The organism is Streptomyces sp. NPDC018610, assembly GCF_044391765.1.
Taxonomy (GTDB): domain Bacteria; phylum Actinomycetota; class Actinomycetes; order Streptomycetales; family Streptomycetaceae; genus Streptomyces.
Genome location: NZ_JBISAL010000006.1, coordinates 54872 through 280354 on the forward strand (window position 1 = coordinate 54872; position 225483 = coordinate 280354).

The following is a 225483-nucleotide window of genomic DNA, read 5'->3' on the forward strand; positions in this document are numbered from 1 at the left end:
CCGGTCCGGCCGGTCAGGGCCGAGGAGGCCAAGGCCGCCGAGGCCAGGACCACCGGCGTCCAGGCCGCCACCGCCCCGGCGACGAAGAAGGCGGCCACCCCGCCGGCGGCGAAGAAGGCCCCGACGCCCCGCAAGAACGCGGCCCCCACCGCCAAGAAGACGACGCCGCCCGCCAAGTAGGACCGGAGCGCGCCCGGAGCAGGACCGGTCGCGCGACGGAACGGGTCACCCGTACGGGCGACCGGTGTGCGGGCCGGGCACCCTCGGGGTGCCCGGCCCGTTCTCCGGGTACGGTGGCCGAGACCGAGTCGGAGAGAACGGGCGGTGGACAGCATGCTGATGTTGGGCTTCGCGGGGTTCCTGGGGATCATCAAGATCCTTCTCATGGCCCTCGCCGCATTCGGGCTGTTCGACGCCGCGTTCCGGCGCGAGGACGCCTTCCGCGCGGCCGACAAGCAGAACAAGGTGTTCTGGCTGGTCGTCCTGACGCTGGCGCTGGTCGTGAGCTACCTGTTCTCGATCATCGGCATCCTGCCGGCCATCGGCGCGGTCGCGAGCATCGTCTACATCGTGGACGTACGGCCCGCGCTCAAGCAGGTCTCCGGCGGCGGCAGTCGCTGGGGCCGCCGCCGCGGCAGCAGCAGCGACGGACCGTACGGGCCGTACAACGGCGGCCGGTGAGCGGCCGGGCCGACGCCGCCTCCGAGCGGCGGGCCCCACGGCTTCCCGTGAGCGGTCGGCCCCACGGCTCCCCGTGAACGGGGGCCGACGGCGCCCTCCGGGTGGCGCGCCCCTCCGGGTGGCGCGCCCCGCCGGTGGGTCGCCGCCCGCGGTTTCCCGCCGGCTTCCCGTTACGGCTCCCGGTCCAGCAGGACCACCGCCACGTCGTCGGTCAGTTCGCCGCCGTTGAGCTCGCGGACCTCGTTCACCGCCGCCCGCAGCAGTTCCTCGCCGCGCAGGCCCTGGTCCAGCTGGCGGCGGACCATCTCCAGCATGCCGTCTTGGCCGAGCCGTTCGCCGTCCGTGCCGGTCCGGCCCTCGATCAGGCCGTCGGTGTAGAGCATCAGGCTCCACTCGGCGCCCAGCTCCACCTGGGTTCGCGGCCAGCGGGCGCCGGGCAGCAGACCGAGGGCGGGCCCGTTGTTGTCGTACGGCAGCAGCCGGGCGGGCCGGCCGGGCGTGATGACCAGTGGCGAGGGGTGCCCGGCCAGGCACAAACCGGCGCGGCGCCCGTCGGGCGCGATGTCCACCGTGCACAGCGTCGCGAAGATCTCGTCGTCGGCGCGCTCGTGCTCCAGCACCTGCTGCAGCGTGTTCAGCAGCTCGTCGCCGCACAGTCCCGCCAGGGTCAGCGCCCGCCAGGCGATGCGCAGCTCCACGCCGAGCGCCGCCTCGTCGGGGCCGTGTCCGCAGACGTCGCCGATCATGGCGTGCACCGTGCCGTCGGGGGTGCGCACGGCGTCGTAGAAGTCACCGCCGAGCAGCGCGCGCGAGCGGCCGGGGCGGTAGCGGGCGGCGAAGCGCAGCGTGGAACCGTCGAGCAGCGGAGTGGGCAGCAGACCCCGCTCCAGCCGACGGTTCTCCTGCGCCCGCAGCTTGCCCTCGGCGAGTCTGCGCTCGGCCGTGTCGGAACGCTTGCGCTCCACCGCGTACCGGATCGCCCGGCTCAGCAGCGGCCCGTCCAGCTCTTCGCGGAGCAGGTAGTCCTGGGCGCCTACCCGCACCGCCTCGGAGCCGCGCTCGGCGTCGCCGGACGCGGTGAGCGCGAGGACGGCGTGCCGCGGCGCGAGCTCCAGCACGTGCTTGAGGACGGCCAGCTCGTCGGCCGCGCCGCCGGCCCGGCCCGGCGCGGGCAGCGCGAGGTCGAGCAGGATGCAGTGGACGTCGTCGGTGAGCAGCCGTCCGGCCTCGGTGAGGTTGCGGGCGGTGCGGATCCGGATGGGCTTGCCGGACGAGTCGAGGAGTTCGGGCACGATCGGCGAGCCGCCGGGATCGTCCTCGATCAGCAGCAGCGTGAGGTGGGCGCTGTGGGCGTGGTGGCCGGCGGTGCGGCTGTCGTTCTCTACCGTGGTGTCCTTCGTGGCTTCCCCGCTCGGGGCCGGTGCCGCCGTGGGGTCGCCGACGCCGTGGGGCACGGTCTGCGCCGGTCCGCTCTCCGCGGCCGGGATCGCTCTCTGCCGCGGTACGGGCACGGGCATCGTCCTGGGTTCCTTCCCTCCCCCCGAGGGCGTGGTGGGCGCGAGGGACCTCGCCCCACCGACGGGGACCATAGCGGTAGTCGGCGCCGCAGCGGAATGGTGTGAGGCGCGTCGCTCGCGCTTCGGCCACCGCCATATGCCGCGATCCGTACCGGAGTTGGACACGCCGACCGCCCCTACGGGATGACGAAGCTCACGCCTGCCCCAGGGCCGGGCGGACCCGGGGTGCGGTGGGTCACATGGTGCAGGTCACCGGGGGCCGGCGGGATCCAGGGGCCCCCGACCGGGGCGGACCCGGAGCCCTTCGGGGCGGGGCCCGAAGAGGGCCGGAGCGGGGATCCCGCGGGCGCCCCGGACGGTCAGCCGGCGTCCGGGCGTACGACGCCCAGGATCGGCATCTCGCCCGCGCCGGCGAGCGTCACCGTCCGCCCGGGCCGCGGAGCGTGCACGATCTTGCCGTCGCCGACGTACATCGCGACATGGCTGGCGTCGCCGAAGTAGATGATCAGGTCGCCCGGGCGCATGTCCTCCACGTCCACGTGCCGCAGCTGCCTCCACTGCTCCTGCGACGTGCGCGGGATGGGCCGGCCGGCCGACGCCCAGGCCTGCGAGGTCAGCCCGGAGCAGTCGAACGTCTTCGGCCCCTCGGCGCCCCACTCGTACGGCTTGCCGATCTGCGCCGTGGCGAACCGCACCGCCTTCGTGCCCGACTCGGACGCCTTGCCGCTGATCTCGTCGAGGACGCCGGTGCCCAGCCAGGCCGTCTGCGCCTGCGCGGCGGCCTGCTTCTCCAGCTCCGCCAGCCGCTCCCGCTGCCGCTCCTCCAGCGTGTCCTGGAGCTTCTCAGCCTCCTTGATCCGCTCCTTGATCCGCTTCTGGGCGGCGGCCTTGGCCTTGCGGTTGGCCTCCAGCTCCTTCAGGCGGGCGGCGGCGTCGTCGGCGTACTCGCGCAGGTCCCGCTGGGTGCGGGTCATGTCGTTGATCAGTTCGCTGGTCGCCCGCTGGCCCTGGAGGACCAGGCCCGCGCTGTCGAGGAACCGCTGCGGGTCGCCGCTGAGCATGAACTGGACCTGCGGCGGCAGCCCGCCCGTGCGGTACTGGTCGCGGGCCGCCGCGCCGGCGCGGTCCTTCATGCCGTCCAGCTTCAGCTGCCCCGCGGCGATCTTCTCGTTCAGATCGGCGATCTCGGCGGACTGCTTGCGGGCCTTCTCCTCGGCCGCGTTGTAGGCGTCCGTGGCGACGGCGGCGTCGTGGTACAGCTTGTCCAGCTTCGTCCGGACCGCTTCCAGGTCCTGGTCCGGCGGGAGCGTGACGGAGGGGGAGGGAGAGGGGGAGGCGGTGGCCGCCGGCGTCGGCGACGGGGTCACCGGCTGCTGCGCGCTCGCGAACGCCGTACCCGATGCCCCCAGCATGGTGACCGCGCAGACCACGGTCACGGCCGTCGCGAGCACAGTGCGCCTGCCCCGTCCCATACCCAGCCCCCAACCTGATTTACCGTCAGTAACTTAACTGCGTCGGGTGGATCGTGCCATGCCGTCGCCCAAAACGACAGGGGCCGATGCCCGCGGCTTCACCAATGCCCCGCCGTCGCCCCACCCGTGACGATCTCCCACCTGTGTGACGAATGACTCACAAAGATCGTTCCTCGCTGATCACGGCCATGCCGAGGCGCCGATCGCGACCGCACCGAGGCGCCGATCGCGACCGCATCGAGGCGTTGGTCGCAGCCGCATCGAGGCGTTGGTGCAGCCGCACCGAGGCGCCGGTCGGGGACGCGCCCACACGCGGATCGCGGACGCGCCCACACGCGGATCGCGAACGTGTCGAAGCGCGGATCGCCGTCGTGTCGCCGTCCCGCCCCGAGCGGTCCCCGCTCAGCCGCGAGGCGTCAGCGATCCCGCCGCTCCGCCGCGAGGCGCCAACGCCCCCCACGCCACCGTCACTTCGCCCTGCCGCCAGCGCGCCGGCCCGTCCGTCACCGGCCAGTCGGCCGTGAGGTCGCGCACCGCGCGGATCCAGCGCTGCCGGGCGCCGTAGGAGGCGTAGGGCGCGGCGGCGGCCCAGGCGCGGTCGAAGTCGCGCAGGAAGGCGTGCACCGGCTCGCCGGGGACGTTGCGGTGGATGAGCGCCTTGGGGAGACGTTCGGCGAGGTCGGAGGGGCGGTGCAGCGACCCGAGGCGGGTGGCGAAGGTGACGGTGCGGGGCCCCTCGGGCCCGAGCGCGACCCAGACGTGCCGCCGGCCGATCTCGTCGCAGGTGCCCTCCACGAGCAGCCCCCCGCGCGAGTGCCCGTCCGCCGGGGCGAGCCGCGCGCACAGCCGCTCCCAGACGGCGGCGACCTCAGCCTCGTCGTACTGCCGCAGCACGTTCGCCGCGCGGATGAGGTGCGGGCGCCGCGCGAGGGGGATCTCGAAGCCGCCGTGCCGGAAGACCAGCCCGTCGCGCTCGTACGGCAGCGCCGCCGCGACCCGGGCCGGCTCGATCTCGACGCCGACCACGCGCGTGCGTGGGGCGGCGGCGCGCAGCCGGTGCAGCAGTTCGACCGCCGTCCAGGGGGCGGCGCCGTAGCCGAGGTCGACGGCCACCGGATCGGCGGCGCGCCGCAGCTCGGCGCCGTGCACGGCCGCTGTCCAGCGGTCCATGCGGCGCAGCCGGTTGGGGTTGGTCGTCCCGCGCGTCACCGTGCCCACGACGGGGTTCCGGCCGCTCGGGCGAGTCCGGGGGCCGGGGAGGGTCGTCGCGCGGGATGTCATGGATACGAGGGTAGGGGGGCACTCGGTGCGGGACGTGCCACGCCGGTCCGCGCCGTGCGGGACGCGCCACACGGGCCCGCACCGGCGGGGTCGTGCCTCGCGGTCGAACGGTTGAGCGAGTGTCGGCAATGGTTCGGTAAAAGTCCCGGCGGTGGAATGGAGCCGGCCCGGCCGGCGTTGGCTCCTGAGGGGCGCGCCGCGTCCCGGTCCGGCATGTCCGCGACAGAGCAGCAGAGAGGAACGCCACGTGAGCCAGTACGTCGGCAGGCTCGGGCGTCGCTCCGCGGCGGCTCCCGCGCGGCTGCGGCTGCACCGCCGCCCCCGGCGCGTCGCCATGCTCTCCGTGCACACCTCACCGCTCCACCAGCCCGGCACGGGCGACGCCGGCGGCATGAACGTCTACATCGTGGAGCTGGCGCAGCGCCTGGCCGCCCAGGGCGTCGAGGTGGAGATCTTCACCCGGGCCACCGCCGGCGGCCTGCCGCCCGCCGTCGAGCTCGCCCCCGGCGTCCTCGTCCGGCACGTCGACGCCGGCCCGTACGAGGGGCTGGCCAAGGAGGAGCTGCCGGCCCAGCTGTGCGCCTTCACCCATGGCGTCATGCAGGCCTGGGCGGGCCACCGCCCCGGCTACTACGACCTCGTCCACTCCCACTACTGGCTCTCCGGCCACGTCGGCTGGCTCGCCGCCCAGCGCTGGGGCGTCCCCCTGGTGCACGCCATGCACACCATGGCCAAGGTCAAGAACGCCAGCCTGGCCGCCGGTGACACCCCCGAGCCCGCCGCCCGCGTCATCGGCGAGACCCAGATCGTCGCCGCCGCCGACCGGCTGATCGCCAACACCGACGAAGAGGCCGAGGAGCTGGTGCGGCACTACGCCGCCGACCCAGCGAAGGTCGCCGTCGTGCACCCCGGCGTGAACCTCGGCCGCTTCCGCCCCGGCGACGGCCGCGCCGCCGCCCGCGCCCGCCTCGGCCTGCCCCAGGACGCCCTGATCCCCCTGTTCGCCGGCCGCATCCAGCCGCTCAAGGCCCCGGACGTACTGCTGCGCGCCGTGGGAGTCCTCCTGGAGGAGCGCCCCGACCTGCGCTCGCGCATCGTCGTCCCGATAGTCGGCGGCCCCAGCGGCAGCGGCCTCGCCAAACCGGAGGGCCTGCAGAAACTGGCGGCCCGGCTCGGCATAGCCGACGTCGTACGGTTCCGCCCGCCCGTCGGGCAGGAACAGCTCGCCGACTGGTTCCGGGCCGCGTCCGTGCTGGTCATGCCCTCCTACAGCGAGTCCTTCGGCCTGGTCGCCATCGAGGCGCAGGCCACCGGCACCCCGGTGCTCGCCGCGGCGGTCGGCGGCCTGCCGGTGGCGGTACGGGACGGCGAGACCGGCTTCCTGGTCCAGGGTCACGACCCGGCGGCCTACGCACGGATTCTCGGCGACTTCGCCGACGAACCCGCCCTCGCCGACCGGCTGGGCGCCGCCGCCGCCCGGCACGCCCAGTCCTTCGGCTGGGACTCCTCCGCGGCCGCCACCGCCGACGCCTACACGGCCGCACTGCACTCCCACCGCCGTCGCGTACGCTCCCACCATGGGTAAGGCCATGAGTGAGGCGGAACAGCGGCGCGCGGCACAGGTCATCGAGGCGGTCCTGAAGGACGCCGAAGTGGAGTGGGAGAGCCCCGACGCGGGCACCTACGTCGTCAAACTCCCCGGCACCCGCAAGCTGTCGACCACCCTCCAGATGATCGTCGGCCGCCACTCCCTGTCCCTGAACGCCTTCGTCATCCGCCACCCCGACGAGAACGAGCAGGGCGTCCACCGCTGGCTCCTGGAGCGCAACCTCAGGCTGTACGGCGTCGGTTACGCCGTCGACCAGCTCGGCGACGTCTACGTCACCGGCCGGCTGCCGCTGGCCGCGGTGACCGCCGACGAGGTCGACCGCCTCCTCGGACAGGTCCTCGAAGCCGCCGACGGCAGCTTCAACACCCTGCTGGAGCTGGGCTTCGCCTCCGCCATCCGCCGGGAGTACGCGTGGCGGGTGTCGCGCGGCGAGTCGACGCGGAACCTGGACGCCTTCGCGCACCTGACCGAACGCGCGGCGGACTGAGGAGGCCTGTTCCGCCGTGGACACCCGCCGTGGACCCACGCCGTGGACTCCCGGCGGGGTCAGCCGGCGCGGTAACGGCCCGGGGTGACCCCGACCAACTTCCGGAAATGCCGGGTGAGATGGGCCTGGTCGTAGAAGCCGGTCGCGGTGGCCACCTCGGCCGGCCGCAGACCCGCCAGCAGCAGCCGGCGCGCGCGGTCGACCCGCCGCGACATCAGGTACTGGTGCGGCGCGATGCCGTACGCCCCGCTGAACGCCCGTACCAGGTGGGCCGGATGGGCGTGGACCGCTGCGGCGGCCTCGTCGAGGGTGATGCCCTGCGGGACCCGTTCGTCGAGGAGTTCCCGCAGCCGCCGCGCCACGCCGGGGTCCCGGCGCGGGGCCCGTGGCACGAGCCGGGGGCGCAGATGGGCGCGCAGCCGCTCGCCGATGAGGGTCAGCCGGCTCTCGGCCTCCAGCTCGTCGCCGGGCAGCGCGAGCGCGGTGTGCAACCGCGCGACCCGCCGCCGCAGCACCGGATCGCGCAGGCCGGGCCCGTCGACGGCCGCCCCGATGAGGTCGTCCCCGAGACGGGTCGAGTCGAGGTAGAGCACGCGCTTGCGGAAGCCGTGCTCGGTGGCGGGGGAGCCGTTGTGCGCCACGTGCGGCGGCAGCAGGGTCACCGTGTCGTGCGGGGTGCCGTGCTCGTGCCGGTCCAGGTCGTACCGTACGGCCCCGTCGTCCACGATCAGCAGCGTCCACGTCTCGTGCACGTGCATGGGGTAGGCGTACTCGGTGAACTGGGCGTGGAAGACCTCCACGACGCCCGGAACGCGCGGGCGCCACGCGGAGACGGTCCGGCGAGGACGCTGAGCGGCCATGCAAAGAACGTACAAGACGCGGCCGGGCGCCGTTCGCGAGGCTGCTCGCATGCCTGACACGAGTGAGCAGCCCCAGCGTTTCGACACGAAGATCGCCGTACTGCTGCGCGAGGACCTGGAGTCCTGGCAGCGCCTGAACGTCACCGCCTTCCTGGTCAGCGGCCTCGGCACGACGGTCCCGGAGGTGATCGGGGAGCCGTACGGGGACGCCGACGAGGTGCCGTACCTGCCGATGTTCCGCCAGCCGGTGCTGGTCTTCGAGGGCACGAAGGAGACGCTGACGGCGGCGCACGGACGGGCCCTGTCGAGGGCGCTGCCACGCGCCGTCTTCACCTCCGACCTCTTCGCCACCGGCAACGACCGCGACAACCGGGCGGCGGTACGGGCCGTGCGGACGGCCGACCTGGACCTGGTGGGCCTGGCGGTGTACGGCCCGCGCAACGCGGTGGACAAGGTGCTGAAGGGGGCGCGGATGCATCCGTGAGGTGGTGTGTCAGGGGCGCGGTGAACTGCGCGAAAAGGGGTCTGGGGGGCTGGGGGGTCTGGGGGGTGCGAAGCCCCCAGGGACGGGGCGGGTCGGGTAGGGGCGGCGGGGGCGATTCTCCTGTCCCGGACCCCGTCCCGGACTCCGCCCCTGACCCGGCCCCCGGGCTCAGACCGCGTCGGCCTCGGCGGCGGCGGTCACGGCGGCGGGTCCCGCGGAGGATCCGGTCGCGGTGACGGTTGTGGCGGCGGATCCGGAGGCGGTGACGGTCACCGCGGCGGAGGCGGGCTCGCCCGCGGCGGCCGCCGGAGCAGAGGCCCCGCCGGCCGGAATCCCGGCATCCTCGACCACCACGCCGGCAGCCGGTCCCTCCGCGGGCAGCCGCCGCATCAGCACCCCGTAGCCGACACCGGCCGCCGTACCGACGACCGCGCACATCCCCCACAGCCACTCCGCGCCGAAGCGGTCGATGACGGCACCGGACATCAGCGGTGCGACGAGGGCGGCCAGCGACCAGGACAGGGTGTAGACGCCCTGGTAGCGACCGCGCCCGTGGGCGGGGGAGAGCTGGACCACGAGCCCGGTCTGCGTCGGGGCGTTCACCATCTCGCCGAGGGTCCACACGCACACCGTGAGGGCGTAGACGCCGACCGATCCGGCGAAGGCGGTGAGCCCGAAGCCGTACCCGGCGAGCAGCGAGGAGATGACGAGCAGCCGGCGCGGGTCGCGGTGCTCGATGAACCGGGTGACCGGGATCTGGAGGGCGACGATCAGCACGCCGTTGACGGCGACGGCCAGGCCGTAGTCGGCGGGCGTGAACCCGGCCCGGCCCATGGCGACCGGCAGACCGACCGAACCCTGCTGGAAGACCAGGGCGACCAGGAAGGACAGTCCGACGACGGCCATGAACCGCCGGTCGCGCAGTACGGTGGCGAGCCCGACCCGGGGCACGGCCGCGCCCTCGCCCGATCCGCCGTCGAGCCCCTTGTCCGGCCGGGACTCCGGCAGCTTGAGGAAGACCACGACCGCGCAGACCATGGTCATCCCGGACTCGATCAGGAAGCCGGCCCGGTAGCTGAACTCGGCGATGAAGCCGGCGGCCATGGAGGAGACGGCGAAGCCGAGGTTGATCGCCCAGTAGTTGAGCGAGAAGGCGCGCACCCGGTCCTCGGGCCGCACGATGTCGGCCATCATCGCCTGCACGGCCGGCCGGGAGGCGTTGGAGGCCATGCCGACGAGGAAGGCGACGCCGGCGATGGAGACGGGGTCGCGCACGAAGCCGAGCAGCGCGACGAAGACGGCCGTGGAGGCCTGCGCGACGAGCAGCGTGGGCCGCCGCCCGAGCCGGTCGGCCATCACACCGCCGCCGAGGGAGGAGACGACCCCGCCGAGCCCGTGCAGCGAGGCGACGAGACCGGCGTAGGAGGCGGAGTACCCGCGGTCCAGCGTCAGGTACAGGGCCATGAACGTGGCGACGAAGGCCCCGAGCCGGTTGACGAGGGTGCTGGTCCACAGCCACCAGAACTCACGGGGCAGCCCGGAGACCGTCTCCCGAGCGGCACGTCTGAACGTGGAGACGGACATGGAGGGACCCCCGGGTGTAAGTGGCTGAGGCGATGAGCACAACTTACGAGCGGGCGCTCGGTCCGAGCTACTCAATTAACAGAAGCCGTCAACTGACGAGGCCCCCCGCCTCGACCGGCACGCGGGATGCGCCGCAACCGACGCACGGTCCCGCCCACCTGCCGTGCGCGTGGTCCCGCCCACCTGCCGTGCGCACGCTCCCGCCCGGCTGTCGGAGCGCGGTCCCGCTCATCTGCCGGGGCCCGTCCACCTGCCGGGCGCACGGGGCGGCGCACCGAATGCGTGGATTAGGCTCGGAGGCATGGCCGACGCACCGTACAAGCTGATCCTCCTCCGCCACGGCGAGAGCGAGTGGAACGAGAAGAACCTGTTCACCGGCTGGGTGGACGTCAACCTGACCGCCAAGGGCGAGAAGGAGGCGACGCGGGGCGGCGAGCTCCTCAAGGACGCCGGCCTGCTGCCCGACGTGGTCCACACCTCCCTCCAGAAGCGTGCGATCCGCACGGCGCAGCTCGCGCTGGAGTCCGCCGACCGCCTGTGGATCCCGGTCCACCGCAGCTGGCGCCTGAACGAGCGGCACTACGGCGCGCTGCAGGGCAAGGACAAGGCGCAGACGCTGGCGGAGTTCGGCGAGGAGCAGTTCATGCTGTGGCGCCGCTCCTACGACACCCCGCCGCCGCCGCTGGACCGCGATGCCGAGTACTCCCAGTTCTCCGACCCCCGCTACGCGACCCTCCCGCCGGAGCTGCGCCCGCAGACGGAGTGCCTCAAGGACGTCGTCGCCCGCATGCTCCCGTACTGGTTCGACAGCATCGTCCCCGACCTCCTCGCCGGCCGCACGGTCCTGGTCGCCGCCCACGGCAACAGCCTGCGCGCCCTGGTCAAGCACCTCGACGGCATCTCGGACGCCGACATCGCGGGCCTCAACATCCCGACCGGCATCCCCCTGTCCTACGAGCTGGACGCCGACTTCAAGCCGGTCAACCCCGGCGGCACCTACCTCGACCCGGACGCGGCCGCCGCAGCCATCGAAGCGGTCAAGAACCAGGGCAAGAAGAAGTAACGCCCACTGTTCTTTCCCTGGCCCTCTGCCTTCGGGGCATCCGTCGGCAGGGGGCCTGTCGCTGTGCCGAGGCCCGGGAGACGCGGTCGGTTGGGCCTTGTCCGCCGCGGGTTCGACATGGAGGTCGGGCCTGTGTCAGACCCACCCGCCACAATCCATCCATGTTGATAGCGACCAACGGCCGTGGCCACGCGGTGAAGCGTCCCTCGAAGCCGGCGGTGGGGACCATGCTCGGCAACCTGCAGCGCGGCAACGAGTTCCTGATCCTGGAGCGCCAGGACGAAGAACGCGAGGGCGACTGGTACATCCAGGTCTGGCTCCGCGACAACAACACCTACCGACTGGAGTACCGCGACGGCGGTCCGGCGGAGCAGTACCAGACCCTGACGGTGTCGCAGGAGAAGGTCCTGCGAGCACTCCTCGGCTGGATGCTCGACAAGCCCGACTGGCGGGAGGGCTTCATGTGGAACAGCATCAGCCAGATGTTCGCGGCCAGCTCCGGCGAGGAAGGCGACAGCTCCCTTCTGGGCGCGCAAGCGGCGAGGGGTCCCTTTCGGGGCCGGCTCCATCCCGTTGAAGCCATGAGGTGCGGCGTAGATATCAGAGGCTTGCCGGCCAAGTGGTGAGTGAGGGGGGTGGGGTCCGGGGCCTGCGCCATAGTCCCGAGGTGGCTCCCGGGGACCTTTGTGCCCACCCCCCTTGACCGCGGACCTCGAAGGTTCTCTGACCGGTCTCTCTCCACCGGGCAAGCTAGCAAGGGCCACTGACAACGGGCGTCCGGCAGGAGTGTGGTGCAGCAGTGAGGCGTCGTTTTTCGGGCCCTCCGCATGCGACGGGTCACGGTCGGCGGCTTCCTTCTCTGTCCCCCACCGTGGGCCACGCTCGATCCACCCCCTTCGCGCCCGTCGCGGCGGCCCGTCCCCCACGGCGTCGTCAGGCCCCCGCCGCGTCGCGGGACTCCTCCGGGCCGGGCGGGAGGAGCCAGACGCCTGCCCAGCAGGAGGCTCGTACGATCGTGGCCGCCGCGATCGCCGACCACACGCTCGCCACCTGGACGTCGCTCAGCCAGGTGATCAGGTACCAGACCAGGGTGTCCTGGGCCACGCCCACGATCGCCAGGACGAGCAGGAGCAGTGGGGGCTGGCGTGGGCCTTTGGGGGTCGACCAGATCGCTGTGCTGACGCCCGCGAAGATGATGAAGGAGAAGAGGTAGCCGAAGAGCGGGCCCGTGTCGGCGTCGCCGAGGGTGATGCCGGGGAGGGCGGCGGCCAGGGCGACCCCGGGGAGCAGGGCCAGTTGCTGTCTTCTGGTGTCTTTCATGATCCGGACTGTGGCAGCCGCCGCTCCGGCGCGGAAGGGCGGCGGAGCGGGCTGTGGAGGAGTCGTTACGCCGCGGCCGGCTCGCTGAAGGTCGTCGCCCTGCCGCGTACCAGGAGGTTCTGGGTGCCCAGGCCGATGGCGATGTACGCGTACAGGGACGCCGTGCCCAGGGCCGTCGTGTCCGTTGCGTGGTCGATCCACAGGGCCAGGGCGAAGTGCGCGGTCGCCGAGGCGAGCCACAGGGCGGTCGTCGCGGGGGTTCCCTTGCGCAGTACCCCGGCCTCGGGGTCTCGCCACACCCGTACCGTACGGGCCCTGATCGCGCCGAAGCCCGCCGCGACGGCCAGGCTCGCCGCCAGCAGGGCGATGGGCAGGGGGGTCAGCGGGTGGTCGTCCTCGGCGGCCGAGGCCGCGGCGAAGGCGATCGCCAGGGCGCCCAGGCCGCCGAGGGCGATCGGAAGGACCAGCGAGCCGTTGCGGCGTACGGGCCGGGTGCGCAGCTGGCGGCGGATGATCAGTGCCACCAGCAGGACGGCTATGAGGGCGCTCTTTTCCGTGGTGTGCATTCCAACTCCCCCCGTGAGGCACCGCGTTCGCGCGGCGGCGCCGGTGCGTTCATTGTGCCGGGCGGGTTGTGCCGGGGGCCGTGCCGGGCGGGACGAGGGGGAAGCCCCCTCCCCGTGACAGGACGGTGGGGAGGGGGCTTTCCTTCGCCGGCTGGGGTCAGTGCCGGTCGTCGTGGCGGTCGTTGTGGCGGTCGTCGTGCCGACCCTCGTGCCGACCCTCGTGGCGGCCGTCGTGGCGGTCGTCGTGACGGGGGCCGGGGCGCTCCGCGTGGCGGGGGCCCGGGCGGTCGGCGTGGCGTCCGCCGCCCCAGGCGGCGGAGTCCACGTAGCGGTGGTCGGCGTCGCGCAGGGTGGCGGTGTCGGCGTGCTTGTCCCAGACCGAGCTGCGGCGGTCCTGGTACAGGTCGGTGCGGGTGTCGTGGCCGTAGCCGGTGTGGACGCGGACCGTGGCGTGGCCGCCGAGGCGGTAGTGGCGGAAGGTGTAGGTGTGGCCCTGCCTGTCGGACAGCGTCCAGCCGTTCAGGTTGACGTCACGGCGGCCGTTGTTGGTGATCGTCACCCACTCGTTGTTGAGGGAGCGGTTGGAACGGTGGGCGCCGGCGGCGTTGTCGAGGTGCGCACCGGCGATCACCACGCCCTGGCGGTTCGAGTGCGGGGCGTGGTCGGCCGCGGACGCCGGCAGCGTCGCCATTCCGACCAGCGCTCCGGCCGCTGCGGCGGCTGCGGTCAGGCGGCGGGCGGTCACAGAGACGGAAACGGACACAGGCTCTCCCTGCTTGGTGCGAGCGCGCTCCGCCCGCGGATCTCGCCGCGCGCGTGGTGCGCTGTGTGCGGGTGGCGGCCGGGTTGGCCGCGCCCTCACACTTTGTCCGTCCTGCGGTGGAATACGTCCGAACCTCAGGCGGTGTTACCTGTTGTGCATATTTCTGTGACTCTCGGGTGTAGTGCCCATTCACGAGGTGTACGAGCGGACTTGATGGAGTGTCGGGAACCTCGCCCTTGGGCGCGTTGGGCTCATGCCGGCGGTCGCCAGGGCGCGCCACCCCGGCCGGGCCGGCGCCGTCACCCCTGAGTGGGTAACGGGCCGGCCGGGGCCCCGCCCCCCGGACGGGTGCCGTGCCGGGCGCGGGAAGCGGAAGCGGGGCGTACGCGGCACAGGGCCCCGGCGCCGATGCGCCGGGGCCCTGCGATGACGTACTACGACGTGCGACGACGTACGGCTTCCTACGGGTGGTACGCCCTTGTCAGCCGCACTGGCAGGCGCCGCCCGACTGGCAGCCGCAGCCGCAGCCCGAGCCGCAGCCGCAGGCCGCGAGGAGCGGGAGGATTCTGGGCTCGGCGGGCTGCTCGGTCTCACGGGTCCGGGTGGGGTCGGGGGCGGTGCTGGGGGATTCGGCCATGGGTCCCTCCTAGAGGCTGAGTGCCTTCGCCCATTTCATGCCCGCCGCGCCGGGCGCATCAACGGCGCACAGTGGCTCGTGTCCGCCAAGGGCGCACAGCGGCTCGGTCCGCCGGCGGCGCACAGCGGCTCGTGTCCGCCCGCGCCCGCCCGCACCGGCGCCGCCGCGCTCGCCCCTCACGGCGGGCACCCCGCGGAACCGCCGGAGGCCTACGCCCCCTCCGCCCCCGTCACCGGCTGGATGTCCTGCTGCTGGAGTTCGTCGGCGTGTTCGCCCGTGACCAGATAGACGACCCGCTTGGCCACCGCCACCGCGTGGTCGGCGTAGCGCTCGTAGTAGCGGCCGAGGAGGGTGACGTCCACGGCCGTCTCGATGCCGTGCTTCCAGCGGTCGTCGATCAGGTGCTGGAAGAGGGTGCGGTGCAGCAGGTCCATCTCGTCGTCGTCCTGCTCCAGCTGGAGGGCCAGATCGACGTCCTTGGTCACGATCACCTCGGCCGCCTTCGCCATCAGGCGCTGCGCGAGCTGGCCCATCTCCAGGATGGTGGCGTGCAGGTCGTGCGGGACCGCGCGCTCGGGGAAGCGCAGTCGGGCGAGCTTGGCGACGTGCTGGGCGAGGTCGCCGGAGCGCTCCAGGTCGGCCGACATGCGCAGCGAGGTGACGACGATCCTCAGGTCGGTCGCCACCGGCTGCTGCCGGGCCAGCAGGGCGATGGCCCTGGCCTCCAGGTCGTGCTGGAGTTCGTCGACCTTCTGGTCGGCCTCGATCACGCTCTCGGCGAGCTTGAGGTCGGAGTCGAGGATGGCGGTCGTGGCGCGTCCGATCGCCGAGCCGGTCAGCCGGGCCATCTCCACCAGGCTGTCGCCGATCGAGTCCAGTTCCTCGTGGTACGCGTCCCGCATCTTCGGTTCCCTCTCGTGCGTCTTCGTCCGGGGTTGCAGGGGGCTGCAGGGGTGCGGGGCGGCGGCCCCGCCGGTCAGGGCCGGCGGGCCCACCGGTCGGGGCCGGCAGGCCCGTGGTGACGACCGGCGGCGCCCGTCACGGCGACCGGTGGTGCGAACCCCACGCTCCCACGGTCCGGCCTCCACGCGTCCGTTTCCGTCACCTCGAATGAACCGTCTCTGGCCCCAAGGTGAACTCTGGGCGACGAGTGTTCGAGGTCGCACCCGGATGGGTGCGGGCACCTCGTACCCCGTGCCTAACCTTGAGGCATGGACGTGAACGCGGCGGTCGCCGCAGCGGCAGCGATCGCCGGAGTGCTCACCGGTGTGATCGCCATGCTCGCGTTCCGCTTCAGCGAGCGCGAGCAGAAGCGTCCGACCCGCACTTCCCTGCACACCGACGCGGTGCTGCCGCCGGGCGTGGACACCGTCCTGTCCGTGCTGCGGTCCTCCGCCGTCGTCCTCGACGAGGCCGACGCCGTCGTCAAGGCCAGCTCCGCCGCGTACGCCCTCGGGCTCGTCCGCGGCGGCAAGCTGGCCGTGGAGCCGATGCTCCAGATGGCCCGGGACACCCGGCGGGACGGGGAGATACGCCAGGTCGAGCTGGACCTGCCGCGGCGCGGCACCGGGCGCGGCGAGGCCCTCGCCGTCTCCGCGCGGGTCGCCCCGCTCGGGTCGCGGCTGGTGCTGCTGCTGGTGGAGGACCTGACCGAGGCCCGGCGCATCGAGGCGGTACGACGCGACTTCGTCGCCAACGTGAGCCATGAACTGAAGACACCGGTCGGCGCGCTCTCCCTGCTCTCCGAGGCCGTCATGGACGCCTCCGACGACCCGGAGGCCGTGCAGCGGTTCGCCGGGCGGATGCAGATCGAGGCGACCCGGCTGACCAACCTCGTGCAGGAGCTGATCGACCTGTCGCGGGTGCAGAACGACGACCCGCTGGAGGACGCCGAGCCGGTGCGCGTGGACGAGCTGGTCGCCGAGGCGATCGACCGCTGCCGCCACCAGGCCGGCACCAAGCAGATCACCATGGCCGCGGGAGGCACCGCGGACCTGCACGTATGGGGCAATCGCGGGCAGCTCGCCGCCGCCCTCGGCAACCTCGTCGAGAACGCGGTCAACTACTCCCCGGCCCGCACCCGCGTCGGCATCGCCGCCCGCGGGATCACCGCGCCCGGCGGGGACCTCATCGAGATCGCCGTCACCGACCAGGGCATCGGCATCTCCGAGAAGGACAAGGAGCGCGTCTTCGAGCGCTTCTACCGCGTCGACCCGGCCCGCTCACGCGCCACGGGGGGCACCGGGCTGGGCCTCGCGATCGTCAAGCACGTGGTCGCCTCGCACGGCGGGGAGGTCACGGTGTGGAGCGCCGAAGGCCAGGGCTCCACCTTCACCGTGCGGTTGCCGGAGGCCGCCGCGGCCCGTGCGGCCCGTGACCGTGTCCGCGACCGGGCACAGCAGCACCCCGCCCTCGACGACGAGGCCGGGCAGCCCCCCACAGACTCATCCCCGTACGAATCGCTTCCCGCCCCGGAGGTCCTTCCGTGACCCGAGTGCTCGTCGTCGAGGACGAGGAGTCCTTCTCCGACGCCCTGTCGTACATGCTCCGCAAGGAGGGCTTCGAGGTCGCCGTCGCGGCCACCGGGCCCGACGGACTCGACGAGTTCGAGCGCAACGGCGCCGACCTCGTCCTCCTCGACCTGATGCTGCCGGGCCTGCCCGGTACGGAGGTGTGCCGTCAGCTGCGCGGCCGCTCCAACGTCCCGGTGATCATGGTGACCGCCAAGGACAGCGAGATCGACAAGGTCGTCGGCCTGGAGATAGGAGCCGACGACTACGTCACCAAGCCCTTCTCCTCCCGCGAGCTGGTCGCCCGGATCCGCGCGGTGCTGCGCCGGCGCGGCGAGCCGGAGGAGGTCGCCCCGGCCGCGCTGGAGGCCGGCCCGGTCCGCATGGACGTGGACCGGCACGTGGTGACGGTGTCCGGCTCCAAGGTCGACCTGCCGCTGAAGGAGTTCGACCTGCTGGAGATGCTGCTGCGCAACGCCGGCCGGGTGCTGACCCGGATGCAGCTCATCGACCGGGTCTGGGGTGCCGACTACGTGGGCGACACCAAGACCCTCGACGTCCACGTCAAGCGGTTGCGCGCGAAGATCGAGCCGGATCCGGGGGCACCGCGGTTCCTGGTCACGGTGCGGGGGCTCGGGTACAAGTTCGAGCCGTAGGCCGTGGACCGGCCCCGGTGATGCCGAAGGGCGGCGCGCTCCCCGTGGGAGCGCGCCGCCCTTCGGCGTGCGTACGGCCCGTGGGCCGCCCGCCGGGTCAGTGACCGGCGACCGACTGGGACGCCGAGTCGCTCGGGGTGACCGGGTGGCCGGAGACCGTCGCCGAGGCGGACTCGGAGGCGTTCGGCGTGCCGGACGGCGACTTCTGCGACTTCTGCGGCTTGCCGGCGGCGCCCGCGCCGGTGGAGGCGGTCGCGGAGGCCGTGGCGCCCGGCGCGGCCGGGATGTTGCTCGGGCCCCACTTGTCGAAGTAGCTCTCGGCGGGGACGACGAAGGCGCGCAGGCTCACGTCACCGGTCTTGCTGAAGGTGAAGGTGATCTTCTGCGCGTTGCCGTCGGAGACGTTGGCGCCCGGGGTGGACAGCGCGGCGGAGGCGTTGCCCTTGCCGCCGATGATCAGGGAGCCGCCGGCCGGGACGGTCAGCTTGCCCTTGCCCTGCGCGGGGGTGAGCTGCGCGGTGCCGTCGCCGTCGACGCGGATCGCGTCGAGGGTCTGGTCCTGGCTGTCGTTGTTGAAGATGGTCGCGGAGATGACGGCCGGGCCCTTGGTCTGGGTGCCGGGCTGGGTGATGACCACCGCGTTCTGGACCTTGATGGCCCCGACGTGGACTTCCGCGTTGTCCGGCTTGACCTGGAGCGTCTGGGCGTCGTTGCCGGCGCCGCACGCGGCGAGCGAGGCGATCGAGAACGCGATGGCGGCGACGCCGAGGGCGCCGCGTCGAAGGCTGCTGCTCACGGCGGCGGCAACTCCTTGAACGTGGGCGGTAGAGGACGACTCCCTGATAAAGCCGCCCTAAGTGTCTGTCAGCGGCCTTAGGTTACCGAGCCGTTCCCACGCCCCCGCACCCGACCCGCCCCCGCGCGTCCAGGGGCACCCGGACACCGCCCTCGCGACACGTCGCGGGGAGCGCTCTCAATGCGGGTCAGGCCGCGCATTGGCCGCCCCGTCGCCCGCCATTCGCATAAGCGCCGTCCGGCATACCCTCCGGCATACAGGTCCCCATACGCACCGGCATACAAGCCGCCATACGCGTCCCCATACGCGTCGGCTTACCGTGCCCCGCTCCACCGTCTCTCGAGATTTTCCGATGAGGGAATGCACGTCCGGTACGGAAATTGATCACAGCCCGCCGGGCCGGCGGTCGCGCCGTGGCCGTGATCAATTCCGGATTCGGCCCGAAGGCGACGCGGCTCACCGAACGGAGTAGCGGAAGTCGGACACATGGAACCGGACAAATCGGGATGTTCGGCCGTTTGGAGGGGCGGCTGGATGTGTGTAACGTGGGCGTTTCTCCCTGTGCGGGAAGCCCCTCCGACCTGCGAATACCCGCCTCCCCTCGGCCCGGCGGCCCCTTCCGAAGCACGTTCCGGTTGCTGTTGTCAAGCCCCGAGATATGCCCTGACCTGCGAAAACGCCATTCAGAAGACGCCGTATCCGTGTTACCCTGGATAGCCACGGAAGGGGTACCTGTCACATGACGTTCAAGGTTGGCGACACCGTGGTCTATCCCCATCACGGGGCCGCGCTGATCGAGGCTATCGAAACTCGCCAGATCAAAGGCGTGGACAAGACCTACTTGGTGCTGAAGGTCGCCCAGGGTGACCTGACGGTACGTGTGCCAGCGGACAATGCGGAGTTCGTCGGCGTGCGTGATGTGGTCGGTCAGGACGGGCTGGACCGCGTCTTCGAGGTGCTGCGCGCTCCGTACGCCGAGGAGCCCACGAACTGGTCCCGTCGCTACAAGGCAAACCTGGAGAAGCTCGCCTCCGGCGATGTCATCAAGGTCGCGGAAGTCGTCCGTGACCTGTGGCGTCGCGAGCGCGAGCGCGGACTCTCCGCCGGTGAGAAGCGCATGCTCGCCAAGGCCCGCCAGATCCTGGTGAGCGAGCTCGCCCTCGCGGAGAACACGAACGAGGACAAGGCCGAAGCCCTGCTCGACGAGGTTCTCGCGTCCTGACGCGCGAGGTGCCCTGACCCGAGGCGGCCACGACGACCGCCTTCGTTCAAGCACAGCGAGAAACGAATGCCGCGGTGCCCGATGACACGACCGCAGTCGCCGGGCACTGCGGCATGTCCACATCCGCCGCACCCACGGCCCCGGGTGCCGCCGGCGTACGCCGCGTACCACCGGTTCCGGCGATCCCGCCGACCCCGCGGCGTCCACGGCGCCCCGGGAGCGACCCGGCCGGCGCGGACGCGCTGCTCGGTGTACCCGGCTCGGCGTACCCGCCTCGCGGTGGGCACGAGCGGCAGGTACCCCCGCGCGCGGCGGCCATGCCGTACGACGGGGGAAGTCCCCCGATACTGTGTGCCGGGCCCGGGCAGTCGGCTCGACCGGGGTCACGGAAGGGTCCGGTCGGGGCGTCGCGCCCGGCACGGTGTGGCCATACCCACGTAGGCACCGCCGCCAAACCGGCGCCTGACGGGCGGACGGCGCGGACCCGGCGGCACGGCCTCCAGCACACGAACCTGACAGGAACCGATGTCTGACGAATCGCGCCCTTCACCCGCGAAAGCCCAGCCAGGAGCCCCCGTCGCCGCCGTGATCCCGGCCGCCGGCCGGGGCGTACGCCTCGGCCCGGGCGCTCCCAAAGCGCTGCGCACGCTGAACGGCACGCCCATGCTCGTCCACGCGGTGCGCGCCATGGCCGCCTCCCGCGCGGTCTCCCTGGTGGTCGTCGTCGCCCCGCCCGACGGCGCCGCCGAGGTCAAGTCGCTCCTGGACGCGCACGCGCTGCCCGAGCGCACCGACTTCCTCGTCGTGCCCGGCGGCGACAGCCGCCAGGAGTCCGTCCGGCTGGGCCTGGAGGCGCTGCCGCCGGGCCACGACATCGTCCTCGTGCATGACGCGGCCCGCCCGCTGGTCCCGGTGGACACCGTGGACGCGGTCATCGAGGCCGTACGGGACGGGGCGAGCGCCGTCGTCCCCGCGCTGCCGCTCGCGGACACCGTCAAGCAGGTCGAACCGGCCGCCGCGCCCGGCGAGGCCGAACCGGTCGTCGCCACGCCGGACCGCTCGCTGCTGCGCGCCGTGCAGACCCCGCAGGGCTTCGACCGCGCGACGCTGGAGCGCGCCCACCGGACGGTCACCGACGACGTCACCGACGACGCGAGCATGGTCGAGCAGCTCGGCGAGCGGGTCGTGGCCGTGCCCGGCCACGAGGAGGCCTTCAAGGTCACCCGTCCGCTCGACCTCGTCCTCGCGGAGGCGGTCCTGGCCCGGCGGAGGCTCAACGATGGCTTCTGAGCACCCCGCCACCCCGGCGAGCCCCGCGGCCCCGGCGGACCCAGCGGACCCCGCCAGTCCGGCGGCCCGCGCGGCCGCCCCCGTCGTGCCGCTGCCCCAGGTCGGCATCGGCACCGACATCCACGCCTTCGAGGACGGCCGCGAGCTGTGGTGCGCGGGCCTGAAGTGGGAGGGCGAGGGGCCGGGGCTGGCCGGCCACTCCGACGCCGACGTCGTCGCGCACGCCGCGTGCAACGCGCTGTTCTCGGCCGCCGCGCTCGGCGACCTCGGGCAGCACTTCGGCACCGGACGCCCCGAGTGGTCGGGCGCGTCCGGCGTCACCCTGCTGACGGAGGCCGCGCGGATCGTGCGCGCGGCGGGCTTCCGGATCGGGAACGTCGCCGTGCAGGTCGTCGGCGCCCGGCCGAAGATCGGCAAGCGGCGCGAGGAGGCGCAGAAGATCCTCTCCGAGGCGGCCGGCGCGCCGGTGTCCGTCTCCGGCGCGACGACCGACGGACTGGGCTTCCCCGGCCGGGGCGAGGGGCTGATGGCGGTGGCCACGGCGCTCGTGGTGCGGGTGGACTGACGGCGTGCGAGGGTACCCGCAGAGTCACGAGTGACCGAGAACCGGAGGGTGCCCCCATGTCCGCCGTACTGTCCGACCGGCTCAAGAGCCTTCTCGACGGCCCCGTCTTCATCGTCGTCGGCACCGTCCAGCCCGACGGCGGCCCGCAGTTGTCGCCGGTGTGGGTGAAGCGGGACGGCGACGACCTCCTCGTCTCCACCACCGTCGACCGGCGCAAGAAGAAGAACTTCGACCGGGACCCGCGCGTCAGCGTCGTCGTCCAGGACCCGAAGTCCCCCTACGAGTACGCCGAGATCCGCGGCACCGTGGAGATGACCACCGAGGGCGGCCAGGAACTCATCGACGAACTCTCCGTGAAGTACACCGGCAAGAAGTACGCCGAGTTCAACCCGGCCTCGGCGCAGGACGCCGAGCGGGTGGTCGTACGGATCCGGGCGCGCAAGGTCGTGGGCAGCCTCTGACCCTTCGGCGCGCGCCCGGAGGCCGGGCCGTCCTTCCGCGGTGCGCGCGCGAGGCCTTCCACGGTGCGCACCGTGGGCCCCTCCTTCTCCGCGCCACGCGCCCCGAGGGGCCCCGGTCCCTCCCCGGCAGGCGCCCGAGCCCTCCGTCCGTCCCCGCACCCACCCCGGCGCCCGGGCGCGGCGCGGCCGGGACACGAATGCGAGCCCTTGGGGCCAAGGGGCGTGAGGCACTGCCCTCGGCCCACTACTCTGGAGTGGTGACTATTCGCCTGTACGACACCAGCGCCCGGCAGATCCGTGACTTCACCCCGCTCAAGCCGGGCTGTGTCTCGATCTACCTGTGTGGTGCCACCGTGCAGGCGGCCCCGCACATCGGGCACATCCGGTCGGGACTGAACTTCGACATCATGCGCCGTTGGTTCGCCTACCGCGGCTACGAGGTGACGTTCGTCCGCAATGTCACCGACATCGACGACAAGATCATCGCCAAGGCGCGCGAGCAGCACCGCCCGTGGTGGTCGATCGGCTACGACAACGAGCGCGCGTTCAACGACGGTTACACCGCCCTCGGCTGCCTGCCGCCCACCTACGAGCCCCGCGCCACCGGCCACGTGCCGGAGATGGTCGAGATGATGCGGACGCTCATCGAGCGCGGGCACGCCTACGCCTCCGACGGCAACGTCTACTTCGACGTGCGCTCCTTCCCCGGCTACCTGGAGCTGTCCCGGCAGGAGCTGGACAACCTGCTCCAGCCCTCCGGCGAGGGCGAGACGGGCAAGCGCGACCCGCGGGACTTCGCCATGTGGAAGGCCGCCAAGCCCGGCGAGCCGACCTGGCCGACCCCGTGGGGCGAGGGCCGGCCCGGCTGGCACCTGGAGTGCAGCGCCATGGCGCACAAGTACCTGGGCAGCGCCTTCGACATCCACGGCGGCGGCCTGGACCTGATCTTCCCGCACCACGAGAACGAGATCGCCCAGGCCAAGGCCTACGGCGACGAGTTCGCCCGGTACTGGGTGCACAACGCCTGGGTCACCATGGCCGGCGACAAGATGTCCAAGTCGCTCGGCAACAGCGTCCTCGTCTCCGAGATGGTCAAGCAGTGGCGGCCCATCGTGCTGCGCTACTACCTCGGCACCCCGCACTACCGGTCGATGATCGAGTACAGCGAGGAGGCGCTGCGCGAGGCGGAGTCCGCGTTCGCGCGGATCGAGGGCTTCATCCAGCGCGTGGTGGAGAAGGCCGGCCCGGTGGAGCCCTCCGCCGAGGTGCCGCCCGCCTTCGCCGAGGCGATGGACGACGACCTGGGCGTCCCGCAGGCGCTCGCCGTCGTGCACACCACGGTCCGGCAGGGCAACAGCGCGCTGGCGGCCGACGACAAGGAGGCCGCCGTGGCGCGGCTCGCCGAGGTGCGGGCCATGCTCGGCGTCCTCGGACTCGACCCGCTGGACGAGCAGTGGGCCGGCGAGGGCGGCGACCGCGGCGAGGACCTGCACGGGGTGGTGGACACCCTGGTCCGGATGGTGCTCGACCAGCGCGAGGCCGCCCGGGCGCGCAAGGACTGGACGACCGCGGACGCCATCCGCGACCAGCTCGGCCAGTCCGGACTGGTCATCGAGGACAGCCCGCAGGGCCCCCGCTGGAGCCTCGGCCCCCGCTGAGCCCACCGCGGTCCCCGGCGACCGACGGTGCCGTCCGGCCCGCCGGGCGGCACACTTCACAGACGTGACAGACGTACGCGAAGACGAACGTGCGTACGACGCTTTCGAACAGACAGGTAGATCATGGCCGCGAACAACCGCCGCATGTCCGGCAAGAAGGGCGCGCAGGTCGGCAGCGGCGGCCAGCGGCGCCGCGGGCTCGAGGGCAAGGGCCCCACGCCGCCCGCCGAGATGCGCAAGGGACACGCCAAGCAGCGCGCCGCGCAGGCGAAGGCCCGCCGCGCGCAGGGCGGCCGTCCGCAGCAGCGCCGCGGCTCGGGCCGTTCGGCCTCCGAGCTGGTCGTCGGCCGCAACCCGGTCGTCGAGGCGCTGCGTGAGGGCGTGCCCGCCACCACCCTCTACGTCCAGCAGTTCATCGACAACGACGAGCGCGTGCGCGAGGCGCTGCAGCTGGCGGCCGAGCGCGGCGGCATCAACCTCATGGAGGCGCCGCGGCCCGAGCTCGACCGGATGACCAACGGGCTCAACCACCAGGGCCTGGTCCTCCAGGTCCCGCCGTACGAGTACGCCCACCCCGAGGACCTGGCCGACGCCGCCGCCGACGCGGGCGAGGACCCGCTGATCGTGGCCCTCGACGGGGTGACCGACCCGCGCAACCTCGGCGCGGTCGTCCGCTCCGTCTCCGCCTTCGGCGGGCACGGTGTGGTCGTCCCCGAGCGGCGCGCGGCCGGCATGACCGCCGGCGCCTGGAAGACGTCCGCCGGCACCGCGGCCCGTACGCCGGTCGCCCGCGCCACCAACCTGACGCGCGCGCTGGAGCAGTACCAGAAGGCGGGCCTCACCGTCGTCGGGCTCGCCGCGGACGGCGAGGCCGAACTCGGCGACCTGGACGCCCTGGAGGGGCCGGTCGTCATCGTCGTCGGCAGCGAGGGCAAGGGCCTGTCCCGGCTGGTCGGCGAGACCTGCGACGTCCGGGTGCGCATCCCGATGCCGGGCGGCGCGGAGTCCCTGAACGCGGGTGTGGCCGCGGGCATCGTGCTGTACGAGGCGGCGCGCAGGCGCCGCTGATCGGCTGCCCGATCCATCACGCGGACGCCCGTACGACCACGGCCGAACGGGCGTCCGTACGTTCACCCGCTCGGGTGTTTCCGGGAGTTCACCGCATCCTTGACGGGGTCCGGACAGATCCGCCACGCCGTGGCAGTGTCCTAACTCGACATCACTCGGTTAGATGAGTGTGGACACCAGAACACCCCGCACACCCACGGGGGACCGCTCGTCGGGATACGACGACGCTCCCGCGCTGAGCATGGTGAAGGTGCCGAGCGATCCGGCGCAGGTCATCGTCACTCACGCGAGCTTCCGCGTGCAGTTGGGCGCCGCATCGTGGCGCACCCGGTCCCCGCGGCTCGCCCGGCCCCTGAGCGCCACCGAGACCACCGCCCGCGTGCCCGTCGCCGGCCTGGCCGGCGGGACCGCCACCCACCGCCGGCCGCTCGTCTGGAGCGGCAGGTCCGCCCCCGACGACACCGGCGCCCACCGGCTGCTGCAGGCCGTCCGCAGCGGCAGCGTGGGCCACACCGAGGAGACGGCCGCCGACCCCGGGGCCACCCAGGTCATCCCGCGCGTCGGCACCGCCCCGGGCCGCGGCGCGGTGCCCGGCCCCTACGACGGCCTCGACCGGACCGCGCGGACGCCCGTCGTCGGCGGCCCGCACGCGCCCGGACCCGGCGAGACCCGGCTGCTGCCGCACATGCGCACCGCCGAGTCGGCCTACGAGTCCGGCGCGTACGGCGACCTCGGGTACGCCGGCCCCGCCACGCCGGGCGGCGCACCGCCCCACGCGCGGCCCGGCCACGCGGACGCCTTCGGGTACGACGACCGGGGGTACGACCCCCGCGACCACGTCGGCCAGGACTACGACGACCAGGACCACGACCCGTCCTACGACCAGGACGAGGCGGCGGGGGAGGGACGCCGGCGGGCGGGCCGGCGGCACGGCGACGACCCGGCCCGGCACGCCTACTACCCCGGCCGCCGGATGAACCTCGGCGTCGTCCTGCTCCCGCTGCGGATCTTCCTCGGCTTCATCTCCATCTACGCCGGCATGGGCAAGCTGTGCGACCCGCTGTACTTCGACGGCGGCAAGCGCGGCTCCATGGTCAAGTGGCTCAACTCGCTGCACCCCTGGGAGGCCGCCGAGCCGCTGCGCCAGTTCGCCCTCCAGCACCCGGTCGGCTCCGGCCTGGTCATCGCCTTCCTCCAGGTCATCGTCGGCGTCCTGACCATCCTGGGCTGCTGGCAGCGGGTCGCCGCGGTGCTCGGCGCGCTCCTCTCGGCCGCGCTCATCGTCACGGTCAGCTGGCGCACGCTGCCCGTCTACGAGGCGCCCGACATCATCTACCTCGCCGCATGGTCGCCCCTGGTCATCGCCGGCGCCCCCGTCTACTCCGTCGACGGCCGTCTCGCCGCCTCCGCCTGGCGGCGGCTCGGACCACGCTCCGACATCTGGGAGCTGCGCCGCTTCGTGCTGCGCCGCGGCGCCCTGCTCACGGTGGTCGTCACCGGCCTCACCCTGCTCACCGGGTCGCTGCTCGGCGACGCCGTGCGCGACGCCGAACGCGTGGTCGTGCCCCGCCCCGGCGAGGCCCCGCGCAACGAACTGCCCGGCTCGCCGCTGCCGCAGCGGTCCGACGGCGAGCGTCACCACAGGTCTCCGTCGGCCCCGGCGGCCCCCAGCCACCGCGGCACCACCACCGGCCCGTCCGGCGGTCCCGCGTCCACCCCGGGCACGGCCCGCGAGAGCGGCGGCGCCCTCACCGGCGGCACGCCCAGCCAGACCCAGGGCACCACGGGCCGCACCCCGCCGCGCCACTCCTCCCCGGTGCGGCAGGCCCCCAGCACCAGCACGGGCCCGACCTCGGGCGGTACCGCGAGCGGCGGCACCGGCTCGGCGGGCGGCGGCTCGGGCTCCGGCGGCGGCGCCTCCTCCGGCCGACCGGGCCTGGTGGGCGGGCTCCTGGGGTGATCCCCGGCCGCCCGCACCACGAAGGGACGGGGTCCCGCACAGCGCTTGTGCGGGACCCCGTCCCTTTCGTGTTCTCTCGTGCTCCCGTGGCCCCGGCTCGCGGTGAGCCCCACCTGGTGAACCGGTCAGGCATGCCCGGTGGTGGACCGGTCAGGCATGCCCGGCGGTGAACCGGTCCGGTCGGGCGCGTCCCGGCCGTGAACCGGTCAGGCGCGCCCCAGGGCGGCCAGCTCCTTCGCGGCCTCGGTGAGGTCCTTCGCGGTGTCGATGGCCCGCCAGTAGGCGCCCTGCGGGATCGGGAAGCCGGCCAGGCGGAGTTCGCGGGCCAGCCTCGGGAACGTGGTCCGCTCGTGGTCGCCGCGCTCCGGGAGCAGGTCGGCGAACCCGGGGGAGAAGACGTAGACGCCCGCGTTGATCTCGAAGGTGGAGGGCGGGGCCTCGATGAAGTCCGTGATGTGACCGAAGCCGTCCGTCTGCACCGCGCCCCACGGGATGCGCGGACGGGCCAGCGCGAGGGTCGCCACCGCGTCGCGCTCGGTGTGGAAGTCCGCCATGTCGCGCAGCGAGAAACGGGTCCAGATGTCACCGTTGGTGGCGTACCAGGACCTGTCCGGGTGGGGCAGGTGAGCGGCGGCGAACTTCAGGCCGCCGCCGCGGCCGAGGGGCTCCGTCTCCACGGCGGTGGTGACGTTGACGGGCAGCGCCGCCGACTTGAGCCACTCCTGCAGGACCTCGGCGAGGTGGCCGCAGGAGATCACCACGTCCGTGACGCCCTCCTCGGCGAGCCAGGCGAGCTGGTGCCCGATGATCGGGGTGCCCGTGCCGGGGATCTCGACCATCGGCTTGGGCCGGTCGTCGGTATAGGGGCGCAGCCGCGATCCCTGGCCTCCGGCCAGGACGACGGCTTGGGTGGGGCGCGACGCCGCATTCGGATGGGTCATGGGGGCACTGTACGTGCCCCTGTCCGTGCCCCTTCCCGCCGCCGACCACGCGCACGCGGACGGACGGCGGGAAGGGGCACGGACGAGGACGTGGCCGGGCGCCGGGTGTCGTGCGCCGCCGGTGGGCGGTGGCGCGTCAGCTGTGGGCCGCGAGGACGCCGGAGGCGAAGGAGGTGTCGCAGACGGGACGGGCGTAGGACTGGGCGCGGGAGGCGCCGTAGAGGCGGACCGCCGCGCGGCCGAGCGTGCGGGCGATCGAGCCGCAGTGCGCGGCCAGGGAGGGGCGGCCGTTGACCGCCTGCTGGAGGTGGGTGAGCGCGACGCCCGGGTCCTTCTCCTGCAGCTCCGTCAGCAACTGGTCGCGCAGGACGTCCTGAGGGGCGCGGGAGCGGGCGGTGAGCCCGGCAGCCGATGTGTCGGACGCGGTGAGCACCGAGGACGAGGAGTTCCCCGACCAGTCGACTCGGGTGACCGCGAGGGTCCCGGAGAGCACCAGGACGACGGGCAGGACGAGGGCGAGGGAGCGGCCGATCCGGCGGGCGGGGCCCCGGCCGCGTCGCGTGGGGTGGGTGGTGGAGTGCTTCACGCGTGGCAGCGTAGCCGCCGGTAATGATTTGGCGACATTTAGTCACCCCTTCGAGGGATGCCTGTGGGCGGCATCCCGGGTGTCGTGTTGACGTACACGGCTCGAAATGTCCGGTGCCGTGGGGGATTCGGAAGACGGCGAGAAGGGCCCCGCAGCAGCTCGCGGGGCCCTTCTCGTCAACGTGGGCGCATCGCCCGGGAAAGTCCCGGGGTTTCAGCCGTAAGGGTGTCAGTCGGAGAGACGCTCGCCCGTGGAGGTCGAGAACACGTGGGTCTCGCCCGGCCGCGGCACGACGTGCACGGTGGCGCCCTTCTCGGGAACCGCGCGGCTGCTGACGCGGACGACGAGCTCCTTCTCCTCGCCGCCGACCTTGACGGTGCCGTAGATGTAGCCGTCGGCGCCGGTCTCCTCCACGACGTTCACCGTGACGGCGAGGCCGGCCGGGGCGTCGGAGGCGTCCTTGGACAGGGAGGCGGCCGCGGCGCCGCCGCCCAGCTCGACCACGTCGAAGTGCTCGGGGCGCACGCCCACGGTCACCGTGCGGTCGCCCTTGTCGGCGGCGGCCTTGAGCGCGTCCCGGTTGACCGGCACCACGCTGTTGCCGAACTTCACACCGCCGTCGATGATCGGCACGTCGATCAGGTTCATGGCGGGCGAGCCGATGAAGCCGGCGACGAAGACGTTGGCGGGCTTGTCGTACATGCTCCGCGGCGAGTCCACCTGCTGGAGGATGCCGCCCTTGAGCACGGCCACGCGGTCGCCCATCGTCATGGCCTCGACCTGGTCGTGGGTGACGTAGACGGTGGTGATGCCGAGGCGGCGCTGCAGCGAGGCGATCTGCGTACGGGTCGACACGCGGAGCTTGGCGTCGAGGTTCGACAGCGGCTCGTCGAAGAGGAACACCTGCGGGTCGCGGACGATGGCGCGGCCCATGGCCACACGCTGGCGCTGACCGCCGGACAGGGCCTTCGGCTTGCGGTCGAGGTACTCGGTGAGGTCCAGCATCTTGGCGGCCTCTTCGACCTTGCGCCGGATCTCCGTCTTGTTGACGCCGGCGATCTTGAGCGCGAAGCCCATGTTGTCGGCGACCGTCATGTGCGGGTAGAGCGCGTAGTTCTGGAACACCATGGCGATGTCCCGGTCCTTGGGCGGCAGGTGGGTGACGTCGCGGTCACCGATGCGGATGGCGCCGCGGTTGACGTCCTCGAGCCCCGCGAGCATGCGCAGCGAGGTGGACTTGCCGCAGCCGGACGGGCCGACCAGGACGAGGAACTCGCCGTCCGCGATGTCGATCTCCAGGGCGTCGACGGCGGGCTTGTCGGAACCCGGGTAGATCCGGGTCGCCTTGTCGAACTGCACAGTGGCCATGGTGAATGGGCCCCCTTCTACCGGCAGGAACGTGCCGGACGATCCGTTGTAGGAAGGTGGTTGCCACTACGGGTGTTCCGTTGTGGTTGTCCTTGGTCCACAAGAGTGAACTGGCACAGGACGGTACCTGGCGTTCACCTGCTCTGTCAGTACTCCAAGGCCTGTGAACTTCGCGGAAATTCTCGAGGTCCGGGGCCGGCGCCCGGGTACACTGCACGGGCGTGGACGCGTTGCCTCCTTAGCTCAGCTGGTCAGAGCGCCGCTCTTGTAAAGCGAAGGTCGTCGGTTCGAATCCGACAGGGGGCTCCGGAAAAGGCCAGGTCAGGAACATCCTGACCTGGCCTTCGCGCTGTCCGGCGGCACGGTCGGCGGTGCCGCCCGGCGGGCCGGGCCGTCCGGTCGCATCCGGTCAGCCCGTGCGCAGCACCTTCGCCAGTACCTCGCGCAGGGTGGCCTCCGGGTTCTCGGCCGCGTCCGTGGCGCGCCAGGCGACGAAGCCGTCGGGGCGGACGAGGACCGCGCCGTCGGGGGTCGTGCCGTGGGCGGTGGACCAGTCGGCGGCCGGGGCGGCGTCGGTGCCCTGGGGGTCGCGGTCGTCGGGGGTCAGGTCGGTGCCGATGCGGTAGGACTCCAGGCGCAGGGCCCCGGTCTCGGCGATGCGGCGGGCGGCGGCGTGCCAGCCGGCCTCCGAGCGGCCGTCGCTGAGCAGGACCAGGGAGCGTTCGTACAGGTCGAGGGTGGAGATCCGCTCGCCGTCGCGGCGCAGCCACAGGTGGGGGGCGCGGGTGCCGGGTTCGCCGGTCAGGCGCAGGGCGTCGGGCACCGCCTCCCGGTCGGGGCCGGCGCCGACGACCGCGCCGTCGGGGTAGCGGTAGCCGAGGACGACGTTGAGGATGCCGCCGCGCTTGCCGCCGCCGATGCCGGGGGCCGGGGCGAAGCCGGGGTGGCTGTGCTCGACGGAGCGGGCGGAGGCGCGGGCGCTGGTGGCCAGGGCGACGGGGCGGCGTTCGGTGTCGTAGGTGTCCAGGAGGCCGGGTCCGGCCCAGCCGTCGAGGACGGCGGCGAGTTTCCAGGCGAGGTTGTGGGCGTCCTGGATGCCGGTGTTGGAGCCGAAGGCGCCGGTCGGGGACATCTCGTGGGCGGAGTCGCCGGCGAGGAGGACGCGGCCCGCCGCGTAGCGGTCGGCGACGCGTTCGGCGGCGCGCCAGGAGGCCTTGCCGGTGATCTCGACGTCGAGGTCGGGCGCGCCGACGGCGCGGCGGATGTGGCGCTGGAGGCGTTCCTCGGTGAACTCCTCCAGGCTCTCGCCCCGCTCGGGGTGCCAGGGGGCGTGGAAGACCCAGTGTTCCTTGTTGTCGACGGGCAGCAGGGCGCCGTCGGCGTCGGGGTCGGTGAGGTAGCAGCAGATGAAGCGGCGGTCGCCGACGACGTCGGCGAGGAGCTTGGAGCGGAAGGTGACGCTGACGTTGGCGAACAGGTCGCCGGGGCCGCTCTGTCCGATGCCGAGGCGGTCGCGGACGGGGCTGCGGGGGCCGTCGGCGGCGACGAGGTAGTCGGCGCGGACGGTGTAGCGCTCGTCGCCGGCCCGGTCGCGGACGACGGCGGTGACCCCTTCGTCGTCCTGGTCGAAGGTCTCCAGCTCGTGGGAGTAGCGCAGTTCGCCGCCGAGCCGGCGGGCGCTTTCGAGGAGGACGGGTTCGAGGTCGTTCTGGCTGCACAGGCACCAGGCGGTGGGGCTGAAGCGGGCGAGGCCGCCGCCGGGGTCGATGTGCTTGAACAGCCATTCGCCGGCGTCGCCCTCCAGGGTCGGGGTCTGCAGGATGCCGTGGTTGTCGGCCAGCAGCGACGCCGCCGCCTTGATGTCGCCCTCGATGCCGGCCACCCGGTACAGCTCCATCGTCCGTACGTTGTTGCCGCGTCCGCGGGGGTGGATGGAGGTGCCGGAGTGCCGTTCGACGAGCATGTGCGGCACGCCGAGGCGGCCCAGGAACAGCGAGGTGGACAGGCCCACCAGGGAACCGCCGACGATGAGGACGGGTACCCGGTGGTCGGCTTCTTGGCGCATCGATGCCTCCAGGGGCGGGGTGCGGGGGTGCGGGCGGTGCGGGCGCATCGATGTCTCCATGCCCGCCGGGCGCCCTCTCCGCGTGCGTTCGCGGGGTCTATCACCCGCGTGATCACCCTTGTGGTGCATACGAGTCGCGCGCCGATCGTGCCCGGCACAGGATCGAGATCACGCTGACGTCGCGTCATCCGCGGCCGGCGTTCTCCTTCCCTGTCCCGTGCGAATCGTCGATCCCCGCCAAGGAGTCGTACGCAGATGACCGCCATCTCCGAGCGTGTTTCAGAACCGACCGAGCAGCAGGCCTCGAAACGTGTCTCCCAGTCCGTCTTCGACGGCTCCCGGCTCCGCGTGGTGCTGCTGGTGGACGTCTGCGACGGCGCCCAGCAGCAGTTCCTGGAGGCGTACGAGCAGATGGGCAAGCAGGTCGCGTCCGTCCCCGGACATGTCAGCGACCAGCTGTGCCAGTCGATCGAGAACCCCTCCCAGTGGCTCATCACGAGCGAGTGGGAGAGCGCCCCGCCGTTCCTCGCATGGGTGAACAGCGAGGAGCACGTGCGGATGGTGCAGCCGATGCACAGCTGCATCCGCGACACCCGTTCGCTGCGTTTCCACATCGTGCGGGAGACCGGCGGCGGCCGGCCGGAGTCCGCCGACCGGCGGCTGCAGACCTCGCCGCGGATCGGGGACGGGGTGATCCGGCACGCGCTGACGTTCACGGTGAAGCCGGGCAGCGAGGCGAAGGTGGCCGAGCTGCTGGCGGGCTACGAGTCGCCCGAGGCGCGGGTCGACGACACGACGCGGCTGCTGCGCACCTCGCTGTTCATGCACGGCAACCGGGTGGTGCGGGCCATCGAGGTGCGCGGCGACCTGCTGGCGGCGCTGCGGCACGTGGCCCGGCAGCCCGGGATCCGGGCGGTCGAGGAGGCCATCAACCCCTATCTGGAGCAGGACCGCGACCTCAACGACCAGGAGTCGGCACGGGTGTTCTTCACCCGGGCGGCGCTGCCGGCCGTGCACCACGTGACGTCCGGTCAGGACGACGACCGGGTGGAGCGGCACGCGCTGTTCTACCCGGCGCGGCCGGGCCAGGGCATGAAGCTGGCGGAGCTGCTGGCCCATGAGGACGAGCGCGCCGCGGACGACCCGGCGAGCCCGGTGCGGCGCAGCACGGTCTTCGAGCGCGACGACGTGGTCGTACGCCTGATCGATGTGGTGGGCGCTCTGGAGGCGGACCCGGCGGCCGCGCTGGGCATCGCGGACTCCGCGCGGGTGGCGGAGCTGACGACGCTGCTCGACGAGGGCGCCGCGAAGAAGGACGGCGACCTCTCCCGCCTGCTCACGCTCGCCCGGATGGACCTCGTCACCGATCGCCGGTCCGCGCCGGACGCCTGACGTTCCCCAGCCGACGTACACACCACCGGAGGAAGACGTGATCAAACCCAGGCCAAGGATCGTGGACCTCAGCGACACCGAGCCCAACACCAAGCGCGGCGGCGACCTGCGCGCCATGCTCACCCCGGCCACGGTGGGCTCCACCAGCGGCTTCATGGGCGTGGCGCTGGTGCAGCCCGGCGACCGCATCGGCGAGCACTACCACCCCTACTCCGAGGAGTTCGTGTACGTCGTCTGCGGCGACCTGGAGGTGGACCTGGACGGCGAGCCGCACCCGCTGGGGCCGGAGCAGGGGCTGATGATCCCCGCCTACATGCGCCACCGGTTCCGCAACGTGGGCGACACCGAGGCACGGATCGTCTTCCACCTCGGCCCGCTGGCGCCGCGCCCGCAGCTCGGGCACGTGGACACCGAGGGCACGGAGGCGGCGTCGGTCCCGGCCGGCGCCCGGGCGGCCGAGCCGGCCGAGGCGGCCGAGGCGGCGGCCGGGCCGGCCGAGGTGCGGTCATGACCAGGCGGGTCGCGGTCACCGGCATAGGCATCGTGGCGCCGGGCGGGATCGGCGCCCCGGCGTTCTGGGACCTGCTGGCGAACGGGCGCACCGCCACGCGCGGCATCACGTTCTTCGACCCGGCGGGTCTGAGGTCGCGGATCGCCGCCGAGTGCGACTTCGACCCGGCGGCGGCGGGCCTCGACGCCGAGCAGGTGGCGCGCTGCGACCGCTACATACAGTTCGCGCTGGCGGCCGGCCTGGAGGCGGTGCGGGACGCGGGGCTCGACCTCGCCGCGGAGAACCCGTGGCGGATGGGGGTCTCGCTGGGCACCGCGGTCGGCGGCACCACCCGGCTGGAGAACGACTACGTGCTGGTCAGCCACGGCGGTGAGCGCTGGGACGTGGACCACGAGCGGGCGCAGCCGTATCTGGAGCGGGCGTTCACGCCGAGCACGCTGGCCTCGACGGTGGCGGAGCGGTTCGGGGCGCGCGGGCCGGTGCAGACGGTGTCCACCGGGTGCACCTCGGGGCTCGACGCGGTCGGGTACGCGCTGCACACCGTGGAGGAGGGGCGCGCCGACATCTGCATAGCCGGGGCGTCGGACTCGCCGATATCGCCGATCACGATGGCGTGCTTCGACGCGATCAAGGCGACGTCGCCGAACAACGACGACCCGGCGCACGCCTCGCGTCCCTTCGACAACGACCGTGACGGGTTCGTCATGGGCGAGGGCGGCGCGGTGCTGGTGCTGGAGGAGCTGGAGCACGCGAAGGCGCGCGGCGCGCACGTGTACTGCGAGCTGAGCGGCTACGCCACCTTCGGCAACGCCTACCACATGACGGGTCTGACCAGTGAGGGCCTGGAGATGGCGCGGGCGATCGAGTCCGCGCTGGACCACGCCCGGCTGGACGGTTCGGCGATCGACTACGTCAACGCGCACGGCTCGGGCACCCGGCAGAACGACCGGCACGAGACGGCCGCGGTGAAGCGGGCGCTGGGCGAGCACGCGTACGACACCCCGATGAGCTCCATCAAGTCGATGGTGGGTCACTCGCTGGGCGCGATCGGGGCGATCGAGGTGGTGGCCTGCGTGCTGGCCCTGACCCACCAGGTGGTCCCGCCGACCGCCAACTACGAGACGCCCGACCCCGAGTGCGACCTGGACTACGTACCCAGGGTCGCGCGGGAGCGGAAGCTGGACGCGGTGCTCTCCGTGGGCAGCGGGTTCGGCGGATTCCAGTCGGCGGTGATCCTGACCCGGCCGAGGGAGAGGTCACGATGAGCCAACGGAGCAAGCGGCGGGCGGCCGTCACCGGTATCGGTGTCGTCGCCCCCAACGGAACCAGCACCGAGACGTTCTGGAAGTCCACCCAGGAGGGCGTGAGCGTCCTCGACCGGGTGACCCGCGAGGGCTGCGAGCGGCTGCCGCTGAAGGTGGCCGGCGAGGTGCGGTCCTTCGACCCGGCGGCGGCGATCGAGGAGCGTTACCTCGTCCAGACGGACCGGTTCACGCACTTCGCGATGGCCGCGGCCGACGCCGCGCTGGAGGACGCGCGGCTGGGCCGGGCGGACACCGACGGCGCGCCGTTCTCGGCGGGCGTGGTGACGGCGGCCGGCTCCGGCGGCGGCGAGTTCGGCCAGCGGGAGCTGCAGAAGCTGTGGGGCAAGAGCCCCCGTCACGTCGGTCCCTGGCAGTCCATCGCCTGGTTCTACGCGGCCAGCACCGGCCAGGTCTCCATCCGGCGCGGCTTCAAGGGGCCGTGTTCGGTGGTCGCCGCCGACGAGGCCGGCGGTCTGGACGCGCTCGCGCACGCCGCGCGGGCCGTGAGGCGCGGCACGGACGTGATCGTGGCGGGTTCCACCGAGGCGCCGCTGGCCCCGTACTCGATGGTGTGCCAGCTCGGTTACGGCGAGCTGAGCCCGGTGACCGATCCGGGGCGGGCGTACCGGCCGTTCACCGAGGAGGCGTGCGGGTTCGTGCCGGCCGAGGGCGGCGCGATGCTCGTGGTCGAGGAGGCGGCGGGCGCCCGGCAGCGTGGGGTGCCCGTGCGGGCCACCGTCGCCGGGCACGCGTCGACCTTCACCGGGGCCTCCCGCTGGGAGCTGTCGCGGCAGGGGCTGGCGGAGGCGATCCGGGGCGCGCTGGCGGACGCCGGCTGTGCGCCGGAGGAGGTCGACGTGGTCTTCGCCGACGCCCTCGGTGTGCCGGAGGCGGACCGGGCGGAGGCGCTGGCCATCGCCGACGCGCTCGGCGGGCACGCCCGGCGGGTGCCGGTGACGGCGCCCAAGACCGGCATCGGGCGGGCCTATTGCGCGGCTCCGGTGCTGGACGCGGCGGCGGCGGTGCTGGCGATGGAGCACGGCGTGATCCCGCCCACCCCCAACGTCTTCGACATCTGCCATGACCTCGATCTGGTGACCGGGAGCGCGCGTGCCGCGCGGGTGCGCACGGCACTGGTCCTCAGCCGGGGGCTCATGGGCTCGAACTCGGCGCTGGTGCTGCGGCATGGCACCGCCGACGCCTCCTAGCGGGGCGGCCGGAGCAACCAGCCGGGAGCAAGGAAGAGAGGAACCACCGCATGAGTGACCGCATCACCGTGGAAGAACTGTCCGAACTCATGAAGAAGGCCGCGGGCATCACCGTGAGCCCGCAGGAGCTGACGGACCGGGCCGACACCGGTTTCGACGAGCTCGGCATCGACTCGCTCGGCCTGCTCGGCATCGTGGGCGAGCTGGAGAACCGGCACGGCATGCCGATGCCGGCCGACGCGGAGCGCTGCAAGACGCCCCGGAAGTTCCTCGATCTCGTCAACAGCACCCTTCTGGCAGGAGCGTAGAGATGGCAGGGCACACACAGAACGAGATCACGATCGCCGCGCCGGTCGATCTGGTCTGGGACATGACCAACGACGTGGAGAAGTGGCCGGAGCTGTTCAGCGAGTACGCCTCCGCGGAGATCCTGAAGCAGGAGGGGAGCAAGTGCACCTTCCGGCTGACCATGCACCCCGACGAGAACGGCACGGTGTGGAGCTGGGTGTCCGAGCGTGAGCCGGACCGCGCCACGCTCACCGTCCGGGCCCGCCGGGTGGAGACCGGGCCGTTCGCGCACATGGACATCCACTGGCGCTACGAGGAGGTGCCGTCCGGCACCCGGATGGTGTGGACGCAGGACTTCGCGATGAAGCCGGAGGCGCCGGTCGACGACGACTGGATGACCGACAACATCAACAAGAACTCCAAGGTCCAGATGGCCCTGATCCGGGACAAGATCGAGAAGGCCGCCGCCGGCCGCCGGCCCGAGCCGGCCCTGACCACCGACTGAGCCGGACCGGACGAGAGCCGGACGAGAACGGACCGGACGAGAGCCGGACGAGAACGGACCGGTCGAGAGCCGGACGAGAACGGACCGGTCGGGAACGGACCGGAGGAGGAGAAGGCCCATGCACCAGGCCCTGATCGTGGCCCGGATGGCCCCGGGCTCGGCCCCGGACATCGCCAAGATCTTCGAGGAGTCCGACCGGGGGGAGCTGCCGCACCTGGTCGGCGTCACCCGGCGCAGCCTCTTCCAGTTCGGCGATGTGTACATGCACCTCGTCGAGGCGGAGCGGGACCCGGGCCCGGCCATCGCGAAGGTGGCGGGGCACCCGGAGTTCCGGGGCATCAGCGAGCGTCTGTCGGCGTACGTCAGCGCCTACGACCCCGAGACCTGGCGCTCGCCGAAGGACGCGATGGCGCAGCGGTTCTACCTGTGGGAGCGCGACGCCCAGTCGTGAGACCACCGCCCGGCCCCGTGAGGGGGCCGCGGACACACAACCGGTCGCCGGGCCCGCAGCGTCGCGGGCCCGGCGACCGGTGTCCGGGTGTGCGGTCCGTGACGGCGGGCGCCGTCAGACGGGGACGGTGCAGTCGAAGGCGTGCAGGTAGGGGTTGACCGGGCTGATGTCGTCGATCACCAGGCCGGCCGCCTTGAGCCGGCTCACCATGGACTCGGTGGTGTGCTTGGCCCCGCCGACGTTGAGCAGGAGCAGCAGGTCCATGGCGGTGCTGAACCGCATCGACGGGGTGTCGTCGACGAGGTTCTCGATGACCACGACGCGGGCCTTGGGCCCGCCGGCCGCCATGACGTTGCGCAGGCAGCGGGCGGTGGAGTCGTCGTCCCACTCCAGGATGTTCTTGATGATGTAGACGTCGGCGGTGACCGGCACGGACTCGCGGCAGTCGCCGGGCACGATGTCCACCCGGTCGGCGAGCGGGCCGCCGGGGCGCAGCCGGGGGTCGGCGTTGTCCACCACGCGCGGCAGGTCCAGCAGGGTGCCGCGCATGGTGGGGTACTTCTCCAGCAGACAGGCCACCACGTGGCCCTGGCCGCCGCCGATGTCGGCGACCGAGGCGGCGCCGGACAGGTCGAGCAGGTCGGCGACGTCCTGGGCGGACTGCTTGCTGGAGGTCGTCATGGCCTTGTTGAAGACGTCCGCGGACTCGGGGGCGTCCTCGTTGAGGTAGACGAAGAACTCCTTGCCGAACAGGTCCTGGACGACGTCGTGCCCGGTGCGCACCGCCTCGTCCAGCTTCGGCCAGGCCTGCCAGGTCCACGGCTCGGTGCACCACAGGGTGATGTTGCGCAGGCTGTTCGCATCGTCCTCGCGCAGCAGCCGGGACATGTCGGTGTGGGCGAACGTGCCGTCGGGCTGCTCGGTGAAGACGCCGTAGCAGGCCAGGGCGCGCAGCAGCCGGCGCAGCGGCTTGGGCTCGGTCTTCACCGAGGCCGCGATGTCCTCCACGGGCAGGGGGGCGTCCCCGAGCGCGTCGGCCACGCCGAGGCGGGCGGCGGCGCGGAGGGCGGCGGCACACGCCGCCCCGAACACGAGCTCCCTGAGCCGCATGGACGGCGGTGGGGCGGTCTGAGCGGTCGTCATGTGCCGCCGGTTCCTTCCTTGTCGGTTCTCGGTTGCGGGCGCGGACCGGGTCTCAGCACAGTCCCGCGGGCTTGGAGGCCCGGCAGGAGTTCTGCTGGAAGGTGTTGCCGCGCTTGGTGCTCTCCTGGTTGACCAGGTCGGCGGGGGAGTTGTCCTGCAGCGCGTTGCCGCTGACGCGGTTGCGCTCGTTGGCGGCGCCGACGAAGCTCTTGAAGAGCACGATGCCGCCGGACAGCGGGGACCTGCCAGAGTTGCCGAGGACCGTGTTGCGGGTGACCTCGGTGTCCTCGGCGCCGGTCAGGACGATGCCCGAGCCCTGGAGGTAGGGCAGCCGTGCGGTCTTCGGGCAGTACTTGTTGTTCTTGGCGACGAGGTTGTCGCGCACGCTCAGCGCGCCCGCCCTGGGCTTGTTCTCGTCGCCGACGACGAAGACGCCCGTGCAGTTGCCGGTGACGTAGTTGCCGGCGACGGCGAGGTCGCGCAGCCGGCGGACGGTGACGCCGATCCGGTTGTCCTCCAGCCGGTTCTGGGCGATCAGCGTGCCGTCGGTGTCGAGGGCGCCCTGTTCGGCGGTGATCGTGTTGGCGAGGAAGAGGCCCGCGTCGCCGTTGCCCCGGGCGAGGTTCTGCCGGTAGGTGCTGCGCCGGGAGCGTTCCTCGGCGAAGCCCCACAGGCCGTTCTTCACGGCGGCCACGTGCTGCACGGTCAGCCCGTCGGTGCCCACGGCCATCACTCCGGCGCGGGAGTAGCCGGTCACGGTCAGGTCGGCGACGGTGACGTCCTTCAGGCGCTTGTTCTTGGTGCCCGCCACGCAGATGCCGTTGCCGCGCTTGCCGCAGTCGTTCGAGCTCGTCCCGGCGGCCGGTTCGAGGACGGTGGTCTCCGGGCCGGCGCCCCGCAGGGTCACGCCGCGCTTGGCGATCTTGACGCTCTCGTGGTAGGTGCCCGGCATCAGCAGGACGGTGTCGCCCGGCTCGGCGGCGTCCACCGCCTTCTGGATCGACTGGCCCGAGTGCACCAGGTGCAGCCTCGGCACGGAGATCGGCGGGGCGGCGGCTACGCCGGAGCCGACGAGTGCTACGGCGCTCAGGAGCAAGGCGATGTGGCGTTTCGTCATATTCTGTACGTTATGACCGGATGGTCCATGGAGGGCCGGATGGGCCGTCCGGGGGCGTGTCACCCCTCCCGCACGGGCCGCCGTGGGGCTCGGCAGGCCCCTCGAACACCTCGGCGACCATACTTGCGAGGGTGAACGGGGTCATCCGGATGCGGCGCGGGTTCAGGGTGGTGGCGGACTACGTCCGCGGCGCCCCGGGGACGTATGCGTGGCTGCTGATCCTGTTCGTCACGACCGTCGCCCTGCACCGCATGTCGCCGCAGTTCGAGGCGGAGTTCCTGCGGCAGCGCTCGACCAATCTGCACGAGCTGTCGGAGCATCCGGCACGGGTGCTGTTCGCCAGCGCCATGTGGATCGCGAGCGGCCGCTGGCTGCCGTACGCGGTGCTCTACTCGGTCTTCCACGCGCAGGCCGAACGCTGGCTGGGCACGCTGCGCTGGCTGGTGGTGTGCGTGGCCGCGCACGTGCTGGCCACGCTGATCAGCGAGGGCGCGCTGCTGTGGGGGATCCGGCGCGGGATGGTCCCCGAGTCGGCGGTCAACACGCTGGACGTGGGGGTGAGTTACGCGCTGGCGGGAGTGGTGGGAGTGCTGACCTGGCGCCTGGCCCGGCCCTGGCGGTACGGGTACGCCGCCGTGGTGCTCGGCTTCTTCGCGGTGCCCCTGGCGACCGGGCGCACCTTCACCGACCTGGGGCACTTCACCGCCGCGCTGATCGGGCTGGGCTGCCGTCCGCTGACCGCCGGTGCGGGAAGAACACGGATTCCGAAGGAGACACCGGCCCTGCCGAGGCGTTAGCGTCCCGGCCATGAGCAGCTCGGCAGACAGGGCCGTGAACAGCGGCATCGTGAACGGCGGCATCTCCTTCTGGTTCGCGGACGACGGGCTCCCGGCGGTGCGCGAGCCGCTCACCGGGGACGCCACCGCGGACGTGGTGATCGTCGGCGGCGGGTACACAGGCCTGTGGACGGCGTACTACCTGAAGAAGGCAGCGCCGTTCCTGCGGATCACCGTCCTGGAGCAGAAGTTCTGCGGCTACGGCGCCTCCGGCCGCAACGGCGGCTGGCTCTACAACGGCGTCGCCGGCCGCGACCGCTACGCGAAGCTGCACGGCCACGAGGCCGCCGTACGGCTCCAGCGGGCGATGAACGACACCGTGGACGAGGTGATCCGCGTGGCCGCCGAGGAGGGCTTCGAGGCGGACGTCCACAAGGGCGGCGTGCTGGAGGTGGCGCGCACCCCCGCCCAGCTGGCCCGGCTCAAGGCGTTCCACGAGCAGGAGCTCGCCTACGGCGAGAAGGACCGCGAGCTGTACGGGGCCCGGCAGACCGCCGAGCGGATACGGGTCGCGGACGCGGTCGGCTCCGCCTGGACCCCGCACGGCGCCCGGCTGAACCCGGCGAAGCTGGTCAAGGGCCTGGCGGCGGCCGTCGAGGCGCTCGGGGTGACCGTCCACGAGGCGACCCCGGTCACCGAGATCCGTCCCAAGCACGCCGTCACCCCGTACGGCACCGTCCGCGCGCCCTACGTGCTGCGCTGCACCGAGGGCTTCACGGCCTCCCTCAAGGGACAGCGGCGCACCTGGCTGCCGATGAACTCCTCGATGATCGCGACCGAGCCGCTGACCGACGAGCAGTGGAAGGCGATCGGCTGGGACGGCCGCGAGACCCTCGGCGACATGGCGCACGCCTACATGTACGCCCAGCGCACCGCCGACGGCCGGATCGCGCTCGGCGGGCGCGGGGTGCCCTACCGCTTCGGCTCGCGCACCGACAACGACGGCCGCACCCAGGCGGAGACCGTCGAGGCGCTGCGCGACGTCCTCGTCGCCTTCTTCCCGGTGCTGGCCGGGGTGCGGGTCGCGCACGCCTGGTCGGGGGTGCTCGGCGTGCCGCGTGACTGGTGCGCCACCGTGACCCTGGACCGCACGACGGGCCTGGGCTGGGCCGGCGGCTACGTCGGCTCGGGCGTCGCCACCACCAACCTCGCCGCCCGCACCCTCACCGACCTGGTGCAGCTGGACTCCGGACAGGGCGGTCCGACCCCGCTGACCGCGCTGCCCTGGGCCGGGCACAAGGTGCGCAAGTGGGAGCCGGAGCCGCTGCGCTGGCTGGGCGTCCAGGGCATGTACGCCACCTACCGCACCGCCGACCGGCGCGAGGCGCTCACCCACAGCGCCCGCTCGTCCCGGCTGGCCCGGGCCGCCGACCGGGTGGCGGGACGCGGCTGAGACCCGTGCGGGGCCCGGCGGGCGGCGCCCGCGCGGGGAGGGCCCCGGCGTGCGCCGGAACCCTCCCTGCCCCTCGCGGGCCCTCCGGGTTCCTCTCCGGAGGGTCCTCACACCGCCGGGCCGCTCACACCGCCGGGCCGCCCGGACCACGGAGCCGGACCGCTCGTACCGCGGAACCCGCCTGTCACCCGGGCCGCGCCGCCGGGTCGCTCACACCGCCGGGCCGCCCGGGTCGCTCACACCGCCGACTCGGGCACCGGCCGCTCCGCCGCCGGCAGTCCGTGCTTGGGGGCACGGGCCGTGACCATCACGGCGGCGACCAGCCCGGCCAGCAGCATCACGGCGGCGGCCCACCAGATGGCGACCGTGTAGCCGTGCACGATGCCCTCCGGCACCACCCGCGCCCGGTCCGCCGGGCTGTGCAGATGCGCGGTGACGTACGCGGCGCCGCTGGTGGTGGCGATCGTGTTGAGCAGCGCGGTGCCGATCGAACCGCCCACCTGCTGCGAGGTGTTCACGGTCGCCGAGGTCACGCCCGCGTCCTTGGGGGCGACGCCCGCGGTGGCGGTGGCGAACACCGGCATGAAGGTCAGGCCCATGCCGAGCCCCATCAGCAGCAGCGCGGGCAGCACCTCGGTGGTGTACTCCGAGACCACCGTCAGCCGGGTCAGCAGCAGCAGGCCGCCCGCCGCCAGGACCATGCCGGGGACCATGAGCAGCCGTGGCGCCACATGGTGCAGCAGCCGCGCGGAGATCTGCGTGGAGCCGACGATGATCGCGGCGGTCAGCGGCAGGAAGGCCAGACCGGTGCGCAGCGGCGAGTAGCCGAGGATCTCCTGGAGGTAGTAGGTCATGAAGAGGAACAGCCCGAACATGCCGATCACGGCCAGCAGCATGGTCAGGAAGCAGCCGGCCCGGTCGCGGTCGCGCAGGACGTGCAGCGGCAGCAGCGGCATCCGGGCGCGCGTCTGCCACCACACGAACGCCGCCAGCATCGCCGCGCCGCCCGCGAACAGGCCCAGCACCAGCGGGTCCGTCCAGCCGCGCGGCTGGGCCTCGCTGAACCCGTAGACCACGGCGACCAGTCCGCCGCAGCCCAGCACCACGCCCGGCACGTCCAGCCGGGCGCCGGGGTCGGCGTCGCCCGCCCGGCTGTGCAGCAGCGCGACCGCGCCGAGGACGGCGACGACGGCGATGGGCACGTTCACGTACAGGCACCAGCGCCAGTTCAGGTACTCGGTGAGCAGGCCGCCGACGATGAAGCCGATCGCCGAGCCGCTGCCCGCGAGCGCGCCGTAGATGCCGAACGCCTTCCCGCGCTCCCGGGGATCGGTGAACGTCGTGGTGAGCAGACTCAGCGCGGAGGGGGCGAGCACGGCGGCGAACGCCCCTTGCAGGGCGCGGGCGCCGAAGAGCATGCCCGAGGAGGTGGCCGCGCCGCCGAGCGCGGAGGCGACGGCGAAGCCCATGAGCCCGATGACGAACGTGCGTTTGCGTCCCACCAGGTCGGCGATCCGCCCGCCCAGCAGGAGCAGTCCGCCGAAGGCCAGCGTGTAGGCGGTGATGACCCACTGGCGGTTGGCGTCGGACATGTGCAGGGCGTGCTGCGCGGAGGGGAGCGCGATGTTCACGATCGTCGCGTCCAGGACCACCATCAGCTGCGCCAGCGCGATGACCACCAGCGCCCACCAGCGGTGCGCGTCGGCGGCGGGGCGGGCGTGCCGGGGGTGGTGGGGGGAGTGCCTGTGGTGCAGGGCGTCCGACAGGGGGCGCGAACGGGCCCCCTGATGACGTTGCGCGGTCGAGGATTCACCTTTTCGGGTGATACTCATTCCGTCAGAAGACCATGAATCGGTACGTATCGCATCCGGGGCGGCCTGGAGTGTCCGACGGTCTCCAAGGCGTTGTCAGTGGCGGCGTGCAGCATGGGGGCATGGTGAGGAGAACGAGCGTCCGGACGGGCGGCGGCGCGGGCCGGGGCCCGGTGAAGCCGGCGCGGCGGCCCGAGGTGCGGCTGCCGGCACTGGAGGCGTACGACGGCCCGGGGCTGGCGCCGGACGGGGACTACGACGGGCTGGAGTTCCGGGAGACCGACCTGTCCGGGCAGGACGGGGCGGGCGCCCGCTTCATGGACTGCGCGCTGAGGGGCTGCGCGCTGGACGACGCCTCGCTGCGCCACGCCCGCCTGCTCGACTCGGTCCTCACCGGGGTGCGCGGCGTCGGCACCGACCTCGCCGACGCGACGCTGCGCGACGTGGAGCTGACCGATGCCCGCCTCGGCGGGACGCAGCTGCACGGCGCGGTGCTGGAACGGGTGCGGATCCGCGGCGGCAAGATCGACTACCTGAACCTGCGCAGGGCGCGGCTGCGGGACGTCGTCTTCGAGGGCTGTGTCCTCGTCGAGCCGGACTTCGGGGGCGCCCGGCTGGAGCGGGTGGAGTTCGTGGACTGCGCGCTCACGGGCGCGGAGTTCGGCGCGGTCACGCTCACGGACGTGGACCTGCGCGGGGCCGCCCCGCTGGAGATCGCGGGCGGGGCGGAGCGGCTGGCGGGCGCGGTGATCAGCACCGGCCAGCTGCTGGACCTGGCCCCGGTGCTGGCGGCGCGGCTGGGGATCAGGGTGGAGGACTAGGGTCCTCCGCTCGGATCAGGCCGGATCAGGGCCCTCCGCCGCGCGGGGCCCCGGCGGATCACGGCAGGCGGGGGAAGCGGGCCTGGAGGGTCCAGACCGCCGGGTTCTCCGCCAGGTCCTCGTGCAGGTCGCACAGGTCGGCGATCAGGTCGTGCAGGAAGTCGCGGGCCTCCCGGCGCAGCTCGGCGTGGGAGAAGCTCAGCGGGGACTCCTCCGCGGGCATCCAGTCGGCCTCGATGTCCACCCAGCCGAAGCGGCGCTCGAAGAGCATGCGGTCGGTGGACTCGGTGAAGTCCAGCTCCGCCCGCTGGGGACGGGAGGCGCGGGAGCCGGCCGGGTCCCGGTCCACCCGCTCCACGATGTCGCACAGCGCCCAGGCGAAGTCGAGCACCGGCACCCACCCCCAGGCCGTGGCCAGCTCCCGGTCCGCCTCGGTGTCGGCGAGGTACACGTCGCCGCAGAACAGGTCGTGGCGCAGGGCGTGGACGTCCGCGCGGCGGTAGTCCGTCTGCGGCGGGTCGGGGAAGCGGTGGGAAAGGGCGTAGCCGATGTCGAGCACGTACGCGATGGTGTCATGACCGCCGCATAGGATCAGCACCGTGTACAGACCCGCGCGGACCGTCCGCGCCGTAGCCGCCTCGGCCCTGCTCGCCGTCGCCCTGAGCGGGTGCGACGGCGGAGTGCGGGGCACGCCGGGCGGCTCCGGGCTGCACGACCCCTACTTCCCGAAGGCGGGCAACGGCGGATACGACGTCACCCACTACGACCTCTCCCTCGGCTACGAGCCGGCCGGCCGCGCCCTGACCGGCACCGCGGTGATCACCGCCCGCGCCACCCAGGACCTGTCCGCCTTCGACCTCGACCTCCAGGGCCTCCAGGTGCGCGAGGTGACCGTCGAGGGGAGGGCCGCCCGTTTCCATCGGGCCGGCCAGGAGCTGACCGTGCGGCCGCACGACGAGCTGAGCGAGGGCGAGACGTTCACCGCGACCGTCCGCTACTCCGGGACCCCGCAGACGGTCCTCGACGTCGACTCGTCCAGGGAGGGCTGGCTGCCCACGCCCGACGGCGCCGTCGCCCTCGGCGAGCCGGTGGGTTCCATGGCCTGGTTCCCGGGCAACGACCACCCCTCGGACAAGGCCACCTACGACATCTCCGTCACCGTGCCCAAGGAGCTGACGGCCGTCTCCAACGGCGAGCTGAGGAGCACGACGACCGACGGGAGCCGCCGGACGTTCCGCTGGCACGTCGGCGAGCCGATGGCGACCTACGTCGCCACGGTCGCGATCGGCGACTTCGAGGTGCGCCGCTCCACCCTGAAGAACGGCCTGCCGGCGTACGTCGCCGTCGATCCCGCCCTGGCCGGGGCGAGCGATCCGGTGCTGGCGCGGCTTCCCGAGATCATGGAGTGGGCGGAGTACAACTTCGGTCCCTACCCGTTCTCCTCCACCGGCGCCGTCGTCGACCGCGTGAAGGGCGTCGACTACGCCCTGGAGACCCAGAACCGGCCCGTCTTCCCCTACGCCCCCGACACCAGCACCCTCGTCCACGAACTCGCCCACCAGTGGTACGGCGACTCCGTCACCCCGAAGAGCTGGCGGGACATGTGGCTCAGCGAGGGCTTCGCGACCTACGCGGAGTGGCTGTGGAAGGAGGACGACGGCGGCGACAGCGCGCAGGAGACCTTCGAGAAGACCTACCGCGGCGAGGGCGAGAACGGCACGGACATCTGGGACTTCCCGCCGGCCCGGCCGGGCAGCGCCGCCGAGATCTCGAACGCGCCCGTGTACGACCGCGGCGCGATGGTCCTGCACAAGATCCGTCGGACGGTCGGCGACGACGCCTTCTACGACATCGTCCAGGGCTGGGCCGCCGCCCACCGCCACGGCAACGCCTCCACCGCCGACTTCACCGCCTACGTCGAGAAGAAGGCCCCCGGCAAGGACTTCACCGGGATCTGGAAGGACTGGCTGTACGGGGACGGCAAGCCGGCGCATCCCTGACGGGCGCCGCCGCCACCGATCCGGCGCCGGCCGGCCAGGACCACCGGACGCCCCGGGGCGTCCGGCACCCTCGCCGCCGGGCCCGGCCGGGCTCCCCGCGCATCGCCGCGCGCGCCGCCCACACCGCCCGCGCGTGCCGGAGCCGCTGCTCCTGGAACTGGGGGGAGTCCAGCGTGCCGGGCCGCCTCGAGGGTCCGGCGGGCGGGGCGGCGCCCGCGCGGCGGTCTCGTCACCGCGCGGGGGCCGCCCCGGTCACCACGGGCGAACCGTCAGACGTTGACGCCGAAGTCCTGGGCGATGCCGACCAGGCCCGAGGCGTAGCCCTGGCCGACCGCGCGGAACTTCCACTCCGCGCCGTTGCGGTAGAGCTCGCCGAAGACCATGGCCGTCTCGGTGGCCGCGTCCTCCGACAGGTCGTAGCGGGCGATCTCGGCGCCGCCGGCCTGGTTGACGATGCGGATGTAGGCGTTGCGGACCTGGCCGAAGTTCTGGCCGCGGTTCTCGGCGTCGTAGATGGAGACCGGGAAGACGACCTTGTCGACGTCGGCGGGGAGCCCGGCCAGGTTGACGTTGATCGCCTCGTCGTCGCCGGAGCCCTCGCCGGTGCGGTTGTCACCGGTGTGGACGATGGTGTTGTCCGGGGTCTGCTTGTTGTTGAAGAAGACGAAGTGGGCGTCGGAGTACACCTTGCCCTGCGGGTTGACCGCGATCGCGGAGGCGTCCAGGTCGAAGTCCGTGCCGGTGGTGGTGCGGACGTCCCAGCCGAGGCCCACGGTGACGGCGGTCAGGCCCGGAGCTTCCTTGGTGAGCGAGACGTTGCCGCCCTTGGAGAGGCTTACAGCCATTGTTGGGAGTCCCTTCCCTCGTTGCTTGTGCGGACGAAGCTACCGCCACTGCCAAGAACGCCTGGAGGGGTCCCCATGGTTCCGGATCTCTTTACCTTTTTTACCCAGGGCGGTTCGAACACCGTCGGCCCCTCCGCGGGCGGCCGTGTGCGGCGGCGAACGTCGTGGGGAAAACCCCGTGACGTGACCCGGACAGAGGCGGGAACATGGACCGCATGTCCGGTCCCCATCTCATCCGCGGCTCCGTCGCGCTTCCCGAGGCCGAGCTGGCCTGGCGCTTCTCGCGGTCCTCGGGGCCCGGTGGCCAGCACGTCAACACCAGCGACTCGAAGGTCGAGCTGAGCTTCGACCTGGCGCGCACCGAGGCCCTGCCCGAGGTGTGGAAGCGGCGCGCGCTGGAGCGGCTCGCCGGCCGGCTCGTCGACGGGGTCGTCACCGTCCGCGCCTCCGAGCACCGTTCCCAGTGGCGCAACCGCGAAGCCGCCGCCGTACGCCTCGCGGCGCTGCTCGCCGAGGCCACCGCGCCGCCGCCCAAGCCCCGCAGGCCCACCCGGATCCCGCGTGGCATCAACGAGCGCCGGCTGCGGGAGAAGAAGCAGCGCGCGGAGACCAAACGGGGCCGCTCGGGCCGGGACTGGGGTTAGGGGGGCGAGACCGGGGTCAGGGCCTGCGGCGTGATCCGCCGGGCGGACCTCAGGCCCCGGTCGGCAGGCGTCGGCTCCCCGGGTCCGCCCCGTCCGTCAGGTCGAGCACGCCCACCGTCTGGTCGCCGCTCGTCTCGCCGTTGACGCGGAAGCCGAGCCCCCGGTAGAAGCCCTCCGGGCCGTCGGGCCCCGGGTGCCAGCTCACGTACAGCTCGGAGCCGCCGCGGCGGCGGATCTCGGCGGCGACGGACTCGACCGCGAACCGGCCGTAGCCGCGGCCCTGCTCGCCGTCGGCGATGTTCAGCCGCCACAGCCCGGAGCGCGCCTCGCTGCCGTCCTCGTACCAGTCGATGTCGAGGAAGGCCATGAGGAAACCGACCGGACGCCCGCCGTCGACGATCAGGCGCGGCCAGGCGACGCCCGGGTGGACGTAGGCCTCGGCGAGGGACTTCACGACCGGTGCGACCGCGTGCTCCTGGTCCGGACGCACCCGGATCCCGAGCGCGGCGTCCAGGTTCGCCGAGGTGATCTCCTCCAGGCGGGGAGCGGCGGCCCCGTCGGGGCGGGGTGCCGCGCCGTCCTCGGAGCGGTGGGCGGCGGTGGCGTCGGCGATCGTCATCCGTGCACGGTAGACGGCGCCCGAGCCGCGCGCCCACGGGTTTACGGCGCGCCCTCCCGCGCCGTCCCCCGCGAGGGACCTCAGCCCAGCTGCCGGTACCGGCCGCGGAAGTACATGAGGGGGCCGCCCTCGGCGCTCGGCAGCCGGGCGGTCAGGACGCGGCCGATGACCAGGGTGTGGTCGCCGGCCGTCACCCGCTGCTCGGTGCGCAGCTCCAGCGTGGCCAGGGCGCCGCCGACCATCGGAGCCCCGGAGGCCTCGCCGCGTACGTAGGGGATGTCCTCGAACAGGAGGCGGTCGCTGATCCGGCCCTTCATGGCGAACCGGCCGGCGATGTGCCGCTGGCTCTCGGCCAGGACGGACACCGCCCACAGCGGCTGCTCGGCGAGCAGGTCGTCCATGCGCGAGCCCTCGCGCAGGCTCACCAGGACCAGCGGCGGGTCCAGGGACACCGACACGAAGGCCGTGGCCGTCATGCCCACGTCCTCGCCGGCCGGCGCCGTGGGGTCGTCCGGGTCGAGCGGCGGCTCCTGCGCGGTCACCAGCACCACGCCCGCGGCCAGCCGGGACATCGCGGCGCGGAACTCGTCGTCGGTCACCCCCTCAGCATGCCCAAGGACGGCGGGCGCGGCGGGGGAGGAGGGCGAGGCGGGTGAAGTGTTCAGCACAAACTCAACGCTAACGACCGGCCCGCGGCCCGCGCATCGGCCCCGCGCCCGAACCCGGACCTAGGACCAGCGGACCAGACGGGACCGACCCGCCGGGACCGGCCACGACCACCACCGGTGTTCCCACCCGCCGAGATCACCCCCGACCGCCTCCGACCAGCCGTGATCGGTCCACGAAGAAGACGGCGGGGCCGACGGCGAACGACGGAAGCCGCGATTCCGGCCCGCCCGGGCGGCCCCTCGTGCATCATGGCCGCACGCCCACAAAGATTGCGTTCAGTTGACGCACAGGGAAAAAGCAGAAACTCCACTCAATTGTTCACGTTCAGCTGTGACTTGAGTCACAAGGGGCCTGAATTGTTGACCCTGTGTACCGAGTGGGCTTCGCGCTGTGATTCAGTGGCTGGGACCGCACGGAACGATACGCCGAAGAGAACCCTTTGATGCGCTGCGAGGTCTCGGGGGGAGGGCGAGCATGGAGACCGAGTCGGAACCGTACGTCCGTCTTGCGACCCTGCGGCAACTGCACCAGGTCATGGCGGACATGAACACCGCGCGCAGTCTGGCGGACACCCTGCAGACCGTCGCCGACGGCGTCGTGACCGGCCTCGGCTACGAGCTGGCCTGCGTCAACCTCGTGCGTGCCGACGGCGACCTCGTGGTCGCCGCCTTCTCCGGCAACCCCGCGGCCGAGGCCCTCATCACCGGCCGGGTCGGCTCCCGCGACTCCTGGGACCGTCGGCTGGCCATGGGCGAGGCCTGGGGCGACCTGGTCTTCATACCCCACACCGAGGGCTGGGTCCTCGACGACGACGACGTCCCGCAGTGGTACACCGACGGGCCCGCCCCCCGCTTCGAGGACGAGTGGCACCCCTCCGACCGCCTCTTCGCCCCCATGTACGCCCCCGGCGCGCCCGCCGGCTCCTCCGGCGAACTGCTCGGCGTCCTGTCCGTCGACCGCCCCCGCAACGGCCGCCGTCCCGGCGCCTGGGGCCGCGAAGCCCTCCAGGTCTACGCCTTCCAGGCCGCCATCGCGATCAGCAACGCCCGGCTGCGCGCCAACATGCAGCGCGCCCTGGTCCGCCTGGAACGCGAGCAGCAGGCCCTGCGCGCCAGCGAGGAGAGCTTCCGGCAGGCCTTCGAGTACGCCCCCTCCGGCATGGCCATCGCCGAGATGGGCGGCGACCAGCACGGCCGGATCCTGCGCACCAACGACGCCCTGTGCCGCCTGCTGGGCCGCCCCGCCTCCGCGATGCGCCGCTACTCCTTCTCCGACCTCGTCCACCCCGAGGACATAGGCACCCTGCTGCGCACCTCCGCCGAGGGCGGCCGGGCCGAGCTGCGTCTCGCCCGCCGCGACGGCACCTACGTCTGGGTGTCCCTGCGCAACTCCGTCGTCGCCGACGCCGCCGACGGCCCCCGCTTCCTGCTCACCCACGTCGAGGACATCGAGGAGCGCAAGCGCCGCGAGCTGCACCTCGCCCACCGCGCCTCCCACGACTCCCTCACCGGCCTGCCGAACTCCGCCGAGCTGCGCTCGCGCCTCGCCGCCCGCCTGTGCCGGCGCCCGCAGTCCGCGCACCCCGGCGAGTTCGACTCGCTGGACGCCGCCTACGGCCACCCGGCCTACGACACCGCCGACGTCGGCCACGGCTTCGACTTCGCCTCCGGCGTCCAGGCGTACGACGCCTACGACCACCACGCGCACACCATCGCCCCCGAGGGCGACCGGGACGACGGCACCAAGGGACTGGCCGTCCTCTTCTGCGACCTCGACGGCTTCAAGTCGATCAACGACCGGTTCGGGCACAACGCGGGCGACGCCGTCCTCATCGAGGTGGCCCGGCGGCTGAGCAACGGGGTGCGCGACGGCGACACCGTGGCCCGCCTCGGCGGCGACGAGTTCGTGATCCTCGCCGACGGCCTCGGCCGCGCCGACGCCCAGGACCTCGCCGTACGCCTGCGCAACGAGATCATCCAGCCCATCCGCGCCGAGGGACGCGCCGTCCGCGTCGGCGCCAGTTTCGGCATCGGGTGGGCACATTGCGGGATGACGGCGGACGAAGTGCTGAAGTCCGCTGACGAACGGATGTACGTCGAGAAACGATCTCGTCCCAAACAACATCGCCGGGCGGGCTGAACCGCAGGTCAGCCGCATGGTGCGGTCTGAGTCACCTGTTCGGGTCCACGGAAGCGGGTAGGCTCGTCCCATCCGATGACCTACTGCACACGACCCGCACTGTTGAGGAGCACCAAGGGATGACGCCCGGCAACAACGGCGCGAGCACGCCCGAGGACGACGACCCGTTCGGCTACCTGTACGCCGACGGTCAGGCCAACGGAGCCCAGCCGCCGTCCGGCGGTTACGGCTACCCGGGCTCGGTCAACCGGGTCCGCACGGTCGGCCAGCGGCAGTACGGCCAGCAGGGCCAGCAGCCCTCCACGGCGCCGTACGGCCAGGTCCCGCAGCAGCAGGGCGTGTACGGCCAGCCGAACGCCCACTACGCCGCTCCCGAGACCCTCCCGGGCGGCGCGCAGCCGCCGGGGCAGCAGCAGGGCCGGGGCGGTGGCGGCGGCAACGGCCGCCGGGGCCCCAACACCAAGGGCCTGCTGATCGGCGCGGTCGCGGTGGTCGCCGCGGTCGTCATCGGCATCGGCGTGACCATGATGGGCGACAAGGACGACGACAAGGCCGGCGGCAAGACCGGCGACGCCACCCCCACGGCCGGCCAGAGCGCCAGTCCCAGCCCCTCGTCCAGCAGCAGCGTCGCCCCCGACGGCGAACTCCCGAAGATCGACGCGAAGGCGCTGGCCCTGGGCGGCGGAGCCGCCACCGCCTCGTCCGTCAAGGGCGCCCAGGCGGACGGCGGCGTCTACGTCACCAACTTCAACAACGTCGGCGCCTCGGTCACGTGGACGGTCAACGGCATCCCGGAGGACGGCAAGTACACGGTGAACCTCGGCTACGACGTCCCCGGCAAGGACGGCACCGCCACCCTCACCGTCAACGGGAACCCGTCCGACCAGCCGGTGAAGCTGAAGAACTGGGCGAACGCCCCGGCGGGCGACTACGAGAAGGGCTGGACGAAGACGTACAACTACGTCCAGCTCAACAAGGGCACGAACACCATCAAGATCTCGTGCGAGCAGGGCAACCAGTGCGACGCCAACCTCGACCAGTTGTGGCTGGTCAAGGGCTGGGTCAACTCCAACTGACCCTCACGCCGCGCTGACCTCCCCCGTCACCGCCACCCGCCCGAGAAGCCTCTCGTATGCCGGGCGGTCGAACTCGCCGGCCGCCGGGGCGAGGACCGTGGCCGTGGCGAGGGCGACGGCCCGGGCCAGGCGGTCCGGCCAGGGGAGACCCTCCACCAGGCCGGAGAGCAGGCCCGCGACCATCGAGTCGCCGGCGCCGGTCGGGTTGCCCTGGACGCGGTCCGGCGGGACCGCGCGCCACAGGCCCTCCGGGGTGTGCGCCAGCAGGCCTTCCGCGCCGAGCGAGGCGACCACCGTGCGGGCGCCGCGCCGCCGGGCGTCCTGGGTGGCGCGCGGCGGATCGTGCGAGCCGGTCAGCTCGGCGAGCTCGTCGGCGTTGGGCTTGACGAGGTCGGGGCGGCCCGCGATCCCGCGCCGCAGCGCCTCGCCGCTGGTGTCCAGCAGCACCGGGACGTGCGCGGCGCGCGCGGTGCGCACCAGGCCGGCGTACGCGCCCACCGGCAGCCCGGGCGGCAGGCTGCCGCACAGCGCCACCGCCGACACCGAGCCGAGCAGCTCCTCGTAGACGCCCTGGAAGGCCGACCACTCGGCGGCGGAGACGACCGGGCCGGGCTCGTTGAGCTGGGTGGTGTCGCCGGAGCGCTCGTCGACGACCGCGACGGTGCGGCGGGTCGCGCCGGCCACCGGGACCAGGGCGTCCACGACGCGGGGCAGGGTCGCCAGCCGCTCGCGCAGCTCGCGTCCGGTGGCCCCGCCGGCGAAACCGGTGACGGTCACCTCGTGGCCGAGGGCGGCCAGCACCCGGGCCACGTTGACGCCCTTGCCGCCGGGCCGCTCGGTCGTCTCCGTCACCCGGTGGGAGGTGTGGGGCCGCAGCGACGGCACCCGGTAGGTGATGTCGAGAGCGGTGTTCAGCGTGACCGTGAGGATCACCTGGGCCGACCTCCCCCGAGTAAGTGCGCCTGGCACGCCTGCTGTCCCGACTGTCCCGGACGGGTCCGGGCGCTTCGCCCTGGACCTTTCCGGTCCTCGATCATGCCAAACGCCCGGCCCGGAGCCCACCCCTCGTGCCGGCCGCGGCGGCCGGACGGCGGGACGGATCAGCCCAGTTGGGGAGCGACCACCCATTCGCCGCGCCGCAGCACGCCCTTGAGGGCGAACTGCTCGTCCAGCAGCACCAGGTCGGCGTCCTTGCCGGGCTCGACGGAGCCGATCCGGTCGTCCATCCCGAGCAGCCGGGCGGGGTTGGCGGACAGCGCGGCCACCACGTCCTCGACCGGGAGGCGGTCGACGGTCACCGCGCGCTGGAAGGCCCGGTCCAGGGTGAGCGTCGAACCGGCGATCGAGCCGCCCTCCACCAGCCGGGCGACGCCGTCTTCGACCTCGACCTCCAGGGGGCCGAGCAGGTAGCGGCCGTCGCCCATGCAGGCGGCGTCCATGGCGTCGGTGATGAACGCGACCCGGGCGGCGCCCGCGTGGTGGAAGGCCAGTTCCAGGGCGGCCGGGTGCAGGTGCACGCCGTCGTTGATCAGCTCGACCGTGATCCGCTCGTCCTCCAGCAGGGCCGTGATCGGCCCGGGGGCGCGGTGGCCGAGCGTCGGCATGGCGTTGAACAGGTGCGTGGCGACGGTGGCGCCGGCGTCGATCGCCTCCACCGTCTGCTCGTAGGTGGCGTCGGTGTGCCCGATCGCCGCGATCACGCCGTGCTCGGCGAGCAGCCGTACGGAGTCGATGCCGCCGGGCAGTTCGGTGGCGAGCGTCATCATCTTCGCGTGGCCGCGGGCCGCGTCGATCAGCTTGCGCACCTCGGCAGGGTCCGGGTGGCGCAGCAGCGCCTCGGAGTGCGCGCCCTTGCGGCACGGCGAGATGAACGGGCCCTCGTAGTGGATGCCGGCGATGTCGCCCTGCTCGGCCAGCTCCGACAGCAGCCCGGCCTGCTTGGTGAGGACGCCCATGTCGTCGGTGACGGTGGAGGCGACCACGGTGGTGGTGCCGTGCGCGCGGTGGGTGCGGACGGCGGTCATCACGTCGTCGGCCGAGCCGGAGAAGGAGGCGCCGCCGCCGCCGTGGTTGTGGATGTCGACGAACCCGGGGACCAGCCAGTGCCCGGTGACGTCGATCGTCTCGGCGTCCGCCGGGGCCGTGTCGGCGCCGGAGATCCGCGCGCCGTCGACGATCACGCGGCCGCCGTCGACGATCCCGGTGGGCAGTACCACCCGGGCTCCGGTGAGAACCTTGCTAGCGGCCATCAGGGGGCTACCTCCGGGGAGTCGTAGAAGTGTTGAGGAGGTCCCAGGCGAGGAGGCCCGCGCCCAGGCATCCGGCGGTGTCCCCCAGTGCGGCGGGGACGATGGCCGGCAGCTTCTGGAAGGTGACCCGCCGCCGGACGGCCTCCCGGAGCGGTGCGAAGAGGGTTTCCCCCGCCTCGGCGAGTCCGCCGCCGATGATCAGTGTGCGCGGGTCCAGCAGGGTGAGCGCGGTGACCAGCCCGTCGGCGAGCGCGTCCACCGCCGCCTGCCAGACCGCCCGCGCCCGCGGGTCCCCGGACTCGACCGCCTTGGCGCAGTCCGCCGCGTCCGCCCGCGGGTCCCCGCACGCCTCGGCCCAGGCCTGGCTGACCGCCGAGGCGGACGCGAACCGCTCCAGGCAGCCGCGCTGCCCGCACGGGCAGGGGGCGCCGCCGGGGCGTACGACGATGTGGCCGATCTCGCCGGCGAAGCCGTGCGCGCCCGACTCCACCCGGCCGTCGATGCCGATGGCGCCGGCGATGCCGGTGCCCAGCGGCACGAAGAAGAACCGGTCGGCGCCCTTGCCCGCGCCGATGCGGCCCTCGGCGAGACCGCCGGTGCGCACGTCGTGGCCGAGGGCCACCGGGCCGCCGAGCCGCTCGGCGAGCAGGTCGCGCAGCGGTACGTCGCGCCAGCCGAGGTTGGCGGCGTAGGCGGCGACGCCGCGCTCCTCGTCGACGATGCCGGGGACGGCGACGCCCGCGGCGGCGGCCGGTTCGCCGAACCGCTCGGCGCCCAGGGCGCGCAGCTCGGCGGCGAAGCCGAGGATGTTCTCGACGACGGCATCGGGTCCGTGCTCGCGGCCGGTGGCGCGCCGCGCCTGGTGCAGCAGGGTGCCGTCGGCGGCGATCAACGCGGCTTTCATCCCGGTGCCGCCCACATCGAGAGCGATGACGTGTCTCACGGGGGACAGTGTGGCCCTTCGACCCGCAAGAGGTCTAGTCCACTCACGTGGTGTAGACCTATCGTGTCCACATGTTGAACAGCGAGACGGTTGGGGCGGAACAGGCAGTGCAGCGGCGCAGGACAGGAACGATCGCGGTGGTGTCCGCACTGGGCATGACGGCGGTTCTCGGCGGCTGCGGGAGCACCGGCTCCTCCGACGTCACCCTCCGGCTGGTCGCCGCCGACTACGGCGACTCGGCGGCCAACAGCTCGCAGAAGTACTGGGACGCGCTGGCCCGGGACTACGAGTCCCAGCACCCGGACGTGAAGGTGCAGGTCAGCGTCTACTCGTGGACCGACGTCGACCGCAAGGTCAAGGAGATGGCCGACGCGGGCGACCCGCCGGACATGGCGCAGATCGGCGCGTACGCCGACTACGCCGACCAGGACATGCTCTACAAGGCCGACGACCTGCTCTCCATACCCGTGCAGGCCGACTTCCCGAGCCAGCTCTCCGAGGCGGGCCAGCTGCGGCACGTCCAGTACGGCATCCCGTTCGCCGCCTCCACGCGCGTGCTGTTCTACAACAAGACCCTCTTCGCCCGGGCGGGCATCGTCGACCCGCCCAAGACCTGGGACGACCTCGCCGCCGACGCCGAGGCGCTGAAGGCCAAGGGTGTGAAGTACCCGTACGCGCTGCCGCTCGGTCCCGAGGAGGCGCAGGCCGAGACCCTGCAGTGGATGCTGAGCGGCGGCGACGGCTACACCGACGACATCGGCACGTACACCATCAACTCCCCGGAGAACGCCGAGACGTTCACCTGGCTCAAGGACGAGCTGGTCGGCAAGGGCCTGACCGGACCCGTCGCCCCGGGCAAGCTCAACCGCGCGCAGGCCTTCTCGGCGTTCGCGGCCGGTGACGTCGGCATGCTCGACGGCCACCCGACGCTGATGCAGCAGGCCGCCAAGAAGGGAGTGCGGTTCGGCATGGTGCCGGTGCCGGGCCGCAACGGCACGCCGAAGGCCACCATGGGCGTGACCGACTGGATGATGGCCTTCAAGAAGCACGGCCACAAGGACCAGATCGGCGACTTCCTCGACTTCGTCTACGACAAGAAGAACGTCCTGGACTTCTCCCGCGAGTACGACCTGCTGCCCGTCACCAGCTCCGCGTCGGACGCCATGACCGCCTCCGAGCAGGACAAGAAGCTGTGGCCGTTCCTGGAGGAGCTGCCGCTCGCCCAGCTCTACCCGTTCGGCAAGACGTCCTGGGCGCAGGTCAGCGCGGAGGTCAAGAAGCAGATCGGCCGCACGGTCAGCCCCGAGGGCGATCCCACGGCGATCCTGAACCAGCTCCAGACCACGGCGTCCGACGTCGAGAGCGCCCACGAGGGCTGACCGGCCGGGTGCGGGCCCCGCGCCCGGTGCCGCTGTCGGTGGCGGGAGCTACGGTGCGGGGTATGGACGCACGGGACGACGAGCGGGGGCGGGGCGAGGGCCGGGACCGGGGCGCGGACGGGGGTCCGGGGCCGGGCGACGGTCCGGAGTCCGACGAGGGCCGGGGCGCGGGCCGGGAGCGGGGCGACGGCGTGGACACGGGCCCCGAGGAGGGGCACGGCCCCGGTGAGGGGCCGGGCGGCCGGCGGGAGCTGGGGCGCCGGGAACGGGACGTGCTCGCGCTGGAGCGGCGCGGCTTCGCCGGCCCCGGCGCGAAGGAGCGCGCGATACGCGAGGAGCTGGGCCTGTCCCCCGTGCGCTACTACCAGCTCCTCAACGCCCTCCTGGACGACACGCGCGCGCTGGCGCACGACCCGGTGACCGTCAACCGCCTGCGCCGGGTGCGGGAGTCCCGCCGCTCCGAGCGCTGAGGCGGTCCCGGCCGGCGGGTGGCGCGCGGGAGCCTCCGCCGACGCCGTGCGAGCCGCCGCCGGTACGGATGTAGAGCCGTCGGTGTGGACGTACGAGCCGCCGCCAGTACGGATGTGCGAGCCGCCGCCGGTGTCGGAGGGTGAGCCGCCGCCGGTGTCGAGGAGTGGCTCCGGCCGAGTGTGGATAGGTTCGGCACATGGGCAGCCACGACACGGACTCGACCAATCCCGCCCCCTCCCTGCCGACGCCTTCCACGCGGGCCGGCCGGGACGGCCTCGCGGCCGTCCTCGCGCGGCCGGAGCGTGCGGTGATCGCACTGGACTTCGACGGGACGCTCGCCCCGATCGTGTCCGACCCCGACCAGGCCAGGGCGCACCCGGAGGCGGTGCCCGCGCTCGCCGCGCTGGCCCCGAAGGTGGCCGCCGTCGCGGTGGTCACCGGCCGCCCGGCCGGCGTCGCGGTGCGGCACGGCGGTTTCGCGGGCGTACCGGGCCTGGAACACCTCGTCGTCCTCGGCCACTACGGCGCGGAGCGCTGGGACGCCGCCACCGGCACCGTCACCGCACCGGCCCCGCACCCCGGCGTCGCCGCCGTCCGCGCCGAACTGCCGGGCTTCCTGGACCGGATCGGCGCCTGGCAGGGCACCTGGATCGAGGAGAAGGGCCGTTCCCTCGCCGTCCACACCCGCCGCGCCGAGGACCCCCAGGCCGCCTTCGACCTGCTGCGCGAACCCCTCACCGGGCTGGCCGCCCGGCACGGCCTGATCGTGGAGCCCGGCCGCATGGTCCTGGAGCTGCGCCCGCCGGGCATGGACAAGGGCGTCGCCCTGGCGGACTACGTCCGCGACCTCGGCGCGGCCTGCGTCCTCTACGCCGGCGACGACCTCGGCGACCTCCCCGCCTTCGCCGCGGTGGAGGAACTGCGCACCGACGGGGTCCCAGGCCTCCTGGTCTGCAGCGGCAGCGCGGAGGTCACGGAACTCTCCAAGCGGGCGGACCTGGTCGTCGACGGCCCGGCGGGCGTGGTCGAGCTGCTGAGGGACCTGGCGGACGAGCTGCCGTAGTCCCGGGGGCCGTGCCCCCGGGGCCCGTCCCCGGGGGCCGCCGTCGTCAGAGTTCGTTCAGCTGGTCCAGGAACCACTGGGCCGGGGGGAGGGCCGTGGCGGCGGCGGCCAGGCGCTTGCTGCGCTCCGCCCGCTCCGGGCCCGCCATGGTCAGGGCCTCGTGCAGCGCGTGCGCCGTGCCGACCACGTCGTACGGGTTGACGGTGATCGCGTCGTCGCCGAGCTCCGCGTACGCGCCCGCCTCCCGGGACAGCACCAGCGCGCACCCCGCGTCGGAGACGACCGGTACCTCCTTGGCGACCAGGTTCATGCCGTCGCGGATCGGGTTGACCAGGGCGACGTCGGCGATCCGGTACGCCGCGAGCGAGCGCGCGAAGTCGTCCTTGACGTGCAGCACGACCGGGGTCCAGCCGGGGGTGCCGTAGCGCTCGTTGATCTCCTCGGCCAGGCGCCGCACCTCGGCCGTGTACTCGCGGTAGACGGCCAGGTCCTGGCGGGAGGGGTAGGCGAAGGCGACGTGGACCACCCGCTCGCGCCACTCGGGCCGGTCCTCCAGGAGCTGCCGGTAGGCCAGCAGTCCCCGCACGATGTTCTTCGACAGCTCGGTGCGGTCCACCCGGACGATGGTGCGGCGCGCGCCGCCGTCCGGCGCCGCGCCGATCTCCTCGCGCAGCGACGCCATCCGCTCCTTCACATCGGCCCGGTGCGACCGTTCCCGCAGGAACTCCGCGTCCGCGCCCAGCCCGTGCACGCCGATCCGGGTGCCGCCGAGCCCGCCGGTCAGCTCCTCGCAGCAGCCGGTGAACGCGTCCGCCCACCGCCGGGTGAGGAACCCCAGCCGGTCCGCGCCCAGCATCCCGCGCAGCACCTGCTCGGCGACGTCGTCGGGAAGCATCCGGAAGTAGTCCACCGGGGCCCACGGGGTGTGCGAGAAGTGCCCGATCCGCACGTCCGGCCGGAAGTCGCGCAGCATGCCCGGGACGAGCGTGAGGTGGTAGTCCTGCACCACCACGGCCGCGCCCTCGGCCGCCTCCTCCGCGAGCGCCTGGGCGAAGGCCCGGTTGTAGGCCTCGTACGACGCCCACCGGCGCCGGAACTCCGCGTCGAATACGGGTTCGAGAGGCGTCTGGTAGAGCATGTGGTGCACGAACCAGAGCACCGAGTTGGCGATCCCGTTGTACGCGTCGGAGAAGACGTCCGGATCGATGTCGAGCATCCGCACCCGCTGTCCGCCGGTGTCCTCCGCCGGCAGCCTGCGTCCGCCCTCGAAGCGGCGCACCGCCTCCCGGTCGGCGTCGCCCAGTGCGGCGCACACCCACACGGCGCCCGCGTCCGGGCCGATCGCGGACAGTCCGGAGACGAGCCCTCCGCCGCCGCGTCTCGCGTGCAGCGCGCCGTCCGGGCGCGCCTCGTACGAAACCGGCCCGCGATTGGACGCGACCAGCACCTCGGCACCGTGCGTAGCAGCCATGGTCCTCAACCTAGCCCGGCCCCCGAAGGCTCAAACGTACGGCTCGGCTTCGTAGCGGGGCCCGCGCGCACGAGGGCGGGCTTTCACGCCACCCGGCGGGCCGCGTACTCCGCGATCTCCGTCATCGGGGGGCGTTCCTCGGTGTCGACCGAGTAGGTGCGCGGTTCGAAGCCGTCCGGGCCGCGTTCGAACTGGGTGAGGCTGGGGCGGATCAGATGGCCGCGGGCCAGGCGCAGCTGGGCGGTGCGGTAGATGGCGGCGGCCATCCGGCCGAGCGCCTGTCCGTCCTGGTGCCGGTGCCTGCGCACGCCCACGTCGACCTGGGCGAGGGCGTCCAGGCCGACCAGGTGCAGCGCGTCGACCAGCATGCCCAGCTCGACGCCGTAGCCGACGGGGAAGGGCAGCTGCTCCAGCAGCGAGCGGCGGGCCGCGTACTCGCCGCCCAGGGGCTGGACGAAGCCGGCCAGCTGGGGCCAGTGCATGTTGAGCAGCGGTCGGGCCATCAGCTCGGTGACCCGGCCGCCCTGTCCGGCCGCGGCCGCACCGGCGGCGGGGACGTCGGACAGGGTCAGCGGACGGTCGTACATCGCCTTGACCAACTGCACGTCCGGGTCGGTGAGCAGCGGGCCGACGATCCCGGTGACGAAGTCGGCGGAGAACTCGCGCAGATCGGCGTCGACGAAGCAGACGACGTCCCCGCCGGTCACCAGCAGGGAGCGCCACAGCACCTCGCCCTTTCCGGGCACCGCCGGGAGGCGGGGGAGGATCTCGTCGCGGTGCACCACGCGGGCGCCCGCGGCGGCGGCCACTTCGGAGGTGCGGTCGGTGGAGCCGGAGTCGACGACGACGAGCTCGTCGACGAGCGGCGCCCGCTCCATCAGCTCCTCGCGGACGACGGCGACGATGTCCCCGACCGTCGCCTCCTCGTTCAGCGCGGGCAGCACCACGCTGACCGTCGAACCGCTCGCGCGCTTGGCGGCCAGGACCGTCCGCAGCGGGCGGTCGGTCACGGACCAGGAGCGCGTCCTCAGCCAGCGCTCGACTTCTTCCAGCACGGTCGACGGCTCCTCACTCCAGCTCGGACGACTTCGGGACGACCGCGGGACGACGTCCGGTCGGCCGCGGCACGGATCACATCATCCTGTGATCTGTCTCGCGGTTCGGACGACTATCTCTCACTGTCCCGGCCTTCGGTTACAGTCTTGAACAACGCGGATGACCATCGCATGCCGGGGTCGCCGCGACTCACAATCGAATACCGCTCATCCAGAGGGGCAGAGGGACACGGCCCGATGAAGCCCCGGCAACCCTCCAGCCGGTCTCGTAGATCGCTCGGTTCGATCGTTTTCGCGAGGCTCCCGGCTAGGGAAGGTGCCAAATCCGTCTCACGGCGAGATGCGTCGTGAGGAAGATGAGGAGAAAGGGCCTCGCCTCCATGGCTGTGCAGACAGTTGCAAGCAGCACCGACTCCACCGTAGACCTCGGGCCCGCCGCGGCGCTCAGCTGCCGGGAGTGCGGTCACCGCGTGCCCCTCGGCCCGGTCTTCGCCTGCGAGGAGTGTTTCGGCCCGCTGGAGATCGCCTACGACTTCTCGGCCTACGACACCGAGGAACTCCGCAAGCGCATCGAGGCGGGACCCGCGAACATCTGGCGCTACGCCCCCCTGCTGCCCGTCCCCGCCGACGTGGCCGGCAAGCCGAACATCAACCCCGGCTGGACCAAGCTCGTCCAGGCCGACCGCCTCGCCGCCGCACTCGGCGTCGAGACCGGCAAGCTGTTCGTCAAGGACGACTCCGGCAACCCGACGCACTCCTTCAAGGACCGCGTCGTCGCCCAGGCCCTGGAGGCCGCCCGCGCCTTCGGCTTCACCACCCTGTCCTGCTCCTCCACCGGCAACCTGGCCGGCGCCGTCGGCGCCGCCGCGGCCCGCGCCGGCTTCCGCTCCTGCGTGTTCATCCCGCACGACCTGGAGCAGGGCAAGGTCGTCATGGCGGCGGTCTACGGCGGCGAACTCGTCGGCATCGAGGGCAACTACGACGACGTGAACCGCTTCTGCTCCGAGCTGATCGGCGACCCGGCCGGTGAGGGCTGGGGCTTCGTCAACGTCAACCTGCGGCCGTACTACGCCGAGGGCTCCAAGACGCTGGCGTACGAGATCTGTGAGCAGCTCGGCTGGGAGCTGCCGGACCAGATCGTCGTCCCGATCGCCTCCGGCTCGCAGCTCACCAAGATCGACAAGGGGCTGCGGGAGCTGGTCGAGCTCGGCCTGGTCGCGGACAAGCCGTACAAGATCTTCGGTGCGCAGGCCGAGGGCTGCTCGCCGGTGTCCACCGCCTTCAAGGCCGGCCACGACGTGGTGCGGCCGCAGAAGCCGAACACCATCGCCAAGTCCCTGGCGATCGGCAACCCGGCCGACGGCCCCTACGTCCTGGACATCACCCGGCGCACCGGCGGCGCGGTGGAGGACGTGACGGACGAGCAGGTCGTGGACGCGATCAAGCTGCTCGCCCGCACCGAGGGCATCTTCGCCGAGACGGCGGGCGGCGTGACGGTCGGCGTGACGAGGAAGCTGGTCGAGGCCGGCCTCCTCGACCCGGCGAAGACCACCGTCGTCCTCAACACCGGCGACGGACTGAAGACCCTGGACGCGGTGGCGGGCACGGGCCTCACCGCGACCATCCGCCCGACCCTGGACTCCTTCCGAGAGGCTGGCCTCGCATCATGAGCGTGACCGTTCGCATCCCCACCATCCTGCGCACCTACACCGGCGGCCAGGCCGAGGTGAGCGCCGACGGCGCGACCCTCGCCGACGTCATCGCCGACCTGGAGAAGAACCACGCGGGCATCTCCGCGCGCGTCCTGGACGACCAGGGCAAGCTGCGCCGCTTCGTGAACGTCTACGTCAACGACGACGACGTCCGCTTCGAGCAGGGCCTGCAGACGGTCACCCCGGACGGCGCCGGCGTGTCCATCATCCCGGCGGTCGCCGGCGGCTGAGTCTTACCGCGGGTAATCCCGGTTACCCGGCGTTTGTGGAACTGCCCCCTCCGTGAGAGAAGCGGAGGGGGCAGTTCTGTGTGATTGAGCGCGGTAGAGTTGGGGAACGCGCTCCTGATCAGTGGATCAGGAAGCCCTGTTTTCCTGCCGCACGCCGATGAGAAGTAGCCAAAGTGCGTGCGCGTTTCACGGCATTTGTCTTGTTTGCCGGGCCCGACTTGCCCTGAATCCAGATGAATTCTCACCACATTCCGGACCGCTCCCGTCCAGATTTCTCGTCCGATTGACCTGTTGCAGACGGCAGTTGGACAGATACATTCAGCCGCGGTCGACGCGTTCCGGCGCACGCCCCCGTCCACGGGGGGTGAGGTCTGACCCGGATCCGCGAAGTGTGGATCCGTGCAAGGGCCAGTAATAGGGGAGTTAGGCATGGCTCAGGGCACCGTCAAGTGGTTCAACGCGGAGAAGGGGTACGGCTTCATCGCGGTCGACGGTGGTGCGGACGTCTTCGTCCACTACAGCGCGATCCAGATGGACGGCTACCGCTCGCTGGAAGAGGGTCAGCGGGTCGAGTTCGAGATCTCGCAGGGCCAGAAGGGTCCGCAGGCCGACATGGTCCGCGTGACGGCCTGAATCGCGCGACCACCGCAAGCGTTCTTCGAAGGGCCCGCATCTCCACCGGGGGTGCGGGCCCTTCGGCGTGCGCGCGCCCAGTGCGGCCGGCGCGGGCGGTCGGCGCCCGGCGGGGGCGTGTGGTCGCGGACCGCCGTCGCCCGACCGCCGCCCCTCATCGAGTCCGCTTCGCGGACGCTTGCGCCCACCCGTCGCCCGACCGCCGCCCCTCATCGAGTCCGCTCCGCGGACGCTTGCGCCCACCCGTCGCCCGACCGCCGCCCCTCATCGAGTCCGCTTCGCGGACGCTTGCACTCTCGGGGGTCGAGTGCTAATCATTGCGTTAGCACTCTGAAGGTGAGAGTGACAACGAGGACCGGGTCGGTGAGGCCCGCGGGCCGGGTGGGGCAAGGAACCACGAGGCGCGCGAGCCGTCCGTCGCGGGCGCGGGCGCGGTCCGAAGGAATCACCCCCAGTCCTGGAGGGACCACTTCACATGGCCAAGATCATCGCGTTCGACGAGGAGGCGCGGCGAGGCCTCGAGCGCGGCATGAACCAGCTCGCGGACGCCGTCAAGGTGACCCTCGGCCCCAAGGGCCGCAACGTCGTCCTCGAGAAGAAGTGGGGCGCTCCCACGATCACCAACGACGGTGTCTCCATCGCCAAGGAGATCGAGCTCGAGGACCCGTACGAGAAGATCGGCGCCGAGCTGGTCAAGGAAGTCGCCAAGAAGACGGACGACGTCGCCGGCGACGGTACGACCACCGCCACCGTCCTCGCCCAGGCGCTGGTCCGCGAGGGCCTGCGCAACGTGGCCGCCGGTGCCAACCCGATGGCCCTCAAGCGCGGTATCGAGAAGGCCGTCGAGGCCGTCTCCGCCGCCCTGCTCGACCAGGCCAAGGAGGTCGAGACCAAGGAGCAGATCGCCTCCACCGCCTCCATCTCCGCCGCCGACACCCAGATCGGCGAGCTGATCGCCGAGGCCATGGACAAGGTCGGCAAGGAAGGCGTCATCACCGTCGAGGAGTCGCAGACCTTCGGTCTGGAGCTCGAGCTCACCGAGGGCATGCGCTTCGACAAGGGCTACATCTCCGCCTACTTCGCGACCGACATGGAGCGCATGGAGGCGGTGCTCGAGGACCCGTACATCCTCATCGCCAACTCCAAGATCTCCTCGGTCAAGGACCTGCTCCCGCTCCTGGAGAAGGTCATGCAGTCGGGCAAGCCGCTGCTGATCATCGCCGAGGACGTCGAGGGCGAGGCCCTGTCGACCCTGGTCGTCAACAAGATCCGCGGCACCTTCAAGTCCGTCGCCGTCAAGGCCCCGGGCTTCGGCGACCGCCGCAAGGCCATGCTCGGCGACATCGCCATCCTCACGGGCGGCGAGGTCATCTCCGAGGAGGTCGGCCTCAAGCTGGAGAACGCCACCCTCGACCTGCTGGGCAAGGCCCGCAAGGTGGTCATCACCAAGGACGAGACCACCATCGTCGACGGCGCCGGCTCCTCCGAGCAGGTGGGCGGCCGCGTGAACCAGATCCGCGCCGAGATCGAGAACAGCGACTCCGACTACGACCGCGAGAAGCTGCAGGAGCGCCTGGCGAAGCTCGCCGGCGGTGTCGCGGTCATCAAGGCCGGCGCCGCCACCGAGGTGGAGCTCAAGGAGCGCAAGCACCGCATCGAGGACGCCGTGCGCAACGCCAAGGCGGCCGTCGAGGAGGGCATCGTCGCCGGTGGTGGCGTGGCCCTGCTGCAGGCCTCCCAGGTGTTCGAGAAGCTGGAGCTCGAGGGTGACGAGGCGACCGGCGCCAACGCCGTGAAGCTCGCGCTGGAGGCCCCGCTCAAGCAGATCGCCGTCAACGGTGGTCTCGAGGGTGGCGTCGTCGTCGAGAAGGTGCGCAACCTGACGGTCGGCCACGGCCTGAACGCCGCGACCGGCGAGTACGTCGACATGATCGCCGAGGGCATCATCGACCCGGCGAAGGTCACGCGCTCCGCGCTGCAGAACGCCGCGTCGATCGCCGCGCTGTTCCTCACCACCGAGGCCGTCATCGCCGACAAGCCGGAGAAGGCCGCCGCGCCGGCCGGCGGCGGCATGCCGGGCGGTGACATGGACTTCTGATCCTCCCCGAGGATCGGACCCGTCCGTCGCACACCGAGGGCGGCATCCCCTGTCAGTCACGACAGGGGATGCCGCCCTCGGGCGTGTTCCGGGTCACTTCGCGGCGTCGGCGGAATACCGGGGCGGGCTTCGGTGTCAGACTGCATGCGCATGCACATACCAATGGGTATCACCGAGTCCCGCACAGGAGCCCCCACATGAGCGTCACCACGTCCGAGCCCGCCCCCGGTCCCGCCTCCGAGCCGTCCTCCCGCGCGGCCCGGGTCCTCGCCCGGCCCGTCACGCTGAACGGTCTGACCGTGCCCAACCGCATCGCGATGGCCCCGATGACCCGCATGTTCTCCCCGGGCGGCGTCCCGGGCGAGGACGTGCTGTCGTACTACGCCCGCCGTGCCGCCGCCGGTGTGGGGCTGATCATCACCGAGGGCACGTACGTGGGCCACGACTCGGCCGGCGAGAGCACCCGGGTGCCGCGGTTCCACGGCGCGGAGCAGCTCGCGGGCTGGGCGAAGGTCGCCGACGCCGTGCACGCGGCGGGCGGCACGATCGTGCCGCAGCTGTGGCACATCGGCATGGTCCGCAAGCCGGGCCGGCCGCCGTTCGCGGACGCCCCGCCCGTCGGTCCGTCCGGGGTGCGCACCGACGGCGTCGAGGGCACCGGCAAGGCGATGACCCAGGGCGACATCGACGACGTCATCGCCGCGTTCGCCGAGTCGGCCGCCGCCGCGGAGCGCATCGGCTTCGACGGTGTGGAGCTCCACGGCGCCCACGGGTACCTGCTCGACCAGTTCCTGTGGGCAGGCACCAACCGCCGCACGGACGCCTACGGCGGCGACCCGGTGGCCCGGACCCGGTTCGTCGCGGAACTGGTCGCGGCGGTGCGCGCGGCCGTCTCGCCCGGCTTCCCGGTCATCTTCCGCTTCTCGCAGTGGAAGCAGGACGCCTACGACGCCCGTCTCGCCGAGACGCCCGCGGAGCTGGAGGCGATCCTCGCCCCGATCGCCGAGGCCGGCGTGGACGTTTTCCACGCCTCCACCCGCCGCTACTGGCTGCCCGAGTTCGAGGGTTCGGACCTCAACCTCGCGGGCTGGACGAAGAAGCTCACCGGCAAGCAGGTCATCACCGTCGGCTCGGTCGGCCTCGACGGCGACTTCATCAAGGCCTTCCTGGGCGAGGGCGCGGCCCTCGGCACCCTGGACAACCTGCTGGACCGCATGGAGCGCGACGAGTTCGACATGGTCGCCGTGGGCCGCGCCCTGCTCCAGGACCCCGAGTGGGCGGCGAAGGTCCTCTCGGACCGCTTCGACGACCTGAAGCCGTACGACGCGGCCTCGCTGACCACGCTCAGCTGAGCGCCGCCCGTCCGCCCGGCGGAGCGAGCCCGCCCGGCGGGCTCGCTCCGCCGGGCGGGGCGGGGAGCGCTGCGGAGGCGGGTGTCCCGAAGGACCGGGGGCGCCCGCCTTCCCTGTCCCCGCGGGCCGGGGGCGCCTGCCTCTGCGTGGCAGCGGGGCCGGGGGCGCCCGCCTCTGCGTATCAGCGGGGCCGGGAGCGAGCGCCGCCTCGGATGCGGAATCTGGGCGGGCTCCTGACCGGATTTCGCTTGCTTAAGTCAATCAAATCCAATTATGGTTGCTTGAGTCAAGTACCCCTGTCACGGAGTAGCCCTCATGTCCGACGCCCCCGCCCGGCCCACCGCGGCCGAGGCCCTGCCCAGACCCAACGCCATCGTGGCCGTCCTGGCCTTCGGCGGCATCGTGGTCTCGCTGATGCAGACCCTGGTCATCCCCATCGTCGCGGAGCTGCCCAAGCTCCTGAACGCCTCGGCGTCGGACACCGCCTGGGTCGTCACCGCCACGCTGCTCGCCGCCGCCGTCGCCACCCCGGTCATGGGCCGCCTCGGCGACATGTACGGCAAGCGCCGCATGCTCCTGGTCAGCCTCGCCATGCTGGTGATCGGCTCGGCCACCGCCGCGCTGAGCGACACCCTCGTGCCGATGATCGTCGGCCGCGCCCTCCAGGGCCTCGCCTCCGGCGTGATCCCCCTCGGCATCAGCATCATGCGCGACGAGCTGCCCGCCGAGCGGCTGGGCTCGGCGACCGCGATGATGAGCGCCTCGCTCGGCGTCGGCGGCGCCCTCGGACTGCCCGCCGCCGCGATCATCGCCGAGAACTTCGACTGGCACGTGCTGTTCTGGGCCTCGGCGGCCCTGGGCGTCGTGGCGGCGGCCCTGGTGATGACCCTCGTACCCGAGTCGAAGGTGCGCTCGGGCGGGCGCTTCGACGCCGTGGGCGCGGTCGGCATGGCGGCGGGCCTGATGTGCCTCCTGCTGGCGATCTCCAAGGGCGCCGACTGGGGCTGGGGCAGCGGCACCACCCTCGGCCTGTTCGCGACGGCGGTCGTCGTCCTGGTCGCCTGGGGCTTCTTCGAACTGCGCGTCGAGGCCCCGCTGGTGGACCTGCGCACCACGGCGCGCCGCCAGGTGCTGGTGACCAACCTCGCCTCCATCGCGATCGGCTTCGCGATGTTCTCGATGTCCCTGGTGATCCCGCAGCTGCTCCAGCTGCCCGCGCCGACCGGCTACGGCCTCGGCAAGTCGCTGCTCGTCTCCGGCCTGGTCATGGCCCCCTCCGGCCTGGTCATGATGGCCGTGGCCCCGGTCTCCGCGGCCGTCTCCCGCACCCGCGGCCCCAAGGTGACGCTGATGATCGGCGCGCTGATCGTGGCGGCGGGCTACGGGCTCAACATCGCCCTCATGGACCAGGTCTGGCACTTCGTCCTGGCGTCCTGCGTGATCGGCGCCGGCATCGGCTTCACCTACGGCGCGATGCCCACGCTCATCATGGGCGCGGTGCCCGCCTCCGAGACCGGCGCTGCCAACAGCCTCAACACCCTGATGCGCTCCATCGGCACCTCCACCGCCAGCGCGGTGGCCGGCGTGGTGCTCGCCCACATGACGACGGAGTTCGGCGCCTACGCCCTGCCGTCGGAGAACGGCTTCCGCACGGTCCTGGCGCTCGGCGCGGGCGCCGCGCTGCTCGGCTTCGTCATCGCCTCGTTCATCCCACGCCAGCGGGTCGCGGCGGCGGGCGGTCCGGTCGCGACGGGCGAGCGGGAGAAGCCGGCGGTCAAGGCGTAGGACACCCCGCGGGGAGTACGGCCTCCGCCCGGCGCACCGCTCGCGCCGGGCGCCCCGCCTTCGCCGGGGTCACGCGTTCCCGAGCGGCTCGATGTCGACGCGTACGGGGCTGCCCCAGACCCGTACGACCTCGTAGTCGGTGAACTCGTGCACGAGCCGGTAGGCCATCGCGGCGCGCGGCGCCCGGCGCTGGGCGGCGATGAACAGCTCGGCCTCGCGCCGGTCCCGGCGCGGGGTTCCGCACAGCTGCCACTCCCGCCCGTTCCACAGCTCCGGCAGCCAGCGCTGCTGGGGCTGCGGCCGGTCCTCGCGCACCCCGTAGCGGGACGGCGCGGTGGCCGGTTCGGCGCCCGGCCGGGCGTAGGACGGTCCGTCGACCTCCCGGCGGCGGGCGGCGCGCCGCCGGGTCTCGCACAGCAGGCACAGGTCGGGGGCGCTCGCGTCGACGGGCCCGTTCGGGTGTTCGGGGCAGCGGGTGGCCGCGGCGGCCGTGCTGACGCTCTCCTCCAGCAGGTCCAGGGCGCGCCGCAGGTCGCCCTTCACCTCGTGCAGTCGGGCGTCGGGGGTGTCGGCGGTCAGCGCCTCCCCGTGCTCGCCGAGGAGCCGGAGGGCGCGTCCGAGGGCGGTGAGCTGGGCGTGGTTCATGGTCCTCCCAGCGTAGGCCCGCCGGGGCGGTCGCCGGTCCGGCCCGGAAAGGAGGATCCGGTCCAACCCGGATCCTCCTCCCCGTCGTCGGTCGCGGCGCGGGGCCGGACCCTCCTCCCGCCGTCAGGCCCCGGCGCGGGTGAGGGCCGTGCGCAGGTGGCCGGCCGACGCGGCCAGCAGGCGGGCGGCGGTCGGGGCGTCCACCTCGGCCAGGAGGATCAGGATGGCGTTCTTCACCTCTCCGTTCGCGGCCGTCAGGGCCCGTTCGATCTCCTCGTCCGGCGCGCCGGTGGCGAGGGCGACGATCCGGCGGGAGCGGGCGCGCAGCTTCTCGTTCGACGCCCGTACGTCGACCATCAGGTTCCCGTACGTCTTGCCCAGGCGGATCATCGTGAGCGTCGAGATCATGTTCAGGACCAGCTTCTGCGCCGTGCCGGCCTTCAGACGGGTCGAGCCGGTCAGCAGCTCGGGGCCGACGACCACCTCGATCCCGTGCTCGGCGGCGGCGGCCAGCGCACTGCCGGCGTTGCAGGACAGGCCGATGGTCAGGGCGCCCAGCCGGCGGGCGTGCTCGACCGCGCCGACGGCGTAGGGGGTGCGGCCCGAGGCGGAGACGCCGACCACCGTGTCGTCCGGGGTGAGCCCGAGGGCGTCCAGCGCCTCGACCGCCAGCTCCCGGGAGTCCTCCGCGCCCTCGACCGAGGTCACCATCGCCCCCGGGCCGCCCGCGATCAGGCCGACGACCTGTGAGGGGTCGGTGTTGAAGGTCGGCGGGCACTCGGAGGCGTCCAGCACCCCCAGCCGGCCGGCGGTGCCCGCGCCCGCGTAGATCAGCCGGCCGCCGCGTGCCATCCGCCCGGTCACCGCGTCGATCGCGGCGGCGATCTGCGGCAGCCGTTCGGCCACCGCACGCGGCACGGTGGTGTCCTCGGCGTTCATCAGCCGGGCGATGTCCAGGGTGGGCAGCCGGTCGATCTCGGCCAGCTCGGGGCGGAACGCCTCGGTCGTCAGCGTCTCCAGCTCGGTACGCAGCTCACGGTAGTGGGGCGTGGAGGTCATGAGGGACGGCTCTCTTCGTGCGATGACGATGCGGTACGGGTACGGGTGCGGGTGCGGGGGTCGTGCTGCGGGTGGGGCCGCGGGTGCGGAAGGGGATGCGCGGGGGGCGGGAACCCGGACGGGAACGACGACCGGCGGCGCCCGCCCGGGACGGCCTCGCCCCGGACGCCGCCCGCCGGGACGGCCCGTCCCCGGACCGCGCCCGCCCGGGGCGGTGTTCGGCCCGGGCGGTGCGCGCCTCGGGAGCCTCCCGGCGCCCCGCTACGAGCGCCGGTCCGTGCCCCGGGGGCTGTGCCGGTGGGCCAGCGCCTCGTAGGAGGCCGCCAGGGCCGGCGCCGCCGTCTCGTAGGTCCGCTGCGCCACGCCCACGAACAGGCAGTCCACGACCAGCAGTTGACTGGTGCGGGAGGACATCGCCGCCGGGCGCAGCTCGCTCTCGCGGGCCGTGGAGGTGGTCAGGACGTGATCGGCGTACTGGGTGACCGGGGCGTCGGGGCGGCCGGTGACCGCGATCGTGGTCGCGCCGCGCTCGAAGGCCACCCGCAGCGGCTCGATCACGTCCCCGGTGGAACCCGAGTGGGTGATCGCGATCGCCACGTCGCCTGCGCGCAGCTGCACCGCGTTGGTGACGGCGAGGTGCGGGTCGCTGTGCGCGTGCGCTATCAGCCCTATGCGCAGCAGCTTCTGCGTGAGGTCCTGGGCGACCAGGCCGGAGGCGCCGATGCCGTACACGTCGGTGCGGCGGGCGGCGGCGAGGGCGGCGACGGCCGCGCCGAGCTGGACGGTGTCGAGACCGGCGGCGGTGTCGGCGAGGGTCTGCTGCTCGTCGTAGGCGAGCTTGGCGACGACGTCGGCGATGGGGTCGTCCACCGCGATGTCGGTCGTTATGGCCGGCGCGCGCCCGGACTGCTGCTGGGCGGCGAGGCCCGCGAGGGCGAGGCGCAGGTCGCGGTAACCCGGATAGCCGAGCAGGCGGGCGGTGCGCACGACGGTGGCCTCGCTGGTGCCGGTGAGCTCGGCGAGGCCGGTGACGGTGAGGGCGGCGCAGCCGGCCGGGTCGCTCGCGACGGCCTCGGCGACGCGCTGCATGGAACGGGTCATGGAGGGCGCGAGCGTGCGCACCTTCGCCGCGAGGGCGGCCGGTGCGGGCGGCGCGCCGCCCTGGGCGCCCCTGGTGCCCGAGCCTGCGAAAATTTCCTTCACGTCCTGGGTCACACCATGAAAGCTATTTTCCGTACGGAGGTGTGGTCAAGAGTTACGCACAATGGAGACATGACAGACCCCATCAGCCCGCTGGAGCAGGCTCTGCACGCCGCGCGCGCCCTGGTGCTCGCCGACCTGGTGGCGGGCGAGGCCGCGAAGGCGGACGTCGTCTCGCTCGTCGAGGACTCCGTCGCCCAGCGCCGCTGGTGGGTGGAGCAATGGCCGGACGGCGCGCGGTACGTGGCCGGCCTGGTCGCGCAGGACGTCCAGGACGCGCTCCTGGAGCGGTACGGCCGCTGGCCGCTGTGCCCGGTGTGCGGCTACGGCGACCCGCACGCGCTGGACGTCGAACCGGAACTCGGCCCCGACCCGCACTGGGTGTGCGCGCAGGCGGGCGTGAAGGTCGCCCCGGTGGGCGCGCTGGCCCGCGCCCTGGGCGGGAAGACGCCCTCGTGACGGCCGCGCGTACGGCGGCCGGCCTCGCCGTGGCCGCCGCCGCGGCCCGGGTGGCCGCGTGACCGTCTACGTCGACCCGGCGACCTGGCCGGGCCACGGCCGTCTGTGGTCCCACCTCGTCAGCGACGTCTCCTACGCCGAACTGCACGTGTTCGCCGCCGACTTGGGCCTGCCGCGGCGCGCCTTCGACCGCGACCACTACGACCTTCCCGCGCACCGCTACCCGGACGCGGTGGCGGCGGGCGCGGTCGAGGTCAGCAGTCGCGAGGTGGTGCGGCTGCTGCACTCCGCCGGGCTGCGCCGCCGCAAGCGCCGTCCTCAGGAACGCAGTTCGTAGGCGACCGGGTCGCCGTCCTCGTCCACCCGGGCGAAGCCCGCGCGGGTGACCACCCGCTGGGACGGCAGGTTGTCCCGCTCGATCATCGCGAGCAGCCGCCGTACGCCGTCGCGGGCCAACGCCCAGCCCGACAGCGCGGTGAGCGCCTCGGTGGCGTAGCCGTGGCCGCGAGCCGCCTCGGCGAGGTCGTACCCGATCTCGGCGCAGCCGTCCGCGTCGGGCGCGCCGTGGAAGCCCATCGCGCCGACCGCGCGCCCGTCCTCGCGCCGCACCAGCGCGAACATGCCCCACTCGGGCCGGTGCACCCCGCTCTCGTACGCCTTCACGACCATCCCGGCGGCGTCCCGCGTCCCCGCGTAGGGGCCGCCCTCGACCCACCGGAAGCCGCCGTCGCCGCCGGCGCTCAGGTCGCGGGCGGCGGCCGGGCTGACGCCCTCCAGGGTGAGGCGTCCGGCGGGGATCGCGAGGGTGTTGCTCCACCGCCACTCGGTGACCGGGTCGCGGCCGGGCAGCTCGCCGCGCCCGGTGGCCCACAGCAGGGTCGGCCAGGGGGCCTCACCCGGCCGGACGTGCGGGAAGATGCGGGCGAGGAGGTCCTCGCACAGGTCGGCGGGCGGTTCGTACGCCAGGCCCAGGCCGGTGGCGATGTCGTGGGTGTGCAGCAGCACCTCGGCGATGCCCATCGCGGCGAAGCCCTCGCGGTTCGCGCTGCGGAAGGGGTACGGGTGGAAGGCCCTGACCTCGGGCGGGGTGGTGCGGACGGCGGCGGTGAGCAGCACGCCGGTCGTCTCGATCACGTCCAGGACGCCGTCGTTGCCGGTGCCCTCGTCGAAGGTGATCTCGAAGGGGACGTAGTCGCTTTGCGCGCGGCCCGCCAACTGCCCGGCGTAGGCGATGAGATCGCCCGCGATGTGCTCGGCGGTGTGCCGGCAGCTCCACTCGACCCGGCCGGCGCGCACCGTCTCCCAGTCCCGGTCCGTCGCCGTCCGCAGCAGCGCCACCGCGTCCGCGACGGCCCGCTCCACCTGTTCCCCGCCCCATGCGTCCATGACGCGCAGGGTAGGCGGGGGACCGGCGTCATCGCGACAGCATTTCCAGCTCGGCGGTGATGTTGTAGCGGGCCGTCGCCTCCCAGTGGCGTTCGCCGTAGGGGGTGCGGAACAGGCGGGGCAGGGCGAGGAGTCGGCGCAGCACGTCGGACCGTCCGGTGCGGAAGAGGTCGTCGGGCACGAAGTGGTACTCCTCGCGGACGCCGGCCGTGTAGGCGGCGTACGCGGACGGGGGCGCGGCCAGGATCGCGAGGTCGGCGTCGCACAGGACCCGCCCGTCGCGGTCGTCGCCGGCCGGGTCGTGGGTGACGGTGAGGCGGACCAGCCGGGCCACCTCGGCGGTCGTGTCCGGCGCCACCCCGGCCTCGGGCAGCGCGCGCTCGGCGAGCCGGGCGGAGCGCTCCTCGTTCTCCGACCGGTCGGGCAGGTACACGGCGTCGTGGAACCAGGCGGCCAGCCGCACGGTGTCCGGGTCGGCGGCGTACTCCTCCAGCACGTCGACGTGGTCGAGCACCGCGGTGAGGTGGGTGAGCGTGTGGTAGTGCCGCTGCGGCTCCTTCCAGCGCCGCAGCAGGTCGTCGGCGTAGGGCGCGGGGTCGGGGCCGCCTTCGGGGCCGCGGGCGCTTTCGAGGGCGCGCGTGAAGCGGGCCCGGAGGGTGTCGAGGTCGGCGTGATCGGCCATGCGCCCATTCTCCCGCCGGCCCGGTCCGATCCGAAGGGAGTACCCGGTGCCGCGGCCGGGAAGGTTCACCGGGCGTAGCGGATCGGGCGGGAACTCGGCGACAGCCCTTAGCGTGGTCGGCATGACTTCTCTTGAGGTGCAGGAGACGAGGGACCCTGAGCTGCCCGGGCGGTTGCTGACCTCGGAACGGGACGCGCTGATCCCGTTGCTGCGGGAGCGGCCGGAGGCCGACTTCGCGCTGCCGACCGCCGGGTGCCCGGGGTGGGCGGTGCGGGACGTGCTCGCGCACTGCGGGGCCGCTCTGACGCGGGTGGTGGAGGGCCGGTTCGAGAAGGGCGTGTTCTCGCCCGAGTCCAACGACCGGGACATCGCCGAGCGGGCCGACTGGTCGCACGGGCGGGTGCTGGACGAGCTGGAGCGGGGGATGACCGAGGCCGGCGCGGTCATCGCGAAGGGCGACGGGGCGCTGGACCTGGTCGCGTTCGGCGTATGGGTGCACGCCGGCGACGTGCGCGAGGCCTTCGGCGAGCCGGGCGCGTACGGCGGCGCGGGGCTGGCGTACGCGCTGCCGCTGCTCGCCCGCGTCACCCGCGACCGGGGCCGGCTCGCCGTGCACGCCGACCTGGACGACCTGGACGAGCCGCTGCGGCTCGGCGACATGAGCGGCGCGCGGACGCCGGCCCGGTACATCGGCGACGCCGCGACCCTCGTACGGCTGTGCGCCGGGCGTCCGCTGCCCGCGGGCGGCTACGAGCTGGCGGGCGCGGAGGAGGGCGAGCTGAACATCTTCGGCTGACCGGTTCCCCATGCGGGGACCTCCCCGGCGTACCCTGATATTGGACTAGACCTGTCAAGCCCCAGGGGAAACCGAGGAAAGGGGTCCCATGAGCATGCGTGCAGCCCTGGAGGTGATCGCGCTCGACGTCGAGGACGCGGTCGCCGCCCAGGCCGGAGGCGCGGACCGCCTCGAGCTGGTGACCGACATGGCGGCCGACGGGCTCACCCCGTCGGTCGGGACCGTGGCCGAGATCCGCGCCGCCGTCGACATTCCGCTGCGCGTGATGGTGCGGCTCGCGGACGGCTTCGCCGCGGGCGGCGCCGGGGGCGTGGACAGGCTGGCCGGGGTCGTCGGCGCACTGCGGGAGGCGGGGGCCGAGGAGTTCGTCCTCGGCTTCCTCGACGAGGACGGCGGGGCGGACCTCGCGGCCGTGGAGCGGGTGGTGGACGAGCTGGACGGCTGCCGGTGGACCTTCCACCGGGCGATCGACCGCGCCGCCGACCGGGACGCCCTGCGCAAGCAGCTGGACGGGCTGCCCGGCCTGGACACCTATCTGACGGCGGGCGCGGCCGGCGGGGTCGACGACGGGCTTCCCACCCTGGTCGCGGAGGCGGCCCGCAGCGGGGAGCCCGGCTACGAGCAGCGGATCATGGTCGGCGGCGGTCTGCGCCTCGACCACGTGCCGGCGCTGCGCTCGGCCGGCATCGACGCCTTCCACATCGGCGGCGCGGCCCGCCCCACCGGCTGGGCCGGCCCGGTCTCCGTCGGCGCGGTCGCCCAGTGGCGCGCGGTACTCGACGGCGAGGCGGTCCACCGCCCGGCGGTCTGAACCCCGGACCGGACCGGGCCGCACCGCGCGCCGCCGCCGCGCGCCCCGGCCCCGGCCGCCCGTACCGGGCCCGGCGGCCGGGTGCGGGGCACGGATGGCCGCACTCATGGCCGCCCGTACCGGTACGGGTCGCCCGCACCGGACCCGGCGGCCCGCGCCACCGACGGCCGCCCCACCGGGCGGCCCCGGACGGCCGCGCCGCTCACGGCCGCCCGGTCCGCTGCGGGCGGCGGCGTCCGCCCCGGCCCGCGCCCGTCGGGCAGCGGCGTCCGCTCAGGGCGCCGGTCCCCCCGCGCGCTCGCCCACGGCGGTTACGACAGCTGGGGCGGCAGGGCGGTGGTGTGGGTGACGACCAGGCCGGAGACGGCTCGGGTCAGGGCCACGTACAGGCGGCGCAGGCCGGTGCGCTCGTCGGGTTCGCCGTCGACCACGGCCCGCGGCTCGTCCAGGACGACGTAGTCGTACTCCAGGCCCTTGGCGAGCGAGGCCGGGACCAGGGTGAGCCGGGTCTCGGCCGTCGTCTCCTCGCCGGGGGACAGATACGTCAGCCCGGCCGCCGTCAGCGCCTCGGCGAGGACCGGCACCCGGGCGTCGGCGGCGATCAGGCCGGTCGAGCCCTCGTGGCGCAGCAGTTCCTCGCAGGCCGCCACCACGTCCGCGTCGCCCTCGCTCGCACGGACCTCGAAGAAGCCGGGGTTCTCACGGACCGAGGCGACCGGGGTCAGCCCCGGCGCGATGTGCGGCAGCAGCCGGGAGGCGTAGGCGATCACGTCCGTGGGGACGCGGAAACCGGCGGTCAGCTCCTCGATGACGCCCTCGCCCTTGCCCAGGTGCGAGAGCGCCTCCTCCCACGTCCGGGTCGCCCACGGCGTGGTGCCCTGCGCGAGGTCGCCCAGCACGGTCGCCGACCCGGTGGTGCAGCGCCGCCCGACCGCCCGGTACTGCATGGGCGAGAGGTCCTGCGCCTCGTCCAGCACCACGTGCCCGAGGGAGTGCGTGCGCTCGACGAGGTCGGTGGCCTCGTCGATCAGCACCGCGTCCGCCGCCGACCACTTGGCCGACCTCACCGACCGCACGGGCCTGGCCCACAGGATCGTCTCGCGCTCGTCCTCGGTGAGGATCCCCTCGGCGTGGGCGGCGAGGAACTCCGCGTCGGTCAGCAGCCGCAGCACCAGCTTCGCCGGGTCGACCGGCGGCCAGATCGCCTTGACGGCCGCCTTCACCGCGGTGTTGCGGGCGACCGCGTCCTGCACCCGGTCGTCCGGGGCCTCGCCCGCCCGCTCCATCTGCACCAGCACCGCGTGGGCGATGCGCTGCGGCAGGGCCTCGCGGGCCGCCCCGTAGCGGATGCCGCGGTCCAGCAACTCGCGGACGACCTCCTCCAGTTCGTACGCCGGGACCCGCCAGCGACGTGAGCCGCGCACCACCACGACCGGTTCGGTGGGCGGGGTCACGTGCGAGTACACCGCGCGCCGCAGCACCTCGGCCATGCGCGCGTCGCCCTTGACGATCGCCGCCGCCGCGCCGTCCGTGCCGCGCACCTCGACATGGGCCACCAGGTCGTCGACGGTCGCCTGCCGCACGGCCAGCTCGCCGAGCGCCGGGAGGACCTGCTCGATGTAGTGCAGGAAGGACTTGTTCGGCCCGATGACGAGGGTGCCCGTGCGGGCCAGGCGCTCGCGGTGGGCGTAGAGCAGATAGGCGACGCGGTGCAGGCCGACGGCGGTCTTCCCGGTGCCGGGGCCGCCCTGCACGCAGACGGTGCCGGACAGTGCGGAGCGGACGATCTCGTCCTGCTCGGGCTGGATGGTCGCGACGATGTCGCGCATCGGGCCCACGCGCGGGCGCTCGATCTCCTGCTGGAGCAGCTTGCTGGTGGCGGCGGCCTCGGCCGGGTCGGACAGGTGCTCGTCCTCGTAGGCGGTGAGGTCGCCGCCGGTGTAGCCGAAGCGGCGGCGCAGCGCGACGTCCATCGGGTCCTTCTTGGACGCGCGGTAGAACGGCTGCGAGACCGGCGCACGCCAGTCGATGACCATCGGGTCGCCGTCCGCGTCGTGCACGTGCCGCCGCCCGATGTAGAACTGCTCCCCCTGCGCGCCCTCGGCCAGGTCCGCGCCCGGGCTGTGCAGGTAGTCGAGGCGGCCGAAGAACAGCGGGGTGTCGCTGAGGTCGGCCAGGGCCTTGATCCGGTCCTCGATCTGGCGGGCGAGGATCTGGGCGTTGACCCAGTTCGCGGTGACGTCGCGGATGTCGAGGGACTCGACGTCCTCGCGCATGGCCCGCAGCGCGGCGCGGGAGGCGGCGAGGTGGGACCGCTCGCGGACGAGCGGGTTGTCGGCGGTCGGGGCGGCGGCCGGGGCGTCGGCGGGCGTGGACAAGGAAGTGCCTCCGGGGACCTACGGGACTGACGGCGGGGCCGGGTGCGGCCGCGCCGTGCGGCTGCGGGTTCTGCCGTCCGGTTTCCGTCCGGACGGCGGCGCTCCGCGAGGGAGGCGGGCAAGAGCGGAGATTCTAGGTGTTCGGGGGGAGCGGGGGCCAACCGATTTCCCGGCCCGGGCCCGACCGATTTCCCGGCCCGGGCCCGACCGATTTCCCGGCCCGGGCCCGACCGCATCCCCGGTCCGGGCCTGACCGCATCCCCGGTCGGGGCCCGACCGCATCCCCGGCCCGGGCCAGCCGATGCTCCTCCAGCCCCTAAGGGTCGTCACCCGGCCGGACTAAGGGGTGTGGTCCCTCCAGAGGGGTACGCGGTGGAGGACGAGGTCGGCTCCGCGGGGGACGCCCGCCTCAAGTCCCCGGATCCATCCTTGAGTCATGAGCGCAGCAACCATGAGCGCAGCAGCCATCCACCCGGCGCCCGCCGCCCGCCCCTCCGGCGCCACGGCCGTGCAGGGCAGCCACAGTCACCACCACCACCGCCTCGGCGACGTCCTGCACGCCGTGAAGGTGTTCGCGGGCGCCGCGTTCGACGTGGTCATCCTCGGCGAGTACGGCGAGGAAGCGGGCGTACGGCACAAATGACCGACTAGGGTCGGTCCGTGACGAAACGGACGGTGGCCCTCCGGTCGCATCCCGCGACCCCCTTCGTCCTCCTCGCCGTCTCCTTCCTCGCCCTGGGAACCCTGTTCGCGGTCCTGCGCGTCCCGATGCCGGACGCCGTGGTCTACCGCGCCGAGGGCGCCTCCGTCCTGCACGGCCGCGACCTCTACGGCTTCACGATCACCGAGGGGCGGCTGCCGGCCACGTACCCGCCGTTCGCGGCGCTGCTGTTCGTGCCGGTCGCGCTGCTGCCGGTGCCCGCGGTGAAGCTGGTGTTCTGCGCGGTCAACGCGCTCCTGCTGGTCTGGCTGGTCCGGCTCTCCGCCCGTCTGGCGGGCCGCGAGGCCGCCCTGCCGCGGGTGTGCGCGGGGACGGCGCTCGCGCTCTGGCTCGAACCGGTCTTCCAGACCTTCGGCTACGGGCAGATCAACCTGGCGCTGGCCTGCCTGGTCCTGTGGGACCTCACGCGGCCGCCCGGCGCGCGCCTTCGGGGCGCGGCGATCGGGATGGCGACCGGCGTCAAGCTCACCCCGGGACTCTTCGTCGTCCTCCTGCTGCTGCGCGGGCGCGGCCGGGAGGCGGCGACGGCGACGGCCGCGTTCGCCGCCACCGTCGCCCTGGGCGCGCTCGTGCTGCCCGCGGCGAGCGTCGAGTACTGGACGCGGCTGTTCTTCCGGAGCGACCGGGTGGGCAAGACGTGGATCATCGACAACCAGTCCCTCCGAGGCCTGGTCGCCCGCGCGCTGCACGATCCGTCGCCGGGCCCCGCCTGGCTGCTGCCGGCGGTGGCGGTGGCGGCGGCGGGCCTGTGGGCGGCCCGGCGGGCGCCGAGCGAGCGGTGGGGCGTCCTGCTGACCGCCCTGACCGCCCTGCTGGTCTCGCCGATCAGCTGGTCCCACCACTGGGTGTGGTGCGTGCCGCTGATCACCGTGCTGCTCGCCGAGGGCCGCCGCGTGTGGGCGGCCGTCGCCCTCGTCTGCTTCACCGCCCGCACGATGTGGCTGGTGCCGCGCGGCGGCGACGGCGACCTGAGGCTGGCCTGGTGGCAGCAGCCCCTGGCCTCGCCCTACCCGCTCCTCGCCCTGGCCCTGCTGGCGGCCGCGGTGGGGGACCCGCGCCGGGGCCGCTTCGCCGCGCCGCCGGTCAGACCTCCCCTGCCAGCAGCTCGTCAGCGTCCATGATCCGGTAGGCGTAGCCCTGTTCGGCCAGGAAGCGCTGGCGGTGGGCGGCGAAGTCCTGGTCGATGGTGTCGCGGGCGACCACCGAGTAGAAGTGCGCCTGGTGGCCGTCGGCCTTGGGGCGCAGCACGCGGCCGAGCCGCTGGGCCTCCTCCTGGCGGGAGCCGAAGGTGCCCGAGACCTGGATGGCGACGGTGGCCTCCGGCAGGTCGATGGAGAAGTTGGCGACCTTGGAGACCACCAGCACGTTGATCTCCCCCTCCCGGAAGGCGTCGAACAGCTTCTCGCGCTGGGCGTTGGACGTCTCGCCCTTGATGACGGGGGCGTTCAGGTGCTCGCCGAGTTCGTCGAGCTGGTCGATGTACTGGCCGATGACGAGGATCTGCTGACCGGCGAAGCGGCGCACGATCGCCTCGGTGACCTTCCGCTTGGTCGCGGTGGTCGCGCAGAAGCGGTACTTCTCCTCGGTCTCGGCGGTGGCGTAGGCCAGGCGCTCGGAGTCGGTGAGGTTGACGCGGACCTCGACGCAGTCGGCGGGCGCGATGTAGCCCTGCGCCTCGATCTCCTTCCAGGGAGCGTCGAACCGCTTCGGCCCGATGAGGGAGAACACGTCGGACTCGCGGCCGTCCTCGCGGACCAGGGTCGCGGTCAGGCCGAGCCTGCGGCGGGCCTGGAGGTCGGCGGTGAACTTGAAGACCGGCGCGGGCAGCAGGTGCACCTCGTCGTAGACGATCAGGCCCCAGTCGCGGGAGTCGAACAGCTCCAGGTGCGGGTAGACGCCCTTCCGCCGCGTGGTGAGCACCTGGTACGTGGCGATGGTGACCGGGCGGATCTCCTTCTTCGTACCGCTGTACTCGCCGATCTCGTCCTCGGTCAGCGAGGTCCGCTTCACCAGCTCGTGCTTCCACTGCCGCGCGGAGACGGTGTTGGTCACCAGGATCAGCGTGGTGGACTTGGCCTGCGCCATCGAACCCGCGCCGACCAGCGTCTTGCCCGCCCCGCAGGGCAGCACGACGACGCCGCTGCCGCCGTGCCAGAAGTTCTCCACGGCCTGCTTCTGGTAGGGCCTGAGCGTCCAGCCGTCCTCGTGCAGGTCGATCGGGTGCGCCTCGCCGTCGACATACCCGGCCAGGTCCTCGGCCGGCCAGCCGAGCTTGAGCAGCGTCTGCTTGATCTGCCCGCGCTCGGAGGGGTGCACGGCCACGGTGTCCGGGTCGATCCGCGCGCCGACCAGCGGGGCGACCCGCTTGGACTTCAGCACCTCCTCCAGCACCGGCCGGTCGGTGGTGGTGAGCACCAGCCCGTGTGCGGGGTGCTTGGAGAGGGTGAGGCGGCCGTAGCGGTCCATCGTCTCGGCGATGTCGACGAGCAGCGCGTGCGGCACCGGGTAGCGGCTGTACTGCACCAGCGCGTCCACGACCTGCTCGGCGTCGTGCCCGGCGGCGCGCGCGTTCCACAGGCCGAGCGGGGTCACCCGGTAGGTGTGGATGTGCTCCGGCGCCCGCTCCAGCTCCGCGAACGGCGCGATGGCGCGACGGCAGTCGTCGGCCTGCTCGTGGTCGACTTCGAGAAGGAGGGTTTTGTCTGACTGGACGATGAGCGGACCATTCACGCGCGGCACCCTTTCCGTTCGGCCGCACCACACGGCCAATCCTCCAGTGTGCCTTACCGGCAGCCGGTCACGACGGGTCCGCGGCGGCTTCCTCCGCGAGCTCCGCCACACCCGTGATCCGGTGCAGCGGATAGGTGCGGATCTCGTCGGCGGTGTGGTCGTACGCCGTCACGAAGCCGCCCTCGACGCGGATCGGGGCGATGACGCGCTGGCTGGCGGCGCCGTCGGCGTTGACGTAGCCGATCCACAGGGTCTCGCCGGTGAGGACGGCGGCCTGCACGGTGGCCAGGGTCTCGGCCGCGCTGGTGCGCGGCAGGTCGCCGTCGGATCCGTCGTGGGCCCGGGACGCGGTCGGTCTGCGCGGGGCGGTGGAGGCCAGGTCGCCCGCGCGGATCGCGCGGATCGCGGCCGACAGCAGGGCGCCGTCCGGCGCGGGCGGGCCGTCCGGGACCGGCTCGGGGGCGGTGCGCGGCGGGGTGCGGTGGGAGTCGGCGCGGGCGATGAGCACGTCGCCGGCGGCGGACTCGGCGGCCGGCGCGTACCCCATCGCGCGCAGCCCCTCCAGCAGCGTGCCCGGGTCGGCCTGCGCGGCCAGCACGGTCGGCGCGAGCCGGCGCAGCCCGAGGCCCGCGGACCGCTTGTCGGCCAGGATCTCGTTCAGCAGCGCGTCGTCGTCGCAGCGCACGTACGCCGAGGCCGCGCCCACCCTGAGGTGCCCGTGCTTGCGGGCCACGTCGTCGATCAGGTACGCCAGCGGCTGCGGCACCGGCGTACGGGAGTGCTCGGCCAGGAAGGCGTGCACGTCGGCGGCGCTGCGGCCGGCGTCCAGGGCGCGGCGTACGGAGGCCGGGGTGAAGCGGTAGACGGTCGCGCCGCCCTTGGACTCGACGTCGGCGAGCACGCCCAGCACGTCGGCCAGCGGCCGGCGCAGCGGGCCGGGCGCCACCGCCGTCAGGTCGGCCTGGAGCAGCACGTGGTCCAGCGGTTCGGGCAGCAGCGGGGCGAGCAGGCGGGCGGCGGCGGCCGTGGCGGTGGCCCGCTCGGCGGGGGACAGGGGCGCGGGGCCGTACGGGGGACCGGCGGGCGGGTGGTGGTGCTTGTGGACGGGCAGCTTGTCGCCGGGCCCGGCCGGCGTCGCCTCGGCGCCGGAACGGTCCGCGCCCGCCGGCCCCTGGGGCGCGCCCAGCAGCGCCCGCCCGTGCGCGGACAGCGCGCCGCGGCCCGTCACGCCCAGCAGCTCCGCCTCGGACAGCGTCCACCGGGCCAGCCGGGCCCGCAGATCGTGGTCGCCCTCGCGCTGCGGCCCGCGCAGCGGGCGCTCCCAGCGCAGCCGGGCCAGCACCGACTCGGCGTCCGGCGCGGCGCCCTCGGGCAGGGCCGCCAGCAGGGCCAGCGCCCGGTGCCGTACCTCCGGGGCGGCCGAGCGGTCCAGGCCAGGGCCCAGCGCGGACAGCGTGCGGTCCTTGGCGTCCCGTCCGCCGATCACGCCCGGGGTACGGGTCGCCGCCAGCCAGGCCTGGGCCAGCTGCGCCCAGCGGTCGGCGGGGGGCCGCTCCAGCCACTCGTCGTACGCCGGGGTCGCCGCGTACCGCTCGTCGGCCTCGCCGTCGGAGGCCAGAAGTCCGGCCGCGTAGGCGAGTTCCACCCAGAAGGCGGCCACCGGCTCGGGCACGTCCAGGGCGACGGCGGTGCGCTTGAGGTCGCGCACGCTCAGGCCGCCGGCGCGCAGGACGGTCGGCCCGCCCTCGTCCCAGTCCTTCAGCAGCTCCTCGACGGTGGCGAGCGCGGTGTACGCCTGCCCGGCCGCCGTCGCGTCCACAACCTGTGGACGGTGCGTCGCGCTCGCCGTCACGGCGGGCGGCACCGGCTCGGGCGTGCGGTGCGCCCGCCCGGCGCGCAGGTGCAGGGCGACCTCGCGGGGCAGGACGACGGTGCCGGGCTGCGTGGGCAGCAGCAGGCCGCGGTCCAGCAGCAGGCGCAGCCGGGGCGCCGGATCGGCGGTGACCTGGCCGTACGGCGGCCCCCAGACCAGGCGGTCGAGCACGTCGAGGGAGTCGGCCGGCACGTCGGCGAGCAGCGCCGCCATCCGCTCCCGGTCGGTGAACAGGCCGGTGAGCGCGGCGACGGCGGAGACGGAGTCGTGCGTCGACGGCAGTCCGGCGGCGGCCACGATCTCCTGGATCCGCCCCGGCGACATGCCCGCCGTGGCCTCCCGCACGGTCGGGCCGAGCCCGGTGGGGGAGGGGTGCTGCGGGGACGGCGCGAGCAGTTCGCGCGCCGTGCGCACCAGGTGCAGCCGGTCGTCGGCGCCCCAGACGAGCGCCTGTGCGCGCAGGGCGCCGAGCGCGTGGGGCAGCGCGGCGGCGACCTCCGGGTCACCGTCGTCCCCGGCCGTCAGGCCGAGCAGTTCGCCGTACGACGCCGGGTCGCCGGCCACCGCCAGCGCCTCCGCCGTCTGCAACGCGAACCGGTCCAGCCGCTCCAGCGCGCGCACCACCGAGGCACGGGTCCCGGCCCGGGTGGCGAGCTGGGTCAGGTCGGTCGGGACGGGCGTGATGAGGTCGGGACGGCTGCGCAGCAGCGCGGCCAGCGAGGCGTCGTCACGCTCACGAAGCGCCTCCGCCAGCGATCGGGGGGCTGCCGCCGGTTTCTCATCGCCGCTCATCCGACCCACGTTAGCGGGTGGGACCGACGCGGGGACACGTGCGCGGGGCCGCAGGGCCCGGTCCCGGGCCGCGCCTGGCTCCACCCGCCGTCCGCACCGCCGGGGGCGGGTGGTCGGTGGTGGGGGCGGCGCGCGGTGTGTGGGGCGCTTCGGGTGGTGGGGGCGTAGGCGGTACCTTCGTCCCACGGGGTCATCGGCCAGCCGCCCCGGAGGGGTTCGTGGGGATCGAGAGCGACCAGGTCGTCTACGAGTATCTGAGCCGCGTCGGGGACGTGGCACAGCAGCGGCAACTGCCGTCGGCCACCCGGATGCGCCTCGTCTCGGAGCTGCGCAACGAGATCGACCGGTGCCGGGCGAAGGCGGCCGTGGACAGTCCCGCCGCCGTGCGCCGCATCATCGACCGCCTGGGCAGCCCCGACGACATCGTCGCGGCGGCGGGCGGCTCCGCGCCGGGCCCCGGCGGCCCGCGGGCCCAGGCCCCGTCCGTGCCCGTGCAGCGCGAGCCCGAGGCCCCCGCGCCACGGCCCGCGGCGGAGCGTCCGGCTCCGCCACGGCCCGCGGCGGAGCCGGACGACGCGTTTGGGACGGAGCGGGAGGCCAGGCCCAGGGGGCTGCGCAGGATCGTCCCCCGGCCGCGCCCGGCGCAGCCCGAGGCGGCGCCGCCACCGTCCCCCGTCGCCGCCCCGCCGCCCCACCTGGCGACCGCCGACCAGCTCGGCGCGACCGCCGACTGGTGGCGCACGGACGGCAGCCCGTTCGGGATCGGCGACGACGTCCCCGGCTTCGTCGGCGGCGTCGAGATCGCCGACCTGCTCAAGGCTCCGCCGCCCAAGGAGCCGCCGGGCGCGGCGAAGGCGGCGGAGACCGCGCCCGGCGCCCCGGCCGAAGCGGCCCCCGCCGAACCCGCCCCCGCGCGCAAGCGCTTCGGCCTGCTGCCCCGGCGTCCGGCGAAGGAGAGGACGGCGGGCGCCAGGTGGAGCAACCCCCTGCTCCTGCTGGCGGCCCTGCTGCTGGTCGGGGGCGCGGTGCTCGGCAACTGGTTCGCACTGCTCCTGGGCTGGGTCATCGCCTACGGCTCGCGGCGGCTGACCCCGACGGAGACCAAGTGGGCGGTCATGGGCATGCCCGGCCTGGCCGCCGCGGCCGGAGGCGTCTGGCTGTGGGGCCGGGGCGAGGGCCGCTGGGGCGACCCCCTCGCCCAGGACCACCTGAACGACGCGCTCGCCCAGACCTGGCCCTGGGTGGTCCGGGCGGCGGCCGTCCTCTCGGCCCTGTTCCTCCTGTGGCGCTCCCAGCGACGCGGGTAGCCGACGCGGGGGGAGGAGCGAGTGTGGCGGTCCCGCGTCGGAGGCACGTCACACGCCCCGGGCGGCGGGCCGCCCGGGCCCGCTCGGCACAATGGCCCATATGACTTCTCGCCCGCTGACCGTCGGTTTCGACCTCGACATGACCCTCATCGACTCCCGCCCCGGCATCCGCGCCTGCTATCTGGCGCTGTCCGAGCGGACGGGGACGTACATCGACGCCGATCTGGCGGTCACCCGGCTCGGGCCGCCGCTCGCCGAGGAGCTGGTCAACTGGTTCCCGGCCGAGCGGGTCGAGGCGGTGGCGGACCTGTACCGCGCGATGTACCCGGACTTCGCCGTCACGGCCACGCCCGCGCTGACCGGCGCCCGCGAGGCCGTCGAGGCGGTGCGCCGGGCCGGCGGCCGGTCGATCGTGGTCACCGCCAAGCACGAGCCGAACGCCCGGCTGCACCTGGAGCACCTGGGCATCGGGCCGGACGCCGTGATCGGCGGCCTCTGGGCCGAGCAGAAGGCGCGGGCGCTGCGCGAGTACGGCGCACAGGTGTACGTCGGTGACCACGTGGGCGACGTGCGCGGCGCCCGCGCGGCCGGCGCCCTCTCGGTCGCGGTGGCCACCGGGCCGTGCGACGAGAAGGAACTGCGGGAGGCCGGCGCCGATGTCGTACTCGCCGATCTGAGCGAGTTCCCGAATTGGTTTTCGGACTACGCTCAGGTCTTTTCGGCCGAAGATCCGCGGCAGGACTCGGACTATCCCGCTTCGCCCCGCGCCTGACGGCGGCCCGCGGCGATCGACCGGAGCACCCCGGCGCCGGCGATGAGGAAGCCGACGGCCATGAGCATGCTCAGTCCGAACATGTAGGTGGGAAAAGGCTTCGCACCGAGGAACAGCGGGGCCACCGTGACCATGGTGGCCACCGTGCCGAGGAAGAACACGATGGCGCCGGCACGGATCAGGCCGTCGCCGGGCGCGGCGGAATTCGGTTGGGTTTTGTCACGCACCGGACCAGGGTAGTTCCCAGCGCGAGGGAACAGCCGGGCGACGTCTTGTCAGCCGCCCCAAGACCATTAGCCTGGGTACCGGCGGGTCCGGGCGCGACCCGCCCGTGTGCTATCCAGAGCCGTTTTTCCGAAGCAGTTTTCCGACGAGTACGAGGACGAGGACAGACGTGCCTACCGGCAAGGTCAAGTGGTTCAACAGCGAGAAGGGCTTCGGCTTCCTCTCCCGCGACGACGGCGGTGACGTCTTCGTCCATTCCTCGGTCCTGCCCGCCGGAGTGGACGTGCTCAAGCCGGGACAGCGAGTGGAGTTCGGTGTGGTCGCCGGTCAGCGCGGCGACCAGGCCCTGTCGGTCACCCTCCTGGAGCCGACCCCGTCGGTGGCGGCGGCCCAGCGCAAGAAGCCGGACGAGCTGCTGCCCATCGTGCAGGACCTGACCACGCTGCTGGAGGACGTCGGCCACACCCTCAACCGCGGCCGCTACCCCGACAAGGCGCACGGCAAGAAGGTCGCCACGCTGCTGCGCGCGGTCGCCGACCAGCTGGACGTCTAGGGCCTCTCGTTCGGATCACGCCGGGCCCGGCCCGCCCGGCCCCGGACCGGCGGACCGGCGGGGCCGCGGCCCCGCCGGCCGGCGGGGCTCCGGCTCAGGGAAAGGCGAGCGCGTCCGGGCCGAGGGCCGGTACGAGTCCCTCGGCCGCCGCCCGCGTGAGCAGCCCGCGGACCGCCGCGTAGCCGTCGTCGCCGAGGTCGGCGGTGAACTCGTTGACGTACAGCCCGATGTGCTGGTCGGCGACGGCCGGGTCCATCTCCTGGGCGTGCTCCATCACGTACGGCCGGGACGCCTCGGGATCGTCCCAGGCGGCGCGCACGGAGGCGCGGACCGACTCGGCGAGCCGGGTCAGGGCGTCCGCGCCCAGCGACCGCCTGGCGATGATCGCGCCGAGCGGGATCGGCAGCCCGGTGGTGGCCTCCCAGTGCTCGCCCATGTCGGCGAGCTTGTGCAGCCCGTAGTTCTGGTAGGTGAAGCGGGCCTCGTGGATCACCAGGCCCGCGTCGACCTTGCCGTCCCGCACGGCCGGCATGATCTCGTTGAACGGCATCACCACGATCTCGCCGACCCCGCCGGGCACGGTGTCCGCCGCCCACAGCCGGAACAGCAGGTACGCCGTCGACTTCTCGCTGGGCACCGCGACCGTGCGGCCCTTCAAGTCGGTGCCCGCCTCCCTGGTCAGCACCAGCGGCCCGCAGCCGCGCCCCAGCGCGCCGCCGCACGGCAGCAGCGCGTACTCGCCGAGGACGTACGGCAGTACGGCGTACGACACCTTCAGCACGTCGGACTCGCCGCGCTCGGCCATGCCGTTGGTGATGTCGATGTCGGCGAACGTGACGTCGAGCGCGGGCGCGTCCGGGACCCGTCCGTGGGCGAGGGCGTCGAAGACGAACGTGTCGTTGGGGCAGGGCGAGTAGGCGATCCGCAGCTCTTCGGGAAGGCCGTGGCCGGCGGGCTGCTCAGGATTCAGCGGGCTCATGTGGGTTCCAACTCTCCAGTACGGGGGCCAGCTTCCCGAATGCCTCGGTCAGGGCGGCCAGGGCGTCGCCGATGCGCCAGGCGGCGCGGTCGCGCGGCCCGACGGGGTTGGAGACCGCGCGCAGCTCCAGCACGGGGACGCGGTGCGCGGCGGCGGCCTCGGCGACGCCGAACCCCTCCATCGCCTCGGTGAGGGCGCGGGGGTGGCGCTCGCGCAGGGCGGCGGCGCGGGCGGCGGTGCCGGTCACCGTCGAGACGGTCAGCGCGGCGCCGGTGGCCGCGCCGGTCGCGGCGGCGATAGCCCGTACGAGTGATTCGGGAGGGCGGTGGGTGGTGGCGCCGAAGCCGAGTTCCGTCACCGGCAGGAACCCGTCGCCGGTCTCGGCGCCCAGGTCGGCCGCGGTGATCTCGTCGGCGACGACGAGCGACCCGACCGGCGCGCCGGGCGGGAAACCGCCCGCGATGCCGGCCGACACGACCAGGCCGTACGGCGTGTCGCGGAGCGCGGCGGCGGTGAGCGCGGCGGCGGTGGAGGCGGCGGCGAGGGCGGGGCCGACCCCGGCGGCGAGCAGGTCCAGGCCGCCGAGGCGGTGCAGGGTCGCGCCGGGCAGCGGCACTTCACGCACCGTGCCCGGCAACGCCCGTGCCACCGCGTCCCGTTCGACCGGGACGGCGGTGGCGACGAGGACGCGCGGGGCGGGCGAGGCGGACGTGGTCAGGAGTCCTTCTGCAGCTTGAAGGTCCACACGCCCTTGGTGGACTTGTCGCCCTCCTTGATGGAGACCTTCGTCGAGTTGCCGGTGGCTCCGTACTGGGCGTTGAAGAAGACGCTGCCCGGGATGGTGCGGTACGTCTTGTTGCTGGAGTCGGTGAGCTGCTGGTCGTTCATCAGGATCGTCCAGCCCGCGTCGGCGATCTTGGGGTCGACGCCGAAGCGCACGGTGTCGTCGGGGTCGACCTTGATCGTCTCGATGCCCGAGGTGTCCTTCAGGCACTTGGCCAGGTCGGCGGCCGTCAGGTCCTTGCCGTCCTTGTAGCAGATGGCTTCCGAGTGCACCGAGTTGTCGCCTGCGGTGATCGTGGCCATCGGCGTCGGCTTGTCGCAGGCCGTCAGGACGAGCAGTCCGGCGGAAACGGCGCCGGCAGCGGCGACGGCGCGGCGGCGTCGCACGGCGGATTGCAGCGAGGTCATGGCCGAAGGCTATCGGGCACGTCCAGCCCCCCGCCCACGCGGGGGTGCGGCGTGCCGTCCGAGAGGGCCACGGCATCCCGATGGCCCACGCCGGCGACGGCCGGGACGACGCCTCCGCGGCCGGCCGTCAGGGCTGCCGGGCGCGGTCGGGGCCGGGCCGGCGGGCCGAGGCCAGCAGGCCCCGTACGGTGGTCAGCCAGCCGGTGGCCACGATCGCGGCGCCCACCGTCATGCCCAGCACGCCGTTCAGCGGCAGCACGATGCCGACCGCGCCGCCGAGCACCCACGCCATCTGCAGCAGCGTCTCCGAGCGGGCGAACGCCGAGGTGCGCACCGCCTCCGGCACGTCCCGCTGGATCAGCGCGTCCAGGGACAGCTTGGCCAGCGCCTGTCCGAACCCGGCGACCGCCGCCAGGCACGTCACCAGCACCGTGCCGAACAGGACCGCCGCCGAGACCGCCGCGCCCAGCGCGATCGCGACGACCGTCACGACGATGATCTCCGGGGCCCGCGACCGCAGCCACGCCCCGACCGCCGTGCCCAGCGCGTTGCCCGCGCCCGCCGCCACGCCCACCATCCCGAGCGACACCGCCGCGTTCTGCCCGGCCAGCGGGTGCTCGCGCAGCAGGAAGGCCAGGAAGAAGATCAGGAAGCCCGACAGGCAGCGCAGGGCCGCGTTGGCGGCCAGCGCGTGCGTGACGGCCGGGCCGACCGTGCGCAGGCCGGGCCGCCTGGCCGGCGTGCGGCACGGCCCGTGCCGCCGCTCCTCGTCCGCCGCGAGCAGCGCCCGGTCCTCGCCCTTGGCGGAGTCCACCTTCGGCGGCAGCGAGAACGACAGGAACGTTCCACCGGCGAAGATCACGAACGCGCCGTAGAGCGGCCAGCGCGGGCCGACCAGGTGCAGGGCCGCCCCGACCGGCGCGGCGGCCCCGGTGGCCAGCAGCCCGCCGAGCGTCACCCGCGAGTTCGCCTTCACCAGCGAGAACCGGGGTGGCAGCAGCCGCGGCACGACCGCGCTGCGGACCACCCCGTACGCCTTGGAGGCGACGAGGACGCCGAGCGCCGCCGGATACAGCTCCAGGCCGCCGCCGGCCGCGGCGCCCGCGATGACCAGGGCCAGCAGCGCGCGGGCGAGCATCGCGGCGGCCATCGCGGCCCGGCGGCCGTGCGGGAGGCGGTCCAGGAGGGGGCCGATCACCGGGGCGAGGAGGGTGAAGGGCGCCATCGTGATGGCGAGGTAGAGCGCGACCCGGCCGCGGGCCTCGTCGGTGGGCACGGAGAAGAAGACGGTGGAGGCGAGGGCGACGGTGATCATGACGTCGCCCGCGCCGTTCACCGCGTGCAGCTCGATCAGCTTGCCGAGGCCGGACTCGCCGGCGCCGTGCGCGTGGGTGGCCCGGCGGATGCCGCGCACGGTCCCCGTGAACGGGAGGCGCAGGGCACGGCCGACCGCGCGGACGGACCCGCCGAACCGGCCCGAACCGCTGCCTCGGCTGCTCCCCTCGGACCCCTGGGGCTCGTCGGTCCCGGCGGGTGTCTTCGGGGGCGTCCTGGGGGCTGCCACTCCGTCATACTGCCCCGAGACGGCCGTCGCTAGCGCCATTACGCCCCGGAACGCACCACCGGGCCCCCTGCGGACCACCCGGCCACCGGGCGGCGGCACGGTCCCGGCGGCGGGAGGTTCCGGCCGCGGCGCGCCGGTGGCGGTGACGGGTTCTCCCGGTGGTTTCCCCGGCGGATTCCCTGGCGGCTTCTCCCGGCCGCGTCGGCGGGACGTCCGGGCCGCCGACGCGCGGCGGCGGGCCCCGCGGGCATACGAGTTCCGGCACTGGCCAAAGGTCGTGGGCCGGGCGTGGGGCCCGCTGCCACGGGCCCGTGCGCCGGTGAATCCGCGCGCCGCGCGCCGGTGAGGCACCGTCGGTGTAGGCCCAGCGGCAGCGAGAAGGTAGCGTGCGTAGCGCGCCGTGGCGAACGTTCTCGGCCGCGCGCCTTACGGGCATACCGCAGAATGGATGACGTAGGTGCGCCCGAGCGCGATCGGGCGCGTACGTCGACGCGGTCCACAGGTCCGCTCCGTGCGCCCCGCCGCCTTCAGGCCGGCGCACCCGAGAGACGGCGTAGGAGAGAAGCGATACCTGTGAGCGCAGCGACCACGCGAAGCCGCACCCCCGACCGCCTGTGCGCCGAGGCCGTCGACCTCGCCCGCGCCGCAGCGGAGGAGGTGGCAGCGCCCGGCGTAGTCGGCGAGCACGTGGGCACGGTGGCCGAGGGTGACCGTGTGGTCACCCACTTCTTCGAGGCCAAGGAACTCGGCTACCGGGGCTGGCGCTGGGCCGTCACCGTGGCCCGCGCCTCCCGCGCGAAGATCGTCACCCTGGACGAGGCCGTGCTGCTGCCCGGCTCGGACGCGGTGCTCGCCCCCGAGTGGGTGCCGTGGAGCGAGCGGCTGCGCCCCGGCGACATGGGCCCCGGCGACCTGCTGCCCACGGACGCCGAGGACCTGCGCCTGGAGCCCGGTTTCTCCGGCGAGGACGCGCCGCCGCCGAACTCCGCCGTCTCCGAGGAGATGGCCGAGCTGGTGGAGGCGGAGGACGCCGAGGTCACCGACGGCCCGCCGCGCAACCTGCCCACGGCCCCCTCGCGCGGCTCCGTCGCGGCGGTCGCCGAGGAGCTGGGCCTGCGCCGCGCCCGGGTCCTGTCCCGCTACGGCCTGCACGTCGCGGCCGACCGCTGGGAGGAGGCGTACGGCGCGAAGACGCCGATGGCCCAGGCGGCCCCCGCCTCCTGCGTGAGCTGTGGCTTCCTCGCCCCGATCGGTGGCTCGCTCGGACAGGCGTTCGGTGTCTGCGCCAACGAGTTCTCCCCGGCCGACGGCCGCGTGGTCTCCCTGTCGTACGGCTGCGGCGGCCACTCCGAGGCCGCGGTCATGCCGAGGCCCCCGCAGCCGCCCGCGCCGGTGATCGACGAGACCCGGGTCGACCCCTTCCCGCTGCGCCCGGCTCCGGACTCGGGCTCGGTCCCGCCGGTCCCGGACGAGGACACGGCCGAACTGGGGCACTCGTAGGGACGCCGCCGCGGGGCGGGGAGGGCTCAGTCCTCCCCGAAGAGCTCCTCGGCCTTCGTCACGCTGATGGCACGAGTGAGCCAGGTCCGCAGAACGTCGAGGTGCGTCGAGGCCGCAACCACGCCTTGCCTGGTGCATGTCCGCGACTCCAAGAGGGTCGCGGGCCCTCGTCTCACGCTCGCCCCGGGCGCGTGGGCGGACTTCCTGACGTACGTCTCGCAGTCATGAGCCGTCAGGCACCCGCCGGGGACGCCTCCGAGCCGGCGTGGTCCAAGAGCAGTTACAGCGACGGCCCTGATGGCAACTCCTGCGTTGAGGTCGCCATGGCGTCCCGCACCGTGCACGTCCGCGACTCCAAGCACACCGAGGGCCCCCGGCTCGCCCTCACGCCCGCCGCCTGGGCGGACTTCCTGCCGTACGCCTCCGGGAACTGACCCCGACGACAAGCGCCCCGCCCTCAGCCCTCACCGGGGCGGGACGTTGTCGTGCGATGGCAGAGGCAGCAGGTGAAGGTGCACGGGCGGCAAGCCGGCTCTGGGCCATGCCGAGGGCCGCACGGCGATCACGGACGGCCTTCCCGAACAGGTAGGCGCGCCGGGGCTTCCTGATACCCCTCACGCGCGCGATCGGCGTCACTGATCTCCCAGCGGGCGTGGCTCATGGCGTCTCACCCCGCACCATGGCGATACCCGGTCTCACCTTCGCGATGGCCGTGAAGTCGTCGTCCACATGAAGAACCGTCAGGTGGTGGTGTTCGGCGGTGAGGGCGATCAGGATGTCCATGGGGGAAGGCCCGCGATGGCGGCCGATCCTTGCCAGGTCCCGCTGGACGGCCAGGACCTTCTGCCACGGATCGTCCAGCGCGGGAACCCAGCCGAAGGTCTGGCCGAGCACGGTGAAGAAAGGCTCGTAGTCCCGGTCGGTGCGCAGTCCCGGCATCAGCTCGGCCTCGACGGGCGGGCAAATGGCAACCAGCCCCCGGGCCGCGCGGTCGGGCCACGGGGAGCCGAGCTGCCCGCGCAGCAATCGCCACACGGCGGATGTATCGGCCAGGTAGCTCACAGCCCCTTCCGCTCCCGTTCCTCCAGGACGTCGAAGTCCAAGAACGCGTCGGCGTTCTCCTGAAGCCAACGCAGGGCACGCGCTCGATCGTCGGCGCTGATCGCGGACGCTATGGCCAGCGCGCGGTCGATGGTCTCCCGTTTGGTCCGGGTGCCGAGCTGCCGCTGGGCGAAGGCCAGCTTGTCGTCGTCGATGTCGACCAGAGTCCTGGACATGCTGCCTCCCGCGAACAGGCTGTATATATCTTGCCCGAGCGTATATCAAACCGTGGCCCCCGCCGCCCGCGCGGTACCTTCGGTTCCACCCTCGTGAGGAGAATCGACGTGAGTATGTTGGTGCAGCCGTCCGCCGGTGGCGATCCCTTCGGGACCGCCCGGCTGCGGCGGGGCGTGCTGGAGGCCTGGGCCACCAGCCCGGCGCGGTTCCGGGAGGACGCCAACGCCGAGGAGGACCTCGTCCTAGGCGGCTACCGCGACCGGCTCGTGGTCGAACTGGCGCAGAACGCCGCTGACGCCGCCGCCCGCGCGGGCGTCCCCGGCAGGCTGCGCCTCACCCTCCGCGACGGCGTCCTCGTCGCCGCGAACACCGGCGCCCCGCTGGACGCCACCGGCGTCGAGTCGCTGTCCACGCTGCGCGCCTCCGCGAAGCGGGACGCCGCGGCGCAGACCACCGCCGTCGGCCGGTTCGGCGTCGGCTTCGCCGCCGTCCTCGCCGTGACCGACGAGCCCGCCGTCGTCGGCCGGCACGGCGGCGTGCGCTGGTCGCTGGCCGAGGCCCGGGGACTCGCGGAGGACACCGCCCGGCACAGCCCCGGCCTCGGCGACGAGATCCGCCGCCGTGACGGACACGTCCCCCTGCTGCGGCTCCCGTTCGCCGCCGAGGGCACCGCCCCCGATCCGTACGACACCGTCGTCATCCTGCCGCTGCGCGACACCGCCGCCGCCGACCTCGCCGAACGCCTCCTGCGCGCCGTCGACGACGCCCTGCTCCTGGCCCTGGCCGGCCTGGAGGAGGTCGTCGTGGAGATCGGCGACGCGGCACCCCGCACGCTGCGCCGCCGCACCGAGGGCGCGCTCACCGTCGTGGAGGACACCGACGGGGGCGCCACCCGGTGGCGCACCGCCGACGCGCACGGCGACCTCACCCCCGACCTGCTCGCCGGCCGCCCGGTGGAGGAGCGGCTGCGGCCGCGGTGGTCGGTGACCTGGGCCGTCCCCGTGGACACCGACGGCGCCCCGGAACGGCCCCGCACCAGCCCCGTCCTGCACGCCCCCACCCCCAGCGACGAACCCCTCGGCGTCCCCGCCCTGCTCATCGCCTCGTTCCCGCTGGACAGCACCCGCCGGCACGCCGCGCCCGGCCCGCTCACCGACTTCCTCGTGCAGCGCGCCGCCGACGCCTACGCCGCCCTCCTCGCCGACTGGCGGCCGGTGACCGAGGGCGTCATCGGCCTCGTGCCCGGCCCGCTCGGCAAGGGCGAACTGGACGGCGCGCTGCGCCAGGCGATCCTGGAGCGGCTGCCGCGCACCTCCTTCCTGCCGCCCGCCGCCGCCCCGCACGAGGACGAGGCGGACGAGCTGCCCGAGTCGCTGCGCCCGCGCGACGCCGAGGTGGTGGAGGGCGCCGGCGCCGACACCGTGCGCGTCCTCGCCGAGGTGCTGCCCACCCTGCTGCCCGCCGGTCTCGAACGCCGTCCCGAACTGCGCACCCTCGGCGTGGCCCGGGTGCCGCTGACCGAGGCCGTCGACCGGCTGGCCGGGCTGGAGAAGGAGCCGGGCTGGTGGCGGCGGCTGTACGACAGCCTCGCGGGCGTCGATCCCGACCGGCTCTCCGGGCTGCCCGTGCCGCTCGCTGGGGGCACCTCCCAGGCTTTCGGCACGGGGGGAGGCCGCACCGCCATCGGGCCCCGGCAGGTCCTCCTGCCCGCCCCGGACGCCGCCGACCTCGCCGACCCCGAGGTGCTGGCCCGGCTCGGGCTGAAGGTCGCCCACCCGGACGCCGCCCACCCGATCCTGGAGAAACTGGGCGCGCTGCCCGCCACCCCGCGCGCGGTGCTCACCACCCCGCAGGTGCGGGCCGCCGTCGCCGCCTCCCTCGACGAGGACGGCGGCGCGTGGGACGAGGACGCCCCGGACGCCGACGAACTCGCCGACACCGTCCTCGCGTTGGTGCGGGACGCGGGCCTGGAGCCCGGCGACGAGCCCTGGCTCGGCGCGCTCGCCCTGCCCGACGAGGAGGGCGAACTCTCCCCGGCCGGCGAACTCGTCTTTCCCGGAGGCCCGTTCGCCCAGGTCATGCGGGAGGACGAGATCCCGGCGGTCGACCAGGAGCTGGCCGACAAGTGGGGACCGCAGCCGCTGGCCGCCTGCGGCGTCCTCGTGGACTTCGCGCTCGTCCGCGCCACCGACGTCGTCCTCGACCCGGACGAACTGGAGCCCCGTGAGGGCGACTTCCCCGAGCCGGACGACCCCGGGCTGCTCGACGCGGTCGACGTGTGGAGCGAGGACGTCCTCGACCGGTTCCCGGACAGCCCCGTCCCACCGGTCGCCACCGAGATCGTCGCCGTGCGCGACCTGGACCTCGTCGACGACGAGCAGTGGCCCGCCGCCCTCGCCCTGCTCGCCCGGCCGCCGCTGCGCGACGCGCTCACCCAGCCGGTGCGGATCCTGCTGCCCGACGGCACCCACGAGGTCGTGCGGTCGTACACCGCCTGGTGGCTGCGCGGGCACCCGGTGCTCGGCGGCCGCCGCCCGGCCGGACTGCGCGCCGCCGGCTCCGACCCGCTGCTGCGCGGCCTGTACGACGAGGCCGACGCCACCGGCTTCGACGACGAGCAGGTGCTGCGGGCGCTCGGCGTGCGCACCAGCGTGGCCGCGCTGCTCGCCGAACCGGGCGGAGCGGCCGAGCTGCTGGACCGCCTCGCCGACCCCGACCGCCCGGTGACCTCCGCCCAACTGCACGCCCTGTACGGGGCGCTGGCCGAGCTGGAGCCGGATCAGGTCACCCTGCCCGACGAGCTGCGGGCCGTGGTCGACGGGCGGGTGGAGGTGGTGGACGCCGCCGACGCCGTGGTGTGCGACTCCCCGGACCTGCTGCCGTTCACCGCCGGCGTCCCGCTGCTGCCCGTACGCCCCGCCCTGGCCGCCGAGCTGGCCGAGCTGTTCCAGGTGCGGCGGCTGAGCGAGTCCGTCACCGGCGAGGTCGACTCGGCCGGCGCCGAGCACGACGTACCGGAGCCGGTGCGGGTGCTGCTGGGCCCGCGCACCCCCGGGACGTACGTCGAGCACGAGGAACTCGTCGTCGACGGGACCGAGCTGGACTGGCGCCTGACGCCGGACGGCGTGCTGCACGCGGCCACCCTGGAGGGCGTCGCCGCCGGCCTCGCCTGGGCCGCCGGCCAGTGGCCCCGCCGCTTCGAGGTCGCCGCCCTCCTGGAGGACCCGTCCCGCACGGAGGAACTGGCCCGCGACCGCTGGTTCGACTGAGCCACGCGGCAAGGGGGTGGGGCTACGCCGGGAAGCGGCGCCCCACCCACTTCCACAGCACCTCCAGGGCCGCCGACGCGACCACGGCGACGCCCACCGCCAGCCAGGGCATCGACGTGCCCACCAGCTTCAGCGCGAAGAAGTGCTGGAGCGCCGGCACGGCCAGCACGACGACGAACGCCGCCCCCATCGCGGCCACCAGCACGACCCGCCACCACGTGTAGGGGCGGGCGATGATCGCGAGCACCCACATCGAGATCAGGAAGAGGGTGAGCGTCGCCGCGCTGGTCTCCGCGTCCAGCGCGTCCGGACCGGTGTAGTGGCCGCGCGCGATCAGATACGTCACGAACGTCGCCGCGCCTGCCACCACGCCGCCGGGGACCGCGTACCGCATCACCCGCCGCACGAAGTGCGGTCTGGCGCGCTCCGTGTTCGGGGCGAGGGCCAGGAAGAAGGCCGGGACGCCGATGGTCAGCGTCGACAGCAGGGTCAGGTGCCGGGGCAGGAACGGGTACTCCACCTGCGAGCACACCACCAGCACGGCCAGCAGCACCGAGTACACCGTCTTGACCAGGAACAGCGTCGCGACCCGGGTGATGTTGCCGATGACGCGCCGGCCCTCCGCCACCACCGACGGCAGGACCGCGAAACTGTTGTCCAGCAGCACGATCTGCGCGACCGCCTTGGTGGCCTCCGAGCCGGAGCCCATCGCCACCCCGATGTCGGCGTCCTTCAGCGCCAGCACGTCGTTCACGCCGTCGCCGGTCATCGCGACCGTGTGCCCGCGCGACTGGAGCGCGCCCACCATGTCCCGCTTCTGCTGCGGGGTGACCCGCCCGAACACCGTCGCCTCGTCCAGCCGCTCGGCCAGCGCCGCCCGCTCCTCGGGCAGCTTGCGCCCGTCGACGGCGGCGCCGCCGTCCAGCCCGGCCTTCGCGGCCACCGCGCCCACCGACACCGCGTTGTCGCCGGAGATCACCTTGGCGCGGACGTCCTGGTCGGCGAAGTAGCGCAGGGTGCCGGCCGCGTCGGGCCGCAGCCGCTGCTCCAGCACGACGAGGGCGGTGGGCGTGAGGTCCCGGGTGACGTGCGGATCGTCCAGCTCACGGCCGGCCCGGGCCAGCAGCAGCACGCGCAGCCCCCGCTCGTTGAGCCGCCCGGTCTCGGCGAGCGCCGCCGACTCCTCCGGCAGCAGCACGTCCGGCGCGCCCAGCAGCCACGTACTGGACTCGCCGTCGCCCTCGCTGAAGCTCGCGCCGCTGTACTTGCGGGCCGAGGAGAAGGGCAGCGACTCCACGCAGCGCCACTCCTCGCTGTCCGGGCAGGCCTCGATGATCGCCTGGAGGGAGGCGTTGGGGCGCGGGTCGGACTCGCCGAGCGCGCCGAGGACCCGGCGGACGTACGCCTCGTCCTGGCCGTCCAGCAGCCGGACCTCGGTGACGTCCATGCCGCCCTCGGTGAGCGTGCCGGTCTTGTCCAGGCACACCGTGTCCACCCGGGCGAGGCCCTCGATGGCGGGCAGCTCCTGCACCAGGCACCGCTTGCGGCCGAGCCGGATCACACCGATCGCGAAGGCGACGGAGGTGAGCAGCACCAGCCCCTCGGGCACCATGGGGACGATGCCGCCGATCATCCGCGCGACGGAGTCCTTGAGGTCGTCGTCCTTGGCGACCAGCTGGCTGATGACCAGGCCGATCGCGGTCGGGATCATCATCCACATCACGTACTTGAGGATGGTGGAGATGCCGGAGCGCAGCTCGGAGTGGACGAGGGTGAAGCGGGAGGCCTCCTCGGCGAGCCGGGCGGCGTAGGCCTCGCGGCCGACCCGGGTGGCCTGGAACGCGCCGCCGCCGGCGACGACGAAGCTGCCGGACATCACCTGGTCGCCCCGGCGTTTGACGACCGGGTCGGCCTCGCCGGTGAGCAGCGACTCGTCGATCTCCAGCCCGTCGGCCTCGACGCAGACGCCGTCCACGACCACCTTGTCCCCCGGCCCGATCTCGATCACGTCGTCGAGGACGATCTCCGAGGTGGCGATCTCGGTCGCCGTGCCGTCGCGCCGCACGGTCGGGCGGGCCTCGCCGATCACGGCGAGCGAGTCCAGGGTCTGCTTGGCCCGCCACTCCTGCACGATGCCGATGCCGGTGTTGGCGAGGATCACGAAGCCGAACAGGCTGTCCTGGATCGGCGCGACGAACAGCGTGATCAGCCAGAGGACGCCGATGATCGCGTTGAACCGGGTGAAGACGTTGGCGCGGACGATGTCGGCGAGGGACCGGCTGCCGCGCACCGGGACGTCGTTGACGTCACCTCCGGCGACGCGCCGCGCGACCTCGTCCGGGGTGAGCCCGCTCGCCCGCGCCGGGGGTATGGGCACGGGGTGCACGGGGTCCAGCTCCGTACCGGCGTCGCTGTGCGTCATGCCTTCGACGGTACGTGGGACCGGATCCCTTCACTCGTCGGACGGGATCAGGGCGGCCGTCACTCGTCGGACGGGATCACGGTGGGCGTCACTCGTTGGACGGGATCACGGTGGGTGTCGTCGCGCCGGCCGCCGAGCGCTTGATCGCCGCGTCACGCCGGCGGACGTACCAGACGCCGATCAGCCCGAGGCCGCCGCCGGCCAGGCAGGTCCACAGCCACCAGGTGCGGCCGTGGTCGTCGTACCAGCCGTAGAAGGGGAGCTGGACCAGGAAGAGGACGAACCAGACGATCGTGCCGCCGGTGATGGTGGCGACCACGGGGCCCTCCAGGGGCTCCGGCGCCTCGTGCTTGGGGGTCCACTTCGCCATGGCCTCAGCTTACGGCCCGGGGTGCGGGGGCCCCACGGCCCGGGGGAGGGTCCCGCGGGCCGAGGGCGCGGGGGCCGGCGCGGCCGGGGGAGGAGCTTGCGGCGGAAGGCGCGGGAGTCGGCGCCGCACGGGGTCTACGCGCGGAGATGGCCTTTTTCGCCTTCATATGTTCATACTGAAACAGTCTGAGTCTGGCCGTTTATCTTCGTAGAAAACACCAACCGCAATCTGGGGGAGATCTGTTGGTGACAGAAGACGGTGAGACTCGATCACGTTTGATCCCCTTCCCGGCTCGGTACTCCGGTACCTCCCCGCATCCCTGAGGTCATCCGCATGTCCACCTCGGCCACCGCCAAGGTCCCCGCCCCCGAGAAGCCGGGGACGCCGCCCCCGTACGGCGCCCTCGACCGATACTTCAAGATCTCCGAGCGCGGCAGCTCCCTGTCGCGCGAGATCCGCGGCGGCTTCGCCACCTTCTTCGCGATGGCCTACATCATCGTGCTGAACCCGATCATCCTGGGCAGCGCGAAAGACATGTACGGGCACCAGCTCGACAACGGCCAGCTCGTCACCGCCACCGCCGTGACGGCCGCGTTCACCACGCTGCTCATGGGCGTCATCGGCAACGTCCCGATCGCGCTCGCCGCCGGCCTCGGCGTCAACACCGTCGTCGCGCTCCAGCTCGCGCCGCGCATGTCGTGGCCGGACGCGATGGGCATGGTCGTCCTCGCCGGCTTCGTCGTCATGCTGCTGGTGGCGACCGGTCTGCGCGAGCGCGTGATGAACGCCGTGCCGCTCGGGCTGCGCAAGGGCATCGCCATCGGCATCGGCCTGTTCATCATGCTGATCGGCCTCGTCGACTCCGGTTTCGTCTCCCGGATCCCGGACGCCGCCCACACCACCGTCCCGCTCCAGCTGGGCGCCGACGGTCACCTCAACGGCTGGCCGGTCCTGGTCTTCATCCTGGGCGCGCTGCTCACGCTCGCGCTCATCGTGCGCAAGGTGCCCGGCGCGATCCTCATCTCGATCGTCGTGATGACCGTCGTGGCCGTGGTCATCAACGCCGTCGCCAAGATCCCGTCCTGGGGCCTGACCACCCCGAAGTGGCCCGGCAACCCGGTCTCCACGCCGGACTTCGGCCTGCTCGGCAAGGTCAGCCTCTTCGGCGGCTTCGACAAGGTCGGCGTCCTGACCGGCATCCTGTTCGTCTTCACCGTGCTGCTGTCCTGCTTCTTCGACGCCATGGGCACGATCATGGGCATCAGCGACGAGGCCAAGCTGACCGACGCCCAGGGCCAGATGCCCGGCATGAACAAGGTTCTCTTCATCGACGGCATCGCCGTCGCCGCCGGCGGCGCGAGCTCCTCCTCGGCCACCACCTGCTTCGTGGAGTCCACGGCCGGTGTCGGCGAGGGCGCGCGGACCGGCTTCGCGAACGTCGTCACCGGCGCGCTGTTCGCCGTGGCGCTCTTCCTCACGCCGGTCGCCACGATGGTCCCGTCCCAGGCGGCCACCCCGGCCCTGCTCGCGGTGGGCTTCCTGATCCTGTCCGGCTCGATCAAGGAGATCGACTGGACGGACCACACGATCGCCATCCCGGCCTTCGTGACGATGCTGATGATGCCGTTCACCTACTCGATCACCAACGGCATCGGGATGGGCTTCATCACCTTCGTGGCGCTGCGGCTGGCCGCCGGGCGGGTGCGCGAGGTGCCGCCGGCGATGTACGTGGTCGCGGCGGTGTTCGCCTTCTACTACCTGATGCCGGCCCTGGGCCTGCTCTGACGGTTCCCCGAAGGGGATGGTCCCCCCAAGGGGGGCCTCCCCGGAGGGGGCGGTTCCACGCGGTTCAGGGGACCCCGTAGAACCGCTCCGTCTCCTCGACGGCGGCGTGGAAGCGTTCGTCGAAGTCGTCTCGAACGAGCGTCCGGACTACGTAGTCCTGGACGCTCATTCCTCTTTTCGCGGCGTGGTCCCGGAGCCGTTCGAGCAGCTCGCGGTCCATGCGCAGGCTGAGCACGCTGGTCCCCATGGAGACGAGGGTCGCGGCAGGTCTCCGCGCCCGGGGAGACGTTCTACGCCCCTGTCACCCATATGAGTGACAGTGTTCGGCCAGTAGTGGCCAGGGTCACCTGGTGTGTGCGTGTTCCGGTTGGTCTTTAGCCAGAGTAATGAGTTACGCTAAAGAACATGCCGGACCTTACCCATGGCGACGACGCTGCCGCCGTGAACTCCCTGCGTTCCGCCGTGATGCGACTGTCCCGTCGGCTCAAGCACCAGCGCGTCGACGAGTCGCTGAGCCCCACCGAGATGTCGGTGCTGGGCACCCTGTCCAACTGCGGCAGCGCCACGCCGGGCGAGCTCGCCCGCAAGGAGCACGTGCAGCCGCCGTCGATGACCCGCATCGTCGCGTTGCTGGAGGCCAAGGGGCTGGTCCGTCTGGAGCCGCACCCCGAGGACCGGCGGCAGAAGGTCGTCTCCCGCACCGAGCAGGCCGTGACCATGCTCGAGGAGAGCCGCCGCAAGCGGAACGCCTTCCTGGCCGGCCTGGTGGACGGCCTCGACGAGGACGAGTGGGCGAAGCTGCGCGAAGCCGCCCCCGTACTGGAAAAGCTCGCGCATCTGTGAAGTACGCCCGACGTCAGCAGCCGCAAGGAGGCGAACCCCTTTGAGTACGGGATCCGGAGCAGCTTCCGCCCCCGCACCGACCGCCCACGACACCTCGCCCGCCCCCGACCCCCGGCCCGCCACGGACGCGACGACCGCCACGGACGCCGGCTCCGAGACCGCCGGCGTCTCCGTGACCGCCGCGGAGGCCCTGGCCGCCCCGGACCCCGGGACCGCCGCCGAGACCCCGGCCGCCGACGCCGCTCCCGGGACCGCCCCGGCCGCCCGCGACGCCGCGCCCGCTCCGGGCCCCCGGCCCGCCCCCGGCATACGCACCGCCCCGGCAGCGCCCCGCAAGGCCCGCTCCGGAGCCTCCATGTTCAGCTCGCTGAAGGTCCGGAACTACCGCCTGTTCTTCCTGGGCCAGGTGGTCTCCAACACCGGCACCTGGATGCAGCGCATCGCCCAGGACTGGCTGGTCCTCAGCCTGACCGGCTCCTCGGCCGCCGTCGGCATCACCACGGCCCTGCAGTTCCTGCCGATGCTGCTCTTCGGCCTGTACGGCGGCGTCCTCGTCGACCGGCTGCCGAAGCGGCCGACCCTGCTCGTCACGCAGTCCGCGATGGCCCTCACCGGCCTGGCGCTGGCCGCGCTCACGCTCAGCGGGCACGTCCAGGTGTGGCACGTCTACGTCGCCGCCTTCGCCGTCGGACTCGCCACGGTCGTCGACAACCCGGCCCGGCAGTCCTTCGTCTCCGAGATGGTCGGCCCCCAGCAGCTCCAGAACGCGGTCAGCCTGAACTCGGCGAACTTCCAGTCCGCCCGGCTCATCGGCCCCGCCGTCGCCGGCCTCATGATCACCGGCGTTGGCACCGGCTGGGCGTTCCTCGCCAACGGCCTGTCCTTCGTCGCGCCCATCGGCGGCCTGCTGCTGATGCGGGCCCGCGAGCTGCACGTGGTCGAGCGCGCCCCGCGCGGCAAGGGCCAGCTGCGGGAGGGCCTGCGCTATGTCGCCGGCCGCCCCGACCTGATCTGGCCGATCGTCCTGGTGGGCTTCATCGGCACCTTCGGCTTCAACTTCCCGGTGTGGCTGTCCGCCTACGCCGACGACGTCTTCCACTCCGGCGCCGGCGCGTACAGCCTCTTCAACACCGTGATGGCGGTCGGCTCGCTGGTGGGCGCCCTGCTCGCGGCCCGCCGCGGCACGGCCAGGCTGCGGGTGCTGATCGCGGCGGCGGCCGCCTTCGGCGCGCTGGAGATCGTGGCCGCGCTGGCCCCGTCGTACTGGCTGTTCGCCCTGCTGATGGCCCCGATCGGCGTCTTCGGCCTCACGGTCAACGTCACCGCCAACACCGCCGTCCAGATGGCCACCGACCCCGCGATGCGCGGCCGGGTGATGGCGCTGTTCATGATGGTCTTCATGGGCGGCACCCCGCTGGGCGCGCCGCTGGTCGGCTGGATCACCGACGCCTACGGCGCCCGGATCGGCTTCGTCCTCGGCGGCGCGATCTCGCTCGCCGCGGCCACCGTCATCGGCCTGGTCCTGGCCCGCGTCGGCGACCTGCGCCTCGCCGTCGCCTGGCAGGGCGGCCATCCGAGGGTGTCCTTCGTCCCGCGCGCGGGGAACAAGGAGCCGGCGAGGGCGGCCGCGTGACGGCGCCGCCCGCCGGGCTCAGTCCCGGGGGAACTCGTCGGTCCTGAGGGCCAGCCCGACGGGCGTACCGTCAGGTCGATCCCGTCGCCGAAGTCGAGGACGAGCTCGCTGCGGTACACGCCGTCAGCACGGTGACCTGGTCCCGAGGCGACACTCGCGGGGCGCGCGGCGGGGACACTGGGCGTATGAGACTGTTCGCCGCCGTGTTGCCGCCCGAGGACGTCCTGCGGGGGCTCGCCCATGAGGTGCGGCGGTTGCGGGAGCTGCCCGGGGCCGGGCGGTTCCGGTGGACCGAGCGGGCCGGCTGGCACTTCACGCTCGCCTTCTACGGCGAGGTCGACGAGGACGTCGTACCGGAGCTGTCGGCCCGCCTGGAGAAGGCGGCGCGGCGTACGGAGCCGTTCGCGCTCGCCTTGCGCGGCGGGGGTCAGTTCGGGCGCGGGAAGGCGCTGTGGACGGGCGCGGAGGGCGACTTCGGCGCCCTGGGGCTGCTGGCCGGGCGCGCGGAGGCGGCGGCGCGCAAGGCGGGCCTGGAGACGGGGGAGCACCGCCGCTACAAGGCCCATCTGACGGTGGCCCGCGCCCGGGAGGCGGTGGACGTGCGGCCGTACGTCGCCGCGCTCCAGGACTTCGCCGGCGTTGCCTGGACGGTGGAGGAGCTGGTCCTCGTCCGCAGTCGGCTGCCGAGGTCGGGCGTGCCCGGCGAGCAGCCCCGTTACGAGCCGGTCGGCCGCTGGGCACTGGGCCGGGCCGGTTAGTCTCGAAGACGTGGACCCCAAAACCCGGAACCGGATCATGGCCGGTGCGCTCGTGCTGATGTTGGCCGTCGTAGCCCTGGCGGCCGCGCTCGGCAGGTGAGCCGAGCGCGACCGCCGCGCTCCTCAAGGGCAACCCCTCTGGGTGATCCGCTCGCAGGGACCGTCCGGGCGGGAGCCACCGGACCGGACCTACCGGCCCGGACCTACCAGGCGAAGGCCTCCGGCGACGGGCCCGGACCGGGGAAGATCTCATCCAGCCCGGCCAGCACCTCCTCGCTCAGCTCCAGCTCGACCGCCCGCAGCGCGGAGGCGAGCTGCTCGGCGGTGCGCGGTCCGACGATGGGACCGGTCACACCGGGCCGGGTGAGCAGCCAGGCGAGCGCCGCCTCGCCCGGCTGGAGGCCGTGCTTGTCGAGCAGGGCCTCGTAGGCCTCGACCTGGGCGCGCACGGCCGGGTCGGCGAGGGAGTCGACGGTCCGCCCGGAGGCGCGCCGGCCGCTCTCGGCCTGCTTCTTCAGCACCCCGCCCAGCAGTCCGCCGTGCAGCGGCGACCAGGGGATGACCCCGAGTCCGTACTCCTGCGCGGCCGGGATGACCTCCATCTCGGCGCGCCGCTCGGCCAGGTTGTACAGGCACTGCTCGCTGACCAGGCCGATGGTGCCGCCCCTGCGGGCCGCGGCCTCGTTGGCCTGCGCGATCTTGTAGCCGGGGAAGTTGGACGATCCGGCGTAGAGGATCTTGCCCTGCTGGACGAGGACGTCGATCGCCTGCCAGATCTCGTCGAAGGACGTGTTCCGGTCGATGTGGTGGAACTGGTAGAGGTCGATGTAGTCGGTCCGGAGCCGCTTGAGGCTGGCGTCGACGGCCCGCCGGATGTTCACGGCGGACAGCTTGTCGTGGTTGGGCCAGGCCTCGCCGTCGGCGCCCATGTTGCCGTACACCTTGGTGGCGAGGACGACCTTGTCGCGCCGGTCGCCGCCCTTGGCGAACCAGTTGCCGATGATCGACTCGGTGCGGCCCTTGTTCTCGCCCCAGCCGTACACGTTGGCCGTGTCGAAGAAGTTGATCCCCGCGTCCAGCGCCGCGTCCATGATCGCGTGGCTGTCCGCCTCGTCGGTCTGCGGCCCGAAGTTCATCGTGCCGAGCACCAGTCGGCTGACCTTGAGTCCCGTGCGTCCCAGCTGTGTGTACTTCATGGTCCCCAAGCCAATGCCCTGGAGTGCGCTCGAAGCAAGGGGGGCCCGCGGGGCGGCGGGGGCGCGACGGGGCGGCGGGGTCAGTCGCGCGGGAAGTCGTCGGTCTTGAGGGTGAGGCCGAGGGGGGTGGTGGTCATGTCCACCTCTCCGCCGAAGGTGACGGACGTGTCGGTGAGGTAGTCGCCGTCCTTGGGCTGGGTGAACAGGCGGCACTTGCCCAGGTACGGGTCCACGATCAGGTAGACGGGGATCTCGGCGAGGGCGTAGGAGGTCTTCTTGGGCCCGTAGTCGTTCCGGGCGGTGTCCTTGGAGATGACCTCGGCGACGAACTCCACGTCCTCGGGGCTCCAGCGGCCCTTCGCGTCCGGTGCGGCGTCGTCGCGCAGCTTCGCCACGTCCGGGGCGAGACCGTTGCGATAGCCGGGGAAGTCGATGCGGACGTCGGACACCACCTGCACGTCGGTGCCGAAGCGCCCCATGAGCACTTTGATGAGGGTCAGGATGATCTGCCAGTGCGCGTTCCGCTGCGGCGACATGTAGACGGCCCCCTCGACGATCTCCACCTTGTAACCCTCGGGGACGGGCATCTTCTCGAGCCGCTCGAACATGTCGTCGAGCCAGCGCGTGTTGTCGCTCTCGGCCATCGTGATCCTGTCTTCCAGGACGGTCATCGTGGCGCTCCTCCCCGGCTGCCCGCGAACGGGTGCAGCCGCGCGGTACAACGATACGCACGGCGACGAGGACACGGACGGCCGTGCATATGCCACCGGGACGGGCCGGCCGGTGCTCAGGCGATAAGCCGCCGGGACGGGCCGCCGGCGCTCAGACGCCCGTGTACTTCCCGCCCCAGCCCCACGCCTGGTGCATGGCGTCGGCGAAGGCCGCCGCGATCCTGTGCTCGCCGCTCCCGTTCGGGTGGGTGCCGTCGTAGGTGTCGGTGCGGATGTCGTACGCCGGCGGCGGGGAGGCGAGGAGCAGGGGCGAGCGGGGCTCGTCCAGGTCGGCCACGGCCTTGGCCAGCAGCTCGTTGAAGAGGGACACCTCGGCGGCGAAGGCCGGCTCGTCCTCGGCCCGGACGTTGGGGATCACCGGCAGCACGACCATGCGGATACGCGGCCGGGCGGCCCGCGCCCGCTCGACGAAGGCCGAGACGTTCTCCGCCGTCTGTCCGGCGTTGGTGTAGAAGCCCAGGTCTATGAGGCCCAGCGAGACGAGGAGCACGTCCACCCGGCCGGCCCGCACCGCCTCGCCGATCAGCGGGGCCATGTGCTGCCAGCCCTCGCCCCAGCCGGCCAGGTGGGCGCGGGGGAAGCCGGGGTCGGCGTACTCGTACGAGGTGGGCGCCTGCGTCGCCTTGTCGTACAGCGTCTCGCGCGGGCCGACGAAGGAGAACGGGCCGCCGTACGTGTCGCGCAGGTGCTGCCACAGCCGGTAGCGCCATGTGTGTTCGCCCGCGCTGCCGATGGTCATCGAGTCGCCGACGGGCATGAACCTGAGCATCCGCTCATCATCGGTGATCGTGGCGGCGGCACGGCCGCCGGACCGGTGTGAGGCCTGCCACCCCGCCGTCGTCCCGGCCCCTCCGTACCGTCACCCCCGCCGTCGTCCCGGGCGCTCCGTACCGCCACCCCCGCCCCCGTCCTGGTGCCGACGGGCCGCCGCCCCGGCCGAACCGCTGTGCGGGATGGCAGGCTTGGGGCATGCGCCGATCGTTCGCCCTGCTCGCCGGGGCTCTCCTCGTGGGTGTGTTCGCCGCGCCCGTGCCCGCGTCCGCCGCCGACGGGGACGGCGGGTTCACGATCAAGGACCCGAGGATCAAGGAGTCCAGCGGCCTCGCCGCCTCGCACCTGCACCCCGGCGTCTACTGGACGCACAACGACAGCGACGACGGCCCGTACATCTACGCCGTGGACGGCAGGACCGGCAAGACCGTCGCCACCGTCACCCTCAGCGGCGTCGGCAAGCCCCGCGACGTCGAGGCCATCTCCATCGGCCCCGGCAACCAGATATACGTCGGCGACATCGGCGACAACCTCGGCGGCACCTGGCCCTACGTGTGGATCTACCGGTTGCCCGAGCCCAAGGTCCTCGAGGACCAGACGATCCGGGCCACCCAGTACGTGGTGAAGTACTCCGACGGGGCCCGCAACGCCGAGTCGCTGGCCGTACACCCGAAGACCGGGCGCGTCTACATCGTCGACAAGAACGAGGACGGCGGCCACCTCTTCGAGGGCCCCGCCCACCTGTCCTCCTCGGGCACGAACGTCTTCAAGCCGATCGCCCCCGTCGACCTGTGGGCCACCGACGCCGCCTTCTCGCCCGACGGCTCACACCTCGCCGTGCGCGGCTACTTCGGCGGCATCTACTACGACTGGAACGGCGGCCGGATCAAGCGCGCCGGCCGCCTCGACGTGCCCCTCCAGGGCCAGGGCGAGTCGGTCACCTACACCGCCGACGGCACCGAGCTGCTGTACGGCAGCGAGGGCGCGGACAGCCCCGTACAGGCGAAGGACGCGCCGGGCGGGGGTGGCGGGGGCTCGAAGTCTCCCTCCGGCAGCGCGAGTTCGTCCTCGTCCGGATCGGGTGGCGGCGGCTTCGGCGGCACGGTGAGGACGGGCGCGGTCGTGGCGGTGCTGGCGGTGGCCGCCCTCTTCGGGCTGCGGCGGTTCACGCGGCGGGGGTGAGCGCCGATGTGGTGGGTGCCGCTGATGCCGCTGACGCGGTTGAGGTCATGGGGATTCTTGTCATGTCCTTGCTCTTGACGGGCGGTGGTGACCATGGCTTCCATGGAGGGGCGGGAATGGGAGCGCTCCCATTTGTTCCGGCCCGCGCCTCCGAGAGGAAGCAGCGACATGTTCCGCAGCATGCGAAGAGCGCTGTGCACTGCCGCCGCGGCGCTCCTGATACCCCTGGGCGCGGGCCTCGGCGCGGCGGCGACCGCGCACGCGGCCGGCGACGCGACCGTGAAGGACACCGCCGCGGCGGCGGCCGCGGGCGCCGGCTACTGGCACACCAGCGGCCGGCAGATCCTGGACGCGGCCGGGAACCCGGTCCGCATCGCCGGCGTCAACTGGTTCGGCTTCGAGACCGGCAACCACGTGGTCCACGGGCTGTGGTCCCGCGACTACAAGAGCATGATCGACCAGATGAAGTCGCTGGGCTACAACACCATCCGGCTGCCCTACAGCGACGACATCTTCAAGGCCGGCACCACGGCCGACAGCATCAACTTCAACAACATGAACAGCGACCTGCAGGGGCTGACCCCGCTGCAGGTCATGGACAAGATCGTGGCGTACGCCGGCCAGGACGGGCTGAAGGTCATCCTGGACCGTCACCGCCCGGACTCCGGCGGCCAGTCGGCCCTGTGGTACACCTCGGCCGTCCCCGAGTCGACGTGGATCACCGACCTCAAGGCGCTGGCCACCCGTTACAAGGGCCAGGACGCCGTGATCGGCATCGACCTGCACAACGAGCCGCACGACCCCGCCTGCTGGGGCTGCGGGGACCAGGCGACCGACTGGCGGCTGGCCGCCGAGCGGGCCGGCAACGCGGTGCTCGCCGCCAACCCCGACCTGCTGATCTTCGTCGAGGGCGTGCAGACGGTCGGCGGCGTCTCCGGATGGTGGGGCGGCAACCTGATGGGCGTCGGCCAGTACCCCGTACGCCTCGACGTCGCGAACCGGGTCGTGTACTCCGCCCACGACTACGCCACCAGCGTGTCCCAGCAGAGCTGGTTCACCGACCCGGCCTTCCCGGCCAACATGCCGGGCGTGTGGGACAAGTACTGGGGCTACATCTTCAAGCAGAACATCGCGCCGGTGTGGGTCGGCGAGTTCGGCACGACCCTCCAGTCGACCGTCGACCAGAAGTGGCTGGCGGCGCTGGTGAGTTACCTGCGCCCCACGTCGACGTACGGCGCGGACAGCTTCCAGTGGACCTTCTGGTCGTGGAACCCGGACTCGGGTGACACCGGGGGCATCCTGAAGGACGACTGGCAGACCGTGGACACCGTCAAGGACGGCTACCTGGCGAGCGTCAAGGCGCCCGGCTTCCCGGCGGGCGGCGGTGGCACCGGCGGTGGCGGCGGAGACGGCGGCGGCACCGGGGGCGGCACCGGCGGCGGCAGCACCCCCGCCTGCACCGCCGCGTACACCGTCAGCGACGACTGGGGCAGCGGCTTCAACGCCCAGGTGAAGGTGACCAATTCGGGCACCACCGCGATCAAGTCCTGGAAGGTGAGCTGGACCTGGAGCGGCTCCCAGAAGATCACCAACATCTGGAACGCCACGTCCACCCAGACCGGCTCGACCGTCACAGCGGTGAACGCCGCTCACAACGGCGCGATCGCCCCCGGCGGTTCGACGAGCTTCGGCTTCGGCGGATCCCCGGGCGCCGGCACCGCCCCGACGGTGACCTGCACGGCGTCCTGACAACCGGCCCGCACGACCAGGGGCGGGCCCGGCCCACCGGCCGCCCGCCCCGCCCCCACGGGCCGAGGGACATCCCGTCGTCCTGGGCCGCCCGTCGCCGCCGTCGCGCCGACCGCGGCGCGGTGCCGGGCGGCGAGCCGATCGACGCGAACCTCCGGCTCGAAGCGACACGCCCTAGAACAGATGCCCCGTGCGGCGGGCCGCCTTGCCTGTCGTGTATTCGTGGGCGGCGAGGGTGGAGGCCATCAACTCGGCGTCGAGGGCGGTGATGTCGGCCAGGCGGGTGGCGCTCGTGTAGGCGTTGAACAGGTGCTTGGTGATGCGCAGGGCGGTGGGGGAGCGGCGGACGACGGGGGCGGCCCAGGCCCTGACCGCGGCGTCGAGGTCTCCTTCGGGGACGACGCTCTGGAGGATCGAGAGCTGCCTTGCCTCCTCGGCGTCGAAGGAGCGGCAGGTCAGGACGAGTTCGCGGACCCGGGCGGCGCCGACCTCGTTGAGGAGACGGGGAAGGAGGCCTCCCCAGGCGGTGGGAAGGCCGAGGGCCAGTTCGGGGAGGCGGAAGGTGGCCGTGTCGGCGCCGACCCGCAGGTCGCAGGCGAGGGCCAGGGCGAGGCCGGCGCCTATGGCCTTGCCCTGGACGCGGGCGATGGTGACGGCCGGGTTGGCGGAGAGGGCCTCGCAGACGCGGCGGGCCTTGGCGCCGGAGGCGCGGATGCCGCCGCCGGTGGGGTCGTGCGCGAGCTGTTCGGCGAACTCGGATCGGTCGCCGCCCAGGCAGAAGTCGTCGCCGGCGCCGGAGAGGACGACGACCCTGACGTCGCCGTCCTGCGCGTCGAGGACGGCGAGGAGCTCGTCGAGCATGGTGCCGGTGACCGCGTTGCCCTCGTCGGGAGTGTTCAGCTCGATGGACAGCACCGGGCCCTGCCGGTCGGTCCGCAGGGTCTTGTGGGTCCGGACGGTGTGGGCGGCGGGCGGGGCGGTCATGTCGTCACTTTCAGGGAGGTCATACGGCGGAACACCATGCGGGGCGCGTAGGCGGGGCCGCTCGCGAGCGCGAGGTCAGGGAATCGTTTCAGCAGGTGGGTGAGGAGCGTGCGGGCCTCCAGGCGCGCGAGGGCCGCGCCGAGGCAGTAGTGGGCGCCGCCGCCGAAGGTGAGGTGACTTCCCTTGCGCTGGACGTCGAAGGTGTGGGGGTCCTCGTTGCGGCGGGGGTCGTGGTTGGCGGCGCCGTACAGGACGTGGACCATCGTGTCCTTGGCGACGGGCACGCCGGCCAGGACGGTGTGGTCGGCGGCGACACGTGTGTTGAGGTGGATGGGCGGGTCGTAGCGCAGGGCCTCGTCGATGGCGTTGTCGACGTGCTCGGGGTGGCCGCGCAGCCAGCTCCATCGTCCCGGGTCCCGCAGCAGCAGCCAGACCATGGTGGACAGGAGCGTCGCGGTGGTCTCCAGCGACGCGATGGTGATGAACATGACCAGGTGGTAGAGGGCGCGGTCCGCGGCGGCCCGGTCGCCGGGGTACTGGGCGTCCCAGTGGCGGATCCAGCGGGAGACGACGTCGTCGCCGGGGCGGGCGCGCCGCCGCCGTATCAGATCGGTGAAGTAGGCGCGCATCTCCGCGGTCGCGGCGGCGGAGACCGCCAACTCGCTCTTGGTGGGCAGCAGTTCCTGCGCGTGGACCTGGCGGTGGGTGAAGTCCAGGATGTGCGCGTGGTGTTCGGCGGGGATACCGAGCCAATGCCCCACGGTCCGCACGGGCAGCCGCTCGCTGACGGTGGGGACGAGGTCGGCCTCGCCGTCGGCGCGCAGCCGCTCGGCCAGGGCGTCGAGGAGCCCGCGGACATGGTCCTCGACGTCCGGCCGCATGTCCTGGAGGGTCGCGCGGTCGAAGAGGTTGCCGAGGGCGCGCCGCCGGCAGGTGTGTTCCGGGGCGTTGAGCCGCGCGAGCGTGTGGCTCATCTCCCGGATGGCGGTGGCGTGCCACCGTCCCGGGTCGCTCTGGCGTTCCTGCCAGGCGATGTCCGGCGCGAGCCAGTCCCGGCCGCGCAGGACCTGGCTGCACGTATCGAAACCGGTGACGAAGTACCCGCCCCAGGGGGCGGGGACGACGTCGCCCATGGCGCGCAGTTCCTTCCAGAGGGGGAGGGGGTTCGCCTGCCCTTCGGGCGAACGCAGGCGGCGGACGACTGAGATGACTGCTCGACGATCCGTTCTGCCGGATATGTCATCCACTGTCGTCACGGCGTGCTCCTCTGTCCGGGCCCGGCGTTACCGATCACCGGGCGGAAGCTACCCTTCCCCTCCCCCTGGTCATGCGTCGACGGCTGTTGCTCCTGTCACATGCGCCCCACTAGACGCGGAAGATGTCGAGAAACGTGCTCCAAAATCCCTTCTTCCTCGACCGGTCCTCCTGAGGGGACGCCACGGGTGTCACCGGCACGCGGGGCGGGGCGGCGGCGCCGGCGGCCGGCACGGCCGGCGCCGCGGTGTGCAGCGCGGCCACCCGGGTGCCGGGCGTCGGCGTGAAGCGGACCGGCAGGGCCGCCAGGGCGCGGTGGAAGGGGCCCGGCCGCCACTGGAGCTCCTCCTGCGGGCAGTCGAGCGCCAGGTCGGGCAGCGCGTTGAGGATCGCCTCGACGGCCGTCAGGGCGATCACCGTCGCCGGCGACTTCGCGGGGCAGGCGTGCGGACCGGCGCCCCAGGCCAGATGGGCGCCCTTGCTGAGGGACTGCCGGGCCGTGCGCAGCGAGGGGTCGTTGTTGGCGCCGCCGAAACTGATCATCAGCGGGGTGCCGGCCTCGACGTACACGCCGCCGAGGTCGACGTCGTGCAGCGGGTAGTGCGTGGCGTAGTTGGCGATGGGCGGGTTGTTCCACAGGACGTGGTCGAGGGCCTCCTCGATCAGCATGCCCGCGCCCCGGTCCGAGGAGCCGTGGGACAGCAGCAGGAGCAGGGCGTTGCCGATCAGGTTGCGCTCGGGCTCGACGCCTGCGCCCATCAGCATGACGAGCTGGTCCTTGAGCTCCTCGTCGGTCAGCCCGACGGGGTGCCGGATGAGCCAGGAGGTGACGTCGTCGCCGGGCTCGCGCCGCTTGAGCGCGATCAGCTCCATCAGGCAGGCGGTCAGCTCCTCGTTGGCCTTCAGCGCGTCCCGGCCGTCGAAGATCGCCGACATCGAGCTGGTCAGCCGGTCGCCGATGCCGGCCGGGCAGCCGAAGAGCCGGTTGAACAGCAGGAGCGGCAGCAGCTTCGCGTAGTCGTTCAGCAGGTCGGCGCGCCCGCGCTCGCTGAACCGGTCGATGAGGAAGGCCGCGATGGGCTCAACGTCGCGGCGGATCCGGCCGATGTCGAGACGGTCGAGGCTGTCCGTGACGGCCTTGCGCAGCCGCAGGTGCACCGCGCCGTCGGTGAAGAGGCAGTTGGGGCGGTACGCCATCATCGGCAGCACCGGGCTGTCCAGCGCGATGCGGCCCTCGTTGAGGGCCTTCCAGCGGCGCGGGTCCCGGCTGAAGTCCGTCGTGTTCTGCAGGACGCTGCGCGCCGCCTGGTAGCCGACGACGAGCGTGGCGTCCACCCCGGGGGCGAGTTCCACCGGGGCCGCCGGACCGGCGACGCGCATCGTGTCGTAGGCGCCGTGCGGGTCGGCGGCGAAGTCCTGGCCGTGCATGGGGCAGCCGGGCGGTATGCCCGGGGTGCCGGCCGGTTGCTGAAATTCCATGATGTTCGGATCCTTCGTCCGCCCGGCGTCCTCACGGCCCGGGCGGCAGTAGCGGGGGGCGCCCGGGCGGATCAGGCCGTACGGGCCAGGAGGTGCCGCACCAGGGTGATCAGCGCCTGGCCCGACGACTCGCGGCTGCGGGCGTCGCAGTACGAGACGGGCGTGTCGGGGAGGAGGTCGAGCGCCTCGCGGATCTCGGACTCCTCGTACCGGTCGTCGGGCGTGAAGGAGTTGACGGCGATGGAGTACTCCAGGCCGTACTTCTCGACCAGTTCGATCACCGGGAACGACTCGGCCAGCCGTACGGGGTCCACGAGGATCAGCGCGCCGAGCGCGCCGCGCGCCATGTCCTCCCACAGCTGGATGAAGCGCTGCTGGCCGGGCGTGCCGAAGAGGTACAGCACGACGTCGTCGCTGAGGGTGAGCCGTCCGAAGTCGAGGGCGACCGTGGTCGTCACCTTGTCCGGCGCGCCCCGCAGGTCGTCCACGTGGGCGGACGCCTGGGTCATCCGCTCCTCGGTGCGCAGCGGGGCGATCTCGGAGAGCGAGCCGATGAACGTGGTCTTGCCCACGGCGAAGTGTCCCACCACGAGGATCTTCGCGGCGATCGTCACCGCGTCCGAGACGTAGCGAGGCTCAGGCCTAGAGGGCTTTGAGTAGTCCATGCAACACCTTCTCGATGACGGCTCTCTCTTGAGGCTTGGCACGCGGCGGCGCGGCGCGGCGCAGCAGATGCCCCTGTTCCGCTAAATCGGTCAGCAGGAGACGGGCGACGCCCACCGGCAGGCCCAGGTGGGCGGCGACTTCCACCACGGCCAGATAGCCGCCCGAGCACAGCTCCCAGATGGCGCGCACCTCCGGCCCGGCCTTCAGCGGCATCTGGCGGTCGGGCGCCAGGGTGACCAGGGTGTGCAGCGAGAGGTCGTCGGCGGCGGGCAGGCTCCGGCCGCCGGTGATGACGTAGGAGCGGACGAGTTCGCTGGAGACCAGAGCATCCTCGCCGGGCGCGGTCATGCCTCGGCACCGGCGCTCTGGCGCGGCTGTGCGCTCAGGGCCTTCCCCAGCGCCGTCACCTGCTGCTGCATGCGGATCGACATGAGCTCCATGTCGACGTCCAGAGCGGCCGAGACCGCCAGGTACGCTCCGCTGCCGGCCGCGATCAGGAAGATCCAGCCGCCGTCGTACTCCATCAAGGTCTGCTTCCAGACCCCCGTGCCGCCGGAGACGAAACCGGCGACGGCTCGGCTGAGCGACTGCATCGAGCTCATGGCGGCCGCGTTGGTCTCGGCCTCGTCGCGGCCGATCTCGCTGGAGCGCTCCATGAGCAGGCCGTCGGCGGAGACGAGAATCGCGTGGCGGGCGCCGCGTACGGTCAGCACGTCGTTCAGCACCCAGGACAGATCGGGCTTCACTGCTCTTGTGATCCTTCCGTGATGGACGTGTCCCGCCCCAGAAGCGTCCCGCGCGCGAACGCCCCCAGGCGCGACGCGGTCACCTCACTGCTCTGCTCCGGCTCCGGTTCGTCCGGCGCCGAGGGTTCCGGCTGCGGCACCACCGCGACCGCGCGACGGCGCTTGGGCAGTCCGCCGGCCGTCTTCCCGACGATCGCCACCGGCGCGGGGCCCGGGGCGGTGTCCACGAGGGGCTTCGGCGCCCCGGCGACGGTGACCGGCGCGGGCTCGGCCGGCGCGGGGACTTCCTGGGTCAAGAGACTCTCCGGAAGGAGGATGACCGCGCGGACGCCTCCGTACGGCGAGACGGAATCGACGGAGACCTTGAAGCCGTACCGGGCGGCGAGCACGCCGGCGACGGCGAAGCCGACCCGGGGAGGGCTGCCGAGGCTGGTGATGGAGATGGGGCCCTGTGCGTTCAGCAGCGCGGCGGCCCGGTCCTTCTCCTCCTGACTGATGCCGAGACCGGCGTCGTCGATGATCAGGCAGACGCCGGTGGGCACCGACTGGATGTTGATCTCGACGGGGGTGCCGGGAGCGCTGTAGTTGGTGGCGTTGTCGAGGAGTTCGGCCAGGACGACCGCCACCGGCTCCACGGCGGTGCTGGCGACCGCCACGTTCACCTGGCTGTGGACCTGCACCCGGTCGAAGTGCCGGATGCGGCCCTGGGCGCTGCGGGCCACGTCGTAGACGGAGGCGGCGGCCTCGCGGCGGCCGAGCCAACCGCCGCACAGGGCCGCGATGCCCTGGGCGCGCCGGCCGAACTGCGAGTTGGTGTGGTCGATCGTCATGAAGTCGGCGAGGATCTTGGGGTCGTTGCCGTACTTCAGCCGGGCCAGGTCGCTGATGGAACGCTGCTGTTCGTCGGCGAGGACCTGGAGGGTCCGCATCCACGCCCGCAGGACGTCCTTCGTCTCCGACTCGGCGACGTCGCGGACCTCCGCCAGGGCGCGTTCGTGTTCGGCGCGCAGGGTCTCGTACTCGGCGTGCAGCCTGAGGCGCTCCGCGTCGAGCCGGTCCCTGTCGGTGCGCAGGTCGGCGCCCTGCCTCCGGAGCGCCATGTTGGTTCTCCGAGCGCGCATCACCGCGAGGACCGCGGTGACCAGCACTCCTAGCAAGATCCACAACAGGGGATCTTTCATCAAAGACGTCATGGGAATCTTTCGAGTCGCATCGCGGAGATGAGCAGGCCGTACGGCGGTGACCGCATGCGCAGGTCTCATGGAGCGCTGCGGGCGCACGCGCGGGCCAACGGCTGCTCCTTCGCGGTGGGGCCTCCTCAGGACTGTCCCCCGTGACGCATGCATGACGCTGCGTCAGCCTACTGAAAGTATGTTGATCTTATCAGTGAGGTAACGCGTAAATAGCAATGAGGCGAGCCGAGTTGACGTCTCATGTCTGGTTGGTCCGGCGAATGTTCCACCGGATCCCCACATGAACGAAAGGCCTCCGTAAGAACGAACGCCCCCTACGCGGACGAAGGGCCTTCGCACGGGCGAAGGGTCTCCTAAGGGGACGAAGGGCACCGCGGGGAAGGTCGGCTCCGTCGCGGACGGAGGGCATCGCGGGGAAGGTCGGCTCCGTCGCGGACGGAGGGCACCGCGGGGAGGGTGGCTCTGCGCCGTGGGAGGAGGGTCTTCGCGTGGCCGGAGGCCGTCGGCGCGGTCGGCGGAGCGGGCACGGAGGCTCCGGAACGCGCAGGAGGGCGCCCGGCGGATCATCCGCCGGGCGCCCTCCTGCGTGTTGCCGTGGGCCGTGGCCTTTCGGCTGCTACAGCTTCACCGTGGGGTGAGGCCTTTCGGTTGCTAGAGCTTCTCGATGACGTAGTCGACGCACTTCGTCAGGGCCTCGACGTCCGCCGGGTCGATGGCCGGGAACATCGCGACGCGCAGCTGGTTGCGGCCGAGCTTGCGGTACGGCTCGGTGTCGACGATGCCGTTGGCGCGCAGCACCTTGGCGACGGCGGCGGCGTCGATGTCGTCGGAGAAGTCGATCGTGCCGATGACCTGGGAGCGCTTGGCCGGGTCGGTGACGAACGGCGTCGCGAACTTCACGTCCTCCGCCCAGCCGTACAGCGTGCGCGCGGAGGTGGCGGTGCGGCGGACCGCCCAGTCCAGGCCGCCCTGGCCGTTGATCCACTCCAGCTGCTGGTTCAGCAGGAACAGGGTCGACAGCGCCGGGGTGTTGTACGTCTGGTTCTTGCGGGAGTTGTCGATCGCCGTGGGCAGGCTGAAGAACTCCGGGATGTGGCGGCCCGAGGCGTGGATCCGCTCGGCGCGCTCGATCGCGGCCGGGGAGAACACGCCGATCCACAGGCCGCCGTCGGAGGCGAAGGACTTCTGCGGGGCGAAGTAGTAGACGTCGGTCTCGGCGACGTCGACCGGGAGACCGCCGGCGCCCGAGGTGGCGTCCACCAGCACCAGCGCGGCCTCGTCGGCGCCCTCGACCCGCTTGATGGGCATGGCCACGCCGGTGGAGGTCTCGTTGTGCGTGTACGCGTACACGTCGACGCCCGCCTCGGCCTTCGGCTCCGGGTGCGTGCCGGGGTCGGAGGAGACGAGGGTGGGCTCGGCCAGCCAGGGCGCGAGCTTCGCGGCCTTGGCGAACTTCGAGCTGAACTCGCCGAAGGTGAGGTGCTGCGACTTGCTCTCGATCAGGCCGTGGGTCGCGATGTCCCAGAAGGCGGTGGACCCGCCGTTGCCGAGGATCACCTCGTAGCCGTCGGGGAGCTGGAACAGCTCGCTGATGCCCTCGCGCACCTTGCCGACCAGGTTCTTGACCGGAGCCTGGCGGTGGGAGGTGCCCAGGAGGGACGTGCCGGTGGCGGCGAGGGCGTCCAGCGCCTCGGTGCGCACCTTGGAGGGGCCCGCGCCGAAACGTCCGTCGGCGGGCTTGATGTCAGCGGGAATCTGGATGTCGGCCACGAGTCGGAGGGTAGTCCCTGGGCGAAAAGGGACGGAACCGTGTCCGTCCGATGAGACGAGATCGCCGGGTCGTGAACTTGTGAGGTCGTACGACGAAAAGACCGTGGCTGTGGACAACTTCCGGTGACCGTGCGTGATCGGATGCATTCTGGACGCATGACGGATTTCTCGGATCCCCCGGGGCCTTCGCCTCTTCCGGATCCCCCGCGCCCACCGCGCCTTCCGGAGCTCGACGGCCTGGAGGCGCGGCTGCGGGGCGCCGTGCGGGGCGAGGTCGGCTTCGACGTCACCTCCCGGGCGCTGACCACCATGGACGCGTCCAACTACCGGCGCGTCCCGCTGGGGGTGGTCGCGCCGCGGGACGCCGACGACGTGGCGGCGGTGCTGGAGGTGTGCCGGGAGCACGGGGTGCCGGTCGTGGCCCGGGGCGGCGGGACGTCGATCGCCGGGCAGGCCACCGGGACGGGCGTCGTCCTCGACTTCACCCGGCACATGAACCGGGTGCTCCGGCTCGACGCCGGCGAGCGGACCGCCGTCGTCCAGCCGGGCGTCGTCCTCGACCGGCTCCAGGAGGCCGCCGCCCCGCACGGGCTGCGCTTCGGCCCCGATCCCTCCACGCACGGCCGGTGCACGCTCGGCGGCATGATCGGCAACAACTCCTGCGGCTCCCACTCGGTGGCCTGGGGCACGACCGCGGACAGCGTGCGCGAGCTGTCGGTGCTCACCGCGCGCGGACGGCGGCTCAGACTCGGCCGGGACTGGTCCGGAGCGCCGGACGGCCTGCGCGAACTGGCCGAGGCGGAGCGGGCCCGGCTGCGGACCGGCTTCCCCGAACTGCCCCGCCGCATCTCCGGGTACGCGCTGGACGCCCTGCTGCCCGAGAAGGGCGCGGACGTGGCGCGGTCCTTCTGCGGCTCGGAGGGCACCCTCGGCGCGCTGACCGAGGCGGTGGTGTCGCTGGTGGCGGCGCCCCGCGCACGGGCGCTCGCCGTGCTCGGGTACGCCGACGAGAGCGGGGCCGCCGAGGCCGCCGCCGGGCTGCTGCCGTACGGGCCGCTGACCGTGGAGGGCATGGCGGCGGACCTGGTGCCGGCCACGACCGGCCTCCCGCGCGGCGGAGCCTGGCTGTTCGTGGAGACCGGCGGCGACACGCAGGAGGAGGCGCACGCCCGCGCCCGGGCGATCACCCGCGCCGCCGACGCCGTCGACACGCTCGTCGTCACCGACCCGCGGGAGCAGCGCGCCCTGTGGCGGATCCGCGAGGACGCCAGCGGCACGGCCACCCGGATGCCGGACGGCACGGAGGCCTGGCCCGGCTGGGAGGACTGCGCGGTGCCGCCCGCCCGGCTCGGCGCCTACCTGCGGGAGTTCCGGGCGCTGCTGGCCGCCCACGGGCTGCGCGGCACCCCCTACGGGCACTTCGGCGACGGCTGCGTCCACGTCCGCGTCGACTTCGACCTGCTGACCGAGGCGGGCGTCGGCCGGTTCCGGCGCTTCTCGCAGGAGCTGGCCGACCTGGTGGTGGCGCACGGCGGTTCGCTGTCCGGCGAGCACGGCGACGGCCAGGCCAGGGGCGAGCTGCTGGGGCGGATGTACGGCGCGGACATGGTGGCCCTGTTCGAGCGGGTCAAAGCGGTCTGGGACCCGGACGACCTGCTCAACCCGGGGATGCTGGTCCGTCCCGCGCCCCTGGACGCCGGCCTGCGCTTCGCCGTGCTGCCCCGCGAACCGGTGCCCGTCGCCTTCGGCTACCCGTCCGACGGCGGCGACTTCACCGCGGCGGTGCGCCGCTGCGTCGGCGTCGCCAAGTGCCGCACGACCGAGGCGCCGGGCGCGTCGGTGATGTGCCCGTCCTTCCGGGCCACCGGCGAGGAGGCGCACTCCACGCGCGGACGCGCCCGCCTGCTGCACGAGATGCTCGCGGGCGAACTGATCACGGACGGGTGGCGGTCCACCGAGGTCCGTGACGCCCTCGACCTGTGCCTGTCCTGCAAGGCATGCCGGTCCGACTGCCCCGTCGGCGTGGACATGGCCACCTACAAGGCGGAGTTCCTGCACCACCACTACGCCGGCCGCCGCCGCCCCGCCGCCCACTACGCGCTCGGCCGGCTCCCGGTGTGGCTGCGCTGGGCGGCCCGCGTCCGCGCGGCGCCGGTCGTCAACGCGCTCACCGCCGTACGCCCCCTGGCCGCCGCCGCGAAACACCTGGCCGGACTCGCACCCGAACGGGGGATACCGCGACTGGCGGCACAGCCGTTCACCCGATGGTGGCGCAGCCGGCCGCTCCCGGCCCGCGAGGGCGGCGGCGAGCTGGTCGTCCTGTGGCCGGACACCTTCACCGAGCACCTCTCGCCCGCCGTGGGCCGCGCGGCCGTACGGGTGCTGGAGGCGGCCGGACTGCGCGTGGCCCTGCCGCCCACCCTGCGGCTGGAGCACCCGCCCGTGGGCGGCGGCAGATCGGCGGTGCTCGACCCGGTCGCCCTGCTGCGCGGCCGGGGCCGGGTGTGCTGCGGGCTGACCTACGTCTCCACGGGCCAGCTCGACCGCGCCCGCGCGGTGCTGCGCCGCACCCTGGACCTGATGGAACCGGTGCTGGAGACCACCGCCCCGGTCGTCGTCCTGGAACCGAGCTGCGCCGCCGCCCTGCGCACCGACCTGCCCGAACTGCTGCCCGACGACCCGCGCGCCCGGACCCTGGCCGACCGCGTGCTGACCTTCGCCGAGACGCTGGAGCGGCACGCGCCCGGCTGGAGACCGCCCCGCCTGGACCGCCCGGTCGCCGGCCAGACCCACTGCCACCAGCACGCCGTGCTCGGCGACTCGGCCGACCGGCGGCTGCGCGCGGCGGCGGGCCTGACCGGCGAGCTCTCCGGCGGCTGCTGCGGCCTGGCGGGCAACTTCGGCTTCGAGAAGGGCCACTGGAAGGTGTCCACGGCGTGCGCGGAGGAACAGCTGCTGCCGTCGGTACGGCGGGCCGGGAAGGACACGGTCCTCCTCGCGGACGGCTACTCCTGCCGCACGCAGCTGGAGCAGTTGGCGGGAGCGCGGGGGCGGCACCTGGCCGAGGTGCTGGCGGAGGCGCTGGAGGAGGGGGCTTCGGGAGCGGCGGGTGAGGTACTGGAGGGAGGGAGCGGAGGAGCGCAGGGAAAGGCCCCCTCCGGGGAGGGGACAGCGTCGTAAATGGTTCACACTCCTGACATGGGTCTACTACCCTGGACTCAGTAGTACATCCAGCTGTACAAACCCGAGCCCGGCACCGCATCCCTCGCAGCCCCCAGCCCCAGGACCGCCCCGTGAGCACCCCGAGCACCCCCGGCCCCGCCCTTCCGTCCCCCGCCGCCGCGACTTCGGCGTCCTCGGCACCCCCGGGGGCCTCTCCGGTGTCCACGGGAGCCTCGGCGGCCCCGGGGGACTCGGCGTCCTCCGTGCGGGCGGGGGCGGGAGCGAGCCCCGGACCCGGTCGTCTGGGCTCGCTCGGGCCGGTGGGGCTGGTGCTCGCCGGATGCGTCTCCGTGCAGTTCGGTGGCGCACTGGCCGTGACGCTGATGCCGCGCGCGGGCGCGCTCGGCGTGGTCAGCCTGCGGCTGCTGGTGGCCGCGATCGTGCTGCTGCTGGTCTGCCGGCCCCGGCTGCGCGGCCACTCGCGCGCCGACTGGGGCACGGTCGTCGCCTTCGGCATCGCCATGGCCGCCATGAACGGCCTCTTCTACCAGGCCGTCGACCGCATCCCGCTCGGTCCCGCCGTCACCCTCGAAGTCCTCGGCCCGCTCGCCCTGTCCGTCCTGGCCACCCGTCGGGCCGTCAACGCCCTGTGGGCGGGCCTCGCCCTGGGCGGCGTCTTCCTGCTGGGCGGCGGGGGCCTCGACGGCCTCGATCCGGCCGGCGCCGCCTTCGCGGTGGGCGCGGGCGCGATGTGGGCGGCGTACATCGTCTTCAGCGCCCGCACGGGCCGGCGCTTCCCGCAGGCCGACGGGCTGGCCCTGGCGATGGCGGTCGGCGCGGTGCTGTTCCTGCCGCTCGGGATCGCCGAGTCGGGGTCCAGACTCGCCGACCCGACGACGTTCGGGCTGGGCGCGGCGGTCGCGCTGCTGTCCTCAGTCCTGCCCTACACCCTCGAACTTCTCGCCCTGCGCCGCCTGCCGGCCCCCACCTTCGCGATCCTGATGAGCCTGGAACCGGCCTTCGCGGCCACGGCAGGTTTCCTCGTCCTGCACCAGTCCCTCTCCGCGGCCGAGGGCATCGCCATCGCCCTGGTCATCGCGGCGAGCATCGGGGCGGTGCGGACGCAGGTGGGACGGGAGCGGAAGCGGGCGCCGGAGGCCGCGCCGGGGGCCGTGTCGGAAGCCCTGCCGAAGGCCACACCGGAAGTGTGACGGCCCGGCCGGGCCTGGTCCGCCCCAACATGGCCCGGCCCTGCCCGGCCGGGCCTGGTCCGTCCCGGCATGTTCCGGCCTGCCCGGCTGGTCCGGCCCCTGCCCGGCCCTGCCCGGCTGGTCCGGCCCCTGCCCGGCCCTGCTCGGCTGGTCCGGCCCTGCTCGGCCCTGCCCGGCTGGTCCGGCCCCTGCCCGGCCCTGCCCGGCTGGTCCGGCCCCTGCCCGGCCTGCCCGGCTGGTCCGGCCCTGCTCGGCTGGGCCGACGCGGCCCGGGCCGGCCCGCAGCCGCCGTCTGTGAGGCGGCCGTCTGTGAGGCGGCCGCGGGCGCCAGGGTCCCCAGCCCGCGCCCCCGGGCCCAGGCCTCGCAGGTCAGGACTCGAAGTCCGGGGGCCAGGAGCCAGGTCCCGCGAACCCGTGGATCCCAGCCCCTGATTCTTCGCCGCAGAAATTCATGCAAGCATGCTTGATTGTTTCTGTGGGCGCTGCCATGCTCCCGTCCATGGCCGATCCGACGCCCGTGTTCGACGATCTGCGTGACGAGAGCGAGGACCTCGACCGGCTGGTGGCCGGGGCGGGGGACGAGCGGTGGGAGCTGTCCACGCCCGCGCCCGGCTGGAGCGTGGCGCACCAGATCGCCCACCTCGCCTGGACCGATCGCTCCGCGCTCCTCGCCGTCACCGACCCCGACCTCTTCCACGCCCGGGCGCGGGAGGCGCTCGCCGCGCCCGACTCCTTCGTGGACCGGGGCGCGGAGGAGGGCGCCGCACTGCCGCCCGGCGAACTGCTCGCGCGGTGGCGGGAGGGGCGGGCCGCTCTGGACGCCGCGCTGCGGGCGGCCGCGCCCGGAGCGCGCTTCCCCTGGTACGGGCCGTCCATGTCGGCCGCCTCCGTGGCGACCGGCCGGCTGATGGAGACCTGGGCCCACGGACAGGACGTGGCGGACGCCCTCGGCGTGGCGCGCCCGCCCACCGACCGTCTCCGGCACGTGGTGCGCATCGGTGTGCGGACGCGGGACTTCGCGTTCGGGGTGCGGGGGCTGCCCGTGCCCGGCGAGGAGTTCCGGGTGGAGGTCGTCGCGCCGTCCGGGGCGCTGTGGGCGTACGGGCCCGAGGACGCCGCGCAGCGTGTCACCGGGCCGGCCCTCGACTTCTGTCTCCTGGTCACCCAGCGGGCCCATCGCACCGACCTCGCCGTGCGCGCGGAGGGGCCCGACGCCGACCGCTGGCTGGACGTCGCCCAGGCCTTCGCCGGAGCGCCCGGGGCCGGCCGCGCGCCCAGGACGGCGACCGAGGGCGCTCCCGGGGGAGGAGCCCGGTGACCGGGGTGCTGCGCATAGGCAACGCCTCCGGCTTCTACGGCGACCGCTTCGACGCCCTGCGCGAGATGCTCACCGGCGGCGAACTCGACGTCCTCACCGGCGACTACCTCGCCGAACTGACCATGCTCATCCTGGGCCGGGACCGGCTCAAGGACCCCGCCGCCGGATACGCCCGCACCTTCCTGCGCCAGCTGGAGGAGTGCCTCGGCCTCGCCCACGAGCGCGGGGTGCGGATCGTCACCAACGCGGGCGGGCTCAACCCCGCCGGACTCGCGGAACGGGTGCGCGAACTGGCCGCGCGGCTCGGCATACCCGTACGCGTCGCCCACGTCGAGGGCGACGACCGCACCGCCGCCTTCCCCGGCGCCCTCGCCGCCCACGCCTACCTCGGCGGCTTCGGCATCGCCGAGTGCCTGCGGGCCGGCGCGGACGTCGTCGTGACCGGGCGGGTCACCGACGCGGCCCTGGTCACCGGGCCCGCCGCCGCCCGCTTCGGCTGGCGGCCGGACGACCACGACCGGCTCGCCGGCGCCGTCGTCGCCGGGCACGTGCTGGAGTGCGGCGCCCAGGCCACCGGCGGCAACTACGCCTTCTTCACCGAGTACGGCCTCGACCGGCTGCACCGCCCCGGCTTCCCGCTCGCCGAGATCCACGAGGACGGCGGCTGCGTCGTCACCAAGCACCCCGGCACCGGTGGCGTCGTCGACGTCGGCACCGTCACCGCGCAACTCCTGTACGAGACGGGCGGCGCGCGCTACGCCGGGCCCGACGTCACCGCGCGGCTGGACTCCGTGCGGCTGAGCCAGGAGGGGCCCGACCGGGTCCGGATCGAGGGGGTGCGCGGGGAGGCCCCGCCGCCCACCCTGAAGGTCGGGCTCAACCGCCTCGGCGGCTTCCGCAACGAGGTCACCTTCGTCCTCACCGGACTCGACGTCGAGCACAAGGCCGAGCTGGTGCGCCGGCAGATGGGCGACGCGCTCGGGTCCGCGAAGTCACCGCCCGGCGAGGTCCGCTGGGACCTCGTGCGCACCGACCGGCCCGACGCCGACACCGAGGAGGGCGCGAGCGCGCTGCTCCGGCTGGTCGTCAGGGACCAGGACCCGAAGGCCGTGGGCCGCGCCTTCAGCGGGGCCGCCATCGAGCTGGCGCTCGCCGGATACCCCGGCTTCCACGTGCTCGCACCGCCCGGCAAGGGCGCGCCCTACGGCGTCTTCGAGGCCGCGTACGTCCCCCGGGACACCGTCGATCACCTCGCCGTCCTGCCCGACGGCCGCCGTGTCGCCGTACCGCCCGCCGAGGACACGTGTCCGCTGGAGGACGTGCCCGAGCCGCCGCTGCCCGAGCCCCTTCCGGCCGGGCCCGCCCGCCGGGTGCCCCTCGGACTGGTCGCCGGGGCCCGCAGCGGGGACAAGGGCGGCGACGCCAACATCGGCGTGTGGGCGCGGTCGGAGGAGGCCTGGCGGTGGCTGGCCCACGAGCTGACCGTCGACCGCTTCCGGGAGCTGGTCCCGGAGAGCCGGCCGCTGCCCGTCACCCGCCACGCGCTGCCGAACCTGCGCGCCCTGAACTTCGTCGTCGAGGGGATCCTCGGCGAGGGCGTCGCCGCCCAGCACCGCTTCGATCCGCAGGCCAAGGCCCTCGGGGAATGGCTGCGCTCCCGCCACGTGGACATACCGGAGGCCCTGCTGTGACGGTCCTTCCCACCGCCCTGGACACCGGCTCCGCCGACTACCGGGCGGCCCGCGAGACCATGCTCGCCAAGCTCGCCGACCTGGAGGCCGAGCACGCCAAGGCCCTCGCGGGCGGCGGCCCCAAGTACGTCGAACGGCACCGGGGGCGCGGCAAGCTCCTCGCCCGTGAGCGCATCGAGCTGCTCCTCGACCCCGACACGCCGTTCCTGGAGCTGTCGCCGCTGGCCGCCTGGGGCAGCGAGTACGCCGTCGGGGCCTCGCTGGTCACCGGCATCGGGGTGGTCGAGGGCGTCGAGTGCGTGATCACCGCCAACGACCCGACCGTGCGCGGCGGGGCCAGCAACCCGTGGAGCCTGAAGAAGGCGCTGCGCGCCAACGACATCGCGCTCGCCAACCGGCTGCCCTGCGTCAGCCTGGTCGAGTCCGGCGGCGCCGACCTGCCCTCGCAGAAGGAGATCTTCATCCCCGGGGGCGCCATCTTCCGTGACCTCACCAGGCTGTCCGCGGCCGGCATCCCTACCGTCGCCGTCGTCTTCGGCAACTCCACCGCCGGCGGCGCCTACGTCCCCGGCATGTCCGACCACGTGATCATGGTCAAGGAACGCGCCAAGGTGTTCCTCGGCGGGCCGCCGCTGGTGAAGATGGCCACCGGCGAGGAGAGCGACGACGAGTCCCTCGGCGGCGCCGAGATGCACGCGCGCGTGTCCGGCCTCGCCGACCACTTCGCCGTCGACGAGCGCGACGCGCTGCGCCAGGCGCGCCGCGTCGTCGCCCGCCTCAACCACCGCAAGGCCCATCCCGATCCCCCCTTCGCCGAACCGCCCGAATACGACGACGAGGAGCTTCTCGGCATCGTTCCCGGCGATCTGAAGGTCCCCTTCGACCCGCGCGAGGTCATCGCCCGGATCGTGGACGGCTCCGACTTCGACGAGTTCAAGCCGCTGTACGGGACGAGCCTGGTGACCGGCTGGGCGGCCCTGCACGGCTATCCCGTCGGCATCCTCGCCAACGCGCAGGGCGTCCTGTTCAGCGCCGAGTCGCAGAAGGCCGCGCAGTTCATCCAGCTCGCCGACCAGCGCGACATCCCGCTGCTGTTCCTGCACAACACCACCGGCTACATGGTCGGCCGCGAGTACGAGCAGGGCGGCATCATCAAGCACGGCGCCATGATGATCAACGCGGTCTCCAACTCGCGCGTCCCGCACCTGTCCGTCCTCATGGGCGCCTCCTACGGCGCCGGGCACTACGGCATGTGCGGCCGCGCCTACGACCCGCGCTTCCTGTTCGCCTGGCCCAGCGCCAAGTCCGCCGTCATGGGCCCCCAGCAGCTCGCCGGCGTGCTGTCGATCGTCGCCCGGCAGTCGGCCGCGGCCAAGGGGCACCCCTACGACGACGAGGCGGACGCGGCGCTGCGCGCGATGGTCGAGCAGCAGATCGAATCCGAGTCCCTGCCGATGTTCCTGTCCGGCCGGCTGTACGACGACGGCGTCATCGACCCGCGCGACACGCGCACCGTCCTCGGCCTGTGCCTGTCCGCGATCCACACCGCCCCCTACGAGGGCGCGCGCGGCGGCTTCGGCGTCTTCCGGATGTGAGGGAGCGAGACCAGTGAGGACGAACCCCATGACGCCGACGGACCCAGTGACGCCGACGGACCCAGTGACGCCGACGGACCCAGTGACGCCGACGGACCCCGTGACGCCGACGGACCCCGTGACGCCGACGGACCCCGTGATCACGACGGTCCTGGTCGCCAACCGCGGCGAGATCGCCTGCCGTGTCTTCCGCACCTGCCGGGAGCTCGGCATCGGCACGGTCGCCGTGCACTCCGACGCCGACGCGGGCGCCCTGCACGTGCGCGAGGCCGACGCCGCCGTACGCCTGCCGGGGGCCACGCCCGCCGAGACGTATCTGCGCGGCGACCTGATCGTGAAGGCGGCGCTCGCGGCCGGCGCGGACGCCGTGCACCCCGGCTACGGCTTCCTGTCCGAGAACGCCGGCTTCGCCCGGGCGGTGCTGGAGGCGGGCCTGGCGTGGATCGGGCCGTCGCCCGGCGCCATCGAGGCGATGGCCTCCAAGACCCGCGCCAAGCAGCTCATGGGCATCGAGCCCCTGAAGGAGGTCACCGAGGCCGACCTGCCGGTGCTCGTGAAGGCGGCGGCGGGCGGCGGCGGACGCGGGATGCGTGTCGTACGGCGTATCGAGGACCTGGACGCCGAACTGGCCGCCGCGCGCGCTGAGGCGGCCGGCGCCTTCGGCGACGGCGAGGTGTTCACCGAGCCCTACGTCGAGGGCGGACGCCACGTGGAGGTGCAGATCCTCGCCGACAGGCACGGCACCGTGTGGCCGCTCGGCACCCGCGACTGCTCCCTCCAGCGCCGCCACCAGAAGGTGATCGAGGAGGCCCCGGCGCCCGGACTGCCCGAACCGCTCACCGAGGAGCTGTACGAGCTGGCCGTGCGCGCCGCCCGCGCCGTCGACTACGTCGGCGCCGGCACCGTGGAGTTCCTGGTCGCCGACGGCCGGGCGCACTTCCTGGAGATGAACACCCGACTCCAGGTGGAACACCCGGTCACCGAGGCGGTGTTCGGCGTCGACCTCGTCGCCCTCCAGATCCACATCGCCGAGGGCCACGGTCTCCCGAGCGCGCCGCCCCCCGCGCGCGGGCACGCGATCGAGGCCCGCCTGTACGCCGAGGACCCCGCCCGCGACTGGGCCCCGCAGACCGGCGTCCTGCACCGTCTCGCCGTCCCCGGGGACGTCCGCCTGGACACCGGCTACGGGGACGGTGACACGATCGGCGTCCACTACGACCCGATGCTCGCCAAGGCCGTCGCCCACGCCCCCACGCGCGCCCAGGCCCTGCGCAAACTCGCCGGCGCCCTGGAGCGGGCGGCCGTCCACGGCCCGGTCACCAACCGCGAGCTGCTGGTGCGCTCCCTGCGGCACCCGGAGTTCGCCACCGCCCGCATGGACACCGGCTTCTACGACCGCCACCTCGACGGACTGACCGAGCCGGCCGCCGACCCGTACGCGCCGCTGGCCGCCGCGCTCGCCGACGCCCACGGCCGCTCCCGGTTCGGCGGCTGGCGCAACGTGCCCTCGCAGCCGCAGGTCAAGCGGTACCTGGTGGCGGGCGAGGAGCACGAGGCCCGCTACCGGCACACCCGTGACGGGCTCGCCGCCGACCTCGCCGCCGCCGCCGACGCCGACACCGGCGACGTACGCGTCGTGCACGCGGACGCGCGCCTCGTCGTCCTCGAAGTGGACGGCGTCCGCCGCCGGTTCGAGGTCGCCCGCCACGGCGACCAGGTGTACGTGGGCGGCACCGTTCTCACCGCCCTGCCCCGTTTCCCCGACCCGGCCGCCCAGCGCGCCCCCGGCTCCCTGCTGGCCCCCATGCCGGGCACGGTCGTCCGCGTCGCCGAGGGCCTCACCGAGGGCTCCCCGGTCCAGGCCGGCCAGCCCTTGCTGTGGCTGGAGGCGATGAAGATGGAGCACAGGATCACAGCCCCCACCACAGGCACCTTGACGACCCTGCACGCCATGCCGGGCCGGCAGGTGGAGGTCGGCGCCTTGCTGGCCGTGGTGGCGGAAGACGCCCCGTAAGGGGCGCGGGACCCAGCCGACATGCGCTCCGCCGCGTGAGCGCGAGCAACCGAAGACATCCCGCACGCACACCGCGACGGCGGTGCAGCCCCTCGAGGGGCGCGGGACCCAGTCCGTATGCGGCTCCGCCGCGTGAGCGCGACCAGCCGCAACCGATGCCGCACCCGGGAGACCACACATGACCCCCGTCATCGAATCGGAAGAACAGAAAGACCTCCGCGCGGCGGTAGCCGCACTCGGCAAGCGCTACGGCCGCGACTACATCACCCGCACCGTCGCCGAGGGACGCCACCCCGCCGAACTCTGGGCGGAGGCGGGCAAGCTGGGCTACCTCGGCGTCAACCTGCCGGAGGCGTACGGCGGAGGAGGTGGCGGTGTCACCGAGCTCTCCATAGTCCTCGAGGAGTTGGGCGCCGCAGGGAGTCCCCTCCTCATGCTGGTGGTCTCGCCGGCCATCTGCGGCACCGTCATCGCCCGTTTCGGCACCGAGGAACAGAAGCGCGCCTGGCTGCCCGGCATCGCCGACGGCACCCGCACCATGGCCTTCGGCATCACCGAACCCGACGCCGGCTCCAACTCCCACCGCATCACCACCACCGCCCGCCGCGACGGCGACGACTGGCTGCTGACCGGCCGCAAGGTGTTCATCTCCGGCGTCGACATCGCCGACGCCGTCCTGATCGTCGGCCGCACCGAGGACGCCCGCACCGGCCGCCTCAAGCCCTGCCTGTTCATCGTCCCGCCGGACGCCGAGGGCTTCCGGCGCAACCCCATCGACATGGAACTCAACGCCGCCGAGAAGCAGTTCGAACTGGTGCTGGACGACGTCCGGCTGCCCGCCGACGCGCTCGTCGGCGACGAGGACGCCGGACTGCTGCAACTGTTCGCCGGCCTCAACCCCGAGCGCGTCATGACCGCCGCCTTCGCGATCGGCATGGGCCGCTACGCGCTCGGCCGCGCCGTCGAGTACGCCCGCGAACGCACCGTGTGGAAGGCCCCCATCGGCTCCCACCAGGCCATCGCCCACCCCCTGGCCCGCGCCCACATCGACCTCGAACTCGCCCGCCTGATGATGCGGAAGGCCGCCCACCTCTACGACGCGGGCGACGACATCGGCGCCGGCGAGGCCGCCAACATGGCCAAGTACGCCGCCGGGGAAGCCTGTGTGAACGCCGTCGACCAGGCCGTGCACACCCTCGGCGGCAACGGCCTCACCCGCGAGTACGGCCTCGCCTCCCTGATCACGGCCGCGCGCGTGGCCCGTATCGCGCCGGTGAGCCGGGAGATGATCCTCAACTACGTCTCCCACCAGAGCCTGGGCCTGCCCAAGTCGTACTGACCCGCACCGCCTGGAACCCACCCGCCGGCCGGCGGGGCGAGGAGGAACCGTGTTCCGCAGCGCGTACGCAGACGTCCCGGCCGTAGAACTGCCCATCCACGACGCCGTCCTGGGACACGCCGCCGAGTTCGGCGACGCGCCCGCCCTCATCGACGGCACGGACGGCACCACCCTCACCTACGCACAGGTGGACCGGTTCCACCGGCGCGTCGCCGCCGCGCTCGCCGAGGCCGGCGTGCGCAAGGGCGACGTCCTCGCCCTGCACAGCCCCAACACCGTCGCCTTCCCCGTCGCCTTCTACGCGGCCACCCGCGCGGGCGCCACCGTCACCACCGTCCACCCCCTCGCCACCCCCGAGGAGATGGCCAAACAGCTCACGGACTCGGCGGCGCGCTGGATCGTCACCGTCTCGCCGCTGCTCCCGGCGGCCCGGCGGGCCGCCGAACTCGCGGGCGGCGTCGAGGAGATCCTCGTCTGCGACAGCGCGCCCGGGCACCGCTCGCTCCTCGACATGCTCGCCTGCACCGCGCCCGAACCGGCCGTCGCCGTCGACCCCGTGCGGGACGTCGCCGCCCTCCCGTACTCCTCGGGCACCACCGGCGTCCCCAAGGGCGTCATGCTCACCCACCGGCAGATCGCCACCAACCTCGCCCAGCTCGAACCCGCGATCACCACCGGCCCCGGCGAACGCATCCTCGCCGTCCTGCCGTTCTTCCACATCTACGGCCTCACCGCGCTCATGAACGCGCCCCTGCGGCAGGGCGCCGCCGTCGTCGTCCTGCCCCGCTTCGAACTGGAGACCTTCCTCGCCGCCGTCCACGACCACCGCATCACCGGCCTGTACGTCGCCCCGCCGATCGTGCTCGCCCTCGCCAGACACCCCGCCGTCGCCCGGTACGACCTGTCCTCGCTGAAGTACGTCATCAGCGCCGCGGCCCCCCTGGACGCCGAACTGGCGGCGGCCTGCTCCCGGCGGCTCGGACTGCCGGCGATCGGCCAGGCGTACGGCATGACGGAACTGTCCCCGGGCACCCACGTCGTCCCGCCCGACGCCCTGGGCGAGGCCCCCGCCGGCACGGTCGGCAGGCTCCTCGCGGGCACCGAGATGCGGATCGTCTCCCTCGACGAGCCCCGCACCGACCTCGGCGCCGGCGAGGCCGGCGAGATCCTCATCCGCGGACCCCAGGTCATGAAGGGCTACCTCGGCCGGCCCGACGCCACCGCCGCCATGATCGACGCCGACGGCTGGCTGCACACCGGGGACGTCGGCCGTACCGATCGCGACGGCTGGCTGTTCGTCGTCGACCGCGTCAAGGAACTCATCAAGTACAAGGGCTTCCAGGTGGCCCCCGCCGAACTGGAGGCACTGCTCCTCACCCACCCCGACATCGCCGACGCCGCCGTCGTCGGCGCCCGCGACGACGACGGCAACGAGATACCGCACGCCCACGTCGTGCGCCGGCCCGCCGCGCCCCTCACCGAGGAGCAGGTCATGGCCTACGCCGCCGCCCGCGTCGCCCCCTACAAACGCATCCGCAAGGTCACCTTCATCGACACCGTGCCGCGCGCCGCCTCCGGCAAGATCCTGCGGCGACAGCTCAGGGAGCCCTCATGACCAGCGCCGTCGGACGCAGCCGCACCCGGGGCGTCCAGACCCTCAGCCTCGACTCGGCGCCCACCCGCAACGCGCTGTCGGCCGCCCTGGTCGGCGAACTCGCCGACGCGCTGACCGAGTGCGCGAAGGACGGCGACGTGCGCGCCGTAGTCCTCACCCACACCGGCACCACCTTCTGCGCCGGCGCCGACCTGCGCGACCCTCCCGAACCCGCCGCGCTGGTCGCCCTGCTGCGCCAGATCGTCGCCCTGCCCCGACCCGTCGTCGCCCGCGTCACCGGACACGTCCGCGCGGGCGGCCTCGGACTCCTCGCCGCCTGCGACATCACCGCCGCCGCCACCACGGCCGACTTCGCCTTCACCGAGGCGCGCATCGGCGTCGCGCCCGCCGTGATCTCGCTGACCGTGCTGCCCCGCACCGACCCGCGCGCCCTCGCCCGCCACTACCTCACCGGCGAACGCTTCGACGCCGCCGAAGCCGTACGCGTCGGCCTGCTCACCGCCGCCGGCGACGACGTGGACGCCGTGCTCGCGCCCGTCCTGGACGGCCTGCGCAAGTCCTCGCCGCAGGGCCTGGCCGAGACGAAACGGCTGCTCACGGCTAAGGTGCTGGAGACCTTCGACCGGGACGCGGCCGACCTGACCGCGCTCTCGGCCCGGCTGTTCACCTCCGACCAGGCCAGGGAGGGGATGACGGCCTTCCTCGAACGACGGGATGCCGCATGGGTGCTGTGACCGCAGCCGACCGCCGCCCCAAGCAGGACCGCAGCCGGGCCACCCGGCAACGCCTCCTGCAGGCGGCCGTCGCCTGCCTCGCCGAACACGGCTGGGCGGGCTCCACGGTCTCCGTCGTCGCCGAGCGCGCCGGCGTCTCCCGCGGCGCCGCCCAGCACCACTTCCCCACCCGCGAGGACCTCTTCACGGCCGCCGTCGAATACGTCGCCGAAGAACGCTCCACCGCCCTGCGCGCCCTCTTCCCGCAGGGCGCGGTCGGCGACCGCCGGGCCGTCGTCACCGCCCTGACCGGCCTCTACACCGGCCCCCTCTTCCGCGCCGCCCTCCACCTGTGGGTCGCCGCCTCCGACGAGGACCAGCTGCGTCCCCGCGTCACCGAACTGGAGGCCCGCGTCGGCCGAGAGAGCCACCGCATAGCCGTGGAACTGCTGGGCGCGGACGAATCCCGCCCCGGTGTCCGCGAGACCGTCCAGGGCTTCCTGGACATGGCCCGCGGCCTGGGCCTGGCCAACCTCCTCACCGACGACACCGCACGCCGCGAACGCGTCGTCGCCCAGTGGGCCGCCCTGCTGGACGAGGCACTGGGCTGAACCGCTTCACCCGCCCGGACGGCCGGTGAAGCGGCCGAAGGGAATGTGAACGGGGCCACACCGGTCCCGGACGGACCGCAGTAACCTGTGCGTATGCATGCGATGCTCGTCCGACGCCGCCACGTGGACTACGTGCGCGTCACGAGCACGGGTTGTCGGCGCTCCGCCTGACCCCGCCCCTCAGGGACCTCCTGCCGTCCCTCCCGCCGCGGCGACACGCCGCGCGCCCCAACGGCCCACCCGGCCCACCCGGTCTCTCCCACCCCGGCCTCAGCGGTCGCACGCCCACCCACGGCGGCGGCCCGGGCCCCCGTACACCCGCGGACGCATCATGACCCACACGGCGACCAACCCGTCGTACCAGCAGCTGCCCGTCATCGACCTCGCCGCGGCCGACCGCGGTCCCGCGGAACGCGCGCGGCTCCACGACCTGCTGCACAGCGCCGCCCACGACGTGGGCTTCTTCCAGCTCGTCGGGCACGGCGTCACCCAGGCCGAGACCGACGCCCTGCTCACCGCCACCCACGCCTTCTTCCGGCTGCCCGAGGCCGACCGCCTGGCCCTGGACAACGTCAACTCCCCCCACTTCCGCGGCTACACCCGCACCGGCGACGAGCGCACCGGCGGCGCCCGCGACTGGCGCGACCAGCTCGACATAGGCGCCGAACGGCCCGCCCGGATCCCCGCCCCCGGCGAAAGCGCCTACTGGTGGCTCCAGGGCCCCAACCAGTGGCCCGCCGCCCTGCCCGAGCTGCGCACCGCCGCCCTGCACTGGATCGACCGGCTCAGCGCCGTCGCCCGCAGGCTGCTGCACGAACTGCTCACCGCCATCGGCGCCCCCGCCGACTTCTACGACCCGATCTTCGGCGGACACGCCCACCCGCAGCTCAAACTCGTCCGCTATCCCGGCAGTGCCGACGACGGCGCCGGCCAGGGCGTCGGCGCGCACAAGGACTACGGCTTCCTGACCCTGCTGCTCCAGGACCGGATCGGCGGCCTCCAGGTGCAGCGCGAGGACGGCCTCTTCCACGACGTGCCGCCGATCCCCGGCGCCTTCGTGGTCAACCTCGGCGAACTGCTGGAGGTGGCCACCGACGGCTACCTCGTGGCCACCAACCACCGCGTCGTCTCCCCGCCCGGCGCCACCGAGCGGTTCTCCGTCCCCTTCTTCTACAACCCGCGTCTGGACGCCCGGGTGGCCCCGCTGCCCTTCCCGCACGCCGCCGCGGCCCCCGGCGTCACCGACGACCCCGGCAACCCGCTCTTCGCCGAGTACGGCTTCAACGAGCTGAAGGGCAAGCTGCGCGCCCACCCCCTGGTCGCGCGGCGGCACCACGCGGAGCTGCTCAGCCCCGCGTGACGCCCCCGCGTCCTCCCGCGCGTCAGTGCGCGATGTCCTCGTAGCCCGCCACCTCGCGCGGGCTGCGCGGGCCGGGGCCGATGTAGCGGGCCGAGGGGCGGACCAGACGGCCGGTGCGCTTCTGCTCCAGGATGTGCGCCGACCAGCCCGCCGTACGGGCGCAGGTGAACATCGACGTGAACATGTGCGCCGGCACCTGGGCGAAGTCCAGCATGATCGCCGCCCAGAACTCCACGTTCGTGGCCAGCACCCGGTCGGGGCGACGGTTGTGCAGCTCCTCCAGGGCCGCCTTCTCCAGCGCCTCGGCCACCTCGAAGCGCGGCGCGCCCAGCTCCCGCGCGGTACGGCGCAGCACCCGCGCGCGCGGGTCCTCCGCCCGGTACACCCGGTGGCCGAAGCCCATCAGCCGCTCGCCGCGGTCCAGCGCCCGCTTGACGTACCCGACGGCGTCCCCGGTCCGCTCGATCTCCTCGATCATGCCGAGCACCCGGGAGGGCGCGCCGCCGTGCAGCGGGCCGGACATCGCGCCCACCGCGCCCGACAGGGCCGCGGCCACGTCGGCGCCGGTGGAGGCGATGACGCGCGCGGTGAACGTGGAGGCGTTCATGCCGTGCTCGGCGGCGGAGGACCAGTAGGCGTCCACGGCCGCCACGTGCTTGGGGTCCGGCTCGCCGCGCCAGCGGATCATGAACCGCTCGGTGATGGACTGCGCCTTGTCGATCTCGCGCTGCGGCACCATCGGCAGGCCCTGCCCGCGCGCCGACTGGGCGACGTACGACAGCGCCATGACGGCCGCCCGCGCCAGGTCGGCGCGGGCCTCCTCGGCGTCGATGTCCAGCAGCGGTTTCAGGCCCCACACCGGGGCGAGCATCGCCAGCGCCGACTGCACGTCCACCCGGATGTCACCCGAGTGCACCGGGATCGGGAACGGCTCGGCCGGCGGCAGCCCGGGGTTGAACGCGCCGTCGACGAGCAGTCCCCACACATGACCGAAGGAGACGTGACCGACCAGTTCCTCGATGTCGACGCCCCGGTAGCGGAGAGCGCCGCCCTCCTTGTCCGGTTCGGCGATCTCCGTCTCGAACGCGACGACTCCCTCGAGTCCGGGTACGAAGTCGGACATCTGGCGGCTCCTCGTGGTCTGTGCGACAGATGGTGCGGTGGGGGCGGCGACCAGCTGTCGGATGTCAGAAGTGGATCTGCGTGCGCGTCCGCCGGAGCGGATCCGCGGTCGCGTCCGCGACTCGCGGTCCGGGGCGGTCATCCCTTGTCATGCCCCGCACGGCAGGCGCTCACCCAACCAGTACGGCAGCAGCACGATAACCCCGAGTGCCACGTTTGGGGAGAGCGCGCGGCACTGAGTGCCACACAGTGACCAAGGACACCCGAAGGGCGGGGGCCGCGTATACGGCAAGATGACCGCGTGACCGACCGAGCAGCCGGAGAATCCGCGTCCCTCGACCTCGCCGCCATGCGCAAGCACTACCGGGCCGAGGGCCTGACCGAGGCCGACCTGGCCGACACGCCCGTGGCCCAGTTCGCCCACTGGTTCCAGCAGGCCGCCGCGGAGGGCCACCTGTTCGAACCCAACGCCATGATCGTCTCCACGGCCGACGCCGAGGGCCGGCCCAGCTCCCGCACGGTCCTGCTCAAGGGCTTCGACGAACAGGGCTTCGTCTTCTACACCAACTACGAGTCCCGCAAGGCCCGCGACCTCGCCGAGAACCCGAACGTCTCGCTGCTCTTCCCCTGGCACCCGATGGCCCGCCAGGTCATCGTCCAGGGCATCGCCCGCCGCACCGGCCGCGACGAGACCGCCGCGTACTTCCGCACCCGCCCGCACGGCTCGCAGCTCGGCGCCTGGGCCAGCGCCCAGTCCACGGTGATCACCACCCGCGGCACCCTCGACGCCGCCTACGCCGAGCTCGACGCCCGCTACCCGGAGGGCGAGCAGGTCCCGGTGCCCCCGCATTGGGGCGGCTTCCGCGTCGCGCCCCGGACGGTCGAGTTCTGGCAGGGCCGCGAGAACCGCCTCCACGACCGCCTGCGCTACGTCGCCGAACCGGACGGCGGCTGGCGGGTGGAGCGGCTGAGCCCCTGAGAGCACACGGGTTCCTGGCGGCGGGGCCGTATTGACAGGGCTGTGGTCCAGACCTCACCGTGATCGCGACGTGCAGACACCACCGCGAGACGTGCAGCCCCCACCCCGAAGGGACGGACCCCGCATGAGCGACCGTACGCCGGCCGGCCAGTTCTTCGACGCCGCCATCGGCCTGCTCCAGCGGGTCCGCGACGAGGAGGCCGACACCATCACGGCCGCCGGCGCCCTGCTCGCCGACACCGTCGCCGCCGGCGGCCGGCTCTTCGCCTTCGGCGCCGGGCACTCCTCCCTCGCCGCCCAGGACGTCGTCTACCGCGCGGGCGGCCTCGCCCTGATGAACCTGCTCGCCGTCCCCGGCGCGGTCGGCGTCGACGTCATGCCCGCCACCCTCGGCTCCGCCCTGGAACGCGTCGACGGACTCGCCGCCGCCGTCCTGGACAGCGCCCCCATCCGGGCCGGCGACACCCTGGTCATCGTCTCGCTGTCCGGCCGCAACGCCCTCCCCGTCGAGATGGCCATGACGGCCCGCTCCCTCGGCATCAAGGTCATCGGGGTGACGTCGGTGGCGTACGCGACGCAGACGACGTCACGGCACGCCTCGGGGACGTACCTGAAGGACCACTGCGACCTCGTCCTGGACTCCAAGATCGCCGTCAGCGACGCCGAACTCACCCTCGACACCGTCCCGGCGCCCTTCGCCCCCGCCTCCACGGTCGTCACCTCCGCACTGCTCCAGGCGGTCATGGCCACCGCGGCATCGAGCCTGGCCGACCGCGGCATCGAGCCCCCGCTGCTGCGCTCCGGCAACGTCGACGGCGGCCTCGAATGGAACAGCCGGGTCTTCGACCAGTACGCCGACCGGATCTTCTACCGGCGCTGACCCGGGCGAGGGGCCGGAAGCGGCCCGGGACCCCTCCGGCATCGGCCTGGGACCCATCCGGCATGGGCCCGGAACCCACCCGGCGTCGGCTCGGAACCCGCCCGGCGTCGGCTCGGAACCCGCCCGGCGTCGGCTCGGAACCCGCCCGGCGTCGGCTCGGAACCCGCCCGGAACCCCTCCGGCATCGGCCCGGAACCCCTCCGGCATGGGCCCGGCGCCCGGTGCCGGTCAGGGCCCGCTCATGGTCCGGTGGGCGCCCTCCGCACGCCGTGCGACCGCCACGCGACCGGACCGGAGGAACCTGGCCGGGAAGTGACTCAATCTTGCGGGAATCCGATGTGTGCTGCGTCACGTTGAAGTTGAATGATGGCCAGTGAGTGAACCGACGCGCCGACACGCGCCGACGCAGCCTGCAGGGGGTTCAGGTGAGTGCTTCCCGGCGTACTGGGACCACCGACGAGCTGGGACCGGACGAGCCCGAGCCGGACCGGGGCCGTCCGGAAGGCGACGACACGCCCGACGGCCCCGACGGCTCCGACCTGCTCGCCGCCCTCCTCGACGGCATGGACGCCGCCCTGTGCGCCTTCGACGCGAACGGCGTCGTCACCCACTGGAACCGGGAGGCCGAGCGCATCCTCGGCTGGAGCGCCGCCGAAGCCGTCGGGCGGCACGGCTTCGCCGGCTGGGCGGTGCGCAGCGCGGACGCCGAGGAGGTCGAGCGGCGGCTGACGGCCGCCATGCACGCCCCCGGCCGCCAGGTGCACGAGTTCGCGCTGCTCACCAAGGACGGCGGCCGCGTCCTCGTGCGCACCCAGTCCGCCGCCGTCCGCGGACCCGACGGCGCCCCCGCGGGGCTCTACTGCGCCTTCAGCGAGGTGCACGCGCAGATCGACCTCGAACGGTCCATCGCCCTCAGCGAGGCCCTCTTCGAGGACGCCTCCTGGGGCGTCGTCCTCGTCGACGCCGACCTGCGGCCCGCCGTCGTCAACGCCCACGCCGCCCGAGCCCTCGGCGCGGGCCGCACGGCCGTCCTCGGCCGCCCGCTCGGCGAGCTCCTCTCCCAGGGCGTCGAGGAACTCGAGTGCGCGCTCACCCACGTGCTGGCGGAGGGCGCGCCCCCCGAGCCCGCCGAGATCTGGGTCCGCGTGCGCACCCCGGAGGGGGAACGGCGGCGCTGCTGGCGCAGCGGCTTCGTCCGGCTCGCCTCACCGCTCGCCGAGGAACCCGTGCCCCTCGGCGTCGCCTGGCTGTTCGTCGACGTCACCGAGGCCCGGCAGATCGAGCAGGAGGCCTCGCTGCTGCGCTTCCGCACCAACCAGCTCCACCGGGCCGCCCGCGCCGCCGCCGAGTGCGAGGACGCGCTGGAGGCCGCCACCGTGCACCTCGACTTCGCGCTCGCCGGCTTCGCCGACCACGCCCTGATCGACCGCCTGGAGACCGACGCCGCACCCTGCGGCGACGACCGGCCCGCGACCCCGGCGCGACTGGTCCGGGTCGCCGCCACGCCCGCCGACGGCTCCGGCCCCAGCCTGCTCACCGGCCGCGCCGCCCTGCCCGTCCGCTACGGCCCCGGGCACCCGGCCCTCCAGTGCGTCGAGCGGAACGGCTCCGTACGGGCCTCCGCCGGCACCGCACCGGCCGAACAGGCGCACGAGTGGGCCGCGGCCCGGCAGTGGCCGGCGGACACCGTGCACGCCCTCTGCGCGGTACTGCGCAGCCGAGGCAGGACCCTGGGCGTCGTCACCTTCCTGCGCGGCCCCGGCCGGACCCCCTTCGAACGGTCCGACGCCGCGCACGCCGAGGACGTCGCCGTACGCATCGCCACGACCCTGGACCTCGCGGCCCTGACCCGCGGCGAACACCCCTGAGCGACCCCGGCGCCCCAGCGCCCCGCGGCAGTGCGCGGGCGCGCGGACGGCGTGCGGACGGGGCGCGGACGGTTCGAAAAAAAGCGGTTGATCCGGGCTGGGCCGCCTTCCTAGAGTGTGGAGTACACAGAAGGGAGGTGGTTCGGCAGATGTATGCAGACCGGACGCGTGAGGTGGCTGCGGGCTAGCGGCCCGTCACCACACCCAGTGCGGTGCCGGACCAGTGCGCGAAAGACGCGTGCAGCCGGCCCAATCCCAAGCAGTCACCCGACCCGCGAGCTGCCGGTACGTCCGGCCGGCTTCTCCGTCGCAAGGCGGAGGGACCCAGCTCGCGGGTCGTCTGCTGTTCGGCCCCGCTCCCGTCCGGACCCGGCGTTTCCGCGGTGCGCTCCGGTTGTCGGTGCCATGCGTCAGAATTGGGTCCAGGGCCAGCGCACGCGCCGGTGAGCCGCCGGGCTCCCGGCAGACGTAAATCGAGGGGCACGTATGTCCGGACTGATCGACACCACGGAGATGTACCTCCGCACCATCCTCGAACTCGAGGAGGAAGGCGTCGTCCCCATGCGCGCCCGGATCGCCGAGCGGCTGGACCAGAGCGGGCCGACGGTGAGCCAGACGGTCGCGCGGATGGAGCGCGACGGGCTGGTCTCCGTGGCTCAGGACCGTCACCTGGAGTTCACGGACGAGGGCCGGAGGCTGGCCACGCGGGTCATGCGCAAGCACCGGCTCGCCGAGTGTCTGCTGGTCGACGTGATCGGCCTGGAGTGGGAGCAGGTGCACGCCGAGGCGTGCCGCTGGGAGCACGTGATGAGCGAGGCGGTGGAGCGCCGGGTGCTGGAGCTGCTGCGTCACCCGACCGAGTCGCCGTACGGCAACCCGATCCCGGGCCTGGAGGAGCTGGGCGAGGCCGACGGCGCCAACCCGTTCCTGGACGAGGGCATGGTGTCGCTGGCCGACCTGGACCCCGGCGCCGACGGCAAGACGGTCGTCGTCCGGCGGATCGGCGAGCCGATCCAGACGGACGCGCAGCTGATGTACACGCTGCGCCGCGCGGGTGTGCAGCCCGGCTCGGTGGTGAGCGTGACGGAGTCGGCGGGCGGGGTGCTGGTCGGCAGCGGCGGTGAGGCGGCCGAGCTGGAGGCGGAGACCGCCTCGCACGTCTTCGTCGCCAAGCGCTGAGCGGTCCGGCCCGCCCTCCTCTTCACGCGAGCCGCGCGGATTTCCGCTTGCCGGACGGCAGCGGCGCGGCGCTTCGCGTGCGAGGCTGTGCGAGAGGCATATGACCCGAAGGGGTGGGGAGGATGTGCCGCAGACGTGTGGGGGCCCCGGCGCCGTGCGGCGCCGGGGCCTGTCCTCCCCTGTCACGACCCGGAGCCCCGAGCTCTCAGGGTCGTTCCCCTCGGACCCCTTTTCCCCGAGTGGTCCGCCTCCCGTTGAAGATCTCCCCTCGGCGGCGGCGATCATTCCTGGCGGGGCGTCACTCGAACGTGGGGTGTTGGCTACGGAAACGGCATTTTCGAATGCGCTTTCGATAGCCTGTGGGCGGCGGGCCGAACAGGGCCCGAGCCGCCCGGGCCGCAGCAATGCGCACGACGGCACAGAGACAAACGGAACGTGGTTCACAGGACCGCCCGGCCCGTCCGGAGACGGGAGCGGGGCGAGCGGTCCGCAGCGGAGCCAGGGGGGTGCCAGGACCGATGGCGCGGCGTATCGACGTGAACGGGGCGGACGGCGTACGGCTGGCCGCCTGGGAGTTCGCCGAAGCTCCCGAGGCCGGCCGGCGGGCCGTGGAGGTGGCGGCGCACGGGCGGCCGTTCGTCCCGGCCCAGGCGGAACCGGCGGAGCCCGTCGGGCTCCCCGCCCGGCCCGAGCGCCTCGGGCCGCCGGGCCGCCCGGCGGAGCGCTCCGCCGGCCCCGGGCCGTCCGCGGGCGTGCTGCTGCTCCACGGGCTGATGGGCCGGGCCTCGCACTGGGCGGACACCGCCCGCTGGCTCTCCGGCCGGTACCGGGCCGTCGCCCTCGACCAGCGGGGCCACGGCCTCAGCGAGAAGCCGCCGCGCGCGGCCCACACCCGCGAGGCCTACGTCGAGGACGCCGCCGCGGCCGTCGAGCAGCTCGGTCTCGGCCCGGTCGTGGTCGTCGGGCACGGGATGGGCGCGCTGACCGGCTGGCAGCTCGCCGCCGAGCGCCCCGACCTGGTGCGCGGGCTGGTCGTCTGCGACATGCGGGCCTCCGCCCTCGGCGCGGCCTCCCAGCGGGAGTGGGAGGACTGGTTCAGGACCTGGCCCGTGCCGTTCGCGACCCTCGCCGACGTCCGCAGGTGGTTCGGCGCGGACGACCCCTGGGTGGACCGCCCGAACCCGGCCCGCGGCGAGTTCTACGCCGAGGTCATGCACGAGTGCGCGGACGGCTGGCGCCCCCTCTTCGAGCCGGAGGAGATGCTCGCCTCCCGTGAGACATGGGTCTACGACGCGCACTGGGAGGAGCTGGCCCAGGTGCGGTGCCCGGCCCTCGTCGTCCGGGGCCTCGACGGCGAACTCGGCCGCGCGGAGGCCCAGGAGATGGTGCGCGTCCTGCCGTACGGCCAGTACGCGGAGGTCGCCGACGCCGGTCACCTCGTCCACTACGACCAGCCCGAGGCCTGGCGCGCGGTCGTCGCCCCGTTCCTGGAGACCGTCCTCGCCCCATGACGTCGCGACCGGCTCAGCCCTTGCTCACCGCCGCCAGGATCTCCGGGAGCCGGGCGGCGGTCGGCGGCGCGGCCAGGCGCAGGCCGAGGAAGGTGAGGGCGGCGCCGTAGAGGGCGCCGACCGGCAGCAGGAGCCAGCTCCAGCGGTCGCCGGTCGCGCTGACGTTCGCCCAGACGGTCAGGGCGATGACGGGGGAGCACAGCAGGGCCGCCGAGACCATGCCGCCGAAGACGGCGATCCAGGCGAGGCCGGCCTGACCGGGGGCGACGTTCTTGTAGCCCTCCTGCGGGATGGAGTACGGAAAGCGGGCCGACATCCACGCGCCGGTCGCCAGCATCGCGCCGAGCAGCCCGAAGGACAGCCCGAGCACCTCGGGCAGCCGGTCCCAGCGGCCGAGCAGCGCCGTCGTCAGCACCGTGACGACGGTGGCGTAGGGCAGGGTGACGGTCAGCAGGGCCAGCGCGCGCCCGCGCAGTTCGACGTAGGCGTCGCGCGGGGTGGAGATCGTCAGGGCGACCATCCAGAAGGCGGAGGTGTCCTGCCCGAACTGGTTGTACATCTGGATGCCGAGCATTCCGGCGGCGAAGCAGGCGAAGTAGGGCGACCCGGTGCCCTGCAGCGCGTTGAACACCGGCACGATCAGACCGATGGCCAGCGAGGTGATCCAGGCCGCCTTGGTCTTCGGGTCGCGCCAGACGTAACGGAGGCTGCGCTCCATGACGGTCGCGGTACGGCTGGGGGCGCCTCCCGGCCCCTCGGCGCCGAGGAAGGGCAGCAGCCGGGACAGCGCGCCGGTGCCGGTCCGCCCGCGCTCGGCGGTGTCGGCGGCCTGGAGGGTGGAGGCGTCGGGGGAGGTCATCAACAGGGTCAGGCTGCGCGCCCACGTCCACAGCAGGGCCGCCAGAGCGGCGGCGGTCAGGACGAGCTGGGCGGCGGCGGTGCCGTAGGAGCCGCGGCTCACCGAGTCCACCGCGCCCACGGCCGCCGCGGGCGGCACCCAGCGCAGTACGTCGGCCACCGGGTCGAGCTGGGCCAGCCCGGCCGTGCCGAGCCGCTGCATGCCGAAGTTGACCAGCTGCGCCCCGACGGCGACGACCAGGCCGCTGAGGACGGCGAGGTCGCGGCCCTTGCGACTGGTCAGCAGGCGGATGTTGGCGGCGGCCACGGCCCGGGCCAGGGCCACGCACACCAGCAGCGCGAGCAGGGCGGCGACGACCGCGACGGCGTACGCGGCGGCGCCGTGGGCGACCGTGATCACGCAGCCGGCCAGCAGCAGCACCGTGAACAGGGGGCCGATGCCGACGAGGGAGGCGGCCAGCAGCGCCCGGACGAGGGGCCGCGGGCGCAGCGGCAGCATCACCAGGCGGGTCGGGTCGAGGGTCTCGTCGCCGCTGGGGAAGAACAGCGGCATCACCGCCCAGCCCAGCGCGAGCAGCGCCCCGCCGGGCACGGCGACGGAGGCGATGTGCGGGTGGCCGTGCAGCGCGATCAGCCCGAGCAGCTGGGCCAGCGCGAACAGCAGGGCGAGGACGGCCGACGCGATGTACGCGGCGCGCCGCTTGCCGGACTGCCGCAGCCCGTTGCGCAGCAGGGACAGCTTCAGCCGTACGACGACCGGGGTGATCGATGGCGCGGGGGGCCCGGCCGGCGCGGTGGTGGTCATCGGGTGCCCCCGCCCAGCCAGTCGAGGTCGGGTCCGGCGCCGCGGCCCCGCGCGCCGACGAGTTGGAGGAAGGCCTCCTGGAGGGTGGGGGCGTCGCCGCGTACGTCGGCGAGGGGGCCGTGGGCGCGGATGCGGCCGGCGGCCATGACGGCGACCCAGTCGCACAGCGACTCGACGAGCTCCATGACGTGCGAGGAGAAGACGACGGTGGCGCCGGAGGCGGTGTACCGCTCCAGGACGCCGCGGATGGTCTGGGCGGACACGGGGTCGACGCCCTCGAACGGCTCGTCGAGGAAGAGGACTTCGGGGTTGTGCAGGAGCGCGGCGGCCAGGCCGGTCTTCTTGCGCATGCCGGTGGAGTAGTCGACGACCAGCTTGTGCTGGGCGCCGGCCAGGTCGAGGACGTCGAGCAGCTGGGCGGCCCGCCGGTCCACCTCCTCGCCAGGCAGTCCGCGCAACCGGCCGCAGTAGGCGAGCAGTTCGCGTCCGGTGAGCCGCTCGAACAGACGCAGCCCCTCGGGCAGCACGCCGATCCGCGCCTTCACGGCGACCGGGTCGCGCCACACGTCGTGACCGACGATCTCCACGGTGCCCTGATCGGGGCGGAGCAGGCCGGTCACCATGGACAGCGTGGTGGTCTTGCCGGCCCCGTTGGGTCCGACCAGCCCGATGAACTTCCCGGCCGGCAGGTCGAGATCGATGCCGGCGACGGCGATCTGCTGTCCGAACCGCTTCCAGAGACCCTGAATCCGTACGGCACTGGTACTCACCACTGCTGCTCCCTCCGTCAGGGGGAACCCTACGGCGGCAGCGGTGCGCCGCTCATCGGCTACCGGTCGCGGCCGCAGGCGTAGGCGAGGGCCGAGATCAGCTCCTCGGCGTCCGGCAGCCACCGGTTGGCGGGGGTGGGGCGGCAGGCCCACTGCACGGCGCCCCGGGTGCCGTACCGGGTGGGCGGCGCGGCGACGTAGGCGCCGTCGCCCAGGGCGACCAGGTCGAGGGAGCCGGGCGACCAGCCGAGGCCGCGCACCAGGTCGGGGAGTTTGGCGCAGGCGCCGGGCAGGACGAAGAACTGCATGCGCCGTTCCGGGGTGAGGGTGACGGGCCCGAGCGTCATCCCCATCCGCTCCATCCGGGCCAGGGCGAGGAACCCGGCCGTCTCCGGGACGCACATCGCGTCGAAGGCGCGGCCGGTGGGCAGCAGGATCGACGCGGTGGGCCGCTGCTGCCACATGCGGCGGGCGACGGTGGCGCTGCCGGTCGCCTGCGTGGCCCAGTCCTCGTGCGCCGGGTGCGCGCCGGGTGCGGCGCACGCCGGGTCGCCGCAGGAACAGCGCTGCACCCCGTCGACGTCCTCCAGCCAGGCGCCCGGGAACACGTCCCAGTGGCGCTCTTCGGCGTAGCGAACGGCCGTCTCCAGCAGCGAGTCCCCGCGCTGCTGGGGGATCTGGCCGACGGTGTGTGCGGTGTGCGTGCCCGGGATCGTCTCTTCCACGCTGAACTCAACTCCCGGGCCCACCTGGAGTTACGGCGTGTCCGCGCGCGGGGGAGGAGCACCGGCCCCATGGCCGGGGCGCATGGGTGCATCCGCGGGGGCGCGCGGGAGGATCGGCGGCTGGCGCGGGGTAGTTGAGTCGGGGGCGGCATGCACCTTTACTCCGGCAATCTTCGCATGTCCCGCATTTTCGGTATGTCCGTGGGGCATTGATCTTCACGGCCGGTCTCCTCGCCGGGACGCGTCGGGGCCGGCCGCGCAAGTCACGTCAACTTCGGTGCGTGGGCAGGGCACCGCAGCCACACGCGAGCCGCCAGGAAGCAGGGGGTTATGCCATGGCCGCAAGGCCTCTCGTAGCGCGGCAGCCGAACGAACGGCTGCAGGCGCTCATCCAGGAAGCGGGCTGCTCCAACGCAGGGCTCGCCCGCCGGGTCAACATGTGCGGCGCCGAGCACGGCCTGGATCTGCGGTACGACAAGACGTCCGTGGCGCGCTGGCTGCGCGGACAGCAGCCGCGCGGGCGGGCCCCGGCGGTCATCGCCGAGGCACTGGGCCGCAAGCTCGGCCGTACGGTCACGATCGACGAGATCGGCATGGCCAACGGCAAGAACCTCGCCTCGGGGGTGGGTCTCCAGTTCTCGCCGACGGTGCTGGGGGCCATCGAGCAGGTCTGCGAGCTGTGGCGCAGCGACGTGGGCCGGCGGGACTTCCTGTCCGGTTCCTCCGTGGCCGCCTCCGCGCTGGTCGAGCCCAGCCGCGACTGGCTGATCTCGGCGCCGGACGGGCAGGTGGCGCGGGCGGCCGGCCCGAGGGTGGGGCAGTCCGACGTGGCGGCCGTGCGGGCGATGACGCAGGCGCTGGTGGACCTGGACCACAGTTACGGCAGCGGGCACGTGCGTCCGGTGGTCGTGCACTACCTCAACAGCGTGGTCTCCGGGCTGCTGGCCGGGTCCTACCGGGAGGCGGTGGGCCGCGATCTGTTCGGCGCGGTGGCCCGGCTGACGGAACTGGCCGGATACATGGCCGTGGACACCGGCCAGCCGGGGCTCGCCCAGCGCTACTACATCCAGGCGCTGCGGCTCGCGCAGGCGGCCGGCGACCGCGGGTACGGCGGCTACGTGCTGGCGGCCTCCATGAGCCATCTCGCCGCGCAGCTCGGGAACCCGCGGGAGATCGCGCAGTTGGCGCGGGCGGCGCAGGAGGGGGCGCGGGGGCGGGTGACCCCGCGCGCGGAGTCGATGTTCCACGCGGCCGAGGCGCGCGGGCACGCCCTGATGGGCGATGTGCGGGCGGCCCAGCTGTCGGCCGGGCGCGCGGTGAGCGCGCTGGAGGCGGCCGAGTCGGACACCGGTGACGACCCGGTGTGGATCGCCCACTTCGACGAGGCCTACCTCGCCGACGAACTGGCGCACTGCTACCGGGACCTGGGACACGCGGAGGCGGCGGCGCGGCAGGCGGAACGGGCGCTCGCCGGGCATCCCGCCTCGCGGGCCCGCCGCCGGGCGATCGGCTATGTGCTGCTCGCCACGGCGCAGGTGCAGCAGCGGGAGATCGAGCAGGCGTGCAGTACCGGGACGAAGGCCGTGGAACTGCTGGAGACGCTGCGTTCCAACCGGGGCGCGGAGTACCTGGAGGACTTCCAGCAGCGGCTCGATCCGTTCCGGGACGAGGCGGTGGTACGGGAGTTCGGGGCGCGGCTGGAGGTGCAGGTGGCGGCGTGAACGTGAGCGCGTGAGCATATACAGCGCATCGGGCGCGGGTTTCGTCACTGCGGCCGTGGGGAAGGAGGCGGAGTCCTGTGCTGCGTGGCACGGGGCTCGGGGGACCCGGTAGCGTGACCCGACGATTCCGCAAGTCCCCCATTCGTAGGAGTCCCGGTGACGCAGAGTGGACAGGGCGAGGAGCCCTCGGCGCGGCCCGCGCGCGAAGGCATCGTGCTGCCCTCCGACGGTGGGCAGCCCCTGCTGCCGGGCATGACGGGCGGCCAGGGCGGCTACGGCGGTCGGGGCGGTCATGGAGGGCCGGCCGGTCACGGCGGCCCCGGTGGGCTGCCGCCCGCGCAGCCGGGAGGCCAGGGGCCGGCCGCGGCTCCGGCCGGCGGGCAGGCCTGGGGCCAGCCGTGGGGCCCCGGACAGCAGCAGGCTCCGCAGCCGCCGCAGTCCGGGCAGCCCGGGCACGGCTGGCAGGCCGCGCCCGGCCAGAGCCCCGAGCAGACCTGGGGCTCCCCGCAGCCGTACCAGCAGCCGCAGGCGCCGCAGGGCCAATGGGACACGCACGGCCGGCCCGGCGGGCACCCGGGCGCCGGCCCGCTGCCCCCGGAGGGCGCCCCGGCGCCGTCCCACGGCGCCCACGGGGGCGCCGCGCAGCCGCCGTACCAGCAGCCGCATCAGCAGCACCAGCAGCAGGTGAACGGCGCGCACGGGGCGGCCCCGCTGCCGCCGGCCGGCGGCACGCCGTACGGGGCTCCCACCGCGGACGAGGGCGCGACCCAGTACATACCGCCGGTGGCCGCCGCGCCGGCGCCGTACACGCCGCCCGCCGACGAGGGCGCGACGCAGTACATACCGCCGGTCGGCGCCGGGGCGATGCCGCCCGAGGCGCCCGTCGGCGACCCCGCGACCCACTTCCTGGGCCGCGTGCCACAGGGCGGCGCGGGCGGCGGCAACCCGGACGCCGAGGCGACCCAGTACATGGCCCCGGTGGCCGCCCAGGCGCCCGGCGGCCCGGCCGCGCCGTACGGCGCGGGTCCGGGCGCGGCGGGCCCGGGCGGGGCCGTCGCCGGGGACGCGGGCGGCCGGCAGACGCCCGCCGAGTTCGACAACCTGTTCCGCGGCACGGCCGGCGGCGAGGCCCCGGCCACCGCGCGGCTGCCCCGGGTGGAGCCGGCCCACGACGGCCGGCCCGGCCCGGGCGGCTTCCCCGGCTCCGGCGGCTTGCCCGGCCAGGGCGGCGCGCCCTTCGGCGGGCAGCCCGGCGGGCCCGCGCCGGCCGGTGACGGCGGCCGCGGCGGCAAGCGCTCCGGCTCGCGCCTGCCGCTGATCGCGGCCGTCGGCGTCGGCATCGCCGTCCTCGGCGTGGGCGCGGGCGCCCTGCTCAGCGGCGGCGGCGACGGCGACGACAAGGACAAGGCGGACGCGAACACGAACGTCTCGGCCACCGCGCCCGCCACCACCGGCACGTCGGCCTCCCCGGCGGCCCCCGACCCGGCCCGCCGGCAGGCGGTCGAGCTGGACAAGCTGCTGGCCGACAGCGGCAGCAGCCGGGCCTCCGTGATCAAGGCGGTGGCCGACGTCAAGAAGTGCGCCAACCTCGGTCAGGCCGCCACCGACCTGCGCAACGCCGCCAAGCAGCGCAACGACCTGGTGACCCGCCTGGGCGGGCTCTCCGTCGACAAGCTCCCCGACCACGCGGCGCTGACCGGCGCGCTCACCAACGCGTGGAAGGCGTCCGCGTCGGCCGACCAGCACTACGCGGCCTGGGCGGGCCAGGTCGGCGGCAAGAAGGGCTGCAAGAAGGGCCAGGCCCGCGGCACCGACGAGGCCCAGGCCGGCAACCGCGAGAGCGGTGTCGCCAGCGCCCAGAAGAACAAGGCCGCCGGGTTGTGGAACAAGATCGCCGTGAAGTACGGCCTCACCCAGCGCCAGCCGACCCAGCTCTGACCCGGTGCGGACCGGCGCTCAGCCGACGTCCGCGTTCCTGAGGGTGGCGGTGACGTCGACGGTGTTCTCGGGGGCCGAGACCAGGCGGCCCCGGCGGACCACCTGGAGGGTGACGTCGGCGTTGGCCAGGCGGGCGAGGCCGGCCGCGGCGAACGGACCCGACAGGTTCCAGCGCAGCGGCGGGGTCAGGCCGCCGGTGTCGACCTTCAGACCGTCGTTGAGGGTGTGGCGCACGGCGTCGGCGCTCACCTCGCCGGCGCCGATCCTCTCCAGCACGGCGCGCAGCACCGTGTAGGCGATCCACGTGGTCTGCACCCCGGGGTCCGCGGGGTCGACGCGGTTGTCGCCGAAGGCCTCCTCGTTGATCACCTTCTTCATCGTGGCCCAGCGCGGATCGTCCGCCACCGGGTACCAGCGGGTGATGTACGCCCCCTCGTACGGACCCGCCTGCCCGCCGCTCGCGTCGATGACGGTCTGGTCGACGCTGCCGAGCACCGCCGCGGTGCGCACCGCCGGGTAGCCGCCGCGGTCGCGGCGGAAGGAGTCCATGAAGATGTTGGTGCGTTCGCCCAGGGAGGGCACCAGACAGCCCCGCCTGCCCGGTTCGGCGGACGACTGCTTCAACGCCCGGTCCGCCTGGCCGGAGTACTCGGTGGCGTCCTCGGCGGCCGGCTGGTCGTGGGCGGGGGCGTGCCCGCCCGCCTTCAGGCCCGCGTTCAGCAGGCCGGGCAGCTCGTCGCCGGCGATGCTGTCGGGCCGGACGAAGGCGACGGGGCCGCAGTCGGCGGCGAGCGCCTTGCCGAGGCCGACGAGCAGGCTGGGCTGGCCGCCGTTGACGGGGTAGGACAGCGCCCGGGTGAACTCGGCGGTGGTCACGCCGTAGCCGCCCAGGTACGGGATGCCCGCGCCCTCCAGCGGTGGGAAGAAGGAGTCGTTGTACTGGCTGTAGGAGCCGACGACGGCGACGACGTCCTCCTTGACGGCGAGCCGGGCGCACTTGGCCGCCGCCACGCTGTCGTTGCCCTCGTTGCAGGTCAGGACCTTGAGCTTGTGGCCCGCGATGCCCCCGGCGGCGTTGACCCAGCGGGCGTAGGCCCGGGCCATGGCGGGCATGCCGGGCTTGTTGGTCGCCCGGGTGCCGTCCGGCGCCCAGGTCATCACGGTCACGGTGTCGTCCCCGGAGCCCCCCGTGACGGCGGGGACGACACCGCACCCGGCGGCGAGCGACGCGCACACCGCCAGCGCGCCCGCGGCCAGGAGGGTCCTTCTCCTTCCGGCGGGCCGGGTGGGGGCGGTGGGGAGGAAGCTGCGCGCGCGTCGCCTGCCGGTCATGTCCCCGCACGATTCCCGCACATCCCTAACCCTGGAGCGATCCGTCCTGGACAATGGGTGACGCGACGGTGAATTACGGGGGCCGGGCAGGCCGCCGGGAAGGAGAACGTACGATCGATGACCGTGCAAGGTTCGGAGAACTCTTCCCGTCGCGGCCGCCGCTCGTCCACCATGGGCGGTATGCCACTCAACGACATGCCGTGGTGGCGCTGGCGCAGCAATGTGCGCTCCGCGCTGCACATGCTCTCCGACCCGGCGTTCCAGCGGGACGTCTGGCTGGCGGGCGTCGAGGGGTACGGGGACGTCACCGACGCCGTCTACCGGCTGGTCGAGGACACCTGGCTCGACAACTGGTCCGCCGAGAAGTACGTCGGCACGATCTTCCGGGACTCCCAGGAGGCGGCCCTCGTCGACACGGCCGTGCTGCGGGTGCTGCGGATCATGCACCAGGTCGGGCCGGACGCGCCGGTGAGCGCGTACCTCGACCACCACGCCTGGCCGGAGGCGGTGCGGGCGGCGCGGGACGCGCACCTGCGCCTGGCCGCGAGCGACGGCGAGGACGCGGACGCGCCGCCGCGCAGCCTGGACGTGCTGCGCATCATGACCCGCGCCGCCTAGGGCCTGCCGGACAGCGCACCCAGGGCGGGCGGGGTGTCGCGCAGGGCGTGCGGGGCGTCGTGCGGGGCCTTCGCGACACGCTCCCGGGGCCGTGGGCCGTCGTCCGTCCAGCGGACGCCCTCCCGCGGCGGGCGGGCCGTGTGGGACCCTGTCCCGCATGAGTGAGCAGTCCACCCGAGCCGCCGCGGCCTTGGCCGACCAATACATCCTGACCCTCTCGTGCCCCGACAAGCAGGGCATCGTGCACGCCGTGTCGAGCTACCTGTTCATGACCGGCTGCAACATCGTGGACAGTCAGCAGTTCGGCGACCAGGACTCGGGACTGTTCTTCATGCGGGTCCACTTCTCCGCCGAGTCACCGGTGACGGTGGACAAGCTGCGGGCCAGCTTCGCGGCCATCGGCGACTCCTTCGGGATGGACTGGCAGATCCACCGGGGCGACGAGAAGATGCGGGTCGTGCTGATGGTCAGCAAGTTCGGGCACTGCCTGAACGACCTGCTCTTCCGGGTGCGGATCGGCGCGCTGCCCGTCGAGATCGCGGCCGTGGTGTCCAACCACACCGACTTCGCCGAGCTGGTCGGCTCGTACGACGTGCCCTTCCACCACATCCCGGTGACCCGCGACACCAAGGCCGAGGCCGAGGCGCGGCTCCTGGAGATCGTGCGCGAGCAGAACGTCGAACTCGTCGTCCTCGCCCGCTACATGCAGGTCCTCTCCGACGACCTGTGCAAGGAGCTGAGCGGCCGGATCATCAACATCCACCACTCCTTCCTGCCGAGCTTCAAGGGCGCCAAGCCGTACCACCAGGCGCACGCCCGGGGCGTGAAGCTGATCGGCGCGACGGCGCACTACGTGACCGCCGACCTCGACGAGGGCCCGATCATCGAGCAGGAGGTCGAGCGGGTCGGCCACGACGTCGATCCGGACCAGCTGGTCGCCATCGGCCGCGACGTGGAGTGCCAGGCGCTGGCCCGCGCGGTGAAGTGGCACGCGGAGCGCCGCATCCTGCTGAACGGCCGCCGCACGGTCGTCTTCGCCTGACGGCACGGGCCCTCGGCCCGGCGGCGCGGCAGGCGACACCCGCCGACGGCGGGCCCGCGGCCTGGCCCCCGGCGGGCCGGACGCCGTGATGGCCGGCCCCCTGCGCCCCGGCGGGCCGGAGGTCATGATCGCCCGGAGGCCTGCGACCAGGAGGGCCGGAGGCCATGACCTTCTGTGGTCTGGGGGCCTGACGGGTTTGGCGGGCGGCGGCCCGGGGCTCTGCCCTCCCCGCGGCCCGCGGGTACGGCTCCCCGGCCGTCCGTGGTCCCGCGGCGTCGTCTACATCCGGCTCAGGGACGCCGCCGCGTACAGCACGTCCCGGATCGCGTCGCGGTCGCCGGCCTGGCCGGCCGCCGCCTCGCGCGGAGCCACGTGCCCGGCCGTCAGGCGGCAGAACTCCACGCCGTCCAGCGCCACATGGGCCACCTCGTGGTCGGCGGAGCCCACCGCGCCGGGCGAGTCGAGCGGTATCAGCCACTCGCCGCCGCCCGACCCCTCGATCTCCAGCCGCAGACTGCGCCCCGGCGCGCCCGCGCTCACCAGATGCCGGGTGCGCCCGGGCGAGGCCAGCCCGGCCCGCCGGCGCTCGGCCAGCACCCCCGGAAGCATCCGGGCGGCGAGGTCGATCATCCCGTGCAGATGCCGCGGGGCCGGCGGCTCGTAGGGGTAGTCCACCGCCTCCGCGATGTCCTCGGCGTGCACCCAGCACTCGAAGGCCCGGTCGAGCAGCGCGTCCCGCAACGGCAGTTCGAAGCCGCCGTACGGCACCGTCGGCCGCCCCGGTGAGACGGCCGCCGCGTCCGCCGCCGGGCCGGGCTCCGCCTCTTCGGTGCCGGACACCGTCCGTACCAGCGCGTGTGTCTGGCTGCGCCACGGCGCCCGTACGGAGCGGGTCGGCGGGAAGTGCGCGGCGCGCCAGTACGCCTCGGTGCGGGCGGTCGGCGTGGGCCGGTCGGCCGGGGTGCCCGCGAGCGGGTCGTCCAGTCCGAGGGCGACCGCGACCAGCCCGTCGACGCTCATCAGGTGCGCGATGACCCCCGCGACGGTCGTACGGCGGCTCGTCGCCGCCTCGTCCTCGAACCACCGCAGCCGCACCGGCGCGTGCCACTCCGAGTCGCGGATGTCCTGGAGCAGTGCGTCCAGCCGCGCGGTCTCGGCGTCGTAGGGCGCCGCCCACTCGGGCACCGGGATGCGCGCCGGGCGCCGCTCCAGGCAGCTCTCCAGGACGCGGGTGCGCAGGCCCGGGTCCAGGTCGAGACTCTCGGGCGGGTGCAGCAGACCGACCGCCGCCCGCAGCCGCAGCGCCTCCTCGGCGCAGTCGCCGCAGCCGCCGAGGTGTTCCTCCACGGCCGCCGCCTCCCGCGGCGAGCAGGCGGCCAGCGCCCACGCCCCGAGGAGCGACTTCAGGACGTCGTGTTCCAGCACGGGCAGGCCCCGGTCCTTCCGTTCCCGTTCCCTCGGCTCCTTCGCCGGCTCCCCTGCCGGCCGCACCGGACCGCTCACGCCGCACCCCCGTAACCGGGTGGCGCCGTCCCGAGGCCGCCGGCGTCGTGGGCGGTGGACAGCAGCTGGAGGCCGAGCCGGAGCCGACGGCGGGCCTCGTCCTCGGTGACGCCGAGGTCGGCCGCGGTCTGCCGGTAGTCGCGCCGCTGGAAGTAGGCCAGCTCCAGGGCGGCCCGCAGCGGGGCGGGCATGGAGTGCACGATGAAGTCGGCGCGGGCGGCGACCGACGCGCGGCGGACCATGCTCTCCAGTTCCTCGGGGGAGTTCTCGCCGTCGGTGAGCGCGGCGGCCCCGGTGGTGCGCAGGCGCTGCACGGCGAGCCGGTGGGTCAGCGTCGCCACCCAGGTGCGCAGGGGGCCCTGCTGCGGGTCATAGGCGTCGGGGTGCTGCCAGACGTGGGCGAACACCTCGCGGGTGATGGCGTCGGCGGCGTGTTCGTCGCCGAGCACGCGGTGGGCGAGTCCGTGCACGAGGGAGGCGAACCGGTCGTAGAGCTCACCGAGGGCGGCGGCCTCGCCGCGGGCGAGCCGTTGCTGCATCCCGCTGTCCCAGCGGGGCGGTGCGTCCTTCTTCGCCATGCGGCCCCCTCCGCGCCCGGCGCGGTGCCGTGCTCGTGTCCTGGTCCGTCGCTGGTCCAGCGTGTCTGCCTGGTCCTGCCGAATGTAGTCGGCACGTGCGGCGTCGCACGCCCCTTTATTGCAATGTGCGCCCCCTGGGAAGCCGCAGGTGGTAGGGCACTTGCTCACCCTCCTCGCGACTACCCCTCCACCTTCGGACCAATTCCGACTGAAAGCGATCGAACACGATCGAGAATGACCGAAACAAGTGCCTTGATGAACAAGGTCGGTTTGGTGTGTGGCGTTTGGGGGAACGGCCGCTGGGCAGCCGCGCGGAAAGAAGCGTAGGAACTGCTTCCGTTTCCGGGCGGTTCCGGGGAAGATCCGGCGAGCGGAGGGCAGGGCCGTGGCGTTCAAGGTGACCGGCGACGAACAGGGCGGGTGGAGCGTGCTCCAAGTCGTCGGCGAACTGGATCTGGTGACCTCGCCGGTGCTCCGCGCGCGGGTCCACGACGTGGTGGCCCAGGGCCGCCACGATCTCGTGCTGGACCTCTCGGAGGTCTTCTTCTGCGACTCCAGCGGCGTCGGCGTGCTCATCGCCGCCCGCCGCCTGATCCGCTCCTGCCAGGGCCGGCTGCGGCTGATCCTGCCGGCCGGCGGCGCCGAGGAGGGCTCCCACGTCAACCGGGTCCTCGGCGCCCTGGGCGTACGGCGCCTCTTCGACGTCCGCCCCGACCTGGCGGCGGCGGTCGACGACGAACCCCTGTCGGCCTAGCGCCGTCGCCCGAAGGGCGCCGCTGCCCGTCAAGTGCCGCGGCGTCTCGCTGCCCGCACGGGTGCCGCCGTCCGCCTAGCATCCCCGACCCGGAATTCCCCGGTCTTGGCACGACGTTCCCCCGGTCTTGGCACAACCGTCGCTTTCCCGCCTCCGGCGGCCGCTCGGCGTCGTACGCTCCCAGCCAGACGCACCCCCACACGTAAGGCGGCCCGAAAGACATGGTCAGCAGCGAGTACGAGCGCAGGATCGCGGCCCGGTTCGCCACCCTCGACCAGGACGGCAGCGGGTGGATCGACCGCGAGGACTTCAGCGTGGCGGCCAAGGCGCTGCTCGCCGAGTTCGGCACCACCGCCCGCTCCGGCAAGGGCCAGGCCCTGTACGCCGGGGCGGAGGCGTTCTGGCAGGGCATGGCCGGGATCGCCGACCGCGACGGCGACCAGCGCATCACCCGCCAGGAGTTCGTGACCGGCGCGGTCAAGCGGCTGCGCGACAACCCCGAGCGGTTCGCCGAGATCGGCCGCCCCTTCCTGCACGCGGCCCTGGCGGTCGCGGACACCGACGACGACGGGGCCGTCACCGTCGCGGACACCGTCCGCGCGCTCCGGGTCCTCGGCGTGCCCGAGGAGGTCGCGCGGGCCACCGCCGCCGCGCTCGACACCGACGGCGACGGCCTGGTGGGCGAACAGGACGTCGTGCCCGCCCTCGCACGCTACTTCACGGTCACCGAGTAGTCCCCTCCCGCCGCCCGCGCCGCCGAACGGGACGGAAGCGGACGGAGGTCGCAGTCCCGCCCCGTCCCGCGCGCGCCGCGGCCCGCCGGGGTGCCCGGGGGAGCGGGGCCGAGGGCGGCCCGCGGCCCGCTGACTGCCACGGATCGTGGCGGATACCGACTACGCAGCGTAGTTGTCGAGTTGGTGCCGTCGCGCCCCTCGTCACGTCCCGGAGTCGTCGCCGACGCTCCGGTACCTTGGGTCGGGTGCGAGTGGTTCCGAGGGCCGGGCGTCCCGGCGTCGCCCCGGTGGCGGCCCCGGAAGAAGCGGTGCGCGCCGCTGCTTGCGAGGTCGGGTGGCATGCGCTGCCCACCCGTTCGACTTCCCGCGACGAGCGTCGCACAGTATGCCGCACGAGTACTCCTTCGCGCGGGAATATGCCCGAAGCGCTTGTTGCGGTGACGGTACGTCAACCATGCTGTCTCGTAGGGGAGTCACATTCCGTGACCCCCGCTCTGGCCGTTGTTCTGGCCATGCAGAAAATGGCTACGATCGTGGCCCTCGCACGGCGCGGGGCCATGGGTCCGCCGGTTCGGATGGTGTGAGCGGTGCAGGTGCTTCAAGTGCAGCTGGAGATCCGGCCCGACCCCGCGGAAGTGGGGCGGGCCCGCAAATGGGCCCGATCCCGGCTCGCGGGGTCGGTGATAGCGGCCGACGAACCGCTCGCCGAGACCTTGGTCCTGCTCGTCTCCGAGCTGGTCACCAACGCCGTGGTGCACACCGGCTGTCCGGCCGTACTGAGGCTGTCCCTGCCCGGCGCGGCGGCCGAGGCGGCCACCGTGCGCCTGGAGGTGACCGACGTCAGCACCAGGGCCCCCGTGCCGCGTTGCGCGGACGACGACGCCACGGGGGGCCGGGGCCTGGCCCTGGTCGACGGCCTCGCCGACCGCTGGGGCTGGAGCGCCGAGGGCGCCGGCAAGCGCATCTGGTGCGAACTGGACCGCTGTACACCGCCCATCGCCGAGTCCGTCCCGGCGGCCTGCGGCGACCAGGCCCCGGCGGCGGGCGCTCCCGCGACCCGGACGCCGGGGTTCGAGGGGCCGACGTACGAGGGTTTGGCCTACGAGGCGGTGTAGAGGCCGCCTGGTCGCCTCGGGGGCGGGACGGGCCGTGCGCCGGGCGGAAGGCGGGCTCACCGTGGGCGGAGGCCAGGCCGTCCGGGCCGGGCGGGAACCGTGCGCCGGGCGGAAGGCGGGCTCACCGTGGGCGGAGGCCAGGCCGTCCGGGCCGGGCGGGAACCGTGCGCCGGGGGATGCTTCCGTGCGCGCCCGTTGCGATCCCCGCATAACGGGCATACCGCCGAACGGCTGTTGACGTGCCGTGTCCGTTTGATCACGCTTGTGGGCAGCGATTCGCCGCGAGGGGACGACGAGGGCGGCGGCATGCCGGAGGCTTCGCGAGCGCGCGGAGTCCGTCTGCCGAAGGCCTCGACGAGTGTGAGTCGCGAGGTCGGCGCCGACCGGTCCCGTCAGGGCCGAGGGGGGTGGGGTCGGTGCGCCGGAGCCGGATGGCGGCGCGCGGTGCCGTGCTCGGGGCGGGCATGGGCGCGCCGCCACCCGGACTCGCTCCGCCACCCGGACTCGCCCCGCCACCCGGACGCGGCCGACAGCCGGACTCACCTCACCCCGCCACCGAGACTCACCCCGCTACCCGGGCTCACCCCGCCACCGAGACTCGCCCGGCGACCCGGACTCGCCCCGCCACCGGACTCGCGCCGCGTCCCGGACCTTCTCCACAGGCTGTGGACGGCGGTCAGCTTCCGCTCGCCGAGGCCACCGCCGTCCGTGCCGTCCGCTGGACCAGCGAGACCCCGTCGCTCATCGACGCGTTGCCGTCGGACAGCACGGCCACCAGGTAGGGGTGCCCGCCGACCGTGATCCGGCCGACGCTGTTCACGTCCCAGAGGCCGGTCGTGTTGCGCTCCAGCCACCCGTTCTTCAGCGCCGTCCCCGACGCCGAACCGGCCGCGGAGACGCCCCACGCCTGCTCGTCGGCGACGTCGCCCATCAAGGACCGGATGTAGGCGCGGGACTTCTCGCTCAGCGCGGCCGGGCCGGTCTTCGGCGGGTCGAACACCGCCCGCAGCAGCCGTATCTGGTCGCTGGCCGTGGTCCGGGTCAGCCCCCACTTGGCGCCGGGGCCGCCCTTCGTCTCGGTCAGCCCCAGGCGCTTGTTCGCCGCCGCCAGTCCGGGTGCGCGGCCGATCCGCCGCCACAGGGCGTTCGCCGCCGCGTTGTCGCTGTCGCGGATCATCGGTTCGGCCCAGGCGCGCTCCTGCGCGGTCAGGGACCGGCCCGCGTCCTGCGCCTGCAGCAGCGCCGTCGCGAGGATGTCGACCTTGATGATGCTGGCCGTGTCGTAGGGGACGTCGGCTCCGTACACGAAGGGCTCCTGCCGGGCGCCGTCGAGCGGGAGCACCGCGGCCGTCACCCGGGAGGCGTCCTGGGCCTGCGCCGGTGCGGCGGCGCCGAGGGTGCCGGCGGACAGGAGCGCCGCGGCGGAGACGAGCAGGGCACCGGTCTTCGGACGCGGTACCGAGCGCAAGCGATTCAGCATGGTCGAGCAGGCCCTCTTCGTGGAGTTCGGCGGAGGATCGGGGATCCGGAGACCGAACATAAACAAAACACCCGAACCATTCGGTGACGGTCATCACCGAAAACCCGCTTACGCCCGAATTGTGAGAAGAGCCATAGGCCGGGCGGAAAGACCGGGAAGGCCCAGGAGAAGGCCGCCGGAAAGGCCGGGAAATGTCAGGGAAGGCCGCTGGAAAGGCCCTAGAGGGCGTTCCCGACCCGGAAGGTGCGCCGGTAGGCGGTCGGGGTCACCCCGAGGGCCGCCTGAAGGTGCTGCCGCATCGACTGCGCCGTGCCGAACCCCGAGTCCCGCGCCACCTGGTCCACGGACAGGTCCGTCGACTCCAGCAGGTGCCGGGCCCGCTCGACGCGCTGCTGGGTGAGCCACTGCCCCGGACTCACCCCGACCTCCTCCCGGAAGCGCCGGGTGAACGTCCGTACCGACATGGCCTCCTGCTCGGCCATGTCGCGCAGCTGGATCGGCTCGTGCAGCCGCCCCAGCGCCCAGGCGCGCGCGGTGGTCGTGGTGGCCAGCTGCGGATCCGGCACCGGACGGTCGATGTACTGTGCCTGCCCGCCGTCGCGGTGCGGGGGCACGACGGTGCGGCGGGCCACGTCGTTGGCGACGGCGGTGCCGTGGTCGCGGCGCACCATGTGCAGGCACAGGTCGATGCCGGCGGCCACGCCCGCCGAGGTCAGTACGTCGCCGTCGTCGATGAACAGCACGTCCGCGTCCACCCTGATCCTCGGGAACAGCCGCTGGAAGCGGTCGGCGTCCGCCCAGTGCGTGGTCGCGGGCCGGCCGTCCAGCCGGCCGGCGGCGGCGAGCACGTAGACGCCCGTGCAGATCGAGGCGAGCCGGGTGCCGGGCCGGATGTGCGCGAGCGCGGCGGCCAGTTCGTCGGTCAGCCGCCCTTCCTCGAAGACCGGGCCCAGCTCGTACGAGGCCGGGACGATCACCGTGTCGGCGGTGGCCAGCGCCTCCGGGCCGTGGGCGACGTGGATCGAGAAGTCGGCGTCCGTGGCCACCGGTCCCGGCGGGCGCACGGAGCAGGTCACGACGTCGTACAGCAGTCGCCCCTCGGCGTCCACGGGCCGCCCGAAGATCCGGTGCGGGATGCCCAGCTCGAAGGGGAGCAGCCCGTCGAGGGCGAGGACGACGACGCGGTGCGGACGGAAGCCGTCGCCCGCGCCCGCTGCCGTGACCACCGCATCCGTGGCCGCGCCGCCGGTCGTGGCTGTGCTGCCGGTCGTGTCTGTGCCGCCGATCTTGGCCATGCTGTCGGTCGTGGCCCTGGCAGGGGCCGTGTCCGTATCCCTGTCCGGCTGCGTGCTCCTGTCCGCGTCCATGGCCCGATCCTAGCGAAGGTGGGCCTTCGGGCCACTCGATGCGGGCCGGGGGCGTGCCGGAGGCTCTGTGGTGTGACCCAGACAACCGAACCCGCAGTCGCCGCCGAGCACCACCCGCCCGCCCGGGGCCGGGGCAGGGTGCACCGCGCCTGGTTCGTCGCCGCCGTCACCTTTGTCACGATCATCGGCGCGGCGGCCTTCCGCTCCCTGCCCGGCCTGCTCATCGACCCGCTGAACGACGAGTTCGGCTGGTCACGCGGCACGATCACCGGCGCCGTCTCGATCAACCTCGCGCTGTACGGGCTCACCGCGCCGTTCGCCGCCGCGCTGATGGACCGTTTCGGCATCCGCAAGGTGGTGGCCGTCGCGCTGACGGTGATCGCCGCCGGTTCGGGCCTGACCGTGTGGATGACCGCCCCCTGGCAGCTCTGGCTGTGCTGGGGTCTGCTGGTCGGCCTCGGCACCGGCTCCATGGCGCTCGCCTTCGCGGCCACGGTCACCGAGCGCTGGTTCACCGAGCGGCGCGGCCTGGTCAGCGGCATCCTCACCGCCGCGTCCGCCTCCGGCCAGCTGATCTTCCTGCCGGTCCTGTCCTGGCTGGTCCAGTCCCCCTACGGCTGGCGTCCGGCGGCCGTCACGGTGGCGCTGGCCGCCTTCGCCGTCGTCCCCTTCGTCTGGCTGCTGCTGCGCGACCACCCGGCCGACGTGGGCGCGCGGCCGTACGGGGCGACCGCGTTCGTGCCCAAGCCGGAACCCGTGCCGGGCGCCGCCCGACGGACCGTGACCGTCCTGCTCTCGGCGGTGCGCACCGGCCCCTTCTGGCTGCTGGCGGGCACCTTCGCGATCTGCGGCGCCTCCACCAACGGCCTGATCCAGACCCACTTCGTGCCCGCCGCCCACGACCACGGCATGCCCGTCACCGCCGCCGCCTCGCTGCTCGCGGTCATCGGCGTCTTCGACGTGGCCGGCACCATAGCCTCCGGCTGGTTCACCGACCGCTTCGAGCCGCGCCGGCTGCTCGCGGTCTACTACGCCCTGCGCGGCGTCGCCCTGCTGTTCCTGCCGATGCTGCTGGCGCCGAGCGTGCATCCGCCGATGATCTTCTTCATCGTCTTCTACGGCCTCGACTGGGTCGCCACCGTCCCGCCCACCCTCGCCCTGTGCCGGGAGCAGTACGGGGAGGACAGCGCGATCGTCTTCGGCTGGGTGCTCGCCTCCCACCAGGTCGGCGCCGCCCTCGTCGCCTACCTCGGCGGCGTCGCGCGGGACGTCTTCGGCTCGTACGACATGGTCTGGTACGCCTCGGGCGCGCTGTGCGCCGCGGCGGCGCTGATGGCCCTGGTGATCCGGCGCCGGCCGGCAGGGAGGGCGGCGTGCGCGGCCTGACGGATGGTCAGACCATGCTGCCCGGCAGGTTCGTGCGGGTGCCGGCGTGGCGCTTGGCGACGGCGCGGGCGATCCGCTCCGCGTCGATCGCCAGCTCGCGGAGCATCCCGCTGACGGGGTTGGTGAAGCCCGTGAAGTACAGGCCGGGCGCGTCGGCGGGGGTGCGCGGGCCGTGCGCGACCGGACGGCCGCGCTCGTCCAGCACGCCCAGGTGACCGACCAGCTCCGTCAGGCCGCGCGAGTAGCCGGTCGCCGCGATGACGGCGTCCGGCTCGATCCGGGCGCCGTCGGCGAGGACCACCTCGCCGTCCTCGAAGCCCTCGACGGCGGCCACCACCTCGATCCGGCCCCCGCGCACGGCGTCGATGAGACCCACGTCCTGGACCGGGATCGCCCCCTGCCTGACCCGCGAGTACAGGCCGGTGTCCGGGCGGGGCAGACCGTGCGCCGACAGGTCCGGCACGCTCAGCCTCGCCAGCGGCCGGGCGAGCCGGTCCATCAGCGCGACCGGCAGCCGCCGGCACAGCACGCCCGAGTACTGCGCGGCCCATCCGGCGGTCGACCGGCGCACGATGTGCGGGACGGTGCGCACCGACAGCCGTACGCGCCCGGCGCCGCCCTCCACCAGGTCGACGGCTATCTCGGCCCCGGTGTTGCCGACGCCGACGACGAGCACGTCCCGGCCGGCGTACGGCCCGGGATCGCGGTAGGCCGAGGCGTGCAGCAACGTGCCGGAGTACTCCGCGCGGCCGGGCCACTCGGGCAGGCGGGGCGTGTGGTTGTGGCCGGTGGCGACGACCACCGCGCCGCCGGTCAGTTGCCGGCCGCCGGTGGCGCGCAGCAGCCAGCCCGTGCCGTCCGGGGCCCGTTCGACGCGGGAGACCTCGACGCCGGTCACGATCTCCAGTTCGTGGTGCTCGGCGTACTTCTCCAGGTAGCGCACCATGTCGTCGCGCGCCACCCACCTGCCGAACCGGCGCGGCATCGGCAGGCCGGGCAGCGAGGACAGACGGCGGGTGGTGTGCAGGTGCAGGCGGTCGTAGTGTCCGCGCCAGGAGGCGCCCACCCGGTCGGACCTCTCCAGCACCACGGCGCGTACGCCCCGCGCGCGCAGGGCGTACGCGACGGCCAGGCCGCCGGGGCCGCCGCCGATCACGTACACGGGACGGTCGGCGTGCTCGGGGGCGGCGGGAGCGGTCGCAGGAGTGGGGGTGGAGTCGGCCATGAGGGGGAGCGTATTCACGCACTCGGTTGATGGGTCTCGGTCAAGACCGGAATTGGTTGCGGATTGATCACAGGTGACCACCGTTCGTAGGGCGGCGGACACTTCGGCGCGCGCTCCTTCATGTCCCCTGCGCCGCACGGTCCGTGACCCGTCTCGGCCACAATGACCGGATGGCCGACATACGTGAGCACCACGACGCCCCCCGCACTTTCGACCTGCGCGGTCACGGACTCCGGCTGAGGCTCTGGGACCCGGAGTCCGAGGAGGACGTGAAGACCTGGCTGCGCGGGCGGTCCGACCCGGAGTTCCGGCGCTGGAACACGCCGCTGATCCTGGAACGGGACCTGGCCGACGCCCGAGAGTCGCTCACCTCCCACGCGACGGAGGTCGCCGACGGCACGGGCGTGCCGTTCTGCGTCACCGACGAGGCCACCGGCGCGGTGCTGGGACACATCGGCATGCACGTCGCCAGCCGCACCATGCGGTTCGGGCGGGTCGGCTACTGGGTGCTGCCCGAGGCGCGCGGGCGCGGGGTCGCCTCGCGGGCGCTGCTGCTCGCCACTCGCTGGGCGTTCGCGGAACTTCCGCTGCACCGCATCGAGTTGGGGCACGCGCTCGGGCACGGGGCGTCCTGCCGCATCGCCGAGCGGTGCGGGTACCCCTACGAGGGGACCCAGCGCGACGCGATGTGGGAGGCGGAGCGTCACGACGCCTTCCGCGACTGCCACCTGCACGCCCGTCTCTCCACGGACCCCGAGCCGTCCCTCTGACCGGCGGCCGCGACGCTTCCGGGCCGTCCCTCCGGACGGCGGCCGCGACGCGCCCGGGACGGCGCGTCCGTGCCCGGCGGCCGAAAAGGAGAGGCGCGTCCGCGGGTCCGGCGGAACCATGGACCATGCCTTCCGACGACTGGTACCTCACCACGGATCTGGACGACTTCCTCACGCGCGCGGGCGCGTTCCTCCGCTCGCGGCCCGCGCGGCACACCGTGCATCTGACCGTCACGGAGAACCTGCGCTCCGCCGGGACGCGGATCTACGGCGACCGGCCCCCCGAGTTCGGCGTCCTGCGCGACGCCGCCGGACACGGGGTGCGGGCGTCGTTCTTCCGCACCCCGCCGCATCCGCTCATGGTCACCGACCTGACCGCGAAGGAGGCCCGCGCGCTCGCGGACCGGCTGGCCGGGGAGGGGCACGCCCTGCCCGGCGTCGACGCGGACCGGGACACCGCCGCCGCGTTCGCCGCCGCCTGGCACCGGCGCACCGGCGCCGGGGCCGGCCTCGTCCGGCGGATGCGGCTCTACCGGCTCGCCGAGCCGGCCGCCCCGCGGCCGGCCCCGCCGGGGCGGGCGAGGACGGCGGGCGGGACGGACCGCGAACTGCTCATCCGGTGGTACGGGGAGTTCCACACCGCCATCGGCGAGAGCGCGATCCGGCCCGCGGCGGACTGGGCCGACGAGCGCGTCCGGCGCGGCGACGTCCTGCTCTGCGGACACCGGACGGCGCCCCCGTCGCCATGGCCGGGCTGTCTCCGAAGGTCGCCGGCCAGATCCGCGTGAACGCGGTCTACACCCCCGCCCACCTGCGCGGACGCGGATACGCGGGTGCCGTGACCGCGGCGGCGGGCCGGGCCGCTCTGGACGCGGGTGCGGCGGAGGTCCTCCTCTTCACCGACCTCGCCAACCCCACCAGCAACGGCCTCTACCAGCGCATCGGCTACCGCCCGGTGTCGGACTTCGCGCGGTACGAGTTCGGGTGAGGGGCCCGGCTCAGGGCCACAGCAGCTCCCGGTCCCAGCCCCGGGGGGTACGGCGGTAGCGCAGGCGTACGTGACGGCGGCGGGCGTCGCCCTGGAAGAACTCGGCCTCGGCCGGCCGCAGGCGGTACAGGGTCCAGGTCGGCGCCTCGGTGTCCGGTGCGCTCCCGGCCCGCTCCCAGGCGGCCTCGGAGGCCTCGGCCAGCTCCTCCAGCGAGCCGAGGACCTGGCTCTGGCGGCCGGTGAGGGCGGCGGCCAGAGCGCCCGTGGAGCGTACGCGCAGATCCTTGCGCGCCTGCTCGGGCGGAGCGGTCGTGACGGGGCCCCGGATCCGGACCTGGCGGCCCAGCACCGGCCAGTAGAAGGCGAGGGCCGCGTACGGGCGGGCCGCCAGGTGCCGTCCCTTGCGGCTGTCCGCGTGGGTGGCGAAGGACCAGCCCGTGGCGTCGTCGGCGCCGTGCAGCATCACGACGCGGACGTCGGGGTGACCCTCCTCGTCGGTCGTCGCGAGGGACATCGTGTGCGGCTCCCGCTCGCCGGCCGCCGCCACCTCGGCGAGCCACGCGGCGAAGAGGGGGAGGGGGGTGTCCGGTGCGGCGGCGGGGTCGAAGCCGGGCAGCGTGGTCGCCTCGGGGGCCCACACCCGCAGTGACCTCAGAAGCTCGGGGAGATCGGTGTCCATGCCCCGAGTATGGGCGCCGTGACGGCGGTGACGGCGGTGACGGCCGCGGAGGGCGCGGGCACGCGTTCCTTCCGACCCGCCCAGCCGTGCCCCGGCCCGGCAGGAGACCGCCCGGTCGCCGGGACGCCCGGGCGCCCCCGTACAACGCGACAGGCGGCGGCCCACTCGGGTGAACCGCCGCCTGTATGACAGGACTTGTCGCCGGGGTGTCCGGCGCCGTATCGGCGCCGGCTATCTGCTCGGCTTCTTGCCGGTGATGCCGAGGTGAACCAACAGGGCCAGATTCGGCTTCAGTTCGGCCTGCTTCACACCCCAGGAGGTGAAACCCTTCTGGTGCGAGGCGACCGCCGCGAGCATCGCGACCAGTGAACCGGCGATCGCCGCCGGGTTCACGTCCTTGTCGACCCTGCCCTTGGACTGGAGTTCGGCGACCGAATCCGCGAGGGAGCCGTTCACCGCGTTGAGGATCTTCATGCGGAGCTTGTAGAAACGCTTGTCGCCCTCGGCGGCCCCGAGGTCGACGACGCGCAGGATCGCGTCGTTGCGCCGCCAGAACTCCAGGAAGCCGTCGACCAGTTCCTGGGCCGTCTGCCAGCCGGCCTTGCCGGCCCAGGAGCGGCCCGCCACCAGTTCGGTCAAATCGGCGCTCTCGGCGGCCATTTGCTCGGCGATCTCCAGGACGGCGCCCTCGACGTCCGGGAAGTACTGGTAGAAGGTCGCGGGCGAAGTGCCCGCCTTGCGGGCGACGTCGATGACCTTGACGTCCCGGTAGGGAGAAGAGCTGAGCATGTCGCTGAGGCAGTCGAGCAGCTTCTGCCGAGTCGCCTGCCCACGCCGCCCGGCCACGCGGCCGTCGACGGTACGCACTTGTCCTGTCATGTCGTCAGCTTACCGAGGGGGGATGGGAGCGCGATTCGGCCGACTGCAAATGGGGTGCCCGACCGGAAAAAGGGCGCTGTGCCTGGTCTGCGGGCTGTGGGCGGGCCGGTTACTTTGACGACATGGCCGAAAACAGGGCATCCGCGTACACAGAAGGCGTCCCCTGCTGGGTGGACGCGCAGCTTCCCGACGTCGAGGCGGGCAAGCGCTTCTACGGTGGGCTCTTCGGGTGGAACTTCGAGCGGAAGGAGGCGGCGTACGGCAGCTCCGTACTGGCCCGGCTGGGCGGGGAGCCCGTCGCCGCCCTCACGCCCAAGACGGACGGCCGGATGCCCACCGTGTGGACGGTGTACTTCGCCGCCCCGGACCCCGGGACGCTGGCCGGGCGGATCCGCGCCGGGGGCGGCCAGATCGTCACTCCGACGGCGACCGTCGGCGGCCTCGGCACGGCCGTCCTGGCCGCCGACCCCGAGGGCGCCGTGTTCGGACTGTGGCAGCCGGCCGGCCGCGCGGGCTTCGGCCGGCGGCACGAGCCGGGCACCTTCGGCTGGGCCCAGCTCTACACCCGCGACACCGAGGCCGCCAACGCCTTCTACGGCGGCCTCTTCCACGACGCCCTCTTCGGCCCCGGCGCCCGCCCCGACTTCGGCCGCGCCCCCGTCTCCGACGTCTTCCCCGCCGAGATGCCGTCCCACTTCCTCGTCCACTTCCTCGTCACCCGGGCCGAGGCCGCCCTCGACGACGCCGTCCGGCTGGGCGGGCGGGTGCAGGTGCCGCCCTTCGCGACCTCCTACGGCACCGTCGCCGTGGTCGTCGACGACCAGGGGGCGTCCTTCGCCGTACTGGAAAGGGAGGACCGGCACGGACCCGGAGGCGGGACGGGGGCGGACGCGGGCGCGGACCCTGGTCCGGACGACGGAGAAGGGTGAAACCGGAAGGATGAAACCGCGCGGCTGAAACCGGGAGGGCGAAACCGGCGTCGCCGTACCGGAAAGGCGGAACCGGCCCGCGATCCGGCTGGAAAGCGCCGCTTTGACAGAGAATTGCTCCAGGACATCCCGATTCGTCGGCGGGTTCGCAACCAGTGCCCGGGCCAGGAAGAATCGGGGTGCGTGCCGCCATGGCGGTGCGGTGGGTGAGACGCTGCACGGGGGCCGCGTACACAAATGGTGTCGCGGCTCGTACGGGGAGGTGGCAGGCAAGTGGATCAGCTGACGCAGCACGATCCGCGGCGGATCGGGCCGTTCGAGGTGCTGGGACGGCTCGGCGCCGGCGGCATGGGGCTGGTCTATCTCGCGCGTTCGGCGTCCGGGCGGCGGGTGGCGATCAAGACCGTCCGCACCGAGCTGGCCGAGGACCAGCTGTTCCGGGTCCGCTTCACGCGCGAGGTCGAGGCCGCGCGCGCGGTCTCCGGCTTCTACACGGCCGCGGTCGTGGACGCCGACCCGCGTGCCGCCGTGCCCTGGCTGGCCACCGCCTACGTCCCCGCGCCCTCCCTCGAGGAGATAGTGACCGAGTGCGGGCCGATGCCGGCCCAGGCGGTGCGCTGGCTCGCGGCCGGGATCGCCGAGGCGCTCCAGTCCATCCACGGCGCCGGGCTCGTCCACCGCGACCTGAAGCCGTCCAACGTCCTCGTCGTCGAGGACGGCCCGCGGGTGATCGACTTCGGCATCGCGTCCGGCGTCTCGAACACCCGTCTGACCATGACGAACGTCGCCGTCGGCACCCCCGCCTACATGTCGCCCGAGCAGGCCAAGGACTCGCGCAGCGTCACCGGCGCCAGCGACGTCTTCTCGCTCGGCTCCACCCTCGTCTTCGCGGCCACCGGCCACGCCCCCTTCCACGGCGCCAACCCGGTCGAGACCGTGTTCATGCTGCTGAGGGAGGGCCCGGACCTCGAAGGCCTGCCGGACGAGCTGCGCCCGCTGATCGAGTCCTGCATGCAGATGGAGGCCGCCGGCCGCCCCTCGCCCGCCGACCTCCAGGCCCAGCTCGCCCCGCACCTCTTCGGCTCGGGCTCCGACGACAGCGGTACGGCCTCGGCCTGGCTGCCCGGACCGGCGGTGGGCCTGATCGAGTCCCGCCGCGGCGGCCGCCCCACCGCGCCGCCCGCCGCCGGCTCCCGCGGCGGCCGTCCCCATGTGCCGCCGCCGCCCTCGCACGACCCGGTGGTCCCCGCGCCCCACGGCCCGGGACCGCACGGCGCCGTCCCGGTGGGCGCGCCCGACCCCGGCCCGGTGCTGCTGGCGGGCGCGCGGGTGCCGATCGGGCCCGGCCCGCGCGTCGCGGACGCCCGCGCCGCCGCCGTGAAGGCGCCCCCGCCGGAAGCGGGCCTGGCCGCCTCCTGGGCCAAGCCCCGCCCCGGCGTCGACCCGATGGCCTCCGCCGTGGCCCCCATGCCCGGCGTGCCGGCGGCGCCCGCCGTGCCGCCGGAGACCGCGCCCGGCTGGCGCCCCTGGCGCTTCCGCATGTCCAACGACGTCTGGGGCACCCCGTCCGTCGCCGACGACCTCGTCTACGTCACCTCCTTCGAGGTGCACGCCCTGGACGTCGCCACCGGCCGCCGCCGCTTCAAGACCCGTGACGTGGCGTGGTCGATGGCGGTCGCCGACGGCCGCGTCCACGCCTCCGACGGACCCACCCTGTTCGCGCTGGACGCCCGCGAGGGCACCGACCTGTGGCGGCTGCAGACCGACGCCTGGGTCTACTCCCTCAAGGCGGACCGGGGCACCGTCGTCACCGCGACCCGCGGCGGCGGCGTCCAGGGCTGGGAGGCGGCCGGCGGCCAGAAGCTGTGGGAGGTCACCGGCTGCCAGAGCGACTTCGAGACCCCCGAGGCCGGCCCCGCCGTCCACGACGGCACGGTCTACGTCTGGCAGGACGCCCGGCTGCGCGCCCTGGAGGCCCGCACCGGCGAGGAGCGCTGGTCCTACCCCATCGGCGACGCGGCCTCCTGCGGCGGCGTCCCGGTCCGCGTCACCCCCGCACCCGACGGCTACGTCTACGTCTGCGCCGGCACCCGCGTCGTCGCCCTCGACGTGGCGAGCGGCCACGTCCGCTGGCACTTCGAGGCGCCCGCGGTGTTCCTGTGCCCGCCGGCCTTCGTGCCCGGCCCGGCGGTCACCGGCGGCGGCGTCTACCTGGCCGACTACCTCGGCACGGTCTACGCGCTCGACGCCACCGACGGCCGCGACCGCTGGCGCATCGCCACCGAGGCGCGGTCCGCGATCGATCCGGTGCTGGTGGCCGCCGGCCATGTGCACGTCGGCAGCGGAAAGGGCCTCTACACCCTGGACGCGGTGACCGGAACGCCCAAGTGGCGCTTCCAGTCCGGCGGCGAGATCGTCGGCTCCCCGGCGGTGGCCGAGGGGCGCATCCACTTCGGCTCCACGGACCACCTGCTGTACACGCTGAAGGCCGACGACGGCCGCCTGCGCTGGAAGCTGGCCACCGGAGGCGAGATCACCGGCTCCCCGGTGGTCCGCGACGGCGTCGTCTACGCCTGCAGCAAGGACCGCTGCGTGTACGCCCTGGACGCGGAGAAGGGAACGGGCACGGCGCGCACCGCGTAGCCGGGGGTTTGGCGACGGCCGTCGCACGGGGTGCGCGGAAGGGCTCGGACGGCGGCCGTCGGAACGGATGAGCGAAGCGTTTCGTCACCGTTGTCACCCAAGAAGCTACTCCGTGTGCGCGACCCCCGCCACGCGGCGCCGGACAGCCCTTAGGGTGACCGCATGCGTATACGGGGACGGCAGGGACGCGGGCTCAGACTCACGGCGGTGCTCGCGGCGACGGTACTGGCCCTGACGGGCTTCTCCCGGAGCCACCACGGTCACAGCCACGGTCACAGCGGCGGGGGCGGCGGCTGCAGCAGCTCCAGCCAGGACCACGACACCTCGACGTCGTCCTCGTCGGGCGGGGACGACTCGTCCGGGACCGGTTCGTACGGCTCGGGAAGCGACGACGACACGTACGACGACGACTACGGCAGCGGTTCGACGAGCGGCGGCAGCACCTACGACCGCCGCCCCACGCACCGCTCCACGCCCACTTCCACCAGCACCGGAAGCGGTCACTCGCCGGACGACGGCACGGCGCGGCTGGTCAGCTGCGCGACGCAGAACGTGCCGTACGCGGTCGTCGAGGTCACCAACCCCAACAGCGCCGAGACCGGCTTCACCGTCGACGTCGAGTTCCGCGACACCGGGGACGAGCCGGTGGCCCACAACACCGCCGAGGTCACCGTGCCCGCGAACGGCACGGCGCAGGTACAGGTGCCGGTCGCCGGCGGCGGCGTCAAGGACGCCGGGCTCCTCGCCGAGACAGACCACTGCGTGGTCGACCCGACGGCCCTGGCGGACGACGACTGACGGTTCCCCGGCGAGCGAACCGGGGGAGGGGGAACGGGCGGGCCGGCGATGCGCCGCGGCGGCGCTCGGCCGCCGTTCGGGCACGGGCCGGTCAGGGCGTTCCGCCCGCCGTCCGGAGCCGCGTCGGTCACGGCGTTCCGTCCGGCGTCCGGACGTGCGTCGGTCAGGGCGTACCGCCCGGCGTCCGGACGTGCGTCGGCCGCGACGGCTCCCCCTCCGCGCCGCCGCGGCCGATCCCACCCCCGTGTGTGTGGGCTTACTTCGCCGGCTTGAACGGCTCCGACGTGGCGTGCATGTCCATCACCGTGACGGGCTCGTCCGTCGCGTGCATGTCCTGCGGCGACAGGTCGCCGTCCTTCGGCTGAGCGACGGCAGCGGCCTCGCCGTCCGTCGTGCCGGTGGCGTGCATGTCCTGCGGCTTGATGACCGACTCGTCGCTCATGCTCTTCGCTCCAGTTGGTGTGTTCGTCATCGGGCGGTCGGCGTGCCCGCCCGGTCACTCCCCCGAGGACGACCGGGCGGGCATTCCTGGGCCGCTCACACTAGTTCGCCAGTGCGGGGCCTCTCACAGTGACCCGCCTGCCCCCCGACGCGACGGATCGACTGAGTCGAGCATGGCGCGAGGCGATAAACGTTTGATGAACGCGTCTCAGACGGAGGTGACGGGGCCTCACACGGTCTGCGTCGTCCGCAGCAGCTCGCTCACGACCGCGGCCTCGGACGCGCCCAGGCCCTCGTAGATGCGCAGGGCGTCGAGCCAGCACACCCGGGCGCGGTCCGTCTGCCCGATGCCCGTGAGGGCGTGCCCCAGGACGGTGAGCACGTTGCCGCGCCGCCACTCGCCGCCGATTCCCCGCAGCACCGTGAGGGCCAACTCGGCGTTGGCGGCGGCCTGCGCGGGACGCAGGGCGGCCATGTCCACCTCCGCCATGCGGAACAGGGTCATCCCTTCCCACAGCCTTTGCCGGCTGTCGCGGAAGACGGCCAGCGCCTCGGCGAGCCGGTCCGCCGCGGAGGCGAGGCCGCCGCTCTGGGTGAGCGCCATGCCGAGGGCGTAACGGGCGTTCGCCCCCCGCATGGAGTTGCCCATGGCGTCGTAGATGTCGATGCCCTGCCGGGCCAGGTCGACGGCGCTCTGCGTGCGCCCGGTCGCCAGGTGGATGCGGGAGAGGTTGCACAGGGCGCTGGCCTCGCCGGGACGGTCCCCGAGTGCCCGGAAGTGCCTGATGGCCTCGGAGAGATGCTTCTCGCCGTCCGCGTTGCGGTTCTGGTAGAGCGCGATGATGCCGCGTGCGTTGTGGGCCCAGCACACCGGCAGCAGGTCGTCCGCCTCCATGGCGCGGCGGATCACCTGTTCCGCCTCCTGGTCCGCCATCTCGAAGCGGCCCGCGTCGACGTGCGCGTGGGCCAGCGTCATCAGCGCCCGCGCCTCCAACCGTGCCACATCGGCCCCGCGGGCCGCGTCCAGCAGCGCCTTCGCGGTGGCCTCGTACTCCCGCGAGTTGGCGCCCGACTCGGAGATGTCGAGCGCGGCCCAGAGCAGGTCGGTCGCCCGCCGCAGCGCGGGAGGCCGGTCCGCGCTGCGGCGGGCCAGGGCCAGGAGGCAGTTCGCCTCGGTGTAGAGCCAGTCCCGGGCCGCCTCGCGGTCGGGGAAGACGAGCCCCGGGTACTCCGTCGGCGCCAGGTGCTCCACCAGCCGGTCCCCCGGCCGCTCGATCGCGTACACCCCCGCCGCCGTCGCCAGATAGAAGTCCAGCAGCCGCGACATCGCCGCGTCGCGTTCGCTCGGCGGGTGTTCGTCGCGTTCGGCGCAGGCGCGGGCGTAGAGGCGGACCAGGTCGTGGAAGCGGTAGCGGCCGGGGGCCGCGGACTCCAGCAGGGAGGTGTCGACCAGCGCCTCCAGCAGGTCCTCGGTGTCCTCCGCCGGCAGGTCCAGTACGGCCGCCGCGGCCGCCAGGGAGATGTCCGGGCCGTCGGCGAGGCCCAGGAGCCGGAAGGCGCGGGCCTGCGCCGGCTCCAGCTGGCCGTAGCCGAGTTCGAAGGTGGCCTTGACCGCGAGGTCGCCCGCCTGCAGCTCGTCCAGCCGCCGCCGCTCGTCCGCCAGCTTCGCCGCCAGCACCGACACCGTCCAGGTGCGCCGGGCCGCGAGCCGGGAGGCCGCGATGCGGATGGCCAGGGGCAGGAAGCCGCAGGCGGCCACCACGTCGAGCGCGGCCTCCCGCTCGGAGGACACCCGCTCCTCGCCGACGATCTTCGTGAAGAGGGACAGCGCCTCCTCCGGGCTCATCACGTCGAGGTCCACCAGGTGCGCCCCCGCCAGGTCCAGCATCCGCACCCGGGAGGTGACCAGCGCGGCGCAGCCCTCGGTGCCCGGCAGGAGCGGTCTGATCTGGGCGGCGTCGCGCGCGTTGTCCAGGAGGACGAGCACCCGGCGGCCGTCCAGGACGGAGCGGTACAGCGCCGCCCGTTCCTCCAGGGAGTCCGGGATCGCCGAGTCGGCGGTGCCCAGGGCGCGCAGGAAGGAGCCGAGGACCGTCTCCGGCTCGGCCGCCCGGGAGCCCGCGCCCTGGAGGTCGACGTAGAGCTGGCCGTCGGGGAAGGCCGACCGCGCCTGGTGCGCCACGTGCACCGCGAGCGTCGTCTTGCCGACACCGCCGATCCCCGCCAGCGCCGAGACCGCCATCACCCGGCCGTCCGCCGACGCCAGCACCTCGCCCAGTTCGACGACGAAGGAAGCCCGGCCCGTGAAGTCGGGCACGGTGGCGGGGAGCTGTGCCGGGCGCACCGGCGCCGCCGCCGGTTCCTGGGGCGCGGCGGCGGCCTCGGCCAGGGCCGGGTCGGCACGGAGGATGCGCTGCTGGAGGTCGCGGAGCTCGGGGCACGGGTCCACGCCCAGTTCGTCGGCGAGCAGCCGGCGCGTGTCCGCGTAGACGGCCAGTGCCTCCGCCTGCCGGCCGCCGCGGTAGAGGGCGAGCATCAGCAGTTCGCGCAGGCGCTCGCGCAGGGGGTGGGCCGCGGTCAGGGCGGTCAGCTCCGAGACAGCCTCGGCGTGGCAGCCTTGTTCGAGGTCCATGTCGAGGCGGGACTCCAGGAGTTGGAGCCGCCACTCCTGCAGGCGCGTCCGCTGAGTCTCGGCGTACGGGCCCGGCAGGCCGGCCAGCGGTTCGCCGTCCCACAGGTCGAGCGCGCCGCGCAGCGCCTCCCGGGCGCGCCCCAGGTCCCCGGCCGCCCTGGCCTTGTCCGCCTCCGCCGCCAGTTCCTGGGCGGTGGCGAGGTCGAGCACGCCGTGACCGAGGCCGCGTACGGCGTAACCGCCGGACTCGCTGACCAGGATGTCCGGGTCCAGGGCCTTGCGCAGCCGGGAGGCGTAGGTGCGCACCGCCGCCAGCGCCTGCGACGGCGGCTCCTCGCCCCACAGCGCGTCGATCAGCTCGGACGCCGTCGCCGTGCGGCCCTCGCGCAGCAACAGGGCGGCCAACAGGGCACGTTGCTGGGGTGAGCCGGTGGCCAGCAGCTCCTGGCCGCGCCAGGCGCGCACCGGCCCGAGCACGCCGAAGCGCCATGCCGCCGGTTCCCCCGGACCCCGCTGCCCGGGCACCCGCGGTCCACCGTCCATCGCTGCCCCCTGGAGCCGCTGAACATCCCACAGTCGAGAGGCCAGTTTGCCTTGTTCATGGCGGATGCGTCAGCTCTGGGAGACGGCGATCACAGGCCGTGGCGCGCGGTCTCACAAGGCCCTCACAACTCCAGGTCAGGCCCGGCGGCCCGGCCGGCCGTGAGCCGCCGTCGGCTCCGGGGAGGGCCAGGCCCGCCGCCGGAGCCGGGGCGCCGGGGGTGTCCGCCGGCGGCGCCGGAGGTACCGGGCGCGGGGCGGTCCTTCGGCTCCGATCCGTGCCGGGGCCGCATGCCGGCCTCCCGTCCGGTCCTGGTCCATGACAACGGGGGAGGGCGATGGGGGCGACTTCGGACGGCTGTACGGTCAGGTCCGGGCTGTCCGGGCGGGCGACGGAGCTGGACGGCGCGGGCGGCGCGGGGGCGGCCGTCCGGGCGGCGGCGTCCTCCGGGATGTGCCGCCCCCGCGACACCCTGGGCGGTTCTGAGGCCGGCGCCGCGTTCGACGCCTTCGCCGCGGCCTGGGACGCCGACGCGGCCGGGAGGACCGGGCGGTGGTGAGGGCGCGCGGTCGCGTCGGGGAGCGTGCGCCCCGCCGCCGTTTCCCGTGATCATCACAACCGTATGCTCGAAGGATGACGACTTCCGCGACCCCCGGAACCGGCCCCACCGAGAACTCCATGCGTCGCGCCCTCAAACGTGCCCGGGACGGCGTCGCCCTCGACGTGACCGAGGCGGCGGTGCTGCTCCAGGCCCGTGGCGAGCAGCTCGACGACCTCGCCGCCTCCGCCGCCCGGGTGCGGGACGCGGGCCTTGAGGCCGCCGGCCGGCCCGGCGTCATCACCTACTCCAAGAGCGTCTTCGTCCCGCTCACCCGGCTGTGCCGGGACAAGTGCCACTACTGCACCTTCGTCACCGTCCCCGGCAAGCTCCGCCGCGCCGGCCACGGGATGTTCATGTCCCCCGACGAAGTCCTCGACATCGCCCGCAAGGGCGCCGAACTCGGCTGCAAGGAAGCCCTGATCACCCTCGGCGACAAGCCCGAGGACCGCTGGCCCGAGGCGCGCGAGTGGCTCGACGCGCACGGCTACGACGACACCATCGCCTACGTCCGCGCCATCTCCGTCCGCATCCTGGAGGAGACGGGCCTGCTGCCCCACCTCAACCCGGGCGTCATGACCTGGACCGACTTCCAGCGGCTCAAGCCGGTCGCGCCCTCCATGGGCATGATGCTGGAGACCACCGCGACCCGCCTGTGGTCCGAGCCGGGCGGCCCGCACCACGGCTCCCCGGACAAGGAGCCCGCCGTACGGCTCAGGGTGCTGGAGGACGCGGGGCGCTCCTCCGTGCCGTTCACCTCGGGCATCCTCATCGGCATCGGCGAGACGTACGAGGAGCGCGCCGAGTCCCTGTTCGCGCTGCGCAAGGTCTCCCGCGCCTACCACGGCGTCCAGGAGCTGATCATCCAGAACTTCCGCGCCAAGCCGGACACGGCGATGCGCGGCATGCCGGACGCCGAACTGGACGAACTGGTCGCCACCGTCGCCGTCGCCCGGCACATCATGGGCCCCGCCGCCTGCCTCCAGGCCCCGCCCAACCTGGTCGACGGCGAGTACGAACGGCTCATCGGCGCCGGCATCGACGACTGGGGCGGCGTGTCCCCGCTCACCATCGACCACGTCAACCCCGAGCGCCCCTGGCCGCAGATCGACGCGCTCGCCGAGAAGTCCCGCGCCGCCGGCTTCGAACTGCGCGAACGCCTCTGCGTCTACCCCGAGTTCGTCACCCGCGGCGAACCCTGGCTGGACCCGCGGCTGCTGCCGCACGTGCGCGCCCTGGCCGACCCGGCCACCGGTCTCGCCCGCGAGGACGCCGTCGTCGAGGGCCGCCCCTGGCAGGAGCCGGACGAGGCGTTCACCTCCTCCGGCCGCACCGACCTGCACGCCTCCATCGACACCGAGGGCCGCACCTCCGACCGCCGAGACGACTTCGACGAGGTCTACGGCGACTGGGACGCCCTGCGCGAGGCCGCGGCCCCCGGCATGGCGCCCGAGCGCATCGACACGGACGTACGACAGGCGCTGCGCACGGCCGCCGACGACCCGACGAGGCTCACCGACGCCGAGGCCCTCGCCCTGCTGCACGCGGACGGGCCCGCCCTGGACGCGCTGTGCCGCATCGCGGACGACGTGCGCAGGGCGGCGGTGGGCGACGACGTGACGTACATCGTCACGCGGAACATCAACTTCACCAACGTCTGCTACACCGGCTGCCGCTTCTGCGCCTTCGCCCAGCGCCGCACCGACGCCGACGCCTACACCCTCTCCCTGGACCAGGTCGCCGACCGGGCCCAGCAGGCCTGGGAGGTGGGCGCGGTCGAGGTGTGCATGCAGGGCGGCATCCACCCGGACCTGCCCGGGACGGCGTACTTCGACATCGCGAAGGCGGTCAAGGAGCGCGTCCCCGGCATGCACGTGCACGCCTTCTCCCCGATGGAGGTGGTCAACGGCGCGACCCGCACCGGCCTCTCGATCCGCGAGTGGCTGACGGCGGCCAAGGAGGCCGGCCTCGACACCATCCCCGGGACGGCGGCGGAGATCCTGGACGACGAGGTCCGCTGGGTCCTGACCAAGGGCAAGCTGCCCACGGCGACCTGGATCGAGGTGGTGACGACCGCGCACGAGCTGGGCATCCGCTCGTCCTCGACCATGATGTACGGCCACGTCGACCAGCCCCGGCACTGGCTCGGCCACTTCCGCACCCTGGCCCGCGTCCAGCAGGAGACGGGTGGCTTCACCGAGTTCGTCACCCTGCCCTTCGTCCACACCAACGCGCCGGTCTACCTGGCCGGCATCGCCCGCCCCGGCCCCACCGTGCGGGACAACCGGGCGGTCACCGCGATGGCCCGCCTGCTGCTGCACCCGTACATCCCCAACATCCAGACGAGCTGGGTCAAACTGGGCACGGAGGGCGCGGCCGAGATGCTGCGCTCCGGCGCGAACGACCTCGGCGGCACGCTCATGGAGGAGACGATCTCCCGGATGGCGGGCTCGTCCTACGGCTCGTACAAGTCGGTCGCGGACCTGGTCGCGGTGGCGGACGCGGCCGGCCGCCCCGCGAAGCCGCGTACGACGCTCTACGGCGAGGTCCCCGAGGAGCGGCAGCGCGCGGCGGCGGCCTCGGACGGCCATCTGCCCGAGCTCCTGCCCGTGCTGGAATGAACCGTCTGGCTCACAGGAACGAGGACAGCCCGCAGTACGATGATCCGGCCCCCGAAGGAGGGGCCGAACAGCCGAGGAGATGCGTGCCCATGCCTGCCCGAATACCTTCGTGGGCCTGGGTCAGCGGCCTGACCGTGGGAGCCGTGGCGGCGGTCACCGTGCTCGCCGTGCAGGCCGGCCACGGACCGCAGCCCACGGCCGCGGCCGTCCGCCCGAGCACGTCGGCGTCGGCGGGCACGCACCACCCGGCCGCCTCCCCCAAGCCCAGTGCCCCGCCCGAGCCCCCGGCCCACTCGGGCACGGGCCGCCGCGTCGTCTACTCGCTCGCCCAGAAGCGCGTCTGGCTCATGGACGTGCGCGGCATGCCGGTGCGCACCTTCACCGTCTGGCCGGGCACGGTCAGCCCGGACCCGGGCGCCTACGCGATCTCCAAGCGCGTGTCCGCCACCACGGGCTCCGACGGCACGAAGATCGAGCACATCATGTACTTCGCCGGCAAGTCCGGCGTCTTCATCGCCTTCAGCAACGCCGTGGACGGCGCCTCGCCGCCGCCGGTCGCCCCCGACGTCAAGACGGGCGGCGTCCGCACGGGCAAGGCCGACGGCGCGGCCCTGTGGACGTTCGCGGCCGAGAAGACCCGGGTCGTGGTCGTCGCCTAGTGCTGTGGCCGGGGTCCGGGAGCCCCCGGACCCCCGACCGGCGCCGCCGCCCCCGCGCCGCCTTCACCCTTTTGCCCCCTGAACACGCCGTTCCCGTTCGACTACAGTGCCGAGCGTCGTACGTACGGACGGTGCCGTGAGGGAGGTCTGGGTGGGTGCGACGTCCGGTGCCGTCTGGGGACGGTCCGAGCAGCAGGACTACCGCAGCCGGGTGCGCGGCACACTGCTCGGGACCGCGCTCGGGGACGCGCTGGGCGCCCCGGTGGACCGGCTGGCCCTGGAGGAGATCCGGGAGGCGTACGGCCCCGAGGGGGTGGTGGACCTGCCGCCCGCCCACGGACGCCGCGGCGCCGTCTCCTACCTCACCCAGCTCACGCTCTTCTCCGTCGACGGGCTCATCCGGGCCCAGGTGCGGCGCGACACCGGCGCCTGGCATCCCCCGACCGACCTGCACCGGGCATATCTGCGGTGGGCGGCGACCCAGCGGGACTGGGGGCCCGACGAACGGCGCGAGGACGACGGGTGGCTGGCGCGCGAGGAGTGGCTCTACGCCCGGCGGGACGCGCCGCGCGTGCTGCTCCTCGGCTTCGGGGACGAGACCATGGGCACGCTGGAGGCGCCCAAGAACCCCGGCGAGCCGGGGCCGGAGGCCGCCGCCCGGTCGGCGCCGTTCGGGCTGCTCGTCGGGTGGGAGCCGCAGCTCGTCGTGCAGCTGGCCGTCGAGTGCGCCGCCCAGTCGCACGGCAGCCCCTCGGCCTGTCTCGCGGCGGGCGCGTACGCCGTGATCGTGCACGGGCTGGCCCGCGGGGACGGTCTCGACGGGGCCGTGCAGAAGGCGCTGGCGCTGCTCGCCGTACGGCCCGGGCACCAGCCGGTGTCGGACGCCCTCCAGCACGCGCTGGGCGCGGTGCGCCAGGGCATGCCGGGGCCGGGGCGGGTGGCGGAGCTGGCGGGGGAGGGAACCGCGGAGGAGCTGCTGGCGGTCGCGGTGTACTGCGCGCTCGTCGGCGAGGACGTACGGCACGGGCTGTGCCTGGCGGTCAACCAGAGCGGGCCCTCGGGCGCGGCCGGCGCCCTCACCGGCGGTCTGCTCGGCGCCCTGCACGGCGAGACGGCCCTCCCGCCGGCCTGGCTGGCCGAACTGGAGGGCCGTCCCACGGTGCTGGTCCTGGCGGACGACTTCGCGATGGAGATGACCCAGGGGCCCGCGCTGCACGGGCCCGGAGGGTCGGCCCCGGGCTGGCTGGCCCGCTACCCGAGGGGCGGGTAGCCCTTCCGGACCCACCCGCCCCGACGGTCCGGGGCCGTCACGCGCCCGGCCGCTACGACGGTCCGGGGCCGTCACGCGGCTCCCGGGCCGCTACGAAGACTGGGTGCCCACCACGTCGTCGCCCGCGCCCGCCGGTGCGGGGACCGCGGCCGCCCCCGCGGCGGGACCGTCGCCGTCGCTGTTGACCCGGTCGATGATCGCGAGCCGTTCCGGGGTGTCCTCCGGACGGAGGAAGCCGACGACGATGTAGAGGACCAGGGAGACCGCGAGCGGCACCGACACCTGGTACTCCAGGGGGACGCCGCCGTCGACGGCCTGGTCGATCGGGTAGTTCACCAGCCAGAAGGCGACCAGGCCCAGCGCCCAGCTGGTGAGCGCGGCCGTGGGGCCGGAGCGGCGGAACGGCCGCAGCAGGCCCAGCATCATCGGGATGGCGATCGGGCCCATCAGGCCGGCGACCCACTTGATGACGACCGTGATGATGTCCTTGAAGGTGGGGGAGTCGACCTGGGTGGCGACCGCCATCGACAGGCCGAGGAAGACCACCGTGGTCACCCGGGCCGCGATCAGGCCCGACCGCCGCCCCCACGCACGGGCCCGCCGCGACAGCGCCGGCGCCACGTCGCGGGTGAAGACGGCGGCGATGGCGTTGGCGTCGGAGGAGCACATGGCCATCGTGTGCGAGAAGAAGCCGACGACGACCAGGCCCAACAGGCCGTGCGGCAGCAGCTGTTCGGTCATCAGGGCGTAGGAGTCGGAGCCGTCCGGCTTCTGCGCGTGCACCAGCAGGGGCGACATCCACATCGGGAAGAACAGGACCACCGGCCACACCAGCCACAGCGCCGCGGACAGCCGGGCCGAACGCTCGGCCTGCCGTCCGCTGCCCGTCGCCATGTAGCGCTGGGCCTGGTTGAGCATGCCGCCGTTGTACTCGAAGAGCTTGATGAAGAGGAAGGCGAGCAGGAAGACGGTGCCGTACGGGCCGACCAGCGGCTTGCCGTGGCCGTGCAGGGCCGGCTCGTCCCAGGCGCCGAGGAACCCGATGCCCTTGTCGTTCAGCTTCAGGACCACTGCCACGAACATCGACAGCCCGGCGAGCAACTGGATGACGAACTGGCCGAGTTCGGTGAGCGCGTCCGCCCACAGGCCGCCGATCGTGCAGTAGACGGCGGTGATCGCGCCGGTGATCAGGATGCCCTGGTTCAGGGACACCCCGGTGAAGACGGACAACAGGGTCGCGATCGCCGCCCATTTGGCGCCGACGTCGACGATCTTCAGCAGCATCCCGGACCAGGCGAGCGCCTGCTGGGTGGTGAGGTCGTAGCGGTTCTTCAGGTACTCCAGGGGCGAGGCCACGTGCAGCCGGGAGCGCAGGCGGTTGACGCGCGGCGCGAACAGCTTCGAGCCGATCGCGACGCCCAGCGCGATCGGGAAGGACCAGGTGACGAAGGACGTCACGCCGTAGGTGTAGGCGATGCCCGCGTAGCCGGTGAACATCACCGCGCTGTAGCCCGACATGTGGTGCGAGATGCCGGACAGCCACCAGGGCATCTTGCCGCCCGCGGTGAAGAAGTCGCTGACGTCGTCGACCCGTTTGTGCGACCAGACGCCGATCGCGACCATCACGCCGAAGTAGCCGATGAGCACGGCCCAGTCGAGACTGTTCATGGGCTCCCTTCCAGGGTCCGCCTTGTGAACTCCGCTCAGATGGTGGGCACTTCGCCTGAGTGGGGAGAGGGCGAGGAAGGCCGCGAAGTGCCCGCTCATCGTGGGTGCGGGCACATGAGCACGACAAGCGAGCGGAAGGTCAAGAGCAGGCAAAAATGTTCGTCTTGCTGACCTTGATTCACCTATATGAACAATCGCGGGACAAAGCAGAGCCCCCTCGGCAAGGACGGCGATCTCGTCGAGAGGGCTCTCGGTGGTGCGTGTTCAACTGTGGTCGCGCGGGCGGCCGGTCACGGCGCCGAGGGAGGAACGGGGGAGGGCCCTCCCCTTCACGCCCTGATCGAGTCCACGAAGGAACTCCACGCGTCGGCCGGGAAGTCGAGCACCGGGCCCTCGGGGACCTTGGAGTCCCGGACCGCCATGGCCGCGACGACCGGCGACTTGATCTCGACGCACGCGCCGTTGCCCGTGGAGTACGAGGACTTGGTCCACGTCTCCGTGGCGCCCTGACGAATTGCCATTTCTGCTCCGAATGCGAGTGGAGTGGTTGAGTTGCTGTCACCGCACGACGCGTTGGGAACCCACAGCGCGGTTCACGCCAACGTTCTTGCTCGATGGCGTGATCGACGCTACTCGTAGCGCCCGGCGCCAGAGACAGCCGTTCACTCGTCCGGGTGGCGTTTTTCAACCGCTCTTACGCAAAGGCGGCACGGCATGTACCGTGCCGCTCTCCCGTCAACTCACGTGTTCTTTGGCGATCTCCGCGATGTACTGGCGCGACTGCTCCACGTTCAGTGCCTGCGCCCGCAGGTGCTCGTACATCACGCTGTACTTCTGCACGTCGTTGGCCTTCTCCAGGTACAGGTCGCTGGTGACGCCCTCGATGTAGACCACGCTGGAGTCCGCCGCGTCGGGGAACTCCAGGATGGCGTACTGGCCGTTGAGGCCCGGGTGCGCGCCCATGTCGAAGGGGATCACCTGCACGGTGACGTGCGGCAGTCGGGACTGCTCCACCAGGTGCTCCAGCTGGTCCCGCATCAGGTCGGGACCGCCGACGGTGCGGCGCAGCGCGGCCTCGTCGAGCACGGTCCACAGGCGCAGCGGGTTCTCGGCGGCGGAGATTCGTTCCTGCCGCCGCATCCGCACCTGGACCCGCTTCTCGATGTCGGCGGGCGCCGTCTCCGGCAGCGCGCCGGCGATCAGCGCCTCCGCGTACTGCCGGGTCTGCAGCAGGCCGGGGACGACCTGCGGGTCGTACACCCTCAGGCTCGCCGCGTCCGTCTCCAGACCGATGTAGACGCTGTACGGGATGTCGCCGAAGGAGTGCCACCAGCCCTGCTGCCGCGAGTCCTTGGCCATTTGCATCAGCGAGTCCACGATCCGGTGGTCCTCCACCTCGTAGACCCCGCACAGGTCGCGCACGTCGCGCTGGCTGATGCTGCGCCGGCCGTTCTCCAGGCGGCTGATCTTCGACTGCGACACCAGCAGCCGCTCCGCCACCTCCTCGGCCGTCATGCCCTTGAGCTCGCGGAGCCTGCGCAGCTCCTGGCCCAGCCGGCGCCGCCTGACGGTGGGATTGACATTGGACGCCACGGGACGTGCACCTCCGGCTGCGTGCCTCTACTTTGCGTATCTGCTGTTGAGCAGATTGCCACCAAGGTGCTTTCTACCGCTGGGAAACGCCGGATATGCGGCTGCGGCGCACCAGTTCGCGTCGGCCGCGGAGACGGACGAGCGGGGTGGCGAGACCCTGATGTCTCGACACCCCGCTCGGCCTGCGGCTCCCGAACCGGGACTGGGGACGTGCGGTGCGGCGTTGGTCGTTCGTGCGCGGTGTGCGCGTAGTGCGCGTGGTGCGCGCGGTGTTCTGTGGTGCGCGGCCCCGCGGTGCGCGATGCGTGTGGTGCGGTGCTGTCGGTGCGCGACGCGTGCGGTGCAGGGTGTGCGCGGTGCGTTGTGGTGCCTGTTGCGCCGTGGTGCGTGGCGCCTCGTGGTGCGCGTGCCGGGTGGGCGCGCCGTGCGGTGGGTGCCCGTCGGCGCCGGCTCAGTGGGCCACGGCGCGTGCCATGGATCCGTGGTGCGGCTGCATCGGAACGCCGCGTGCGGGTTCCGGCGCGGGCCTGGCTCCGGCGGGCTGCCGGCCGGCCGGGGCCTGTGCCCGGCGGGGCTGGGCCGCCGCGCCGTTCTGGACGTCCATCACGGCGTGCGCCACGAGGCCGCCCATGGGGTCGTGCCGGATCAGATCCCGCAGCCGGGAACGGGACGAGCGGCCCTCGTTGCCCGGATACAGGTGCTTGCCGAGGCCGACCGCGTGGGCCAGTGCGGCGAGCGCCGCGGTCCGCGGGTCCGGCGGCACGCCGGTGCGGATCGCGGAGTCCAGCCGGGCCCTGATCTCCCGGCTGATGGCGGTGTCCGTCGCCTGGTAGCGCGTCGTCGGCAACACCCCGCACATCTGGCCGGGCACGGCGGCGACCATGCCGCACCGCTCCAGATGCGAGAGATAGGTCTGGCGGAGCCCGAGACGGGGTCCGCCGATCCAGTGGACGGCCCGTACCGGAGCGCCGCGCCTTCGCAGCAACTCCAACGCGCAGTCCAGAGTCGGATCTCCTGTCGGCCGTGGCACCACCACGGCGATACGATCCCCGTCTGGGGCTATCCGTCCGGCCAGCGCCAGCTCCACTAGCTGCGCTCCGGCCAGACCCAGGTCGAGCGACTGCGGCTGCGCAGTGGTACCCGTGGCCGGGTCCAGTGCCAGCAGCAGAAGCTCCTCCGGAAGTGTTCTGCGGCTCCTGCCCATCCATGCCTCCCCGCGTGGATGAATGACAGGGTGACCCCTCTCACATTGGTCTGTCGAGGGTGCGTGACCGGTTCGTAGTGGAACCAGTAGGTATGTCGTTCTCGTCTTCCGCTTGGGTTTGGTCCGCACACAGGACACTGGTACATGGTTCGGACAGCGGTACGACCGGGTCGTACGGCCGGTCGGTACGGCCGGTGTCCAGGTGGCGGTTCACGGTTCGGTAGCCGTACGCGGGGTGCGGCACAGGAGGAGGCATCGGTGGCGGGCGAGTCCCCCGACAGGTCGAAGCAGCGCGAGTCGTCGGCAGAACCGACGTCGGGGAGCGCGAGTCCGGTTCCCGAAGCCAGGAGTGAGGCACGCGACAGCCGCGACCCGCGCCTCGCGCTGGCAGGGGATTCCGGTACGTCCGGTACATCCGGGACGAGTGGTTCATCCGACACGTCCGAGCGCGGCGGCGTGGACACCGCCACTCGGGTGCTTTCGGTACGGGACCTCAAGACGGCCGAGGACGAGCCGGCCGAGGACTCCGGGGCCGTCGAGGGCTCCGGGGGTCCTGAGGACCCCAAGGGCTCCGAGGAGGACGCCGAAGACGCCCCCGGGGCCGAGACGGGCTCCGAGCCGGAGTCCGGAGCGGACGCCGACGACGAGTCAGCCGACGTACGCGAGGGCGACGGCGAAGGCGATGACGCCTCCGAGGCCGCTGCCCCGGCCGACGCGAAGCCCGCGGCGAAGACCACCGCGAAGGCCGACGCGGAGCCGGACGCCGAGGGCGACTCCGAGCCCGCCGCGAAGGCCGAGGCGAAGAAGGACGGCGGGAAGAAGTCCGACGCGGGGGAGAGCGACGCCAAGACGGCCGGCGCGAAGAAGGCCGGCGCGAAGCCCGAGGCTGAAGGTGAGTCCGGGGCGGAGGCGAAGTCCGCGTCCGAGCCCGACTCCGGCTCCGCGTCCGAGCCCGACTCCGGCTCCGCGTCCGAGCCCCCGGTCGACCAGCCCACCGCCGTCTTCAAGGCGCCCAAGCCCCCGGTCGACCAGCCGACCACCATGCTCAAGCTGGGGGGCGACAGGAAGGACGGCGAGGGCGTCAAGGGCGGCGAGAAGGCCGGGAAGGGCGGGGGCAAGGGCGGTCCGGTGGGCGGAGCCGGGTCCGCGCCCGAGGCCGAGGCCGAGCGCACCAGCACATTCGTCGCCCTCAAGCCCCTCGACGACCCGGCGACCCGCAAGCCGCGGCAGAAGCCGGACACCGGCGCCGCGACGCCGCAGAAGCCGAAGGAGGCGCCCGGCACGCAGCCGCAGCCGCCGCGGTCGCCCCAGCGGCCGAAGACCGCGCCGGAGGGCACCGCCGCGACCGCCGCGGTCCCGGCCGTCGGCCCCGAGCGCACCACCCAGCAGCCGCTGCCGCCCAAGCCTCCGCTGGACCTGCTGGCCGAGCTGACCAACACCCCGCCGCCGCCGGAGACCCCGCTGCGCACCACCGTGCGCCGGGTGAAGATCTGGACGCCGCTGGTGGTGCTGCTCCTGATCGTCTTCGCGGTCGTGCAGGCCGTGCGTCCGTTGCCCGCGCCCGGCCTCACGCTCACGGCGAAGGACAGTCACACCTTCGCCGGCGGCACGCTGAGCCTGCCGTGGCCGGACGAGGGCCAGGGCTGGATGGACGTGAACGGCGTCGGCACGATGGACCACTTCGGCGAGCAGAAGCCGGTGGCCATCGGTTCGGTCGCCAAGACCATGACGGCGTACATCATCCTCAGGGACCACCCGCTCAAGCCCGGCGAGGAAGGCCCGAAGATCAAGATCGACGCGACGGCGGAGAAGGAGGGCGGCTACGACGTGACGAGCGACGAGTCCACCCTCAACACCGTCAAGGCCGGCGACTTCCTCACCGAGAAGCAGGCGCTGTCGGCCGTCATGATCCCGTCCGCCAACAACATCGCGCGTCTGCTGGCGCGTTGGGACGCGGGCTCGGAGGCGGCGTTCGTCAAGAAGATGAACGCCACCGCCCAGGGCCTCGGGATGACCGACACCACGTACACCGACCCCTCGGGGCTGACGAAGACCACGGTCTCCACGGCCCACGACCAGGTGAGGCTCGGGGACGCGGCCGTGAGGGACCCGGCGATGGTCGCCATCACCAGCGTGGCCAGCTGGACGGACCCCTACGGCCACAACTGGCCCAACTACAACGAGCTGCCCTACCGGATGGGCGCGATCGGCTTCAAGACCGGCACCACCACCGCGGCCGGTGGCAACCTGCTCTTCGCCGCCCGCAAGGAGGTCGGCGGCCAGACGGTCACCGTCGTCGGCGCGATCCTCGCCCAGCACAAGCCGACGATCCTCAAGACGGTCAACAGGGTCAGCGAGACCGCGCTGCGCGCCGCCAAGGACGCGCTGGCCTCGGAGAAGATCCTCAAGAAGGGCGATGTCGTCGGGTACGTCGACGACCGGCTCGGAGGGCACACCCCGATCGTGGTGACCAAGGACGTCACGGCGGTCGGCTGGGCCGGCTCCAAGGTGAAGCTGTCCTTCACCGCCGGTGAGGTGCCGCACAGCGCGAAGGCCGGCACCAGGGTCGGCACGCTCACCGTCGGTGACGGCGGCGCGGGCGGCGCGGTCCAGGTCCCCGTCGCCCTCCAGAAGGACCTCGCCGAGCCGGGCTTCACGGACAAGCTGACGCGGCTCGGGTAGTCACCTCGGGAAGACCTCGGAAAGACACCGCGGCCCGCCGTCCTCCGGGACGGCGGGCCGCGGTGTACGGGTGCGGTGTCCGGGTGTGCCGCGCGTGTGCGCTGTGCGGGTGTGCTGCGCGGGACGGCGAGCGGCAGTACGCGGGAGTCCCGTGCGGCGGCCGGGCCAGGCCGGGACGCGGCCCTCCCTACGTCTCCCGACGTCTCCCGACGTCTCCCGGGCGTCCCCGGGGCGTCTCCAGGTCGTTCTCCGGGCCTCCTCCGGCCGTCGGCGCGTCGACCGCGAGGGTCACGGTCCGTGCATGCCCGGCGAGGCCACCGACGGGCTGTCGGCCGGTCACCGGGAAGGCCGCGGAGTGGCGCCGTGGGCCCTGCGTGCTAGCGTCGCGAATCGGGCACGTCACCGGTCGCGGGACGCGGCCGCGAACTCAAGGACGGGACACGGGGAGTGCCTTCAGGTGGTCACTGCGGAGCCGACACGCGCCGACGACGCCGAGCCGGGGCCGGGAGCCGGGCCGCGAATAGACCCGTCCGGGAGTGCTGCGGAACGCGAACGCCCGGACGCGGACGGTGACGGAAGCACTGGTTCCGGCGCCGGGGCCGGCAGCGGCGCGGTCGGCGGGAAACGGCCCCGTTCCCGGGCCGCCGTTCTGGCGCTGCGGGAGCGGATGCTCAAGCACCCCGCCCTCTCCATCACCGCCCTGGCCGGTGTGCTGCACATCGTCTGGTTCTTCGCCTTCGCCAACAGCGGCGGCGACCTCGCGGCACAGGACGCGTGGGCCGAGTTCGTCGGCCGGCACCCGGACTCGGCGTACAACCTCGCCTGGTACGGCGGGATGCACGCCGTCTCCTACAGCATGGTGTCGCCGTACCTGATGTCCGTCCTCGGCGTCCGCACGACGCTGATGATCGCGGGGACGCTCTCCGCGGGCCTGCTGACCCTGGTCCTCATCCGCAGCCGCTCGGTGCGCAACCCCCTGTGGGCGGCGCTCGCCGGAGTCTTCGGGCTGCTGTGCAACGCGCTGTCGGGCCGGGTGACGTTCGGCCTGGGCATGCTGTTCGCACTGGGCGCGGTAGCGGTCGTGTTCTGCTGGCCCTACCGCTGGCGCCGCAAACGCTGGGCGAAGGCGCTGGCCGCCGCCCCGCTGGCCGCGCTCGCCACCATGTCGTCCCCCGTCGCCGGCCTGTTCGTGGGCCTGGTCGCGGTCGCGCTGTTCCTGCAGAAGCGCCGCCCGGGCGCCTGGGCGCTCGGTCTCGCGCCGGCCGCGGTGGTGGCCGTCTCGGTCCTGCTCTTCCCCTTCTCCGGCACCCAGCCCATGGGCGTCGGCTCGGCGAGCCTGCCGTTCGTCTACGCCGTCCTCGCCGCCGTCCTCGTCCCGCGCGAGTGGAAGACGGTGCGGATCACCTCGTGGGTGTACGCCCTGTCGGTCGTCGGGGTCTGGGTGGTCAGCTCCCAGATCGGCTCCAACATCACCCGGCTGGCGATGCTGTTCGCCGGGGTGGTCCTGGTCGCGGCGCTGCCCTTCGCCGTCCCGCGCTCGCGCAAGTGGTACGCCATCGTGGTGGCCCTGGTGGGCTTCGTCGCCTGGATCGGCGTCAAGTCGGTGGACGACGTCGTCCACACCGCGCCCGCCGCCTCCTGGTCGCACGAGCTGGCGCCGCTGGTCCACCAGCTGCAGAAGGTGGGCGCGGAGAAGGGCCGGGTCGAGGTCGTCCCGGCCAGCTCCCACCGCGAGGCCTCCGCGCTCGCGCCGTACGTCAACCTGGCACGGGGCTGGAACCGCCAGGCCGACATGAAGCGCAACCCGCTCTTCTACGACGACACCCTCAACTCGGCCAACTACCACGAGTGGCTCCAGCGCTGGGCGGTGCACTACGTGGTGCTGCCCAAGGGCGAGCCGGACGGCGACGGCGGCCAGCGCGAACGCGAGCTGGTGCGGCAGGGCCAGCCCTATCTGCGGCAGATCTGGGGCGACGCCAACTGGCAGCTGTTCGAGATGACCGACCCGAAGTCGCTCGCCGAGCCCAACGCGGCCGTCGTCAAGGCCGAGCAGGTCGAGCTGACCCTCAAGGTGAGCAAGCCGGGCCGTGTCCTCGTCCGCATCCCGTACTCGCCCTGGCTGAGCATCGTCGACGAGCACGGCAAGCGGCTCAAGGCGCCCGAGGAGACCGAGGTCTCCAAGCACCGCACCTCCGGCACCCCGAAGACGTACGACAACGTCAACGGCTGCCTGGCGGAGACGCCGGAGGACGACAAGGGCGACAAGTGGACCATGCTGCTCGCGCCGCGGGCGGGGACGTACCGGCTGGCGGCGCCGTACCAGCTGCCACGGGGGACACCGTGCCCCGACGAACTGAAGTGAGCGGGGCCGGCGGGGCGGCGTGAGCGGCCCTGCCGGGGAGTGAGTGGCCCCGGCGGCCTGGCGTGAGCGGAGCCGATGGGCCGGCGTGAGGGCGGTCCGCGGGCCGGCGTGTCCGGAGTGGATGGGCCGGTGTGTCCGGAGTCGGCGGGTCGGCGTGAGCAGGGCCGACGGGCCGGTGTGAGGGCGGTCGGCGGGCCGGTGTGAGGGCGGTCGGCGGGCGGTGTGTCCGGAGTGGATGGGCCGGTGTGTCCGGAGTCGGTGGGCCGGTCTGTCAGCCTGTCCGGAGTCGGCGGGGCGATGGCGTGGGCGGCCCGGGCCGTTCGGCGCCCCGGGTCCGCTCCCGGGGCGCCGTACGGCCTTCGCCCGGCTGTTCGCCCGGCCGCCAGGGATCAGGCGAGCTGTGCCTCGACGGCCGCGACCAGCTCGGCGGCGTCCGGCGCGGTCTGCGGGGAGAACCGGGCCACGACCTCGCCGTCGCGCCCGATCAGGAACTTCTCGAAGTTCCAGCGGACGTCGCCGCTGTGCCCCTCGGCGTCGGCGAAGCCGGTCAGGCGGGCGTAGAGCGGGTGGCGGTCCTCGCCGTTGACGTCGACCTTCTCCGTCATCGGGAAGGTGACGCCGTACGTCGCCGAGCAGAACTCGGCGATCTCCGCCGCGCTGCCCGGCTCCTGCCCGGCGAACTGGTTGCAGGGCACGCCCAGCACGGTGAAGCCCTGCCCGGCGAATCGCTCGTGCAGCTGTTCGAGGGCGGCGTACTGGGGGGTGAGCCCGCACTTGGACGCGACGTTCACGATGAGCACGGGTCGGCCCGCGTACTGCTTCAGGTCCGCCGGGCCGCCCTGGAGCGAGCCGATCTCGGTGTCGAGGGGGGAGGTGCCGTTGCTGTCTGAGGTGGTCATGCGCCGGATGCTAACGCCTGCCGACCGGGCCGGAGCGGCCCCCCGGGGCCTTCCGGCCGGATCAGGCGGGGTCAGGCGGCATCAGGCGGGGCCCCGCCCCCGGGGCGCGGCGCGGACGCCTCGACGAGCACCTGCCCCGCGCCCGTGCGCGAGTACAGCACCGACCGCCCGGCCCGCCGCCGCTCCACCAGCCCCGCGTCCAGCAGCACCCTCAGGTGCCGGCCCACGGACCCCAGACCCTGCCCGGTCAGGGCGGTCAGCTGGGTCGTGCTGAGCGGCGAGTCGAGCAGGACCAGCACCTGGGCGCGGGCATGGCCCAGCAGCGCGCCGAGGGCGGTGGACACGGAGGACCGCCGGGCGTCGGTGTCGGCGAGGACGCCCGCGCAGGGGTAGACGACGGCGTACCGGCGCGGCGGTTCGTCCCACGCCACCCAGCCGGTCTGCGGGGTGACCGGCACCAGGACGAGCTGCGCGCCGGAGATCTCGCGCGGCGGGTACGCGTGCGCGTTCACCTGGAACCGGTTCCCGCCCAGCCAGCGCGTCCCCGGCCGCAGCGTGTCCAGTACGGCCGCCCAGCCGCCCCGGCTCACCTGCGCGGTGCGGGCGCCGACGTCGGCCTCCAGGACGCGCCGCCGCCGGTCCCAGGTGGGACGTACGGCGTCGGCCCAGACATGCTCCAGGAGCAGGGCCGCGCGCTCGGGCAGGTCGTCGCGGTCCAGCGCGGCGGGCAGCGGCCCGGCCAGGGCGGTCCGCAGATGCGCACGGGCGGCGACCGGGTCGGCCGCGCGGACGCGGGCCACCCCGTCGGCGAAGCTCTCCCCGTCGCGGGGCGTCGGGGTGAGGAAGTCGGCGATCCAGGCGTGGCCGAGTCCGGCGCGGACGAGCAGCGCGGTGACGGGGTCGTCGGCCAGCCGCCGCCGGTAGGCGGGCAGGTGGGCGCGCAGCCAGGCCTGCTCGCCCGGGTGCCGGCCGGTGCCCGAGTGCAGCAGTTTGAGGCCGGCGAACGTCTCGGCGAGCGGGGAGATCAGGAAACGGCTGCCGGCGAGCGTGTCGGCGTTGACCTGCCACAGACCCACGGTGCTCCCGTCTCCGCGACACGTGCCGCGGACGTCTCCCCCGACGCGTGCCGCGGACGTCTCCACGGACGGACGTCTCCGTGGACGTGCGCCGCGGACGTTCACGCGGACGCGTGCCGCGGACGTACGACTCGATGGACGTGTGCCACGGACCTTTCGCGTTCCCGCGAAACAATAACGGCCCCGACCGCGCCCGTCCGAGACTCCGGCGCATGCGCAGCTACCGAGACCTGTTCCGCACCCCCGAGTTCACCCCGCTCTTCCTCTCCGCCGCCGCCCAGACCGTCGCCCAGACGGCGAGCGGGCTGGCGCTCGGCACGCTGGTGTACCGGTCGACCGGTTCGCCGCTGCTGTCGGCGGTGAGCATGTTCGGTCCGTCGCTCGCCCAGGTGCTGGGTGCGACCCTGTTCCTCTCGGGCGCCGACCGGCTGCCGCCGCGCGGGACGCTCGCGGGCGTCGCGCTCGCCTTCGCCCTGACCACGGCGGCGTTGGCGACGCCCGGGCTGCCGCTCGCGGCGGTCTTCGCGGTCGTCCTCGTCCAGGGACTGGTCGCCTCGCTGGGCGGCGGCGTCCGCTGGGGCCTGCTGAACGAGATCCTGGCGGGGCACGGCGACGGCGGCTACCTGCTGGGGCGTTCGGTGTTCAACATGATGAGCGGCGTCATGCAGATCACCGGGTACGCGGCGGGCGGTGCGCTGGTGGCGGCGCTGTCGCCGCGCGTCTCGCTGCTGCTGGCGGCGGTGCTGTACGCGGTGGCGGCGGCCGGGGTCCGGCTGGGCCTGAGCGGCCGCCCGCCCCGCTCCTCCGGCCGTCCGTCGGTCGCGGCGACCTGGCGGACCAACGCCCGCCTGTGGCGGGACCGTCCGCGCCGCCTGACCTACCTGGGCCTGTGGCTGCCCAACGGCCTGGTGGTCGGCTGCGAGGCCCTGTACGTGTCCTACGCCCCCGGCGCGGCGGGGACGCTGTTCGCCTGCGCGGCCCTCGGGATGCTGGCCGGCGACGTGACGGTGGGCCGCCTGCTGCCGCCGGCCCTGCGCCGCCGGGCGGCCACGCCCCTGCTGTTGCTGCTGGCCACGCCGTACCTGTTCTTCGCCCTGCGCCCGCCCGTGCCGGTGGCCGCCTGCCTGGTGGCCCTCGCCTCCGTCGGCTTCGGCGCGAGCCTGGTCCAGCAGGAACGGCTGATGGGCCTGACCTCGTCCGCGCTGAGCGGTCACGCGCTGGGGCTGCACTCGGCCGGGATGCTCACGATGCAGGGCGTGAGCGCGTCGCTGGCCGGATCGGCGGCCCAGGCCACCTCGCCCGCGGTGGCGATGACGGCGATGGCGGCGGCGTCGGCCGCGGTGACCCTGACCCTGGCGCCGGCCGCGCGACGGGACGGACGGGACGCAGGGGACGGACGGGAAGCGGAGGCCGGGGCGGGGACGGAAGCGGGCGTGGAGACGGGAGCGGGGGCGGAGCTCTAGGCGCCGGACGGCGGGCCCGGCGACGGGCCTGACCGGCGGGCCCGGGCGGAGAACGCACAGGCACTGGGCACTGCCCCTGCCGCCCGCCGTACGGCAGGGGGAACCACCGGACGCCGGAACCGCCCCGGGCCCCCGCCCCGGCCCCGCCGTGCTTCACCCGTTCGGCGGCCCCCCGCTGGTGGCGCGCCCTCCCGGCGAAGACGGTGGACGCACCTGAACCTCAGGAAGGACGACGCCATGACGCAGCAGCCGACATCACCGGGAAGCCATCCCCATCAGGAGCACGCGAGCCGTGGCGACGAAGGCCGGACCAGTCTGTGGGTCGCGGGCGGCACCGTGTTCGCCGGCGTCGTACTGCTGGTGGACGGTCTGCTGGACATCCTCAAGGGCATCACGGCGATCGCGTCCGACGACATCTACGGGCGCATCAACAACTACGTCTACCACTTCAACCTGACGGGCTGGGGCTGGATCCTGCTGATCCTCGGCGTGATCTCGGTCGTCACCGGCCTCGCGCTCCTGACGGACGCCCTGTGGGCCCGCGTGGTCGGCGTCTTCATGGCCTCGCTCAGCCTGATCGCCAACTTCCTGTGGCTGCCCTATCTCCCCCTGTGGGCGCTCATCTCCATCGCCCTGGACGCCTGGGTCATCTGGGCCCTGACCGCCCACCGCTCCCCGCGCTCGGCGGCCCTGTGATCCGTAGGACCTTGACGGCCGCTCACCTGGGCCCGCCCGGCGGACCATGCCGGGCGGGCCCGGGTGAGCGGCGTGCAGACCGAAACGCATGGCATGCACTCGACCACCTGGGTACGGTGAGGATCTTCTGACGCGGGACTGAACACGGGGGGCGTGCGGTATGACGGGCGAGCCGGACGGGACACGACCACGCCCACCGATGCCGTCGTACGCGCCACGGCCGACACCTCCGGTGCCCGGCCACGGGCCGCCGAGGTGGGCGTGGTGGGTCGTCGGCATCCTGATCCCGGTGCTCGGCCTGGCCGTCACGCTGATCACACAGTCGGGGAACAACTCGTCGCGCGGCGCGTCCGCTCCGCCGTCGGCGGCCCCGGCGGAGCCGGTGGCTCCTGAGACACCGACTCCCGAGACACCGACGGCGGCCGATCCGAGCGAGTCGACCGCCGGCGACGTCGTCACCACGCTGTCCCCTTCACCCTCCCCCTCGAGGGCATCGGCCAAGATCCTCAGATCGGGAGACTTCACGCTCTCCAGGGGACACAGTGCCGACCTCGAACACGGCACGGTCGGAGCGTCGGTGAGGAACCCTGACATGGCGTGGCACGGCGGCGACGAGTTCTCGGCGATGAACGGACGCGTGGCCGATACCCAGAAGGGAGCCACCCCGAGGATCTGCGCGCAAGCCCTCGGTTCCCCGAGGTCGACAGGATGGATGGTCCCCGGCCTGGAGGGGACGTGGTTCTGCATGCCGACCAGCGCGAACCATCTCGCGGCCGTCGAGTGGCTGGGCGACGGCGAGGGCGGCCCGCAGTTCCACTACATCCTCTGGGACGTGACCGCCCCCTCCGACGACGACTAGCACGCACGGGGACGTGTTCCCCCAGCGTGCCGCAAGCACAGGAGCCCTCCCGTCCGCCGGACGGGAGGGCTCCTGACGCGGTGCTCCCTTGTGCCCCCGGCAGGATTCGAACCTGCGACACCCGCTTTAGGAGAGCGGTGCTCTATCCCCTGAGCTACGAAGGCGGGGCCTTGCGTGGGCGTGGTCGGGCACTCTGGGTGAGCGGCCGCCCGCGCTGTGGCAAGGACGACGACCGCCGCGAGGGCAGTCCCTGACAGGGTAGCGGATCACGGTCGGGTTGGTGGGCCGAGGGCCGAGGGCCGAGGGCCGATGTCCCGGGCCCGGGCCCGGACGGTGGGGTCTGCCGCCGTGCGGCCCGGTTCCGGTCCTGTCCGGGCGTGGACTGTGCGGTCACGCCCGGACACGTGTCGACGGCCCGGAGGGGTCGGGCCGGCGGACCGGTGGGCCGACCGACGGCCCGGTGGGGCGGGTGGAGGCCCTGGGGTCAGGAGACGGTGTCGGGGATGCCCTGGGTCGCGAGGTGGCGGTTCTTGTACTCCTGGGCGCCGGTTATCTCGGGGCCGAACCAGTCCGGCGGCGTGAAGGCACGGGCCGACTCCTCGGAGGGGAACTCCACTTCGACGGTGCGCAGGCCGGACAGACCCTGCGCGTACACATCGACGTACGCCAGGGTGTCGTGGAGGCGCACCGAATGGCGGGTCTTCACCAGCCGGGCGCCGGCCGTCGCGGGCCACAGTTCCTCGAACTGGGCGTCGCTGAGGTCGAGTTCCACTTCCACACGGGACAGCCCGCTGATGCCGCGCTTGATCCCGAGGACGCACTGGCCCGCGATGCGGCGCAGGCGTACCTCGGTCCCGTCGTCGGTGACGGCGATGTAGCCCTGCTCGATGGGCTCGGTCGCCACGGCGGGCGGCACGGTGTCACCCTTCAGCAGGAACTTGCGCTCGATCTCCAGCGGCATCGGTCACCTCCCGTCGTCCGTGCGCCGTGACCAGGGACGGCAGCCGGCGCATGTCGGTGAAGACGACCGTCGTCGGGCCCGTGAGCCAGTCGGCCGGAGTGAGACCTCCCGCGTACCCGAACGAGCGCATCCCGGCGGCGGTGGCCGCCTGGACGCCGAACCTGCTGTCCTCCACCACGGCGCAGCGGGAGGGATCGACGCCCATCCGCCGTGCCGCGTGCAGGAAGAGGTCGGGTGCGGGCTTGCCCCGCTCGACCTCGTGGGCGCTGAAGACGCGCCCCTCGAACCTCTCGTAGAGCCCGACCCGTCCGAGGGTGTGGCGCATCTTGTCGTGGCTGCCGCTGGAGGCGATGCACCACTGCCGTGCTCCGAGGCCCGCCGCCTCGAGGCCGTCCAGGGCCTCGACGATGCCGTCGACCGGCGTCAGGCTCTCGTCCACCGCCTTGGCGTGCATGTCCCGGAACCGCTTGTCCCAGATCCGCGCGGTCTCCTCGCCGAGGCGCTCGGCGATCTGTTCGCCGATCGAGGTGGTCGAGCGGCCGACGAAGCGGTTCATCACGTCGGACTCGCTCAGCGGCCAGCCCAGTTCGGCGCCGAGGGCGACGTGCGTCCGTACGGCGATCGGCTCGCTGTCGACGAGGACGCCGTCGCAGTCGAAGACCACGAGCTCGATCGGCTCGGTGGCGGCGGCGGTCCCGGTCAACGGATGCAGCCCTGGTCGATCAGCAGGCGCCGGATCTCCTCGACGCGCTCGGCGCCGAGCCGGCGCTGGGCCTGGTCCTCGGGCTTCTCGTCCTTCTGGCCGTACTGCCACCAGGCCTCGCCGGTGTCGCGGTTCATCACGACGAAGCGGTTCTTCTCGGAGGGGCCGCGGACGATCAGGGACGTGGTGTCGGGGGCCGAGCTGACGGTGTGCACCATCGTGTGGCGGATCACGTAGCCCGAGCCGGCGACCTCGTCGCGCACCAGGGCCGGGGAGCCGATGCGGGTGCCGGTGTCCAGCTCCTCGTAGTCGCCGAAGAGGTGGTGCTGGTAGCTGCCGTGCAGGATGCGGGAGCCGAAGCTCCAGCGGTGGTTGTGCGGGCGGTCGAAGTCGCTGCCGGTGAAGACGTGCAGGCGGACCCGTACGTCGCTGGCCTTGTCGTTGACCAGGACGACGCGGTCCAGCTCCTGCAGCCGCTCGCACTGGTTGAGCAGCTCGGGAGTGGCCAGGACGTGGTCGAAGGCGTCGTTGAGCCAGGTGGGGTGTGTCACCAGCTCCTCGAGGAGCTCCTCCATCGGGCGGTGGAGGGCGGGCATGTCGGACCAGTCCAGGGCGGCGAGCCGGGCGGGGTCGATCAGGGGTGACGCTGTGGTCGTCATGGGGCGGGAGCCTCCTGAGGGTGTGTGGCCAGCCACTTGCGGGCCTTCTCGTGGTGTTTGGGGAGCATCTGCGGGGCGTCGAGGAAGCGGGGCATCAGGTGCGGCTCGGTGGTCAGGGCCCTGAGCATGTAACCGATGGTCACCCCGTGGCCGGGCCGTTCGATGATCTCGACGGGATCCCCGGCCCCGACGGTTCCCTCCTTCAGCACGCGCAGGTACGCGCCCGGGGCGCCGTGCGCGATGAAGCGCTTGACCAGGTCCGGGACGTCCCAGAAGCCGGCGAAGACACGGCAGGGCTTGCGGGCCCGGATGACCTCGAAGACCGCGTCGCCGACGGCCCACTGCTCCCCGACCTCGGCCCCGGTGATGTCCACGCCGAGGGTCGAGAAGTTCTCGCCGAAGTTACCCGGGGCGCACTCACGGCCGAGTTCCTCCTCCCAGAAGGCGGCGTCCTCGCGGGCGAAGGCGTACACCGCCTTGTCGGGTCCGCCGTGAACGCGCTTGTCGGCGATCAGGTCGCCCTCGAGGCCCCAGTGGCGGGCCATGACCCGGTGGTCGACGGGCCGCTTGTCGATGCCGCTGCGGCCCACGTTGGTCCAGGGGCCCCGTCGCTCCACCGCGAGGTTGAGCGTGGCGAGCACGGCGGTCATGAGGTGACCCCGTCCAGCCGGCCCGGCGCCCACGCCTCGGTGACGTTGGGGACGCAGGGGGTCACGCCGTCGATGCTGATCTCGGTCAGCAGGTGGGTGACCACGGTCAGCAGGTCCCAGCGGTGGTCGCTGTCCAGCGGGGTGCGCCGGGTGAGGTGGAGCATCTCCTCCAGACCGGGACGCCGCCTCCCCGCCTCCCCGAGGGGCCCGGGGGCCGCGGCGAGCCGGCTCCAGCTGGCCTCCAGGTCGAAGTCGTGCTCCGGGTGCCGCAGCTCCAGCTCCTGGAAGATGTCCAGGGCGTCGGGGCGGGCGTCGTGGCTCTCCAGGACGCGGCGGCGGATCAGCGCGCGCCGCGGCTCGTCGCAGACGACGGCGAGCTCGCGCAGCACGTCGGCGGGCTCGTCCGAGATGTGGGTGAAGTTGAACAGCCCGTTCACGACGCCCAGTTGGTGACGCAGGTGCTCGGGCTTGCGCAGGCTCGGATCGGCCGGTCCCTTCAGGGAGTTGAGCCGTACGGCGGCGGGTACGGCCCCCGGCCGCCAGTGCTCGTCCCTCAGGACCAGCGCCACCGTCTCGGTGCTGGGGAGGATGACGTCCATCGCCTCGATCCGGTGGCGGCTCGCGATGTTGAACTGGTAGCGCCACACCTCCCGGATGGTCAGGCGGTCGTGCCGGAAGCGCACCGCGTCGACGGGATGGAAGCCCGCCTCCCTCAAGATGCGCAGCGCGGGCCGCAGCCTGCGTCCGGTGGTCGCCTCGGGCTTGAGCATGCACACCGCGATGCCGAGCATCTGCTCGACGATGTCCCCGAAGCTCCAGACCGCCTCGCGCAGGTACTGGTCGACCGCGTAGAGATCGGCCTTGCGCTCCGACCAGGTGACGGTGTCGAGGATGTCGGCGGGTATCTCGGTCAGCCGCGCGACGGGCGGGCTGTCCGGATGCAGGCGTCTCATGGGGCGTGTCCTTCCTGCCAGAACGCGGGGGCGAGTGGGGCGGCCTGCTCGAAGACGTCAGCCAGGAACTCCGCCTCGGCGAGACGGAGCGGGGTGTTGGGGGCGGCGTGCTCGGCCAGCGGCCAGGTCAGGAGCCGTTTGGGCGCCGGATAGCGGGCGTGCGCGGCGTAGCCGGTCTCCGGCGCGCAGCGCTGGTCCCGGCCGGCCACGGAGAACAGCGCGGGGCAGCGCCCGTACGCGGCCAGCTCCGCGACGTCGAAGAGGCCGAGGGTGCGCGAGGCGCGCGGCGCGAGGTCCGGGTAGAACTCGGCGAAGCGCAGCAGCTCCCGGTAGGGCTGCCGGTCGGGGAGCCGGGTCAGCTCCGGGACCGCGGCGAGGAAGGGCGACTCGACGAGCGCGGCGGCGACCTGGGGGGCGAGGACGGCGGCGGCCAGGGCCAGCTGTCCGCCCTGGCTGCACCCGGTGGTCGCGACGCGTCCGGCGTCCACCGCGGGATGCCCGGCCGCGACGGCGACGGCGCGCACCGCGTCGACGTACGCGTCCCGGTAGTAGTACGTGTCGGGGTCGAGGATGCCGCGCGTGGTGAAGCCGGGCACCTGGGGGTGCGTGAGGCCGACGGGGTCCGGGGTGGCGCCCGCGCGGCCGCCGGCGCCGCTCTGGCCGCGGGTGTCGACGACGAGCGTGGCGTAGCCGAGCGCCGGCCACAGGAGGCTGTCCAGGACGTGGCCGCGGCCTTCGCCGTAGCCGAGGAACTGGACGGTGCACGGCCGGGGGCCGTCGTCGGCACCGCGCCCGGGCAGGATCAGCCAGGCCGAGACGCGGTGGCCGTGCGCCCCGGCGAAGGACAGGTCGTAGGCGACCGCCCCGGCCAGCGGGGTGCGCTGCTCGGTCAGCCGCACGTCGAGGGGCAGCTCGGCCGCCGCGGTGAGCGTGGTGCGCCAGAACCGGGTGATCTCCTCGTCACCGCTGTGCACAGCTCACCGCCGGGACCACGTCGTCTTCGGTCTCGTCGCCGAAGTCCTCGATCAGCTCCTCCAGCATCTCGCGGCAGTCGCCGCAGCCCTGCCCGGCGTCGCAGCGCTCGCCCAGGCCCTCGACGGTCTTCACGCCCCGGCGGATCCAGCCGACGATCACGTCCTCGGGGACCTGGTAGCACACGCAGACGTTGCCGTCGCTCATGCCTGGTCCTGCCAGGCGCTGAGCAGCACGTTGGGGAAGATGCGCTCGATGCCGGGGGTGTTGAAGCGCACGGTCGCGGTCAGCACCGACAGCAGGTCCCACAGGTCGCCGGGGTCGGCGTCCGGATGGTGGGCCGCACCGAGCAGCTCGGCGGCGGTGACGTCGGACCCCCGGGCCCGCACGCGGGCGAGCGCGCCGGCGGGGGAGCCGGACTCGGCCAGCCGCCGCCAGCTGCGCTCGGGGTCGAGGTCGTGCGGGGCGACCGACTCCTCGACCTCCTGGCGCAGCCGGGTCACCTCGTCGGACGCGTCGTGACCGGACAGGACGCGGTCGCGTACGAGTTCGCGGCGCTCGGTCTCGAGCAGCAGCCCGAGGTCGCGCATCACGTCGATGGGCTCGTCGGTGGTGTGCACGAAGTTGAACAGTCCGTTGAGCGCGCCCAGTCGCTCCCGCAGGTGCTCCGGCCGGCGCAGTTCGGCGGTCGCGGGGCCCTTGAGGGAGGCGAGCCGGACGGAGCCCGGCACGCCGCCGGGCCGGTGGTGCTCGTCGTGCAGGACGAGCAGGACGCAGTCGAGGGAGCGGAGGTACAGCTCCATGGTGGCGATGCGCTCGCGGTCGGCGAAGTTGAGCTGGAAGCGCCAGGTCTCGCGGATGGTCAGCCGGTTGTGCCGGAAGCGCAGAGCGTCGACGGGACGGAAGCCGTTGTCCCGCAGCGCCTGGAGGGCGGCGCCGTAGCGCCGCCCCACGGCGGCATCGGGCTTGAGGACGCAGAGGGCGGTGCGCAGCAGGGCGGCGGGGTGGTCGCCGAACGTCCAGGCGGCTTCCCGCGTGTAGGTGTCCGTACCGAACAGGTGCGCCTTGACGGACGACCGTGTGACAGCGGCCAGCAGGCCGTACGGTATGTCGTGGGGGCGCTCGGCGGGACGCTGCGTCTCCATTCCAGTGCTCCTCTCTTCGCTTCGTTTCTCCTGCGGGCGCGCTCAGATGAGGGCGCGGCGCTGCCGCTCGGAGTCGACGTGGCAGCCCTTGCCGAACCGGTCCGCGGCGAGGTCCAGCTCCGGGAAGAACGTGCGGTACGCGGTGAACGAGACCAGGTGCCAGATGTCGGCCTCGGGGACGCCCAGCGCGCGGACGTTCGCGATCTGCTGGTCGATGGGCTGGGTGCCGGCGGCGACCACTCCCTGCTCCTGGTACCACAGGTCGCTGCCGGGCTCCTGGTGCAGGTCCTGGCCGGCGAGCCGGGCGACGTCGCTGCGGTCCGTCATCAGCATCATGTTCTGCGGGCCGACGATCTCGATCGCCCGCTTGGCGATGGCGAAGTCGACGTGCTCGCCGTCGAAGTTGAGGCAGGCGGCGATGCGGCCGGCGTGGGCGCCGCGCATGATGGCGGCGGGCACGGGCCCGACCTGCTCGTGCAGGTCGGCCAGGTTCCACGACGGGAGGTCGTAACCGGCCAGCAGCGCGTCACGGTTGGCGCGCGCCTTGGACGTGCGGAACGCGTGCTTGATCAGCAGCGGCATCTCGTTGAAGAGGTGGTCGGTGACGACCCGGACGCCGTCGTGCGGGCACTCGGCGGCCTCGGCCGCGGCCAGGACCTCGTCGATGCAGTCGGCGCCGAGCTGCGGGTCCTCCTTGGCGAAGTGGCCGAGCGCGGGCCGGACGCCGTTCTCGACGAGCCGGGTGACGATCCACTCCAGGGACGGGTGGTCCGGGGTGAACTGCGCGGCCAGGTAGGAGCTGGACTGCAGGGCGTCCGGCGACAGCATGATGTACACCAGGCCCAGCGGACCGCAGCCGGCGAGCTTCTCCCACTCCTCCTTGGAGGGGGCCCACACCGAGCTGGCCGGGGTGCCGCCGAAGCTGGCGACGAGCGGGCCCTCCAGCGCGATGGCCGGGACGAAGGGCAGCTTGCCGTCGGCCTTCAGCGCGGCGAAGCCCCGCATGAACTCGACGAATCCGTCGAGGCGTTCCTGACGCAGGTAGAGCGTCGGGATGCACAGCAGGCCTTCGGAGGCGGCGTGCTTGTCGACCTCGAAGAGGTCGATCTCCGCGAAGTTGGAGAAGTCGACGCTGCCCAGGCCGTGGCAGTGCACCTCGACGGGGAGCGAGGGAACCAGGTAGGGCTCGTTCTCCCCGAGCGGGGCGGCCGTCAGCGAGCCGGGGGTGATCAGGCCGTCCTTGTGCTGTACCGGACCGGAGAAGGTGCCGCGCGGGTCGATCCAGGCGTTCGCGGACCAGGTGGATGCCAGGCTGTTGCTCACTTGTCTTCTTTCTCTATCCGGGGCTGTTCAGGCGTTGCCGAGCGCGACGCGGGCGGTCGCCCGACGGGCGGCCAGGTGCACGAAGAGCACACCGGCGAGGGCCCAGGCGGCGCCGACCGCCAGTTCGACGATCAGGGGCGCGCTGCGCGTCCGGCCGGCGAGGAGGCCGTCGACGGCCTGCATCACATGGCTGAGCGGCATCACGTCGCCCAGCGGTCTCAGGAAGGCAGGGAGCCGGTTGTGGGGCACCAGAGTCCCTGACAGGACCATGAGGACGAGTTCGGCCATGTTGGGGCCGACGAACAGGTCCTCGATGAGCAGGGCGAGGGCCGAAAGGGTCAGCCCGAACCCCGCGGTCGTCAGCACGCCGACGGCCAGCAGCGCGGCGTACTGCCCGATGCCGATCGGCATCGTCGTGTACAGCAGGCAGCACACCAGGTAGGTGCACAGGCCGCCGACGAAGCCGTCGACGACGTGCGGCAGGGCGCGCTGGCAGGCCGCGGCGACCTTGTTCTGGGGGGAGGCGAGCCAGATGCCGAGCGTGTTGAAGGAGCGCTCGTTGCCGATCGACAGCGCCATCCCGTACACGACGGCACCCGCGCCGGCCAACAGGCTGGAGGCGATCAGCATGCGGGAGGCTCCGGCGCCGTAGTGGGTCGCCAGGGAGGTGAAGGCGATGGCCATGCCGATGGGGCGCACGATGCGCGAGCTGAGGTAGCCCAGCGGGTTGAACCAGGTGAACAGGGCTCGGTAGGACAGTGTCGCGCCGCGCAGCGCGGCACGCGCCGCACCGGGTCCGGAGTCCGGGGTGGAAGTCCGCATGGGTCAGGCCTCCAGGGGGAGGGCGGTACGGCGCACGGTGTTCTCGAGCCGGTGGACGGCGAGGACGACCAGGGCGCAGAAGAAGCCGGTGAGGAGCACCGCCGCGAGCAGCCGTTCCGGTCCGGCGCCGCGGATCCAGGCCATGACGTGGGACTGCGGCATGATCAGGGCGAGCTTCCGTACGGGGGCCGGCAGGGCCGACTGGGGCACGATCAGGGCGCTGAGCGCCATGATCAGTCCGGTGAGCCCGTTGGTCATGCCCGCCGAGAAGGGGAAGCGCAGGACGGCGAAGCCGAGCAGCCCGATCACGGAGGCGGTGGCGAAGGCGAGGAGGACACCGCCGACGAGCCAGCGGACCCAGTCGAAGGATCCGTCGATGCCGAACAGCAGACCGAGGACGATCAGCGTGCCGGGCAGCGCGGTGAGCGACTGGAGGGCGGTTCCGGTCAGCCTGCCGAGGACCACCGGGACGAGTCCGCCGGGGCTCCCCAGCGCGGCGTTCAGCGTCTTCCACTGTTTCTCGCCGAGCATGCTGAACAGGACCAGCACGATGATCGAGTCGAGCATGCCGATGCCCGCCGAGCCGACGGCCATGTCGCCGGTGGTGTCGTGCGAGAAGCCGCTCGTGGCGTTGGCGTGGATGACGAAGGCGAAGACGCAGGGCATCGCGAGCGTGGAGAAGATGGCCATGGGGCTCGTCGCGTGCATCCTCAGCTGGTCCACGATCGCCCGCGCGAAGGTGGCTCCGGAGCCGGTCCGGCCGCCCCGGCTCCGCGCCGCGGGCGCGGCGTCGGTACGTACGCCCGTCATGACGCGGCCACCATGTCGAGGAAGACCTCTTCCAGGGTCGGCGGCGTGACGGCGACGCTGGTGGTCCGGCCGGGGAAGGTGGCCAGCAGCCACTGCACGGCGGCCGCGCCGTCGGAGACGCGCAGGGTGACGGCGGAGCCGTCGTGCTCCACGCGCAGGATGCCGGGGCAGTCCTTGACGGCGTCGGGGGCCTGGGCGGCGTCGAAGACGGCGTTGACGACGTGGCCGAGCCGGTTCGCCGCGCTCAGCCGCAGCTCGCCGGCCGTGGACTCCACGTGGATCCGGCCGCCCTTCATCAGCACGATGCGGTTGCTGAGCTCCTCGGCCTCGCGCATGTCGTGCGTGGTCAGCAGGATGCTCCGGCCCTCGCCCGTCAGGCGGGCGACGAGGGCGCGCATCGTGGCGGCGGACTGGGGGTCGAGGCCCGCGGAGGGCTCGTCGAGGATGAGGACGGACGGCTCGTGGAGCAGTGCGCGGGCGAGGTGGAGCCGCTGCTTCATGCCGCGCGAGAAGGAGCCCACGAGGTCGTCGGAGCGGTCGGAGAGGTCGACCTCCGCCAGCAGCTCCCGTGTGCGCTGCGCGAGGCGGGCGCCGCGCAGGCCGTACATGAGGCCGAAGAACTCCAGGTTCTGGACGGCCGACAGCCGCGGGTACAGGCCGGTGTCGCCGCCGAGGCTGAAGCCGCAGGCCATGGCGGCGCGGCGGCGGGCACGCACCACGTCGTGCCCGTCGATGAGCACCTGGCCGGCGGTCGGCAGCAGCAGGCCGGTCAGCATCTTGACCGTGGTGGTCTTGCCGGCCCCGTTGGGGCCGAGCACGGAGACGAGTTCGCCGGGTCGGACGACCAGCGTGACGTCGTCGACCGCTCGTCGCACGGAGCCGTCCTTGGCCGTGAACTCGCGTACGAGCCCGTGGGCTTCGAGCCCGCCACTGGTCTGGGTCATGATCCAACTGCTTTCGGGGTGATCCGGGTGATGTCCATCTCCAGGTAGGCGCCGCCCGCGGAGATCTGGCCGGGGAAGTAGGACACGGTGTCGCCGACGGCCGTGACCGAGGCCAGGAAGTCGATCGCCGAACCCTCGACGGACATCGGCGCGCAGGCCTCCTGCGGTACGCCGTCCACGGTGCGGGCGGTCAGGAGGCGGAACGCGAGCTGTCCGCCGGAGCGGAACTCCTCGACGCCCAGGGTGCGGGCGTCCACGACGACGCGGCGTTCGCCGGCCAGGAGCGTGTCGGCGGTGGTCGCCGGTGTGGGGGTCAGCCGGACGTTGCCGGCCGTCATCTGCGGGAAGTTCTTCAGCGGGTTCCACGAGGCGTGGCCGGTCAGGGGCGCGGCCGCCCGGGGGCCGTCGTCCGCCAGGGCCACCGTCCGGGTGGCCAGGGGGCGCTGCCGCCCGTCGCGGCCGACCATCTCCGTGGTGCCGGTCGCCGTGCCCTCGCAGTCGAAGGAGCGGGCGCCGTAGCCCTGCGGGCAGGTGGCGTCGTCCACCAGGGAGGTGGTCAGCGGCGCGGGGTCGGCGACGGGGTTGAGCAGGACGGTGTTCGCCAGGGCGCGCAGCAGCTGTGCGGCGGCGGACGGGGTGAACACGACGCGGTCGTGGTCGAGGTTCCGCTCGCCGGGGCCCATGCCCGAGTGGATCAGGCTCAGTTCGCGGCCCAGCCCGGCCAGGTCGATCTCGTCGAGCGTGGTGGCGTAGCGCGTGGCGGACACCATGCGCGAGCCGGCGTCGTCGATGACGACCGCGGTCAGTTCGACTCCGTAGCACTGGTCCTTCAGACGGGTCCCGCTGCTGTCCGCGAAGACGGACTCGCGCAGGATGTCGCTCACATGCAGCCCCGCGACGCTCTGGCCGGGGCGCAGGTGGGCGCCGACGGCCGCCATCAGCTCGCCGGTGCGGGAGGCCGCGTCGGCCATGTCGAGGCGGTCGCCTGTGGTGTGCCAGCCGTCGTCGCCGGACTGTGCGGACCGGTGGGCGTGCGCACGCTCGCCGGCCACCGCGGCGCTGCCCAGGCGGAACAGGGGGCGCCCCGTCGCCAGCAGCCTGGCCGCGGTCGGCCCGGTGAGCCGGTTGGCGTTCAGGTACAGCTCCCGGTCGCCTTGCCGCATGCGGACGAAGCCGCCGAACGCCGGTTCGTCCACGTGGAGTTGCTTCTTGCCGGCGGCGTCGCAGACCAGCCGGCGCCGGGCCGTGCGCTCCAGGAACGTCGCCGCGCTCTCCTCGGGACGCAGGGCCGACCGGACGGCCTCGGTCACGGCGACGGCCTGACCGGTGCGGTGCTGGAGGGTTCTCACGCCGCGCTCCAATCCAGTGCGGAGAAACGCATCGAGGGGGAGAACAGGCCGATGCCGATCATCTGGCCCTGCTTGCCGCAGGTGACGCTGTCGCCGCCGAAGTCCGTGCCGATGCCCTCCACGCGGGCGAGGGTCTGGAGGGCGTCGCCGAAGAGGCTGACGTCGCGTACGGGGACCCGGTGGCCGTCGGGTGTGACGTAGGCGCAGTTCAGCGCGGCGAAGTGGAACTCTCCGGTACTGAGGTCGATCATTCCGGCCCCCAGGCAGCCGACGTGCAGGAGCCCCTCGGCGGACGGCGCCATGAGCGCCTGCGGGTCGTCGGCGCCGCGCGGCACCACCGTGTTGCTGGCGCGCGGCAGCGGCAGGGCGCGGTAGTCGCGGCGGCGGCCGTTGCCGGTGGGCCGGTGGCCGTGGCGCTGCGCGGTACGGACGCTGGAGAGCGGGGTGCCGAGTTCCCCGCCGGAGACCAGCACGGTGACACCGCCGGCGACGCCCTCGTCGTCGATGTCGTAGGAGCCGTAGCCGTCGGCGAGGGTGGCGTCGTCGTACAGCGTCACCGAGGCGGGGACGGCGCCCGGCTTGCGGAGCCCCGCGACGTAGTCGCTCCCCATGGCGAAGTTGTCGCCCTCCAGAGCGTGGCCGATCAGCTCGTGCAGCAGGCCGACCGCGGCGGACGGCCCGAACACCACGGGAGTGCGGTGGCGGCCGCCGAGACGGGCGCGCGCGGAGTTGTGCGCGTTTTCCACGGCGATCCGCGCCACGTCCCGCGGGACGCCGTCGCGGTCGGCGGTGCCGGACCCGGCGCCGCGCTCCAGCCAGCGGCTGAGACCGCGGTAGCGGTTCCCGTCGTCCACGACGGTGGCCTCCACCCGGCGCCGCACGAAGCGGGAGGTGGTGGCCGACCGTACGCCGTCGGTGTCCACGACGGCGGTGCTGCGGAGGGTGAAGTCCTCCATGGTGCGCAGGGAGTGGGCCGGGGCCGCGCTCCCGACCAGCCACTCCTGCGCGGCCACGGGCTCGAAGCCCAGGTCCGCGGCGTGCTGCCAGGAGGGAGCGTCCCCCGTGGCGGACGGGTCGGCGGCCGCGAGCCACTGGGGCAGCGAGGGCAGTTCGGCGACGGAGAAGGCCCGATGGCGCCAACGGCCGTCCTGGCGCACCATGCACGCGAGTCCCTCGCGGGGCTCGACGCAGGTGGCGAGGACCTCGCCGTCGAGGCACTCCACGCGCACCTCGACGGTGCGCTCCGCGTAGGCCTGCACGTAGTGCGCCGACGCGCCGAGTCGCTCGACGGCCCACTGGGCCGCTTCGAGCAGGTCCTCGGTGCCGGCCGGGCGCGCGGCGGTCTGCTGGGTGGTCGTCACTGCCATGGCTCGCTGCCCGATCAGATGGTGCCGAGGACGGAGTACGGTTCGCCGCCCACGAGGTCACGCGAGCGCAGCGACTCGAGCAGCCGCTCGATGCGCTCGGGAGTCATGGTCTTGAGCGCGGGGACGTGCTCGGCGAGCCGCTGCACGGCGTCGACGACGCCCTGCGGGCTGCGGCCGTCGCACAGCGCCCAGACGAAGGCGGCGGGGTCGCGCAGCATCAGCTGGCGGCGCAGCTCCCAGTGCAGGAGGATCCCGTCGCTCTGCCCGAGCACGTTGTACGAGGGGTTGCGCCACAGGCCCTCGGCGCCCGGCGCGGCCGGCGCGGCCCACGGCCAGGCGTCCAGGGAGACTCCCTGGCGGCTGAGCAGCTGGCTCGCCGCGACACAGGTCTGCACGAAGAAGACGAGCTCTTCGGCGGCCTGGTGGCCCCGACCGGTCCAGGTGCCGCGCTGGAAGTCGACGAAGGTGTCCTTCGGGAAGTTCGCGACGGGCGTGCGGTCGAGCTGCTTGTAGACCCACTTCTTGCTGTAGTACAGGTCGCCGGAGGCCGCCGTGACGGCCTTGCCGGCGTAGGCGGTCAGCTCCTGGCCGACGAGGGCCGCGGTCTCGAAGTCGCCGTCGACGGCGGCGCCGAGGAAGTCCTCGAGGTGGCCGTTGACCGCGATGGCCGAGTAATTGACCGCCACCTGGCGGATGTTGGCGATCGAGGCGTCCAGACGCTGCTTGAAGCCGTCGAGGGAGGGCGAGGGGGCGACGATCTCGGAGGTGTACAGACGGCAGACGAAGTCCAGCTTGTCGGGCAGCTTGTGGAGTTCGGTCAGGTTGTCGCGCCGCAGTTCGAAGGAAGTGATGAGGTCCACCGCTTCCTCGACGAACGCGAGCGTGTAACGCTCCACGTCGACCCGATGGCCGTTCACGTTGTATTGCGTGACGTCGTCGCCCATGGCGGACTCGTCATTGTAGAGAACGAAAAGGTCGGCATCACTCGTGGGATTTCCGAGGCCTGCCGTCAGGCTTCCCGCGATATACATGGAATCAATTGATCCATTGTCGTCGGCGGCAAGTGCCTCCGCCAGGACGCGGGCCGATTGCAGCTTTTCTTCGATCACTGAGCGCGCCACAGTCTGCTTTCACCTTTCAACACGGCCGCGGGAGCCTCGCCGACTTCCCGCCATCAGGGCCGGCCTTTTCTAGTACGGAGGAAACGGGGTGGCGGGGTGGATGCCCCGCCACCCGGTCTCATCAGACGTTCGCCACGTTGGCGACGTTCGCCACGTTGGCCACGTTGGCGACGTTCGCCACGTTGGCCACGTTCGCGACGTTGGCCACGTTGGCCACGTTCGCGACGTTGGCCACGTTCGCCGTGTTGTCCTCGGCGGACTCGAACTCGACGATGTCGTCCTCGAGCTCGATGATGTCGACGTTCTCCATGTTCTTCACCCCCTTTCGCTGCAAATGTCGCCCTGGACGGGCGCGCTCGGAGTCCATGCAGTGGGGACCCCGCTCGGCAGTCCTGCGCGAGGCCGTGGGCATGCGCAGAGGATCGCCGAAGACTTGGTCGTGATTCGGCGCAGATCGGTCGGACGTCTCGAATCGGACGGCCGATTTCAGCCCGTCGGGACGGGCGAATCGGTGGAACTGCGGGAACTCCGCAGAAGAATCAGGAACTCGTCGGGCCTGTCGCGGCCGGCGTCCCCTTCAAAAGATACCCCCCGGTTTCTTTATGCCCCCTTCGAAGGCATGCCGTAGAACCTAACCGCGGGCTGCACGAGGCGTCAAGATCCTTTTGCCTTCAAATTACCCGGCAGTTCACCCGGGCGGCGAAGATCGACCGTATGTCCCTTTTGGCGGGGGTGCGAGGCGTTCAAAGGAGACGTTGGAAGCGGATCCGGCAAAGCATGTCGGACCCGCTGCGAAGCGCTTGATTTCGGGCCTCGACGCCCCATTGGGGATGCCCGGACCCCACGGATACCGCGTTCCGGGCCCCCTCGCCCGCCAAGTCCCCCAGTCCGGTGCAAGGTCAGCCAACTCAAGTCAGAACGGCCCAAGTTGACTAAACGTCAGAGACCTTTGTCACGTCCGCTCGATGTTTCGTCGACGTCACGGGTGTTTCGCGGGCCGGGGAAAGCCGTCGGCGTGATCCGGAGTGCCGGCTCGCGGCCGCTTCGGGCGTGAACAGGGGCCAGGCGCACGTCAGTTGCTGCCGTCCGTCAGCAGTCGGGCGCGCAGGTGCTCCGTGGTGGCGTCCGTCAGGCCGACCCGGTCCTTGAGGTAGCCGTGCACGGAGCCGTACCGCTTCTCCAGGTCGGTCAGGACCAGTTCCATGACGACCGAGGGTGCGCGCCCGTACCCGGGCCACTTGAGCTCGCGCCCGGGGTTGGCGGCGCGCCAGTCGGCGATCAGGCGCTCGGTGGCCAGTTCGGTCAGCGCGAAGTCGGCGAGCACGTCCTCGCGGGGCACGTCGAGCAGGGTGAGCACCAGCGCGCTGATCAGTCCGGTGCGGTCCTTGCCCGAGGTGCAGTGGTGGACGACGGGGCTGGGGGCCTCGGCGATCCGCTCCAGGACCTGGCGGATCTCGTCCGCGCCGTCCTCGGTCACCTCGGCGAACCGGTCCGCGAGGTAGCGCCAGGGGTCGAGGGCCGGGTCGATCGTCGCCTGGTCGTAGGGGCGGTGCTCGATGCTCAGGTTCACGTAGTGGAACCGCTCTGCCTCCGGGACCCGACCCTTCGCCTCGATCTCCCAGGGATAGCGCAGGTCGATGACCGTGCGGATGCCCAGTCCGAGGAACTTCTCCCAGTCGGCGCCCCGCAGTTTGCCGAGGGAGTCGGAGCGGTAGAGGACGCCCCAGGCGACCGTGCGGCCCTCGCTCGTCCGGTAACCGCCCAGGTCACGGAAGTTGTGCAGGCGGTCGTAGGTGATGTGCCGGTTCGTCATCGGCTCTCTTCCTCGTCTCGTGGTGCTCGCGCGGAGGGCGCCGGCGCGCGGTCCGCGTCCGCGGGACCGCCGGCCGCTTCCTCGCCGGGGCGGTCCGGCGGGGCGGGGCGGGTCGGCGGAGCGGTCGGGCGGTGCGGGCCCCTGGGTCCGTGGCGCGGTGAACTCGACGCCCGTCGGCGGTGGTTGGGCCGGCGCGCCGTCGTGTCCGGCGCCCGACGCCACATGCTCACCGATCGGAACCGCCCGGCGAAGCCCGCTCGCCGGGGCTTCCCGGTGGGGGCCGGCGGCGCCGTCCGACGGGGCCGCGGCGGCCTCACCCGGGCCAGCTATCGTCTCCTTGACGATAAGGCGGCGTGCGTGCCAAGCTGGCGCGGCGTCGGCGCCGAAGATCATTCTTCGGCGCGCCGCCGTGCCCACGCCGTCCCGGCCCCTCCCGGCCGAAGCGGCGCCCGCGCGTCACCACCCGTCGGCACGCCCGCCGCGCGCCCCGCCCCGTAGGGAGGCCTTCATGGCCAGTGCACGCATCCCGAACCCCCGCCTGGACGCGCGGGCCACCGACCGGGCCGCCGGAGTACTGCTCGGCGCGGCCTCGGGCGACGCCCTGGGGGTGCCCTACGAGTTCCAGGAGACCCTGGGGCCCGACCGGCAGCCGATGATGATCGGCGGAGGCCTCGGCCCGTACGCGCCCGGCGAGTACTCCGACGACACCCAGATGCAGGTGTGCATCGCCGAGGTCGCCGCGACCGGCGCCGATCTGCGCGCCCCCGAGGCCCTCGACGCCGTGGCCGCCAACTTCCGGCGCTGGCTGGAGGGCGGCGCCAGCGACGTCGGCGCCCAGACCCGCGCCGTCCTGTACGCCGCCGGCCGGGCCTCCGGGGCCGCGGGCGCCGCGATGCGGGAGGCCGCCCGCGACTACGCCGGCCGGCACCCGCAGAGCGCCGGCAACGGCTCGCTGATGCGCACCGGGATCGTCGCCCTCGCCCACCTCGGCGACACGGCCGCGATGGCCGAGGCCGCCGTCGCCGTCAGCGCGCTCACCCACCCGGACCCCGACTGCGCCGACGCCTGCGTGCTGTGGTGCTCCGGCATCCGCACCGCCGTGCTGGAGGGGACCTTCGACGGCGTACGGGCCGGTCTGGAGCTGCTTCCCGCCGAGCGCCGCGCGCTGTGGGCGGACCGGCTGGACGAGGCCGAGGCCCACCCCCCGCACCACTTCTCGCCCAACGGCTGGGTCGTCACCGCCCTCCAGGCCGCCTGGTCGGCCGTCACCCGCACCCCGGTGCCCGAGCTCGACCCCGCACGGGGCGCTTTCCCCGCCCAGCACCTGCGCCTCGCCCTGGAGGCGGCGGTCCGGGCCGGGAACGACACCGACACCGTCGCGGCGATCGCCGGCGCCCTGCTCGGCGCGCGCTGGGGCTGCTCCGGCATACCGCTGCGGTGGCAGCGGGCGGTGAACGGCTGGCCCGGTCTCACCGGCCCCGACCTGGTCCGGCTGGCCGTGCGCACCGCCCGGGGCGGACTGGACGACGGCGACGGCTGGCCCTCGGCCGCCCGCGTGCCCGCCCCGGCCGGCGCGTCCCGCGGCTTCGCCGTGCCCCACCCGCACGACCCCGGCGTGCTGCTGGGCAACCTCGCCCTGCTCCACGGCGAGGCACCCGTCGACGTCGACGCCGTGGTGTCGTTGTGCCGCATGGGCACCGCCCCGGTCCTGCCCGGCGCCGGCGCCGAGCACGTCCGTGTCTGGCTGGTCGACAGCGACGGGGACAACGCCAACCTCCACTACGTCCTCGACCAGGCCGCCCGGGAAGTGCTGCGGCTGCGGCAGGAGGGCAAGCGGGTCCTGCTCCACTGCGCCGCGGGCCAGAGCCGTACCCCGGCCGTCGCCGCCCTCTACAGCCACCTGGCCACCGGCGCCGACGGCGAGTCCGCGCTGGCCGACCTGCGGGACGTGCTGGTGCACGGCTGGCAGCTGACCGCGCATGCCGAACTCCACGACGCCGTACGGCTGGCGGCGAGCCCGCCCCCGTCCGGCGGAAGCGGGCCCGCCGGGACCGCCCCGGCGCGCACATTGTCGGCGAGCCCGTCCCCGGGGGAGAAGCGCCCGTCCGCCGGGAAGGAGCGGACGTCCGCCGGGAAGGAGCGGACGTTCCCCGTGGAGGAGCGAACGTTCCCCGCCGAGGAGCAGGCTTCCCCGGCCCCTGATCCGCGGCCGCGGACCGGATTCCCGACGGATAAGTGGGCCGTCTCCCGGGTGCGCGGGCTGCTGCTCGGGCTGGCCGTGGGCGACACGCTGGGCGCGGCCCGGGGCGCGCTGCCGGCCGAGGGCACGCTGCGGGCCGGGGTCAGCACCCAGCTGGCCTGCTTCACCGTCGAGGGCACGATCCGCGCCCTGGTCCGGGGCGACCACAAGGGCATCAGCCACCCGCCGGGGGTGCTGTGGCACGCCTATGGCCGGTGGGCCGCCCTGCAAGGTCTGGAGACCGAACGGCTGCGCGAGCGCTGGGCCGGGCACGGCGACAAGGCGTGGCCCGACGGCTGGCTCGCGCACGTGCCCGTGCTCGCCCAGCGGCGCGGATCGGCGCCGGCGACCGTCGCCGCCCTGTCCCGGATCGAGCACGGCACCGTGGAGCGGCCGGCCACGACCAGCCGCGGCTGCCACGCGCTCACACGTACGCTCCCCGTCGCCGTCGTCTTCGCCGGCGGGGAGCCGGAACACGCGGCGCGGGCGCTCCGCGAGGTCGCCGCTCTCACCCACGGCGACCCCGCCGCCCAGTCCGCCACCGCCCACGCGGCCGTGCTGGCCGGGCACTGTCTGACGAGCGGCGGGCCGGCGCGGGTGCGGCACGCCCTCGCGGACGGCGTCCGGGCCCTGTCCGACGCCGCCCCCGGTGCGACCACCGAGGAGACCGGCCCGCTCGCCGCGGCGCTGCGGCAGGCCGAGGAGCACCCCGCCGACGCGCGCCGCCTCGCCCGCCTCGCCCCGGACCCCACCGCCCCCTCGGCGCTGCTCGGCGGCCTCTACGTCGCCGCGTCCTTCCCGGAGCGCGACCAGGTGGAGGCCGCGCTGCGCTTCGCCGCCGGGGCGCCGGACGGGGACTCGGTGGCCTGCGTGACCGGAGCACTGCTCGGAGCGGCGCACGGCGCGGAGGCGCTGCCGCTCGGTCTGGTGAGCCGGCACGAACTGGCCTGGGTGCTCGACGTGCTGGCCCGCGACCTCGTCGCCCAGCTCACCGAGCGGCCCGGCGGCACCGAGTACACCCCGGGCTGGGACGAGCACTGGTGGGACCGCTACCCCGGCTGGTGACCGGCGGCCCGCCGGGCGGGAGTCCGTCGCGGCCTCCAGGGCGGAAGGCCGTCAGCGCCCCGCCCCGGGGGAGCGCCACCGGACCCCGGTCAGGGGAGCGCGCCGGCCCCGGATCAGGCCGGCGCCACGCGGGTGAAGCGGGCCGCCACGTGGAGGTCCGCCTCGATCGCCGCCACCGCCCGGCGCAGCGCGGGCAGGAGTTCCGTCACGCACTCCTGCCTGCTGTGCCGGGCCGCGTGCAGCGCGACGTTCGCCGCCGCGACCGTCCGGCCCGAGCGGTCGCGGACCGGCACCGCGACGGCGCGCAGTCCCTCCTCCAGTTCCTCGTCGACGAGGGCGTAGTCCTCGGTCGTGGCGCCGGTCAGCGCGCGGCCCAGGGCCGTGGCGTGGGCCGGGAGCCGGGTGCCGACGGTGAAGTTCACGCTCATGATGCGGCTGGTGGCGGCCCGCGCCGTGTACTGGATCTCGTCGCCGGAGGACGTGAGGACCGCGAGTGACGCCGACTCGTGGACGCGATCGGCCAGTTCCTCCAGGTGCGGCTGGGCGATCCGGGGGAGCGAGGTGCGGGACAGGGGCGGGAAGCCCAGGGACAGCACACGGGGGGTGAGGGTGAAGCGGCGGCCGGGTCCGGTGGCGACCAGGCCCAGGTGCTCGTACGTGATCAGGGCCCTGCGCGCGGTCGCCCGGGCCAGGCCCGTCGCCCTCGCGACGTCCGTGAGGGTCAGGGCCGGGCGGTCCTCGCCGAACGCGGTCAGCACCGTCAGGCCGCGGGCGAGGGACTCGACGAACTCGCGGCCCAGTTCCTGCTTCGAGGCGGCCGTCCACGTCGCCAGGTCGCAGGGGGGCGCGGCCGGCGCGGGGGGCGGGGCCGCGGCCAGGTCCCGTTCCATCGCCGCGACCGTCTCGCGCAGGCGCGGGAGCAGGGTGGCGCGCAGGTTCTCGGCGGTGTGGCGGCTGGTGTGGCTCACCACGCTCGCCACACAGGCGATCCGGCCGGCGCCCGGTTCGCCGGCCGGGCCCGGCTCCCGTACCGGCGCCGAGACCGCCACCAGGCCCGGTTCGATCAGCTGGTCGTCCAGGGACCAGCCCTCCCGGGCCGCCCGCGCGGTCCGCTCCTCGAAGTCGTCCGGCGACGAGGCCGCCCGGGGCGGCACGGCCGGGAAGCCCCGGTCCTCGGGGTCGGCCGCCCGCCGCTCGCGCCGGCGCCGCCGGTCCGCCTCGGTCCACTCGGTCGCGAACAGGGGCCCGGGCGCGGTGCGTTCGGCGGGGAGCAGGTCGCCGATGCGGAAGCTCAGGGACATCGCGCGCCGCCGGGTCGCCTGGTGGATGAAGCGGATGCCGTCGCGGTCGCCGACCGCCAGTGACACCGACTCGTCCAGTTCGTCGGCGAGGGCGTCGGCGCGGGCGTCGAGCAGGGCGGGCAGCCGCAGGGCGGCCAGATAGGCGTTGCCCAGCTCCATCAGACGGGGCGCGAGGACGACGTCCCGGCCGTCGAGGCGGACGTATCCCATGCGGGCGAGCGTCGCCGTGACGCGGTCCACCGTGGAGCGGGCGAGGCCGGTGGCCCGTTCGAGGGCGCTCGGGCTCAGCGTCCCGCCGGCCTCCGTCAGCCGCCGCAGCACCGTGACGCCCCGCATCAGCGGAGCGACCGCCTCGGCGGGGACGGCCGCGGAGGGCTCCTCCGTGACGGTCGCGGGCGTGGCGGGGGCGGCGGGCGCCGAGGGCGAGGACGAGGCGGGCGGCGGGGGCATCGGTGGGGGTTCTCCCGTACGGGACGGTGGTCGCGGCAGGCCTACGGTAGTCCGGCCGGCGTCGCCGACCCGGTCCCCGCCCCTGACCGTGTCCCTGGTCCCGCCCCTGACCGCGGCTCTGCCCCCGGCCCGCGCGGTGGTGTCGTCACTGCCGGGTCACCCGGATCCGGTAGTTCCCCTCCAGGTCCGCCGCGGCCACGTCGATACGGATCTTGGCCCTGGGGTCCTTGAAGGTCTCGCCGGGGGCGAAGGGCGCGTCGGACAGCTCGGCCTGCACGTTGGGGCTGCGGGTGCAGCCGCCGGAGTCGCGGCGGGCGTCGTAGACCGTGACGGGACCCTCGCCGGTGTCGACGCCGGCGTCCACCTTGTAGATCAGGACGCCCGGCCGGCACACCGCCTCGTCGTTGCCCTCGTGGGTGCGCAGTTCGAGGGCGTAGCCGGTGCGGCCGTCGAGCGGGACGAACACCAGCTTGGGCCCGCCGGGACGCTCCAGCGGGGTGAGGGTGAACTCGGCCGAGCCGCGCTTGCTCGCGCAGCTCACCTGGTTCGCGTCCAGCCAGCCCAGCTTCCACTTGTGCCAGCCCAGCAGGTCGTTGTCGGCGCCCCAGTCCTCGCTCATGATGTCCCAGTGGCCGACCGCGCCCCCGCCTTCCTGGGTGTAGAGGTCGGGCAGGCCGAAGACGTGGCCGTTCTCGTGCGGCAGGACCCGGTAGCCGGTGTGGTCGTAGGTGCCGGAGCCGTCGTCCTGGCGGGAGTAGACGAAGGACGCGTTCGAGACCGGGACGCCGTCGGCGACGGGGGCCTCGGCGTTGCCGGCGAAGGTGACGGACAGGACGGTGTCCAGCGCGGACGGGCCGGCGTTCGGGGTCATCAGCACGTTGAGCAGGTCGTAGTCCCGGAAGTCCACCGTGGGGTCGGCCGCCGCCACGATGTCCTGGACCAGCCGGCGGTAGCCGGGGTCGAAGGGCGCGCCGCGTTCTATGCCGTAGGCCTTGAACGGCTTCGGCATGCGCAGCCACCGGGGTATCGGGGTCTCGGGGCGGTAGTCGAGGCGGCCGTAGGAGGCGGTGTGGAACCAGTTCCGCGTCTGCGGGAAGAACTCGTGGAAGCGGTCGAGGGCGTCGCCCTGGCCGGGCGCGTCGGAGAAGTCGACCATCAGGGTCAGTGCGTGCACGGTGCCGGTGGAGCGGGCGTAGCCGTGCGCGGTGGGCACGCCTTCCGTCATCTGCACGCTGGTCGGGCCGCTGATCATGCAGGGTATGAGGGCGGGGGAGCGGGCGAGGCCGAAGGCCCCGGCGCCGGCCGCGCTGGCGCCCGCGGTGAGGTGCGCCGTTCCGGCGGTACTGGCCGCGAAGGTCAACACGGTGACCGACGCGAGAGCGGCCGCACGGCGCTTGCGTATCCGGCGGCGGGGCGGCTGCGGCAGCATGCGTGGACCTTTCGCTCCAGGCAGCCACCGGTTCGCCCCAGGCAGCCACCGGTCTTTGGCTGCACCCTTTCGATCACCCTCCGTCGCGGGTGCGGCGGGCGCGCGCTGGAACGGTCCGGTCGTGGGAACGGGCGGTCCGGTCGCGGGAGGCGGGCCGCCGATCCGTTTGGGGGAAAGGACCCGCCCGACCGCGGGGGCGGGCCGCTTCGGCCCGGGACCAGGCCGGACGGCTCCCCGGAACGACCGTTCCCAGGGCGGGGAACGGCCGTCCCCAGTACGCGCGATCACCGGTCCGGCACGGGAGGGCGGCCGGTTGGAGCAAGGAGGACGGGCACTCGGGTGAGGGCGAGCGACCGCGACGGACCGTGACGTGTCTCAGGTCACAGTGAAGTTTCTCGCCCAGGCGGAAATAACCGGGGACCGTTTCCCCGTTTGGCCCTGTGTCCGAGCGAAACGGGGACTCCCTCTCCGGATCGCCCCACCGGCCCCGAACCGAAGGAGTACCGCCGTGCAGGCCGCGACGACCGCGAACCCCGAACCGCGCAAGGCGACCAGGCCGCGCGCCGACGCCCTGCGCAACCGGGAGCGCATCGTCACCGCCGCCCGGGAGATGTTCGTCGAGCACGGACCCGACGTGCCGCTCGACGAGATCGCCCGCCGGGCCGGCGTCGGCAACGCCACGCTGTACCGCAACTTCCCCGACCGCGACGCCCTCGTCCGCGAGGTCGTCTGCTCGGTCATGGACCGCACCGCACTCGCCGCCGAGCGGGCGCTCACGGAGACCGGCGACGCCTTCGAGGCGCTGTCGACCTTCGTGCACACCGCCGCGGACGAGCGGATCGGCGCGCTGTGCCCGATGGTCTCCAGCACCTTCGACCGCAACCACCCCGACCTGGAGGCCTCGCGCGAACGGGTCGAGCACCTCGTCCAGGAGGTCATGGACCGCGCCGCCGAGGCCGGGCGGCTCCGCCCCGACGTGGGCGTCGGCGACCTGATGGTCGCCGTGGCCCAGCTCAGCCGGCCCCCGGCCGGCACCGGCTGCCCCAGCCACGACCGTTACGTACACCGTCATCTGCAGCTGTTCCTGGACGGACTGCGGGCCCCGGCCCGTTCCGTCCTGCCGGGCGCGGCCATCACCATGGAGGATCTCCGCGGCGAGTGTCAGGCCCCTCACGACCGGACGCCCGGCCACGGACGTCCATGACCGGATGTCCATGACCGGACGCCCGTGACCGGACGCCCGCAACCGGGCTCCCCGCCACCGGACTCCGGCCGACCGGACTCGCCGCTCTCCCCGCCACCGACGTTCCCGCGACCGCGACCGACCACCCGACCGAACCGCCCGTAACCAAGCCTCCGGCCGCCCTCCGCAGGGCGGGCCGTCGGTTCTCGACGCCTTTTTCCGTCACGAAGTCCCGAAGTGGGTACCCCCATGTCCGAAACAGCCGTGAAGGCCCCCGGCCTCCCGGAGAAGTCCGCGCACGCCAACCGCTGGAAAGCGCTCGGCTTCATCGCGCTCGCCCAGCTGATGGTCGTCCTCGACGCCACCATCGTGAACATCGCCCTGCCCTCCGCCCAACAGGACCTGGGCATCTCCGACGGCAACCGCCAGTGGGTGGTCACCGCCTACGCCCTCGCCTTCGGCGGACTGCTGCTGTTCGGCGGCCGGATCGCCGACCTGTGGGGCCGCAAGCGCGCCTTCGTGACCGGTCTGACCGGCTTCGCCGCGGCCTCCGCGCTCGGCGGCGCCGCCACCACCGGCGCGATGATGTTCGGCGCCCGCGCGCTCCAGGGCGCCTTCGGCGCGCTGCTCGCGCCCGCCGCGCTCTCCCTGCTCGCGGTGATGTTCACCGACGCCCGCGAGCGCGCCAAGGCGTTCGGCATCTACGGCGCGATCGCCGGCGGCGGCGGCGCCGTCGGACTGATCCTCGGCGGCTTCCTCACCGAGTACCTGGACTGGCGCTGGACGTTCTTCGTGAACATCCCGTTCGCCGTCGTCGCCGCGGCCGGCGCGTACTTCGTCATCCGCGAGCCGGCCGGCGGCCGCAACCGCTCGCCGCTCGACATCCCGGGCGTGATCCTGTCCACCCTCGGCCTGGTCGCCCTCGTCTACGGCTTCACCCGCGCCGAGTCCGCCGGCTGGGGCGACGCCCTGACCGTCTCCATGTTCGTCGCCTCCGCCGTGCTGCTCGCCGCGTTCGTGCTGGTGGAGTCCCGGGTGAAGGCCCCGCTGCTGCCCCTGCGGGTGATCACCGAGCGCAACCGCGGCGGTGTCTACCTCTCGTTGGGCCTCGCGGTCATCGGCATGTTCGGCCTGTTCCTCTTCCTGACCTACTACCTGCAGATCGTGCGGGGCTACTCGCCGGTCAAGACCGGTTTCGCGTTCCTGCCGATGATCGCGGGCATGATCACCGGCTCCACCCAGATCGGCGCCCGGCTGATGACCCGCGTCCCGGCCCGCCGCCTGATGGGCCCCGGCTTCCTGGTCGCCGCCCTCGGGATGCTGCTGCTGACCCAGCTGGAGACCGACTCCTCCTACGCCGCGCTGCTGCTGCCCGCGATGCTGCTGCTCGGCCTCGGCATGGGCACCGCGTTCATGCCGGCCATGTCCCTGGCCACCCTGGGCGTCCAGCCGCGCGACGCCGGCGTCGCCTCCGCGATGGTCAACACCTCGCAGCAGGTGGGCGGCGCCATCGGCACCGCGCTGCTGAACACGATCGCCTCCTCCGCCACGGCCGCGTACATCAAGGACCACATCGCGGGCGCCGGATCCGCCAAGGGCGCACAGCAGCTGGTCCAGTTGCAGGGCCTGGTGCACGGCTACACCAACGCCATCTGGTTCGCCGTCGGCATCCTGGCCGCGGCCGGCGTGATCGCGCTGACCTTCGTCAACGCGGGCCGGCCGGGCGGCACCACGGTGACCGGCCAGGACTCGGCCGCCGGGCAGGGCGTGGAGGACGAGATGCCGGTGCCGGTCATCGCCCACTGAGGGTGCGTACGGCTCGGTGAACCCCGCACGGGTCACGCCGTCGTACGCCCCGGGCCCCGGGCCCCCGCACCCTGGGTGCCCGGGCCCCGCGCCGCCCCGGGAACCCCGGACCCGCACGCCCCCGGCCCCACCCCCGCCTCAGCGGAGCCAGGGCAGGTCCGCCCCCGCCTCCTTGGGCTGAAGTCCCTCGGCGACGATCTGCATGATCTCGCCGAGGGACTTCTGCTGTTCCGGGCTCAGCCGGTCGAACAGCGCCTGGCGCACGGCGGCCACATGGCCCGGGGCGGTGCGCCGCAGCACTTCGCGTCCCTCGTCGGTCAGCACGGCGAACTGGCCCCGCTTGTCCGAGGGGCAGTCCTCGCGGCGCACCCAGCCGTTCTTCTCCAGCCGGGCGACGGCGTGCGAGAGCCGGGAGCGGGTGATCTTGGCGTCCATGGCCAGCTCGGTCATCCGCAGCCGGCGGCGCGGTGCCTCGGCGAGCTTGACGAGGAGGCCGTAGTAGATGTGCGGCATGCCCGCGTCGCGCTGCAGCTGCCGGTCGAGGTGGTCCTCCAGGAGGGTGGTGGCGTGCAGGTAGGCGCGCCAGACGCGCTGCTCGTCGGCGGTGAGCCAACGGTCGGTCCCGGCGGAGGCGGCGGAGGGGGACTCGGGCGCGGAGGAGGGTGCCGTGTTCATGTGTCCCACTGTACGAAACGGTTTCTTGAAGCTTAAACAACTTCGGCGTAGGCTCGAGGGCAAGAAAGCTTTAAAGTTCAAGTGAACTGGGCGCGGGCCCGAGCGGCCCCGCCCCGCCGACCCACCGCAGGGAGCCGCCGCCGTGTCCGCCGCCACCCAGGAGCGCATGCCCGCCCTCTACCTCAGCCACGGCGCCCCGCCGCTCGCGGACGACCCCGTCTGGCCCGGCCAGCTCGCCGCCTGGTCCGCCGCGCTGCCCCGCCCCCGGGCGATCCTCGTCGTCTCCGCTCACTGGGAGGAGGCCCCGCTCGCCCTCGGCGCCGTCGAGGCGGTCCCCCTGGTCTACGACTTCTGGGGCTTCCCCGAGCACTACTACCGGGTGCGCTACGCCGCCCCCGGCGCGCCCGAGCTCGCCGAGAGTGTGCGCAAGCTGCTGCGCGGCCCCGGCCTGCCCGTCCAGGACGTCCCCGACCGCGGCCTCGACCACGGCGCCTATGTGCCGCTGGTCGAGATGTTCCCGGCCGCGGACGTCCCCGTCCTCCAGGTCTCCATGCCGACCCTCGACCCGGTGAAGCTCATGGACATCGGCCGCAGGCTCGCCCCGCTGCGCGACCAGGGCGTGCTGATCGTCGGCTCCGGCTTCTTCACCCACAACCTCGCCGCGCTGCGGCACACGGGCGGCGGAGTGCCGAGCTGGTCCTCGGAGTTCGACGACTGGGGCCGGCGCGCGCTGGAGGCCCGTGACTGGGACGCCCTGCTGGACTTCCTGCACAAGGCCCCCGCGGGCCGGTACGCCCACCCGCGCACCGAGCACTTCGCCCCCCTGTTCGTGACCATGGGCGCGGCCGAGGCCGGCGGCGAGCTGGACGCGCAGCGGTCGGTGATCGACGGCTTCTGGCTGGGAATGGCGAAGCGGTCGGTGCAGTTCGGCTGAGCGGGTCGCACGGACCCTCCGCCCGGGGCGGGAAGGGGAAGGGCGGGCTCCAGCGGCGTACGACCGGTGTGAAGAGACTGGGAATCTCCTGAGAGTCCGGGTTTGCGGCAACCTTGTGCCGGTACGAGCCGTCCATGGGAGTAGGAGGGTGGCCGAAGGCGACACGCTCCCGCGACGGGGACTGCGATGTCCGTGTGACCGGGGTCTCATGCACGGGGCGCCCCAGGGGGCCCGTGAGGCTCCCGAGGCGCCTCGGCCCCCGCTGTGACCTGGGGCTCCGCGCCGGTCGCCGCCGCACGCAGATCGCGGCGGCGGACAGGGTACTGCATGATCAGAAAAATTGGGGGTCGGCTTGGGAATTCTGTCCGGATTCCAGTCGTTGTTTCCATCGGATGCGGGCACCCGAGGAGAGTTCCCCAAGAGCCCGATGAGAGTGCCGAGCGTCCAGGACCACCCGCTGACCCACCATTCGCAAGGGAGCTCGCATGGCAACCCGTGCCGTCGCCCGTCGTAAGTCCGCCACCGGCGAGACGGCCGACGCGGCAAGCAGTGTTCGCGCCCATGGCGGCGAGATCGCCGATCGCGACCTGGTCGGCATGTACCTCGACGAGATCGCGCGCACACCGCTGCTCGACGCCGCCAAGGAGGTCGAGCTGTCCCAGGTCATCGAGGCGGGTGTGTTCGCGCGGCAGATCCTCGACGGTTACGAGGAGTCGAAGGCCGAGGCCACCCGCGAGGAGCTCCAGGCCCTGGTCGACGCCGGCGAGCGGGCCAAGGACGTCTTCATCCGCTCCAACCTGCGCCTGGTCGTCGCGGTCGCCCGCCGCTACCCGCGCAGCGGCCTGCCGCTGCTGGACCTGATCCAAGAGGGCAACGCCGGCCTGGTGCGCGCGGTGGAGAAGTTCGACTACCGCAAGGGCTTCAAGTTCTCGACGTACGCCACCTGGTGGATACGCCAGGCGATCACGCGCTCGATCGCGGACCAGTCCCGCACCATCCGGCTGCCCGTCCACCTGGTCGAGGAGCTGGGCCGCATCCGCCGCGTCCAGCGCGAGTTCAACCGGGAGAACGGCCGCGACCCGGAGCCCGCGGAGATCGCCGCCGAGCTCGGCTCCACGCCGGAGCGCGTCGCGGACGTCCTGGACTGGGCCCGAGACCCGGTCTCGCTGAACATGTCGGTGGACGACGAGGGCGAGACCCAGTTCGGCGACCTCCTGGAGGACACCTCCGCGGTGTCGCCCGAGCAGTCCGTGATGACCCTGCTGCGCAGCGAGGAGCTGGACGACCTGATCGGCCGCCTCGACCAGCGCACGGCGTCCATCATCAAGATGCGGTACGGCATCGAGGACGGCCGCGAGCGCACGCTGACCGAGGTCGGCAAGGAGCACGGCCTGACCCGTGAGCGCATCCGCCAGATCGAGAAGCACGCGCTGCTGGAGCTGAAGAAGCTGGCCCGCGACACGGGCTTCGACGCGGCGGCGTGATGCCGCCCGCCTGACACGGCGCCAGGGCCCGTCCGGCGGTCGACGCCGCGACGCGGGCCCGGCGGCCGGGGGCGCGCCGGATCGCCCGGCGCCGCCCACGGCGTACGCCGGTGGCCGAAGACCGCGTGAACATGGCCTTGTACCGTCGCTTCAAGGGGCGGCGGCCCGGGAACAACCTCTGCGGGCGCGGAAGTCGGGGCGGACCCGGCGGGCCGGACCGCCCGGGAACCACGGACCGAGCGTCCGCACCGCACGTCATGAACGTTCCGTGGGCCCCGTACGTATGGAACGCGCAGGCACTCTCACGACCCCAGAAGCCACGTCCCGACGCACTCCCCCCGGCGGCGGGACTTTCCCCGAGCCGGGCTTCGGCGCCTCACCCCCCCGGGTGCCGGAGCCCGGCTCCATGCGCGGTGGGGACCAGGCCGGAAAAGCGGGGCACCCCGGACCTGAACCCCGGGGTGGCCCGCGCACAGCACTCTGCCACAGCGGCACTACACAGCGCTAATCGGCGTGCCGTACCGGCCCGTTGACCCTCTCGGCGCCGGTGGCCCGCGTCAGCCGCGCACCCAACTCCCGCACACAGGTGACCAGTTCGTCGGGCTCGTGCACGATGAAGTCGCAGCCGAGCATCGTCAGCCGGATCGCGAGCCACTCCACGTGGTCGCCGACCGAGGCCCGCAGACGGCAACGGCCCCCGTCGAGCGGCTCGGGCGTGCCCAGCCAGGCGGGCAGCCGCCGCGCGACCACCTCGGCCGGCACCGCGAACGTCACGCTGAACGTGTACGACTCCTGCCGCTGGTACACCGACCGCCGCAGGTACTCCGCCGCGCTCCCCGTCGGCAGCTCGCGCGGCGCGAACCGCGCCCCGGTCGCGAACGGGTCGCTCACCCGGTCGACCCGGAACGTCCGCCAGTCCGCCCGGTCCAGGTCGTACGCCACCAGGTACCAGCGCCGCCCGGTCGACACCAGCCGGTAGGGCTCCGTCACCCGCCGCGTCGCGGTGCCGTCCCCGGCGCGGTAGGCGAACCGCAGCCGCTCCCGTCCGGCCACCGCGGACGCCATGACGGTCAGCGTCTCGGGCGCGACACTGGCGCCGTCCCCGGCCGTCAGCGGCGTCGTGGCGGCCTGAAGGGTGGAGACGCGGTGCCGCAGCCGGGCCGGCAGCACCTGCTCCAGCTTGGCCAGCGCCCGCACCGACGCCTCGTCCATGCCCTCGATCGCGTGCCCGGCGCCCGCCCGCAGGCCGACCGCGATCGCCACCGTCTCCTCGTCGTCGAGCAGCAGCGGCGGCATCGCCTTCCCCGCCATCAGCCGGTATCCGCCGTCGGCGCCCAGGGTCGCCTGCACCGGGTAGCCCAGCTCGCGCAGCCGGTCGATGTCCCGCCGCACGGTGCGCCGGGACACCCCGAGCCGCTCGGCGAGCTCGCCGCCGGGCCACTCGCGGGGCGTCTGGAGCAGGGACAGCAGCTGGAGGAGCCGTGCGGGAGTGTCCGTCGTCATGCGTACGAGCATGCCCGGGATATAGGACATGATCTGACCTACTGCCGGTCTACTTTTCGTACATGACCTCCAGCAAAACCCCTGTCAGCAGCCCGGAGCGGACGGCCGACCGCCGCCGCTGGTTCGCGCTGGCGATCGTGATGACCGCGGCCTTCATGGACCTCGTGGACGTCACGATCGTCAACATCGCGATCCCGTCCATCCAGCAGGACGCCGGCGCGTCCTTCGGCCAGATCCAGTGGATCACCGCTGGCTACGCCCTCGCCTTCGCGGCGGGGCTGATCACCGGTGGCCGGCTCGGCGACATCCACGGCCGCAAGCGGCTCTTCCTCGTCGGCGTCGCCGGCTTCACCCTCGCCTCCGCGCTGTGCGGCTTCGCCGCCAACCCGGAGATGCTGGTGGCCTCCCGCATCCTGCAGGGCGGCATGGCCGCGATGATGGTCCCGCAGGTCCTGTCGATCGTGCACGCCACCTTCCCGGCGCACGAACGCGGCAAGGTCTTCGGCCTGTTCGGCGCCGTCGTCGGCCTGGGCGCGGTCTCCGGGCCGCTGCTCGGCGCGCTGCTGACGCAGTGGAACCTGTTCGGCCTCCAGTGGCGGCCCATCTTCCTGATCAACCTGCCGGTCGGCGTCGCCGCCCTCCTCCTCGGCGGCCGGTTCATCACCGAGTCCCGGGCCCCGAGGGCGATGAAGCTGGACCTGGTGGGCGTCGCCCTGGTCACGCTGGGGCTGCTGATGCTGCTCTACCCGCTGACCCGGGGCCGCGAGCTGGGCTGGCCGCTGTGGGGGTACGTGTCGATGGCGGGCTCCCTGGCGGTCTTCGCGGCCCTGGTGGCCTACGAGCGGCGCAAGGCGGCCCGCGACGGCTCCCCGCTGGTCGAGCTGTCGCTGTTCCGGGTCAAGAGCTTCGCGGCCGGCATCGCCGTGCAGACGGTGTTCGGCGTCGCGCTCGGCGTCTTCTTCCTGGTCTGGACGCTGTACATGCAGACCGGCCTGGGCTGGAGCCCGCTGAAGGCGGGACTGACGGGCGTGCCGTTCTCCCTCGCGGTGTCCACGGCGGCCGGGCTGTCGGTGCAGAAGCTGGTCCCGCGCTTCGGCCGGAAGGTGCTCCAGGCGGGCGCGCTCCTGATGTGCGCCGGCGTTCTGCTCTACGTCTGGGAGGCCGGCCACTACGGCCCGCGCATCGCGCCCTGGCAGATGGCGCTCCCGCTGGTCGTGATGGGCGCGGGCATGGGCCTGATCGTCGCGCCGCTGACGGACGCGGTGCTCTCGGAGGTCCCGCGCGAGCACGCCGGCTCGGCGTCCGGCCTGATCAACACCGTTCAGCAGATGGGCAACGCGCTGGGACTCGGCCTGGTGTCCGTGGTGTTCTTCGGCGTCGTCGGCGACCGGCTGACCCCGGCCCAGGTGGGCCCGGAGTTCGTGAACGCCTTCCGGCACGCGCTGGTGTGGGTGGCGGCGGTGCTGGGCGTCATCTTCGTCCTGATGTCCGCGCTGCCGAAGCGGCCGGCCCAGCACCTGGAGAGCGGCGACGGGGAGAGCTCGCCCGAGGAGCCGGCCGCGGCGGCCGGACGGGAGCGCGAACTGATCGCCTGAGTCCGCCGCCATGCCCCTTTGGGGCGGTGTGAGTATTTCACGTCACCTGCGAGATACGTCACGGTCCGGGGTCAACGTCCCGGACCGTGGTGTTCACTTGGAGACATGCCTGAGCACGTCTCGATGCTGATGTGGTTCGGTGTGGCCGTGCCCGCCGCACTGATCATCGCCTGCGCCATCGTCCTCGCCGGCTACCGGTACGGCCTCCGGTTCGAGATCCGCCGCCGACCGGTGCCGGGCCTGCCGGCCCTCCCGCCGCAGCGCACCTCCGGCCCTCACCGGGAGTACGTCGAGCTGTCCCCGGCGGAGCGGGCCGCCTTCGCGGGCCTGATGCGCCAGCTCAGCGACGGCTGACCCGCCCTCCTCAGGCTTCCGGCCCACGGCGCACGCCCCACGGACCGCCGCTCCGGCACGCCCCACGGACCGCCGCTCCGGCACGCCCCACGGACCGCCGCTCCAGCTCCCGGGCCCCGTCCCGGCGCCTGTCTACGGCACCCGTGCCGCCCGGCGCTCCATGGCGTCCCGGGCCGCGTCCTCCGTCGCGTACACCTCGCACATGTGGCGTCCGTCGGGGGTCGCCGTGTGCTCCACCTCCCACAGGGAGACCTCGGCGCCGTCGCCCAGCAGGAACGCGTGCTCGTACAGCGAGAAGCACAGCCCGGCGCGGCCCGCGCGGCCGGGACGGCCGAACGCCTGCGTGATCCGGTGCCCGGACGCCCGGGTCAGCAGCGCGAGGACGTCGGAGCCCGGCCGGTCCGCGTTCTCCGCGCGCC

200 protein-coding genes, 2 tRNA genes, 1 pseudogene and 1 riboswitch (2 of these 204 only partly in view) are annotated in these 225483 nt (G+C 73.4%); of the genes and pseudogenes, 104 read left to right on the forward strand and 99 right to left on the reverse strand.

Going from position 1 to position 225483, the window contains the following annotated elements; translation table 11 throughout:
- Both ACH5A8_RS16715 and ACH5A8_RS16720 read left to right on the forward strand, forming a co-directional pair.
- Positions 1-180, forward strand: partial view of a hypothetical protein gene (locus ACH5A8_RS16715; protein WP_399002533.1) — the 3' portion only. 543 nt of this gene lie to the left of the window's left edge; only the last 180 of its 723 coding nucleotides appear in the window; the start codon falls outside the window, past its left edge; its stop codon occupies positions 178-180.
- Positions 181-324: 144 nt separating this feature from the next.
- Entirely contained in the window at positions 325-681 is a 357-nt protein-coding gene (locus tag ACH5A8_RS16720) for a DUF2516 family protein (protein WP_399002535.1), read from the forward strand.
- Positions 682-851: 170 nt separating this feature from the next.
- Here the strand turns inward: ACH5A8_RS16720 and ACH5A8_RS16725 are convergent, their stop codons facing one another.
- From ACH5A8_RS16725 to ACH5A8_RS16735, 3 genes are all read right to left on the reverse strand, one after another.
- Positions 852-2198: a PP2C family protein-serine/threonine phosphatase gene (locus ACH5A8_RS16725; protein WP_399002537.1), complete on the reverse strand. Its 1347-nt coding sequence runs from the start codon at positions 2196-2198 to the stop codon at positions 852-854.
- 359 nt (positions 2199-2557) lie between these two features.
- Positions 2558-3670, reverse strand: a complete 1113-nt coding sequence (locus ACH5A8_RS16730) for an NlpC/P60 family protein (protein WP_399002539.1) — start codon at positions 3668-3670, stop codon at positions 2558-2560.
- 402 nt (positions 3671-4072) lie between these two features.
- Positions 4073-4951, reverse strand: coding sequence for a class I SAM-dependent methyltransferase (locus ACH5A8_RS16735; RefSeq protein WP_399002541.1), 879 nt, complete (start codon positions 4949-4951; stop codon positions 4073-4075).
- 247 nt (positions 4952-5198) lie between these two features.
- On the opposite strand from ACH5A8_RS16735, the gene mshA reads away from it, so the two are divergent.
- Positions 5199-6536, forward strand: a complete 1338-nt coding sequence (gene mshA, locus ACH5A8_RS16740; protein WP_399002543.1) for a D-inositol-3-phosphate glycosyltransferase — start codon at positions 5199-5201, stop codon at positions 6534-6536.
- A 4-nt stretch (positions 6537-6540) separates the two neighbouring features.
- A complete protein-coding gene (locus ACH5A8_RS16745; protein WP_399003177.1) occupies positions 6541-7047 on the forward strand; it encodes a YbjN domain-containing protein in 507 nt (168 codons plus the stop codon).
- Between the two features lie 59 nt (positions 7048-7106).
- Here ACH5A8_RS16745 and ACH5A8_RS16750 read toward each other — a convergent pair whose 3' ends face one another.
- On the reverse strand, positions 7107-7907 hold the full coding sequence (locus ACH5A8_RS16750) for an AraC family transcriptional regulator (protein ID WP_399002545.1): 801 nt from the start codon (positions 7905-7907) through the stop codon (positions 7107-7109).
- 49 nt (positions 7908-7956) lie between these two features.
- Between ACH5A8_RS16750 and ACH5A8_RS16755 the strand changes: the two genes are divergently transcribed.
- Positions 7957-8391: a DUF2000 family protein gene (locus tag ACH5A8_RS16755; RefSeq protein ID WP_399002546.1), complete on the forward strand. Its 435-nt coding sequence runs from the start codon at positions 7957-7959 to the stop codon at positions 8389-8391.
- Positions 8392-8559: 168 nt separating this feature from the next.
- Here the strand turns inward: ACH5A8_RS16755 and ACH5A8_RS16760 are convergent, their stop codons facing one another.
- Positions 8560-9975: an MDR family MFS transporter gene (locus ACH5A8_RS16760; RefSeq protein WP_399002548.1), complete on the reverse strand. Its 1416-nt coding sequence runs from the start codon at positions 9973-9975 to the stop codon at positions 8560-8562.
- 301 nt (positions 9976-10276) lie between these two features.
- Here ACH5A8_RS16760 and ACH5A8_RS16765 point away from each other — a divergent pair, with 301 nt between their 5' ends.
- On the forward strand, positions 10277-11038 hold the full coding sequence (locus ACH5A8_RS16765; protein WP_399002550.1) for a phosphoglyceromutase: 762 nt from the start codon (positions 10277-10279) through the stop codon (positions 11036-11038).
- Between the two features lie 161 nt (positions 11039-11199).
- Positions 11200-11664 (forward strand): hypothetical protein, encoded by a 465-nt coding sequence (locus ACH5A8_RS16770; RefSeq protein ID WP_399002552.1) that lies wholly within the window; start codon positions 11200-11202, stop codon positions 11662-11664.
- 307 nt (positions 11665-11971) lie between these two features.
- Here ACH5A8_RS16770 and ACH5A8_RS16775 read toward each other — a convergent pair whose 3' ends face one another.
- The 5 genes from ACH5A8_RS16775 to phoU all read right to left on the reverse strand — a co-directional run bounded on the left by ACH5A8_RS16775 (position 11972) and on the right by phoU (position 15226).
- Positions 11972-12358 (reverse strand): hypothetical protein, encoded by a 387-nt coding sequence (locus ACH5A8_RS16775; protein ID WP_399002554.1) that lies wholly within the window; start codon positions 12356-12358, stop codon positions 11972-11974.
- Between the two features lie 65 nt (positions 12359-12423).
- Positions 12424-12924 carry a hypothetical protein gene (locus ACH5A8_RS16780; protein WP_399002556.1) on the reverse strand — a complete coding sequence of 167 codons (501 nt, stop codon included), beginning with the start codon at positions 12922-12924 and terminating at the stop codon, positions 12424-12426.
- Between the two features lie 157 nt (positions 12925-13081).
- Complete coding sequence (locus ACH5A8_RS16785) at positions 13082-13687, reverse strand: lamin tail domain-containing protein (RefSeq protein ID WP_399002558.1); 606 nt, start codon at positions 13685-13687, stop codon at positions 13082-13084.
- 481 nt (positions 13688-14168) lie between these two features.
- A complete protein-coding gene (locus ACH5A8_RS16790) occupies positions 14169-14324 on the reverse strand; it encodes a hypothetical protein (RefSeq protein WP_396318791.1) in 156 nt (51 codons plus the stop codon).
- Between the two features lie 209 nt (positions 14325-14533).
- Positions 14534-15226 carry a phosphate signaling complex protein PhoU gene (gene phoU / locus ACH5A8_RS16795; protein ID WP_396318792.1) on the reverse strand — a complete coding sequence of 231 codons (693 nt, stop codon included), beginning with the start codon at positions 15224-15226 and terminating at the stop codon, positions 14534-14536.
- A gap of 309 nt (positions 15227-15535) precedes the next feature.
- On the opposite strand from phoU, the gene ACH5A8_RS16800 reads away from it, so the two are divergent.
- Positions 15536-16813, forward strand: a complete 1278-nt coding sequence (locus tag ACH5A8_RS16800) for a sensor histidine kinase (RefSeq protein WP_399002560.1) — start codon at positions 15536-15538, stop codon at positions 16811-16813.
- On the forward strand, positions 16810-17490 hold the full coding sequence (locus ACH5A8_RS16805; protein ID WP_392271084.1) for a response regulator: 681 nt from the start codon (positions 16810-16812) through the stop codon (positions 17488-17490). Before ACH5A8_RS16800 ends, ACH5A8_RS16805 begins: the two co-directional genes overlap by 4 nt.
- 97 nt (positions 17491-17587) lie before the next feature.
- Here the strand turns inward: ACH5A8_RS16805 and ACH5A8_RS16810 are convergent, their stop codons facing one another.
- Complete coding sequence (locus tag ACH5A8_RS16810) at positions 17588-18286, reverse strand: DUF461 domain-containing protein (RefSeq protein ID WP_399002563.1); 699 nt, start codon at positions 18284-18286, stop codon at positions 17588-17590.
- Between the two features lie 739 nt (positions 18287-19025).
- On the opposite strand from ACH5A8_RS16810, the gene ACH5A8_RS16815 reads away from it, so the two are divergent.
- The 7 genes from ACH5A8_RS16815 (at position 19026) to ACH5A8_RS16845 (ending at position 26510) form a co-directional block, all read left to right on the forward strand.
- Complete coding sequence (locus ACH5A8_RS16815; RefSeq protein WP_003953493.1) at positions 19026-19508, forward strand: CarD family transcriptional regulator; 483 nt, start codon at positions 19026-19028, stop codon at positions 19506-19508.
- Between the two features lie 525 nt (positions 19509-20033).
- The gene (gene ispD, locus ACH5A8_RS16820; RefSeq protein WP_399002565.1) at positions 20034-20798 is read left to right on the forward strand and encodes a 2-C-methyl-D-erythritol 4-phosphate cytidylyltransferase; all 765 of its coding nucleotides are present in this window, start codon (positions 20034-20036) and stop codon (positions 20796-20798) included.
- On the forward strand, positions 20788-21363 hold the full coding sequence (ispF, locus tag ACH5A8_RS16825) for a 2-C-methyl-D-erythritol 2,4-cyclodiphosphate synthase (RefSeq protein WP_399002567.1): 576 nt from the start codon (positions 20788-20790) through the stop codon (positions 21361-21363). The genes ispD and ispF overlap by 11 nt, the downstream gene beginning before the upstream one ends.
- Before the next feature lie 56 nt (positions 21364-21419).
- A complete protein-coding gene (locus ACH5A8_RS16830; RefSeq protein ID WP_399002569.1) occupies positions 21420-21824 on the forward strand; it encodes a PPOX class F420-dependent oxidoreductase in 405 nt (134 codons plus the stop codon).
- 257 nt (positions 21825-22081) lie between these two features.
- A complete protein-coding gene (gene cysS, locus ACH5A8_RS16835; protein ID WP_399002571.1) occupies positions 22082-23482 on the forward strand; it encodes a cysteine--tRNA ligase in 1401 nt (466 codons plus the stop codon).
- Between the two features lie 123 nt (positions 23483-23605).
- Positions 23606-24550, forward strand: a complete 945-nt coding sequence (gene rlmB, locus ACH5A8_RS16840; RefSeq protein ID WP_399002573.1) for a 23S rRNA (guanosine(2251)-2'-O)-methyltransferase RlmB — start codon at positions 23606-23608, stop codon at positions 24548-24550.
- 163 nt (positions 24551-24713) lie between these two features.
- The gene (locus ACH5A8_RS16845; RefSeq protein WP_399002575.1) at positions 24714-26510 is read left to right on the forward strand and encodes a DoxX family protein; all 1797 of its coding nucleotides are present in this window, start codon (positions 24714-24716) and stop codon (positions 26508-26510) included.
- 206 nt (positions 26511-26716) lie between these two features.
- On the opposite strand, the gene ACH5A8_RS16850 is transcribed toward ACH5A8_RS16845, so the two are convergent.
- The 3 genes from ACH5A8_RS16850 to ACH5A8_RS16860 form a co-directional block, all read right to left on the reverse strand.
- Positions 26717-27451 (reverse strand): NDP-sugar synthase, encoded by a 735-nt coding sequence (locus tag ACH5A8_RS16850; RefSeq protein ID WP_399002576.1) that lies wholly within the window; start codon positions 27449-27451, stop codon positions 26717-26719.
- A gap of 136 nt (positions 27452-27587) precedes the next feature.
- A complete protein-coding gene (locus ACH5A8_RS16855; RefSeq protein ID WP_399002578.1) occupies positions 27588-28037 on the reverse strand; it encodes a hypothetical protein in 450 nt (149 codons plus the stop codon).
- 228 nt (positions 28038-28265) lie between these two features.
- Entirely contained in the window at positions 28266-29405 is a 1140-nt protein-coding gene (locus ACH5A8_RS16860; protein WP_399002580.1) for an ABC transporter ATP-binding protein, read from the reverse strand.
- 232 nt (positions 29406-29637) lie between these two features.
- Between ACH5A8_RS16860 and ACH5A8_RS16865 the strand changes: the two genes are divergently transcribed.
- Positions 29638-29711, forward strand: a tRNA-Thr gene (locus ACH5A8_RS16865).
- Between the two features lie 103 nt (positions 29712-29814).
- Here the strand turns inward: ACH5A8_RS16865 and ACH5A8_RS16870 are convergent.
- The gene (locus ACH5A8_RS16870; protein WP_399002582.1) at positions 29815-31470 is read right to left on the reverse strand and encodes an FAD-dependent oxidoreductase; all 1656 of its coding nucleotides are present in this window, start codon (positions 31468-31470) and stop codon (positions 29815-29817) included.
- Positions 31471-31725: 255 nt separating this feature from the next.
- Here ACH5A8_RS16870 and ACH5A8_RS16875 point away from each other — a divergent pair, with 255 nt between their 5' ends.
- The 7 genes from ACH5A8_RS16875 to ACH5A8_RS16905 all read left to right on the forward strand — a co-directional run bounded on the left by ACH5A8_RS16875 (position 31726) and on the right by ACH5A8_RS16905 (position 37129).
- Positions 31726-32862, forward strand: coding sequence for a SchA/CurD-like domain-containing protein (locus ACH5A8_RS16875; protein WP_399002584.1), 1137 nt, complete (start codon positions 31726-31728; stop codon positions 32860-32862).
- Positions 32863-32899: 37 nt separating this feature from the next.
- Positions 32900-33373 carry a cupin domain-containing protein gene (locus ACH5A8_RS16880; RefSeq protein WP_396318945.1) on the forward strand — a complete coding sequence of 158 codons (474 nt, stop codon included), beginning with the start codon at positions 32900-32902 and terminating at the stop codon, positions 33371-33373.
- Positions 33370-34638, forward strand: a complete 1269-nt coding sequence (locus tag ACH5A8_RS16885; protein WP_399002586.1) for a beta-ketoacyl-[acyl-carrier-protein] synthase family protein — start codon at positions 33370-33372, stop codon at positions 34636-34638. Before ACH5A8_RS16880 ends, ACH5A8_RS16885 begins: the two co-directional genes overlap by 4 nt.
- The gene (locus ACH5A8_RS16890) at positions 34635-35885 is read left to right on the forward strand and encodes a ketosynthase chain-length factor (protein WP_399002588.1); all 1251 of its coding nucleotides are present in this window, start codon (positions 34635-34637) and stop codon (positions 35883-35885) included. Before ACH5A8_RS16885 ends, ACH5A8_RS16890 begins: the two co-directional genes overlap by 4 nt.
- A 50-nt stretch (positions 35886-35935) precedes the next feature.
- A complete protein-coding gene (locus tag ACH5A8_RS16895; RefSeq protein WP_396318789.1) occupies positions 35936-36193 on the forward strand; it encodes an acyl carrier protein in 258 nt (85 codons plus the stop codon).
- A gap of 2 nt (positions 36194-36195) precedes the next feature.
- A complete protein-coding gene (locus ACH5A8_RS16900) occupies positions 36196-36678 on the forward strand; it encodes an SRPBCC family protein (RefSeq protein ID WP_396318788.1) in 483 nt (160 codons plus the stop codon).
- A gap of 118 nt (positions 36679-36796) precedes the next feature.
- Complete coding sequence (locus tag ACH5A8_RS16905; protein WP_399002590.1) at positions 36797-37129, forward strand: TcmI family type II polyketide cyclase; 333 nt, start codon at positions 36797-36799, stop codon at positions 37127-37129.
- A gap of 114 nt (positions 37130-37243) precedes the next feature.
- Here ACH5A8_RS16905 and ACH5A8_RS16910 read toward each other — a convergent pair whose 3' ends face one another.
- On the reverse strand, positions 37244-38272 hold the full coding sequence (locus ACH5A8_RS16910) for a methyltransferase (protein WP_399002592.1): 1029 nt from the start codon (positions 38270-38272) through the stop codon (positions 37244-37246).
- Between the two features lie 52 nt (positions 38273-38324).
- Positions 38325-39389 carry a nitrous oxide reductase family maturation protein NosD gene (locus tag ACH5A8_RS16915; RefSeq protein ID WP_399002594.1) on the reverse strand — a complete coding sequence of 355 codons (1065 nt, stop codon included), beginning with the start codon at positions 39387-39389 and terminating at the stop codon, positions 38325-38327.
- Positions 39390-39538: 149 nt separating this feature from the next.
- Here ACH5A8_RS16915 and ACH5A8_RS16920 point away from each other — a divergent pair, with 149 nt between their 5' ends.
- Both ACH5A8_RS16920 and ACH5A8_RS16925 read left to right on the forward strand, forming a co-directional pair.
- Positions 39539-40186 (forward strand): rhomboid-like protein, encoded by a 648-nt coding sequence (locus ACH5A8_RS16920; RefSeq protein ID WP_399003179.1) that lies wholly within the window; start codon positions 39539-39541, stop codon positions 40184-40186.
- A 10-nt stretch (positions 40187-40196) separates the two neighbouring features.
- Entirely contained in the window at positions 40197-41618 is a 1422-nt protein-coding gene (locus tag ACH5A8_RS16925; RefSeq protein WP_399002596.1) for an NAD(P)/FAD-dependent oxidoreductase, read from the forward strand.
- 236 nt (positions 41619-41854) lie between these two features.
- Here ACH5A8_RS16925 and ACH5A8_RS16930 read toward each other — a convergent pair whose 3' ends face one another.
- Positions 41855-43450, reverse strand: coding sequence for an MFS transporter (locus tag ACH5A8_RS16930; RefSeq protein ID WP_399002598.1), 1596 nt, complete (start codon positions 43448-43450; stop codon positions 41855-41857).
- A gap of 101 nt (positions 43451-43551) precedes the next feature.
- Between ACH5A8_RS16930 and ACH5A8_RS16935 the strand changes: the two genes are divergently transcribed.
- Complete coding sequence (locus ACH5A8_RS16935) at positions 43552-44250, forward strand: pentapeptide repeat-containing protein (protein WP_399002600.1); 699 nt, start codon at positions 43552-43554, stop codon at positions 44248-44250.
- A 58-nt stretch (positions 44251-44308) separates the two neighbouring features.
- Here ACH5A8_RS16935 and ACH5A8_RS16940 read toward each other — a convergent pair whose 3' ends face one another.
- Complete coding sequence (locus ACH5A8_RS16940) at positions 44309-44809, reverse strand: hypothetical protein (RefSeq protein ID WP_399002602.1); 501 nt, start codon at positions 44807-44809, stop codon at positions 44309-44311.
- A gap of 40 nt (positions 44810-44849) precedes the next feature.
- Here ACH5A8_RS16940 and ACH5A8_RS16945 point away from each other — a divergent pair, with 40 nt between their 5' ends.
- Complete coding sequence (locus ACH5A8_RS16945; RefSeq protein ID WP_399002604.1) at positions 44850-46250, forward strand: M1 family metallopeptidase; 1401 nt, start codon at positions 44850-44852, stop codon at positions 46248-46250.
- A gap of 269 nt (positions 46251-46519) precedes the next feature.
- On the opposite strand, the gene ACH5A8_RS16950 is transcribed toward ACH5A8_RS16945, so the two are convergent.
- Positions 46520-47095 (reverse strand): TerD family protein, encoded by a 576-nt coding sequence (locus ACH5A8_RS16950; RefSeq protein WP_399002606.1) that lies wholly within the window; start codon positions 47093-47095, stop codon positions 46520-46522.
- A 206-nt stretch (positions 47096-47301) separates the two neighbouring features.
- Between ACH5A8_RS16950 and arfB the strand changes: the two genes are divergently transcribed.
- Positions 47302-47739: an alternative ribosome rescue aminoacyl-tRNA hydrolase ArfB gene (arfB, locus tag ACH5A8_RS16955; RefSeq protein WP_399002608.1), complete on the forward strand. Its 438-nt coding sequence runs from the start codon at positions 47302-47304 to the stop codon at positions 47737-47739.
- 49 nt (positions 47740-47788) lie between these two features.
- Here arfB and ACH5A8_RS16960 read toward each other — a convergent pair whose 3' ends face one another.
- A complete protein-coding gene (locus ACH5A8_RS16960; RefSeq protein WP_399002610.1) occupies positions 47789-48358 on the reverse strand; it encodes a GNAT family N-acetyltransferase in 570 nt (189 codons plus the stop codon).
- An 80-nt stretch (positions 48359-48438) separates the two neighbouring features.
- Entirely contained in the window at positions 48439-49026 is a 588-nt protein-coding gene (locus ACH5A8_RS16965) for a flavin reductase family protein (protein WP_399002612.1), read from the reverse strand.
- Between the two features lie 475 nt (positions 49027-49501).
- Between ACH5A8_RS16965 and cdgB the strand changes: the two genes are divergently transcribed.
- Both cdgB and ACH5A8_RS16975 read left to right on the forward strand, forming a co-directional pair.
- On the forward strand, positions 49502-51166 hold the full coding sequence (cdgB, locus tag ACH5A8_RS16970) for a diguanylate cyclase CdgB (RefSeq protein ID WP_399002614.1): 1665 nt from the start codon (positions 49502-49504) through the stop codon (positions 51164-51166).
- Between the two features lie 119 nt (positions 51167-51285).
- Positions 51286-52242: a carbohydrate-binding protein gene (locus ACH5A8_RS16975; RefSeq protein ID WP_399002616.1), complete on the forward strand. Its 957-nt coding sequence runs from the start codon at positions 51286-51288 to the stop codon at positions 52240-52242.
- A 3-nt stretch (positions 52243-52245) separates the two neighbouring features.
- Here the strand turns inward: ACH5A8_RS16975 and ACH5A8_RS16980 are convergent, their stop codons facing one another.
- The 3 genes from ACH5A8_RS16980 to ACH5A8_RS16990 all read right to left on the reverse strand — a co-directional run bounded on the left by ACH5A8_RS16980 (position 52246) and on the right by ACH5A8_RS16990 (position 55434).
- Positions 52246-53175 carry a 1-phosphofructokinase family hexose kinase gene (locus ACH5A8_RS16980; protein WP_399002618.1) on the reverse strand — a complete coding sequence of 310 codons (930 nt, stop codon included), beginning with the start codon at positions 53173-53175 and terminating at the stop codon, positions 52246-52248.
- A gap of 167 nt (positions 53176-53342) precedes the next feature.
- Complete coding sequence (gene nagA, locus ACH5A8_RS16985; protein WP_399002620.1) at positions 53343-54491, reverse strand: N-acetylglucosamine-6-phosphate deacetylase; 1149 nt, start codon at positions 54489-54491, stop codon at positions 53343-53345.
- A 7-nt stretch (positions 54492-54498) separates the two neighbouring features.
- Positions 54499-55434, reverse strand: a complete 936-nt coding sequence (locus tag ACH5A8_RS16990; RefSeq protein ID WP_399002622.1) for an ROK family protein — start codon at positions 55432-55434, stop codon at positions 54499-54501.
- Positions 55435-55541: 107 nt separating this feature from the next.
- Between ACH5A8_RS16990 and ACH5A8_RS16995 the strand changes: the two genes are divergently transcribed.
- The 3 genes from ACH5A8_RS16995 to otsB all read left to right on the forward strand — a co-directional run bounded on the left by ACH5A8_RS16995 (position 55542) and on the right by otsB (position 58347).
- Positions 55542-56813 carry an ABC transporter substrate-binding protein gene (locus tag ACH5A8_RS16995; RefSeq protein WP_399003180.1) on the forward strand — a complete coding sequence of 424 codons (1272 nt, stop codon included), beginning with the start codon at positions 55542-55544 and terminating at the stop codon, positions 56811-56813.
- 191 nt (positions 56814-57004) lie between these two features.
- Complete coding sequence (locus ACH5A8_RS17000) at positions 57005-57283, forward strand: DUF3263 domain-containing protein (RefSeq protein ID WP_399003182.1); 279 nt, start codon at positions 57005-57007, stop codon at positions 57281-57283.
- 197 nt (positions 57284-57480) lie between these two features.
- Entirely contained in the window at positions 57481-58347 is an 867-nt protein-coding gene (gene otsB, locus ACH5A8_RS17005; protein ID WP_399002624.1) for a trehalose-phosphatase, read from the forward strand.
- Between the two features lie 46 nt (positions 58348-58393).
- On the opposite strand, the gene ACH5A8_RS17010 is transcribed toward otsB, so the two are convergent.
- Entirely contained in the window at positions 58394-59818 is a 1425-nt protein-coding gene (locus tag ACH5A8_RS17010) for a trehalose-6-phosphate synthase (RefSeq protein WP_399002626.1), read from the reverse strand.
- An 83-nt stretch (positions 59819-59901) separates the two neighbouring features.
- Positions 59902-60873 carry a glucosyl-3-phosphoglycerate synthase gene (locus tag ACH5A8_RS17015; RefSeq protein WP_399002628.1) on the reverse strand — a complete coding sequence of 324 codons (972 nt, stop codon included), beginning with the start codon at positions 60871-60873 and terminating at the stop codon, positions 59902-59904.
- Between the two features lie 204 nt (positions 60874-61077).
- Positions 61078-61236, forward strand: a riboswitch (SAM riboswitch).
- Between the two features lie 17 nt (positions 61237-61253).
- On the opposite strand from ACH5A8_RS17015, the gene thrC reads away from it, so the two are divergent.
- The 6 genes from thrC (at position 61254) to ACH5A8_RS17045 (ending at position 68683) form a co-directional block, all read left to right on the forward strand.
- The gene (thrC, locus tag ACH5A8_RS17020; RefSeq protein ID WP_399002630.1) at positions 61254-62543 is read left to right on the forward strand and encodes a threonine synthase; all 1290 of its coding nucleotides are present in this window, start codon (positions 61254-61256) and stop codon (positions 62541-62543) included.
- Positions 62540-62815, forward strand: a complete 276-nt coding sequence (locus ACH5A8_RS17025) for a MoaD/ThiS family protein (protein ID WP_399002632.1) — start codon at positions 62540-62542, stop codon at positions 62813-62815. Before thrC ends, ACH5A8_RS17025 begins: the two co-directional genes overlap by 4 nt.
- Positions 62816-63244: 429 nt before the next feature.
- Positions 63245-63448 (forward strand): cold-shock protein, encoded by a 204-nt coding sequence (locus tag ACH5A8_RS17030; protein WP_009189266.1) that lies wholly within the window; start codon positions 63245-63247, stop codon positions 63446-63448.
- A gap of 475 nt (positions 63449-63923) precedes the next feature.
- A complete protein-coding gene (gene groL / locus ACH5A8_RS17035) occupies positions 63924-65546 on the forward strand; it encodes a chaperonin GroEL (RefSeq protein ID WP_399002634.1) in 1623 nt (540 codons plus the stop codon).
- Between the two features lie 197 nt (positions 65547-65743).
- Positions 65744-66898 carry an NADH:flavin oxidoreductase gene (locus ACH5A8_RS17040; protein WP_399002636.1) on the forward strand — a complete coding sequence of 385 codons (1155 nt, stop codon included), beginning with the start codon at positions 65744-65746 and terminating at the stop codon, positions 66896-66898.
- Between the two features lie 315 nt (positions 66899-67213).
- On the forward strand, positions 67214-68683 hold the full coding sequence (locus ACH5A8_RS17045) for an MFS transporter (RefSeq protein ID WP_399002638.1): 1470 nt from the start codon (positions 67214-67216) through the stop codon (positions 68681-68683).
- 69 nt (positions 68684-68752) lie between these two features.
- Here the strand turns inward: ACH5A8_RS17045 and ACH5A8_RS17050 are convergent, their stop codons facing one another.
- From ACH5A8_RS17050 to ACH5A8_RS17060, 3 genes are all read right to left on the reverse strand, one after another.
- Positions 68753-69328, reverse strand: a complete 576-nt coding sequence (locus tag ACH5A8_RS17050) for a hypothetical protein (RefSeq protein ID WP_399002640.1) — start codon at positions 69326-69328, stop codon at positions 68753-68755.
- 123 nt (positions 69329-69451) lie between these two features.
- Positions 69452-70387, reverse strand: coding sequence for an N-acetylmuramic acid 6-phosphate etherase (gene murQ / locus ACH5A8_RS17055; protein ID WP_399002642.1), 936 nt, complete (start codon positions 70385-70387; stop codon positions 69452-69454).
- 261 nt (positions 70388-70648) lie between these two features.
- Entirely contained in the window at positions 70649-71602 is a 954-nt protein-coding gene (locus tag ACH5A8_RS17060; protein WP_399002644.1) for a MurR/RpiR family transcriptional regulator, read from the reverse strand.
- A gap of 57 nt (positions 71603-71659) precedes the next feature.
- On the opposite strand from ACH5A8_RS17060, the gene ACH5A8_RS17065 reads away from it, so the two are divergent.
- Together ACH5A8_RS17065 and ACH5A8_RS17070 are read left to right on the forward strand one after the other, a co-directional pair.
- Positions 71660-72046, forward strand: a complete 387-nt coding sequence (locus tag ACH5A8_RS17065; RefSeq protein ID WP_399002646.1) for a hypothetical protein — start codon at positions 71660-71662, stop codon at positions 72044-72046.
- 58 nt (positions 72047-72104) lie between these two features.
- On the forward strand, positions 72105-72383 hold the full coding sequence (locus ACH5A8_RS17070) for a DUF4031 domain-containing protein (RefSeq protein WP_399002648.1): 279 nt from the start codon (positions 72105-72107) through the stop codon (positions 72381-72383).
- Here the strand turns inward: ACH5A8_RS17070 and ACH5A8_RS17075 are convergent.
- Positions 72365-73408, reverse strand: coding sequence for a GNAT family N-acetyltransferase (locus ACH5A8_RS17075; RefSeq protein WP_399003183.1), 1044 nt, complete (start codon positions 73406-73408; stop codon positions 72365-72367). The genes ACH5A8_RS17070 and ACH5A8_RS17075 overlap by 19 nt on opposite strands.
- A 52-nt stretch (positions 73409-73460) precedes the next feature.
- Positions 73461-74114: a hypothetical protein gene (locus tag ACH5A8_RS17080; protein ID WP_399002650.1), complete on the reverse strand. Its 654-nt coding sequence runs from the start codon at positions 74112-74114 to the stop codon at positions 73461-73463.
- A 121-nt stretch (positions 74115-74235) separates the two neighbouring features.
- Here ACH5A8_RS17080 and ACH5A8_RS17085 point away from each other — a divergent pair, with 121 nt between their 5' ends.
- Both ACH5A8_RS17085 and ACH5A8_RS17090 read left to right on the forward strand, forming a co-directional pair.
- On the forward strand, positions 74236-74910 hold the full coding sequence (locus ACH5A8_RS17085) for a maleylpyruvate isomerase family mycothiol-dependent enzyme (protein WP_399002652.1): 675 nt from the start codon (positions 74236-74238) through the stop codon (positions 74908-74910).
- Positions 74911-74998: 88 nt separating this feature from the next.
- A complete protein-coding gene (locus ACH5A8_RS17090; RefSeq protein WP_399002654.1) occupies positions 74999-75721 on the forward strand; it encodes a copper homeostasis protein CutC in 723 nt (240 codons plus the stop codon).
- 311 nt (positions 75722-76032) lie between these two features.
- Here the strand turns inward: ACH5A8_RS17090 and ACH5A8_RS17095 are convergent, their stop codons facing one another.
- On the reverse strand, positions 76033-78099 hold the full coding sequence (locus ACH5A8_RS17095) for a HelD family protein (RefSeq protein ID WP_399002656.1): 2067 nt from the start codon (positions 78097-78099) through the stop codon (positions 76033-76035).
- Between the two features lie 451 nt (positions 78100-78550).
- Between ACH5A8_RS17095 and ACH5A8_RS17100 the strand changes: the two genes are divergently transcribed.
- Both ACH5A8_RS17100 and ACH5A8_RS17105 read left to right on the forward strand, forming a co-directional pair.
- Positions 78551-78742: a hypothetical protein gene (locus ACH5A8_RS17100; RefSeq protein WP_399003185.1), complete on the forward strand. Its 192-nt coding sequence runs from the start codon at positions 78551-78553 to the stop codon at positions 78740-78742.
- A gap of 17 nt (positions 78743-78759) precedes the next feature.
- Positions 78760-79941: a glycosyltransferase 87 family protein gene (locus ACH5A8_RS17105; RefSeq protein WP_399002658.1), complete on the forward strand. Its 1182-nt coding sequence runs from the start codon at positions 78760-78762 to the stop codon at positions 79939-79941.
- Here ACH5A8_RS17105 and ACH5A8_RS17110 read toward each other — a convergent pair.
- Both ACH5A8_RS17110 and ACH5A8_RS17115 read right to left on the reverse strand, forming a co-directional pair.
- Positions 79904-81550 (reverse strand): DNA repair helicase XPB, encoded by a 1647-nt coding sequence (locus ACH5A8_RS17110; RefSeq protein WP_399002660.1) that lies wholly within the window; start codon positions 81548-81550, stop codon positions 79904-79906. The genes ACH5A8_RS17105 and ACH5A8_RS17110 overlap by 38 nt on opposite strands.
- Before the next feature lie 67 nt (positions 81551-81617).
- On the reverse strand, positions 81618-84215 hold the full coding sequence (locus ACH5A8_RS17115) for a helicase-associated domain-containing protein (protein ID WP_399002662.1): 2598 nt from the start codon (positions 84213-84215) through the stop codon (positions 81618-81620).
- Positions 84216-84433: 218 nt separating this feature from the next.
- Between ACH5A8_RS17115 and ACH5A8_RS17120 the strand changes: the two genes are divergently transcribed.
- Both ACH5A8_RS17120 and ACH5A8_RS17125 read left to right on the forward strand, forming a co-directional pair.
- Entirely contained in the window at positions 84434-85522 is a 1089-nt protein-coding gene (locus ACH5A8_RS17120) for a hypothetical protein (protein WP_399002664.1), read from the forward strand.
- A 100-nt stretch (positions 85523-85622) separates the two neighbouring features.
- Positions 85623-86294, forward strand: coding sequence for an HAD family hydrolase (locus ACH5A8_RS17125; RefSeq protein WP_399002666.1), 672 nt, complete (start codon positions 85623-85625; stop codon positions 86292-86294).
- Here the strand turns inward: ACH5A8_RS17125 and ACH5A8_RS17130 are convergent.
- Positions 86270-86521 (reverse strand): hypothetical protein, encoded by a 252-nt coding sequence (locus ACH5A8_RS17130; protein ID WP_365524140.1) that lies wholly within the window; start codon positions 86519-86521, stop codon positions 86270-86272. The two genes, ACH5A8_RS17125 and ACH5A8_RS17130, sit on opposite strands and share 25 nt — an antisense overlap.
- Positions 86522-86688: 167 nt before the next feature.
- Here ACH5A8_RS17130 and ACH5A8_RS17135 point away from each other — a divergent pair, with 167 nt between their 5' ends.
- Positions 86689-87072, forward strand: coding sequence for a cold-shock protein (locus ACH5A8_RS17135; protein WP_399002668.1), 384 nt, complete (start codon positions 86689-86691; stop codon positions 87070-87072).
- A gap of 94 nt (positions 87073-87166) precedes the next feature.
- Here ACH5A8_RS17135 and ACH5A8_RS17140 read toward each other — a convergent pair whose 3' ends face one another.
- The 4 genes from ACH5A8_RS17140 to ACH5A8_RS17155 form a co-directional block, all read right to left on the reverse strand.
- On the reverse strand, positions 87167-88051 hold the full coding sequence (locus tag ACH5A8_RS17140; RefSeq protein WP_399002670.1) for a 1,4-dihydroxy-6-naphthoate synthase: 885 nt from the start codon (positions 88049-88051) through the stop codon (positions 87167-87169).
- A complete protein-coding gene (locus ACH5A8_RS17145; RefSeq protein ID WP_399002672.1) occupies positions 88032-88796 on the reverse strand; it encodes a futalosine hydrolase in 765 nt (254 codons plus the stop codon). The genes ACH5A8_RS17140 and ACH5A8_RS17145 overlap by 20 nt, the downstream gene beginning before the upstream one ends.
- A complete protein-coding gene (locus tag ACH5A8_RS17150) occupies positions 88766-89242 on the reverse strand; it encodes a DUF2771 domain-containing protein (protein ID WP_399002674.1) in 477 nt (158 codons plus the stop codon). The genes ACH5A8_RS17145 and ACH5A8_RS17150 overlap by 31 nt, the downstream gene beginning before the upstream one ends.
- A 127-nt stretch (positions 89243-89369) precedes the next feature.
- Positions 89370-90806, reverse strand: a complete 1437-nt coding sequence (locus ACH5A8_RS17155) for an MFS transporter (protein WP_399002676.1) — start codon at positions 90804-90806, stop codon at positions 89370-89372.
- A gap of 573 nt (positions 90807-91379) precedes the next feature.
- On the opposite strand from ACH5A8_RS17155, the gene ACH5A8_RS17160 reads away from it, so the two are divergent.
- The 3 genes from ACH5A8_RS17160 (at position 91380) to ACH5A8_RS17170 (ending at position 92740) form a co-directional block, all read left to right on the forward strand.
- Positions 91380-92306, forward strand: coding sequence for a DUF3027 domain-containing protein (locus ACH5A8_RS17160; RefSeq protein ID WP_399002677.1), 927 nt, complete (start codon positions 91380-91382; stop codon positions 92304-92306).
- 66 nt (positions 92307-92372) lie between these two features.
- Positions 92373-92534, forward strand: a complete 162-nt coding sequence (locus ACH5A8_RS17165) for a DUF397 domain-containing protein (protein WP_399002679.1) — start codon at positions 92373-92375, stop codon at positions 92532-92534.
- Entirely contained in the window at positions 92531-92740 is a 210-nt protein-coding gene (locus ACH5A8_RS17170; protein WP_399002681.1) for a DUF397 domain-containing protein, read from the forward strand. The genes ACH5A8_RS17165 and ACH5A8_RS17170 overlap by 4 nt, the downstream gene beginning before the upstream one ends.
- A 223-nt stretch (positions 92741-92963) precedes the next feature.
- Here ACH5A8_RS17170 and ACH5A8_RS17175 read toward each other — a convergent pair whose 3' ends face one another.
- The gene (locus tag ACH5A8_RS17175; protein ID WP_399002683.1) at positions 92964-93368 is read right to left on the reverse strand and encodes a PIN domain nuclease; all 405 of its coding nucleotides are present in this window, start codon (positions 93366-93368) and stop codon (positions 92964-92966) included.
- Complete coding sequence (locus tag ACH5A8_RS17180) at positions 93365-93583, reverse strand: type II toxin-antitoxin system VapB family antitoxin (protein ID WP_399002685.1); 219 nt, start codon at positions 93581-93583, stop codon at positions 93365-93367. The genes ACH5A8_RS17175 and ACH5A8_RS17180 overlap by 4 nt, the downstream gene beginning before the upstream one ends.
- Positions 93584-93691: 108 nt before the next feature.
- Between ACH5A8_RS17180 and ACH5A8_RS17185 the strand changes: the two genes are divergently transcribed.
- Positions 93692-96853: a sacsin N-terminal ATP-binding-like domain-containing protein gene (locus ACH5A8_RS17185; protein WP_399002687.1), complete on the forward strand. Its 3162-nt coding sequence runs from the start codon at positions 93692-93694 to the stop codon at positions 96851-96853.
- A gap of 22 nt (positions 96854-96875) precedes the next feature.
- Here ACH5A8_RS17185 and ACH5A8_RS17190 read toward each other — a convergent pair whose 3' ends face one another.
- Together ACH5A8_RS17190 and ACH5A8_RS17195 are read right to left on the reverse strand one after the other, a co-directional pair.
- On the reverse strand, positions 96876-99275 hold the full coding sequence (locus ACH5A8_RS17190) for an HAD-IC family P-type ATPase (RefSeq protein WP_399002689.1): 2400 nt from the start codon (positions 99273-99275) through the stop codon (positions 96876-96878).
- Between the two features lie 88 nt (positions 99276-99363).
- Complete coding sequence (locus ACH5A8_RS17195) at positions 99364-99645, reverse strand: DUF2530 domain-containing protein (RefSeq protein WP_399002691.1); 282 nt, start codon at positions 99643-99645, stop codon at positions 99364-99366.
- Between the two features lie 333 nt (positions 99646-99978).
- On the opposite strand from ACH5A8_RS17195, the gene ACH5A8_RS17200 reads away from it, so the two are divergent.
- Positions 99979-101430, forward strand: coding sequence for an NCS2 family permease (locus ACH5A8_RS17200; protein WP_399002693.1), 1452 nt, complete (start codon positions 99979-99981; stop codon positions 101428-101430).
- 64 nt (positions 101431-101494) lie between these two features.
- Here ACH5A8_RS17200 and ACH5A8_RS17205 read toward each other — a convergent pair whose 3' ends face one another.
- Positions 101495-101677 (reverse strand): ribbon-helix-helix protein, CopG family, encoded by a 183-nt coding sequence (locus tag ACH5A8_RS17205; protein ID WP_399002695.1) that lies wholly within the window; start codon positions 101675-101677, stop codon positions 101495-101497.
- Positions 101678-101835: 158 nt separating this feature from the next.
- Here ACH5A8_RS17205 and ACH5A8_RS17210 point away from each other — a divergent pair, with 158 nt between their 5' ends.
- The 3 genes from ACH5A8_RS17210 (at position 101836) to thpR (ending at position 104664) form a co-directional block, all read left to right on the forward strand.
- Positions 101836-102273 (forward strand): MarR family winged helix-turn-helix transcriptional regulator, encoded by a 438-nt coding sequence (locus ACH5A8_RS17210; RefSeq protein WP_399002697.1) that lies wholly within the window; start codon positions 101836-101838, stop codon positions 102271-102273.
- 355 nt (positions 102274-102628) lie between these two features.
- Positions 102629-103906: an MFS transporter gene (locus tag ACH5A8_RS17215; RefSeq protein WP_399003187.1), complete on the forward strand. Its 1278-nt coding sequence runs from the start codon at positions 102629-102631 to the stop codon at positions 103904-103906.
- 185 nt (positions 103907-104091) lie between these two features.
- Positions 104092-104664 carry an RNA 2',3'-cyclic phosphodiesterase gene (gene thpR, locus ACH5A8_RS17220; protein WP_399002699.1) on the forward strand — a complete coding sequence of 191 codons (573 nt, stop codon included), beginning with the start codon at positions 104092-104094 and terminating at the stop codon, positions 104662-104664.
- A 203-nt stretch (positions 104665-104867) separates the two neighbouring features.
- Here thpR and ACH5A8_RS17225 read toward each other — a convergent pair whose 3' ends face one another.
- The 3 genes from ACH5A8_RS17225 to ACH5A8_RS17235 form a co-directional block, all read right to left on the reverse strand.
- On the reverse strand, positions 104868-105860 hold the full coding sequence (locus ACH5A8_RS17225) for an aldo/keto reductase (protein ID WP_399002701.1): 993 nt from the start codon (positions 105858-105860) through the stop codon (positions 104868-104870).
- An 80-nt stretch (positions 105861-105940) separates the two neighbouring features.
- Complete coding sequence (locus ACH5A8_RS17230; RefSeq protein ID WP_399002703.1) at positions 105941-106531, reverse strand: Uma2 family endonuclease; 591 nt, start codon at positions 106529-106531, stop codon at positions 105941-105943.
- A gap of 151 nt (positions 106532-106682) precedes the next feature.
- Entirely contained in the window at positions 106683-107360 is a 678-nt protein-coding gene (locus ACH5A8_RS17235; protein ID WP_399002705.1) for a GDSL-type esterase/lipase family protein, read from the reverse strand.
- 200 nt (positions 107361-107560) lie between these two features.
- Here ACH5A8_RS17235 and ACH5A8_RS17240 point away from each other — a divergent pair, with 200 nt between their 5' ends.
- A complete protein-coding gene (locus tag ACH5A8_RS17240) occupies positions 107561-108544 on the forward strand; it encodes a WD40 repeat domain-containing protein (RefSeq protein ID WP_399002707.1) in 984 nt (327 codons plus the stop codon).
- 168 nt (positions 108545-108712) lie between these two features.
- Positions 108713-110293, forward strand: coding sequence for a cellulase family glycosylhydrolase (locus ACH5A8_RS17245; RefSeq protein ID WP_399002709.1), 1581 nt, complete (start codon positions 108713-108715; stop codon positions 110291-110293).
- 174 nt (positions 110294-110467) lie between these two features.
- Here the strand turns inward: ACH5A8_RS17245 and ACH5A8_RS17250 are convergent, their stop codons facing one another.
- The 8 genes from ACH5A8_RS17250 to serC all read right to left on the reverse strand — a co-directional run bounded on the left by ACH5A8_RS17250 (position 110468) and on the right by serC (position 118385).
- The gene (locus ACH5A8_RS17250) at positions 110468-111277 is read right to left on the reverse strand and encodes an enoyl-CoA hydratase/isomerase family protein (protein ID WP_399002711.1); all 810 of its coding nucleotides are present in this window, start codon (positions 111275-111277) and stop codon (positions 110468-110470) included.
- Positions 111274-112410 carry a cytochrome P450 gene (locus tag ACH5A8_RS17255; protein ID WP_399002713.1) on the reverse strand — a complete coding sequence of 379 codons (1137 nt, stop codon included), beginning with the start codon at positions 112408-112410 and terminating at the stop codon, positions 111274-111276. Before ACH5A8_RS17255 ends, ACH5A8_RS17250 begins: the two co-directional genes overlap by 4 nt.
- Before the next feature lie 232 nt (positions 112411-112642).
- The gene (locus ACH5A8_RS17260; protein ID WP_399002715.1) at positions 112643-114010 is read right to left on the reverse strand and encodes a cytochrome P450; all 1368 of its coding nucleotides are present in this window, start codon (positions 114008-114010) and stop codon (positions 112643-112645) included.
- A gap of 71 nt (positions 114011-114081) precedes the next feature.
- A complete protein-coding gene (locus tag ACH5A8_RS17265; RefSeq protein WP_399002717.1) occupies positions 114082-114675 on the reverse strand; it encodes a GTP-binding protein in 594 nt (197 codons plus the stop codon).
- On the reverse strand, positions 114653-115024 hold the full coding sequence (locus ACH5A8_RS17270) for a DUF742 domain-containing protein (protein WP_399002719.1): 372 nt from the start codon (positions 115022-115024) through the stop codon (positions 114653-114655). Before ACH5A8_RS17270 ends, ACH5A8_RS17265 begins: the two co-directional genes overlap by 23 nt.
- On the reverse strand, positions 115021-115422 hold the full coding sequence (locus ACH5A8_RS17275; RefSeq protein ID WP_399002721.1) for a roadblock/LC7 domain-containing protein: 402 nt from the start codon (positions 115420-115422) through the stop codon (positions 115021-115023). Before ACH5A8_RS17275 ends, ACH5A8_RS17270 begins: the two co-directional genes overlap by 4 nt.
- Complete coding sequence (locus ACH5A8_RS17280) at positions 115419-116615, reverse strand: ATP-binding protein (protein WP_399002723.1); 1197 nt, start codon at positions 116613-116615, stop codon at positions 115419-115421. Before ACH5A8_RS17280 ends, ACH5A8_RS17275 begins: the two co-directional genes overlap by 4 nt.
- A 651-nt stretch (positions 116616-117266) precedes the next feature.
- The gene (gene serC, locus ACH5A8_RS17285) at positions 117267-118385 is read right to left on the reverse strand and encodes a phosphoserine transaminase (RefSeq protein WP_399002725.1); all 1119 of its coding nucleotides are present in this window, start codon (positions 118383-118385) and stop codon (positions 117267-117269) included.
- A 156-nt stretch (positions 118386-118541) separates the two neighbouring features.
- Between serC and ACH5A8_RS17290 the strand changes: the two genes are divergently transcribed.
- The 11 genes from ACH5A8_RS17290 to ACH5A8_RS17340 all read left to right on the forward strand — a co-directional run bounded on the left by ACH5A8_RS17290 (position 118542) and on the right by ACH5A8_RS17340 (position 135014).
- Positions 118542-121565, forward strand: a complete 3024-nt coding sequence (locus tag ACH5A8_RS17290; RefSeq protein WP_399002727.1) for an FAD-binding and (Fe-S)-binding domain-containing protein — start codon at positions 118542-118544, stop codon at positions 121563-121565.
- A gap of 200 nt (positions 121566-121765) precedes the next feature.
- Positions 121766-122758 (forward strand): EamA family transporter, encoded by a 993-nt coding sequence (locus tag ACH5A8_RS17295; RefSeq protein ID WP_399002729.1) that lies wholly within the window; start codon positions 121766-121768, stop codon positions 122756-122758.
- A 499-nt stretch (positions 122759-123257) separates the two neighbouring features.
- Complete coding sequence (locus ACH5A8_RS17300) at positions 123258-124076, forward strand: TIGR03084 family metal-binding protein (RefSeq protein WP_399002731.1); 819 nt, start codon at positions 123258-123260, stop codon at positions 124074-124076.
- Positions 124073-125767, forward strand: coding sequence for an acyclic terpene utilization AtuA family protein (locus ACH5A8_RS17305; protein ID WP_399002733.1), 1695 nt, complete (start codon positions 124073-124075; stop codon positions 125765-125767). The genes ACH5A8_RS17300 and ACH5A8_RS17305 overlap by 4 nt, the downstream gene beginning before the upstream one ends.
- The gene (locus ACH5A8_RS17310) at positions 125764-127362 is read left to right on the forward strand and encodes an acyl-CoA carboxylase subunit beta (protein ID WP_399002735.1); all 1599 of its coding nucleotides are present in this window, start codon (positions 125764-125766) and stop codon (positions 127360-127362) included. The genes ACH5A8_RS17305 and ACH5A8_RS17310 overlap by 4 nt, the downstream gene beginning before the upstream one ends.
- A 136-nt stretch (positions 127363-127498) precedes the next feature.
- A complete protein-coding gene (locus ACH5A8_RS17315) occupies positions 127499-129376 on the forward strand; it encodes an acetyl/propionyl/methylcrotonyl-CoA carboxylase subunit alpha (protein WP_399002737.1) in 1878 nt (625 codons plus the stop codon).
- 178 nt (positions 129377-129554) lie between these two features.
- Entirely contained in the window at positions 129555-130715 is a 1161-nt protein-coding gene (locus ACH5A8_RS17320) for an acyl-CoA dehydrogenase family protein (protein ID WP_399002739.1), read from the forward strand.
- Between the two features lie 49 nt (positions 130716-130764).
- Complete coding sequence (locus tag ACH5A8_RS17325) at positions 130765-132330, forward strand: 4-coumarate--CoA ligase family protein (protein ID WP_399002741.1); 1566 nt, start codon at positions 130765-130767, stop codon at positions 132328-132330.
- Positions 132327-133064: an enoyl-CoA hydratase family protein gene (locus ACH5A8_RS17330; RefSeq protein WP_399002743.1), complete on the forward strand. Its 738-nt coding sequence runs from the start codon at positions 132327-132329 to the stop codon at positions 133062-133064. Before ACH5A8_RS17325 ends, ACH5A8_RS17330 begins: the two co-directional genes overlap by 4 nt.
- On the forward strand, positions 133052-133654 hold the full coding sequence (locus ACH5A8_RS17335) for a TetR/AcrR family transcriptional regulator (protein ID WP_399002745.1): 603 nt from the start codon (positions 133052-133054) through the stop codon (positions 133652-133654). The genes ACH5A8_RS17330 and ACH5A8_RS17335 overlap by 13 nt, the downstream gene beginning before the upstream one ends.
- A 331-nt stretch (positions 133655-133985) precedes the next feature.
- Complete coding sequence (locus ACH5A8_RS17340; protein ID WP_399002747.1) at positions 133986-135014, forward strand: isopenicillin N synthase family dioxygenase; 1029 nt, start codon at positions 133986-133988, stop codon at positions 135012-135014.
- Positions 135015-135036: 22 nt separating this feature from the next.
- Here the strand turns inward: ACH5A8_RS17340 and ACH5A8_RS17345 are convergent, their stop codons facing one another.
- On the reverse strand, positions 135037-136137 hold the full coding sequence (locus ACH5A8_RS17345; protein ID WP_399002749.1) for a citrate synthase 2: 1101 nt from the start codon (positions 136135-136137) through the stop codon (positions 135037-135039).
- 348 nt (positions 136138-136485) lie between these two features.
- On the opposite strand from ACH5A8_RS17345, the gene pdxH reads away from it, so the two are divergent.
- The 5 genes from pdxH to ACH5A8_RS17370 all read left to right on the forward strand — a co-directional run bounded on the left by pdxH (position 136486) and on the right by ACH5A8_RS17370 (position 142553).
- On the forward strand, positions 136486-137115 hold the full coding sequence (pdxH, locus tag ACH5A8_RS17350; RefSeq protein ID WP_399003189.1) for a pyridoxamine 5'-phosphate oxidase: 630 nt from the start codon (positions 136486-136488) through the stop codon (positions 137113-137115).
- A gap of 124 nt (positions 137116-137239) precedes the next feature.
- Complete coding sequence (locus tag ACH5A8_RS17355; RefSeq protein WP_399002751.1) at positions 137240-137995, forward strand: SIS domain-containing protein; 756 nt, start codon at positions 137240-137242, stop codon at positions 137993-137995.
- A gap of 425 nt (positions 137996-138420) precedes the next feature.
- Entirely contained in the window at positions 138421-139863 is a 1443-nt protein-coding gene (locus ACH5A8_RS17360; protein ID WP_399002753.1) for a PAS domain-containing protein, read from the forward strand.
- A gap of 486 nt (positions 139864-140349) precedes the next feature.
- Positions 140350-141042: a metal-dependent transcriptional regulator gene (locus tag ACH5A8_RS17365; RefSeq protein ID WP_399002754.1), complete on the forward strand. Its 693-nt coding sequence runs from the start codon at positions 140350-140352 to the stop codon at positions 141040-141042.
- Positions 141043-141560: 518 nt separating this feature from the next.
- Positions 141561-142553 (forward strand): alpha/beta fold hydrolase, encoded by a 993-nt coding sequence (locus tag ACH5A8_RS17370; protein ID WP_399002756.1) that lies wholly within the window; start codon positions 141561-141563, stop codon positions 142551-142553.
- A 13-nt stretch (positions 142554-142566) separates the two neighbouring features.
- On the opposite strand, the gene ACH5A8_RS17375 is transcribed toward ACH5A8_RS17370, so the two are convergent.
- The 3 genes from ACH5A8_RS17375 to ACH5A8_RS17385 are packed head-to-tail and all read right to left on the reverse strand — an operon-like array spanning position 142567 to position 145711.
- Positions 142567-144216, reverse strand: a complete 1650-nt coding sequence (locus ACH5A8_RS17375) for a transporter (RefSeq protein ID WP_399002758.1) — start codon at positions 144214-144216, stop codon at positions 142567-142569.
- On the reverse strand, positions 144213-145007 hold the full coding sequence (locus tag ACH5A8_RS17380; protein WP_399003191.1) for an ABC transporter ATP-binding protein: 795 nt from the start codon (positions 145005-145007) through the stop codon (positions 144213-144215). Before ACH5A8_RS17380 ends, ACH5A8_RS17375 begins: the two co-directional genes overlap by 4 nt.
- A 38-nt stretch (positions 145008-145045) precedes the next feature.
- Positions 145046-145711: a bifunctional DNA primase/polymerase gene (locus tag ACH5A8_RS17385; RefSeq protein ID WP_399002760.1), complete on the reverse strand. Its 666-nt coding sequence runs from the start codon at positions 145709-145711 to the stop codon at positions 145046-145048.
- 335 nt (positions 145712-146046) lie between these two features.
- Between ACH5A8_RS17385 and ACH5A8_RS17390 the strand changes: the two genes are divergently transcribed.
- Together ACH5A8_RS17390 and ACH5A8_RS17395 are read left to right on the forward strand one after the other, a co-directional pair.
- A complete protein-coding gene (locus ACH5A8_RS17390) occupies positions 146047-147432 on the forward strand; it encodes a transcriptional regulator (RefSeq protein WP_399002762.1) in 1386 nt (461 codons plus the stop codon).
- A gap of 156 nt (positions 147433-147588) precedes the next feature.
- Positions 147589-149370: a hypothetical protein gene (locus tag ACH5A8_RS17395; RefSeq protein ID WP_399002764.1), complete on the forward strand. Its 1782-nt coding sequence runs from the start codon at positions 147589-147591 to the stop codon at positions 149368-149370.
- Between the two features lie 18 nt (positions 149371-149388).
- Here the strand turns inward: ACH5A8_RS17395 and ACH5A8_RS17400 are convergent, their stop codons facing one another.
- Positions 149389-150702: an ABC transporter substrate-binding protein gene (locus ACH5A8_RS17400; protein ID WP_399002766.1), complete on the reverse strand. Its 1314-nt coding sequence runs from the start codon at positions 150700-150702 to the stop codon at positions 149389-149391.
- A 117-nt stretch (positions 150703-150819) separates the two neighbouring features.
- Here ACH5A8_RS17400 and ACH5A8_RS17405 point away from each other — a divergent pair, with 117 nt between their 5' ends.
- Together ACH5A8_RS17405 and purU are read left to right on the forward strand one after the other, a co-directional pair.
- Positions 150820-151320, forward strand: coding sequence for a hypothetical protein (locus ACH5A8_RS17405; RefSeq protein WP_399002768.1), 501 nt, complete (start codon positions 150820-150822; stop codon positions 151318-151320).
- Between the two features lie 157 nt (positions 151321-151477).
- Positions 151478-152362: a formyltetrahydrofolate deformylase gene (gene purU, locus ACH5A8_RS17410; protein ID WP_399002770.1), complete on the forward strand. Its 885-nt coding sequence runs from the start codon at positions 151478-151480 to the stop codon at positions 152360-152362.
- Positions 152363-152641: 279 nt separating this feature from the next.
- On the opposite strand, the gene ACH5A8_RS17415 is transcribed toward purU, so the two are convergent.
- Positions 152642-153865 carry a zf-HC2 domain-containing protein gene (locus ACH5A8_RS17415; protein WP_399002772.1) on the reverse strand — a complete coding sequence of 408 codons (1224 nt, stop codon included), beginning with the start codon at positions 153863-153865 and terminating at the stop codon, positions 152642-152644.
- Positions 153862-154443 (reverse strand): sigma-70 family RNA polymerase sigma factor, encoded by a 582-nt coding sequence (locus ACH5A8_RS17420; RefSeq protein ID WP_399002774.1) that lies wholly within the window; start codon positions 154441-154443, stop codon positions 153862-153864. Before ACH5A8_RS17420 ends, ACH5A8_RS17415 begins: the two co-directional genes overlap by 4 nt.
- 385 nt (positions 154444-154828) lie before the next feature.
- Between ACH5A8_RS17420 and ACH5A8_RS17425 the strand changes: the two genes are divergently transcribed.
- The 3 genes from ACH5A8_RS17425 to ACH5A8_RS17435 all read left to right on the forward strand — a co-directional run bounded on the left by ACH5A8_RS17425 (position 154829) and on the right by ACH5A8_RS17435 (position 157046).
- On the forward strand, positions 154829-155197 hold the full coding sequence (locus tag ACH5A8_RS17425; protein ID WP_399002776.1) for an STAS domain-containing protein: 369 nt from the start codon (positions 154829-154831) through the stop codon (positions 155195-155197).
- Positions 155198-155418: 221 nt separating this feature from the next.
- Positions 155419-155931 (forward strand): EF-hand domain-containing protein, encoded by a 513-nt coding sequence (locus ACH5A8_RS17430; protein WP_399002778.1) that lies wholly within the window; start codon positions 155419-155421, stop codon positions 155929-155931.
- A gap of 602 nt (positions 155932-156533) precedes the next feature.
- Positions 156534-157046 carry an ATP-binding protein gene (locus ACH5A8_RS17435; protein WP_396318834.1) on the forward strand — a complete coding sequence of 171 codons (513 nt, stop codon included), beginning with the start codon at positions 156534-156536 and terminating at the stop codon, positions 157044-157046.
- A 676-nt stretch (positions 157047-157722) separates the two neighbouring features.
- Here the strand turns inward: ACH5A8_RS17435 and ACH5A8_RS17440 are convergent.
- A complete protein-coding gene (locus ACH5A8_RS17440; protein ID WP_399002780.1) occupies positions 157723-158526 on the reverse strand; it encodes a serine hydrolase in 804 nt (267 codons plus the stop codon).
- A 218-nt stretch (positions 158527-158744) separates the two neighbouring features.
- On the reverse strand, positions 158745-159893 hold the full coding sequence (locus ACH5A8_RS17445; protein WP_399002782.1) for a GlxA family transcriptional regulator: 1149 nt from the start codon (positions 159891-159893) through the stop codon (positions 158745-158747).
- Between the two features lie 72 nt (positions 159894-159965).
- Between ACH5A8_RS17445 and ACH5A8_RS17450 the strand changes: the two genes are divergently transcribed.
- The gene (locus ACH5A8_RS17450) at positions 159966-161279 is read left to right on the forward strand and encodes an MFS transporter (RefSeq protein ID WP_399002784.1); all 1314 of its coding nucleotides are present in this window, start codon (positions 159966-159968) and stop codon (positions 161277-161279) included.
- Between the two features lie 7 nt (positions 161280-161286).
- On the opposite strand, the gene ACH5A8_RS17455 is transcribed toward ACH5A8_RS17450, so the two are convergent.
- On the reverse strand, positions 161287-162504 hold the full coding sequence (locus ACH5A8_RS17455; protein WP_399002786.1) for a flavin-containing monooxygenase: 1218 nt from the start codon (positions 162502-162504) through the stop codon (positions 161287-161289).
- Positions 162505-162674: 170 nt separating this feature from the next.
- Between ACH5A8_RS17455 and ACH5A8_RS17460 the strand changes: the two genes are divergently transcribed.
- Positions 162675-163274: a GNAT family N-acetyltransferase gene (locus ACH5A8_RS17460; RefSeq protein WP_399002788.1), complete on the forward strand. Its 600-nt coding sequence runs from the start codon at positions 162675-162677 to the stop codon at positions 163272-163274.
- A 125-nt stretch (positions 163275-163399) separates the two neighbouring features.
- Positions 163400-164262 (forward strand): annotated as a pseudogene (locus ACH5A8_RS17465) (GNAT family N-acetyltransferase).
- A gap of 10 nt (positions 164263-164272) precedes the next feature.
- Here the strand turns inward: ACH5A8_RS17465 and ACH5A8_RS17470 are convergent.
- Both ACH5A8_RS17470 and ACH5A8_RS17475 read right to left on the reverse strand, forming a co-directional pair.
- A complete protein-coding gene (locus tag ACH5A8_RS17470; RefSeq protein WP_399002790.1) occupies positions 164273-164941 on the reverse strand; it encodes a pyridoxal 5'-phosphate synthase in 669 nt (222 codons plus the stop codon).
- Between the two features lie 231 nt (positions 164942-165172).
- Positions 165173-165808 (reverse strand): TetR family transcriptional regulator, encoded by a 636-nt coding sequence (locus ACH5A8_RS17475; RefSeq protein WP_399003193.1) that lies wholly within the window; start codon positions 165806-165808, stop codon positions 165173-165175.
- A 134-nt stretch (positions 165809-165942) separates the two neighbouring features.
- On the opposite strand from ACH5A8_RS17475, the gene ACH5A8_RS17480 reads away from it, so the two are divergent.
- The 3 genes from ACH5A8_RS17480 (at position 165943) to ACH5A8_RS17490 (ending at position 170190) form a co-directional block, all read left to right on the forward strand.
- Positions 165943-166749, forward strand: a complete 807-nt coding sequence (locus tag ACH5A8_RS17480) for a VOC family protein (protein WP_399002792.1) — start codon at positions 165943-165945, stop codon at positions 166747-166749.
- Positions 166750-166986: 237 nt separating this feature from the next.
- Positions 166987-169392 carry a PQQ-binding-like beta-propeller repeat protein gene (locus tag ACH5A8_RS17485; protein ID WP_399002794.1) on the forward strand — a complete coding sequence of 802 codons (2406 nt, stop codon included), beginning with the start codon at positions 166987-166989 and terminating at the stop codon, positions 169390-169392.
- 162 nt (positions 169393-169554) lie between these two features.
- Positions 169555-170190: a hypothetical protein gene (locus tag ACH5A8_RS17490; protein ID WP_399002796.1), complete on the forward strand. Its 636-nt coding sequence runs from the start codon at positions 169555-169557 to the stop codon at positions 170188-170190.
- 256 nt (positions 170191-170446) lie between these two features.
- On the opposite strand, the gene ACH5A8_RS17495 is transcribed toward ACH5A8_RS17490, so the two are convergent.
- Together ACH5A8_RS17495 and ACH5A8_RS17500 are read right to left on the reverse strand one after the other, a co-directional pair.
- Entirely contained in the window at positions 170447-170632 is a 186-nt protein-coding gene (locus tag ACH5A8_RS17495) for a hypothetical protein (protein WP_399002798.1), read from the reverse strand.
- Positions 170633-170860: 228 nt separating this feature from the next.
- On the reverse strand, positions 170861-173806 hold the full coding sequence (locus tag ACH5A8_RS17500) for a BTAD domain-containing putative transcriptional regulator (protein WP_399002800.1): 2946 nt from the start codon (positions 173804-173806) through the stop codon (positions 170861-170863).
- 335 nt (positions 173807-174141) lie between these two features.
- On the opposite strand from ACH5A8_RS17500, the gene ACH5A8_RS17505 reads away from it, so the two are divergent.
- The 4 genes from ACH5A8_RS17505 (at position 174142) to ACH5A8_RS17520 (ending at position 178952) form a co-directional block, all read left to right on the forward strand.
- Positions 174142-174363: a hypothetical protein gene (locus ACH5A8_RS17505; RefSeq protein WP_399002802.1), complete on the forward strand. Its 222-nt coding sequence runs from the start codon at positions 174142-174144 to the stop codon at positions 174361-174363.
- A gap of 74 nt (positions 174364-174437) precedes the next feature.
- Positions 174438-177023 carry a bifunctional FO biosynthesis protein CofGH gene (locus tag ACH5A8_RS17510; protein ID WP_399002804.1) on the forward strand — a complete coding sequence of 862 codons (2586 nt, stop codon included), beginning with the start codon at positions 174438-174440 and terminating at the stop codon, positions 177021-177023.
- Between the two features lie 89 nt (positions 177024-177112).
- Positions 177113-177682 carry a hypothetical protein gene (locus ACH5A8_RS17515; protein WP_396318764.1) on the forward strand — a complete coding sequence of 190 codons (570 nt, stop codon included), beginning with the start codon at positions 177113-177115 and terminating at the stop codon, positions 177680-177682.
- Between the two features lie 151 nt (positions 177683-177833).
- Positions 177834-178952, forward strand: a complete 1119-nt coding sequence (locus tag ACH5A8_RS17520) for an ADP-ribosylglycohydrolase family protein (protein WP_399002806.1) — start codon at positions 177834-177836, stop codon at positions 178950-178952.
- 90 nt (positions 178953-179042) lie between these two features.
- Here the strand turns inward: ACH5A8_RS17520 and ACH5A8_RS17525 are convergent, their stop codons facing one another.
- From ACH5A8_RS17525 to ACH5A8_RS17540, 4 genes are all read right to left on the reverse strand, one after another.
- Positions 179043-180620 carry a sodium:solute symporter family protein gene (locus tag ACH5A8_RS17525; RefSeq protein ID WP_399002808.1) on the reverse strand — a complete coding sequence of 526 codons (1578 nt, stop codon included), beginning with the start codon at positions 180618-180620 and terminating at the stop codon, positions 179043-179045.
- A gap of 329 nt (positions 180621-180949) precedes the next feature.
- Positions 180950-181141, reverse strand: coding sequence for a DUF397 domain-containing protein (locus ACH5A8_RS17530; RefSeq protein ID WP_399002810.1), 192 nt, complete (start codon positions 181139-181141; stop codon positions 180950-180952).
- Between the two features lie 214 nt (positions 181142-181355).
- A complete protein-coding gene (locus ACH5A8_RS17535) occupies positions 181356-182213 on the reverse strand; it encodes a helix-turn-helix domain-containing protein (protein WP_399002812.1) in 858 nt (285 codons plus the stop codon).
- Positions 182214-182664: 451 nt separating this feature from the next.
- The gene (locus ACH5A8_RS17540) at positions 182665-183417 is read right to left on the reverse strand and encodes a GPP34 family phosphoprotein (protein ID WP_399002814.1); all 753 of its coding nucleotides are present in this window, start codon (positions 183415-183417) and stop codon (positions 182665-182667) included.
- Between the two features lie 258 nt (positions 183418-183675).
- Between ACH5A8_RS17540 and ACH5A8_RS17545 the strand changes: the two genes are divergently transcribed.
- Together ACH5A8_RS17545 and ACH5A8_RS17550 are read left to right on the forward strand one after the other, a co-directional pair.
- Positions 183676-186099, forward strand: a complete 2424-nt coding sequence (locus ACH5A8_RS17545; protein ID WP_399002816.1) for a D-alanyl-D-alanine carboxypeptidase — start codon at positions 183676-183678, stop codon at positions 186097-186099.
- A 457-nt stretch (positions 186100-186556) separates the two neighbouring features.
- Complete coding sequence (locus tag ACH5A8_RS17550; protein ID WP_399002818.1) at positions 186557-188461, forward strand: MFS transporter; 1905 nt, start codon at positions 186557-186559, stop codon at positions 188459-188461.
- 389 nt (positions 188462-188850) lie between these two features.
- Here the strand turns inward: ACH5A8_RS17550 and ACH5A8_RS17555 are convergent, their stop codons facing one another.
- Together ACH5A8_RS17555 and ACH5A8_RS17560 are read right to left on the reverse strand one after the other, a co-directional pair.
- Positions 188851-189360 (reverse strand): glutathione peroxidase, encoded by a 510-nt coding sequence (locus tag ACH5A8_RS17555; protein WP_399002820.1) that lies wholly within the window; start codon positions 189358-189360, stop codon positions 188851-188853.
- A gap of 71 nt (positions 189361-189431) precedes the next feature.
- Positions 189432-190436: an ArsR family transcriptional regulator gene (locus ACH5A8_RS17560; protein WP_399002822.1), complete on the reverse strand. Its 1005-nt coding sequence runs from the start codon at positions 190434-190436 to the stop codon at positions 189432-189434.
- 212 nt (positions 190437-190648) lie between these two features.
- On the opposite strand from ACH5A8_RS17560, the gene ACH5A8_RS17565 reads away from it, so the two are divergent.
- The 3 genes from ACH5A8_RS17565 (at position 190649) to ACH5A8_RS17575 (ending at position 193454) form a co-directional block, all read left to right on the forward strand.
- A complete protein-coding gene (locus ACH5A8_RS17565; RefSeq protein WP_399002824.1) occupies positions 190649-191899 on the forward strand; it encodes an MFS transporter in 1251 nt (416 codons plus the stop codon).
- 237 nt (positions 191900-192136) lie between these two features.
- Positions 192137-192595 carry a hypothetical protein gene (locus tag ACH5A8_RS17570; protein ID WP_399002826.1) on the forward strand — a complete coding sequence of 153 codons (459 nt, stop codon included), beginning with the start codon at positions 192137-192139 and terminating at the stop codon, positions 192593-192595.
- Positions 192596-193187: 592 nt separating this feature from the next.
- The gene (locus ACH5A8_RS17575; protein ID WP_399002828.1) at positions 193188-193454 is read left to right on the forward strand and encodes a hypothetical protein; all 267 of its coding nucleotides are present in this window, start codon (positions 193188-193190) and stop codon (positions 193452-193454) included.
- A gap of 91 nt (positions 193455-193545) precedes the next feature.
- Here ACH5A8_RS17575 and ACH5A8_RS17580 read toward each other — a convergent pair.
- The 18 genes from ACH5A8_RS17580 to ACH5A8_RS17665 form a co-directional block, all read right to left on the reverse strand.
- Positions 193546-193618, reverse strand: a tRNA-Arg gene (locus ACH5A8_RS17580).
- Between the two features lie 320 nt (positions 193619-193938).
- A complete protein-coding gene (locus ACH5A8_RS17585) occupies positions 193939-194415 on the reverse strand; it encodes an adenylate cyclase (RefSeq protein ID WP_399002830.1) in 477 nt (158 codons plus the stop codon).
- Entirely contained in the window at positions 194375-195118 is a 744-nt protein-coding gene (locus tag ACH5A8_RS17590; RefSeq protein WP_399002832.1) for an HAD family hydrolase, read from the reverse strand. The genes ACH5A8_RS17585 and ACH5A8_RS17590 overlap by 41 nt, the downstream gene beginning before the upstream one ends.
- Positions 195115-195777, reverse strand: coding sequence for a hypothetical protein (locus ACH5A8_RS17595; protein ID WP_399002834.1), 663 nt, complete (start codon positions 195775-195777; stop codon positions 195115-195117). The genes ACH5A8_RS17590 and ACH5A8_RS17595 overlap by 4 nt, the downstream gene beginning before the upstream one ends.
- Positions 195774-196427: an MOSC domain-containing protein gene (locus ACH5A8_RS17600; protein ID WP_399002835.1), complete on the reverse strand. Its 654-nt coding sequence runs from the start codon at positions 196425-196427 to the stop codon at positions 195774-195776. Before ACH5A8_RS17600 ends, ACH5A8_RS17595 begins: the two co-directional genes overlap by 4 nt.
- A complete protein-coding gene (locus ACH5A8_RS17605) occupies positions 196424-197380 on the reverse strand; it encodes a hypothetical protein (protein WP_399002837.1) in 957 nt (318 codons plus the stop codon). Before ACH5A8_RS17605 ends, ACH5A8_RS17600 begins: the two co-directional genes overlap by 4 nt.
- Positions 197377-198354 (reverse strand): acetylxylan esterase, encoded by a 978-nt coding sequence (locus ACH5A8_RS17610; RefSeq protein WP_399002839.1) that lies wholly within the window; start codon positions 198352-198354, stop codon positions 197377-197379. The genes ACH5A8_RS17605 and ACH5A8_RS17610 overlap by 4 nt, the downstream gene beginning before the upstream one ends.
- Positions 198341-198559, reverse strand: a complete 219-nt coding sequence (locus ACH5A8_RS17615) for a (2Fe-2S)-binding protein (protein ID WP_399002841.1) — start codon at positions 198557-198559, stop codon at positions 198341-198343. The genes ACH5A8_RS17610 and ACH5A8_RS17615 overlap by 14 nt, the downstream gene beginning before the upstream one ends.
- Positions 198556-199497: a hypothetical protein gene (locus ACH5A8_RS17620; RefSeq protein ID WP_399002843.1), complete on the reverse strand. Its 942-nt coding sequence runs from the start codon at positions 199495-199497 to the stop codon at positions 198556-198558. The genes ACH5A8_RS17615 and ACH5A8_RS17620 overlap by 4 nt, the downstream gene beginning before the upstream one ends.
- 42 nt (positions 199498-199539) lie before the next feature.
- The gene (locus tag ACH5A8_RS17625; protein WP_399002845.1) at positions 199540-200820 is read right to left on the reverse strand and encodes a hypothetical protein; all 1281 of its coding nucleotides are present in this window, start codon (positions 200818-200820) and stop codon (positions 199540-199542) included.
- 27 nt (positions 200821-200847) lie between these two features.
- The gene (locus ACH5A8_RS17630) at positions 200848-201642 is read right to left on the reverse strand and encodes an ABC transporter permease (RefSeq protein WP_399002847.1); all 795 of its coding nucleotides are present in this window, start codon (positions 201640-201642) and stop codon (positions 200848-200850) included.
- Positions 201643-201645: 3 nt separating this feature from the next.
- A complete protein-coding gene (locus ACH5A8_RS17635) occupies positions 201646-202452 on the reverse strand; it encodes a hypothetical protein (RefSeq protein WP_399002849.1) in 807 nt (268 codons plus the stop codon).
- The gene (locus ACH5A8_RS17640; RefSeq protein ID WP_399002851.1) at positions 202449-203396 is read right to left on the reverse strand and encodes an ATP-binding cassette domain-containing protein; all 948 of its coding nucleotides are present in this window, start codon (positions 203394-203396) and stop codon (positions 202449-202451) included. The genes ACH5A8_RS17635 and ACH5A8_RS17640 overlap by 4 nt, the downstream gene beginning before the upstream one ends.
- Entirely contained in the window at positions 203393-204745 is a 1353-nt protein-coding gene (locus tag ACH5A8_RS17645) for a metallopeptidase TldD-related protein (RefSeq protein WP_399002853.1), read from the reverse strand. Before ACH5A8_RS17645 ends, ACH5A8_RS17640 begins: the two co-directional genes overlap by 4 nt.
- Positions 204742-206112, reverse strand: coding sequence for a TldD/PmbA family protein (locus tag ACH5A8_RS17650; RefSeq protein ID WP_399002855.1), 1371 nt, complete (start codon positions 206110-206112; stop codon positions 204742-204744). The genes ACH5A8_RS17645 and ACH5A8_RS17650 overlap by 4 nt, the downstream gene beginning before the upstream one ends.
- A 14-nt stretch (positions 206113-206126) precedes the next feature.
- Positions 206127-207233, reverse strand: a complete 1107-nt coding sequence (locus tag ACH5A8_RS17655; RefSeq protein WP_399002857.1) for a PqqD family protein — start codon at positions 207231-207233, stop codon at positions 206127-206129.
- 121 nt (positions 207234-207354) lie between these two features.
- Positions 207355-207543: a hypothetical protein gene (locus tag ACH5A8_RS17660; protein ID WP_399002859.1), complete on the reverse strand. Its 189-nt coding sequence runs from the start codon at positions 207541-207543 to the stop codon at positions 207355-207357.
- A gap of 762 nt (positions 207544-208305) precedes the next feature.
- Positions 208306-209046, reverse strand: coding sequence for a tyrosine-protein phosphatase (locus ACH5A8_RS17665; RefSeq protein WP_399002861.1), 741 nt, complete (start codon positions 209044-209046; stop codon positions 208306-208308).
- A 508-nt stretch (positions 209047-209554) separates the two neighbouring features.
- On the opposite strand from ACH5A8_RS17665, the gene ACH5A8_RS17670 reads away from it, so the two are divergent.
- Positions 209555-212350 (forward strand): ADP-ribosylglycohydrolase family protein, encoded by a 2796-nt coding sequence (locus tag ACH5A8_RS17670; protein ID WP_399002863.1) that lies wholly within the window; start codon positions 209555-209557, stop codon positions 212348-212350.
- A 113-nt stretch (positions 212351-212463) separates the two neighbouring features.
- Here ACH5A8_RS17670 and ACH5A8_RS17675 read toward each other — a convergent pair whose 3' ends face one another.
- The gene (locus tag ACH5A8_RS17675) at positions 212464-214101 is read right to left on the reverse strand and encodes a helix-turn-helix domain-containing protein (RefSeq protein ID WP_399002865.1); all 1638 of its coding nucleotides are present in this window, start codon (positions 214099-214101) and stop codon (positions 212464-212466) included.
- Between the two features lie 145 nt (positions 214102-214246).
- On the reverse strand, positions 214247-215530 hold the full coding sequence (locus ACH5A8_RS17680) for a M6 family metalloprotease domain-containing protein (RefSeq protein ID WP_399002867.1): 1284 nt from the start codon (positions 215528-215530) through the stop codon (positions 214247-214249).
- 508 nt (positions 215531-216038) lie between these two features.
- Between ACH5A8_RS17680 and ACH5A8_RS17685 the strand changes: the two genes are divergently transcribed.
- Together ACH5A8_RS17685 and ACH5A8_RS17690 are read left to right on the forward strand one after the other, a co-directional pair.
- Positions 216039-216734 (forward strand): TetR/AcrR family transcriptional regulator, encoded by a 696-nt coding sequence (locus tag ACH5A8_RS17685; RefSeq protein ID WP_399002869.1) that lies wholly within the window; start codon positions 216039-216041, stop codon positions 216732-216734.
- Positions 216735-216962: 228 nt separating this feature from the next.
- The gene (locus tag ACH5A8_RS17690; protein WP_399002871.1) at positions 216963-218519 is read left to right on the forward strand and encodes an MFS transporter; all 1557 of its coding nucleotides are present in this window, start codon (positions 216963-216965) and stop codon (positions 218517-218519) included.
- Between the two features lie 138 nt (positions 218520-218657).
- On the opposite strand, the gene ACH5A8_RS17695 is transcribed toward ACH5A8_RS17690, so the two are convergent.
- Entirely contained in the window at positions 218658-219194 is a 537-nt protein-coding gene (locus ACH5A8_RS17695) for a MarR family winged helix-turn-helix transcriptional regulator (protein WP_399002873.1), read from the reverse strand.
- 142 nt (positions 219195-219336) lie between these two features.
- Here ACH5A8_RS17695 and ACH5A8_RS17700 point away from each other — a divergent pair, with 142 nt between their 5' ends.
- Both ACH5A8_RS17700 and ACH5A8_RS17705 read left to right on the forward strand, forming a co-directional pair.
- Positions 219337-220128 (forward strand): dioxygenase, encoded by a 792-nt coding sequence (locus tag ACH5A8_RS17700; RefSeq protein ID WP_399002875.1) that lies wholly within the window; start codon positions 219337-219339, stop codon positions 220126-220128.
- Positions 220129-220613: 485 nt separating this feature from the next.
- Positions 220614-221612 carry an RNA polymerase sigma factor RpoD/SigA gene (locus ACH5A8_RS17705; protein WP_399002877.1) on the forward strand — a complete coding sequence of 333 codons (999 nt, stop codon included), beginning with the start codon at positions 220614-220616 and terminating at the stop codon, positions 221610-221612.
- A gap of 504 nt (positions 221613-222116) precedes the next feature.
- On the opposite strand, the gene ACH5A8_RS17710 is transcribed toward ACH5A8_RS17705, so the two are convergent.
- A complete protein-coding gene (locus ACH5A8_RS17710; protein ID WP_399002879.1) occupies positions 222117-223115 on the reverse strand; it encodes a helix-turn-helix transcriptional regulator in 999 nt (332 codons plus the stop codon).
- Positions 223116-223177: 62 nt separating this feature from the next.
- Here ACH5A8_RS17710 and ACH5A8_RS17715 point away from each other — a divergent pair, with 62 nt between their 5' ends.
- The gene (locus ACH5A8_RS17715; RefSeq protein ID WP_399002881.1) at positions 223178-224710 is read left to right on the forward strand and encodes an MFS transporter; all 1533 of its coding nucleotides are present in this window, start codon (positions 223178-223180) and stop codon (positions 224708-224710) included.
- 105 nt (positions 224711-224815) lie between these two features.
- Positions 224816-225064 (forward strand): hypothetical protein, encoded by a 249-nt coding sequence (locus ACH5A8_RS17720; RefSeq protein WP_399002883.1) that lies wholly within the window; start codon positions 224816-224818, stop codon positions 225062-225064.
- A 132-nt stretch (positions 225065-225196) separates the two neighbouring features.
- On the opposite strand, the gene ACH5A8_RS17725 is transcribed toward ACH5A8_RS17720, so the two are convergent.
- Positions 225197-225483, reverse strand: the 3' end of a protein-coding gene (locus ACH5A8_RS17725; RefSeq protein ID WP_399002885.1) for a DUF6227 family protein. The gene runs 460 nt beyond the window's last position; the window shows 287 of its 747 coding nt (coding positions 461-747); the start codon falls outside the window, past its right edge; the stop codon is at positions 225197-225199.

What these genes read in the sequence shown, in the direction of transcription:
- ACH5A8_RS17650 (WP_399002855.1), bottom strand. Translation starts at nt 206,112, where the DNA reads ATGGCAGTGACGACCACCCAGCAGACCGCCGCGCGCCCGGCCGGCACC.
- ACH5A8_RS17525 (WP_399002808.1), bottom strand. Translation starts at nt 180,620, where the DNA reads ATGAACAGTCTCGACTGGGCCGTGCTCATCGGCTACTTCGGCGTGATG.
- ACH5A8_RS17365 (WP_399002754.1), top strand. Translation starts at nt 140,350, where the DNA reads ATGTCCGGACTGATCGACACCACGGAGATGTACCTCCGCACCATCCTC.
- ACH5A8_RS17500 (WP_399002800.1), bottom strand. Translation starts at nt 173,806, where the DNA reads ATGGACGGTGGACCGCGGGTGCCCGGGCAGCGGGGTCCGGGGGAACCG.
- ACH5A8_RS17635 (WP_399002849.1), bottom strand. Translation starts at nt 202,452, where the DNA reads ATGACGGGCGTACGTACCGACGCCGCGCCCGCGGCGCGGAGCCGGGGC.
- ACH5A8_RS16930 (WP_399002598.1), bottom strand. Translation starts at nt 43,450, where the DNA reads ATGAGTATCACCCGAAAAGGTGAATCCTCGACCGCGCAACGTCATCAG.
- ACH5A8_RS17085 (WP_399002652.1), top strand. Translation starts at nt 74,236, where the DNA reads ATGACTTCTCTTGAGGTGCAGGAGACGAGGGACCCTGAGCTGCCCGGG.
- ACH5A8_RS17710 (WP_399002879.1), bottom strand. Translation starts at nt 223,115, where the DNA reads ATGACGACGGACACTCCCGCACGGCTCCTCCAGCTGCTGTCCCTGCTC.
- ACH5A8_RS17420 (WP_399002774.1), bottom strand. Translation starts at nt 154,443, where the DNA reads ATGGCGAAGAAGGACGCACCGCCCCGCTGGGACAGCGGGATGCAGCAA.
- ACH5A8_RS17330 (WP_399002743.1), top strand. Translation starts at nt 132,327, where the DNA reads ATGACCAGCGCCGTCGGACGCAGCCGCACCCGGGGCGTCCAGACCCTC.
- ACH5A8_RS17660 (WP_399002859.1), bottom strand. Translation starts at nt 207,543, where the DNA reads ATGGAGAACGTCGACATCATCGAGCTCGAGGACGACATCGTCGAGTTC.
- ACH5A8_RS17430 (WP_399002778.1), top strand. Translation starts at nt 155,419, where the DNA reads ATGGTCAGCAGCGAGTACGAGCGCAGGATCGCGGCCCGGTTCGCCACC.
- thpR (WP_399002699.1), top strand. Translation starts at nt 104,092, where the DNA reads ATGAGACTGTTCGCCGCCGTGTTGCCGCCCGAGGACGTCCTGCGGGGG.
- ACH5A8_RS17485 (WP_399002794.1), top strand. Translation starts at nt 166,987, where the DNA reads ATGGTGTCGCGGCTCGTACGGGGAGGTGGCAGGCAAGTGGATCAGCTG.
- ACH5A8_RS16850 (WP_399002576.1), bottom strand. Translation starts at nt 27,451, where the DNA reads ATGACCCATCCGAATGCGGCGTCGCGCCCCACCCAAGCCGTCGTCCTG.
- ACH5A8_RS17570 (WP_399002826.1), top strand. Translation starts at nt 192,137, where the DNA reads ATGACGCAGCAGCCGACATCACCGGGAAGCCATCCCCATCAGGAGCAC.
- ACH5A8_RS17600 (WP_399002835.1), bottom strand. Translation starts at nt 196,427, where the DNA reads ATGACCGCCGTGCTCGCCACGCTCAACCTCGCGGTGGAGCGACGGGGC.
- ACH5A8_RS17530 (WP_399002810.1), bottom strand. Translation starts at nt 181,141, where the DNA reads ATGGCAATTCGTCAGGGCGCCACGGAGACGTGGACCAAGTCCTCGTAC.
- ACH5A8_RS17640 (WP_399002851.1), bottom strand. Translation starts at nt 203,396, where the DNA reads ATGACCCAGACCAGTGGCGGGCTCGAAGCCCACGGGCTCGTACGCGAG.
- ACH5A8_RS17705 (WP_399002877.1), top strand. Translation starts at nt 220,614, where the DNA reads ATGGCAACCCGTGCCGTCGCCCGTCGTAAGTCCGCCACCGGCGAGACG.
- ACH5A8_RS16755 (WP_399002546.1), top strand. Translation starts at nt 7,957, where the DNA reads ATGCCTGACACGAGTGAGCAGCCCCAGCGTTTCGACACGAAGATCGCC.
- ACH5A8_RS17265 (WP_399002717.1), bottom strand. Translation starts at nt 114,675, where the DNA reads ATGGACTACTCAAAGCCCTCTAGGCCTGAGCCTCGCTACGTCTCGGAC.
- ACH5A8_RS17180 (WP_399002685.1), bottom strand. Translation starts at nt 93,583, where the DNA reads ATGTCCAGGACTCTGGTCGACATCGACGACGACAAGCTGGCCTTCGCC.
- ACH5A8_RS17670 (WP_399002863.1), top strand. Translation starts at nt 209,555, where the DNA reads ATGGCCAGTGCACGCATCCCGAACCCCCGCCTGGACGCGCGGGCCACC.
- ACH5A8_RS17250 (WP_399002711.1), bottom strand. Translation starts at nt 111,277, where the DNA reads ATGACCGCCCCGCCCGCCGCCCACACCGTCCGGACCCACAAGACCCTG.
- ACH5A8_RS17170 (WP_399002681.1), top strand. Translation starts at nt 92,531, where the DNA reads ATGAGCCGTCAGGCACCCGCCGGGGACGCCTCCGAGCCGGCGTGGTCC.
- ACH5A8_RS16735 (WP_399002541.1), bottom strand. Translation starts at nt 4,951, where the DNA reads ATGACATCCCGCGCGACGACCCTCCCCGGCCCCCGGACTCGCCCGAGC.
- ACH5A8_RS17335 (WP_399002745.1), top strand. Translation starts at nt 133,052, where the DNA reads ATGGGTGCTGTGACCGCAGCCGACCGCCGCCCCAAGCAGGACCGCAGC.
- ACH5A8_RS16875 (WP_399002584.1), top strand. Translation starts at nt 31,726, where the DNA reads ATGACCGCCATCTCCGAGCGTGTTTCAGAACCGACCGAGCAGCAGGCC.
- ispF (WP_399002567.1), top strand. Translation starts at nt 20,788, where the DNA reads ATGGCTTCTGAGCACCCCGCCACCCCGGCGAGCCCCGCGGCCCCGGCG.
- ACH5A8_RS17345 (WP_399002749.1), bottom strand. Translation starts at nt 136,137, where the DNA reads ATGTCCGACTTCGTACCCGGACTCGAGGGAGTCGTCGCGTTCGAGACG.
- ACH5A8_RS16860 (WP_399002580.1), bottom strand. Translation starts at nt 29,405, where the DNA reads ATGGCCACTGTGCAGTTCGACAAGGCGACCCGGATCTACCCGGGTTCC.
- ACH5A8_RS16905 (WP_399002590.1), top strand. Translation starts at nt 36,797, where the DNA reads ATGCACCAGGCCCTGATCGTGGCCCGGATGGCCCCGGGCTCGGCCCCG.
- ACH5A8_RS17100 (WP_399003185.1), top strand. Translation starts at nt 78,551, where the DNA reads ATGAGCGCAGCAGCCATCCACCCGGCGCCCGCCGCCCGCCCCTCCGGC.
- ACH5A8_RS16780 (WP_399002556.1), bottom strand. Translation starts at nt 12,924, where the DNA reads ATGCACACCACGGAAAAGAGCGCCCTCATAGCCGTCCTGCTGGTGGCA.
- ACH5A8_RS17115 (WP_399002662.1), bottom strand. Translation starts at nt 84,215, where the DNA reads ATGAGCGGCGATGAGAAACCGGCGGCAGCCCCCCGATCGCTGGCGGAG.
- nagA (WP_399002620.1), bottom strand. Translation starts at nt 54,491, where the DNA reads ATGGCCGCTAGCAAGGTTCTCACCGGAGCCCGGGTGGTACTGCCCACC.
- ACH5A8_RS16815 (WP_003953493.1), top strand. Translation starts at nt 19,026, where the DNA reads ATGACGTTCAAGGTTGGCGACACCGTGGTCTATCCCCATCACGGGGCC.
- ACH5A8_RS17030 (WP_009189266.1), top strand. Translation starts at nt 63,245, where the DNA reads ATGGCTCAGGGCACCGTCAAGTGGTTCAACGCGGAGAAGGGGTACGGC.
- ACH5A8_RS17630 (WP_399002847.1), bottom strand. Translation starts at nt 201,642, where the DNA reads ATGCGGACTTCCACCCCGGACTCCGGACCCGGTGCGGCGCGTGCCGCG.
- ACH5A8_RS17375 (WP_399002758.1), bottom strand. Translation starts at nt 144,216, where the DNA reads ATGACCACCACCGCGCCGGCCGGGCCCCCCGCGCCATCGATCACCCCG.
- phoU (WP_396318792.1), bottom strand. Translation starts at nt 15,226, where the DNA reads ATGCGGGACGCGTACCACGAGGAACTGGACTCGATCGGCGACAGCCTG.
- ACH5A8_RS17510 (WP_399002804.1), top strand. Translation starts at nt 174,438, where the DNA reads ATGACGACTTCCGCGACCCCCGGAACCGGCCCCACCGAGAACTCCATG.
- ACH5A8_RS17605 (WP_399002837.1), bottom strand. Translation starts at nt 197,380, where the DNA reads ATGAGACGCCTGCATCCGGACAGCCCGCCCGTCGCGCGGCTGACCGAG.
- ACH5A8_RS17370 (WP_399002756.1), top strand. Translation starts at nt 141,561, where the DNA reads ATGGCGCGGCGTATCGACGTGAACGGGGCGGACGGCGTACGGCTGGCC.
- ACH5A8_RS16760 (WP_399002548.1), bottom strand. Translation starts at nt 9,975, where the DNA reads ATGTCCGTCTCCACGTTCAGACGTGCCGCTCGGGAGACGGTCTCCGGG.
- ACH5A8_RS17505 (WP_399002802.1), top strand. Translation starts at nt 174,142, where the DNA reads ATGGGGGCGACTTCGGACGGCTGTACGGTCAGGTCCGGGCTGTCCGGG.
- ACH5A8_RS17040 (WP_399002636.1), top strand. Translation starts at nt 65,744, where the DNA reads ATGAGCGTCACCACGTCCGAGCCCGCCCCCGGTCCCGCCTCCGAGCCG.
- ACH5A8_RS16890 (WP_399002588.1), top strand. Translation starts at nt 34,635, where the DNA reads ATGAGCCAACGGAGCAAGCGGCGGGCGGCCGTCACCGGTATCGGTGTC.
- ACH5A8_RS16725 (WP_399002537.1), bottom strand. Translation starts at nt 2,198, where the DNA reads ATGCCCGTGCCCGTACCGCGGCAGAGAGCGATCCCGGCCGCGGAGAGC.
- ACH5A8_RS17260 (WP_399002715.1), bottom strand. Translation starts at nt 114,010, where the DNA reads ATGGAATTTCAGCAACCGGCCGGCACCCCGGGCATACCGCCCGGCTGC.
- ACH5A8_RS16830 (WP_399002569.1), top strand. Translation starts at nt 21,420, where the DNA reads ATGTCCGCCGTACTGTCCGACCGGCTCAAGAGCCTTCTCGACGGCCCC.
- ACH5A8_RS17125 (WP_399002666.1), top strand. Translation starts at nt 85,623, where the DNA reads ATGACTTCTCGCCCGCTGACCGTCGGTTTCGACCTCGACATGACCCTC.
- thrC (WP_399002630.1), top strand. Translation starts at nt 61,254, where the DNA reads ATGGCTGTGCAGACAGTTGCAAGCAGCACCGACTCCACCGTAGACCTC.
- ACH5A8_RS16770 (WP_399002552.1), top strand. Translation starts at nt 11,200, where the DNA reads ATGTTGATAGCGACCAACGGCCGTGGCCACGCGGTGAAGCGTCCCTCG.
- ACH5A8_RS17300 (WP_399002731.1), top strand. Translation starts at nt 123,258, where the DNA reads ATGGCCGATCCGACGCCCGTGTTCGACGATCTGCGTGACGAGAGCGAG.
- ACH5A8_RS17595 (WP_399002834.1), bottom strand. Translation starts at nt 195,777, where the DNA reads ATGACGACCACAGCGTCACCCCTGATCGACCCCGCCCGGCTCGCCGCC.
- ACH5A8_RS17480 (WP_399002792.1), top strand. Translation starts at nt 165,943, where the DNA reads ATGGCCGAAAACAGGGCATCCGCGTACACAGAAGGCGTCCCCTGCTGG.
- ACH5A8_RS17240 (WP_399002707.1), top strand. Translation starts at nt 107,561, where the DNA reads ATGCGCCGATCGTTCGCCCTGCTCGCCGGGGCTCTCCTCGTGGGTGTG.
- ACH5A8_RS17715 (WP_399002881.1), top strand. Translation starts at nt 223,178, where the DNA reads ATGACCTCCAGCAAAACCCCTGTCAGCAGCCCGGAGCGGACGGCCGAC.
- ACH5A8_RS17675 (WP_399002865.1), bottom strand. Translation starts at nt 214,101, where the DNA reads ATGCCCCCGCCGCCCGCCTCGTCCTCGCCCTCGGCGCCCGCCGCCCCC.
- ACH5A8_RS17695 (WP_399002873.1), bottom strand. Translation starts at nt 219,194, where the DNA reads ATGAACACGGCACCCTCCTCCGCGCCCGAGTCCCCCTCCGCCGCCTCC.
- ACH5A8_RS17210 (WP_399002697.1), top strand. Translation starts at nt 101,836, where the DNA reads ATGCCGGACCTTACCCATGGCGACGACGCTGCCGCCGTGAACTCCCTG.
- ACH5A8_RS16915 (WP_399002594.1), bottom strand. Translation starts at nt 39,389, where the DNA reads ATGACGAAACGCCACATCGCCTTGCTCCTGAGCGCCGTAGCACTCGTC.
- ACH5A8_RS17140 (WP_399002670.1), bottom strand. Translation starts at nt 88,051, where the DNA reads ATGAGCCCGCTGAATCCTGAGCAGCCCGCCGGCCACGGCCTTCCCGAA.
- ACH5A8_RS17555 (WP_399002820.1), bottom strand. Translation starts at nt 189,360, where the DNA reads ATGACCACCTCAGACAGCAACGGCACCTCCCCCCTCGACACCGAGATC.
- ACH5A8_RS17050 (WP_399002640.1), bottom strand. Translation starts at nt 69,328, where the DNA reads ATGAACCACGCCCAGCTCACCGCCCTCGGACGCGCCCTCCGGCTCCTC.
- ACH5A8_RS16960 (WP_399002610.1), bottom strand. Translation starts at nt 48,358, where the DNA reads ATGACGATCGCCGACGCCACCGCCGCCCACCGCTCCGAGGACGGCGCG.
- ACH5A8_RS17490 (WP_399002796.1), top strand. Translation starts at nt 169,555, where the DNA reads ATGCGTATACGGGGACGGCAGGGACGCGGGCTCAGACTCACGGCGGTG.
- ACH5A8_RS16775 (WP_399002554.1), bottom strand. Translation starts at nt 12,358, where the DNA reads ATGAAAGACACCAGAAGACAGCAACTGGCCCTGCTCCCCGGGGTCGCC.
- ACH5A8_RS17540 (WP_399002814.1), bottom strand. Translation starts at nt 183,417, where the DNA reads ATGGGCAGGAGCCGCAGAACACTTCCGGAGGAGCTTCTGCTGCTGGCA.
- purU (WP_399002770.1), top strand. Translation starts at nt 151,478, where the DNA reads ATGAGTGAGCAGTCCACCCGAGCCGCCGCGGCCTTGGCCGACCAATAC.
- ACH5A8_RS17080 (WP_399002650.1), bottom strand. Translation starts at nt 74,114, where the DNA reads ATGGCCGATCACGCCGACCTCGACACCCTCCGGGCCCGCTTCACGCGC.
- ACH5A8_RS16765 (WP_399002550.1), top strand. Translation starts at nt 10,277, where the DNA reads ATGGCCGACGCACCGTACAAGCTGATCCTCCTCCGCCACGGCGAGAGC.
- pdxH (WP_399003189.1), top strand. Translation starts at nt 136,486, where the DNA reads ATGCGCAAGCACTACCGGGCCGAGGGCCTGACCGAGGCCGACCTGGCC.
- otsB (WP_399002624.1), top strand. Translation starts at nt 57,481, where the DNA reads ATGGGCAGCCACGACACGGACTCGACCAATCCCGCCCCCTCCCTGCCG.
- ACH5A8_RS17615 (WP_399002841.1), bottom strand. Translation starts at nt 198,559, where the DNA reads ATGAGCGACGGCAACGTCTGCGTGTGCTACCAGGTCCCCGAGGACGTG.
- ACH5A8_RS16920 (WP_399003179.1), top strand. Translation starts at nt 39,539, where the DNA reads ATGCGGCGCGGGTTCAGGGTGGTGGCGGACTACGTCCGCGGCGCCCCG.
- ACH5A8_RS16910 (WP_399002592.1), bottom strand. Translation starts at nt 38,272, where the DNA reads ATGACGACCGCTCAGACCGCCCCACCGCCGTCCATGCGGCTCAGGGAG.
- ACH5A8_RS17455 (WP_399002786.1), bottom strand. Translation starts at nt 162,504, where the DNA reads ATGGCCGACTCCACCCCCACTCCTGCGACCGCTCCCGCCGCCCCCGAG.
- ACH5A8_RS17320 (WP_399002739.1), top strand. Translation starts at nt 129,555, where the DNA reads ATGACCCCCGTCATCGAATCGGAAGAACAGAAAGACCTCCGCGCGGCG.
- ACH5A8_RS17515 (WP_396318764.1), top strand. Translation starts at nt 177,113, where the DNA reads ATGCCTGCCCGAATACCTTCGTGGGCCTGGGTCAGCGGCCTGACCGTG.
- groL (WP_399002634.1), top strand. Translation starts at nt 63,924, where the DNA reads ATGGCCAAGATCATCGCGTTCGACGAGGAGGCGCGGCGAGGCCTCGAG.
- ACH5A8_RS17565 (WP_399002824.1), top strand. Translation starts at nt 190,649, where the DNA reads ATGCGCAGCTACCGAGACCTGTTCCGCACCCCCGAGTTCACCCCGCTC.
- ACH5A8_RS17245 (WP_399002709.1), top strand. Translation starts at nt 108,713, where the DNA reads ATGTTCCGCAGCATGCGAAGAGCGCTGTGCACTGCCGCCGCGGCGCTC.
- ACH5A8_RS17405 (WP_399002768.1), top strand. Translation starts at nt 150,820, where the DNA reads ATGACCGTGCAAGGTTCGGAGAACTCTTCCCGTCGCGGCCGCCGCTCG.
- ACH5A8_RS16975 (WP_399002616.1), top strand. Translation starts at nt 51,286, where the DNA reads ATGACGCCCGGCAACAACGGCGCGAGCACGCCCGAGGACGACGACCCG.
- ACH5A8_RS17150 (WP_399002674.1), bottom strand. Translation starts at nt 89,242, where the DNA reads ATGACCTCGCTGCAATCCGCCGTGCGACGCCGCCGCGCCGTCGCCGCT.
- ACH5A8_RS17680 (WP_399002867.1), bottom strand. Translation starts at nt 215,530, where the DNA reads ATGCTGCCGCAGCCGCCCCGCCGCCGGATACGCAAGCGCCGTGCGGCC.
- ACH5A8_RS17010 (WP_399002626.1), bottom strand. Translation starts at nt 59,818, where the DNA reads ATGGCTGCTACGCACGGTGCCGAGGTGCTGGTCGCGTCCAATCGCGGG.
- ACH5A8_RS17355 (WP_399002751.1), top strand. Translation starts at nt 137,240, where the DNA reads ATGAGCGACCGTACGCCGGCCGGCCAGTTCTTCGACGCCGCCATCGGC.
- ACH5A8_RS17470 (WP_399002790.1), bottom strand. Translation starts at nt 164,941, where the DNA reads ATGGACACCGATCTCCCCGAGCTTCTGAGGTCACTGCGGGTGTGGGCC.
- ACH5A8_RS17045 (WP_399002638.1), top strand. Translation starts at nt 67,214, where the DNA reads ATGTCCGACGCCCCCGCCCGGCCCACCGCGGCCGAGGCCCTGCCCAGA.
- ACH5A8_RS17340 (WP_399002747.1), top strand. Translation starts at nt 133,986, where the DNA reads ATGACCCACACGGCGACCAACCCGTCGTACCAGCAGCTGCCCGTCATC.
- ACH5A8_RS16935 (WP_399002600.1), top strand. Translation starts at nt 43,552, where the DNA reads ATGGTGAGGAGAACGAGCGTCCGGACGGGCGGCGGCGCGGGCCGGGGC.
- ACH5A8_RS17445 (WP_399002782.1), bottom strand. Translation starts at nt 159,893, where the DNA reads ATGGACGCGGACAGGAGCACGCAGCCGGACAGGGATACGGACACGGCC.
- ACH5A8_RS16885 (WP_399002586.1), top strand. Translation starts at nt 33,370, where the DNA reads ATGACCAGGCGGGTCGCGGTCACCGGCATAGGCATCGTGGCGCCGGGC.
- ACH5A8_RS17495 (WP_399002798.1), bottom strand. Translation starts at nt 170,632, where the DNA reads ATGAGCGACGAGTCGGTCATCAAGCCGCAGGACATGCACGCCACCGGC.
- ACH5A8_RS17585 (WP_399002830.1), bottom strand. Translation starts at nt 194,415, where the DNA reads ATGCCGCTGGAGATCGAGCGCAAGTTCCTGCTGAAGGGTGACACCGTG.
- ACH5A8_RS17215 (WP_399003187.1), top strand. Translation starts at nt 102,629, where the DNA reads ATGTTCAGCTCGCTGAAGGTCCGGAACTACCGCCTGTTCTTCCTGGGC.
- ACH5A8_RS17440 (WP_399002780.1), bottom strand. Translation starts at nt 158,526, where the DNA reads ATGCTGAATCGCTTGCGCTCGGTACCGCGTCCGAAGACCGGTGCCCTG.
- ACH5A8_RS17025 (WP_399002632.1), top strand. Translation starts at nt 62,540, where the DNA reads ATGAGCGTGACCGTTCGCATCCCCACCATCCTGCGCACCTACACCGGC.
- ACH5A8_RS17290 (WP_399002727.1), top strand. Translation starts at nt 118,542, where the DNA reads ATGACGGATTTCTCGGATCCCCCGGGGCCTTCGCCTCTTCCGGATCCC.
- arfB (WP_399002608.1), top strand. Translation starts at nt 47,302, where the DNA reads ATGGACCGCATGTCCGGTCCCCATCTCATCCGCGGCTCCGTCGCGCTT.
- ACH5A8_RS16870 (WP_399002582.1), bottom strand. Translation starts at nt 31,470, where the DNA reads ATGCGCCAAGAAGCCGACCACCGGGTACCCGTCCTCATCGTCGGCGGT.
- ACH5A8_RS17460 (WP_399002788.1), top strand. Translation starts at nt 162,675, where the DNA reads ATGGCCGACATACGTGAGCACCACGACGCCCCCCGCACTTTCGACCTG.
- ACH5A8_RS16745 (WP_399003177.1), top strand. Translation starts at nt 6,541, where the DNA reads ATGAGTGAGGCGGAACAGCGGCGCGCGGCACAGGTCATCGAGGCGGTC.
- ACH5A8_RS16790 (WP_396318791.1), bottom strand. Translation starts at nt 14,324, where the DNA reads ATGGCCGAATCCCCCAGCACCGCCCCCGACCCCACCCGGACCCGTGAG.
- ACH5A8_RS16845 (WP_399002575.1), top strand. Translation starts at nt 24,714, where the DNA reads ATGAGTGTGGACACCAGAACACCCCGCACACCCACGGGGGACCGCTCG.
- ACH5A8_RS16900 (WP_396318788.1), top strand. Translation starts at nt 36,196, where the DNA reads ATGGCAGGGCACACACAGAACGAGATCACGATCGCCGCGCCGGTCGAT.
- ACH5A8_RS17190 (WP_399002689.1), bottom strand. Translation starts at nt 99,275, where the DNA reads ATGACGCACAGCGACGCCGGTACGGAGCTGGACCCCGTGCACCCCGTG.
- ACH5A8_RS17205 (WP_399002695.1), bottom strand. Translation starts at nt 101,677, where the DNA reads ATGGGGACCAGCGTGCTCAGCCTGCGCATGGACCGCGAGCTGCTCGAA.
- ACH5A8_RS16925 (WP_399002596.1), top strand. Translation starts at nt 40,197, where the DNA reads ATGAGCAGCTCGGCAGACAGGGCCGTGAACAGCGGCATCGTGAACGGC.
- ACH5A8_RS17575 (WP_399002828.1), top strand. Translation starts at nt 193,188, where the DNA reads ATGGCGTGGCACGGCGGCGACGAGTTCTCGGCGATGAACGGACGCGTG.
- cdgB (WP_399002614.1), top strand. Translation starts at nt 49,502, where the DNA reads ATGGAGACCGAGTCGGAACCGTACGTCCGTCTTGCGACCCTGCGGCAA.
- ACH5A8_RS17400 (WP_399002766.1), bottom strand. Translation starts at nt 150,702, where the DNA reads ATGACCGGCAGGCGACGCGCGCGCAGCTTCCTCCCCACCGCCCCCACC.
- ACH5A8_RS17090 (WP_399002654.1), top strand. Translation starts at nt 74,999, where the DNA reads ATGAGCATGCGTGCAGCCCTGGAGGTGATCGCGCTCGACGTCGAGGAC.
- murQ (WP_399002642.1), bottom strand. Translation starts at nt 70,387, where the DNA reads ATGACCTCCACGCCCCACTACCGTGAGCTGCGTACCGAGCTGGAGACG.
- ACH5A8_RS16750 (WP_399002545.1), bottom strand. Translation starts at nt 7,907, where the DNA reads ATGGCCGCTCAGCGTCCTCGCCGGACCGTCTCCGCGTGGCGCCCGCGC.
- ACH5A8_RS17235 (WP_399002705.1), bottom strand. Translation starts at nt 107,360, where the DNA reads ATGCTCAGGTTCATGCCCGTCGGCGACTCGATGACCATCGGCAGCGCG.
- ACH5A8_RS17390 (WP_399002762.1), top strand. Translation starts at nt 146,047, where the DNA reads ATGGCCGCAAGGCCTCTCGTAGCGCGGCAGCCGAACGAACGGCTGCAG.
- ACH5A8_RS16730 (WP_399002539.1), bottom strand. Translation starts at nt 3,670, where the DNA reads ATGGGACGGGGCAGGCGCACTGTGCTCGCGACGGCCGTGACCGTGGTC.
- ACH5A8_RS17200 (WP_399002693.1), top strand. Translation starts at nt 99,979, where the DNA reads ATGTCCACCTCGGCCACCGCCAAGGTCCCCGCCCCCGAGAAGCCGGGG.
- ACH5A8_RS17720 (WP_399002883.1), top strand. Translation starts at nt 224,816, where the DNA reads ATGCCTGAGCACGTCTCGATGCTGATGTGGTTCGGTGTGGCCGTGCCC.
- ACH5A8_RS16800 (WP_399002560.1), top strand. Translation starts at nt 15,536, where the DNA reads ATGGACGTGAACGCGGCGGTCGCCGCAGCGGCAGCGATCGCCGGAGTG.
- ACH5A8_RS17665 (WP_399002861.1), bottom strand. Translation starts at nt 209,046, where the DNA reads ATGACGAACCGGCACATCACCTACGACCGCCTGCACAACTTCCGTGAC.
- ACH5A8_RS17620 (WP_399002843.1), bottom strand. Translation starts at nt 199,497, where the DNA reads ATGGAGACGCAGCGTCCCGCCGAGCGCCCCCACGACATACCGTACGGC.
- ACH5A8_RS17255 (WP_399002713.1), bottom strand. Translation starts at nt 112,410, where the DNA reads ATGGGCGACGTCGTCCCCGCCCCCTGGGGCGGGTACTTCGTCACCGGT.
- rlmB (WP_399002573.1), top strand. Translation starts at nt 23,606, where the DNA reads ATGGCCGCGAACAACCGCCGCATGTCCGGCAAGAAGGGCGCGCAGGTC.
- ispD (WP_399002565.1), top strand. Translation starts at nt 20,034, where the DNA reads ATGTCTGACGAATCGCGCCCTTCACCCGCGAAAGCCCAGCCAGGAGCC.
- ACH5A8_RS17195 (WP_399002691.1), bottom strand. Translation starts at nt 99,645, where the DNA reads ATGGCGAAGTGGACCCCCAAGCACGAGGCGCCGGAGCCCCTGGAGGGC.
- ACH5A8_RS17690 (WP_399002871.1), top strand. Translation starts at nt 216,963, where the DNA reads ATGTCCGAAACAGCCGTGAAGGCCCCCGGCCTCCCGGAGAAGTCCGCG.
- ACH5A8_RS17280 (WP_399002723.1), bottom strand. Translation starts at nt 116,615, where the DNA reads ATGACGTCTTTGATGAAAGATCCCCTGTTGTGGATCTTGCTAGGAGTG.
- ACH5A8_RS17165 (WP_399002679.1), top strand. Translation starts at nt 92,373, where the DNA reads ATGGCACGAGTGAGCCAGGTCCGCAGAACGTCGAGGTGCGTCGAGGCC.
- ACH5A8_RS17270 (WP_399002719.1), bottom strand. Translation starts at nt 115,024, where the DNA reads ATGACCGCGCCCGGCGAGGATGCTCTGGTCTCCAGCGAACTCGTCCGC.
- ACH5A8_RS16950 (WP_399002606.1), bottom strand. Translation starts at nt 47,095, where the DNA reads ATGGCTGTAAGCCTCTCCAAGGGCGGCAACGTCTCGCTCACCAAGGAA.
- ACH5A8_RS17225 (WP_399002701.1), bottom strand. Translation starts at nt 105,860, where the DNA reads ATGAAGTACACACAGCTGGGACGCACGGGACTCAAGGTCAGCCGACTG.
- ACH5A8_RS17230 (WP_399002703.1), bottom strand. Translation starts at nt 106,531, where the DNA reads ATGACCGTCCTGGAAGACAGGATCACGATGGCCGAGAGCGACAACACG.
- ACH5A8_RS16895 (WP_396318789.1), top strand. Translation starts at nt 35,936, where the DNA reads ATGAGTGACCGCATCACCGTGGAAGAACTGTCCGAACTCATGAAGAAG.
- ACH5A8_RS17065 (WP_399002646.1), top strand. Translation starts at nt 71,660, where the DNA reads ATGACAGACCCCATCAGCCCGCTGGAGCAGGCTCTGCACGCCGCGCGC.